At 72.0% G+C, this 170,044-nt stretch carries 165 protein-coding genes, 1 tRNA gene and 2 pseudogenes; 63 read left to right on the forward strand and 105 right to left on the reverse strand.

All coding sequences use genetic code 11. The features are described from left to right. The 3 genes and pseudogenes from ACQ5BE_RS12100 to ACQ5BE_RS12110 all read left to right on the forward strand — a co-directional run. A pseudogene (locus tag ACQ5BE_RS12100) lies at window positions 1-200 on the forward strand (phosphoenolpyruvate--protein phosphotransferase); the annotation flags it as partial. Between the two features lie 56 nt (window positions 201-256). Then, on the forward strand, window positions 257-535 hold the full coding sequence (locus tag ACQ5BE_RS12105) for an HPr family phosphocarrier protein (protein WP_430297253.1): 279 nt from the start codon (window positions 257-259) through the stop codon (window positions 533-535). A 345-nt stretch (window positions 536-880) separates the two neighbouring features. Next, entirely contained in the window at window positions 881-2,560 is a 1,680-nt protein-coding gene (locus ACQ5BE_RS12110) for an MFS transporter (protein ID WP_430297254.1), read from the forward strand. Between the two features lie 8 nt (window positions 2,561-2,568). Here the strand turns inward: ACQ5BE_RS12110 and ACQ5BE_RS12115 are convergent, their stop codons facing one another. Genes ACQ5BE_RS12115 through ACQ5BE_RS12135 form a run of 5 tightly spaced genes read right to left on the reverse strand, consistent with a single transcriptional unit; the run spans window position 2,569 to window position 6,251 of the window. Beyond that, window positions 2,569-3,252 (reverse strand): pentapeptide repeat-containing protein, encoded by a 684-nt coding sequence (locus tag ACQ5BE_RS12115; RefSeq protein WP_430297255.1) that lies wholly within the window; start codon window positions 3,250-3,252, stop codon window positions 2,569-2,571. 17 nt (window positions 3,253-3,269) lie between these two features. Continuing rightward, on the reverse strand, window positions 3,270-4,031 hold the full coding sequence (locus ACQ5BE_RS12120; RefSeq protein WP_344299808.1) for an ABC transporter permease: 762 nt from the start codon (window positions 4,029-4,031) through the stop codon (window positions 3,270-3,272). Next, the gene (locus ACQ5BE_RS12125; protein ID WP_430297256.1) at window positions 4,028-4,861 is read right to left on the reverse strand and encodes an ABC transporter ATP-binding protein; all 834 of its coding nucleotides are present in this window, start codon (window positions 4,859-4,861) and stop codon (window positions 4,028-4,030) included. Before ACQ5BE_RS12125 ends, ACQ5BE_RS12120 begins: the two co-directional genes overlap by 4 nt. A gap of 59 nt (window positions 4,862-4,920) precedes the next feature. Beyond that, on the reverse strand, window positions 4,921-5,712 hold the full coding sequence (locus ACQ5BE_RS12130) for a DUF4097 family beta strand repeat-containing protein (protein ID WP_430297257.1): 792 nt from the start codon (window positions 5,710-5,712) through the stop codon (window positions 4,921-4,923). Then, a complete protein-coding gene (locus ACQ5BE_RS12135) occupies window positions 5,712-6,251 on the reverse strand; it encodes a histidine kinase (RefSeq protein WP_430297258.1) in 540 nt (179 codons plus the stop codon). Before ACQ5BE_RS12135 ends, ACQ5BE_RS12130 begins: the two co-directional genes overlap by 1 nt. Before the next feature lie 94 nt (window positions 6,252-6,345). Between ACQ5BE_RS12135 and ACQ5BE_RS12140 the strand changes: the two genes are divergently transcribed. Continuing rightward, window positions 6,346-7,353, forward strand: coding sequence for a D-2-hydroxyacid dehydrogenase family protein (locus ACQ5BE_RS12140; protein ID WP_430297259.1), 1,008 nt, complete (start codon window positions 6,346-6,348; stop codon window positions 7,351-7,353). A gap of 157 nt (window positions 7,354-7,510) precedes the next feature. Here ACQ5BE_RS12140 and ACQ5BE_RS12145 read toward each other — a convergent pair whose 3' ends face one another. The 5 genes from ACQ5BE_RS12145 to ACQ5BE_RS12165 all read right to left on the reverse strand — a co-directional run bounded on the left by ACQ5BE_RS12145 (window position 7,511) and on the right by ACQ5BE_RS12165 (window position 13,343). Then, the gene (locus ACQ5BE_RS12145; RefSeq protein WP_208711304.1) at window positions 7,511-8,272 is read right to left on the reverse strand and encodes an SDR family NAD(P)-dependent oxidoreductase; all 762 of its coding nucleotides are present in this window, start codon (window positions 8,270-8,272) and stop codon (window positions 7,511-7,513) included. Window positions 8,273-8,334: 62 nt separating this feature from the next. Further along, window positions 8,335-9,171, reverse strand: coding sequence for a class II fructose-bisphosphate aldolase (locus tag ACQ5BE_RS12150; protein WP_430297260.1), 837 nt, complete (start codon window positions 9,169-9,171; stop codon window positions 8,335-8,337). Then, window positions 9,171-10,712: a GntP family transporter gene (locus tag ACQ5BE_RS12155; RefSeq protein WP_430297261.1), complete on the reverse strand. Its 1,542-nt coding sequence runs from the start codon at window positions 10,710-10,712 to the stop codon at window positions 9,171-9,173. The genes ACQ5BE_RS12150 and ACQ5BE_RS12155 overlap by 1 nt, the downstream gene beginning before the upstream one ends. A gap of 96 nt (window positions 10,713-10,808) precedes the next feature. Next, window positions 10,809-11,747 (reverse strand): NAD(P)-dependent oxidoreductase, encoded by a 939-nt coding sequence (locus ACQ5BE_RS12160; protein WP_430297262.1) that lies wholly within the window; start codon window positions 11,745-11,747, stop codon window positions 10,809-10,811. 81 nt (window positions 11,748-11,828) lie between these two features. Then, entirely contained in the window at window positions 11,829-13,343 is a 1,515-nt protein-coding gene (locus ACQ5BE_RS12165; protein ID WP_430297263.1) for a four-carbon acid sugar kinase family protein, read from the reverse strand. A 189-nt stretch (window positions 13,344-13,532) separates the two neighbouring features. Here ACQ5BE_RS12165 and ACQ5BE_RS12170 point away from each other — a divergent pair, with 189 nt between their 5' ends. Then, window positions 13,533-14,234 carry a FadR/GntR family transcriptional regulator gene (locus tag ACQ5BE_RS12170; protein ID WP_208711298.1) on the forward strand — a complete coding sequence of 234 codons (702 nt, stop codon included), beginning with the start codon at window positions 13,533-13,535 and terminating at the stop codon, window positions 14,232-14,234. Window positions 14,235-14,266: 32 nt separating this feature from the next. Here the strand turns inward: ACQ5BE_RS12170 and ACQ5BE_RS12175 are convergent, their stop codons facing one another. Beyond that, window positions 14,267-14,695, reverse strand: a complete 429-nt coding sequence (locus ACQ5BE_RS12175; protein ID WP_430297264.1) for a GlcG/HbpS family heme-binding protein — start codon at window positions 14,693-14,695, stop codon at window positions 14,267-14,269. After that, on the reverse strand, window positions 14,692-16,878 hold the full coding sequence (locus ACQ5BE_RS12180) for a malate synthase G (RefSeq protein ID WP_430297265.1): 2,187 nt from the start codon (window positions 16,876-16,878) through the stop codon (window positions 14,692-14,694). The genes ACQ5BE_RS12175 and ACQ5BE_RS12180 overlap by 4 nt, the downstream gene beginning before the upstream one ends. A gap of 251 nt (window positions 16,879-17,129) precedes the next feature. On the opposite strand from ACQ5BE_RS12180, the gene ACQ5BE_RS12185 reads away from it, so the two are divergent. Next, complete coding sequence (locus tag ACQ5BE_RS12185; RefSeq protein WP_430297266.1) at window positions 17,130-18,884, forward strand: L-lactate permease; 1,755 nt, start codon at window positions 17,130-17,132, stop codon at window positions 18,882-18,884. A 53-nt stretch (window positions 18,885-18,937) separates the two neighbouring features. Then, window positions 18,938-20,332 (forward strand): FAD-binding oxidoreductase, encoded by a 1,395-nt coding sequence (locus tag ACQ5BE_RS12190; RefSeq protein WP_430297267.1) that lies wholly within the window; start codon window positions 18,938-18,940, stop codon window positions 20,330-20,332. Between the two features lie 36 nt (window positions 20,333-20,368). Here ACQ5BE_RS12190 and ACQ5BE_RS12195 read toward each other — a convergent pair whose 3' ends face one another. Both ACQ5BE_RS12195 and ACQ5BE_RS12200 read right to left on the reverse strand, forming a co-directional pair. Further along, on the reverse strand, window positions 20,369-21,025 hold the full coding sequence (locus tag ACQ5BE_RS12195; protein WP_430297268.1) for a cyclodeaminase/cyclohydrolase family protein: 657 nt from the start codon (window positions 21,023-21,025) through the stop codon (window positions 20,369-20,371). Window positions 21,026-21,083: 58 nt separating this feature from the next. Then, complete coding sequence (locus ACQ5BE_RS12200; protein WP_430297269.1) at window positions 21,084-21,959, reverse strand: putative protein N(5)-glutamine methyltransferase; 876 nt, start codon at window positions 21,957-21,959, stop codon at window positions 21,084-21,086. Between the two features lie 60 nt (window positions 21,960-22,019). On the opposite strand from ACQ5BE_RS12200, the gene ACQ5BE_RS12205 reads away from it, so the two are divergent. Continuing rightward, entirely contained in the window at window positions 22,020-22,229 is a 210-nt protein-coding gene (locus tag ACQ5BE_RS12205) for a dodecin (RefSeq protein WP_208711286.1), read from the forward strand. Between the two features lie 91 nt (window positions 22,230-22,320). Here ACQ5BE_RS12205 and ACQ5BE_RS12210 read toward each other — a convergent pair whose 3' ends face one another. Continuing rightward, entirely contained in the window at window positions 22,321-23,844 is a 1,524-nt protein-coding gene (locus ACQ5BE_RS12210) for an alpha-N-arabinofuranosidase (RefSeq protein ID WP_430297270.1), read from the reverse strand. 88 nt (window positions 23,845-23,932) lie between these two features. Here ACQ5BE_RS12210 and ACQ5BE_RS12215 point away from each other — a divergent pair, with 88 nt between their 5' ends. Then, window positions 23,933-24,931 (forward strand): 2-hydroxyacid dehydrogenase, encoded by a 999-nt coding sequence (locus ACQ5BE_RS12215; protein WP_430297271.1) that lies wholly within the window; start codon window positions 23,933-23,935, stop codon window positions 24,929-24,931. Window positions 24,932-24,974: 43 nt separating this feature from the next. Here the strand turns inward: ACQ5BE_RS12215 and ACQ5BE_RS12220 are convergent, their stop codons facing one another. Then, window positions 24,975-25,547 (reverse strand): cysteine hydrolase family protein, encoded by a 573-nt coding sequence (locus ACQ5BE_RS12220; RefSeq protein WP_430297272.1) that lies wholly within the window; start codon window positions 25,545-25,547, stop codon window positions 24,975-24,977. Window positions 25,548-25,896: 349 nt separating this feature from the next. On the opposite strand from ACQ5BE_RS12220, the gene ACQ5BE_RS12225 reads away from it, so the two are divergent. Further along, window positions 25,897-26,058: a hypothetical protein gene (locus ACQ5BE_RS12225; RefSeq protein ID WP_413249615.1), complete on the forward strand. Its 162-nt coding sequence runs from the start codon at window positions 25,897-25,899 to the stop codon at window positions 26,056-26,058. Between the two features lie 26 nt (window positions 26,059-26,084). Here ACQ5BE_RS12225 and ACQ5BE_RS12230 read toward each other — a convergent pair. Beyond that, window positions 26,085-26,157: transfer RNA gene (locus tag ACQ5BE_RS12230), tRNA-Lys, on the reverse strand. A gap of 174 nt (window positions 26,158-26,331) precedes the next feature. Between ACQ5BE_RS12230 and ACQ5BE_RS12235 the strand changes: the two genes are divergently transcribed. The 3 genes from ACQ5BE_RS12235 (at window position 26,332) to ACQ5BE_RS12245 (ending at window position 28,932) form a co-directional block, all read left to right on the forward strand. Next, on the forward strand, window positions 26,332-26,988 hold the full coding sequence (locus ACQ5BE_RS12235) for a hypothetical protein (RefSeq protein WP_344299849.1): 657 nt from the start codon (window positions 26,332-26,334) through the stop codon (window positions 26,986-26,988). 305 nt (window positions 26,989-27,293) lie between these two features. After that, a complete protein-coding gene (locus ACQ5BE_RS12240) occupies window positions 27,294-27,911 on the forward strand; it encodes a nuclease PIN (protein ID WP_344299851.1) in 618 nt (205 codons plus the stop codon). A 1-nt stretch (window position 27,912) separates the two neighbouring features. Then, window positions 27,913-28,932, forward strand: coding sequence for an inorganic phosphate transporter (locus tag ACQ5BE_RS12245; protein ID WP_344299852.1), 1,020 nt, complete (start codon window positions 27,913-27,915; stop codon window positions 28,930-28,932). A gap of 138 nt (window positions 28,933-29,070) precedes the next feature. Here the strand turns inward: ACQ5BE_RS12245 and pstB are convergent, their stop codons facing one another. The 4 genes from pstB to pstS form a co-directional block, all read right to left on the reverse strand. Continuing rightward, window positions 29,071-29,850 carry a phosphate ABC transporter ATP-binding protein PstB gene (gene pstB / locus ACQ5BE_RS12250; protein ID WP_208711267.1) on the reverse strand — a complete coding sequence of 260 codons (780 nt, stop codon included), beginning with the start codon at window positions 29,848-29,850 and terminating at the stop codon, window positions 29,071-29,073. A 29-nt stretch (window positions 29,851-29,879) separates the two neighbouring features. Then, complete coding sequence (gene pstA / locus ACQ5BE_RS12255; protein ID WP_430297273.1) at window positions 29,880-30,986, reverse strand: phosphate ABC transporter permease PstA; 1,107 nt, start codon at window positions 30,984-30,986, stop codon at window positions 29,880-29,882. A 1-nt stretch (window position 30,987) separates the two neighbouring features. Continuing rightward, complete coding sequence (gene pstC / locus ACQ5BE_RS12260) at window positions 30,988-31,899, reverse strand: phosphate ABC transporter permease subunit PstC (RefSeq protein ID WP_208712777.1); 912 nt, start codon at window positions 31,897-31,899, stop codon at window positions 30,988-30,990. A gap of 248 nt (window positions 31,900-32,147) precedes the next feature. After that, window positions 32,148-33,266, reverse strand: a complete 1,119-nt coding sequence (gene pstS, locus ACQ5BE_RS12265; protein WP_430297274.1) for a phosphate ABC transporter substrate-binding protein PstS — start codon at window positions 33,264-33,266, stop codon at window positions 32,148-32,150. Window positions 33,267-33,508: 242 nt separating this feature from the next. On the opposite strand from pstS, the gene ACQ5BE_RS12270 reads away from it, so the two are divergent. The 3 genes from ACQ5BE_RS12270 to disA all read left to right on the forward strand — a co-directional run bounded on the left by ACQ5BE_RS12270 (window position 33,509) and on the right by disA (window position 37,331). Next, window positions 33,509-34,654, forward strand: a complete 1,146-nt coding sequence (locus ACQ5BE_RS12270; protein WP_430297275.1) for an FUSC family protein — start codon at window positions 33,509-33,511, stop codon at window positions 34,652-34,654. A 39-nt stretch (window positions 34,655-34,693) separates the two neighbouring features. Beyond that, the gene (radA, locus tag ACQ5BE_RS12275; RefSeq protein ID WP_430297276.1) at window positions 34,694-36,106 is read left to right on the forward strand and encodes a DNA repair protein RadA; all 1,413 of its coding nucleotides are present in this window, start codon (window positions 34,694-34,696) and stop codon (window positions 36,104-36,106) included. 148 nt (window positions 36,107-36,254) lie between these two features. Beyond that, window positions 36,255-37,331: a DNA integrity scanning diadenylate cyclase DisA gene (gene disA / locus ACQ5BE_RS12280; RefSeq protein ID WP_208711260.1), complete on the forward strand. Its 1,077-nt coding sequence runs from the start codon at window positions 36,255-36,257 to the stop codon at window positions 37,329-37,331. A gap of 61 nt (window positions 37,332-37,392) precedes the next feature. Here disA and ACQ5BE_RS12285 read toward each other — a convergent pair whose 3' ends face one another. Then, on the reverse strand, window positions 37,393-38,082 hold the full coding sequence (locus tag ACQ5BE_RS12285; protein WP_430297277.1) for a hypothetical protein: 690 nt from the start codon (window positions 38,080-38,082) through the stop codon (window positions 37,393-37,395). Window positions 38,083-38,274: 192 nt separating this feature from the next. On the opposite strand from ACQ5BE_RS12285, the gene ACQ5BE_RS12290 reads away from it, so the two are divergent. Both ACQ5BE_RS12290 and ACQ5BE_RS12295 read left to right on the forward strand, forming a co-directional pair. Continuing rightward, on the forward strand, window positions 38,275-39,252 hold the full coding sequence (locus tag ACQ5BE_RS12290) for an A/G-specific adenine glycosylase (protein WP_430297382.1): 978 nt from the start codon (window positions 38,275-38,277) through the stop codon (window positions 39,250-39,252). Between the two features lie 116 nt (window positions 39,253-39,368). After that, window positions 39,369-39,857 carry a hypothetical protein gene (locus ACQ5BE_RS12295; protein WP_430297278.1) on the forward strand — a complete coding sequence of 163 codons (489 nt, stop codon included), beginning with the start codon at window positions 39,369-39,371 and terminating at the stop codon, window positions 39,855-39,857. Between the two features lie 12 nt (window positions 39,858-39,869). Here the strand turns inward: ACQ5BE_RS12295 and ACQ5BE_RS12300 are convergent, their stop codons facing one another. The 11 genes from ACQ5BE_RS12300 to lysS all read right to left on the reverse strand — a co-directional run bounded on the left by ACQ5BE_RS12300 (window position 39,870) and on the right by lysS (window position 50,190). Further along, entirely contained in the window at window positions 39,870-40,424 is a 555-nt protein-coding gene (locus ACQ5BE_RS12300) for an amino-acid N-acetyltransferase (protein ID WP_430297279.1), read from the reverse strand. A gap of 10 nt (window positions 40,425-40,434) precedes the next feature. Further along, a complete protein-coding gene (locus ACQ5BE_RS12305; protein ID WP_430297280.1) occupies window positions 40,435-40,941 on the reverse strand; it encodes a GNAT family N-acetyltransferase in 507 nt (168 codons plus the stop codon). A 68-nt stretch (window positions 40,942-41,009) separates the two neighbouring features. Beyond that, entirely contained in the window at window positions 41,010-41,684 is a 675-nt protein-coding gene (dhaM, locus tag ACQ5BE_RS12310; protein WP_430297281.1) for a dihydroxyacetone kinase phosphoryl donor subunit DhaM, read from the reverse strand. Beyond that, window positions 41,681-42,313, reverse strand: a complete 633-nt coding sequence (dhaL, locus tag ACQ5BE_RS12315; protein WP_430297282.1) for a dihydroxyacetone kinase subunit DhaL — start codon at window positions 42,311-42,313, stop codon at window positions 41,681-41,683. Before dhaL ends, dhaM begins: the two co-directional genes overlap by 4 nt. Beyond that, window positions 42,313-43,314 (reverse strand): dihydroxyacetone kinase subunit DhaK, encoded by a 1,002-nt coding sequence (dhaK, locus tag ACQ5BE_RS12320; RefSeq protein WP_430297283.1) that lies wholly within the window; start codon window positions 43,312-43,314, stop codon window positions 42,313-42,315. Before dhaK ends, dhaL begins: the two co-directional genes overlap by 1 nt. Before the next feature lie 60 nt (window positions 43,315-43,374). After that, window positions 43,375-43,677, reverse strand: a complete 303-nt coding sequence (locus ACQ5BE_RS12325; RefSeq protein ID WP_430297284.1) for a hypothetical protein — start codon at window positions 43,675-43,677, stop codon at window positions 43,375-43,377. Window positions 43,678-43,772: 95 nt separating this feature from the next. Then, window positions 43,773-45,101, reverse strand: coding sequence for an FAD-binding oxidoreductase (locus ACQ5BE_RS12330; protein WP_430297285.1), 1,329 nt, complete (start codon window positions 45,099-45,101; stop codon window positions 43,773-43,775). A gap of 183 nt (window positions 45,102-45,284) precedes the next feature. Then, window positions 45,285-47,804: an ATP-dependent Clp protease ATP-binding subunit gene (locus ACQ5BE_RS12335; protein WP_430297286.1), complete on the reverse strand. Its 2,520-nt coding sequence runs from the start codon at window positions 47,802-47,804 to the stop codon at window positions 45,285-45,287. Window positions 47,805-48,095: 291 nt separating this feature from the next. Beyond that, the gene (locus ACQ5BE_RS12340) at window positions 48,096-48,431 is read right to left on the reverse strand and encodes a histone-like nucleoid-structuring protein Lsr2 (RefSeq protein WP_208711237.1); all 336 of its coding nucleotides are present in this window, start codon (window positions 48,429-48,431) and stop codon (window positions 48,096-48,098) included. A 158-nt stretch (window positions 48,432-48,589) separates the two neighbouring features. After that, entirely contained in the window at window positions 48,590-48,736 is a 147-nt protein-coding gene (locus ACQ5BE_RS12345; RefSeq protein ID WP_208711235.1) for a hypothetical protein, read from the reverse strand. Next, window positions 48,736-50,190, reverse strand: coding sequence for a lysine--tRNA ligase (gene lysS, locus ACQ5BE_RS12350; protein ID WP_430297383.1), 1,455 nt, complete (start codon window positions 50,188-50,190; stop codon window positions 48,736-48,738). The genes ACQ5BE_RS12345 and lysS overlap by 1 nt, the downstream gene beginning before the upstream one ends. Window positions 50,191-50,312: 122 nt before the next feature. On the opposite strand from lysS, the gene ACQ5BE_RS12355 reads away from it, so the two are divergent. After that, window positions 50,313-51,173, forward strand: coding sequence for an alpha/beta hydrolase (locus tag ACQ5BE_RS12355; protein ID WP_430297287.1), 861 nt, complete (start codon window positions 50,313-50,315; stop codon window positions 51,171-51,173). Window positions 51,174-51,549: 376 nt separating this feature from the next. Here ACQ5BE_RS12355 and panC read toward each other — a convergent pair whose 3' ends face one another. From panC to dacB, 14 genes are all read right to left on the reverse strand, one after another. Further along, entirely contained in the window at window positions 51,550-52,512 is a 963-nt protein-coding gene (panC, locus tag ACQ5BE_RS12360) for a pantoate--beta-alanine ligase (RefSeq protein WP_430297288.1), read from the reverse strand. After that, complete coding sequence (locus tag ACQ5BE_RS12365) at window positions 52,512-53,492, reverse strand: Rossmann-like and DUF2520 domain-containing protein (RefSeq protein ID WP_430297289.1); 981 nt, start codon at window positions 53,490-53,492, stop codon at window positions 52,512-52,514. The genes panC and ACQ5BE_RS12365 overlap by 1 nt, the downstream gene beginning before the upstream one ends. Continuing rightward, window positions 53,489-55,024, reverse strand: a complete 1,536-nt coding sequence (locus tag ACQ5BE_RS12370) for a PH domain-containing protein (protein ID WP_430297290.1) — start codon at window positions 55,022-55,024, stop codon at window positions 53,489-53,491. The genes ACQ5BE_RS12365 and ACQ5BE_RS12370 overlap by 4 nt, the downstream gene beginning before the upstream one ends. A gap of 4 nt (window positions 55,025-55,028) precedes the next feature. After that, window positions 55,029-55,583 (reverse strand): PH domain-containing protein, encoded by a 555-nt coding sequence (locus ACQ5BE_RS12375; protein WP_430297291.1) that lies wholly within the window; start codon window positions 55,581-55,583, stop codon window positions 55,029-55,031. Beyond that, window positions 55,576-56,097: a DUF3180 domain-containing protein gene (locus tag ACQ5BE_RS12380; protein ID WP_430297292.1), complete on the reverse strand. Its 522-nt coding sequence runs from the start codon at window positions 56,095-56,097 to the stop codon at window positions 55,576-55,578. Before ACQ5BE_RS12380 ends, ACQ5BE_RS12375 begins: the two co-directional genes overlap by 8 nt. Next, window positions 56,094-56,621 carry a 2-amino-4-hydroxy-6-hydroxymethyldihydropteridine diphosphokinase gene (gene folK, locus ACQ5BE_RS12385; RefSeq protein WP_430297293.1) on the reverse strand — a complete coding sequence of 176 codons (528 nt, stop codon included), beginning with the start codon at window positions 56,619-56,621 and terminating at the stop codon, window positions 56,094-56,096. Before folK ends, ACQ5BE_RS12380 begins: the two co-directional genes overlap by 4 nt. Before the next feature lies 1 nt (window position 56,622). Continuing rightward, complete coding sequence (folB, locus tag ACQ5BE_RS12390) at window positions 56,623-57,003, reverse strand: dihydroneopterin aldolase (protein WP_430297294.1); 381 nt, start codon at window positions 57,001-57,003, stop codon at window positions 56,623-56,625. A 20-nt stretch (window positions 57,004-57,023) separates the two neighbouring features. Further along, the gene (gene folP / locus ACQ5BE_RS12395) at window positions 57,024-57,929 is read right to left on the reverse strand and encodes a dihydropteroate synthase (RefSeq protein WP_430297295.1); all 906 of its coding nucleotides are present in this window, start codon (window positions 57,927-57,929) and stop codon (window positions 57,024-57,026) included. A gap of 8 nt (window positions 57,930-57,937) precedes the next feature. Continuing rightward, a complete protein-coding gene (gene folE / locus ACQ5BE_RS12400) occupies window positions 57,938-58,552 on the reverse strand; it encodes a GTP cyclohydrolase I FolE (protein WP_255405456.1) in 615 nt (204 codons plus the stop codon). Between the two features lie 44 nt (window positions 58,553-58,596). Beyond that, on the reverse strand, window positions 58,597-60,633 hold the full coding sequence (ftsH, locus tag ACQ5BE_RS12405; RefSeq protein WP_430297296.1) for an ATP-dependent zinc metalloprotease FtsH: 2,037 nt from the start codon (window positions 60,631-60,633) through the stop codon (window positions 58,597-58,599). Between the two features lie 208 nt (window positions 60,634-60,841). After that, the gene (gene hpt, locus ACQ5BE_RS12410; RefSeq protein WP_208711226.1) at window positions 60,842-61,393 is read right to left on the reverse strand and encodes a hypoxanthine phosphoribosyltransferase; all 552 of its coding nucleotides are present in this window, start codon (window positions 61,391-61,393) and stop codon (window positions 60,842-60,844) included. Window positions 61,394-61,450: 57 nt separating this feature from the next. After that, window positions 61,451-62,536, reverse strand: a complete 1,086-nt coding sequence (gene tilS, locus ACQ5BE_RS12415; RefSeq protein WP_430297384.1) for a tRNA lysidine(34) synthetase TilS — start codon at window positions 62,534-62,536, stop codon at window positions 61,451-61,453. A gap of 110 nt (window positions 62,537-62,646) precedes the next feature. Then, window positions 62,647-63,753, reverse strand: coding sequence for a zinc-dependent metalloprotease (locus tag ACQ5BE_RS12420; protein ID WP_430297297.1), 1,107 nt, complete (start codon window positions 63,751-63,753; stop codon window positions 62,647-62,649). Window positions 63,754-63,819: 66 nt separating this feature from the next. After that, the gene (gene dacB, locus ACQ5BE_RS12425) at window positions 63,820-65,316 is read right to left on the reverse strand and encodes a D-alanyl-D-alanine carboxypeptidase/D-alanyl-D-alanine endopeptidase (protein WP_430297298.1); all 1,497 of its coding nucleotides are present in this window, start codon (window positions 65,314-65,316) and stop codon (window positions 63,820-63,822) included. A 168-nt stretch (window positions 65,317-65,484) separates the two neighbouring features. Between dacB and ACQ5BE_RS12430 the strand changes: the two genes are divergently transcribed. The 5 genes from ACQ5BE_RS12430 to ACQ5BE_RS12450 all read left to right on the forward strand — a co-directional run bounded on the left by ACQ5BE_RS12430 (window position 65,485) and on the right by ACQ5BE_RS12450 (window position 69,147). Then, on the forward strand, window positions 65,485-65,973 hold the full coding sequence (locus ACQ5BE_RS12430; protein ID WP_344299881.1) for an inorganic diphosphatase: 489 nt from the start codon (window positions 65,485-65,487) through the stop codon (window positions 65,971-65,973). A 143-nt stretch (window positions 65,974-66,116) separates the two neighbouring features. Further along, window positions 66,117-67,115 carry a WXG100 family type VII secretion target gene (locus tag ACQ5BE_RS12435; protein WP_413249591.1) on the forward strand — a complete coding sequence of 333 codons (999 nt, stop codon included), beginning with the start codon at window positions 66,117-66,119 and terminating at the stop codon, window positions 67,113-67,115. Further along, window positions 67,112-67,903, forward strand: a complete 792-nt coding sequence (locus ACQ5BE_RS12440) for a hypothetical protein (RefSeq protein ID WP_430297299.1) — start codon at window positions 67,112-67,114, stop codon at window positions 67,901-67,903. The genes ACQ5BE_RS12435 and ACQ5BE_RS12440 overlap by 4 nt, the downstream gene beginning before the upstream one ends. Beyond that, window positions 67,900-68,487: an RDD family protein gene (locus ACQ5BE_RS12445; RefSeq protein ID WP_430297300.1), complete on the forward strand. Its 588-nt coding sequence runs from the start codon at window positions 67,900-67,902 to the stop codon at window positions 68,485-68,487. Before ACQ5BE_RS12440 ends, ACQ5BE_RS12445 begins: the two co-directional genes overlap by 4 nt. A gap of 42 nt (window positions 68,488-68,529) precedes the next feature. Then, window positions 68,530-69,147 carry a hypothetical protein gene (locus tag ACQ5BE_RS12450; protein ID WP_430297301.1) on the forward strand — a complete coding sequence of 206 codons (618 nt, stop codon included), beginning with the start codon at window positions 68,530-68,532 and terminating at the stop codon, window positions 69,145-69,147. Between the two features lie 98 nt (window positions 69,148-69,245). Here the strand turns inward: ACQ5BE_RS12450 and ACQ5BE_RS12455 are convergent, their stop codons facing one another. Further along, on the reverse strand, window positions 69,246-70,082 hold the full coding sequence (locus ACQ5BE_RS12455; RefSeq protein WP_208711218.1) for an HAD family hydrolase: 837 nt from the start codon (window positions 70,080-70,082) through the stop codon (window positions 69,246-69,248). Window positions 70,083-70,471: 389 nt separating this feature from the next. Between ACQ5BE_RS12455 and ACQ5BE_RS12460 the strand changes: the two genes are divergently transcribed. Then, complete coding sequence (locus ACQ5BE_RS12460) at window positions 70,472-71,512, forward strand: hypothetical protein (RefSeq protein WP_430297302.1); 1,041 nt, start codon at window positions 70,472-70,474, stop codon at window positions 71,510-71,512. 148 nt (window positions 71,513-71,660) lie between these two features. Here the strand turns inward: ACQ5BE_RS12460 and serS are convergent, their stop codons facing one another. After that, on the reverse strand, window positions 71,661-72,947 hold the full coding sequence (gene serS, locus ACQ5BE_RS12465) for a serine--tRNA ligase (protein WP_430297303.1): 1,287 nt from the start codon (window positions 72,945-72,947) through the stop codon (window positions 71,661-71,663). Window positions 72,948-73,011: 64 nt separating this feature from the next. Between serS and ACQ5BE_RS12470 the strand changes: the two genes are divergently transcribed. Then, entirely contained in the window at window positions 73,012-74,058 is a 1,047-nt protein-coding gene (locus ACQ5BE_RS12470) for a diacylglycerol/lipid kinase family protein (RefSeq protein WP_430297304.1), read from the forward strand. A gap of 23 nt (window positions 74,059-74,081) precedes the next feature. Here the strand turns inward: ACQ5BE_RS12470 and ACQ5BE_RS12475 are convergent, their stop codons facing one another. The 3 genes from ACQ5BE_RS12475 to ACQ5BE_RS12485 are packed head-to-tail and all read right to left on the reverse strand — an operon-like array spanning window position 74,082 to window position 76,252. Next, the gene (locus ACQ5BE_RS12475) at window positions 74,082-74,993 is read right to left on the reverse strand and encodes an arylamine N-acetyltransferase family protein (protein ID WP_430297305.1); all 912 of its coding nucleotides are present in this window, start codon (window positions 74,991-74,993) and stop codon (window positions 74,082-74,084) included. Then, entirely contained in the window at window positions 74,986-75,924 is a 939-nt protein-coding gene (pheA, locus tag ACQ5BE_RS12480) for a prephenate dehydratase (protein WP_430297306.1), read from the reverse strand. Before pheA ends, ACQ5BE_RS12475 begins: the two co-directional genes overlap by 8 nt. A gap of 1 nt (window position 75,925) precedes the next feature. Continuing rightward, the gene (locus tag ACQ5BE_RS12485) at window positions 75,926-76,252 is read right to left on the reverse strand and encodes a rhodanese-like domain-containing protein (protein ID WP_344299891.1); all 327 of its coding nucleotides are present in this window, start codon (window positions 76,250-76,252) and stop codon (window positions 75,926-75,928) included. Window positions 76,253-76,297: 45 nt separating this feature from the next. Here ACQ5BE_RS12485 and ACQ5BE_RS12490 point away from each other — a divergent pair, with 45 nt between their 5' ends. Beyond that, on the forward strand, window positions 76,298-77,749 hold the full coding sequence (locus ACQ5BE_RS12490; protein ID WP_430297307.1) for an amidase: 1,452 nt from the start codon (window positions 76,298-76,300) through the stop codon (window positions 77,747-77,749). 9 nt (window positions 77,750-77,758) lie between these two features. Here ACQ5BE_RS12490 and ACQ5BE_RS12495 read toward each other — a convergent pair whose 3' ends face one another. Beyond that, window positions 77,759-78,100, reverse strand: coding sequence for a DUF4190 domain-containing protein (locus ACQ5BE_RS12495; RefSeq protein ID WP_430297308.1), 342 nt, complete (start codon window positions 78,098-78,100; stop codon window positions 77,759-77,761). 9 nt (window positions 78,101-78,109) lie between these two features. Further along, entirely contained in the window at window positions 78,110-79,069 is a 960-nt protein-coding gene (locus tag ACQ5BE_RS12500) for a DUF4190 domain-containing protein (RefSeq protein WP_430297309.1), read from the reverse strand. A 148-nt stretch (window positions 79,070-79,217) separates the two neighbouring features. On the opposite strand from ACQ5BE_RS12500, the gene ACQ5BE_RS12505 reads away from it, so the two are divergent. The 6 genes from ACQ5BE_RS12505 to ACQ5BE_RS12530 all read left to right on the forward strand — a co-directional run bounded on the left by ACQ5BE_RS12505 (window position 79,218) and on the right by ACQ5BE_RS12530 (window position 85,540). Then, entirely contained in the window at window positions 79,218-80,102 is an 885-nt protein-coding gene (locus ACQ5BE_RS12505; protein WP_430297310.1) for a DNA/RNA non-specific endonuclease, read from the forward strand. Between the two features lies 1 nt (window position 80,103). Next, entirely contained in the window at window positions 80,104-81,384 is a 1,281-nt protein-coding gene (locus ACQ5BE_RS12510; RefSeq protein ID WP_430297311.1) for a M4 family metallopeptidase, read from the forward strand. A gap of 59 nt (window positions 81,385-81,443) precedes the next feature. After that, window positions 81,444-81,755 (forward strand): protealysin inhibitor emfourin, encoded by a 312-nt coding sequence (locus ACQ5BE_RS12515; protein ID WP_430297312.1) that lies wholly within the window; start codon window positions 81,444-81,446, stop codon window positions 81,753-81,755. Between the two features lie 64 nt (window positions 81,756-81,819). Beyond that, window positions 81,820-83,475 carry a phosphoglucomutase (alpha-D-glucose-1,6-bisphosphate-dependent) gene (gene pgm / locus ACQ5BE_RS12520; RefSeq protein WP_430297313.1) on the forward strand — a complete coding sequence of 552 codons (1,656 nt, stop codon included), beginning with the start codon at window positions 81,820-81,822 and terminating at the stop codon, window positions 83,473-83,475. A 209-nt stretch (window positions 83,476-83,684) separates the two neighbouring features. After that, window positions 83,685-84,116, forward strand: coding sequence for a MarR family winged helix-turn-helix transcriptional regulator (locus tag ACQ5BE_RS12525; protein ID WP_344299899.1), 432 nt, complete (start codon window positions 83,685-83,687; stop codon window positions 84,114-84,116). Further along, window positions 84,113-85,540: an MFS transporter gene (locus tag ACQ5BE_RS12530; protein WP_430297314.1), complete on the forward strand. Its 1,428-nt coding sequence runs from the start codon at window positions 84,113-84,115 to the stop codon at window positions 85,538-85,540. Before ACQ5BE_RS12525 ends, ACQ5BE_RS12530 begins: the two co-directional genes overlap by 4 nt. 98 nt (window positions 85,541-85,638) lie before the next feature. On the opposite strand, the gene ACQ5BE_RS12535 is transcribed toward ACQ5BE_RS12530, so the two are convergent. Next, window positions 85,639-86,244, reverse strand: coding sequence for a malonic semialdehyde reductase (locus tag ACQ5BE_RS12535; RefSeq protein ID WP_208711203.1), 606 nt, complete (start codon window positions 86,242-86,244; stop codon window positions 85,639-85,641). Between the two features lie 166 nt (window positions 86,245-86,410). Here ACQ5BE_RS12535 and ACQ5BE_RS12540 point away from each other — a divergent pair, with 166 nt between their 5' ends. Next, window positions 86,411-87,712, forward strand: a complete 1,302-nt coding sequence (locus ACQ5BE_RS12540; RefSeq protein ID WP_430297315.1) for a uracil-xanthine permease family protein — start codon at window positions 86,411-86,413, stop codon at window positions 87,710-87,712. Between the two features lie 87 nt (window positions 87,713-87,799). Then, a complete protein-coding gene (idi, locus tag ACQ5BE_RS12545; RefSeq protein ID WP_430297316.1) occupies window positions 87,800-88,354 on the forward strand; it encodes an isopentenyl-diphosphate Delta-isomerase in 555 nt (184 codons plus the stop codon). A 392-nt stretch (window positions 88,355-88,746) separates the two neighbouring features. Here the strand turns inward: idi and ACQ5BE_RS12550 are convergent, their stop codons facing one another. Further along, window positions 88,747-89,862: a glycerate kinase gene (locus ACQ5BE_RS12550; protein ID WP_430297317.1), complete on the reverse strand. Its 1,116-nt coding sequence runs from the start codon at window positions 89,860-89,862 to the stop codon at window positions 88,747-88,749. Between the two features lie 38 nt (window positions 89,863-89,900). Here ACQ5BE_RS12550 and ACQ5BE_RS12555 point away from each other — a divergent pair, with 38 nt between their 5' ends. Beyond that, window positions 89,901-90,491 carry a TMEM175 family protein gene (locus ACQ5BE_RS12555; RefSeq protein ID WP_430297318.1) on the forward strand — a complete coding sequence of 197 codons (591 nt, stop codon included), beginning with the start codon at window positions 89,901-89,903 and terminating at the stop codon, window positions 90,489-90,491. Between the two features lie 32 nt (window positions 90,492-90,523). On the opposite strand, the gene ACQ5BE_RS12560 is transcribed toward ACQ5BE_RS12555, so the two are convergent. Then, on the reverse strand, window positions 90,524-91,297 hold the full coding sequence (locus ACQ5BE_RS12560; RefSeq protein WP_430297319.1) for a glycerophosphodiester phosphodiesterase: 774 nt from the start codon (window positions 91,295-91,297) through the stop codon (window positions 90,524-90,526). Window positions 91,298-91,328: 31 nt separating this feature from the next. Between ACQ5BE_RS12560 and ACQ5BE_RS12565 the strand changes: the two genes are divergently transcribed. Both ACQ5BE_RS12565 and ACQ5BE_RS12570 read left to right on the forward strand, forming a co-directional pair. Next, on the forward strand, window positions 91,329-91,814 hold the full coding sequence (locus ACQ5BE_RS12565) for an NUDIX domain-containing protein (protein ID WP_430297320.1): 486 nt from the start codon (window positions 91,329-91,331) through the stop codon (window positions 91,812-91,814). Continuing rightward, window positions 91,811-92,641: a PhzF family phenazine biosynthesis protein gene (locus ACQ5BE_RS12570; RefSeq protein ID WP_430297321.1), complete on the forward strand. Its 831-nt coding sequence runs from the start codon at window positions 91,811-91,813 to the stop codon at window positions 92,639-92,641. Before ACQ5BE_RS12565 ends, ACQ5BE_RS12570 begins: the two co-directional genes overlap by 4 nt. A 44-nt stretch (window positions 92,642-92,685) precedes the next feature. Here the strand turns inward: ACQ5BE_RS12570 and ACQ5BE_RS12575 are convergent, their stop codons facing one another. Continuing rightward, complete coding sequence (locus ACQ5BE_RS12575; RefSeq protein WP_430297385.1) at window positions 92,686-93,585, reverse strand: S1C family serine protease; 900 nt, start codon at window positions 93,583-93,585, stop codon at window positions 92,686-92,688. Between the two features lie 141 nt (window positions 93,586-93,726). Here ACQ5BE_RS12575 and ACQ5BE_RS12580 point away from each other — a divergent pair, with 141 nt between their 5' ends. Then, window positions 93,727-93,957 carry a hypothetical protein gene (locus tag ACQ5BE_RS12580; protein ID WP_430297322.1) on the forward strand — a complete coding sequence of 77 codons (231 nt, stop codon included), beginning with the start codon at window positions 93,727-93,729 and terminating at the stop codon, window positions 93,955-93,957. Here the strand turns inward: ACQ5BE_RS12580 and ACQ5BE_RS12585 are convergent. From ACQ5BE_RS12585 to ACQ5BE_RS12595, 3 genes are all read right to left on the reverse strand, one after another. Further along, window positions 93,917-94,768, reverse strand: coding sequence for a hypothetical protein (locus ACQ5BE_RS12585; protein ID WP_430297323.1), 852 nt, complete (start codon window positions 94,766-94,768; stop codon window positions 93,917-93,919). The two genes, ACQ5BE_RS12580 and ACQ5BE_RS12585, sit on opposite strands and share 41 nt — an antisense overlap. A 99-nt stretch (window positions 94,769-94,867) precedes the next feature. After that, on the reverse strand, window positions 94,868-96,085 hold the full coding sequence (locus tag ACQ5BE_RS12590; RefSeq protein ID WP_430297324.1) for a flavin-containing monooxygenase: 1,218 nt from the start codon (window positions 96,083-96,085) through the stop codon (window positions 94,868-94,870). Between the two features lie 40 nt (window positions 96,086-96,125). Further along, window positions 96,126-96,635, reverse strand: a complete 510-nt coding sequence (locus ACQ5BE_RS12595; RefSeq protein WP_430297325.1) for an OsmC family protein — start codon at window positions 96,633-96,635, stop codon at window positions 96,126-96,128. Window positions 96,636-96,749: 114 nt separating this feature from the next. Here ACQ5BE_RS12595 and ACQ5BE_RS12600 point away from each other — a divergent pair, with 114 nt between their 5' ends. Continuing rightward, window positions 96,750-96,899, forward strand: a complete 150-nt coding sequence (locus tag ACQ5BE_RS12600) for a lmo0937 family membrane protein (protein WP_208711191.1) — start codon at window positions 96,750-96,752, stop codon at window positions 96,897-96,899. Window positions 96,900-97,032: 133 nt separating this feature from the next. Here the strand turns inward: ACQ5BE_RS12600 and ACQ5BE_RS12605 are convergent, their stop codons facing one another. The 3 genes from ACQ5BE_RS12605 to ACQ5BE_RS12615 are packed head-to-tail and all read right to left on the reverse strand — an operon-like array spanning window position 97,033 to window position 99,377. Next, on the reverse strand, window positions 97,033-97,845 hold the full coding sequence (locus ACQ5BE_RS12605; RefSeq protein ID WP_430297386.1) for an HAD family hydrolase: 813 nt from the start codon (window positions 97,843-97,845) through the stop codon (window positions 97,033-97,035). Between the two features lie 45 nt (window positions 97,846-97,890). Continuing rightward, entirely contained in the window at window positions 97,891-98,409 is a 519-nt protein-coding gene (locus tag ACQ5BE_RS12610) for a YbhB/YbcL family Raf kinase inhibitor-like protein (protein WP_344299913.1), read from the reverse strand. Further along, window positions 98,406-99,377: a carbohydrate kinase family protein gene (locus tag ACQ5BE_RS12615; protein ID WP_430297326.1), complete on the reverse strand. Its 972-nt coding sequence runs from the start codon at window positions 99,375-99,377 to the stop codon at window positions 98,406-98,408. Before ACQ5BE_RS12615 ends, ACQ5BE_RS12610 begins: the two co-directional genes overlap by 4 nt. A gap of 181 nt (window positions 99,378-99,558) precedes the next feature. On the opposite strand from ACQ5BE_RS12615, the gene ACQ5BE_RS12620 reads away from it, so the two are divergent. Further along, on the forward strand, window positions 99,559-101,010 hold the full coding sequence (locus ACQ5BE_RS12620; protein WP_430297327.1) for a sugar porter family MFS transporter: 1,452 nt from the start codon (window positions 99,559-99,561) through the stop codon (window positions 101,008-101,010). Here the strand turns inward: ACQ5BE_RS12620 and ACQ5BE_RS12625 are convergent. Together ACQ5BE_RS12625 and ACQ5BE_RS12630 are read right to left on the reverse strand one after the other, a co-directional pair. After that, on the reverse strand, window positions 100,997-101,548 hold the full coding sequence (locus tag ACQ5BE_RS12625) for an META domain-containing protein (RefSeq protein ID WP_430297328.1): 552 nt from the start codon (window positions 101,546-101,548) through the stop codon (window positions 100,997-100,999). The genes ACQ5BE_RS12620 and ACQ5BE_RS12625 overlap by 14 nt on opposite strands. Then, entirely contained in the window at window positions 101,545-103,116 is a 1,572-nt protein-coding gene (locus ACQ5BE_RS12630) for a DUF4389 domain-containing protein (protein WP_430297329.1), read from the reverse strand. The genes ACQ5BE_RS12625 and ACQ5BE_RS12630 overlap by 4 nt, the downstream gene beginning before the upstream one ends. Before the next feature lie 192 nt (window positions 103,117-103,308). Here ACQ5BE_RS12630 and ACQ5BE_RS12635 point away from each other — a divergent pair, with 192 nt between their 5' ends. The 3 genes from ACQ5BE_RS12635 (at window position 103,309) to ACQ5BE_RS12645 (ending at window position 105,986) form a co-directional block, all read left to right on the forward strand. Next, a complete protein-coding gene (locus ACQ5BE_RS12635; protein WP_430297330.1) occupies window positions 103,309-104,409 on the forward strand; it encodes a GTP pyrophosphokinase in 1,101 nt (366 codons plus the stop codon). 51 nt (window positions 104,410-104,460) lie between these two features. Beyond that, on the forward strand, window positions 104,461-105,456 hold the full coding sequence (locus ACQ5BE_RS12640) for a bile acid:sodium symporter family protein (RefSeq protein WP_430297331.1): 996 nt from the start codon (window positions 104,461-104,463) through the stop codon (window positions 105,454-105,456). Between the two features lie 71 nt (window positions 105,457-105,527). Continuing rightward, the gene (locus ACQ5BE_RS12645) at window positions 105,528-105,986 is read left to right on the forward strand and encodes a Dps family protein (RefSeq protein ID WP_430297332.1); all 459 of its coding nucleotides are present in this window, start codon (window positions 105,528-105,530) and stop codon (window positions 105,984-105,986) included. 97 nt (window positions 105,987-106,083) lie between these two features. Here the strand turns inward: ACQ5BE_RS12645 and putP are convergent, their stop codons facing one another. After that, complete coding sequence (gene putP, locus ACQ5BE_RS12650) at window positions 106,084-107,604, reverse strand: sodium/proline symporter PutP (RefSeq protein ID WP_430297333.1); 1,521 nt, start codon at window positions 107,602-107,604, stop codon at window positions 106,084-106,086. 116 nt (window positions 107,605-107,720) lie between these two features. Further along, on the reverse strand, window positions 107,721-108,641 hold the full coding sequence (locus tag ACQ5BE_RS12655) for a LysR family transcriptional regulator (RefSeq protein WP_430297334.1): 921 nt from the start codon (window positions 108,639-108,641) through the stop codon (window positions 107,721-107,723). A 150-nt stretch (window positions 108,642-108,791) separates the two neighbouring features. On the opposite strand from ACQ5BE_RS12655, the gene ACQ5BE_RS12660 reads away from it, so the two are divergent. Then, the gene (locus tag ACQ5BE_RS12660; protein WP_430297335.1) at window positions 108,792-112,454 is read left to right on the forward strand and encodes a bifunctional proline dehydrogenase/L-glutamate gamma-semialdehyde dehydrogenase; all 3,663 of its coding nucleotides are present in this window, start codon (window positions 108,792-108,794) and stop codon (window positions 112,452-112,454) included. Between the two features lie 95 nt (window positions 112,455-112,549). Here the strand turns inward: ACQ5BE_RS12660 and ACQ5BE_RS12665 are convergent, their stop codons facing one another. Continuing rightward, window positions 112,550-113,791 (reverse strand): hypothetical protein, encoded by a 1,242-nt coding sequence (locus tag ACQ5BE_RS12665; RefSeq protein ID WP_430297336.1) that lies wholly within the window; start codon window positions 113,789-113,791, stop codon window positions 112,550-112,552. Window positions 113,792-114,212: 421 nt separating this feature from the next. Here ACQ5BE_RS12665 and ACQ5BE_RS12670 point away from each other — a divergent pair, with 421 nt between their 5' ends. The 4 genes from ACQ5BE_RS12670 (at window position 114,213) to ACQ5BE_RS12685 (ending at window position 118,127) form a co-directional block, all read left to right on the forward strand. Next, the gene (locus ACQ5BE_RS12670) at window positions 114,213-115,814 is read left to right on the forward strand and encodes a PucR family transcriptional regulator (protein WP_430297337.1); all 1,602 of its coding nucleotides are present in this window, start codon (window positions 114,213-114,215) and stop codon (window positions 115,812-115,814) included. Beyond that, on the forward strand, window positions 115,811-116,755 hold the full coding sequence (locus ACQ5BE_RS12675; protein ID WP_430297338.1) for a glutaminase: 945 nt from the start codon (window positions 115,811-115,813) through the stop codon (window positions 116,753-116,755). Before ACQ5BE_RS12670 ends, ACQ5BE_RS12675 begins: the two co-directional genes overlap by 4 nt. A gap of 185 nt (window positions 116,756-116,940) precedes the next feature. After that, the gene (locus ACQ5BE_RS12680; protein ID WP_430297339.1) at window positions 116,941-117,558 is read left to right on the forward strand and encodes a hypothetical protein; all 618 of its coding nucleotides are present in this window, start codon (window positions 116,941-116,943) and stop codon (window positions 117,556-117,558) included. Window positions 117,559-117,665: 107 nt separating this feature from the next. Next, entirely contained in the window at window positions 117,666-118,127 is a 462-nt protein-coding gene (locus ACQ5BE_RS12685) for an NUDIX domain-containing protein (RefSeq protein ID WP_430297340.1), read from the forward strand. Between the two features lie 47 nt (window positions 118,128-118,174). On the opposite strand, the gene ACQ5BE_RS12690 is transcribed toward ACQ5BE_RS12685, so the two are convergent. The 6 genes from ACQ5BE_RS12690 to ACQ5BE_RS12715 all read right to left on the reverse strand — a co-directional run bounded on the left by ACQ5BE_RS12690 (window position 118,175) and on the right by ACQ5BE_RS12715 (window position 122,207). Next, window positions 118,175-118,471 carry a DUF6510 family protein gene (locus ACQ5BE_RS12690; RefSeq protein ID WP_208711177.1) on the reverse strand — a complete coding sequence of 99 codons (297 nt, stop codon included), beginning with the start codon at window positions 118,469-118,471 and terminating at the stop codon, window positions 118,175-118,177. Then, the gene (locus ACQ5BE_RS12695) at window positions 118,468-119,199 is read right to left on the reverse strand and encodes a ferredoxin reductase (protein WP_430297341.1); all 732 of its coding nucleotides are present in this window, start codon (window positions 119,197-119,199) and stop codon (window positions 118,468-118,470) included. The genes ACQ5BE_RS12690 and ACQ5BE_RS12695 overlap by 4 nt, the downstream gene beginning before the upstream one ends. Beyond that, on the reverse strand, window positions 119,196-119,801 hold the full coding sequence (locus ACQ5BE_RS12700; RefSeq protein ID WP_430297342.1) for a molybdopterin-dependent oxidoreductase: 606 nt from the start codon (window positions 119,799-119,801) through the stop codon (window positions 119,196-119,198). The genes ACQ5BE_RS12695 and ACQ5BE_RS12700 overlap by 4 nt, the downstream gene beginning before the upstream one ends. A gap of 106 nt (window positions 119,802-119,907) precedes the next feature. Then, on the reverse strand, window positions 119,908-120,735 hold the full coding sequence (locus ACQ5BE_RS12705; protein ID WP_430297343.1) for an alpha/beta fold hydrolase: 828 nt from the start codon (window positions 120,733-120,735) through the stop codon (window positions 119,908-119,910). After that, entirely contained in the window at window positions 120,732-121,367 is a 636-nt protein-coding gene (locus ACQ5BE_RS12710) for a GNAT family N-acetyltransferase (RefSeq protein ID WP_430297344.1), read from the reverse strand. Before ACQ5BE_RS12710 ends, ACQ5BE_RS12705 begins: the two co-directional genes overlap by 4 nt. Before the next feature lie 105 nt (window positions 121,368-121,472). Next, entirely contained in the window at window positions 121,473-122,207 is a 735-nt protein-coding gene (locus tag ACQ5BE_RS12715) for a LysR family substrate-binding domain-containing protein (protein ID WP_430297345.1), read from the reverse strand. A 58-nt stretch (window positions 122,208-122,265) separates the two neighbouring features. Between ACQ5BE_RS12715 and ACQ5BE_RS12720 the strand changes: the two genes are divergently transcribed. Further along, window positions 122,266-122,685, forward strand: coding sequence for a DUF5997 family protein (locus ACQ5BE_RS12720; protein WP_430297387.1), 420 nt, complete (start codon window positions 122,266-122,268; stop codon window positions 122,683-122,685). Between the two features lie 30 nt (window positions 122,686-122,715). Here the strand turns inward: ACQ5BE_RS12720 and ACQ5BE_RS12725 are convergent, their stop codons facing one another. From ACQ5BE_RS12725 to ACQ5BE_RS12740, 4 genes are all read right to left on the reverse strand, one after another. Then, window positions 122,716-123,549 (reverse strand): hypothetical protein, encoded by an 834-nt coding sequence (locus tag ACQ5BE_RS12725; RefSeq protein ID WP_430297346.1) that lies wholly within the window; start codon window positions 123,547-123,549, stop codon window positions 122,716-122,718. 47 nt (window positions 123,550-123,596) lie between these two features. Beyond that, on the reverse strand, window positions 123,597-123,971 hold the full coding sequence (locus tag ACQ5BE_RS12730; protein ID WP_208711170.1) for a VOC family protein: 375 nt from the start codon (window positions 123,969-123,971) through the stop codon (window positions 123,597-123,599). A gap of 105 nt (window positions 123,972-124,076) precedes the next feature. Next, complete coding sequence (locus ACQ5BE_RS12735; protein ID WP_430297347.1) at window positions 124,077-125,441, reverse strand: MFS transporter; 1,365 nt, start codon at window positions 125,439-125,441, stop codon at window positions 124,077-124,079. Window positions 125,442-125,628: 187 nt separating this feature from the next. Beyond that, complete coding sequence (locus ACQ5BE_RS12740; RefSeq protein ID WP_430297348.1) at window positions 125,629-126,573, reverse strand: dihydrodipicolinate synthase family protein; 945 nt, start codon at window positions 126,571-126,573, stop codon at window positions 125,629-125,631. Between the two features lie 118 nt (window positions 126,574-126,691). On the opposite strand from ACQ5BE_RS12740, the gene ACQ5BE_RS12745 reads away from it, so the two are divergent. Both ACQ5BE_RS12745 and ACQ5BE_RS12750 read left to right on the forward strand, forming a co-directional pair. Further along, entirely contained in the window at window positions 126,692-127,756 is a 1,065-nt protein-coding gene (locus ACQ5BE_RS12745) for a LacI family DNA-binding transcriptional regulator (protein ID WP_430297349.1), read from the forward strand. A gap of 119 nt (window positions 127,757-127,875) precedes the next feature. Continuing rightward, the gene (locus ACQ5BE_RS12750) at window positions 127,876-128,976 is read left to right on the forward strand and encodes an alanine racemase (RefSeq protein WP_430297350.1); all 1,101 of its coding nucleotides are present in this window, start codon (window positions 127,876-127,878) and stop codon (window positions 128,974-128,976) included. Window positions 128,977-129,040: 64 nt separating this feature from the next. Here the strand turns inward: ACQ5BE_RS12750 and ACQ5BE_RS12755 are convergent. The 7 genes and pseudogenes from ACQ5BE_RS12755 to ACQ5BE_RS12785 form a co-directional block, all read right to left on the reverse strand. After that, a pseudogene (locus tag ACQ5BE_RS12755) lies at window positions 129,041-130,488 on the reverse strand (amino acid permease). A 129-nt stretch (window positions 130,489-130,617) separates the two neighbouring features. After that, window positions 130,618-131,373, reverse strand: coding sequence for a MerR family transcriptional regulator (locus ACQ5BE_RS12760; protein WP_430297351.1), 756 nt, complete (start codon window positions 131,371-131,373; stop codon window positions 130,618-130,620). A 147-nt stretch (window positions 131,374-131,520) separates the two neighbouring features. Then, a complete protein-coding gene (locus ACQ5BE_RS12765) occupies window positions 131,521-131,676 on the reverse strand; it encodes a hypothetical protein (protein ID WP_208711163.1) in 156 nt (51 codons plus the stop codon). A gap of 80 nt (window positions 131,677-131,756) precedes the next feature. Then, window positions 131,757-133,085, reverse strand: a complete 1,329-nt coding sequence (locus ACQ5BE_RS12770) for an MFS transporter (RefSeq protein ID WP_430297352.1) — start codon at window positions 133,083-133,085, stop codon at window positions 131,757-131,759. A gap of 92 nt (window positions 133,086-133,177) precedes the next feature. Further along, complete coding sequence (locus tag ACQ5BE_RS12775; RefSeq protein ID WP_430297353.1) at window positions 133,178-134,203, reverse strand: AraC family transcriptional regulator; 1,026 nt, start codon at window positions 134,201-134,203, stop codon at window positions 133,178-133,180. Window positions 134,204-134,288: 85 nt separating this feature from the next. Continuing rightward, window positions 134,289-135,413 carry an LLM class flavin-dependent oxidoreductase gene (locus ACQ5BE_RS12780; protein WP_430297354.1) on the reverse strand — a complete coding sequence of 375 codons (1,125 nt, stop codon included), beginning with the start codon at window positions 135,411-135,413 and terminating at the stop codon, window positions 134,289-134,291. A 75-nt stretch (window positions 135,414-135,488) separates the two neighbouring features. Further along, window positions 135,489-135,974 (reverse strand): flavin reductase family protein, encoded by a 486-nt coding sequence (locus ACQ5BE_RS12785; RefSeq protein WP_430297355.1) that lies wholly within the window; start codon window positions 135,972-135,974, stop codon window positions 135,489-135,491. A 261-nt stretch (window positions 135,975-136,235) separates the two neighbouring features. Between ACQ5BE_RS12785 and ACQ5BE_RS12790 the strand changes: the two genes are divergently transcribed. Continuing rightward, window positions 136,236-137,015, forward strand: a complete 780-nt coding sequence (locus ACQ5BE_RS12790; RefSeq protein ID WP_430297356.1) for a cyclase family protein — start codon at window positions 136,236-136,238, stop codon at window positions 137,013-137,015. Then, entirely contained in the window at window positions 137,012-138,748 is a 1,737-nt protein-coding gene (locus ACQ5BE_RS12795; RefSeq protein ID WP_430297357.1) for a thiamine pyrophosphate-binding protein, read from the forward strand. The genes ACQ5BE_RS12790 and ACQ5BE_RS12795 overlap by 4 nt, the downstream gene beginning before the upstream one ends. Here ACQ5BE_RS12795 and ACQ5BE_RS12800 read toward each other — a convergent pair. Further along, window positions 138,735-139,466 carry an ABC transporter ATP-binding protein gene (locus tag ACQ5BE_RS12800; protein WP_430297358.1) on the reverse strand — a complete coding sequence of 244 codons (732 nt, stop codon included), beginning with the start codon at window positions 139,464-139,466 and terminating at the stop codon, window positions 138,735-138,737. The two genes, ACQ5BE_RS12795 and ACQ5BE_RS12800, sit on opposite strands and share 14 nt — an antisense overlap. 42 nt (window positions 139,467-139,508) lie before the next feature. Further along, entirely contained in the window at window positions 139,509-140,636 is a 1,128-nt protein-coding gene (locus tag ACQ5BE_RS12805) for an ABC transporter permease (protein ID WP_430297359.1), read from the reverse strand. Window positions 140,637-140,861: 225 nt separating this feature from the next. On the opposite strand from ACQ5BE_RS12805, the gene ACQ5BE_RS12810 reads away from it, so the two are divergent. Next, the gene (locus ACQ5BE_RS12810; RefSeq protein WP_430297388.1) at window positions 140,862-142,151 is read left to right on the forward strand and encodes a sensor histidine kinase; all 1,290 of its coding nucleotides are present in this window, start codon (window positions 140,862-140,864) and stop codon (window positions 142,149-142,151) included. After that, on the forward strand, window positions 142,148-142,807 hold the full coding sequence (locus ACQ5BE_RS12815; protein WP_430297360.1) for a response regulator: 660 nt from the start codon (window positions 142,148-142,150) through the stop codon (window positions 142,805-142,807). Before ACQ5BE_RS12810 ends, ACQ5BE_RS12815 begins: the two co-directional genes overlap by 4 nt. A 12-nt stretch (window positions 142,808-142,819) precedes the next feature. Here ACQ5BE_RS12815 and ACQ5BE_RS12820 read toward each other — a convergent pair whose 3' ends face one another. The 7 genes from ACQ5BE_RS12820 to ACQ5BE_RS12850 form a co-directional block, all read right to left on the reverse strand. Next, a complete protein-coding gene (locus ACQ5BE_RS12820) occupies window positions 142,820-143,806 on the reverse strand; it encodes an aldo/keto reductase (RefSeq protein WP_430297361.1) in 987 nt (328 codons plus the stop codon). Window positions 143,807-143,901: 95 nt separating this feature from the next. Further along, complete coding sequence (locus ACQ5BE_RS12825) at window positions 143,902-145,299, reverse strand: MFS transporter (protein ID WP_430297362.1); 1,398 nt, start codon at window positions 145,297-145,299, stop codon at window positions 143,902-143,904. A 25-nt stretch (window positions 145,300-145,324) separates the two neighbouring features. After that, window positions 145,325-146,530 (reverse strand): cytochrome P450, encoded by a 1,206-nt coding sequence (locus ACQ5BE_RS12830; protein WP_430297363.1) that lies wholly within the window; start codon window positions 146,528-146,530, stop codon window positions 145,325-145,327. Between the two features lie 17 nt (window positions 146,531-146,547). Further along, window positions 146,548-147,540 carry a PDR/VanB family oxidoreductase gene (locus ACQ5BE_RS12835; RefSeq protein WP_430297364.1) on the reverse strand — a complete coding sequence of 331 codons (993 nt, stop codon included), beginning with the start codon at window positions 147,538-147,540 and terminating at the stop codon, window positions 146,548-146,550. 164 nt (window positions 147,541-147,704) lie between these two features. Beyond that, a complete protein-coding gene (locus ACQ5BE_RS12840; protein WP_430297365.1) occupies window positions 147,705-148,466 on the reverse strand; it encodes an IclR family transcriptional regulator in 762 nt (253 codons plus the stop codon). A gap of 103 nt (window positions 148,467-148,569) precedes the next feature. Further along, window positions 148,570-149,505, reverse strand: coding sequence for an MBL fold metallo-hydrolase (locus ACQ5BE_RS12845; protein ID WP_430297366.1), 936 nt, complete (start codon window positions 149,503-149,505; stop codon window positions 148,570-148,572). A gap of 14 nt (window positions 149,506-149,519) precedes the next feature. After that, window positions 149,520-150,941, reverse strand: a complete 1,422-nt coding sequence (locus tag ACQ5BE_RS12850) for an aldehyde dehydrogenase family protein (RefSeq protein ID WP_430297367.1) — start codon at window positions 150,939-150,941, stop codon at window positions 149,520-149,522. 189 nt (window positions 150,942-151,130) lie between these two features. Here ACQ5BE_RS12850 and ACQ5BE_RS12855 point away from each other — a divergent pair, with 189 nt between their 5' ends. Next, a complete protein-coding gene (locus ACQ5BE_RS12855; RefSeq protein ID WP_430297368.1) occupies window positions 151,131-151,928 on the forward strand; it encodes a coniferyl-alcohol dehydrogenase in 798 nt (265 codons plus the stop codon). 71 nt (window positions 151,929-151,999) lie between these two features. Continuing rightward, the gene (locus tag ACQ5BE_RS12860; RefSeq protein WP_430297369.1) at window positions 152,000-152,821 is read left to right on the forward strand and encodes a PaaX family transcriptional regulator; all 822 of its coding nucleotides are present in this window, start codon (window positions 152,000-152,002) and stop codon (window positions 152,819-152,821) included. Window positions 152,822-152,831: 10 nt separating this feature from the next. On the opposite strand, the gene ACQ5BE_RS12865 is transcribed toward ACQ5BE_RS12860, so the two are convergent. Further along, complete coding sequence (locus ACQ5BE_RS12865) at window positions 152,832-153,566, reverse strand: alpha/beta hydrolase family protein (protein ID WP_430297370.1); 735 nt, start codon at window positions 153,564-153,566, stop codon at window positions 152,832-152,834. Window positions 153,567-153,580: 14 nt separating this feature from the next. After that, entirely contained in the window at window positions 153,581-154,063 is a 483-nt protein-coding gene (locus tag ACQ5BE_RS12870) for a cupin domain-containing protein (protein WP_208711147.1), read from the reverse strand. A gap of 158 nt (window positions 154,064-154,221) precedes the next feature. Here ACQ5BE_RS12870 and ACQ5BE_RS12875 point away from each other — a divergent pair, with 158 nt between their 5' ends. Next, entirely contained in the window at window positions 154,222-155,241 is a 1,020-nt protein-coding gene (locus ACQ5BE_RS12875) for an MBL fold metallo-hydrolase (protein WP_430297371.1), read from the forward strand. Then, a complete protein-coding gene (locus ACQ5BE_RS12880; RefSeq protein WP_430297372.1) occupies window positions 155,238-156,755 on the forward strand; it encodes an MFS transporter in 1,518 nt (505 codons plus the stop codon). The genes ACQ5BE_RS12875 and ACQ5BE_RS12880 overlap by 4 nt, the downstream gene beginning before the upstream one ends. A gap of 98 nt (window positions 156,756-156,853) precedes the next feature. Here ACQ5BE_RS12880 and ACQ5BE_RS12885 read toward each other — a convergent pair whose 3' ends face one another. After that, window positions 156,854-158,173, reverse strand: a complete 1,320-nt coding sequence (locus tag ACQ5BE_RS12885; protein ID WP_430297389.1) for an MFS transporter — start codon at window positions 158,171-158,173, stop codon at window positions 156,854-156,856. 277 nt (window positions 158,174-158,450) lie between these two features. On the opposite strand from ACQ5BE_RS12885, the gene ACQ5BE_RS12890 reads away from it, so the two are divergent. Next, window positions 158,451-160,160 carry a thiamine pyrophosphate-binding protein gene (locus ACQ5BE_RS12890; RefSeq protein ID WP_430297373.1) on the forward strand — a complete coding sequence of 570 codons (1,710 nt, stop codon included), beginning with the start codon at window positions 158,451-158,453 and terminating at the stop codon, window positions 160,158-160,160. Between the two features lie 70 nt (window positions 160,161-160,230). Then, window positions 160,231-161,079, forward strand: a complete 849-nt coding sequence (locus ACQ5BE_RS12895; RefSeq protein ID WP_430297374.1) for an SDR family NAD(P)-dependent oxidoreductase — start codon at window positions 160,231-160,233, stop codon at window positions 161,077-161,079. 18 nt (window positions 161,080-161,097) lie between these two features. Here the strand turns inward: ACQ5BE_RS12895 and ACQ5BE_RS12900 are convergent, their stop codons facing one another. The 6 genes from ACQ5BE_RS12900 to ACQ5BE_RS12925 form a co-directional block, all read right to left on the reverse strand. Then, entirely contained in the window at window positions 161,098-161,574 is a 477-nt protein-coding gene (locus ACQ5BE_RS12900; RefSeq protein WP_430297375.1) for an acyl-CoA thioesterase, read from the reverse strand. A gap of 146 nt (window positions 161,575-161,720) precedes the next feature. Beyond that, window positions 161,721-164,129: a bifunctional salicylyl-CoA 5-hydroxylase/oxidoreductase gene (locus ACQ5BE_RS12905; protein WP_430297376.1), complete on the reverse strand. Its 2,409-nt coding sequence runs from the start codon at window positions 164,127-164,129 to the stop codon at window positions 161,721-161,723. Between the two features lie 14 nt (window positions 164,130-164,143). Beyond that, window positions 164,144-165,802, reverse strand: coding sequence for an AMP-binding protein (locus ACQ5BE_RS12910; RefSeq protein ID WP_430297377.1), 1,659 nt, complete (start codon window positions 165,800-165,802; stop codon window positions 164,144-164,146). 89 nt (window positions 165,803-165,891) lie between these two features. Further along, window positions 165,892-166,845, reverse strand: coding sequence for an acyl-CoA thioesterase (locus ACQ5BE_RS12915; RefSeq protein WP_430297378.1), 954 nt, complete (start codon window positions 166,843-166,845; stop codon window positions 165,892-165,894). Beyond that, window positions 166,842-167,324, reverse strand: coding sequence for a cupin domain-containing protein (locus tag ACQ5BE_RS12920; protein ID WP_430297379.1), 483 nt, complete (start codon window positions 167,322-167,324; stop codon window positions 166,842-166,844). The genes ACQ5BE_RS12915 and ACQ5BE_RS12920 overlap by 4 nt, the downstream gene beginning before the upstream one ends. A gap of 32 nt (window positions 167,325-167,356) precedes the next feature. After that, window positions 167,357-168,208, reverse strand: a complete 852-nt coding sequence (locus tag ACQ5BE_RS12925; protein WP_430297380.1) for a fumarylacetoacetate hydrolase family protein — start codon at window positions 168,206-168,208, stop codon at window positions 167,357-167,359. A gap of 144 nt (window positions 168,209-168,352) precedes the next feature. Between ACQ5BE_RS12925 and ACQ5BE_RS12930 the strand changes: the two genes are divergently transcribed. Next, entirely contained in the window at window positions 168,353-168,775 is a 423-nt protein-coding gene (locus ACQ5BE_RS12930; RefSeq protein ID WP_430297381.1) for a RidA family protein, read from the forward strand. A 114-nt stretch (window positions 168,776-168,889) separates the two neighbouring features. Here ACQ5BE_RS12930 and ACQ5BE_RS12935 read toward each other — a convergent pair whose 3' ends face one another. After that, complete coding sequence (locus tag ACQ5BE_RS12935) at window positions 168,890-169,759, reverse strand: PaaX family transcriptional regulator (RefSeq protein ID WP_344299983.1); 870 nt, start codon at window positions 169,757-169,759, stop codon at window positions 168,890-168,892. Window positions 169,760-170,044: the final 285 nt, after the last annotated feature.

Genomic DNA, 170,044 nt, shown 5'->3' on the forward strand with positions numbered 1-170,044 from the left:
CCGCCGTCCTCGTCGGCCTCGGCGTCACCACCCTCTCCATGACCCCCCGCGCCCTGCCCGCCGTGAACAAGGTCCTGGCCACCATCACCCTCCCCCAAGCCCAGCACCTCGCCACCCTCGCCCTCGCAGCCCCCACCGCCCAACACGCCCGCGACACCACCCGCAACCACCTCCCCATCCTCACCACCCTCGGCCTCTGAAGACCGGTAGTCTGTGGCGGACCCGCCACGACCCTCCCAACGACAAGGAGCACTCCATGGCAGAACGCACCGCAACGATCGGCTCCCGCGTGGGCCTCCACGCCCGCCCCGCGGCCATCTTCGCCGAGGCGGCCGGCGATGTCGGCCTCGACGTCACGATCGCGAAGGTCGGCGACCCGGTCGACGAGGCCATGGACGCCTCGAGCATCCTCTCCCTCATGAGCCTCGGCGCCGAGTACGGCGAGAAGGTCGTCCTGCGTGCGGAGGGCCCGGGCGCCGACGAGGCGCTCGACAAGCTCGTCACCGTCCTCGAGACGGACCACGACGCGGAGTAGCGCGGGCCGATCCCCGGCGCCCGTCAGCCCCCTTCCGGGGCCGGCGGGCGCCGCGCTGTATCCGGCGCGAATGGACCCCTAAAGGTCACGAATCGATAACAACCGGACGCAACGAGGAACCGCCGCGGCGGGCAGCGCGCCTGCGCCGGCCACGCGGCGTCGTGCACGGCCGGATCGGCGCGATGGCGGGCATGCCGGGGCCGGTCGCCGGGCTCGAGCCGCGCCGAAGCTCTCGCCGAGCACCAGCGGCGGCGTGACGCCCGCCATAGCGTTAACCGATGCGGAGCTCTCAGATCGGATCTCCGCCTAGTAGACTTGATGGTCATGTCACGAGACCACAGTCAGATGACCGCACACGAACGGCCCCAGCGGGTCGTCTTCCGAAAGCGCCGGCTGAGAGTCGACGACGTCAATGTGGTGGACCAGCCGATGCTCAAGAGGGCCATCGGGGGGACCATCGTCGGGAACACCATGGAGTGGTTCGACGTGGGCGTCTTCGGATACCTCATCACCACCATGGGCCCCGTCTTCCTCCCCGAGGCTGACCGAACCGTCCAGACGCTGTTCCTCCTCGGAACGTTCGCCGCGACCTTCATCGCACGCCCGGCCGGCGGCGTGTTCTTCGGCTGGCTCGGGGACAAGATGGGCCGCCAGCGCGTGCTCGCGATGACCCTGATCATCATGGCCGCCTCCACCTTCGCCCTCGGCCTCCTGCCCGGCTACGCCCAGATCGGCGTCTGGGCGGCGATCCTGCTGGTCGTCGTCAAGCTCGTCCAGGGCTTCTCGACCGGCGGCGAGTACGCCGGCGCGACGACCTTCGTGAGCGAGTACGCCGCGGACAGGCGCCGCGGCTTCCTCGCGAGCTTCCTCGACATGGGCTCCTACCTCGGCTTCGCGCTCGGCGCCGCGGTCGTGTCCGTGCTCCAGCTGACCCTCGGCCAGGAGGCCATGGAGGCCTACGGCTGGCGCATCCCCTTCCTGATCGCCGGCCCTCTCGGGGCGATCGCGATCTGGTTCCGCCTCCGCATCGAGGAGAGCCCCGCGTTCAAGGCCTCGCTCGAGGCCCAGCAGCAGATGGCGCACGAGCTGGCGACCCACGACGAGATCGCGACCAAGGGCCCCCTCGCGATTGTGCGCAGCTACTGGCGCCAGATCCTCGTGGCCATGGTCCTCGTCGCCGCCGCAAACACGGTCGGCTACGCGCTCACGTCCTACATGCCGACGTACCTGACCACCTCGAAGGGCTACGACGAGCTGCACGGCACGATCCTGACGATCCCGGTCCTCGTGGTCATGAGCCTCTGCATCCCGCTCACGGGCAAGCTCTCCGACCGGATCGGCCGCCGCCCGGTCCTGTGGATCGGTGCCGCGAGCACGATCGTCCTGTCCATCCCGGCCTTCCTGCTCATCGGCGTCGGCACGGTCGTCACCACCCTGATCGGCCTCGCGCTCGTCGCGTTCCCCGTGACGTTCTACGTGGCGAACCTCGCCTCCGCGCTGCCCGCGCAGTTCCCGACCGCAAGCCGCTACGGCGCGATGGGCATCGCGTACAACTTCGCGGTCGCGATCTTCGGCGGCACCACGCCGTTCATCATCGACGCGCTCATCCAGGCCACGGGCAACGACATGATGCCCGCCTACTACCTCATGGCGACCTCCGTGGTCGGCGCCGTGGCGATCTGGTTCCTGCGCGAGTCCGCCCAGCGTCCCCTGCCCGGCTCGCTCCCGAGCGTCGACACCGAGGCCGAGGCGCGCGACGTCGTCGCCCATCAGGACCAGGACCCGCACATCGACCTCGAGCACATGCCGCTCACCGAGGTGCCGGTGGCGGTGGCGGACGACGGCGTGGCGCTGCAGCTTCCGCTCGACCACCCGGCCGCCGTCGAGGCAGCCGAGGAGGCCGGCGTGGACCTGGAGGCCACGGCGCTCGAGGCGCAGGTCTCCGGCGAGGCACCCGTCGCCTCAGGCCCGATCTCGGGGCCGGTGCCCAGGGTGCCCCAGCCCGCTGCGGCCCACCAGGGCTGACGCGCTGATCAGTCCCGCACGTCGATCCCGAGCTGCGCGGCCATGAGCTCTGCGAGCTCCACGGCCTGCATGCTGCTCAGGATGGCGCCACGGAGCCCGTCGACCCCGGCAACCCGGTGGAGGCGGGCTCCGCGCACGTCCACGTCCGTGAGCGAGGCCTGCGTGACGTCGAGGCTCTCCACGGTGCTGCCCTGCAGCGAGACCCGCGTCGCCGTGGCACCGCCCAGGTCCAGCTCGTCGATCGCGCAGTCGGCGAACAGGACGTCCTGCAGGCTCGCACCGCGCAGGTTCACGTAGCCCAGCTTGCAGCCCCGGAGCACGACGCCGCGGAGCTCGCCGTCGTACAGCTCCGCGGAGCCGATGCGCGAAGCCTCGACCTCGACGCCGCGCCAGCGCGACCGCGGGGCGGCGAGACGGGGCGCCCCGAGCCGCTCGAGGCGGCAGTCGAGGAACGAAGCCGAGCGGAGGTCGGCGTCGTGCGCTGCGACGTCCCGGAAGGAGCATTCGGCGAAGGTCGTGCCCTCGAGGGCCAGGCCGGCGAGGTCCGTGCCCTCGAAGGCGAGGCCCTCGGTGCGCCCACCGGGCTCGATGTCGCCCGCGAACCCCGTGTCGAGGCCGTCGAGGCGGAGGGGATCGAGGCGCGGAGCGGACTGGTCACCGGACGAGGGGGCGGGGCGGGACTGGCGGGCCATGCGACGAGCCTAGCCGCCTAGGACATCCTGCGGCGGTACGCGACCATCGCGAAGCCGTACGCCACGACGAGGATGCCGGTGCACCAGGCGAGCGCGGTCCAGAGGTCGGCGCCGACCGGCTCCTGGGCGAGCAGGTCGCGGATCGCGTTGACGATCGACGTCACCGGCTGGTGCTCGGCGAATGCCCGCACCGGGCCCGGCATGGTCGCGGTCGGGACGAACGCCGAGCTGATGAACGGCAGGATGATGAGCGGATAGGAGAAGGCGCTCGCGCCGTCCACCGACTTGGCGGTCAGGCCCGGGATGACGGCGATCCACGTCAGCGCGAGCGTGAACAGCACCAGTATCCCTGCGACCGCGAGCCATTCGAGCACTCCCGCCCCGGAGCGGAAGCCCATGAGGAGCGCGACGAGCACCACCACCACGACCGAGATCAGGTTCGCGACGAGTGAGGTGAGCACGTGCGCCCACAGCACGGCTGAGCGCGCAATGGGCATGGACTGGAACCGGGCGAAGATGCCTCCCTTCGTGTCCAGGAACAGCCGGTAGGCGGTATAGGAGATGCCGGAGGCGATCGTGATCAGCAGGATGCCGGGCAGGAGGTATCCCACGTACGAGTCGGAGCCCGAGTTGATCGCACCGCCGAACACGTAGACGAACAGCAGCATGAAGGCGATCGGCATGAGGGCGGTCGTGATGATGGTGTCCAGGCTGCGGGCGATGTGGCGAAGGGAACGCCCGGTCAGGACGGCGGTGTCGCCGAGGAAGTGCGTTGTCATCGGAGTTCCTTGGTCTGGTCATGGGCCTTGCCGACTGGTTTCCCCTGGTGCTCCCCGGCGGTCTGGCCGCCCACGAGTGCGAGGAAGACGTCCTCGAGGGTGGGCTGCTTCTCCACGTATTCGACCCGGGCGGGCGGGAGGAGCTGCTTGAGCTCGGCGAGCGTGCCGTCCACGAGGATCCGGCCGTGGTGCAGGATCGCGATCCGGTCAGCAAGCTGTTCCGCCTCGTCGAGGTACTGCGTGGTGAGCAGCACCGTGGTGCCGTTCGCGGCAAGCTCCCTGACGGCCTGCCACACCTCGAGGCGCGCTTCGGGGTCGAGGCCGGTGGTCGGCTCGTCGAGGAAGATGACCGGCGGATTGCCGATCAGGCTCATCGCGATGTCGAGCCGGCGGCGCATGCCGCCTGAGTACGTGGACACCTTGCGCGACCCGGCCTCGATGAGCGAGAAGCGCTCGAGCAGGCCGTCCGCAACGCGGCCGGGGTCCGCGAGGTGCCGGAGCCGCGCGACCAGCACGAGGTTCTCGCGTCCGGTGAGGACCTCGTCGACGGCCGCGAACTGTCCCGTCAGGCTGATGGAGGCGCGCACGTCCGACGCGTGGGCGGCGACGTCCCAGCCGTTGACGGCGGCAGCACCGGCGTCGGCCGCCAGGAGCGTCGAGAGGATGTTCACGACCGTCGTCTTGCCGGCGCCGTTGGAGCCGAGGAGGGCGAAGATGCTCCCGCGCGCAACGTCGAAGTCGACGCCGCGCAGCACCTCCACCTCCTTGTAGGACTTCTCCAGACCGGCCACGTGGATGGCAGGCTCGGCTGGCGGGTGGGTTGTGGGCATGACAGTACTCCTTTCCGAAGTACGTCGTTCTGCAGGAACTGCCGTGTTCTCGGCGCGCTTCAGGCCCGCCGGATGGTCACCGACCCATAGCTCGTACGGGCGGTGAGCTCGAGACGCTCGGCGGCAGCGGGGGGCGACGCCGAGCGGCTGAGTTCGTTGCGTATGCGGCCGTGGCTGGTGGAGACATCGACCTTGGCTGTGGTGCCCACAGCGATCCCGACCACGAGGTCGGAATAGGTGGACGTGATGGAGAGGCTGCCCGAGACGGCCTCGCGGACGCGGATGGAGCCGTAGGGGCACGTGACCTCTGCCGCCCCGGCGACGCGCCCCAGGGACACTTCCCCGGTCGTGCACTTGACGCGCAGCGCGCCGGTCACGTCCTCGACGCGCACTCCGCCCGTGGACGAGACGAGCGAGGCCTCCTCGCGCACGCGGCCCACCTCGACGTCGCCCGCCGAGGTCTCCAGTTCGAGTGAGACGCCGTCCTCGACCCTGACGTCCCCTGCATGGGTCTTGGCCTTGGCCCGTGCAAGGGCTCCTGTGGCGATGATGTCGCCGAAGGCCGTCGAGGCCTCCAGGTCCGAGCCCGCGGGGAGCTTGACGGTCACCACCACGGCCCCCGGGCGCCCGAGGAAGCCCAAGCCGCGGACCTTCGGCGCGAGGACCTCGAGCCGGCCTTCCCAGAAGTCGACAGCGGTCGCCTCGGCGGCTTCCTTGTCCGCCTTGCGCCCGGCGTGCACTGGAGCCACCTCGACGGTTGCGGTGTTCTGCTCGGATGCGTGCACGATGACGTCGCCGAGGCTCAGCTCGATGAGCGCGCGCACCGGCTGCTGCGTCTCGAACTGCTCCATCAGTACACCCACCCCTCGAGCCGGGAGCCGCTGCGGCCCTCAGGCGCGCCCGGGTCGGCCTGGACGGGCTTCTGGAGGGTGGGCCGGAGGGCGGCGGTGAGCGTGCGGACGAGGAACGCGTTGACGGAGAGCCCCTCCCGTTCCGCCGCCTCCTCGATCTGCGCCTTCAGCCAGTCGGGCGGACGGAAGCTGATGCGGGCGGTGCCGGCCTCGCTGGGAGGCTCCGACGCGGCGTCGTCCATGGCGCCAGACGGCACCGTCGTGACGTCGCTGCGGTCAGCCGCCGCGGGGGATCCCGTGGGGTGCGTGACGACGAAGTCGATCTCCCTCCCCCGGAGGCGCAGCTCGGCTGCGCCCGGGGCCAGATCGAGCGTGACCTCCTGCATTGCCTCGGAGAGCGCGTCTTGGAGGACGAGGCGGGCGGCTGCCTGCAGCGGCAGCGCGAGCCGTTCGGCCAGCTCAACCATCTCGTCCCCGCCAAGCGCCGCAGCGTCGGCGAGGTGCCGGCTCAGCGTCAGGAGGTGCACGTCGATATTCATGACACCATTGTGACGCCATTATGGCGTCACCACAAGGGCAGATCGGCCCTCTCGAAGACGCCCCCGAGCCCTTTCGGGCGTCTAGGCTGGGCGCATGACTGACGGCGCGCAGACGCAACGGCTCACCATCGCGATCCTCGACGACTACCAGGGCGTGGCCCGCGAGCTCGCCGACTGGTCCCCGCTCGAGGTGGCCGGGCACGAGATCACCGTCTTCCGTGAACACCTCGGGTTCGACGACGACGCCGTGGTCGCCGCGCTCGAGCCGTTCGACGTCGTCGTGGCCATGCGCGAGCGCACCCCGCTGCGGGCGGAGCGACTCGAGCGGCTTCCGAACCTGAAGCTCATCGTCTCGACCGGGCGGCGCAACGCCTCCATCGACCTCAAGACGACCCCGCTGAAGGGCATCACGGTCTGCGGTACCGGCTACCTGCCGGCGCCCGCCGCCGAGCACACATGGGCCCTGATCCACGCCGCGACCCGGAGGCTCGACGCGGAGCTCGGCTCCGGAGGCTCGGGGTGGACCCACGACGCCGGGTGGCAGACCACCGTGGGACGCGGGCTCGAGGGGCGACGGCTCGGTGTGCTGGGCCTGGGCAACCTCGGCAGCCGGGTGGCGAGGGTGGGCCTCGCGTTCGGCATGGAGGTCGTGGCGTGGAGCGAGAACCTCACTGAGGAGCGGGCGGCCGAAGTCGGCGTCCGGCGGGTGGAGAAGGACGAGCTGTTCGCGGGCTCGGACATCCTCTCCGTGCACCTGGTCCTGTCGAAGCGGTCGCGCGGCCTCGTCGGCGCGGCGGAGCTGGCGCTCATGAAGCCCGACTCCGTCCTCGTCAACACCTCACGCGGCCCGATCATCGACGAGTCCGCCCTCGTCGAGGCGCTGAGTGCGGGGCAGATCGGCTGCGCGGCGCTGGACGTGTACGAGGTCGAGCCTCTCCCTGCCGACCACCCCCTTCGGACCGCGCCGCGCACCGTCCTGACCCCGCACATCGGGTACGTGACGCGCGAGCAGTACGAGGTGTTCTACCGGGACGCGGTGGAGGACATCGAGGCGTGGGCGGCCGGGTCGCCGGTGCGGGTCATGGAGCTCCCTCCCCGCTGACCTCCGTCCCCCTCCCGCGTCTGGGGGTCACCTCCTGAGGGTCACCCTCTGGGGGTCACCTCCTGGGGGTCACCTCCTGGGGGTCACCTCCTGGGGGTCACCTCCTGGGGGTCACCTCCTGGGGGTCACCTCCTGGGGGTCACCTTCTAAGGGTCACCTACGTGCGCCGCGCCCGGCGCGCGGGCCCGCCGAGGAGACGGTCGGGCAGGACCTTCGAGGCCGCAACCGTGGCCTTGTACAACACGGAAGGCACCGAAACGGCCTTCCCGGCAAGGTTGTCCCTGAGCCCGTCGCGCACCACCCGATCGGCGCGCAGCCAGATCCAGGCGGGCAGGTAGCGCGTCTCCATGCCCATCCGGCTGTGGAACTCCGTCCTGGTGAGCCCCGGGCAGAGCGCCGTGACGTGCACTCCCGATCGCCGGTAGTGGACGTTGGCCCAGCGGCTGAAGGTCAGGAGCCAGGCCTTCGCCGCGGCATAGGTTCCGCGCGGCAGGTACGCGGCAACGGACGCGACGTTGATGATGCGGCCCTCGCCGCGCGCCAGCATGCCCGGGAGCGCGGCATGGCACAGGCTCATCGCGGCCTCGACGTGCAGGCGGAGGTGGTTCACCTCGTCCAGGAGCGTGTTGTCCTGGAAGTCGTGCAGGAGCCCGTGGCCAGCGTTGTTGACGAGGATTCCCACGGGCCTGCTCGGATCCTTCGCGCGGGCGACGGCGAAAGCTAGCCCCTCGGGGTCCGTGAGGTCGACATCCACGACCTCGACCTCCACCCCGTGCTCTGCGCTGAGCCCGCGGGCCGCGGCTTCGAGGCGCTCGCGGTGGCGGGCGACCAGGACCAGATCGTGTCCCTCGGCCGCGAGCTGGCGGGCGAATTCGGCCCCCAGGCCGCTGCTCGCCCCGGTGATCAGCGCCGTCGTCATGCGCTACAGCCTACGGGAACGTGCGCCCCTGCCCGTTGTGGGGGCGCAGCGCCCGGCGCCCCTCAGCCCCGCAGGGTGGCGAGGATGCCGCCGGCGGTGCCGCGCGCCGTCGTGCCCCACTCGGCGAGGAGTCCGGCGAGGTCCTCGCCGTCGGCCCGCCGCGCGGCCACGCCGTCCGCGACGGAGGCGAGCACCGCGGTGCGCAGCTCGGTGTTGACGTTGACCTTGCCGACGCGGAACGACGCCGCGCTGGCCAGATCCGCGGCAGAGATCCCCGAGGCGCCGTGCAGCACGAGCGGCACCGGGCTCTCCTGCGCGATCCGACCGAGGACGTCCCAGCGGATCTGCGGCTCGCCCCTGTACCGGCCGTGCACGTTCCCGATTGCGACCGCGAGCAGCTGAACGCCCGACCGCTCGACGAACGCGCGGACCTCCTCCGGGTCGGTGAGCCCGGCGGCGTCCTGGGCAAAGGCCTTGTCCTCGTCGCCGGCGAGTCCGCCGAGCTCTCCCTCGAGGACCACGTCCGGCCCGACCACGTCGCGGACGTGCCGCACGAATGCGATGTTGTCCTCGAGGGCGAACGCCGAGCCGTCCGCGAGGACCGCATCCGCACCGGCGGCGACGGCGTCGGCGATCACGCGCGGGTCGGAGGCGTGGTCGAGCTGGACGCACACGGGCACGGAGGCGCCGTCGGCGAGCGTCCGGAGCGCAGTCATGAGCCGGAGCCCATCGCGGGTGGCGGCGGTCTTGGGGGCGACATTGAGCACGACGGCGAGCCCCGCCTCCTCAGCGGCCGTCACCACGGCGGTGGCCGTGGCGAAGTCGTAGCACGTGAACGCCGGGACGGCCCCGCCCGAGAGGAGCGAGGCCGTCACGACGTCGTCGAGACGACAGCGCATCAGTGCCCGAGCCCGCCGACGAGGAGCCACGCGACGGACGTGAGCAGGAAGCCTGCTACGCCGAGGACGGTGGTCAGGACCGTCCAGGTCTTGAGGCCGTCGGCGACCGTGAGCCCGTAGTAGCGCACCACGACCCAGAAGCCGGCGTCGGTCACATGGGAGAGGCCGAGGGAGCCGAAGCCGATCGCGATGACGATGACGGCGATCTGCGCCGGGGTGTCCCCGCCGTTCTGGATCGCGGCGGTCAGGAGGCCCGTGGTCGTGACGATCGCGACTGTCGCGGAGCCCTGGGCCGCGCGGAGGGCCAGGGAGATGACGAAGCCCAGAAGGATGATCGGGAGGCCGATGCCGTCGAGGGTCGTGGACAGCGCGGCGCCGATGCCGGAGACCCGAAGGACCTCGCCGAACACACCGCCCGCGGCGACGATCATGAGGATCGAAGCGATCGGGGGCAGGGACTGCTCGAAGATCTCGCCGGTCTCCTTGAGGGACCAGCCGCGTCGCACTGCAAGGGTGAAGAACGAGATTCCTACCGCCACGAGGAGCGCCAGGAAGGGGTTGCCGATGAACGAGGCGACGCCGTAGAGGGGGTTGCTCTTCGGGAGCGTGAGGGTCCCGACGGTGCCGAGCATGATCTGCACGATCGGGGCCGCGATGAGGGCGACGATGAGGCCCGCCTTCGGCGGGGCCATGACTGCGCCCGGGGTCCTGAGAGCGGTTGCGACGCCGCCGTGGCCGGAGCCGCTGTTCCCGGCGCCGCCGTGACCGTGCGGGTGCTCGTGGCCCGCGTGGACGGTCTCCGGGCTGCCGTACTCGTCGAGCTGGGCCTTGACCGTGGGCAGGAGCTCCATGGGGCGGCGGTTCATGATGCGGGCCACCCAGTAGGAGAGGAAGCCGAGCGGCACGCAGATCGCCAGGGAGATCATCGTGATGAGGCCGATGTCCGCCCCGAGGACGCCCGCGCCGGCCACGATGCCGGGGTGCGGCGGGACCGCCACATGGATCGAGAGCATGATGCCGGCCATGGGCAGGCCGAACTTGATCGGGTGCACGTTCAGGAGCTTGGCGAACGCGTAGACGATCGGGACGAGGACGATCGCGCCGACCTCGAAGAACACGGGGATCGCGACGAGGAAGCCGACGAGCGTGAGCGAGACGGCGACGCGCGTGGGGCCGAACCGCTCGACGAAGTGGTCCGCGAGGGACTGGACGCCGCCGGAGACCTCGATCATGCGGCCGAGGATGGCGCCGAGGGCGATGAGCAGGGCGACCTTGCCCATCGTCGAGCCGACGCCGTTGGACACGACCGTGAAGATGTCCGTCAGCGGGATCTGCGCAGCCACGGCGACCGCGATGCTCACGGTGAGCAGCGCGACGAATGCCTGGATCTTGAAGCGGATGATCATCACGAGCAGTACGGCGACGCCGAGCGCCGCGATCGTGAGGAGGAGCGGCGTGCCGAGCTCGACGGCGGGCTTGATCGGCGCGGCGTCGGCCAGCGGAACCGCCGCGCGCGCTCCGAGGATGGTCAGGGGGTTCACTTCACTGGTTTCCTTCGACTGTGGGCCGGGCGCGAAGCCGGCAGGGGGCAGGAGGCGGTGAGGCCCGCGTCGCCGGGGGCCTGCGGGGACGCGGCGTCAGGCGGTGCGCTTGGCGGGGGCGACGACCTTGATGACGGCGGAGTCGTCCGCGGCGGCGAGGCCCTGGGCCTGGCCGAGCAGGTAGAGCTGCTCGGCGGCCGCGGCGACGGGGGCGGCGAGCCCGACCGAGCGGGCGGCCTTGCCGACGATGCCCATGTCCTTGACGAAGATGTCGAGGCGCGAGAGGACCTCGGCCCCGTCCTCGGAGTAGGCCTCCAGCATGCGCGGCCCGCGGTTGGAGAGCATGAACGAGCCTGCGGCCCCGGCGCCGAGCGCCTCGAGGGTCTTGGCGGCGTCGAGGCCGAGCGCGTCCGCGAGGGCGAGGGCCTCGGCGGCGGCGGCGATGTGGACGCCGCACAGGAGCTGGTTGACGGTCTTGAGGGCCTGTCCGTCGCCGGGCTTGTCCCCCACCACGGTCAGCGTCGAGGCGAGGAGCGTCAGCACGGGGCGGGCCTTCTCGAGGTCCGACGGCGTCGCACCGACGACGATGAGCAGGTCGCCCTCGCCGGCCCGGACGGGGCCCCCGGAGAGCGGGGCGTCGACGAGGCCGACGCCGAGCTCGGCCAGGCGCGCGGCGGTGCCGGGGATCGCGTCGGTCCCGACCGTGCTGGTGAGGATCACGACGGCGCCCGGAGCGAGCGCGGAGGCCACGCCGTTCGCCCCGAAGAGGACCTCGTCCAGCTGCTCGCCGTTGCGGACCGCGAGCAGGAGCGCGCCGGCGCCCTCGACCGCCTCGCGCGCCGAGGCGAAGGTCGCGATGCCCGCGGCGGCGGCGAGGTCGAGGCGGGCCTGGGCGATGTCGAAGCCGTGGACGGTGAGGCCTGTGGCCAGGCGCGTGGCCATGGGCAGGCCCATGGCGCCGAGGCCGAGGACGGCGACCGTCTGGGTGGACGTGGCCGTGGCGGAAGAGGCAGCGGCGGCAGAAGTGTCGGACACGGGTGTTCTCCTATGAACGAGGGGGATCGGAAGAGGGGAGGGGGCGGAGCGGGTTTCGGCTGCGCTCAACCCGCCGGTGGGTCAGAAGGTGGCGCTGAGGGTCTTGGTGACCTTGGCGAGGGACTCGTCGTCGCCGACGTTCCCGGCGAAGACGACATAGGGGATGCCGCGGGCTGGCCCGGCCACCGGTTCCCAGAGCGAGACGATCCCCGGGAGCATGGGCCCGCGCACGATGGCGCGGCGGATCTCGAGGCCGTGCGCGGCCACGTCGGAGGAGGTGATGCCGCCCTTGGCGATGACGAAGCGCGGGGGCGTCGTCTTGAGCACGGTGTTGACCACGCTCACGACGGCGGCGCTCACCGTGCGCGCAATCTCGAGGCTGCGCGCCGGGTCGTCGGTCTTCACGAGGGTGCGGGAGGTGTGGACGATGACGTCGCCCTCCGCGAGGGCGCGCACGACGGCGGCGACCGTCGCCTCGATGTGGGCTGCCGCCCGTTCCGGGTCGAGAAGCTGGTTGACGTCGATCTCGATCGTCCGGGCGGAGGCGTGCTGGGCGGTCAGCCGTTCTAGCTGGCGGGTCGTGAGGCCCACGTGGGAGCCGACGACGATCAGGCCGCCCGTGGCGAGGTCTTCCCGTGCGCCGCCGGTCTCGGCGGCGGCCGAGGCGCCGTAGACCTCCTCGGCGGTGAGCGGCTCGCGGATCTCCTGGCCGATCCGGCCGCGGACGAAGGGCGGTCCGACGCGGTAGAGGAGCGCCTTGCCCCGGCGCTCCGCCTCCTCGAGGCCGAGGGCGAGGGCACGGAAGTCGTTCTCGCCGGCGATGTCGGCCACGATCGGGGTCGAGCCGATGGCCGGGGCGATCGCGTCGGCGATGGCCCCTGCACCCGCGCGGATCGTTCCGAGGTCGAGGACGATCACGTCGTCGGAGCGCACGCGGCCACCGGACTTCTCCTCGACGTACGCGGGCAGGTAGGAGGTCGAGAAGCCGAAGGTCGCGTCCTTCGCGAACTCCGTCTCGCTCACGGGGGTCAGCGCGGGGTGGGCCGCGCCGTCGGTGCCGTCGCCCGCGGCGGGGGTCGCCGCCGTCGTGCGCATGAAGTGCTCGCCGCCGATGGTGAGGCGGCCGGCGTCGGGGAACGCGGGGACCATCACGACGCCGTCGACCGGCGCGCCGCCGTGCGCTGCGATGCTCTCGGCGAGGACGTCGGTCTCCAGGGGGAAGTGGCCGCGGAGGGTCGAGTCGCTGCGGCTCACGAACGCGAGGGCGGTGCCGGACTCCCTGGCAGCCTCGGTCGCCGCCGCCACGACCTCGCGGTTGCGCTCGGCCGCCTCGGCCGGGTCCAGGCTGCGCGTGTTCGTCAGGACGTAGACGGCCGCGGGACGGGCTCCGCCGATCCGGGAGCCGAAGGCCCACCGGAAGTCCTCGACGTCCCAGCGGGTGAGGACCGGGAGGTCTGCGACGGACTGCGTGCCGGTGGGGTCGTCGTCGAGGACCACCAGGACGCGGCCCGAGCGCTCGACCGCGTCCGCGACCTCGCGAGCGGAGACCTCGCGCTCGGCGGGGTAGGGGGCCAGGGCTTCGGCTTCGAGGAGCATGGCGACACTTCCTTGTGCTGGGGTGAGCTTGCTGGGCGGGCGGCGTACGCCTTCTGTAAGATGTCAGACATCTAATCTGCCCATTAGAGTGACACACAACTCAGGTCGGCGCAAGGCGAGGGCGGCTTCCGTAGACTGACGCGGAACGGAGCCCGACCCACACGCGGAGGGCACAGGGAAGGGGAGCCGGTGGCACGCAAGTCACTCGTCGGCGAGGTGGCCGACGAGCTGCTGGACCGCATCATCTCCGGCGAGTTCGCTCCGGGCGCGCTCGTGCCGGGCGAGCTCGAGCTCGTCGAGCACCACGAGGTCAGCCGCATGACGGTGCGCGAGGCGATCAAGACCCTCACGGCGCAGAACATCCTCCGGGTCGAGCGGGGCCGGGGTACGTTCGTCAACCCGGTGAACCGCTGGAGCTCGCTGCACGCCGTGCTGCGCGCGACGAGCGAGGGCACCGACGGCAACGACGCCGCGGTCCAGCTCATCGAACTGCGACGCATGCTCGAGACGGGCGCCTGCGAACTGGCGGCCGCGCGAATCTCGGAGGACGACCTGGCGGCGCTGGACGTCTTCGTGGGCCAGATGCGCGACGCCCACGATGCCGGGGACCTCGAGCGCTTCGTAGATGCAGACCTCGCGTTCCACGACGTGATCCTCCACGCGTCCGAGAATGCGTTCGTCGCGGTGCTCTTCGAGCCGCTCAGCCGGGTCCTCGCCGAGCGGCGCTCCGAGACGTCCGCCGTGCCCGAGATCCAGGAGCACGCGATCGCGATGCACCAGAGGGTGGCGAGCGCGCTCCACAGCCGGGACCCCCACGCCGCGCGCGAGGCGATGGACCGGCACATGCAGCAGACGCTCGACGACCTGCGCGCCTACGTCCTGAAGACGTAGGCGCGCAGGCCGTGGCGGGTGCGCCGCAGAGGTCAGGCGACCTGTGCGGTGAGGCCCACTGCCTTGATGGCCGCCGAGGCCGCTGCCTCGTCGTTGTCGGAGGATTCGCCGCTGATGCCCACGGCGCCCTGGACCGAACCGTCGTCGCCCAGCACGAGCACGCCGCCCGGAACGGGGACGAGCCGGCCCCCGAGGGCGGCCGTTGCCGAGGCGATGAAGTACGGCTGCTGCTCGGCGCGCTCCATCAGGGCTCGGGAGCCCATCCCGAGGGCGAGCGCACCGTAGGCCTTGCCCTGGGCGATCTCGAAGCGGTTGTTCGAGGCGCCGTCCTGGCGCGCGGCGGCCACGAGGTGCCCGCCCGCATCCAGGACGACGACCGTCAGGGGCTTGAATCCGCGGTCGAGGCGGACGGCGAAGGCCTCCGCGACGATGGCCTGGGCAGTGTCGAGGTTCAGGCTCATGATGCGCTCCTGGTCAGGTGGTGGCTGGCCTTCTCGGCCGCGCGGCGGCGGTGGAGGATCGGTTCGGTGTAGCCAGCAGGCTGCGCGGCTCCCTCGAGCAGCAGCTCGCGGGCGGCCAGGAAGGCCTCAGTGTCGAATGAGGGCGCCATCGGCAGGTAGTCGGGGTCCGCGGCGTTCTGCTCGTCGACCACCGCGGCCATGCGCCGGAGCGAGTCCTCCACCTCCTGCTCGGTGATGACGCCGTGCAGGAGCCAGTTGGAGACGTGCTGGGAGCTGATGCGGCAGGTGGCCCGGTCCTCCATCAGCGCCGTGCCGTGGATGTCCGGGACCTTGGAGCAGCCGACGCCGGCGTTCACCCAGCGCACGACGTAGCCGAGCGTGCTCTGGACGTTGTTGTCCAGCTCGTTGCGCCGGGCCTGCGCATCCCACTCCCGCGGGTCCCCGGTCGGGATGGTCAGCAGCTGCTGCAGCGTCGACCGCCGGCCCCCGCCGAGCTCGGCCTGCCGGGCGTCCACGTCGACCTCGTGGTAGTGGATCGCGTGGAGCGTCGCCGCGGTGGGCGAGGGGACCCAGGCGCAGTTGGCGCCGGCGAGCGGGTGGGCGCCCTTCTGGGCGAGCATGTCCGCCAGGTTGTCCGGAGCCGCCCACATGCCCTTGCCGATCTGCGCGCGCCCGCGGAAACCGCACTCGAGCCCGATGTCCACGTTCGCGTCCTCGTAGGCCTTGATCCATGCGGTCGAGCGCATGTCCGCCTTGCGGACCATGGGCCCGGCGAGCATCGAGGTGTGGATCTCGTCGCCGGTGCGGTCCAGGAACCCGGTGTTGATGAACACCACCCGCTCGCGGGCCTCGAAGATGCAGGCCTTGAGGTTGGCGGAGGTGCGGCGTTCCTCGTCCATGATGCCGATCTTGATTGTCAGCGGCTTCAGGCCCAAGACGGATTCGGCTCCGGCGAGCAGGGCGCAGGCCACGGCGACCTCCTGCGGCCCGTGCATCTTGGGCTTGACGACGTACACGGAGCCGGTCCGGGAGTTGCCTCCGGCGCGCTCGCCGCGCAGGTCGTGCACCGAGCCGAGGCCCGTGAACAGCGCGTCGAGGATCTCCTCGGGGACCGGGTCCCCGTCGGCGTCGAGGACGGCATCGCTGGTCATGAGGTGGCCCACCTGGCGGATGAGCAGGAGGGAGCGGCCCGGCAGCGTCAGCTCGGCGCCGTCAGGCGCGGTGTAGGCGCGGTCGGGATTGAGCCGGCGGAGGTGGGTGCTGCCGCCCTTCTCCACCTCGGCGGTCAGCGTGCCCTGCATGAGCTGGAGCCAGTTGCGGTAGCCCACCACCTTGTCGGCCGCGTCGACGGCGGCGACGGAGTCCTCGAGGTCCATGATCGTGGTGACCGCGGACTCGAGCACGATGTCCTTCACGCCGGCGGCGTCCCCCGAGCCGATGCGGTGGTCACGGTCGATCTGGATCTCCGCGTGGAGCCCGTGGTGCGCCAGCAGCACCGCCTCCGGCTCGGAGGCAGCGCCCCGGTAGCCGGCGAACTGGGACGGCTCGCGCAGGCCGACGGCGCCGGCCGGGGTCTCGGCGACCAGCGCGCCGTCGACCACCCGGTACGCGGTCACGTCTGCGTGCGAGCCGCTCTCCAGCGGCACGTTCTCGTCCAGGAACTGCCGGCCGCGGGCCACGACGGCGGCGCCCCGGACGGGGTTGTAGCCGCGGGTGCGCTCGCGCCCCTCCGCCTCGTCGATGACGTCCGTGCCGTACAGCGCGTCGTAGAGCGACCCCCAGCGGGCGTTCGCCGCGTTCGCCGCGAAGCGGGCGTTGAGCAGCGGCACCACCAGCTGCGGCCCCGACACGCTCGCGATCTCGGGGTCGACACGGTCGGTCGAGATGGCGAAGTCCCCGGGCTCGTCGACGAGGTAGCCGATCGAGCGCAGGAAGGCCTCGTATTCTTCCGGGTCCACGGGCCCCGCACCCGCGGCGCGGTGGAACTCGTCGATCTGCTCCTGCATCCGGCCCCGGATCCCCAGCAGCTCGCGCACCTTCGGAGAGAACTCGCCGACGAGGGCGGCTGCCCCCGACCAGAAGGACTCCTCGTCGATCCCCATGCCCGGGAGTGCTTCGTCCCGGACGAAGGAGTAAAGCTCCTCGGCCACACTCAGCCCGTGCGTCTCCACGCGGTCGCGCATGCTTCCAACCCTTCTTCGCTTCCGCTATGCGGAACTACTTTGTCGAATAGCAAGAGACTCTACTGAGGCGGCCGCCACTCGTCAATGGGAGGTCGGACCACATCCGATCCGTCGCAAGGACCGGATCGGATGTGTGGACTGACCATTGACGGTGACCGCAGTCACACCTAGACTCCCAGCAGGTTATTCCGCATCGCGAGATCTCATTTCCGCCTCCGGTAGCCGCTCCCATCGCAGACAAAGGAGTCTCTGTGACCACGTTCCACCAGATAGTCGATCCCCTGGGGGGTTCGCTCGCCGTCGCCGCCCTGCTCGCGGCCCTCCCCCTGATCCTCCTGTTCGTCCTGCTGGGCATCTTCCGGACGAAGGCATGGAAGGCCGCCGTCTCGAGCCTGGCGCTCTCCATGGTCCTCGCCGTCGTCGTCTGGCAGATGCCCGTCGAGCAGACCCTGAGCGCGACCGCCGCCGGCGTGTTCTACGGCTTCTTCCCGATCCTCTGGATCCTCATCAACGCCCTCTGGGTCTACAAGCTGACCACCGCCACCCGGTGGTTCGAGGTCCTGGGCACCACCATCCGGTCCATCTCGAGCGATCTCCGCATCCTGGTCATCCTCATCGCATTCTGCTTCGGGGCGCTCCTCGAAGCACTGGCCGGCTTCGGCGCGCCCGTGGCCATCACCTCGGCCATGCTGATGGCGGCCGGGATGAAGCCGCTCAAGTCCGCCACGGTCTCCCTGCTCGCCAACACGGCGCCGGTCGCGTTCGGCGCGATGGGCTCGCCCGTCATCGCCCTGAGCGGCGTCACCGGCATCCCGCTCGCCACCGTCTCCGCGATGGCCGGCCGGCAGACGCCGTTCCTGGCCCTCATCGTCCCGCTCCTCCTCGTCTTCATCGTCGACGGCAAGCGCGGCGTCCGCCAGACCTGGCCCGCAGCAGTCGTCGGCGGCGTCGTGTTCGCGGTCGTCCAGTTCCTGACGTCGAACTACTTCACCGTCGAGCTCACGGACGTCACGGCGAGCATCGCGGCGATCGGCGCCGTGCTCTTGCTGCTCCGCGTGTGGAAGCCCGCCACCGTCACGATCGACGACGGGGCCGAGGTCCCGGCCGACGGGGCGGCCGAGGTCGTCACCCTCACGAGCCACGCGGCCGGCACCCAGTCCGCGGCGGCCACCGGGGCGCACGACGGCGCCACGCACCTCGCGACGCGGGGTCCGGCTCTGCCGGGGGCCGGCTCGGCGGCGGGCGACGGCGCGGCCGCCCGTCCTTCGCCTCGGGAGATCTGGATGGCGGTCGCGCCCTATCTGGTGATCATCGCCGTCTTCTCGCTCTCCCAGATCCCGGCCGTCAAGTCCTGGCTGACGGACGCGGGCGGCTTCTCGTTCCGCTGGCCCGGCCTCGACGTCGTCGGGACGAACGGCAAGCCGGTCTCGTCCCAGACCATGCGGTTCGACCACCTCAAGGCGACGGGAACGCTTCTCCTCATCTCCGGGCTCATCACCCTGGCCCTCTACCGGATCCCCTTCCGTGCGGGCGTGAGGATCTACGGCGAGACGCTCAGGATGCTGCGGTGGACCATCCTCACCGTCTCCTCCGTCCTGGCACTGTCCTTCGTCATGAACCTCTCCGGCGAGACCGGAACCCTCGGCGTGGCGCTGGCCTCGGCGGGCGGGATCTTCGCCCTGCTCTCCCCCGTCCTCGGCTGGATCGGTGTCGCCCTCACGGGCTCCGACACCTCGGCCAACTCGCTCTTCGGCCAGCTCCAGGTGACCGCCGCATCCCACGCCGGCCTCTCCCCCGTGCTGATGGCCGCGACCAACTCCTCCGCGGGCGTCCTGGGCAAGATGCTCTCCCTGCAGAACCTCGCCGTCGCTGCGGCCGCAGTCGGCCTCGACGGCTCCGAGAGCACCCTGTTCCGCCGGCTCCTCGGCTGGAGCATCGGCCTGCTCGTCCTCCTGACCCTGCTCGTCGTACTGCAGACCAACGTCCTCTCCTGGATGGTCCCGTGACCATGGCGGGCTCTGCCTCCACCCCTGATCGACACGACACCGAAAGCCACACGATGCCCCTCCAGACCGAGTACCCCACGACCGAAGCCACGGCCAGTTCGGCAACTGCCGCCGTCATCGCCGCCCACCCCCGCGCCACCTCGGACCCGCAGGCCCGCGCCGCAGTGGCGACCGACCGCTCCGGCTACGTGCCCGCGACGCTGCCCGACGGCGTCGTGCGTGCGGAGAGCGCGGACGACGTGATCGAGGCGCTCCGCCTCGCCCACGCCCACAACGTGCCTGTGGTGCCTCGCGGCGCCGGCACCGGCCTCGCCGCAGGTGCGAGCGCGCACGCGGGAGAGATCGTCGTCGACGTCTCCGGCATGGACCGGATCCTCGAGATCGACCCGGTGGAGATGATCGCCGTCGTCCAGCCCGGCGTGCTCAACGCCGAGGTCAACGCCGCGGCCGCCGAGCACGGCCTCTTCTACGCCCCGGACCCGGCGAGCACCGCCATCTGCTCGATCGGCGGCAACATCGCGACCAATGCGGGCGGCATGTGGTGCGCGAAGTACGGGGTGACCCGGGAATCCGTGCTTGGCCTGACCGTCGTGCTCGCGGACGGGCGCGTCGTGCGCACCGGACGCCGCACGATCAAGGGCGTCACCGGATACGACCTCAACGCCCTGTTCATCGGCTCAGAGGGGACGCTGGGGATCGTGGTCGAGGCGACGCTTCGGCTCCGGCCCCGGCCGGTGCGCACCGAGACGCTCGCGGCCTACTTCGACGACATCGAGGCGGCCGGCCTGGCGGCGTCTGCCATCACTGCTGCGCGCATCCAGCCCTCCATCCTCGAACTCATGGACGGCCCCACCCTCGGCGCCGTCGACCGAGCCGAGGGCACGCACCACCGCGAGCTCGGCGGTGCATTCCTCCTCGCCCAGACCGACGGCTACGGAGCCCACCTCGAGCTCGACGAGATCGCCCGGGCCATCGAGCCCTACGCATCCTCGGTCCACCGCGCCGGCAGCGCCGAGGAGGCTGAGGCCCTCGTCAAGGCCCGCCGCGACGCCATCCCGTCCCTCGAGAAGCTGGGGCGCGTCTCCATCGGGGACATCGCGGTTCCCCGCAACAGGCTCGCCGAGGCCTTCACCGGGCTCGAGGAGATCTCCGCCCGCACCGGCGTGCCGATCTTCAGCGTCGCCCACGCCGCAGACGGGAACCTCCACCCCATGATCGTCGTGGACCAGGACACCTCGATCACGGAGGGGCCCGCGAAGGAGGCCCTCGGCGACATGTTCCACCTCGCGCAGGGCCTGGGCGGCACGCTCACCGGCGAGCACGGAGTCGGGCTGCTGAAGCGGCAGTGGGTCGAGGAGGAGGTCGGGGAGATCTCGCGCTCCCTCCAGGGCGCCATCAAGGCCGCGTTCGACCCGACCGGCATCCTGAACCCCGGAAAGGCCATCTGACCCCTGCGCGGGACCCGCCCCCGCCGGCGCCGCACCTCAGACGGCGTCGGTGGGGGCCGCCCGGTGGTCGATTTCGGCGGCGAGCGCGTCGATGCGCGCCAGCGCGTCGTCGAGCCTCGTGACGGTCGACCAGAGGTCGGGATGCTCTTCCCGGATCTCCTCGAGAGTGCTGCCCGCCGAACGGAGCGAGCCCAGGTCGAAGCTGACGTTGGCGCGGGCACCGGCGATGGCGGCGCGCAGCGCGCCGAACGCGACGACCACGTCGGCGACCAGCGCCGGGTTGCCGTTGGCGGCCAGCCATGCGAGGTCGTCGATGGACCCCGCAGCCCGCTCGCCCAGCACTGCCGACGACGCGGCCGCGTCGAGGGAGGCAGCGTGGACTGCGCGGTCCCGTTCGGGCCCCGCGTCCAGCCGGAACGCCGCTCCGAACGCCTGGGACGCGGCGGCGTCGTCGTCGGCCAGGGCGAGGGCCTCCCGCCGGAGGGCCTGCGCCCGTGCACGGACGGCCTCGACCTCATCGCGGCCGTCCTCGGCGTCGGTGTAGCCGGCGACCATCGAGGTCAGGGAGGCGGCCACGGCCAGCATGACCCCGGTCCCCGCCCCGCCGCCGGGCGCGCCGGTGGACTCGGCGAGAGCCCTCGTCCACTCCTCTACGGTCGAAGCCTGGGTGCTGGCCTGCAGCGAATCGTCCATGACGTGACCCTGCCCATTCCGGCCCCCATCTACACGGGAACCGCAGGAGCGCGGCCGGTCAGCGGCCGGCCGTCCCCACGACTGCCACGGCGTCCAGCTCCTCGTCCGATTCGATGCGGGGGGCCAGCCCATGGCTGGCGAACAGCTCCGCCGCCGTCTCCGCCTGCCGCCGGCTCACCTCGATCACGAGCACACCGCCGTCCGCGAGCCACTCCGGCGCCGCCGAGGCGATGCTGCGGTGGAAGTCGAGTCCGTCGCTACCGCCGTCCAGCGCCAGGAGCGGCTCGTGCTCGCGCGCTTCGGGGGGCATGAACGGGATGGACGCGGTGGGCACGTAGGGGGCGTTGGCCGTCAGGACCTGGACCCGTCCCCGCAGCGGCGCGGGCAGGGCCTCGAACAGATCACCGCGGTGCACTGTCCCGCCCCACGGCGCGAGGTTCCGCCGCGCGTACTCCACAGCCGTCGGGTCCACGTCCGCCGCGTGGAGCTCGAGGGCGGCACCGTCGGCGAGCGCAGCGGCGATCGCAACCCCGATCGCGCCCGACCCGCAGCAGAGGTCGACGACGACGGCGGGCGGGGGGCCGGCGTCGTGCGCGGCACCCGCGGGACGTGACTCCCAGGAGGTGACCCCCAGACGGGAGGCGTGGAGGTGGGCCACCGCGAGGCGGACGAGCAGCTCGCTGCGCCGCCGCGGGACGAACACGCCGGGCCCGACGGCAATGCGCCGGCCGGCGAAGTCCGCCCAGCCGAGCAGGTGCTCGAGCGGCTCCCCGGCCACCCGGCGCGCCACAAGTCCCTCCAGACGGCCAGTGTCCCGGCATGCCTCGACCAGGAGCCTCGCCTCCTTCTCGGCGAAGACGCATCCGGCGGCTCGCAGCCGCCTCACCACGTTGTCCACCACCGGGGCCGCGGACTCTGGCCAAGCACTGGTCACGGGGATAGTCTGCCAGCACTCGCAGGGCCGGAAGAGGCCCCCACGGCAAGGAGGAACCCCATGTCAGGGCACACCTACAGCGTCTCCGAAATCGTCGGCACGAGCCCGAACAGCATCGATGAGGCGGTCAGGAACGGGATCGCGGCCGCAGGCCAGACCGTCCGGAACCTCGACTGGTTCGAGGTCCAGTCCATCCGCGGGCATCTCGACGACGGCGGGGTGGCCGACTGGCAGGTGACCCTCAAGTTCGGCTTCCGCCTGGAGCGCTGACGCCTCCCCGCACCCACGCCAGCGCTGTCTGGTCCGGGATGCTCGGGTCCGCGCGGGCGACCACGAGCATCCCGGACTGCCGGCGCGGCACTTAGCCGAGCCGGAACATCGCCCAGCTCACCGGCGGCAGGACGGCGGCGAGGCGCCCGCCTTCCAGGGCCGCGCCGTCGAGCACGCGGGGCAGGACGGACGTCGAGTCCTCCTCGGTCGCGTTCCAGAGCGGGTCCTCGTTCGCGAACACGAGCGCCTCCACGAGCCCGATTCCCGCGAACGCGCTCAGGTCCGCCTCGAGGGGCAGCGAGCAGCTGCTGTCCCGGTTGACAGCGAACACGGTCATGGAGCCGGAGTCGGCGTCGTGGGTCGCGACGGCGGAGAGCGCCGGCACGCGGCCGTGCTGCGGGGAGGCGTACGACGGCGAGTCGACGGCGAGCTGGAGCACCTCGCCTCGGGCGTGGGCCGAGGTGAGGGCGAACGGGTGGAAGATGGTCTGCTTCCACGCCGGCCCGCCGGGGGCGGTCATGATCGGGGCGATGACATTGACCAGCTGGGCCAGCGAGGCCGCGTGGACGCGGTCGGTGTGCCTCAGGAGGGTGATGAGCAGGTCCCCGACCACCACGGCGTCGGCCACGGTGTAGAGGTCCTCGGTGAGCTCGGGGGCCTCGGGCCAGTCGTCGCCGGAAGGCACCGGGGTGCGCCGGGATGACATATGCCACACGTTCCACTCGTCGAAGGAGATGTGGACCTCCCTGGCGGACCTGCGCACGCTCCTGACGTGGTCGACGTGGGCCACGATCTCGCGGATGAAGCGGTCCATGAGGTGGCCCGCCGCGAGGTGGTCAGCGAGGCTCCCCCTGTTCTCGACGTACTGGTGCGCGGAGATGTAGTCCACGAACTCGTAGGCCTCCATGAGGACGGCGCGCTCCCACTCGCCGAAGGTGTCCATTGTGGGCCCGGAGCTTCCGCACGCGACGAGCCGCAGCGCGTCCCCTCCGGCCATCCGCATGGCGCGGGCGGTCTCCGCGGCGAGGCGGCCGTACTCGGCCGGGGTCTTGTGGCCGATCTGCCACGGCCCGTCCATCTCGTTCCCGAGGCACCAGAAGGTGATGCCGTGCGGCTCCTCCGCCCCGTTCCTGCGGCGGAGGTCTGACAGGGCCGTCCCGCCCGGGTGGTTGCAGTACTCGAGGACGTCGAGGGCCTCCTGCACGCCGCGGGTGCCGAGGTTGACGGCAATCATGGGCTCGACGCCCGCCTTGCGGCACCACTGCACGAAGTCGTCCAGGCCCACCTGGTTGGTCTCGGTCGAGTGCCAGGCGAGGTCGAGCCGGACGGGGCGCTCGTCCTTGGGCCCGATCCCGTCCTCCCAGCGGTACCCGGAAACGAAGTTCCCGCCCGGGTAGCGGACCGTGCTCACGCCGAGCTCCCGGGTGAGGCCGAGGACGTCGCCCCGCCAGCCGTCGTCGTCCGCGGTGGGGTGCCCGGGCTCGTAGATGCCGGTGTAGACGCAGCGGCCGAGGTGCTCGACGAACGTCCCGAACGTCTCGCGGCGCACGGGCCCGACGGCGAAGGCCGGGTGCGCGGTGACCCGCGCCGGAGCGGGGTTCAGCGGGGGTGCCATGGTCCTCCCAGTGGTTGTCGATCCCCCATGCTCACGCCCGCCTCCGGGGGCGTCAACACTCCCTCCCGTGATCGGCCAGAATGGCCGCATGAGCCGATTCCTCGTCACCGCGCCCATCCCCGCCCTCGGCCTCGAGCTGCTCAGGGCCGCCGGGGACGTGGCGGTCCTCCCGGAGCCGCCCGACCCCGCAGCCCTGGCGGACCTGTGCGCGTCGGGCGAGTACGACGTCGTGCTCACCCAGCTCGGCGACCCGGTCGACGCCGCGCTCCTGGCCCGCGCGCGGGTCCGCGGGGTCTCGAACTTCGCGGTCGGCTACAACAACATCGACGTCCCGGCCGCGACCGCCCGCGGGATCCTGGTCGGCAACACCCCGGGCGTCCTGACGGACGCCACTGCCGACGTCGCGATGCTCCTCATCCTCGGCACCGCCCGGCGCGTCATCGAGGCCGACAGTATGGTCCGCGACGGCCGCTTCCACGGATGGGCCCCGGAGCTCATGCTCGGGCGGGACGTCTCCGGCCAGGTCCTGGGGCTGGCAGGCTTCGGGCGCATCGCCCGGGCCACGGCCCGCCGGGCCCTCGGCTTCGGCATGGAGGTCCTCTTCTCACCGCGGCCGCCCGCGGAGCGGCACGTGAGCGAGGAGGAGCTGGGCGAGTTCGCGGGCCGGGTCCGGCAGGTCCCCTGGGCGGAGCTCGTGCAGCGCAGCGACTTCCTCTCGCTCCACGTGCCCCTCAACGAGCAGACCCGCCACCTCGTCGACGCCGACGTGCTGGCCCGGATGAAGCCCGGAGCCGTCCTGGTCAACACCGCCCGCGGCCCCATCGTCGACGAGCAGGCCCTCGTCGCAGCGCTCCGCGACGGCACGATCGGCGGGGCAGGGCTCGACGTCTACGAGGACGAGCCCCGCCTCGCCCCCGGCCTCGCCGAGCTCCCCAACACCGTCCTCCTGCCCCATGTGGGCAGCGCCACGGTGCCCGTCCGCAACGAGATGGGCCGCCTCAGCGCCCTCAATGCCATCGCCATGGCCAAGGGCGAGCTACCGCCCCACCCCGTCAACCCGGAGGCGTGGCAGCAGGCGCGCGCATAGGCGCAGCGCCGGCGTAGATCAGCCCGCGCACGACGGCGGGAGGTCACCCCAGCGGGGCGGGGTCGCCGGCGAGCAGCGCGACGGCCTCGTCCTGGGACAGCTTCCTCTGGCGGTAGGCGGCGAGCACGACGTCGAGCATCGCGTCGGCCTGGTCCGGCACGTCGGCGCCCATCGCCTCGGCGGCGAAGGCGGCCCTGATGTTGTGCGCGAACGCGTCTGCGGCGGTCTGGGCGAGGCAGAGGTGGGAGGACACACCTGAGAGGAGGATGGTGTCGACTCCCCACGCGCTCAGACGGGCGAGCAGGTCGGTGCCCACGAAGGCGCTGTCGCGGCGCTTGACCAGCTCGGGGAGCCCCTGGGTGTCGAGCTCGGCGAGCGACCGGGCCTGTTCGGTGCCGCGGAACGCGAAGCCCTGGTCGTCGTCGAGCATCGAAAGGGTCCAGGTGGAACGGTCCCGTTCGTGCTCCGTGCGCACGATCAGTGCCGGCGCCCCGGACTCGCGGGCTGCGGCGATGAGGCGGTTGCACGCCGTGACGATCCGCTCGCGCTGCTCGTTGAGCGCAGGGTCCTCGAAGAAGGCGTTCTCCATGTCGATCACGAGCAGTGCGGTAGGCATGCGGGTTTCCGTACCCAGCGGTAGATGACTCAAACGGTATAGCTTGTGTCACTAAGCGGCACGCGGACTTCACAGGATGCGTCACGGAGACTTCACGTTCACCGCCGCCTCCTGCTACCGTCGAGCAAGCGCGGCATGCCGCCATTGCTGGGGAGTGATGCGGAAGCCGTTGTCGCGCTGGGACGCCCAGGCTGCACACCCCTCGCGGCCTGGGCGTCTCGGGCAGCGCGAGCCCTTCTGAGCGCGCGCATTCGGATCTACCCTGTTCAGCAGGGCCGACGCCGCCCGGTCCGCCGCGGACAGGGAGCCACCATGGCAGACAGCACCCACTGGGTCAGTGATCAGGACCATGCGTGAGATCGTGATCAGCGTCTCCGCGTACATCGCCGCGCTCGACGGCGCCCTGCTCGGCCTGCTCTTCGTGGAGTGGGGGCCCAGGTTCCCCCGGCAGGTCGTGGCCGGCTGGGTGGTCGCCTTCGCCGTGGGCTGCCTCGGCCTCGCGAGCCTGTGAGCCCTTCAGGGCCAGCCCTTCACGTGTGGGCCCCGTGGGCCTCGAACCCACGACCCGCGGATTAAAAGTCCGCTGCTCTACCAACTGAGCTAGAGGCCCGCGCCCGGCACGCGCCGGACGGGTCCACTCTAGCGCAGGCCAGCCGGCCGCCGTCGTGCGCGCCTGAGCGGGCCCGGCTTCCGGCCCCACCGCTCCGCGCTCCATGCGCCGCACCGGGCAGAGGAGTACCGTAGCGGGCATGAATCCGGGCAGCGCTTTGAAGGAGGTACGGGCATGAGCGAGAACGCAGCGTCCGGCGGATCAGGACCCGTCCGCCCCCACAAGCCGAAGCCGTTCGCGCCGATCGACTTCGAGCCCTTCGCCGGGGGCGCCGACCCGGCCCGGGTCTCCGAGGCCGCGCACCTCGCCGCCCAGGCCCTGGTCCGCCGAGGCCGCGAGAGCGACGACCCGGAGATCACCCGCCGGCTCGTGCGCCTCGCCGACGAGCAGGGGCTCGAGTCGATCGCGGAGATGTGGTCCGAGAGCCCTGCCCGGTCGCTCCCGGGAGCCCTCTGGCGCCTCTACGCCCTCCGGGCCGCCACCAAGCGCGACCCCGAACGCATCTCCGTGTACTTCAAGGCCGGCAAGGACACCGCGCAGGTCTCCCACGTGGTCGCCGGCGTCGCGGAGCCCCCGGGCGCGGACGAGCTCACCGCCATGGCGGACGCGATCCTCTCGGGCGCGTTCGACGGCGACTTCGACGTCGCGCTGGAGCGCTCGGCCGCGTTCTGCCGGGTCGTGGCACTGGGCCAGGCGACCATCGCCGACAGCGCCGAATGGGCCAGCACGCAGCATGCGACCAAGCTCACCAAGAGCGCGCACCAGCTCGTCAAGACCGCCGAGGACCTCGAGGCCTCGGCCAATGCGTGGCGCCGCGGGCAGCTCGACTAGGGGCGCTAGACCCGCCGTCGCTGATCCGTCAAGGTTGACTCTCCCCCAACAGCCGTAGAACACTGAAGGTGGCGTCGGACCGCGGCACCCCCGGGCTCCAACACTCAGCCGCTTCGAGCGGCCTTCCGCCGAGAGGCGGTCCCGGTTCGGCGCCTTAAGCTTCTCTCCACGGTCAACGCCCGCCTCCGCGGGCGTTCACCCGTCTCACGTAAGATGCCCGTGCCGGCAGTCCGCCGGCACGAAGGCTTCCGCATGGGGACAGCGGCCGCCTGACGCGCAGGTACGGTTCCCGTGCACGGAGATTCATGAAGTTCAGGCTCTTTCCGCAGGAGACCGCTGGCCTCGAGCTCCTCGCCGCGATGGCGCAGCAGTCGGTGCTCGGCGTGCAGGCGCTCTCGGAGATGTTCGGCGCTCGGCGGCAGGACTACGAGCAGCTCGTGGACGACCTCATCGGGATCGACACCCGCACCACCGAGCTCTCCCGCACCCTCCTGACGCAGCTGCGCACGAGCTTCGTGAACCCGCTCCCCCGCGAGGACCTCCTGGTCCTCTCCGAGGGCCTCGCCGCGGCGATGGGGCAGATCGTGGCCGTCGGCGAGCTGATCCAGCTCCATGCGATCGACCGGCTCCCCTCGGAGGCCTCGGACCTGCTCGAGATCATCAACCGGCAGGCCGAGCTGAGCACCACCGCCATGCGCTCGCTGTCCCACCTCGAGGACCTCGAGGACTACTGGATCGACATGATCCGGCTCTCCAAGCGCGCCGAGCACACGTACCGGGTCTGGAGCTCGGCCGCCCTGCGCGACCTCTCCATCACCGCGTTCGCCCGCAACGTCGAGGCGGCCCGCGCGCTCCTCGCCGCGACGCACGCGTTCCAGGCGGTCGCGACGCAGGTGGGCCGGATCATCGTCAAGGAATCCTGAGGTGGCCGTCGCTCTCGTCGGCACCGTGGTCGTGCTCGCGGCCGTCTTCGGGTTCCTCAACGGCTTCCGCGACACCTCCTCCGCGGTGGCCCTCACCGTCCGCACCCGCGCGCTCACGCCGAGCATCGCCGTCGTGCTTGCCGCGGTCTTCAACGTGGTCGGCGCGGTCTCGAGCGCGTGGCTCCTGACGTACTTCGGCGATTCGTTCATCCAGACCCCGCACGGCGGCGGGGGCATGACGATGCTGGTGGGCACGCTCCTGGCCGCGATCCTGTGGGGCGTGTTCGGCTGGTGGCGGGGCTACCCGTCCTCGTCCACGCACGCGCTCGTGGGCGGCCTCATCGGCGCGAGCTGGGCCGCCTCGATCCTGGGCCACGCGGGCATCGGGGCCCTGAACAGCGTCTTCTGGGCAGTGGTCGCCCTGCCGCTGGTCCTCTCGCCGCTGCTCGCGTTCGGCGTCTCCTTCTTCCTCACGCCGCTCGTGACGTGGATGGTCCGCTACTCGCAGCCCAGCAAGGCGCACGCGGGGCTCCGGGCCGCGCAGTCCGTGGGCGCCGCGATCGTCGCGTTCGGGCACGGGCTGCAGGACGGCCAGCGCGTCATCTCGATCCTCATGCTCGCCACGCTCGGCGCCGCCGTGGACTTCTCGGACATCCCCCCGTGGACCATCGCGTTCACGGCCGCGGCGCTCGGCCTCGGGACCCTCGCGGGCGGCTGGCGCATCACCTACACGCTGAGCCACCGCCTCGTGCGGGTGGACCCCCTGCGCGGGTTCGTCTCGCAGCTCGTCACGAGCTCCATGCTGTTCTTCGGGGCGCTGGGGCTGCACTGGCCCCTCTCGACCACGCACACCGTGACCACCTCGGTCCTCGGCGCCGGGGCGAGCCAGGACTACGCAGCGGTGGACGGCCGGCTCGTGATCCGGCTCGTGAGGTTCTGGCTCGTCACCCCGCTCACGACGGCGCTGCTCAGCTTCGTCTTCACGCTCGCCCTCTCGCCGCTCGCCGACATCGCCGGCTGACCGACATCGCCGGCTGAGGGCCAAACGGGGCGGGGAGCACGACGGCGGCTGCCGCACCCCCAAGGTACGGCAGCCGCCGTCGTCCTCCCCGCCGCGCTGCCGGCGATCACTGCCGGCCGGGCACGGGCGGGAAGCCTTTCACCCGAAGCGGCCGGACACGTAGTCCTCGGTCGCCTTCTCCTTCGGGTTGTTGAAGATCGCCGTGGTGTCGTTGTACTCGATGAGCTTGCCCGGCTTGCCGGTCCCGGCGATGTTGAAGAACGCGGTCTTGTCGGAGACGCGGGCCGCCTGCTGCATGTTGTGCGTGACGATCACCACCGTGTAGTCGGCCTTGAGCTCCTCGATGAGGTCCTCGATGGCGAGCGTGGAGATCGGATCGAGCGCGGAGCAGGGCTCGTCCATCAGGATCACGTCCGGCTTGACCGCGATCGCGCGGGCGATGCAGAGGCGCTGCTGCTGGCCGCCGGAGAGGCCCGAGCCGGGCTTGTCGAGGCGGTCCTTGACCTCGTTCCACAGGTTGGCGCCGCGCAGCGACGTCTCCACCAGCGCATCGGCGTCCGACTTGGAGATCTTGCGGCTGTTGAGCTTGACCCCCGCGAGCACGTTGTCCCGGATGGACATGGTCGGGAACGGGTTGGGCCGCTGGAAGACCATGCCGATGTGCGACCGGACAGCCACCGGGTCGACACCGGGCCCGTAGAGGTCGTCGCCGTCGAGGAGCACCTGGCCCTCGACGCGGGCGCCCGGGAGCACCTCGTGCATGCGGTTGAGCGTCCGCAGGAAGGTGGACTTGCCGCAGCCGGACGGGCCGATGAAGGCCGTGACCGACTTCGGGGCAATGTTGATGGTGACGCCCTCGACGGCGCGGAAGTCGCCGTAGTAGACGTTCAGGTCATGGACGTCGATGCGCTTGGACATGTGGTTCCTTCTGGTGTGTGAAGTCTGGGTCAGCGGCCGGTCTTGGGGGCGAACGCCCTGGCGATGAGACGGGCGGCGAGGTTGAGCACCATGACGAGGATGATGAGCACGAGCGCGGCCGCCCAGGCGCGCTGCTCCGACGGGCCCGGGTTGGAGGGCGAGGTCGGGTTGAGGATCTGCGTGTAGATGAAGGTCGGCAGCGAGGCCATCCAGCCCGAGAACGGGTTGTTGTTGATGGCGGTCGCGAAGCCGGCCGTCACGAGGATCGGGGCGGTCTCGCCGATGACGCGGGCGATCGAGAGGGTGACGCCCGAGGCGATGCCGGAGATGGCGGTGGGGACGACGACCTTCAGGATGGTGCGCCACTTGCGCACGCCGAGGGCGTAGGAGGCCTCGCGCAGCTCGTTCGGGACGATCTTGAGCATCTCCTCGGTCGAGCGCACGACCACGGGGATCATGAGCACGGAGAGGGCGACGGCGGCGACGAAGCCGGTCTTCGTCCCGGGGCCGACGATCACGAAGAAGAACGCCGCGGCGAAGAGGCCGGCCACGATCGAGGGGATGCCGGTCATGACGTCCACGAAGAACGTGATGGCGCGCGCGAGGGGGCGGTCGTCGCCGTACTCGACGAGGTAGACCGCGGTGAGCAGACCGACCGGGACGGAGATGAGGGTCGCCAGGAGCGTGATCCACACGGTGCCCAGGAGCGCGTGGTAGATGCCGCCGACCACGTGGGTGCCCTCGTTGACGGCGCGGTTGTCGAAGACGCCCGTGACGCCGTTCATGCTCGTTCCGAGGAAGCCCGGGGTGAGCAGGCCGGGGATGCCGGCCACCAGCACGGTCCAGATGACCGAGACGAGCGGGAGGAGCGCGACGAGGAAGGACCCCACGACGAGGCAGGTCGCGAGCTTGTCGGCAGCCTTCCGGCCGCCCTCCACGATCCGGCTCCAGGAGACGTAGACGACCGCGAAGATGACCGCGGACAGGACGCCCCATCCGAAGGCGTTGAAGCCGGGGACGGCGATGATCGCCGCGCCGAGGACGAGGGCGACGGCGAGCGACACCCAACCCGCGTAGCCGGGAAGGCGCCCGCGGGTGAGCTTGGAGCGGCGGGGGGTTGCTGTTGCGGTGGCCATGTCAGTTCGCTCCCGAGAATTCCTTGTGGCGGCTGATGATCCAGCGCGCGACCATGTTCACCGCGAGCGTGATCACGAAGAGCACGAGGCCCGCCGCGATGAGGGTGGCGACCTTGAGGCCCGAGGCCTCCGGGAAGTTGAGCGCGATCTCGGCGGCAATGGTCTGGTTGCCCGACTGGATCAGGCTCAGCGTGAGCGCTCCCGAGGAGAGGACGAGCGCGACCGCCATCGTCTCGCCGAGCGCGCGGCCGAGGCCGAGCATCACGGCGCTGATGACGCCCGGGCGGGCGAACGGGAAGACGGCCATCCGGATCATCTCCCAGCGCGTCGCGCCGAGCGCGAGGGCCGCTTCCTCGTGCAGCTTCGGCGTCTGGAGGAAGATCTCGCGGGAGAGCGAGGTGATGATGGGCAGCACCATGACGGCCAGGACGATCCCGGCGGTGAGGATCGTCTTGCCGGTGGCCGAGGCCGGGCCCGCGAAGATCGGGATCCAGCCGAGGTTCTGGGCAAGCCAAGCGTACGCGGGCGAGATCTGGCCGGCGAGGAAGGCCGCACCCCACGCGCCGTAGACCACCGACGGGATCGCGGCGAGGAGGTCCACGACGTACCCGAGCCCCGAGGCGAGGCGGCGGGGTGCGAAGTGGGTGATGAACAGGGCGACGCCGATGGCGATCGGCGTCGCGATGACCAGGGCGATCGCCGCGGCCACGATGGTGCCGATGACGATCGGCCAGATGTAGGCGAAGAAGCCCTTGCCGCCCTGGATCTGCGCCGGGTCGGCGAAGAAGGCCGGGAGGGCCTGGACGATGAGGAAGACGGCGACGCCGAAGAGGACGGCGAGGATGAGGCAGCCCGCCGCGAGGGCGAGAGTGGAGAAGACCTTGTCGCCGCGCGGGCTGTCCTGCGCCGTGATGGCGGGGGGGACGTCTGTCCGGGCGGTCGGCTTGGCTGGCGCTGTGGTCACGTCAGGACCCTTCCTTCTGGAGTCTCAGCCGAGTGGTTGGTGATGGAAGCCCGGAACGGCTTGGGGGAACGCTCCGAACACAGTGCTGGTTCCCCGCCCCCGCCGAGCCGCGGGCTGGCGCGGCAGTGCGGCGTCAGCGGCGGAGGCGGGAACGGGGAACCAGTGATGCTGATCAGGCCTTGGTGCCTGAGTTCAGGCTAGGACTTGACCTTGACCGAGTCGATGGCCGTCTTGGCCTTGCCCGCGAGGGACGAGGAGAGCGGGGCCGACTTGGCCGACGCCGCCGCGTCCTTCTGGCCCTGCTCGGAGACGACGTAGGTCTCCCAGGCCTTGACGAGGTCGACCGTCTTCTGGTCGGCGTACGTCGTGCAGAGGACGTGGTAGGAGACGAGGACGAGCGGGTAGACCCCGGCCTCCTTCGTCGTGCGGTCGAGCTTGATCGAGAGGTCGTTGGCGGGACGGCCCTCGACCGGCTTGCTGACCTCGACGGCCTTCGCAGCGGCCTCGGCCGAGATCTTCACGAAGTTGTCGCCGACCTTGACCTGGGCGGTGCCGAGCTTGCCGGAGACGGCCGAGTCGTCGGCGTAGGTCACGGCCCCGGCGGTGTCGGAGACCGTCTTCACGACGCCCGAGGTGCCCTTCGCGTTCTCGCCCTTGAGCGAGGACGGCCAGTTGCCCGACGGCTTGTCGGTCCAGATGCTCGGTGCGGTGGCCGAGAGGTACTCGGTGAAGTTCGTGGTGGTGCCCGAGTCGTCGGAGCGGTTCACCGGGGTGACCTTGAGGTCAGGCAGGGAGACGCCGGGGTTGAGCGCGGCGATGGCCGGGTCGTTCCACGTGGCGACCTGGCCGCGGAAGATCTTCGCGATCGTGTCCGCGTCGAGCTTGAGGTCGGTGATGCCCGGCAGGTTGAACGCGACGGCGATCGGGGAGATGTAGACCGGGACGTTGATGGCGCCGTCGGGGCCGCACTTGGCCTTGGCCGCCGTCATCTCGTCGTCCTTGAGGTAGGCATCGGAGCCAGCGAACTGCGCCGAGCCGTCGATGAGGGCCTTGCGGCCGGCGCCCGAGCCGTCCGGGGAGTACTGGACGGTGGCGCCCTGGTTGGCGCTGGCGAATGCGGTCTTCCAGGCGTCCATGGCCGCGCCCTGCGCGGAGGAGCCGATGCCGGTCAGCGTGCCGGTGACAGCCTTGCCGGAGGCAGCGGCCGAGGACTGGCCAGTGCTGGTGGCGTTGTCGGAACCGCACGCGGACAGCGCGAGGGCGCCAGCGGCGACGACAGCAACGGCCGAGAGACGGCCGAGACGGAGAGCCTTCACGAAAGAACCCCTTCCAGGGTGATTGGGTGCGTACGAGGCGTACTGCATTCGAAGCTAGTGCCAACAGGTAACGACTCTCCGGGGCGATGGTTAACGGAAGGTGAACTGAGCGCGGAATCGCGATGACATGGGCCGCACCGCTCTTGCCTTCTTCGTCACATCGCACTATGGGAGCGGCATCCGACTGAGCGCCGGCGTCCCGCTGGACGGCGTGCCGGCGTGGGCTCCCTAGACTTCCCTGTATGGGCATCACTCGGGCAGCACCGGTCGGACGGGCGGTCGCTGCTGCTCGGGACTACGGCCGCGACCTCGCGTCGTCGGGCCTCGTGCGGGTGCGCCGCTCGCTCTTCCCCGCCATCGCCATGACCGTGGGCGCGGTGCTCGCCTACTTCATCGCCGAGGACGTCCTGGGCCACAGCGGGCCGATCTTCGCCGCCACATCGGCCCTCATCTCTCTGGGGTTCGGCCGGGACCTCACGGTCCGGAAGGTCCTCGAGGTGGCGATCGGCTGCACCCTCGGCATCGCGGTCGGCGATCTGCTCATGCACTTCCTCGGCGCGGGACTGTGGCAGGCGGGGATCATCCTGTTCGTCTCCATCCTGCTCGCGCGATTCCTCGACCGGGGCGTCATCTTCGCGACCCAGCTGGGCCTGCAGTCGGTCCTCGTCGTCCTCCTGCCGGCCCCGGCGGGCGGCCCGTTCACCCGGAGCCTCGACGCCGTCGTCGGCGGCCTCATCGCCCTGACGATGACCGCCCTCCTCCCCCGCGACCCGCGCGTCCAGCCGCGCCGGGACCTCCAGGAGCTCGTCGGGATGTTCTCCACGATGCTCCGTGAGTGCTCCGCCGCCCTCGCCGACGCGGACTCGACCCGGGCATGGCACGCCCTCGTGCGCGGGCGCAGCTCCCAGTCGCTCGTGGACGCGATCCGCGGCAGCCTGAAGGCCTCCTCGGAGGTCACGCGCATCGCCCCCGCCTACCGGCGCCACCGCGCGGAACTCGAGGAGATCGAGCGTGCGGTCGAGTTCCTGGACCTCGGGCTGCGCAACGGGCGCGTCGTTGCCCGCCGGCTCACCTCCGTGATCAACAACGCTGCCCTCACCCAGACCGCCGCGGACAGCATCGCAGACCTCCTCGCCGAGACGGCGGACGCGCTCGACCACGTGGCGCTCGGCCTCGTCGCGGAGCGCCGCGAGGAGCGCCGCGCCCAGATGCGGACGGCCCGGCTCGAGCTCGCGGACATCGCCGCACGTGCCCACCCCCGGCAGCTGCACGTGGAGAGGCTCGAGGGCGAGGCCCTCGTGATCCTCCTGCGCCCGATGCTCGTGGACCTCCTCGAGGCGACCGGCCACGCCCATGACGAGGCCGTCGCGCTCCTGCCGCGGCTCTGATGCACCGGAACTGTCGGACCCCTGCCCTAGCCTGAGTCCATGGCGACGAAGACCTCCACGCGAAGCAGCTCCCGGGCCGGCAAGGCTCCGGGCTACCGGTGCGCCGAGTGCGGCTGGACCACGGCCAAGTGGGTGGGGCGCTGCGGCGAGTGCCAGGCGTGGGGCACCGTCGAGGAGGTCGGCGCCGTGGTGGCGCGCACGACTCCGGCCACCACCGTCCTCGAGCCGGCCCGCCCGATCGCCGAGATCGACGCGACCGACGCCGCGTTCCTCCCCACGGGGGTGGTCGAGCTCGACCGCGTGCTCGGCGGCGGCCTGGTGCCCGGCGCCGTCATCCTGCTGGCCGGGGAGCCCGGCGTCGGGAAGTCGACGCTCCTGCTCGACGTCGCCGCGAAGGTCGGCGCCGGTCTGGACGGCGTGTCGCCGCGGGACGTGCTGTACGTGACCGGCGAGGAGTCCGCGGCCCAGGTGAAGCTGCGGGCCGAGCGGATCGCCGCCGTCGCGCCCCGGCTGTTCCTCGCGGCCGAGACGGACCTCTCGCAGGCGCTCGGCCACGTCGAGAAGCTCTCGCCCCAGCTGCTCATCGTCGACTCGGTCCAGACCCTCTCGAGTGCCGAGGTGGACGGCAGCGCCGGCGGGGTCTCGCAGGTGCGCGAGGTCGCGGCGTCGATCATCGCCGCTGCGAAGCGGCGGAACATGACCACACTCCTCGTTGGGCACGTGACCAAGGACGGCTCGATCGCCGGCCCGCGGCTGCTCGAGCACCTCGTGGACGTGGTGTGCCAGTTCGAGGGGGAACGGCACTCGAGGCTCCGCCTCTTGCGGGCGGTGAAGAACCGCTACGGTCCCACCGACGAGGTGGGCTGCTTCGACCTCACCGAGACCGGGATCCTCAGCGTCACCGATCCCTCGGGGCTGTTCGTGTCCCGCACGAAGGATCCCGTCTCTGGCACGTGCATCACGGTCACTCTCGAGGGGCGCCGGCCGCTCCTTGCCGAGGTGCAGTCCCTGCTCGCGGAGACCGCGGCGGCCCAGCCCCGCCGTGCCACGAGCGGCCTGGACTCCTCCCGGGTCGCGATGCTCCTCGCAGTGCTCCAGCAGCGCGCGGGCTGCCTCCTGCATAAGGACGACACCTACGTGGCCACGGTGGGCGGCGTGAAGCTCAGCGAGCCTGCCACCGACCTCGCCGTCGCCCTCGCCGTCGCCTCGGCGAAGACGCGCACGGCACTCCCCCAGCGGCTCATCGCCTTCGGCGAGGTCGGCCTCGCGGGCGAGGTAAGGCCCGTGCCCGGCATCAACCGGCGGATCCAGGAGGCCCACCGGCTCGGCTTCACCCACGCCATCGTCCCGGCGAGCCCCACCGGCCCGGGGGAGGTTCCCGAGGGCTTCAAGGTCCGTGAGGTTTCCCACGTCGCGGAGGCGCTCGAACTGCTCATCCCCGGGACGTCCTAGCCCATCCAGGCCGAAACCAGCCGATTCTTGCCCGAATCGTTGCGTTTCCGGCCGCCTTGGGCACAGTCTGGCCGCAGGCGCGCGGATACCATGGGTTCTGCGTGCCCGCGCTGGCACCTGCCGCGTGGAGAGGACGAAGGACAAGAGAATGGCTCGGACCCCCGAGGAAGTGCTCAAAGCCACCTTGGCCCGGGTCGCACCCGGCACCGGGCTGCGCGACGGGCTCGAGCGGATCCTCCGGGGACGCACGGGGGCCCTCATCGTCCTGGGCTACAACCCGACAGTCGAGTCGATCTGCTCCGGCGGCTTCGAGATCGGCATCGAGTTCTCCCCCACCCGGCTCCGCGAGCTGGCCAAGATGGACGGCGCGATCGTGTGCGACAGGGACGCCCGCACCATCGTGAAGGCGGCCGTCCACCTCGTCCCCGACTCCCGGATCGAGACCCACGAGTCGGGCACGCGCCACCGCACCGCGGAGCGCGTCGCTATCCAGACGGGCCTGCCGGTCATCTCGGTGAGCCAGTCCATGCAGATCATCGCCCTGTACGTCCAGGGCATCCGGCACGTGATCGAGGGCTCTGAGAACGTCCTCGCCCGCGCCAACCAGGCGCTCGCGACGCTCGAGCGGTACCGGGCCCGCCTCGACCAGGTCACGAATTCGCTCTCGGCCCTCGAGATCGAGGCCATGGTCACGGTGCGGGACATCGCCCAGACCCTCCAGCGGCAGGAGATGGTGCGGCGCATCTCCGAGGAGATCGCCCAGTACGTCCTCGAACTCGGCGAGGACGGGCGGCTCCTGGCACTCCAGCTCGAAGAGCTCACGGCAGGCCTCGGGCCCGGCAGCGACGTCGTGATCCGCGACTACGCCGGGGACTCGGCGACGCAGGAGACGATCGATTCGGCCGTGCAGGCGCTCATGGACCTCACGAGCGTGGACCTCATCGACCTGAACCGGATCGCCGCGATCCTCGGCTACGCGGGCGGTTCCGAATCCCTCGACGCCCTCGTGCAGCCGCGCGGGTACCGCCTCATCTCCGGCCTCAAGCCGGTGCCGCGCGCGGTCGCCGACCGTCTCGTGGACCACTTCGGCGGCCTGCAGAACCTCATGGCCGCGACCATCGAGGACCTCATGACCGTAGACGGGATCGGCGAGCAGCGCGCACGCACCGTCCGGGAGGGGCTGTCGCGCATGGCCGAGGCGAGCCTCCTCGACCGCTTCCTCTGACGGCCGCCGGAATCACCGGTTTGCTGCCCCGCGCAGGCGGGCGCGCGGCGTCGTGCGCGCCCTACTTGAGCTCGAAGACCGCCTTGGAGCTGGTGGTCGCGCCGAGCGACGCGGTCAGGACGTAGATCCCGGGCTTCGGCTGGACGCTGGCGGCCTTGCACCCCTCGATGCTGCGCACCCGGGACCACGGGAAGTTCGCGGTCTCGGCGGCGCCGGCGGCGATGGTCTTGGGCAGGTCCTCCGCGGTGGCCTGGCAGTCCTTCGAGGAGAAGATCCGGTCCACGCCGCTGACCACGAGGAACTCCATCTGCTTGGTCCCGACGTTGACCTCGCAGGGGATCGTGTTCCCGTTGGTGACCTTGAGCGTGAAGAGGGGCTTCTCCGACGGGCCGTACACGGCCTTGTCCGTCGACGCGGCGACCGTGATCAGGTGGGGATCGCAGCTGGGAGTCGGGGTGGCGCTTGCGGTCTCTGTCGGCGCTGCGGACGGGGTGGACGGGTCGCCCGACGGCGTCGCCTCGGGCCCTGCGGCGGCGGTGGTGGCCGCCTCGCCGGCGGCGTTGGAGCCGACGGCCACGACCGCCGCGGCGACGCCGACGCCCAGGACGCCGAGGATGAGCGCCATGAGGACCACGACGGCGATCCGGCGCCTGCGGTACACCTCCGGGCTCTGCCGCCGGGGTCCGGACGTCCTGACTGCTCGTCCCGACGACCCCTTCGAGCCTGCTCCGCCCGCACCCTTTCCTGCCATGCTTCTAGGCTAGGATCCGCGGGCCGGGCGGACCGCACCGGCACGCCGCGGCCGGGGGTCCGGGCAACCTCGCCGGCCCGCTAGAGTGGGCAGACCCGAACCGTCTGGGGGTCACCTTCTGGGGGTCACCTCGAGTGACCCCCAGAAGGTGACCCCCAGAACGTGACCCCCAGAAAGGTGCCCGTGACCGCGATCGCCGCTCCCCGCCGTCGTGCGTCGGCCGCCTCGCCGCCTGCGCGGCTCACAGACCTGCACGCGGCGCTGGCCGCGTGGTTCGCGCGTGAGGCCCGTGACCTGCCGTGGCGCGCCGCCGACCGGACCCCGTGGGGCGTCCTCGTGAGCGAGATCATGCTGCAGCAGACCCCCGTGGTGCGGGTCCTGCCGGTGTGGGAGGAGTGGATGCGGCGATGGCCGCACCCGTCGGACCTCGCTGCCGAACCCGCCGGCGAAGCCGTGCGCGCCTGGGGCCGGCTGGGGTATCCGCGGCGGGCGCTGAGGCTCCATGCCGCGGCGGCGGTCATCGCACGGGAGCACGACGGCGAGCTGCCCACCACCGAGGAAGGCCTCCTCGCACTGCCGGGCGTCGGCACGTACACGGCCGCGGCCGTTGCGGCGTTCGCGTTCGGCGCCCGAGCGACGGTGGTGGACACGAACATCCGGCGCGTCCACGCCCGGCTCGTTGGCGGGGAGGCGCTCCCGGCCCCGTCGCTCACGGCGGCCGAGCAGCGCCGAGCCGCCGCGCTCCTGCCAGAGGGCCGGGCGGAGTCCGTGGTGTGGAACGCAGCGGCGATGGAGCTCGGCGCCCTCGTGTGCACGGCGCGCTCGCCGCGGTGCTCGGAATGCCCGGTCGCCGCGGACTGCGCCTGGCTGGCCGCGGGAGAGCCGCCGCCCACCTACACGCCCCGGGGCCAGGCCTGGCACGGTACCGACCGGCAGGTGCGCGGCGCGATCATGGCCGTGCTCCGCGCCGCCGAGCACGGAGTGCCGCGCGCGCTGCTCGATGACAGCGCGCTGGCAACGGTCTCGGACAGCGCTGCCGACCGCGTGGGCCCCGCCGTGGCGCGACTCAAGGCCCTGCAGGCCGGGCCTGAGCAGCGCGAGCGCGCGCTGGCCGGGCTCCTCGCTGACGGCCTCGCTGTGGACGCCGACGGGGTGCTGCGGCTGCCGTGAAGGCGGCGAGCATATTGACATCACCCGGAGGCCGCCAGCCTGCATTCCGGGCCGATCCGTGCGCGAGTTGTGCAGATATGTCCGCCCACCGCCTCTGGGGCATCTAGGCTCAGGCCATGGACGCCCGCGCATCCCTGATGGTGCTTGGCACTGCCGTGGCGGGTGCAGGCCTGACCGGGTGCGGGCCCACGGCCTGTCCCGCGGTCGGCTATGTCTCGACCGTCACCCTGCGCGTCACGCCGGAGCGGGCGGAGAGCCTCCGCGCCCTCAGCGTCGAGCTCTGCCAGGACGGAGCCTGCCGGTCCGTGGCGCTCGACGGCGCGCTCACGGGGACCAGCCCGGACTCCCTGCCGCCCGCAACGCCGGGCGCACTGCGCGCCCGGTCGCTGCGCACGGCGGACGGCAGCACTGAGGTCGCCATCGAGGCCGCCATCAACGATCATCCTCTCGACGTCACCGCGAACGGAACGGACGCCGGGGGGCTCCCGATCGGCACGAGCAGCGTCCGCCTCACACCGAAGACCACCTATCCCTACGGCAGGGACTGCGGAGGCCCCACCACCGCATCCGCCACCCTCGACCCGCAGGGGCTGCGGGCGGGGTAGGCCCGGGGTCGGCTACTCGCGCGCCCGCCCGTGGAGCCACCGGATCATCCGGGTGTTCCCGAGGGTGTTTGGCTTGACCCGGGCAAGGTCCAGGAACTCGGCGACGCCCTCGTCGTGGGAGCGCAGGAGCTCGGAGTACACCTCGGGGTCCACACCGGACTGGTCGGCCATGACCTCGAAACCGTGCCGCTCGAAGAACCCCACCTCGAAGGTGAGGCAGAAGACCCGCTGCACGCCGACGTCGCGCGCCTCCTGGAGCAGCTGCTCGACGAGCGCATGCCCGACCCCGTGCCCGCGCCACGTGTCCGCGGCGGCAAGGGTGCGGATCTCGGCCAGGTCCTCCCACATGACGTGGAGCGCGCCGCAGCCGACGAGCTCCCCGTCCGGGCCCTCCGCGACACGGAACTCCTGGATGGCCTCGTAGTAGGCGACCGACTCCTTCGAGATGAGGATCCGCTGCTCCGCCAGCGGCGCGACGAGGCGCTTGATCGCGGCGACGTCGCTCGTTCGGGCCCGGCGCAGGGTGAAGGGAGGCGCGGCGGGGTCGGCGGAGGTCTCGGGGGTCATGCGCTCAATCCTAGTGGCGCGCCTCGGGGCCGGGGGGCTGGCGGCCCAGCTCCCGCGAGTAGTAGAACTGCGGCTCCGACTGGCCTGGGTTGCCGCTCACGTAGCCGTGGCGCTCGTAGAAGCGCCGCGCATCGGCATCCTCGCCGTCGACGTTGATCTCCAGCAGTTCCGCCCCGCGGTCCCGCGCCGCTGCCTCGGCGGCCTCGAGCAGGGCACCGCCGAGTCCGCCGTTGCGCCGCCCGGGAACCACGTACAGCTCCTCGAGGAGGGCCGTCGGCCCGTCCGACCACACCGTGGCGCGGAAGCTCAGGAGGGCGACGCCGACCGCAGGGTCCCCGACGACGAGCGCCACGGCGGCGGGGCCGGCCAGCATCATGGAGAGCCGCTGGGCCAGGACCGCGACGCCTGGGCTCGGCTCCCCGAATTCCCGGTTGAAGGCGTCGAGGAGCCGCGCGAGCGCCTCTGCGTCCGCCGGACCCGCCCGGCGCACGACGGCGTGTGGCCGGCTGCCGCTCATGGGCCCAGCGTAGCGGGAGGTGACCCCCAGGAGGTGACCTTCAGGACGTGACCTCCAGAAGGTGACCTTCAGAGCTCGCCGAAGCCGGCCTCGACCTGAGCGCGCACGAAGTTGAGTGCCTTCAGCGCGTCCGGGCCCGAGGTCTCCACCACGAGCTGGCTGTCCTTCCCCGCACCCAGGCCCATGAGCGCCATGACGGACTGGCCGTCGACGCCGTTGACGGTCACCTGGACGTCGAAGGCCGAGAGCCTGCCCGCGAGCACGGCCGCCGGCCGCGCGTGCAGCCCCATGGGGTTCACGAGGGTCAGGACCGCGGACTCTGTGGGCTCCCGGAGCTCGGGCGGCTCCTCGGCCTCGGCGCCCGGGACGGCTTCCTCGGCGGCGCGCACGACGCCCTCCAGCCCGGCTCCCGCCGCGGCCGCGACCGCGGCGGCGACGGCTCCTTCGACGAGGGCCGCGTCGGCAATCCGGACCCGCTGGCGCTGGGAGTCCTCGAGGAACTCGAGCACTGACTCAGCCGTCATGACGGCGGACCCGAGGTCGGCGAGCACCACGACCCCCTCGCCCTGGTCCGCTGCCCCGATGCCCTCCATGACCTTCTCGAAGGAGGTTCCCACGCCGCCGTCGTCCGTCCCGCCCGCCGCGACGAGCGGAACGCCGGACCCCATCTGGGCGGCGACCTCCACGACGCCTTCAGCGAGGCGCGCGCTGTGCGAGACGATGAGCAGTCCGACGGGGGTCACGCGTCCGCCTCCGCGGTGGCGGTGACGGCGGCGCGCAGGATGAGAGCCGTGGACACCGCGCCGGGATCGAGGTGGCCCGCGCTCCGCTGCCCCAGGTAGCTCGCCCGGCCCTTGCGGGCCACGAGCGGCTTGGTGGCCTGCGCGCCGGCCTCGGCAGCGTCGGCCGCGGCACCGAGCGCTGCGTGTCCGTCTGCCCCGCCGGCGGCGGCGTCCACGGCGGGCGTCCACGCATCCACCATCGTCTTGTCCCCCGGCTCGGCCTTGCCGCGGGCCACGATCCCGTCGCGTCCTGCGGCCAGCATCCGCGCGACCGCAGGGCCGTCCAGCGCCTCGGCATCGCCGATCGCGGTCGAGGCCCGCAGGAACGCCGTGCCGTACAGCGGGCCCGCGGCGCCGCCGACCTTGCTCATGAGCATCATGGCGGCCATCTTGAGGGCTCCGGCGAGGGATGCGGGCGGCTCCTCGTCCAACTTCGCCACGATCGCCGCGAAGCCGCGGTCCATGTTCTCGCCATGGTCGCCGTCGCCGATCGCGCGGTCGAGGTCGATGAGCTCCTCCCGCTGCTCCGCGATGACGCGGGCGCTCTCCCGCAGCCAGCGTTCGGCCCACGCGGTGTCGAGGGCCGCCATCACGCGCCCCACCGCAGTGCCGGGGTGTGCACGGGGGCGTCCCAGAGCGCGGTGAGCTCGTCGTCGAGCCGGAGCACGGTGACAGAGCACCCCTGCATCTCGAGCGAGGTCGTGTAGTTCCCCACCAGGCTCCTTTCGACCAAGGCGCCACGGTCTGCCAGGATCCGGGCCGCCACGCGGTACACGATGTAGAGCTCCGAGAGCGGCGTGCCGCCCATGCCGTTGACGAAGAGCAGGACCCTCTCCCCCTCGGCGAGCCCGAGGTCCTCCATGACAGGCGTGAGGAGGTGCTCGGTCAGGGCGTCGGCGGGCTCGAGGCCCACGCGGCGCCGCCCTGGCTCGCCGTGGATGCCGATCCCGATCTCGATCTCATCCTCACCAAGATCGAAGCTCGTCTTCCCGGCGTGCGGGACGGTGCAGGGCGTGAGCGCGAGGCCCATCGAGCGGACGTTCGCGACGACCTTCCGCCCGATCGCCTCGACCTCGTCCAGGCGGTCTCCGCGCTCGGCGGCCGCGCCGGCGATCTTCTCCACGAGCACCGTCCCGGCCACGCCGCGCCGCCCGGCGGTGTAGAGGGAGTCCTCGACGGCGACGTCGTCGTCCACGAGGACCGTGCGCACGTCGAGACCCTCGGCCTGGCACATCTCGGCGGCCGTCTCGAAGTTGAGCACGTCGCCCGTGTAGTTCTTCACGACAAGCACGACGCCGGCCCCTCCGTCCGCTGCCTGCGTCGCAGGGATGATCGCGTCCGGAGTGGGCGAGGTGAAGACGGCGCCGGGGACGGCGGCGTCGAGCATTCCCCTCCCAACGTATCCGGAATGGAGGGGCTCATGCCCGCTGCCGCCGCCGGACACGAGGCCGACCTTGCCCGGGACGGCACCGCCCGCGCGGCTGACGAAGAGCGGGTCGGAGTGGACGCGGACCAGGTCGGCGTGCGCGAGCCCGAAGCCCTCCACCGACTCGTCCACCACCGCCCGCGGGTCATTGATGAGCTTCTTCATGCCGCTCCTTTGCACGGTGTCCCACGCTTGCACGGGTCGTGCTTGGAGCCTACCGCAGGGCTATGCGCTGCTCTCCGCCCCGCCGGGCTTGAGGTCCTCGCCCGTGACCGGGTCGCGCTGCTCCCCCGCGAGCTCATCGGCGTCGGCTCGCTGTCCGGACCCCGACGTCGGCTCGTCGCCAGCCTGCTGGTCGCCGGCCTGCTGGCCGGCGCCTTGCTGCCCGCCGCCCTGCTGCCCGCCGCCCTGCGGCTCGCCGGCGCCCTGGCCCATCTCCTGCTCGGGGGTGGGGACGCCGTATCCGCCGGGTCCGCGCTCGGCATCCTTCTGGGACTCGTCCGGGTTCTCGGGGGTCACAGTGTTCATGGCTTCCCTTCCATCGTCTCCATCGAGCTGTCGGGGGAGTGATTGCCCTGTGGGCGGTGGGGGAAACAAAGCCGGCGCGGCCCGGGCACGGTACCTCAGGGACGCAGGAGGCCCTGGGGGTCGAGCTCCTCGCGCGCCACCGCGACGACGGCGTTGACCTTCTCGCTGTACGCCGCCGAGGGGTCCTCGCCGCCGAGGAAGTTCCGCGGGCCGCGGCCGTTGCCGAAGGGGCGCAGGGCCGCGAGGAGGCCCTTGAGCGCGGCGGGGACCAGGTCGGCGATCGGCGGCGCGAGGACGCCCACCGCATGCACCGCATAGGCGAGTCCGTGCGCGGAGACGGCCCGGCCGGCGTCGGACGCCATCGCACCGCCGAGCAGCCGGAACTCCACCAGGGGCAGGACCGTGGCGGCGTCCGGGCCGACGGCAGCGAGCACGGCCTCGATGGCCGCCTCCGTCAGGTCCACGATCCCTGTGCCTCCGCTGAGGAACGGCATCGGCGTCTCGGGATCCGAGTAGACGCGGTCGATCTCGGTGTACGGCAGCACGCCCACCGCATCCAGGAGGACGGGAGCGGCGGCCCGCATCGGAGCGAGGGCCTTCTCGCCGCCGGGACCCACGTGGGCGAAGCTGACGTGGACCGTGAGCTTCCCGGCGAGCTCGCGCGGAACGTCCGGCGCATCGGGGGCGCGCAGGAACCGGATCGCCGTGTTGGAGGCATCCTTGAGTGTGCGCGACCACGCCGCGAAGGCACGCAGGACGGACGCGGAATGCGCGCCGTCGAAGACGAGCGCCCCGCCGTAGACTTGCGCGACCCTGTAGAGGCGGAAGGTCACCGCGGTGACGACGACGAGGCCGTGGCCGCCGCCGGCGACGAGATCGAAGAGCTCCGGCTCGCGGGTGCGGCTGACGGTGCGGGCATCGCCGTCCATCGTGACGATCTCGAAGCTCACGACCGAGTCGGCGGCGAAGCCGAACGTGCGGCCGAGGACGGGCAGGCCGCCGCCGAGCGTGTACCCGACCACGCCGACGTCCGAGCTGGAGCCGTTCAGGGGGGCGAGGCCATGCTGCGCGGCCGCGTCGATGACCTCGCGCCACCGGGTGCCGGCGCCGACGGTCGCGGTCCGCGCATGGGGGTCGATCGCCACCGAGCGCAGGCGCTTGGTGCTCAGGAGGACCCCGCCCCTCATGGCGCGTTCGGCGCCGTGGCCAGTCGCCTGGACGTGGAGCGGCACGGAGTTCAGCGAGGCCCAGCGGACGGTCGCGACGACGTCGGCGGCGTCGCGGGCCGCGACGACGACGTCGGGGCAGTGAGCGACGGCGGCGTTGAACGCGGCAGCCTCAGCCGCGTAGCCCGGGTCGCTCGGGTCGAAAACCTCGCCGCGCACGAGGTCCTCGAGGGTGATGAATTCAGTCTGGACGGTCATGGTGTTTCTCTCTGGGTGTGGAACGGATCACGTTGAGACCAAGAGAGACACTACGCTCAGTTAGGGATTTTGTCTAGCGATTGGATTAACCCGCCGATGCAGCTACGCCACAGCGCAACGGCCCCCCACCTCGGAAGGTGGGGGGCCGCCGTCGTGCGCTGTGGCTGTGGCTGTGGACGGGCGTTACGCGCCCAGCTCCTTGCCGCTGCCCTTGGCGAGGGTCACGACCTCGGGGACCTGCGGACGGGGCATGCCGGTGAAGGTGAACTTCGCCTCGTCGCCCTCGCCCTCGGCGTCGATGACCACGATGTCGCCCGCGGAGAGGTCCCCGAAGAGGATCTTCTCCGACAGCTGGTCCTCGATCTCGGACTGGATCGTGCGGCGCAGCGGACGGGCACCCATCGTCGGGTCGTACCCGCGGGTGGCGAGCAGGACCTTGGCGGCCTGGGTGAGCTCGATGCCCATGTCCTTGTCCTTGAGGCGCTGCTCGAGGCGGGCGATCATCAGGTCGACGATCTCGATGATCTGCTCCTGCGTCAGCTGCGGGAACACCACGATGTCATCGACGCGGTTGAGGAACTCGGGGCGGAAGTGCTGCTTGAGCTCCTCGGTCACGCGCGACTTCATGCGCTCGTACCCGGTCTTGGTGTCGGTGCCGGACTGGAAGCCCGTCATGACGCCCTTGGAGATGTCCCGGGTGCCGAGGTTCGTGGTCATGATGATCACGGTGTTCTTGAAGTCCACCACACGGCCCTGGGAGTCCGTGAGGCGGCCGTCCTCGAGGATCTGCAGGAGCGAGTTGAACAGGTCCGCGTGGGCCTTCTCCACCTCATCGAACAGCACCACGGAGAACGGGCGACGGCGGACCTTCTCGGTGAGCTGTCCGCCCTCCTCGTACCCCACGTACCCGGGAGGTGCACCGAAGAGCCGCGAGACCGTGTGCTTCTCGGAGAACTCGGACATGTCCAGCGTGATGAGCGCGTCCTCCTCGCCGAAGAGGAACTCGGCGAGTGCCTTGGCGAGCTCGGTCTTGCCCACGCCGGTCGGGCCGGCGAAGATGAACGACCCACCCGGACGCTTCGGGTCCTTGAGGCCGGCACGGGTGCGGCGGATCGAGCGGGAGAGCGCCTTGATCGCGTCGTCCTGGCCGACGACCCGCTTGTGCAGCTCGTCCTCCATGTGGAGCAGGCGGCTGGACTCCTCCTCGGTCAGCTTGAACACCGGGATGCCGGTCGAGTTGGCGAGCACCTCGGCGATCAGGTCCTCGTCCACCTCGGCCACGCCATCCATGTCGCCGGACTTCCAGGCACGCTCGCGCTCGGCGCGCTCCGCGATGAGCTTCTGCTCCTTGTCGCGCAGCGAGGCGGCGCCCTCGAAGTCCTGCGCGTCGATCGCGGACTCCTTCTCGAGCTTGAGGGCGGCGATGCGCTCGTCGAGCTCCTTGAGCTCCGGCGGTGCCGTCATCCGGCGGATGCGCAGGCGCGCGCCCGCCTCGTCGATGAGGTCGATGGCCTTGTCCGGGAGGAACCGGTCCGAGATGTAGCGCTCGGCAAGGTTCGCCGCGGCGGCGAGGGCGCCGTCCGTGATGGTCACGCGGTGGTGCGCCTCGTACCGGTCGCGCAGGCCCTTGAGGATCTCGATCGCGAGAGCGACCGTCGGCTCGGAGACCTGGATCGGCTGGAAGCGGCGCTCGAGGGCGGCGTCCTTCTCGATGTGCTTGCGGTACTCGTCGAGCGTGGTGGCACCGATGGTCTGCAGCTCGCCGCGGGCCAGCATCGGCTTGAGGATGCTCGCGGCGTCGATCGCGCCCTCGGCGGCACCCGCACCGACGAGGGTGTGGATCTCGTCGATGAACAGGATGATGTCGCCGCGGGTGCGGATCTCCTTGAGGACCTTCTTGAGGCGTTCCTCGAAGTCGCCGCGGTAACGGGAGCCGGCCACGAGGGAGCCGAGGTCAAGCGTGTACAGCTGCTTGTCCTTGATGGTCTCCGGGACGTCCCCGCGCACGATGGCCTGGGCGAGGCCCTCGACGACGGCGGTCTTGCCGACGCCTGGCTCGCCGATGAGGACCGGATTGTTCTTGGTGCGGCGCGAGAGGACCTGCATGACGCGTTCCATCTCGTGCTCGCGCCCGATCACCGGGTCGAGCTTGTTCTCGCGCGCGGCCTGCGTGAGGTTGCGCCCGAACTGGTCCAGCACGACGGAGCCCGCAGGCGTGCCCTCGGGCTGGCCGGAGCCGGCGCCGGCGGAAGTGGTCTCCTTGCCCTGGTAGCCCGACAGCAGCTGGATGACCTGCTGGCGGACCCGGTTGAGGTCCGCGCCGAGCTTGACCAGCACCTGGGCCGCCACACCCTCGCCCTCACGGATGAGGCCGAGGAGGATGTGCTCCGTGCCGATGTAGTTGTGGCCGAGCTGTAGCGCCTCGCGGAGCGAGAGCTCAAGGACCTTCTTGGCGCGAGGCGTGAAGGGGATGTGGCCGGACGGGGCCTGCTGGCCCTGGCCGATGATCTCCTGCACCTGCTCGCGGACGCCGTCCAGCGAGATGCTCAGGGATTCGAGAGCCTTGGCCGCGACCCCTTCGCCCTCGTGGATCAGCCCGAGGAGGATGTGCTCGGTCCCGATGTAGTTGTGGTTGAGCATGCGGGCCTCTTCTTGGGCCAGCACCACCACGCGGCGGGCGCGGTCTGTGAATCTCTCGAACATTGCTCGAACTCCCCGGTTTAGCTTGGGTGCGTCACTTGCGTATCTCGATGCTACGTGCCGGGTGCCCACACGCAGAGGGCTGTTCGCCACAGGGTGAACCGGCGCCGTCGCCCCGCCTGGCGAGTCCGACGGCGGGTGGCCGGCGCGCCCGGACGCAGCCGCCCGCCGTCGTGCGCGCCGGAGAGCGGCGGAAATACGCTTCGGAAAAACGAGAAATCCCGGTGCGGCATGCGCATCGGGATTTCCCTTCCCCGGCCCCCCATGGACGGAGATTTAGCCAATTGAGGCTGATCAGGCATTCGCCTTGTGGTACGCCTCCTGGATCTCGGCCTGGATCCGGCCGCGGGCATTCACGTTGTAGCCATTGTCTCGGGCCCACTGGCGGATCTTCGCGGAATCCGAATTGCGCGAGGAGGACGTTGCGCGGGCCTTCGGGGCTGCGGCGCCCCGGACACTTGCCTTGCGGCCCGCGGAAATGAACTCCGCAAGGGCCTTGCGGAGCTTCTCGGCATTCGCCGAGGAAAGATCGATCTCGTAGTTCGACCCGTCGAGGCTGAAGCGGACGGTCTCGTCGGCCTTCCCTCCGTCGATGTCGTCCTCAAGAATAATCTGGACCTTCTGTGCCATATCTAAGCTCTCTTCTCTGTCATCGCTGGGGGCGAGGCAATGGGGAGTTCAAGCAATCGGCCCACCGCGTCGATATGACGGGGTCATGCCGAGCGATATCAGTATGAAGGCACAAATGGCGCACGTCAAAAGCACGTGCGCCACCTGTGAATAAGGCATCAATTCGTGGGGTGTTCTCCAGACTCGCGCTCCGCGCGCGCGAGCGCCTCGCGCTCGGACTTGTCCGCATTGAAGATGGCGCGCATGGCGAACCAGAAAATGAGGCCCACTACCACGGACGGGAGAAGGACGAGCACGTATTCCATCAGTTGGCCTCCGGCTTGAGGAGCGGGAAGAGGATCGTTTCGCGGATGCCCGCCTGCGTGAACAGCATGACGAGGCGGTCCACGCCGAGGCCGATGCCGCCCATAGGCGGGGCACCGTATTCGAGCGCCCGGAGGAAGTCCTCGTCCAGGGCCATGGCCTCGTCGTCGCCCTCCGCCGCGAGGCGGGACTGCTCCGTGAGCCGCTCCCGCTGGATGACGGGGTCGATCAGCTCGGAGAACGCCGTGCCGCGCTCCATGCCGCCGATGATGAGGTCCCATGCCTCGATGAGGCGCGGGTCCTCCCGGTGCGGGCGCGCGAGGGGCTGGGCCGACGGCGGATAGTCGTAGACGAAGGTCGGATTGAGGAGCGTGGGTTCGACGATCTCGCCGAACAGCTCGATGACGGCCTTCTCCTGGGTCCAAAGGGCGTCGGTCTTGACGCCGTGCTTCTCGCCGATCTCGAGGAGGCGCTCGAGCGGGGTGTCGGGCGTGATCTCCTCGCCGACGGCCTCGGACAGTCCGGGATAGACGCCGAGCCAGCGCCATTCGCCGTCGAGGTCGATCGTGCCCGCGGGCGTCTCGATCTGGCGGGTGCCCACCACATCGGCGACGTTGAGGATGATCTCCTTCATGCGCTCGGCCATGGTGAACTGGTCGGCGTACGCCTCGTAGCACTCGAGCGTGGTGAACTCGGGGCTGTGGGTCGAATCGACGCCCTCGTTGCGGAACACGCGGCCGATCTCGTAGACACGCTCGATCCCGCCGACCACCGCCCTCTTGAGGTACAGCTCGGTGGCGATGCGCAGCGTCATGTGCTGGTCGAACGCGTTCAGGTGCGTGGCGAAGGGGCGCGCGGTCGCGCCGCCGTGGACGAGGTTCAGCATGGGCGTCTCGACCTCGACGTACCCGCGCGCGTCGAGGGTGTCGCGGATGCTCTTGGTGATCTTGGAGCGCGTGTAGACCATCTGCCGGGCCTCCTCGCGCACGAGGAGGTCCACGTAGCGCTGGCGGACCCGCGTCTCCTCGTTGAGCCCCGCATGCAGGGTCGGGAGCGGCCGGAGCGCCTTGGACGCCATCTGCCACGAGTCGACCATGACCGAGAGCTCACCGCGGCGCGACGAGATGACCTCTCCGGTGACGAACACGTGGTCGCCGAGGTCAACGAGCGCCTTCCAGTCGGCGAGGCGCTGCTCGCCCACGTTCGCGAGGGACAGCATGGCCTGGAGACGCGTGCCGTCGCCTTCCTGGAGCGTCGCGAAGCACAGCTTGCCCGTGTTGCGGATGAACACCACGCGTCCGGCGACGCCGACCTTCTCCCCCGTGGCCGTGTCCGGCTCGAGCTCGGGGTACTTCTCGCGGACCTCCGCCAGCGAATGCGTGCGCGGCAGGACCACCGGATACGGCTGTTCGCCATTGGCGAGAAGCTTCTCCCGCTTGTCCCGGCGGATGTGCATCTGTTCGCTGGCGTCGGCGGGCTCTGCGGCGGGGAGGGAGGGGTTCTCTGCGGTCACGGAAGACAATTCTAGTTTCTCGTCCCTGCGGCTCGGGACTCGGGGATTCCCGCTAGGCTCGGTGCATGGCCGCCACGCAGCTCTCCACGTCGACCGTCACCAGCGAGGACGGGGCCGTCCTCGAGCTCTTCACCGCTCTCGGCAGGGCCTCGGAACAGGAGAAGGCCGCGGCGGGAGGTGTCGTCGTCGTGCACGGATCCATGGTGACGGCGGAGCTGTACAAGGAGCTCGCTCTCCGCCTCGCCGAGGCCCTCCATGCCCCGGTCCACGTGTACAACCGGCGCGGCCGGGGCGGGTCGTCGCCGCAGCCTGCCGACTACTCGCTGAGCACGGAGATCGCGGACCTGGCCAGCGTGCTCGAGCGCACGCAGACCGAGGCGGTGTTCGGGCACAACTACGGCGGGTGCATCGCACTGCACGCCGGGCGGGAGCTCGAGATCGGCCGACTCGCGGTGTACGACCCGATCATCTCCTTCGAGGGCAGCATCAAGGCCCCCTGGCTGCGCGAGTTCGAGGATTCCCTCGCCGCGGGTGACGAGGAGAAGGCACTCGCCGTGCTGCTCCGCGGCCTCCAGACCGCCGGTCCGGTCTCGAAGCTGCCGCTTCCCGTCCTGACGGTCCTCAACCGGATCGGCAGCCGCATGCCGATCGGGAAGGAGCTCTCGCGGCTGCTCCCGACCGGCCCGGCGGAGATCCGCGCGGTCGTCGCCGCCGATGCCGAGGCGAAGGGCTTCGACGAGCTCCCGCTCGAGACCCTGATCCTCGCCGGTGGGGCGAGCCCCGAGTACTTCGCCGACGCCGCCCAGAAGCTCGACGGCGTCCTGCCGGCCTCCGACTTCGACGTCCTGCCCAAGCTCGCGCACGATGCGCCGACCCGGCCGGCGAAGGCGCTGGTCGACCGTCTCGCGGACTTCTTCGCCAGCTGACCCCCCCGTTTCGGGTACGCCAAAACGCGCCCCTCCCCTTTCCGGGTACGCCAAAACGCGCCCCTCCCCTTTCCGGGTACACCAAACTCCGCGAGGTGGAACGCACGACGCCGGTCGGTGCCTCGCGCTGCGACCTCGCCAGGACGCAGCTCTCCGGCGGGAGGCAGGAAGCCGTCGTGACGCATGTGCGGTCCTCCCCGGCGATCGGGCACGCGGCGACGACTGACCTTCCGGTCAATCGGCCGGGCGCTACCCGTACCCGAAACTGCTTGGGAGCGCATTATCTGTACCCGAAACGGCCAGGGAGCGGATTATCTGTACCCGAAACGGGGGATGGGCGAGGGGTGGCGCGGGGGTGGGCGCCGGCGGGGCGGGGTCAGCGCGCGCGGAGCGGCATGTTGTCGATCAGCCGGACCGGGCCGACCTTCGCCGCGACAATCGCGAGCGCCTCCCCCGTGAACGGCGTCTCCCGGCAGTTGAAGGCGAGCGGCTCGAGCGTGTCCGTGTCGACGACGTCGAGGTAGTCGAGCTCCACGAGCGGCTGGGAGCGGATGAGCTCCTCGGCGTCGTCCGGGTTGAGCGGCTCGTGCGCCCAGGCCCGCGCCTCGAGGAGCCGCAGCGACCGCGAGAGGACGAGGGCGGCGTCGCGCTCCTGGCCTGACAGGAAGCGGTTCCGGCTCGAGAGGGCCAGCCCGTCGGCGTCGCGCACGATGGGCACGGCGACGACCTCGACGGGGAAGTCGAGGTCCTTCACCATGCGCCGCACCACTGCGACCTGTTGGGCGTCCTTCTGGCCGAAGTAGGCGCGGTAGGCGACCCGGCCGCCGTCGAACCCGCCCGGCATCGCGAGGTGGAACAGCTTCGAGACCACCGTGCACACGCCGTCGAAGTGCCCCGGCCGGGACGCGCCCTCCCACTTGGCCGCGAGCGGACCGGCCGTGACGCGCACCTCCGGCTCGCCGCCGGGGTACATCTCCTCGACGGACGGCGCGAAGACGATGTCGACGCCGGCCTCCTCCAGCAGCGCCGCATCGGCCTCGAGCGTGCGCGGGTAGCGTTCGAGGTCGGCCGCGTCGCCGAACTGCAGGGGGTTCACGAAGACGCTGGCGACGACGACGTCGTTGCCCGCCGCGGCGGCCTCGGCGAGCGCCCGGTGGCCGGCATGGAGCGCGCCCATGGTGGGCACGAGCCCGAGCGAGGGGGTCCCGGCAGACCCGCGGACCCGGACGTTCTCGGCGCCGACCTCCAGTGAGCGGCGCCGCGTCCCGGCGAGATGGCGCGAGATCGCGGCCTGCAGGTCGCCGCGGGTGTGCACGATCTCGATGGGCTGGCTGGGCATCAGCGGTCCTCTCCTGGGGCGGCGTCGGGGTCGGCGTCCGAGCCGGTCTGGGCTCCCCCGAGGGCCCGTTCGAGCTCCGCGCGCCTGCCCGCCGGCAGCATCCCGCGGCGGTCGGCCCGCACGGCCGTCGCACGGGCCATGGCCCGGTACGCGTCAAGGATATCGGCGGAGCCCACTCCTCCGGGGGCGGCCCCGAGCTCGGCCAGGGCCTCCACGTGCGCGGCGACCGTGCCGACGTCGCCGCGCGCGACGGGCCCGGTGAGCGCCGTCTCGCCGACCGAGAGCGCGTTGTCCAGCGACGCCCGCAGCAGCGGCCCCAGCACGGCCGAGGGGTTCTCGATCCCGATCCTGCCCAGGATCTCCGCCGCCTGGGATGCGATCGTCACGAGGTGGTTGGACCCGTGCGCGAGGGCCGCGTGGTACGCCACGCGGTCCCCCTCCGCGACCACCACCGGCTCCCCGCCCATCTCGACGACGAGGGCCTGCGCGACCGGAAGCATCGCCGGATCCGCAGTCACGCCGAAGCAGCAGTCGGCGAGCCTGCCGAGGTCCAGCGACATGCCCGTGAACGTCATCGCCGGGTGGATCGCGAGCGGAATCGCGCCGGCGGCCCGGACGGGCGCGAGGATGCCCACCCCGTGCCGCCCCGACGTGTGCGCCACGAGCTGCCCCGGCTGCCACGCCCCGAGCTTCGCGAGCCCCTCGACGAGCGGCCCCAGCGCGTCGTCGGGCACCGCGAGCAGGACGAGCTCCGACCGCTCGAGGATCTGCGGGATCTCGAGCACGGGCACGCCGGGCAGGAGCAGCTCGGCGCGCTCGCGGCTCGCCTCCGACACCGCGGAGACGCCCACGACGGCGTGCTCGGCCGCGCGCAGCGCCGCGCCCAGCACTGCGCCGACCCTGCCTGCCCCGATCACCCCGATCCCGAGCCGTCCGGGCCGGCGGCTCCGGGCACCGGGGAGGTCGCTGGGGGTGCTCATGGTGTGTCTCCTTCGGCTCGGACCGGCGGGTGTTGGCGGGCGGGTGGCGCGGCCCCGGGCGCACGACGGCGCGCTGCCGCGGCCCGGGCGGCCAGCTCGCCGAAGAGCCGCTCGGCGTCAGCCACTGCGAGATGGCGGACGGCAGGCCGGACGGGTCCGGGCGTCGAGTGCAGCTCGACGTCGGCGAGGCCGAACCGCCGTTCGAGCGGCCCCTGCGTGAGGGCGACCGACTGGGTGCGTCCGTGCGGGACGATCGAGAGCGTGCGCGCGAACGCACCATGGCGGCACAGGACGGCCGTCCCGGTTGCGAGGAATCCCGTGCGGCGCCACCCGAGCGGGTCGACCCAGCGCGCCGACCGCGGCGAGGAGGCGAAGCCCCCGTCGTCGCCCGTCCCGGTCATTCCGGCCTGGACGACGCCGCGGGCGGAGCCGGGGCCCGTGCCCGGGTCGGGGAAGACGAGGCCGAGGACACGGAAGACGTCCTCGAGCGTCCCGGCGGGCAGGACGGTGGACTTCGCTTCCTCCTGCCCCGAGGACTGCCCGTAGCCGGCCACGTTGACGTGCAGGGCCCACCACCCGAAGGGGCGCCAGAGAAACGGCTGGCGGATCCCGACCGCCTGGATCCGCCCCGCGGGGACGGTCTGCGTGCGGGTCTCGAGGAGTCCGTAGCGGAGGCGGAGGCCCTCCCCGGCGGCGAGGACGCGGAAGTTCCAGGTCCGGTTGATCCTCCCCCACGCGGTCGCCGCCGCGGCGAGGAAGGCCGGCACGAGGGCGACGCCGAGCGCGGCGACTCCGGTGACGACCTGGAGGGCGACCGAGGCTGCCGCTGCCAGGCCGGCCACCATGACGAAGGGGGTCAGCAGGGTCGAGGCCAGGATCCGCGCCACCGGGACCGCGGCGACGAGCGCCTCGCCCGGGTCAGCCGGAGCCCCGGGCGCCACCCGCTCGGCCTCGCGGCGCGCCCCGGGACGGGGCGCCGCGGCGCGCGGAAGCTGCTCAGCGGCGCGGAGCTGCTCAGCGGCGCGCGCTGCCGCGGCGGCCGCGAGGATCTGGGCCCGGAGCGCCTCAGCCTCGGCCACCGGGAGGAACGAGAGCCGCAGCGCGCTCTCCCCCGCGTCAGCGACCTCGAAGCGCAGCTCGGCGAGCCCGAACAGGCGCGCGAGGAGCGGCTGGGCGAGGTCCACCGCCTGCACGCGGTCGAGCCGGGCCTGCCGGAGCTGGCGGAACACGATGCCGGTGCGGAGCCGCACCGTGGTCGCGTCGACGGCGAACCGAGTGGTCCACCAGGAGAACATGAAGCCGGCAGCCACGAGCACGACCACGCCGATCCCCACCGCGGCGAGGACCGGCACGGGGACCCCGCTCCACCATCCGCGGTTCACGCCGCCGGACAGGAGCGCCTCGAACCAGTCCCTCCCGACGGCCACGAACAGCGCCGCGACGAGGATCCAGCCGCGCACCCACGGCGAGAGGGGGTGCACGCGGCGCCACTCGCCGTCGTGCGCGGATCCCGGGATCTGCTGGGTTCCCATCGGGTCAGAGTCCTGCCAGGCGCGCCTCGCCGCGCGCGCTCAGCTGCTCCCGGAGCCGCGCCGCCTCGGCGTCGGGCAGGCCGGGGATGGGAACGGTCGACTGCCCAGCGGGGGCCGCGGTATGGAGCTTCACGGTCGCGAGCCCGAGGGCGCCCTCGATCGGGCCCACCGAGACGTCCACGTACTGCATCCGCCCGTACGGCACGACGACGACGCGGCGGACGAGGAGCCCGTGGCGGATGAGCAGGTCGTCCTCCCGCTCGGCGTACCCCATGGCGCGGACCCTCCGGGGAACGAGCGCCAGGTTGGCCAGGGCCCCCGCCGCGACCGCCGCCGGAAGCCCGACGGCGAGCCAGACCGGAGGCGTGAACAGGCCCAGTGCGCCGGCCGCGAGGGGCGCGCAGGCGAGGGCGGTCCAGACGATCGCGGAGATCGCGGCTCCGGCGAGCCGGAGCGTCAGGTACTTCGGGTCGAGCCGCCTCCACTCGATCCCGTCGGGATCGAGGGCGCGCCGCCGCCCAGCGGGCCAGGACGCCTCTGGGCCGGAAGGGTCAGGCAAGACCACCCTCCGCGTCCGGGGCACGGCCGCCGCCCGCGATGTCTCCGCCGGAGGTGCCCTCCGCGTCGTCGCCGTCCTCGGGCGGGATGCGGCAGAACCGCTCGACGATGAAGCCGATGGTGACCATCACGACGCCGCCGGCCATCATCCCGAGGGCCTGCAGGACGATGGGATTGTCCGAGCGGGAGGTCAGGATCGGGATCTGGTCCGCGATCACGCCCGCGTGCCAGCCCAGCAGGACGGCGCCCGCGTACGCGCAGGCATGGCCGAGGACGAGGGTGCGGGCGGCGAAGATCGGGTCGAGCATCCGCCTGCGGTGCCCCGTCCGCCACCGCAGCACGCGGAATCCCAGCACGAGCGTCACGACGGCGATGACCCCCATCGAGGCCAGTGCGCTGAGGGGGAGCACGGGAGTCGGCATGGAGGCGCGCTGCGCATAGGCGTTGACCGCGAGCCCCACGATCCCGGCGAACACGACGACGATGCTGAGCACCCACGGCTTGAGGGGAGTCATGTCGTCTCCTGGTCCGTGAGCACGTCGAAGCCCTCCACGCCCTCCGCGTCGGCGCAGTCCTCGAGCAGCTCGACGATCGGGTGCCCGTCGAGGATCGCCGTGGGCTCGATCGTGACCCAGGGGAAGAGCACGAACGCCCGCTCGCCGGCCCGGGGGTGCGGGATGGTCAGCTCGGGGTCGTCCAGCCTGACGTCCCCGTACGTGATGATGTCGACATCCAGGGTGCGCGGGCCCCAGTGGACCTCGCGGGTGCGGTGGTGCTTGGCCTCGACGGCGTGGCAGTGCTCGAGCAGCTCGTACGGGCCCAGGCTCGTCTCGACGATCATGACCATGTTGAGGAAGTCCGGCTGGCCCTCCGGTCCGCCGACGGGCTTCGTCTGGACCACCGGCGAGACATCCACGAGCCGCACCTCAGGCCGGTCGACGAGGTCCGCGACAGCCTCCGCGAGCGTCTCTGCCCGTGCACCGAGATTGCTGCCGAGGGCCAGGACGGACCGGACCCATTCGTGCCGCTCCCCAGCCATGTCAACGCTCCCGGAAGACGGTGACGGACACGTCGCCGAAGGGCACCCCGATGGGGGCCTGCGGCTTGTGCACAGTGAGTTCGACGGCGTCGACCGGGAACTCGTCGAGGATGGTTTCGGCGAGCCGCACCGCGAGCGTCTCGATGAGGTCCACCGGCTCGCCCTCGACGACGGCGACGATCCGCTCGGCAACCTCGGCGTAGCTCGTGGTCCGGGCGAGCTCGTCGCTGCCGGCCGCCGCGCTGAAGTCCGTGTGCAGGACGGCGTCGACGACGAACGGCTGCCCGTCGCGCCGCTCGAAGTCGAGCACGCCGTGGTATCCGGTCGCCGTCACGCCCGTGAGCGTGATCAGGTCCGGGCGAACGCGCACGCTGCCGGCCACCGGCCCTCCGTCCACTCTGCCTAGGCCTTCGCCCGGGCGGCGACCTTGACGGCGTCGAGGTTCGCCGCGACGTCGTGCACGCGCACGCCCCACGCCCCCGCCGCCGCGGAGAGGACGGTGATCGCAGCGGTGCCGGCGTCCCGCAGCTTGGGCGGCGCGGCCTTCCCCGCCGTGGTGAGCAGCTCGCCGATGAAGCGCTTGCGGGAGGCCGCCACGAGCACGGGGTGGCCAAGCTCGGTGAAGCGATCGATGTGCTTCACGAGCTCCCAGTTCTGTTCGCCGTTCTTGGAGAAGCCCAGGCCCGGGTCCACGATGATCTGCTCATCCTTGACCCCGCCTGCGAGCAGACGGTCGCGCAGCGCCCTCGTCTCCGCGAGGACCTCCTCGACCACGTTGCCGTAGGCGGCCAGTCCGTCCATGCTCTTGGAGTCGCCACGGCTGTGCATGAGGACATAGTGCACGCCGGTCTCGGCGACGAGCGAGATCATCTCATCGGTGAGGGCCAGCCCCGACACGTCGTTGATGATCGCCGCGCCGGCCTCGATCGCCTTGGCTGCGGTGGCGGCGCGGCGCGTGTCCACCGACACGAGGGCGCCGGCCTTCGCGAGCGCCGCGACCACGGGCAGGACGCGCTCCTGCTCGAGGTCCTCGGGGACCTCGTCCGCGCCGGGGCGCGTCGACTCGCCGCCGACATCGATGATGTCCGCGCCCGCGTAGTACATGCGCAGCCCGGCGGCGATGGCGGTGTCGGCGGTGGCGTAGTCCCCGCCGTCGCTGAACGAGTCGGGGGTGACGTTGAGGATCCCCATGACGACCGTGCGGTCGCTGGGGAGACCCGCGAACGTGGCCCGGGCGCGCGCCTGGCGCAGCACGGGAAGGGGGGAGGTATTGGGCCCGGTTCCGGGCGCTGCTGCGAGAGAGTCCATCGTCGTACTCACCTTCCGAGAATGAGGCTCATGGCTTCGGCGCGGGTAGCTGGGTCGTGCAGTTGGCCGCGGACGGCGCTCGTGACGGTGTGGGCCCCCGGCTTGCGCACGCCGCGCATCGACATGCACATGTGCTCGCACGAGATCACGACGATCACGCCGCGGGGCTTGAGGTGGTGGACGATCGCGTCCGCCACCTGGGTCGTGAGCCGCTCCTGGACCTGGGGCCGGCGCGCGTAGATGTCGACGAGGCGCGCGAGCTTGCTCAGTCCGGTCACGCGTCCGTCATGGGAGGGGATGTAGCCCACGTGGGCGACACCGTGGAACGGCACGAGGTGGTGCTCGCACGTCGAGTAGAACGGGATGTCCTTCACGAGCACGAGCTCCTCGTGGTCGAGGTCGAACGTGACCCCCAGGACGTCCTCGGGGTCCATGTGGAGGCCAGCGAACGTCTCGGCGTAGGCCTTCGCGACCCGCTTCGGGGTGTCCTTCAGCCCGCTGCGGTCCGGGTCCTCCCCGACGGCGAGCAGGATCTCCCGCACGGCCGCCTCGATGCGGGGCAGGTCCACGTCCTGGACTTCCGCAGGCAGCTCGAAAACGTCGTCGTCGTCAATGTGGGTCACGGATCGATCCTAGCGGTGCGGGCGAAATGGCGAGGCGACGGCCGTCACACGCCCTCGCTGCCGGGAGCGAACTCCTGCTCGCCATGGGGGTGGTGGGCCTGGCCGACGTCGAGGGGCTCCTCGCGCCTGGCGTTCGCCGCCTCCTCCTGGGCCTCGCGCGCCTTGCGCTCGGCCTCGGTCTCGACCGGCGGGATGTTCTGAACCGGGCGGGACTCCTTGGAGAGCCACACCTCGCGGAAGTCGCGCTTGCGCACGTCCGTGAAGATCTCCGCGATCTCCTTCTGGTTGAGCGTCTCGTGCTCGAGGAGGGCCAGGGCGAGGCGGTCCAGGACATCGCGGTTGTCGGTGAGGATGTCGTACGCCTCGTCGTGCGCCTGGTCCATGAGCCGGCGCACCTCCTCGTCCACGATGTACGCGACCTGGTCGGAGTAGTTCCGCTCGTGGGCCGCATCCCGCCCGAGGAACGGCTCGCCGCCGCCCTGGCCGAGCTTCACGGCGCCGACGCGCTCGCTCATGCCGTACTGGGTGACCATCTTCCGTGCGGTGGAGGTGGCCTTCTCGATGTCGTTCGAGGCACCCGTGGACGGGTCGTGGAACACGATCTCCTCGGCGACGCGGCCGCCCATGGCGTAGGCGAGCTGGTCGAGGAGCTCGTTGCGGGTGATCGAATACTTGTCCTCCTCGGGGACCACCATGGTGTAGCCGAGGGCACGTCCGCGCGGGAGGATGGTGATCTTCGTCACGGGGGCGGAGTTGCGCAGCGCCGCCGCGACGAGGGCGTGGCCGCCCTCGTGGTACGCCGTGATCTTGCGCTCGAGGTCCTTCATCACGCGCGAGCGCTTCTGCGGGCCGGCCATGACGCGGTCGATGGCCTCGTCGAGGGCCCGGTCGTCGATGAGCTGCGCGTTCGAGCGCGCTGTGAGGAGCGCGGCCTCGTTCAGGACGTTCGCGAGGTCGGCGCCCGTGTAGCCGGGGGTCTTCTTCGCGACCGCCCTGAGGTCCACGTTGGACGCCATCGGCTTGCCCTTGGCGTGGACCGAGAGGATCTGCTCGCGGCCCAGCAGGTCAGGCGCCTCGACCGGGATCTGGCGGTCGAAGCGGCCCGGGCGCAGGAGCGCCGGGTCCAGGACGTCCGGCCGGTTCGTCGCCGCAATGAGGATGACGTTCGTCTTGACGTCGAAGCCGTCCATCTCGACCAGGAGCTGGTTCAGGGTCTGCTCGCGCTCGTCGTTGCCGCCGCCGATCCCGGCGCCGCGGTGGCGCCCCACGGCGTCGATCTCGTCGACGAACACGATGGCCGGGGCGTTCGCCTTGGCCTGCTCGAACAGGTCGCGGACACGGGACGCGCCGACGCCGACGAACATCTCGACGAAGTCCGAGCCCGAGATCGAGAAGAAGGGGACGCCGGCCTCACCGGCGACCGCGCGCGCCAGGAGGGTCTTGCCCGTCCCGGGAGGGCCGTAGAGGAGCACGCCTTTGGGGATCTTGGCGCCCACCGCCTGGAACTTGCCCGGCTCCTGGAGGAACTCCTTGATCTCATGAAGCTCCTCGACGGCCTCATCAGCACCGGCGACATCCGTGAACGTCACCTGCGGCATGTCCTTGGTGATCATCTTGGCCCGGGACTTGCCGAACTTCATCACTTGGCTGCCGCCCCCCTGCATGCGGGAGAGCAGGAACCAGAACACCGCTCCGAGGAGCAGGACCGGGATCAGGAGGGACAGGACGGAGCCGAACCAGTTGTTCTCGACCGGCTGGTCCGTGTAGCCCTTGGACAGGTTCGCGTCGTTGACGGCCTTGATGACGTCGTCGCCGCGCTGGGTGATGAAGAAGAACTGGACGGTCTTGCCCTTGTCCTGGCCATCGACCACATAGTCGTCCTTCAGGACGAGGTCGACGCGCTCTTCGCCGTTGAAGATCTTGGCCTGCTCGGCCTTGCCGTCCTTGAGGAGCTGAAGACCGACCGAGGTGTCGACGCGTGTGCTTCCGCCCGGGGCCAGCGTTCCGAAGGCCAGCAGGAGCAGGACGACGACCACAACGATCCAGATTCCCGGACCCTTGACGAAGCTCTTGACGTTCATGAAATCGGGGCTAGACCCCGTCCCTTCTGTAGTGCACCGGTACTGTCATGCGCGAAGGCTGTGGCCACCAGCATGACACCGTTCGGAAACGTTCACGCACGGTTCACTCCAAAAGTTCCCCCCGCACCGGTGCGCTGACGGCGAAACGCGCCGCGCGGCGTCGTGCGCCGCTGCCCACCGGCATCGGAGTGACCGAGGTCTGCGCGACCTACTCGTACACGTGGGGCGCGAGCGTGCCCACGAAGTCGAGGTTGCGGTACTTCTCGGCGTAGTCGAGGCCGTAGCCCACCACGAACTCGTTCGGGATGTCGAAGCCCACGTACTTGACATCGATGCTGACCTTGGCGGCGTCGGGCTTGCGGAACGCCGTGCAGATCTCGACCGACGCCGTGCCGCGCGACTCGAGGTTGGTCTTGAGCCACGAGAGGGTCAGGCCCGAGTCGATGATGTCCTCGACGATGAGGACGTGCTTGCCCATGAGGTCCGTGTCGAGGTCCTTGAGGATCCGCACCACGCCGGAGGACTGCGTGCCGGAACCGTAGGACGAGACCGCCATCCAGTCCATCGTCACGTGCGAGTGCAGGGCCCTCGCCAGGTCCGCCATGACCATCACGGCGCCCTTGAGGACTCCGACGATGAGGAGGTCCCGGCCGTCGTAGTCGCGGTCGATCTCGGCGGCGAGCTCGGCGATGCGGTTCTGGATCTCCTCCTTCGTCTTGAGGACGTGCTTGAGGTCTGCGTGGACGTCGGTCGATTCCACCTGCGGCTCCTGTGGTCGAGCGTGTGCCTGCCTGCTGGGGCGTGACGCGGTGCTGGGTCAGCGATGCGATACCAAGACTAGCCCCCCGCGGTGCCCCGCGCCCTTGCCGGCGCCGCCCCTGGGCTGCCGGAACGCGCTCACGTGCCCCGGGACCTCGACCGGCCCTGCCGAGCCGCGGGGCTCGAGGAGGCGCTCGACGGCGGCGAGCCGCTCGAACGTGAGCTGGCCTCCCAGCTCGGTCACCGCGAGCGCGATCACGCGGCTGCGGAGCGCCTGGGGCAGGGCCCGCAGCTGGGGGCCGGGAAGGACGACGGCGCGCCCGCCCCCGCGGTGGGGGGTCATGTCCCTGCTGGCAGGGGTGACCTCGGCGGCAGACGGGGTGACCTCGGCGGCAGACGGGGTGACCTCGGCGGCAGAGGGGGTGACCTCGGCGAGGGCGGCGTAGATCCGCTGGGCCGCGCCGTCGAGGTAGTCCGCGTCGGCAGCCAGGAGCGCGGCGGTGCGGGCGAGGCCTTCGGCCACGCCGGGCCCGAGCTCGGCCTCGAGGAACGGCATCGTCGCCGTGCGGACCCGCGAGCGCATGAACCGCGGGTCCTCGTTCGTCGGGTCGAACCACGGCTCGAGGCCCTCGGCGACGCACACGTCGAGCGTGTCGGCGCGGCGCAGCGTCAGGAAGGGCCGGGCGTACAGCCCTCGTACCCGGCGCATGCCCGCGAGGGCCCGGGGCCCTGACCCCCGTGCGAGCCCGAGGAGCACCTGCTCCGCCTGGTCGTCCAGCGTGTGCCCGAGCAGCACCGCGTCTGCGCCCCACGCGTCCGCCTCGGCCTCGAGGGCGGCGAGCCGCGAAGCGCGCGCAGCGGCCTCGGGCCCCTCGCCCCGGCGCTTGACCTCCACGGCGACCACCCGCACCGGCGCGAGTCCGAGCTCGCCCAGCACACCCGCCGTCGTGCGCGCGACCTCCCCCGAGCCCTCCTGCAGCTGGTGGTCGACGACGACGGCGCCCGCCTCGAGCGGGTGTCCCGACACCCCGCCGCGGCGGGCGAAGTGGGCGACCGCGGCCGCGAGCGCGAGCGAGTCCGGTCCGCCGGAACAGCCGACGAGGACCCGGCGCGGCCAGCCGGCCTCGGCGAGCGCGGCCTTCACCGCGTTCCGGGCGGCGCCGACGGCGGGGTGGAGGCGGCGCCGGGTGGGCGAGGCGCTGTCGCGGGCCGGGTCGAGGGCCGGACCGAGGGCGCTTCCGGAGTCCCCGGCGGTCACAGGCCCATGCGGGAGACCCAGGTGTCCGGGGCGTGGATCTCCTCCTCGGTCGGGAGGTTCCCGGGGCCCTCCCACACACGTTTGAAGCCCGCCATCCCGACCGCGTCGACGACGTGCCGCACGAACCTCTGGCCGTCCGTGTACTGGCGCATCTTGGCCTCGAGCCCCAGGAGGCGGCGGATGAACGTCTCGAGCGGGCCGCGGTTCTCGTTCCGCTGCTGGAACCGCTGCCGGATGGTCTTGACGGTGGGCACCACCGAGGCGTCGATCGCGTCCATGACGACGTTCGCGTGCCCCTCGAGCAGGCTCATGACCGCCGTCAGGTGGGAGATCGCGGCGCGCTCTGCGGGGTCCTGGAGCAGGTCGAGGATGGCACCCTTGCTCGGGAGGTCCGAGGCGCTCCCGGTGCGGTCGCGCAGGGACCTGGCGACCGCCGTCGCGCGTTCCATGAGGGAGTCCATGTTGCCCACGAGGCTCTCGCTCAGCTGCCCGATCTGCTCGGTCATGTGGCCGCGCAGCCACGGGGCGGCGGCGAACTGGACGCGGTGCGTCTGCTCGTGGAGGCACACCCAGAGCCGGAAGTCCTCGGGCTCGAGCACGAGTTCGCGCTCGATGTGGACGATGTTGGGCGCGACCAGCAGCAGCCGCCCGGCCGGCGGGACCGTGGACCCGGGCGCGAGGGCCGAGAACGGCTCGTACTGCCCGAGAACCCGGCTCGAGAGGTAGGCGAGGATGAGGCCGAGCTGGGTCCCCGTGATTGCCCCGCCGACCTTCGCCGCGGTCGGGGTCAGCTCGCTCGCGCGCTTCTCGACGAGGTGCGTCAGCACCGGGTCCATCATGACCTCGAAGCCCTGCGTGTTGGCCTTCGCCCACGAGGCGCGGTCCACGATCAGCAGCTGGGAGTCGCGCAGGTCCGCGGCGACGTCGAGCCCCGTGATGCGGTGGACGTGGGCGACCGAGGCATCGGCCAGGCGCCGCAGGCTCTCGACGACGTCGCGCGCCTCAGCCGGCGACAGCGCCGGCCCGGGGGGCGCCAGGCGCGCCGCGGTTGACGCAGCGAGATCCCAGTTGATCAGTTGGCTGGCCATCTGCGAGGCATCCATGCCTCCATTCGACCACATGCTGCTGTCCCTCCGCTGTGCGGGGCGGGGCGCGGCTTCCGCCCGCCGCTATCGGCAGCCGCACGCCGCGAGGGCTGCGGCGGCGCCGTCGAGGGCCTGAACGGCCTCCCCGCGGCGCCCCGGATCCAGGCCGTTCGCCATGAAGGAGAACACCAGGAGGCGCCCGTCGGCGTCGACGGCGTACCCGCTCAGGGCGGCCACCGTGTTAAGCGTTCCGGTCTTCGCCCGCACGACGCCGGCCCCGGCCGCCGCGCTCCCGGCGAACCGCGAGCCGAGGGTCCCGTCGAGCGCGGCCACGGGGAAGCCGCCGAGGGCGGCCCGGAGCCGCTCGTCCGACCCCACGGCCATCTCGCGCACGAGGGTTGCGAGGGCCGCGGGGCTGATCCGGTTGCCGAGGGAGAGGCCGCAGGCGTCGGCGACCTCGAGGCCGTCCGCAGTCCCCAGCACCCGCACTGCCGCGGCGCGCAGGGCCGCGACGGCGCCCTCGTTGGCCGCCGGGGCGCCCTGTGCGTGCGCGGCGAGGCGGGCGAGGACCTCCGCGAGGTAGTTGTCCGATTCACGCAGCATGTAGTCGACCTGCTCCCCGAGCGGCGCGCTCTCGACAGCGGCCAACTCCTGCCCCTCCGCGGGCGCCGTCACGCGGCTGACGCCGGCGGCGACCGTCACGCCGGTGCCAGCGAGGGCTGCCGCGAGCGCGTCACGGAAGGCGTTCGCGGCGTCGAGTGCCGTGTCCTGGGGCCGCGGGCCGGCGGCGCCCGGGGCCGTGCGGGCCCCGTTGAGGGCGAGGGCGTACACGGGCGCGATCTCCCCGGCGGCCACATCGGCCGGGTCCCACGCCGGGCTCAGGGCCGGGCCGGTGAACAGGGTGTCGTCGAGCCGGACGGTGACGGTCCGCGGCGGCGAGGGAGCCGGCTGGGGCGAGGCGGCGTCGTCGTGCGCGGCCCCGGCCGCCGGGGCGAGCGCCTTCGCGGTGTCCGCGGCGAGCGTCGCCAGCCCGGCGCGGCCCATGACCGCGTCGGGCTGGGACGAGCCCGCGGCGAGCATCGCATCGCCGCCGCCGGCGAGGACGACGGTGCCGGCATCGGGGCGGACGGCGCGGGTGCGGAGCCGCGCGTCGGGCCCCAGCGCGGTGAGCACGGCCGCCGCCGTGAGGAGCTTGAGGTTGGACGCCGGGACGCGCGCGTCCCCGCCGGCCTGGCTGAAGAGGACGCGGCCGGTGGCGGCGTCGAGCACGGTCCCGCCGATGCTTCCGGTGCCCAGCGCGAGCCGGGGTGCGAGGTCGCGGGCGAGCCGATCGGCCTCGGGAAGCGGGGCCGCGGTGGACAGCGGCGCGGCGCCCGCGAGGGCCGGCGCGGACGACGGCGGTGCGAGCCACCCCGGGGTCGCGGCGGTGGGCGTCGGGGCGGGGAAGAGCGCGGACCGCGCATCGGTCGCGAGCCCGGTGGCCACGAGCACGACGGCGACGGCCACCGCGAGCGCGACCGCTGCGGCGAGAGGGGCCCACAGCCCGCTCAGGGGCGCGCGGGGTCCGCGTTGCGTGCTCATGTGTGTCGGTCCTCGGGGTTCTCTTACGGTCCCGGCTGGGGGTGGGCAGCCCCGGGGCAGATATCCTTCATCGTAGTCGCCGCCGCGGACGGGCCCCCGGGCCTGCCCGTGCCGGCTGCCGTGACCGACGCGACCCGGCCCCGCAGGCGGGCCATGCAAGGAGCACCCATGAAGCACGATGTGACGATCGAGATCCCGCGCGGCTCCCGCGTGAAGTACGAGGTGGACCACGAGACCGGGCGCGTGCGCCTCGACCGCGTCCTCTTCACCTCCATGCAGTACCCGACCCACTACGGGTTCTTCGACAACACCCTCGGCGAGGACGGCGACCCGCTCGACGCCCTCGTCTGGTACCCGGACGTGGACCTCTTCCCCGGCATCGTCATGGAGGCCCGCCCGATCGCGATCTTCAACATGGAGGACGAGTCCGGCGGGGATGCGAAGCTCGTGTGCGTGCCGGCGGACAAGCGGTTCGACCACATCCAGGAGGCCTCGGACCTCGACGACTTCCTGATCAAGGAGATCGAGCACTTCTTCACGCGCTACAAGGACCTCGAGCCGGGCAAGTGGGTCAAGCCCGCCGGCTGGGCGGACCGCGCCGCCGCCGAGGCGGAGCTCGAGGCCTCCATCAAGCGCTTCGAGCAGCAGGGCCACTGAGCCCGGCAGCAGGCGGCTGAGCCGGCCTGCGAGCATGCCGAGAGGGGCGATGGGGAGTGGTCCCCATCGCCCCCTCTCGTTCCCGTCTCCTAGGCTGTCCACGAGCCAGTGGGCGCCCGGAGCGCCCAGACGAAGGGGGAACGGTGACGATCCGAGCTGGGGCGAACGTCGAGGAGCTGCGCGCGCTGGCGCTGCAGTTCGGGAAGGCGTCGAAGGAACTCGGCAGCCGCGGACAGGAGCTCAGCGTGGTCCTGGGCCGGCTGGACGTGTGGCGCGGCAACGACGCCGAGCAGTTCAAGCAGCAGTGGAGCCGCCTGCACCGGCCGGCACTCCTGGCCGTGTCCCGCCAGCTCCAGGAGGCCTCCCGGACCCTGCTCGCCAACGCCGACGCACAGGAGCAGACCTCCGAGGCCTCGACCGGGGCGCTGGCCGCTGGCGCTCCGAGCGCCCTCGGCGTCCTGTACGACGTGTACGAGACCGCCGGCGGGGTCAAGGCGTTCGGCTCCGCCGCATGGAACGCGATCAACGCCGGCCGTCTGGGCCTCGACGCCTGGAAGGACACGAAGAGCCTCTTCACGAGCTGGGCCGACGTCGGCGAGCTCGTGCGGGACGGCATCCGCGGGATCCGCAGCGGCGACGGACTCTCCGACGTCTACCAGGCCATGCGTGCCGGGGTGCCCTACAGCGAGGCCTTCGAGAACGCGAGCAGGTTCTCCCAGTCGCTGCGCTGGGCGGGCGCGATCGCCGGACCGTTCGCCGTGGCGGGGGGCATCCACGACGTCATCAGCCCGTCCCACGACGGGTGGCGCGGAACCGGCGACCGGGTTGCCGGCGGGCTCTCCGCGGTGGGCGGCGTGGGGTCGATGATGCTCGCGACGGCCGGCGGCGCAGCGCTGCTGGGGCCGATCGGCGCCCCCGTGGTGATCGGCGCGGGCCTCGTCGCCGCGGGGTGGACCGTGGGGAACCTCGTCTACGACAACTGGGACTCCATCAGCAGCTTCGCCGGCGATGTCGGCGGGACGATCGCGGACGGCTTCGGGGAGGCCAAGGACGCTGTCGCGGACACCGTCGATAGTGTGGTGGACGGGGTGTCCGATGCTGCGGGCGCCGCAAAGGACTTCGTGGGAGGGCTCTTCGGATGACACAGGCACAGATCACCTGGACCGAGAGGGACGTGCGCTCGGCTGCCGCTGTCCTCGGCTCGGCCACAGACGAGGGCCGCGAGCTGCCGACGCTCACGGACGAGGAGATCGTGGCGCTCGACGGGCCGGCCAGGGAGCAGCTCGTCGAACTGCCGTGGCTCGCCGCGGAGGGGGTCGACCGGGAGGCCGCTGCCGCCGTCGCCCTGCGCGGGCTGCTCGCCAAGGGCATCGCGTACCCGGTCCACGCCGAGGGCGACCCGACGCCGCGGCGGCTCGAGGCCGGCGTCGAGCATACGGGCCTGCTCACGCTGCGCCGCACCGCGGAGCGGCTCGTGCGCCTCGAGCGCCAGGTCTCCACCGGGCGCCGCTGGATCTACGCGTACGTGCACGACGGCGGAGTGCTCGCCGAGGAGGTCGACGAATCCGGCCTGCACGCCTTCCGCGTGTTCACCGCCGCCGGCATCGGGCCGTGGCTCGCCGGATTCGTGGACCCCGACGGGATCGCCGCGGGCGACAGTGAGCCCGTCCTGCTCGACCAGGCCCAGTTCGAGGCGCAGGCCGGCGAACGGCTCGCGGACACGCGCGCCGCCACGACCGTGACGGCGCTCGCCGCACACGGGCCGGACCAGTCATTGAGCGTCTACACGTCCTCGACGGCCGTGACGCTGCTGACGCCGCGCGGCGGCGACGGTGTGGCCGAGCCCGCCGACGCCGTCGAGCTCCGCGACGTCTCCGCGGACACCCTCGAGGGCCTCCTCGCCGGCCTGACCGCAGCCCCGGCCGCATGACGACACGAGCGCGCACAGGACTTGTCGATGCCGCCACCGGGCGGGAGATCCGCGTGGTCACGGCCTCCGGGGAGCAGTTCGCGGCTGCCCCCGCCGCCCGGGTCTTCTGGTGCCGGGTGCTGGACGGCGCGGTCGTCGTCGCGGTCGCCGCCGCGGTGCTCGTCCCGGCGCTCGCCGCGCTCGGGCGCTCCTCCGTCTCGGGCGGCACCGCGGCGGCGGTTGCGGCGCTCATCTGGTTCGCCGTCGTCTTCGCGTACGGGATGGTGTCCGGCAGCGTCGGAGCGCTCGGCGACCACGCGGGCGGCCTCCGCGCGGTGAGGCTCGACGACGGGTCCCGCCCGGGCGTGTGGCGCGGAGGCTGGCGTGCCGTGCTGTGGAGCTTCGTCCCCCTCTACGCGGTCATCACGGTGATCGGCATCTTCTCGGGCTCCATGGCAGGCGACTGGTCGGAGCGGTACTCGACCCGCGACCTGCGTGCGGGTATCGAGCGGGGAATGCCGCCGGTCCCCGACCCCCGCGTCGCCGAGCGGGAAGCGCGGGTCGCCGCGCGCGCCGCGGCACGCGCACAGCGCCGCAGCGGCTGAGCCTCCCCGACGTGGCTGGGCGCCGCCGCTAGGCTGGCCGCCATGTTCACGGTCACGATCAACCAGCGCGACCGGCAGGCCGGGGACAAGGTCCCCGCGCTGCTCAAGGCGCTCGCCCGGCTGCGCCCCGAGGTGCCGTTCGACCGGACCGTGGGCGACGAGGCGCAGGCCGTCTTCGCCGACGCGTCCTCGACGGTCGAGGCCGCCCTCGTGGCGCTCCGCCCCGACGCGTGCGGGGAAGTGCGGTGGAACGTGGGGATCGGAGTGGGCGCGGTCGACGAGCCGCTGCCGCTGGGTGTCGGGGATGCCCGCGGCCCCTCGCTCGTGTACTCGCGCCGGGCCGTCGAGCGGGCCCAGTCGGGCGGGGACGCGGCGGCGATCGCCGTCGAGGGCCCCGATGCGGGCCTCGCGCACGACGCCGAGGGGGTGCTCAGGCTGGTCGGCCTCACCGTCGCGAAGCGCACTCTGGCGGAGTGGCGGGTCCTGGACCTGCTCACCCCGGGCGTCCGCGGCCAGCAGAAGGCCGTCGCCGAGGCGCTCGGGATCACGACCCAGGCCGTGTCGAAGGCCGTCGCGCGGGCACACTGGGCGGAGGAATGGGCGGCGCGTCCCGCCGCCGCGCGGCTCCTGGGCCTCCTCGACGCGGCGTCGCGGAAGTGAGCCCGGGCCATCGGGGGCCCAACCCCGTGCCCGGGGCACGCGACCGGGCGAGGCGAGTCCCGCGACGGCGACCACGCGCCGTCGTGCGTGGGGTGCGCCTAGACCAGCGAGCGGAGGATCACGGCGGCGCCGTCCTCCTCGACGGTCGAGGTGACCTCGTTGGCGGCGACCTTGACCTCGTCGGGGGCCTGGCCCATCGCGACGCCGCGGCCGGCCCACTGGAGCATCTCGATGTCGTTGCGGCCGTCGCCGATCGCGACCGTGTGCTCGCGCCCGATCCCCACGAGCTGGCGGACATGCTCGAGCCCGCTGGCCTTGGTCACGCCGTGGGCGGCGATGTCGAGCCAGGCGGTCCAGCCGACGGAATAGGTGACGCCGTGCAGGCCGATGGACTCGACAGCCTCCCCGAACTCCTCCGCAGTGGAGTCCGTCGAGAACACGACGAGGCGCACGGCCTCGGCCTCGAGCAGCTCGCGGAAGGACACGCCGCGGGCCTCGACGCCGAAGCTCGCGTCCTGGAAGCGCTCGGTCGAGAGGAAGTTGCCCTCGATGTCCTCGAGGGCATACTTGGCGTTCGGCAGCCGGCGGCGGAGGGCCTTGAGGACCGGGGCCGGGTCGAAGGAGCGGCGGTCGATCACGGTGTAGCCGCCGTTGGCCCCGGCGTGGATCTGGACGGTGACGCCGCCGTTGCTGCAGACGGCGTATCCGCGGTCCACGCCGAGCAGTTCGACGATGGGCAGGGTCGCCCCGAGGGAGCGGCCGGTGGCGACGACCACCTCATGGCCGGCACCCACGACGGCGCCGCCCACCTCCCGGATGGCCGGGGACATGTGGCCGTAGTGGTCGACGAGGGTTCCGTCGACGTCGAGGGCGATGAGCTTGCGCTCGATCGTTGCGAGCTGGTCATCGATGCCAGCATTCAGCGTTGTAGTCATAGGTACTAGTGAAGCACCTTGCCGTTCGTTCGCCGTAGGACGGCCGACACAGGAGGCGTGAACACGGGGTGAAGCGTGGGGGCGCGAGGTTAATACTCACAGCCCGGCCCACAGTGTGAGTGTTCATGTTCGGGGTGGCGGCTGTTCACGTTCGGCCGGGGCTTCCGGGCCTGAGACGCCTCGTTGCCGAGGAGGTCGCCTCAGTCCGTCCTCACTGCCACATGGCGTCTCGCGACGCCCCGGATGACGTCCTCGCTGCGACAAGGCGCCTCCTTCATGGGGTCCGGCGCTGGGCTCGAAGGTCCTCCACAGGAGACCCAGTCCGGCGTGTCATCCACATGCGCCGTCGTGCAGGGCCCGGGCCGTCCGGAAGGAGGGAGGCTGAGCGCATGGACCCCGCCGACTCGCTCCTCTGCGCCACCAGACACCTGCTGCTCGGGGCGGCCGAAAGCCCGCGGACCCGGTTTGCCTCTGGGGAGCTGGTTCGGCTCAGGAGGGGCTTCTACGTTCCCACCTCGGTCTGGGTGGAGGCGGCCGAGCACGAACGGTTCCTGCTAGCCGCCACGGCACTTGCCCAGGCCCATCCTTCGACCGTGTTCTGCGGCGAGACTGCGCTGTTCCTTCGGGGCCTTCCCACGGTCAAGGCCCCGACCGCAATCGACGTCGCGGCGCCCTCCCGCGGACGGCTCGGCGAACGGCCCCCGACCTTCCAGGCGGCCGGTTCCGAGCTGGCCGAGAAGGCTCGCCGGCTCGCTCCCCCGCCGGTCCGTCGGCACTTCCATCCCGGTCTCGAACCGGAAACGCTCGGGGAGTTCCACCTGGCCCCGACTGCCACCGCTCTTGTCGAGGTCCTCGCTGTCGGCCGGTTCGCCCGTGCCCTGACCGTCGCAGATGGCGTGCTGCGGCAGCAGGCCGATGCCCCGCTGCAGGACCGGCTCGACGTGCGCTCCGCCATCGAGGCGCTGCGCCATGCGCGCTGGCGCTCGCGCGCGTCGCTCATCGCCTCCCTGGCCGGAGCCGGCGCCGAGTCTCCCGGCGAGTCGGTGAGCAGGGCGCTCATGCTGCTGTTCGGGTTCCCAGAACCGGCGCTCCAAGTGGAGCACTACGACTCTCTGGGACTGGTGGGGCGCACGGACTGCTTCTGGGATGCAGAACGGGTCGAAGCTCCCCTGCGCGGGTTCGGGGAGGGCCCCGTGGGCGAGTTCGATGGGTGGGGCAAGTACTTCCGGGCCGAAATGGCCCGGGGAGAGGACCCCCGCGAGATCATACGCCGGGAGAAACGGCGTGAGAACCGCCTTCTCGCTCTGGGCCACCCCGTAGTGCGCTGGGACTGGGCCGACCTCGAGCGGCCGTCCCGGCTCCGGGCCAAGCTCATCGAGGTCGGGCTTCGGCCAGACACGAGACGCCTTGTCGTCGAGAAGGTCGCCTGAGGGCAGCTCCTCGACCACAAGGCGTCTCCGCTCAGGAGACAGGGCGCCTCACACGCAACAAGGCGTCCCGGGGGCGCGGCGCGGCGTTGGCTGCCGACGCTCGACGGCGCCACGCAGCGTTCGACGGCGCCGCCCGCCGCGGGTGCCGCTAGAGGACCGGGAGGACCTCGAGGCCGCCGAGGTACGGGCGCAGGGCCACCGGGACGTTCACGGAGCCGTCGGGGTTCTGATGGTGCTCGAGAATGGCCACGATCCAGCGGGTGGTCGCGAGGGTGCCGTTGAGCGTCGCCACCGCGCGCGTGCCCTTGGAGGCGCCGTCGCTGTCGACGATCCGCTCGCGGATGTTGAGCCGGCGTGCCTGGAAGCCCGTGCAGTTCGAGGTCGAGGTCAGCTCGCGGTAGCGGCCCTGGGTCGGGACCCATGCCTCGCAGTCGAACTTCCGGGCGGCGCTCATGCCGAGGTCGCCGGCGGCCGTGTCGATCACGCGGTAGGGCAGCTCGACCTTCGCGAGCATCTCCTCCTCCCACGCAAGCAGGCGGGCGTGCTCCGCCTCGGCGTCCTCGGGCGAGCAGTAGGAGAACATCTCGACCTTGTTGAACTGGTGCACACGGATGATCCCGCGGGTGTCCTTGCCGTGCGAACCGGCCTCGCGGCGGTAGCACGAGGACCACCCGGCGTAGCGGGTCGGCCCGGCCGAGAGGTCCAGGATCTCGTCCGAGTGGTACCCGGCAAGGGCCACCTCGGAGGTGCCCACGAGGTAGAGGTCGTCCTCCGCGAGACGGTAGATCTCGGCGTCGTGCTTGACGTCGAAGCCCGTGCCCTGCATCGTCTCCGGACGCACGAGCGTGGGCGTGATCATCGGCGTGAAGCCCGCCTTGACGGCCTGGTCCATGGCCATGGACAGCAGCGCGATCTCGAGCCGCGCACCCACGCCCTTGAGGAAGTAGAACCTGGATCCGGAGACCTTGGCCCCGCGCTCCATGTCGATCGCGCCGAGGAGCTCGCCGATCTCGAGGTGGTCGCGCGGCTCGAAGCCCTCGGCCGCGAAGTCGCGCGGCTCGCCGACGGTCTTGACGACGGCGTAGTCGTCCTCGCCGCCAGCCGGGATGCCGTCGATGATGAGGTTCGGGACGATCCGCATGAGCTCGTCCATCTCGGCCTGCGCCTCGTCCGCGGACGCCTGCGCGGCCTTGACCTTCTGGGCGAGGTCCTTGACCTCGGCGAGCAGTGCCTGCTTCTCCTCGCCCTTGGCGGCGGCGACCTTCTTGCCGAACGCGTTCTGCTGGGCGCGCAGCGTCTCGTACTCGGTCAGGGACGCACGACGGCGCGCGTCGGCCGCGCTGATCGAGTCGACAAGCCCTTCATCGGCCCCACGGGCACGCTGGCTGGCACGGTACTTCTCGGGGTTCTCGGTGAGGTCCTTGACGTCGATCACGAGTCCAAGACTAACCGGCGAGCGGCCCGGGAACGGCACCGGCTGCGGTTAGAGTGAGAGCACCATGCGCAACTGGATCATTGCGGGAGCCCTTGCCGTGGCTGGCGGGTTCGCGGTCGCGAGCTGGTGGGGTGTGCGCAGGCTCGCCGAGCAGCATTCCCGCTCGGCCGTCGCGGAACCGGCCGTGGCGCCCCCGCTGGGACCGCAGCAGGTCGCCATCGTGCTCAATCCGGTCAAGGACCGCGCCCAGGAGGCCAGGGTCCTGATCGAGGCAGCCTGCCGGGGCGCCGGATGGCCGACGCCGCTCGTCTTCCACACCACCCGCGAGGACCCGGGCCATTCGATGGCGCTGGCGGCGCTCGAGGCGCGCGCCGACGTCGTGATCGCGTGCGGCGGCGACGGCACGGTGCGCGTCGTCGCGGAGGTGCTGGCGGGGACCGAGACGGCGATGGGCCTCGTGCCGCTCGGCACGGGCAACATCCTGGCGCGCAATCTCGACCTCGACGTCGGGCGGCTCGCCCACAGCGTGCACACGGCGGTGTTCGGGCGGCAGCGGAAGATCGACACCGCGAGCATGACGCTCACCACGGACACCGGCGACACGGTCACGCACACATTCCTCGTCATCGCCGGAGTCGGGATGGACGCGGAGATCCTGCAGGACACGAGCGACGACCTCAAGCGCTCCTTCGGCTGGATGGCCTACACCGAGGCCGGGATCCGGCACATGCCCGGGCGGAAGCGCCGCCGGGTGGAGGTCTCGCTCGACGACGGCGAGTTCCAGACCCGGCGCGTGCGCAGCGTCCTGTTCGCGAACTGCAGCAAGCTGCCCGGCGGCGTCGACTTCATCCCCGAGGCGTACATCGACGACGGCGTCCTCGACGTCGCCGTCATGAGCCCGCGCAGCCTCATCGGCTGGGTGGCGATGTACATCAAGATCCTCTTCCAGCACAAGCACCAGCTGCCGGTCATGCAGTTCTACGGTGCGCGGAAGGTCTCGATCCGCGTCCCCGAGCCCATCGAGACCCAGGCTGACGGCGACGTCACCGGCCTCGCCACCCGCGTGGACGTCCAGATCCACCCCGCGAGCCTCCTCGTGCGCGTGGCCTGAGACGCCCGCCGCGCAGCGCTGCCTCAGCGCTGCCCGGCAGCTGCCCTCTCGGCCGAAGCCCCGACAGCGTAGGCCGCATCCCAGTCCACCGTGGCGTCCTCGATGCGGAACAGCTCCCGCGAGGCGTCCCGGAGTTCGGCGGCACCGGCGAGCGTCCGCTTCTCGACCCTCGAGGAGCCGTCCGCCGCGTAGGTCCGCACCGCGAGGGAGAGGTTGGCCAGCGTGATGCGCTGCGTCTCGGTGAGGATGGAGAACATGAGCGAGGTCGTGAACGGAGCCGTCCGGGACGTCGAGACATACCAGTTCGACACGGTGAGGTCCATCGGCGCGTTGGGTCTGAGGTCCACCCCATAGAGGTTCGCCCACGCTCCGTCCACCTGGGCCTGGACCATGAGGTCGATGTTCACGGTGTCCTCGGCGGGCAGCCCGGCGGCTCCCACGTCGACCACGCGGAAGGTGCCCAGCGGCGTCGTGCGCACCGCCTCCGCGGGGGCGAGGTCCAGCGGGAGCAGGCCCGAGGGGTTGAAGCCGCCGAAGCCGCCGTCGACGAGGTAGCGCTGGCCGCCGTGCTCGAAGACCGTAACCAGGTGGGTGCGCGCGGGAGCGCCCGAGCCCGGCGGGCGCCGCCAGTAGACGCGCCCGAGGTGGTTCTCGACCCCCGGGACGCCCATGTCCGCCAGTGCACGCGAGATGAGCCCCGCATGCTGGAAGCAGTAGCCGCCACGCCGGCGGTCCACGAGCCCGCCCCGGATGGCCTCGGGCGCGATGTCGACGGGGTTGCCGGTGGCCGGCCCGAGGTTCTCGAACGGGATCGTGCGGGTGTGGTGCGCGTGGACCGCGGCGATGTTCGCGAGGGTGGGTTCGGCCGAGCCCTCGTAGCCGATGCGCGCGAAGTAGTCCGCGAGGAAGTCCCGGCTCCCGCCCTGCTCAGCCAACGCCGGTGCCCCCGAGGATCGCGTCGACCCAGCCGCGGGCGGCGGCGAAGGCGTCGTCGGTGACGTGGGACTTCACGACCGGCCGGGCGCCGTCGGCCCGGGGGTACGAGCCGAGGAAGCGGATCTGGGGGCTGATCCGGTGGAGGCCGCCCAGGGCGTCCGCGACCCGGGCGTCGTGGGCATGCCCGTCCACGTCGATCGAGAAGAAGTAGTGGCCGAGGTACTGCCCGGTGGGCCGGGACTCGATGCGCGAGAGGTTGACCCCGCGTGCGGCGAACTGCTCGAGGATCTCCATGAGCGCCCCCGGCCGGTCCTCCGGCAGGGGCACCGCCACCGTCGTCTTGTCGGCGCCGGTGCGGGCCGGCAGCTCCGCGGGCCGGGACACGAGGATGAACCGCGTGACGGCTCCCGGGTTGTCGCCGATGTCCGAGGCAAGCACCTCGAGCTCCGGGTGCTCCTCGGCCACGATGGGCGCACAGATCGCGGCGTCCCCCGGCTTGGCCGCGTCCTCGAGGAGGGCCAGCGCGCCCGCGGCGGTCGAGCTCGCGGCGAGGTGGACGGCGTCGGGCGCGTGCGCCGCAGCCCAGCCGCGGCACTGCGCCCAGGCATGGCCGTGGGTCGAGATGCGGCGTACGTCCGCAACCCGGGTGCCCGGTCGGGCGACGAGGACGAAAGTGATCGGGACGACCTCCTCGCGCACGATCCGCAGCTCGGGCCCGGTCGAGATCGCGTCCAGGGTCGCCGTCACGCCGCCCTCCACGGAGTTCTCGATGGGAACCATGGCGGCATCGGCCTCGCCCGCGCGGACGGCGTCGAGGGCGGCGTTGACGTTGGTCGCAGGGATGCGCTGCGCCTCGCGGGCGCCGGGGACCTTGAGGAGGGCGGCTTCCGTGAAGGTGCCCTCTGGGCCCAGGAAGGTGTAGACCGCCACCTCAGAGCACCGTGGGCGTCTGCCCGTTCTCCGACACCATGGGCCGGCCCGCTGTGAGCCAGGCATCCATCCCACCGGCCACGTTCACTGCCGAGTACCCGTTGGCAACCAGCCACTGGGTCGCGCGGGCCGAGCGGCCCCCGGTCCGGCAGATCACGTGGAGGTCCTCGTCCGGGTCCAGCTCGTCGAGCCGCCCGGGCAGCTGCTCGAGCGGGATGTGGACGGCGCCCTCCGCGTGGCCGGCCTCCCACTCGTAGTCCTCGCGGACATCCAGCAGGGTGCCGCCCTCGGGCAGCGCGTCGACGCGGACGGTCTCGAAATCAGACATGCTTCGCCTCCGAATGTGCTCTTCACTCCAGCCTATAGTGGCCCGGTGACACTCGACGCCGGGCTCGGGGCGCTCAGCGCCGTCGCCCTCCGGGACGCCCTCCGTGCGGGCCAGGTCTCGGCACGGGAGGCCGCCGAGCACTGCCTCGGCCGCATCGAGGCGGAGAACCGCCGGCTCGGCGCCTTCCTCACGGTCACCGCAGAGCGCGCGCACGACGACGCCGCTGCCGCCGACGAGCTGCACGCCCGCCTCGCCCGCGCGGGCCGGCTCGCAGAGCTCCCGCCGCTGCACGGCATGCCGACGGCCTTCAAGGACCTCACCGACGTGGCCGGCGTGCCCACCACCCACGGCTCGGCGGCCCTCGACGCCCGGCCGGCCCCCGCGGACGCGCCGATCGTCGCGCTCCTGCGGCAGGCCGGCGTCGTGGGCCTGGGCAAGACCCAGGTCCCCGAGTTCGGGCTCACGGCGTACTCGGAGAACCGGATCGGCCCGCCGTCGCGCAACCCGCACGGCCTCGCGCTGAGCTCGGGCGGGTCCTCGGGCGGATCGGCGGCCGCGGTCGCCGCCGGGCTCGTGCCGTTCGCGCCCGGGTCCGACGGCGGCGGGTCGGTCCGCATCCCGGCCGCGGCCTGCGGGATCGTGGGGCTCAAGCCCGGGAGGGGCCTCATCCCCGAGGGGCAGAGCGCCGACGAGCCCGGCTCGCTGCAGCTCGTCGTCGCCGGGCCCCTCGCCGGGAGCGCGGAGGACGCGGCGCTCCTCCTGGACGCACTCGTCCCGGGCGTCGCCCACGGCGACCACGGGCACCGCGGACGGCACGCTGGAGGGTACCTCGACGCCGTCGTGCGCGAGCCCCGGCGCCTCCGCGTCGCGGTGAGCCTCGCGAGCCCGTGGGACGCGCGGTACCGGATCGAACCGGAGCCGGAGGCGCTCGAGGCGCTGCGGCGAGGGGCGGAGGCGCTCACTGCGGCCGGGCACCTCGTGGTCGAGGCGGACCTGCGCTTCGACAACCGCTACCCGGACGCGTTCACCGCGGCCTGGACCGCCGGCGTCGGCACTGCCCGGATCCGCCCGGAGCGCGAGCCGCTCCTGACCCCGCTCACGCGCGCCTTCCGCCGCCGGGCCCAGCAGCGCTCGCGCGCGAAGCTCGAGGAGTCGCTGGTGTTCCTGCGGCAGTTCGAGCGGGACATGGTCGCCCAGCTCTCGGACTGGGACCTGCTCCTCTCGCCGGCCCTGGCACAGACGCCCCGCCCCGTCGGCTGGTTCACGGGCGGGCCCGAATGGCACGCGACGGTCGACGACGACTACGGCCGGCAGTGCGAGTTCGCGCCGTGGTCGTCCTGGGTCAACGTGTGCGGCCTGCCCGCGGTGGCGGCGACGACGCACTGGACCGATGCGGGCCTGCCCATGGGCGTGCAGGCCGTGGGACACCCCGGGTCCGAGGCCCTCCTGCTGCAGGTCGCGCGGATCCTGCACGTGCCCCGGCCGCCGGTTCGCTAGGAGGCAGCCTCAGGTCATGCCCATGTCCGCGAACGCGCGCCACAGGTAGACCGCTACCGCGACACCGGCGATGAGGAGCACCAGGGCCGCATACCCGAGGACGAGGCCGGCGATCGCGGGCCCACGTGCGCCCGGACCGCGGGCGAGGGCCATGTGCCCCAGGACGATGGCCGCAACCTGCGGCGCCAGGAACACTCCGAATCCGCCGACAGCCAGCACACCGCAGACCATCGAGGCCACGGCGAGCCCGCCCGGCTCACGGCGTGGGAAGAGCACGTCCCCGCTCGCCGCGGGTACCTCAGCGGCCGACGGCGCCCGCTCGGCTCCCGCGGACCCCTGCCACTCCCCCATCGGCGCGGCTCAGTACGTGTACGGGGAACGGGCCGAGGAGACCGCGATGATGAAGAACACGAGGAACAGCAGCGTCAGCGCGACCCCGACGTAGCCCATCACGAGACCCGCGATCGCGAAGCCCCGCCCCGCCGGCTCACGCCGCAAACCCATGTGCCCGAGCACCACTGCGGCGATCTGCGGCAGGATGAAGAACCCGAAGCCGACGAAGACCGCGATGCCGCAGATCATCGACGCCAGGCTCAGGCCCTTCGGCGCCGGCGGAGCGTACGGGAACTGGCCGTAGCCCGGCTGCGCGTAGCCCGGGTAGCCCTGCGCCGGGGCCTGGAAGCCCGCGCCGGGGTACTGGGCGCCGGGATACGGGCTTCCCGAGGGTTGGGCGCCGGGATACTGGGCTCCGGGGTACTGGTTGCCCGGGTACTGGGCGCCGGACGGGCTCGGCTGCCCCGATGGCTGCGCGTACGGGTACTGGCCGTACTGGTTCTGGTTCTGGTTCTGGTTCTGGTTCTGGCCGAACTGGCCCTGGTTCTGGCCCTGGGGGCCCGGGTACCCTCCCTGCGCCTGCTGCGGGACAGCTCCGCTCCTGAACTGCTGCGAAGGGCTCTGCGCCCCCGATGTCGGCGGTCCCTGCTGGCTGAGGCCCTGCTGCCCCGGCTGCTGGGCCGCGGGCCCGGGTGCGCCCGGGATCGGCGGCGCGCCGGGGGGAAGGTGATGCTGGAGGGGCTGGGTGGGGTTGCTCGGGATGGGCTCGGTCGCGTTGGAGCGGTCCTTGTCGAGCGTCACGGGCGGGATGTACGACGGCGGCGTGTACTTCGGGCGCTCCGGCTGGCTCTCGCCGGACTCGCCAGGACGCTCCCGCGGGGCGGCCGGGCCGCCCGAGGCGACGGGCCCGGCGTCGTGCGCCTCCGGCCCCTGAGCCTGCGGCTCCCGCTCGGGCTCCCGCCCGTCGTGGTCCTGTGTCTCGGCCATGTGTCCCCTCCGTACAGTGGCGTCAGCTGGGGCACCGGCGCAGATGATGAAAATTGTCGGAGCCCGGTGCCATGCTGTTCTCAGCGTACCCGCCGAGGCCCGCACAGCCCCGGCATGGAGGAACGAACCGAGCGGATGTGGGGAAGCCATGACGCAGTCCGAGAACACGACCGATCCCGCCGAGCCCACCCGAGCCGCGGAGCCCTCCGACGAGGGCAACGGCTACGATCCCGAGTTCCTCGGCACGCCGTCCCCGGTGCCGATGCCGACAGGACCGGGGCTGCTCGAGCTGACCTACACGCACTTCACGATCCATCAGGACCCCGACCGGCGCATGCCGGCGGCGACGGCCGTGAACATCGACGGTGCGAGTCTGGTCGAGATCGAGCGCGGCGGTGAGAGCTGGCGCCTCGACGACCGGATCGACGAGGACCAGCAGTGGGGGCCGGAGCTCTACTCGAACAATCGGTTCGATCGGGGGCATCTCGTGCGCCGCCAGGACCCGCTGTGGGGCGATCAGGACACTGCGGAGCGGGCGAATCTCGACACCTTCCACTACACGGTGTGCGCTCCCCAGGCGGACTACTTCAACCAGGGTCGGGAGCTGTGGCTCGGCCTCGAGGACTACATCCTCGAGCACGCCGGCGCCCACGAGCAGCGCCTCTCGGTGTTCTCGGGACCGGTGTTCGACGTCGGGGATCCCGAGTACCGGGGCGCCATGATCCCGCGGAAGTTCTTCAAGATCGGGGCCTGGAACACCGGGCCCGGCGAGGACGGCGCCGCGCTCGCCTGCACGGGCTACATCCTCGACCAGAGCAACGGGCTCGAGCAGGTGCTGCATCCCGGCGCCCGGGAGGCCCCGGCCCTTGGCGCCTACCGGACCTTCCAGGTCCCCGTGTCGGACATCGCGCAGCTCACGGGCCTGGACCTCGGCCCCCTTCCCGGAGCAGACCGCTACTCGGTCCCGAGGGGAGCCCGCGGCGTCGCCCAGCGCTGGCGCGAGATCACGGGGTTCGCCGATGTCGCGCTCTGAGATGCGACCCTCCCGGAAGCGGCCGACGGCCGCGACGCAAGGCCGGCGCACGACGGCGGGTGCGCACCCGGCGTCGTGCGCGCGCCCCGCGGTCCGCCACCAGGGCGCCGTCCCGCCTTACCTCCTCGAGCGGCTCGCCACGTGCGACCAGCGCCGCGCGCGGGCCCTCCGCGGCGAGGGCCCGCCCAACGGGTGGGCAGACGACACGCGCGGGATCGAGGCCGTTGCGGAGCTCGCCCGGCGGACCCTCCTCGCCGACGAGCGCATGCGCGCTCAGCGCGGCGCCCACACGCGCGACGCCAAGCACCAGATCCTCGTCGAGCCCGGAACGCTGCGGCGGGAGATCAGCGACGCTGACAACACCGAGCGGCTCCCCGGGAAGCCGGTGCGGAAGGAAGGCCAGGACCCGGTCTCGGACGTCGACGTGAACCGCGCCTACGACGGGCTCGGCGACACCTACCGCTTCCTCGAGGAGGTGTTCCGGCAGTCCAGCATCGACGGCGCAGGCCTCGCGCTCGAAGGGAGCGTGCACTACGGCGCCGGGTACGACAATGCGTTCTGGGACGGGACCCGGATGGTCTTCGGCGACGGGGATGGGAAGGTCTTCGCCTCGTTCACCTCGTCGCTGAGCATCATCGCCCACGAGCTCGGGCACGGGCTCCTGCAGCACACGACCGACTTCTCCTACGAGGGCCAGTCGGGCGCGCTCAACGAGTCGTTCGCGGACGTCTTCGGCGTCCTCGTCGAGCAGTTCGTGCGCGGCGACACGGCCGAGTCCGCCTCGTGGATCGTGGGCGAGGGGATCTTCCTGCCCGGCATCAAGGGCCTAGGCGTCCGGTCCCTGAAGGCGCCGGGCACGGCGTATGACGATCCTGCACTCGGCAAGGACCCGCAGCCGGACCACATGGACGGGTACGTGCGCACGCGGGACGACAACGGTGGCGTGCACCTGAACTCCGGCATCCCGAACCGCGCGTTCTACCTCGTGGCAGCCGAGCTCGGCGGACACGCGTGGGAAAGGGCGGGGCGGATCTGGTTCGAGACGGTCGCGCTGCGCAAGCTGCCCCTCGACGTCGACTTCCGCGGGTTCGCGCGGGAGACTGTCCGCGTGGCCCGTTCGCTGTTCGGCCGCGAGTCCGCTGAGGAGAAGGCGGTGCGCGCTGGCTGGCGCGGCGTCGGAATCACGGTGCGGCTCACGGAGACCGGGAACGGGAAGAACGGGAACGGCGCGAATGGCAGCGGCGCGAATGGCAAGGGGAAGGGGCCGCGGGCCAAGGGCTAGGAGGACAAGACCGGGAGTGCCGGCTTTGGAAGGGCACTGTGCGCGATGAAGACTGTGCGATGAAGATCGAGGTCACCCGCTCCGGCGGCGTCGCCGGGATTCCCCGGAGGGGCGCCGTCGAGTTTGCGATGCGCGGGGCCAGGGAGGCCTCGGACGCCGAGTGGGCCGCCCTGTACCGGCAGGCGCGCAACGAGCGTGAGCAGCTCAGCCTGGGCGAGGGGGCAGACGACGTCGCAGGGCCTCCGTCGCGCGTCCGGGACGCCTTCCAGTGGACCTTCCGCTTCGGGAGGGAGCGCGTCGAGGTGCCCGATTCCTACCTGTCCGGAGCGCTGCGCGAGCTCGCCGAGCGGGTCCTCGCCGAGGGCTCCTAGCGCCGGCGCCGAAATCTTCACCGAACTGTCACCTCACGTTGGCCTTCTCTGACAAGCTAGGCACATGGCGAACCGAGCAGGCACCGTTGCCCTTCCCAGCGACCTCGTGGACATCACCGCGCTCCTGGACGCGTACTACGACGTCTCCCCCGACCTGAGCGACCCGGGCCAGCGCGTGGCGTTCGGGACGTCCGGGCACCGCGGCTCGAGCCTCAAGGCCTCGTTCAACGAGAAGCACATCGCTGCCATCACCCAGGCGATCGTGGAGTACCGGGCCGGGCAGGGCATCCAGGGCCCGCTGTTCCTCGCGAAGGACACCCACGCGCTCTCGGAGCCCGCCACGAACACCGCGCTCGAGGTCCTCGCAGCCAACAACGTCCAGGTCCTCGTCGACGCGCGCCACGGGTACACGCCGACGCCGTCGGCCAGCCACGCGATCCTCAAGTACAACGCCGGCCGTGCCGAGAACGACCCGGGCCGCGCCGACGGCATCGTCGTGACCCCGAGCCACAATCCGCCGGCCGACGGCGGGTTCAAGTACAACCCGCCGCACGGCGGCCCCGCGGACACGGACGCGACAGGCTGGATCGCGAACCGGGCCAACGAGCTCCTCGGAGCGAACCTCTCGGGCGTCAAGCGCGTCCCGCTCGCCGACGCCCTCTCGGCGGACTCGACCGGCCAGTTCGACTTCCTCTCCTCCTACGTGGACGACCTCCCGCAGGTGCTCAACATCGCCGCGATCCGCGACGCCGGCGTCCGCATCGGCGCCGACCCCATGGGCGGGGCCTCTGTGGACTACTGGGGCGAGATCGGCGAGCGCCACCACCTCGACCTGACCGTGGTCAACCCGACCGTCGACCCGCAGTGGGCGTTCATGACCCTGGACTGGGACGAGAAGATCCGCATGGACTGCTCCTCCCCCTCCGCGATGGCCTCCCTCATCCAGAAGGTCGCCTCCGGCGACGCGAGGTACGACATCGCGACCGGCAACGACGCCGACGCGGACCGCCACGGCATCGTGACGCCGGACGCAGGCCTCATGAACCCGAACCACTACCTCTCCGTCGCGATCGACTACCTCTACCGCAACCGCACGGGCTGGCGCCCCGACACGGTCGTGGGGAAGACGCTGGTGAGCTCATCGATGATCGACCGCGTGGCCGAGGGGCTCGGCAAGCCGCTCGTCGAGGTGCCGGTGGGATTCAAGTGGTTCGTGCCGGGCCTGCTCAGCGGCCAGGGCGCGTTCGGCGGCGAGGAGTCCGCCGGGGCGAGCTTCGTCAAGCTCGACGGCGGGGTGTGGACCACCGACAAGGACGGCATCCTCCTGTGCCTCCTCGCCTCGGAGATCAAGGCCGTTACCGGCAAGTCGCCGAGCGAGCTCTACGGCGAGCTGACCGCGAAGTACGGCTCGCCGTCGTACGCCCGGATCGACGCGGCGGCGACCCGGGAGCAGAAGGCCAAGCTCGGCAGGCTCTCCGCCTCCGACGTCACGGCGACCGAACTCGCCGGCGAGCCGATCACCGCCAAGCTCACCGAGGCCCCGGGCAACGGGGCCAAGATCGGCGGCCTCAAGGTCACCACCGAGAACGCCTGGTTCGCCGCGCGGCCCTCGGGCACGGAGGACGTCTACAAGATCTACGCCGAGTCGTTCAAGGGCGACGAGCACCTGGCGCAGGTCCAGGCCGAGGCGAAGGCCCTCGTCGACTCGGTCATCGCCTAGCGCCCCGCGGCTCCGGCCCTCACCTCCCCGTCTGAGGGTCACCTCCTGAGGGTCACATCGCGTGACCCCCAGGAGGTGACCCTCAGACGTTCGGGGGTGAGCGCGGTCATATCCTTAGCGAAGCTAATGAGCTAGGCTAAGTATCAATGACTCCGCCGACCGCTTCGCCGACCGCCATGCCTTCCCCGACCACAGCTCCCCCACCCGACATGACTCCCACCCCGGACGTCCTCGAACTGGCCGCCGAACTCCGCGCAGCGCTCATGCGCACCTCCCGGATCCTGCGCACGGAGGCGAGCAGCGACGTCGTGAGCCCCGGGCAGAACACCGTCCTCGCGCTCCTGAACAAGCGCGGACCGCTCACGATGCGCCAGCTCGCCGACATCGAGCACGTCCAGGCGCCCAGCATGACCCGGACCGTGAACCACCTGTGCGAGCGGGGCTTCGTGGCCCGCGCCGAGCACCCGACCGACGGCCGCCAGGTCGTCGTCTCGCTGACCCCTGACGGGCGGCAGGTCCTCGAGGAGTCCCGCCGCCTGCGCGCCGCATGGCTTGCGGGGCGCCTCGAAGGCCTGCCGGACGCGGACCGCGCCGCACTGCACCGCGCCGCCGAGCTGCTGCTGGAGATGACCGCCCGATGAGCAGCATGTTCCGCGCACTCCGCCACCCCAACTACCGACTGTGGGCCGCGGGCGCGCTGGTCTCCAACGTGGGCACGTGGATGCAGCGCGTCGCCCAGGACTGGCTCGTCCTCACCGCGCTCACAGACCACGACGGCGCCGCGGTCGGCATCACGACCGGCCTGCAGTTCCTGCCGATCCTCATCCTCGGGCCGTACGCGGGCGTGCTCGGCGACCGCCTCGACAAGCGCAAGCTCCTCATCGCCACGCAGTCCGCCATGGGTCTCCTCGCGCTCCTGCAGGGCGTGCTCGTGCTCACGGGCGTCGCGCAGCTGTGGCACATCTATGCGATCGCGCTCGCCCTCGGCATCGCGAGCGCCCTGGACGCCCCGCCGCGGCAGGCCTTCGTGTCCGAGCTCGTCGAGCGGCCCGATCTGCCCAACGCCGTCGCGCTCAACAGCGCCTCCTTCAACCTCGCGCGGCTCGCGGGCCCGGGCGTCGCGGGCCTGCTGATCGGCGTCATCGGCACGGGCTGGGTGTTCATGCTCAACGCCGCGACCTTCGCCGCGGTCCTGTCCTCCCTCACCCGGCTGCGGGTCGACCTGCTGCACCGGACGGCACCGCTGCCGCGCGGCAAGCACCAGATCCGCGAGGGCATCGCGTATGTGCGGACCCAGCCGCGGATCATGCTGATCATGGTCATGGCCGCGATCGTCGGCACGTTCACGCTGAACTTCCAGGTGACCAACGCGCTCATGGCCGCGGACGTCTTCCACACCGGCGCCGACGCCTACGGCCTCCTCGGCTCGGTCCAGGCGATCGGCACGCTCAGCGGGGCGCTGCTCGCGGCGCGCAGGAAGAAGCCGCGAATGAGCCTCCTCGTGGCCTCGGCCGTGGGGCTCGGCATCGCCTCAAGCGTCGCGGCGGCCATGCCCAGCTACCTCGCGTACGCGGTTCTTCTCGTTGCCGTGGGCGTCACTGCGCTCACGTTCCTGAACTCGGCGAACACCATCGTCCAGCTGAGCGTGGACCCGCAGTACCGCGGCCGAGTCCTCGCGCTGTACATGGCCGTCATCCAGGGCGGAACGCCGATCGGCGGTCCGCTCATCGGATGGCTCGCGAACACCGCCGGGACCCGGTGGGCGGTCCTCGCCGGGGGCGTCGCCGCGCTCGTGGCGGGCGCGATCGGCGTCGTGCTCCTGGCCCGGTGGGGCGAGGGGAGCCTCCGCGCGCAGGTCGCCGGGGCGTGGGCCGCGCGGCGCGCTGCGACCAGCTCGGCTCCCACGCACGACGGCGGCCCCGGAACCCCCGCGGACCCCTCACCGATCCTCGGTCCCGCAGCCCGCCCGACGCGATGCGCTCCGGCCCCGGCAACCGGCTCCCGCCCGACGGTGGCTGCACTGCAGAACGGCTCGCACCTGAAGGACGCGGCCCGCCGCCGGTGAGGCGTGCCTCTCGACCGCGCGGACGAGACCCCGCAACGGCGCGGACAGGACCCCGCAACGGCGCGGACGAGACCCCGCAACGGATGCGGCTGCCGGGATCAGATGATCTCGGCGACGTCCTCGTAGGCGAGCTTGGGCTTGGCGGGGCCCCACGCGTCGTCGGCGGGCTTGCCGATGTTGACCACGAGGAACGCCTTCCGGTCCCCCGCAGGGAAGAACTCGGCGTCGATCCCGGCGAAGTCGGCGCCCGTCATCGGCCCGGCGGCGAAGCCGAGGGCGCGCACGGCGAGGATGAAGTAGCCGGCCTGCAGGTGCGCGTTGTCGCGGCCCGTCTGGGCGCGGAGCTCGGCATCGGCGTCGTAGCGCGCCTTGCCGCGCGTGGCGGCGGGGAGGAACGTCTCCCACTGCTCGTGCCAGTCGGCGTCGAAGGACAGGATCGCCACGAGTGGGGCCAGGCGCGTCTTGTCCTGGTTGCCGGGAGCGAGGTGCTGGACGAGCCGGTCGCGCGCGTCGCCCTTGCGGACGTACGTGACGCGGAGGGGCTGCGAGTTGAAGGCGGTCGGGCCGAACTTCGCGAGCTCGTAGATCGCCTCCGCCTGGGCGTCGGTGACCTCGCCCGTGAAGGCGTTCGCGGTGCGCGCCTGCGCGAACAGGGCGTCGACGGCCTCGGTGCCGAGGATGGATTCTTCGTGCGCGATGCTCATGGGTCTCCTCTCGGCGGCACGGACGGCCGCCCTCCCATGGTGACAACCCGCCGTCGTGCGCGCGGCATCCCGTGACGCGGGGTGACGTTGGCCACGCGGCCCGGTCCCCGCGACCGGCGAGTAGGATGTCCCCGATACCCCGCTCCCCACGCTTGGAAGGCGCCCGATGAGCCTGCTCGGAACCCGTTGGACTCTGCACGGAGACGGGCACTCTGTCCGCCCGGGAGAGGTCGTCGCTCCGCAGGAGAGGCTCGCGTGGCCGATCACCGTGGGGGTCGGGCTCCAGCACGTCGTGGCGATGTTCGGCGCGACGTTCCTCGTGCCGATCCTCACCCACATGCCGCCCGCCACGACGCTCTTCTTCTCGGGCATCGGCACGATGCTCTTCCTCGTGATCACCCGCGGTCGGGTGCCGAGCTACCTGGGCTCCTCGTTCGCGTTCATTGCCCCGATCCTCGCCTCCCAGCAGCAGTTCGGCGTCGCCGGGGCGCTGGGCGGCGTGGTGGTGGCCGGCGTCGTGCTCGCGGCCGTGGGCGGCGTGGTGCAGGCGTTCGGGGCGCACTGGATCAACGTGGTCATGCCGCCCGTGGTGACTGGGACGATCGTGGCACTCATCGGCCTCAACCTCGCGCCTGCGGCGAAGCAGAACTTCGACGCCGCACCCGTCACCGCGCTCATCACGCTGCTCGCGATCATCCTCGTCTCCGTGCTGTTCCGCGGCATCCTCGGGCGGCTGAGCATCCTCGTGGGCGTCGTCGTGGGGTACCTCGTGGCGGTGTGGCGGGGCGAGGTGGACTTCTCGAAGATCGACGCCGCCGCCTGGGTCGGCCTGCCCACGTTCCAGACGCCGCAGTTCCACCTCGGCGTGCTCGGGCTGTTCGTGCCGGTGGTGCTCGTGCTGGTCGCCGAGAACGTGGGGCACGTGAAGAGCGTGGCCGCGATGACGGGGCAGGACCTCGACGACATGGCCGGCCGGGCGCTCATGGCCGACGGCGCCGCGACCGTCCTCGCCGGCCTCGGCGGGGGCTCCGGCACCACGACCTACGCCGAGAACATCGGCGTCATGGCCGCGACGAAGGTGTACTCGACCGCGGCGTACTGGGTCGCGGGCATCACGGCGCTCCTGCTGAGCTTCTCCCCCAAATTCGGCGAGCTCATCGCGACCGTCCCGGCCGGTGTGCTCGGCGGCGCCGCGACGATGCTGTACGGGATGATCGGCGTGCTCGGCGTGAAGATCTGGGTGCAGAACCGGGTCAACTTCTCCAACCCGGTCAACCTCACCACGGCCGCGGTGGCCCTCATCGTCGGCATCGCGGACTACACGTGGAAGGTCGGCGAGCTCGCGTTCGCCGGCATCGCGCTCGGCTCCGCGGCGGCACTCGTGGTATTCCACGGCATGACCGCTCTTGCGCGGTGGCGCGGGACCGCAACCGACGACGCCGTCGAGCCTGCCCGCCGCGCCGGCTGACCGCCTCCTCCCGCGGGCCGCGCACGACGGCGCGCGGCGCACCCGGGCGGGCACGCGGCGTCGTGCGCGAGCTGGGACAATGGGCAGATGGCCAGCGCGGAGACCTTTGAGGGAAGCAGCACCGACGAGCTCGTGCAGCTCGTGGACGAGGACGGGACGCCCCTCGGCACTGCGCCCAAGGCGACCGTCCACACCACGGACACTCCGCTGCACCTCGCCTTCTCGTGCCACGTGTACAGCCCGGACGGGCGGGTGCTCGTGACCCGGCGGGCTCTCGGCAAGAAGACGTGGCCCGGGGTCTGGAGCAACGCCTTCTGCGGCCACCCCGCGCCGGGTGAGCCCTTCGAGGAGGCGATCCGGCGGCGCGCGCAGCGGGAGCTCGGGCTGGACGTCGAGTCCATCGAGCCGGTGCTGCCCGACTTCCGGTACCGGGCCGTCGACGCGTCCGGGATCGTCGAGCACGAGGTGTGCCCCGTCTACCGGGCCGTCGCGGCCTCGGACCCGGCGCCCGCCGACGACGAGGTCGCCGAGTGGGCCTGGACCGACCCGGACGACTTCCGCGCCGCCGTCGCCGCCGCCCCCTACGCCTTCAGCCCGTGGCTCGTCCTGCAGCTCGACGCGCTCGCCGCGCAGGGGAGCTAGCACCGGCGGCCTCTGCCGTGCCCCGGGGCGAGCGCACGACGACGACCGGTCGCCTGTGCGCGGTGCGTCGGCTGGGCCGGGGAGTCGGGCCCGCTCGATGGGACGGCTTCTGGCAACTGAGACGCCTTCGGACGCGGTGTGAGACGCCTTGTCGCCGTGGAGGCGGCCTCAAGGCGCCTTCCCTGCAACAAGCCGTCTCGCCACCGGGAGCCCGGACCGACGGGGATTTGGCGTACCCGAGACGCCTAGCGAGGAGATCTGGCGTACCCGCAATGGAGTCTGGGGGATCTGGCGTACCCGAGACGCCTAGCGAGGGGATTTGGCGTACCCGAAACGCCCTCCGGCGGGATTTGGCGTACCCGAAACGGATGAGGGCGGCGGCGGAAGGGGCCTCAGGCGCCGGCCAGGAGCTCCGCCACCGCGCGGCGGAGGTACTGGGCGCCGTGGGCGATGGCGTCGGAGGGAGTGGGCGCGAGGTCCACGAGTGCGCCCGCGGCCTCGATGCCGTGCTCGGCGAGCTGCTCGGGAGTAGCAAGGATGCGCCCGGCGACCGCGACCACCGGGATGCCGCGTTCGCGTGCCCGGTCCGCGAGCGCGATCGGCGCCTTGCCCGTGAGGGACTGCCCGTCCAGCGACCCCTCCCCCGTGATCACCAGGTCCGCCCCGGCCAGCTGGGCGTCGAGGCCGACGAGCTCGGCCACGAGGTCGAACCCGCTCTCGAGCCTGGCCTCGGTGAAGGCGAGGAACGCCGCGGGGAAGCCGCCCGCCGCACCGGCCCCGGGGACGTCGACGTCGCGTCCGGTCGCCTCGGCGAGCACCTTCGCCCAGGTGCGGAGCCCGGCGTCGAGCGCCGCGACGGTCTCCGGGTCGGCGCCCTTCTGGGGGCCGAAGACGTGCGCGGCGCCGTCCTCGCCGGTGAGCGGGTTGCGGACGTCGACCGCGATGCGCAGGTCGGCACCGGCGAGCCGGGGGTCGAGGGCGGAGGTGTCGACGGTGGCGATGTCCGCGAGCGCGGCGCCTCCGAGCGGGACGATGTTGCCCGCAGCGTCGAGGGGACGGAGCCCGAGGGCGCGCAGCGCGCCGGAGCCGCCGTCGGTCATCGCGGATCCGCCGACGCCGAGCACGATCTCGGTGGCACCGGCGTCCAGCGCCGCCGCGATGAGCTGCCCGGCACCGTAGGAGTGGGCGCGGCGCGCCGTCTCAGTGTCCGGCTCGGAGCCGAGCGCAGCCAGTCCGGAGGCTTGGGCGGTCTCGATGACGGCGACCGTCCCCTTGAGGGCCCACGCCGCGCCGACCGGCTTGATCAGCGGCCCGGTCACCGCGCGGATGCGCTCCTCGAAGCCCGCCGCGACGGCCGCCTCGAGCGTGCCTTCGCCGCCGTCGGCGACCGGGACCCGGACGGTCTCGGCGTCGGGGTAGACCGCGTGGGCGCCCTCGGCCATGGCGTCGGCTGCCTCCGCGGCGGTGAGGGAGCCCTTGAACTTGTCGGGGGCGATCAGGATGCGCATTCCCCCATCCTGCCAGCACGCACTGACAGAATGTCCCCGTGGAGACCAACCGCGTCGAGGCCTTCAGCGACGGCGTCCTGGCGATCGCGATCACCATCATGGTGCTCGAGCTCAAGGTCCCGGACACGCCGGACCTCCACGGCCTCGCAGAGTTCCTGCCGACACTTCTCACCTACGTGCTGAGCTTCGTGTACATCGGGATCTACTGGACCAACCACCACCACCTCATGCACCTGACGCAGAGGATCGACGGTGCGGCGCTGTGGGCCAACCTCAATCTGCTGTTCTGGCTCTCGATCGTCCCGTTCACGACGCGCTGGATGGACGAGAGCAGCCTCGCGACGCTGCCGGTGCTCGTGTACGGGATCAACCTGCTCGCCGCCGCCGTCTCGTACACGATCCTGCAGGCCCGGCTCATCAGGATCCAGGGCGCTGAGAGCCGCCTGGCCCGGGCCATCAGCAACGACGCGAAGGGCAAGTGGTCCATGGGCCTGTACGTGCTGGGATCCGCAGGCGCCTTCCTCTCGCCGTGGGTGAGCGTGGCCGCGTACGTCGCGGTCGCCGCGATCTGGATCGTGCCGGACCGGCGGATCGAGCGGGCGGTCGCAGCGGGCGACGACGGCGCATAGGGGCGGCGCGTCCGTCGGCGGCGGGATGCTCCTCACCGGGGGGCGGGCGGGGGCCAGGCTCCCCTGCCGAGGAGCACGTCCCGCAGCACATCCGCGCGGTCGGTCACGAGCCCGTCGACGCCGGCATCCAGCAGCCGGCCCATGTCCGCGGCCTCGTTGACGGTCCACACGTGCACCTGGAGGCCGAGTCGGTGGGCCCGCGCGACGGCCGCCGGCGTCACGACCCGCAGCCGCCCGGTCCATTCGGGCACCTGCAGCGCCTGGACGTCGCGCAGCATCCGCCGCAGCACCGCCTCAGGCAGGGCGGATCCGACGATCCGGAACGCCGCCGCACCCCTCATGCCGGCCGAGGACGCCACCGGCCGCGAGAGACGCGCGAGCACCGCCCGCCGCCGGGCGTCCGAGAAGGAGGTCACGAGGATCCGCTCGTGCAGCCGCATCCGCTCGATCGCCTCGGCCAGGGGCACGACGGCGGCGGCGGACTTCACGTCGATGTTCAGGAAGGCGCCGGGCAGCTCCTCGGCGAGCTCGGCAAGCAGCGGGACCCTCTCCACGCCTCCCACGCGCGCGGCCGCGACGTCAGACCAGTCGAGCTGGCCCACCTCCCCGGGCCGGTCCGCGACGCGGTCGAGCCGCTCGTCGTGGAAGGCGACCAGCGCGCCGTCGCGCGTGGCCCGCACGTCCGTCTCGAGGTGGGTGAATCCGAGCTCCCACGCGGCGCGGAACGCGGTGAGCGTGTTCTCGAGGCCCTCGAGGGAGAAGCCGCGGTGGGCGAAGGCCATGGGGCCCGGGTGGAGGTAGGGCACGCGTCCACGGTACGCCGGTAGTCTGGACGGCATGGAGCAGCTGAGCCCCGTGAGCCGCGAGTACTTCCGCACCCTTCCGCGCCGACGCGTCGCCGCCGGCCTCGTGATCCGCGACGAGCGCGGCGACGTCCTGGCCGTCAAGCCGAACTACAAGGACGGCTGGCTCCTGCCCGGCGGCACAGTGGATCCGGGCGAGGCGCCCCGAAAGGCCGCCCGCCGCGAGGGCCGCGAGGAGCTCGGGCTGGACATCGAGCCCGGCGCGCTGCTCCTGATCGCCCACTCGGCCTTCCCGGACCCCATCGGGGACGGGCTGAGCTTCCTGTACGACGGCGGCAGCCTCCCCGACGGTGCCGAGGTCACCCTCCAGGAGGAGGAGCTCACGGAGTGGCGCTTCGTGACGCCGGCGGAGTTCGTGGAGTACTTCGGCGACCACGGCGCCCTGCACATCCAGGCCGCGCTCACCGGGCTCGCAGAGGCCCGCACGCTCGAGCTCGAGGACGGAGTCGAGGTCCTGTGAGGGCCTTCAGCCAGGTGGACGTCTTCACGTCCGAGTTCCTGCGCGGCAACCCCGTCGCGGTAGTGCACGACGCCGAGGGCATCCCGGATGAGGAGATGGCCGCGTTCGCCCGCTGGACCAACCTCTCGGAGACCACGTTCCTCCTGCCCCCCATTCAGGCCGGGGCCGACTACCGCCTGCGCATCTTCACCCCGAGCGGCGAGCTGCCGTTCGCGGGCCACCCGACCCTCGGCTCCGCCCGCGCCTGGCTCGAGGCCGGCGGCGTCCCCGCCGCCGCGGGGCGGATCGTCCAGGAGTGCGGGGTCGGCCTCGTGACGCTTGCGGACGACGCCGGCCGCCTCGCCTTCGCTGCCCCGCCCCTGCGCCGCTCGGGACCGGTGGATGCGCAGGACCTGGGCGCAATCGCAGCCTCCCTGGGCCTGTCGCCGGACGACGTCGTCGACTCGGCCTGGGTGGACAACGGGCCCGGCTGGGTGGGGCTGCTCCTGCGGGACGCGGAGACGGTCCTCGGGCTCCAACCGGACTTCGGGGCGATGATCGGCTTCCAGGTCGGCGTGATCGGGCCTCGGCCTGACGGTGACGATGCGGCGTTCGAGGTCCGCGCCTTCTGCCCCGACCTCGCCGTCCCGGAGGACCCGGTCACGGGGAGCCTCAACGCCGGCCTGGCCCAGTGGCTCATCGGCAGCGGACGCGCCCCCTCGTCCTACACCGCCCAGCAGGGCACGGTGCTCGGGCGGCGCGGGCTCGTCCGGGTCTCCGCCGCGGGCGCGGACGTCTGGGTGGGCGGCGACACCGTGGTGGGAGTACGGGGCACGGTCGCGCTGTAGGCTCCCGGCGCCCGCATCGGGAATCCCCGCCCCAGCCCGGCGGCTCAGTCGGCCAGCTCGGTGGGCTCCGCGACGACGTCGACCATCGCCTCGCCGCGCAGCACCGTGATCTCGGTGCGCCGGCCTATGGCGTCGGCGAACATGTGCCGCTGGAGGGACTGCGCGTCCGCCAACGGGGCGCCGTTGATCGCAAGGAGCACGTCGCCGGGGTGGAGTCCGCTCACGGCCGCCGGGCTCCCGGTCATCACCTCGGCCACGCGCAGCGCCCTGCGCCGGCCCGTCCGGGCGGACCAGCGCGGCTCGAGCGGGGTCGGCACGCTCACGATCCCGAGGTAGGCGCGCCGCACCCGGCCGTCCTCCCGCAGGGCGTCCAGGATGCGCCGCGTCGTGGCGTTGATCGGCACGGCGAGGCCGAGCCCGAATCCGGCGACCGCGGTGTTGATGCCCACCACCCGTCCGTGTGAGTCGGCGAGGCCGCCCCCGGAGTTGCCGGGGTTGAGCGCAGCGTCGGTCTGGATGACGTCCTCGATGATCCGCGACGCCGTCCGGCCGCGCGCCGGCATCGACCGCCCGAGGGCGCTCACCACGCCCGCCGTCACGCTGCCCTCGAGCCCGAGCGGGCTGCCGACCGCCACGACGAGCGAACCGACGAGGAGCCTGTCGGCGTCGCCGAAGTCAGGCGGCTCAGGCATCTCGATCCCGGTCCGCAGCACGGCGAGGTCGGAGAGCGGGTCGCGGCCCACGACGTCGAACGGCCCGCTCGAGCCGTCGGCGAACGCGACCTCGCCGCGGGAGAACCGGGCGACGACGTGCGCGTTCGTGACCAGGTGCCCCACGGCGCTGAGCACGACGGCGGAGCCCGCCCCGCGCTCGGTCCGCACGGAGGCGACCCGCGGCGTCAGGTGCCGCGCCACCCGGACGACCACCTCGGAGTAGGCGTCCATCGCCTCGGCGTCGACGGCGCCGGATGTGTCCTCGCTCACAGCAGGGAAAACGACGCCGCCGGCCCTTTCGATTCCGGCGTTCTCCTTGGGCGAACGTAGCCACCGGGACGCGGAGGGGCGCACAATGTGAGCGTCGAGTGCATGTCAGAGGAGGAGTTCGAGATGCTGATGCTCGTGTCGGGCCTGCTGTCCCTCGCCGTCTGGATCCTGGGGATGATCATCAACATCGGGCCGGGAATCCACATGTTCCTCGTGGTCGCCGCAGTCCTCGTGCCGATGGGGCTCGTGAAGGTCGCCCACCCCGCGCCGCGCCTGGCCCGTGTCTCCGGGTCTACCGCCCGAAGCGCGCGTCGACCGCGTCGTCGAGGCTGAGCCCGCCGCCGTCGTCGATCGCGCCCAGCAGCAGCCCGAGCAGGGCCGAGGCGAGGAGCGCTCCCGGCCCCTCGCCGTCGTGCGCGCGGTAGCCGACTCCCGCGAGGAGGCGCAGCCCCGCGCCCTCCCCCACCGCCTGGATGAGCGCGGCGACCTGCTCGGCCGTGAGGCCGGGACGCAGCCGCAGCCCGCGTGAGCCGAGGAACCGTTCCAGGAGCCCGTGCCACGCCTCCCCGAGGGCCGCGTACAGCGCGGCCGCTGCCCCCGCGAGGACGGCGTCGGCCGCGGCCGAGGTCACCGTCAGGAGCTGGAGCCGGTAGGAGGGCAGGTCGAGGAAGAGCTCCACGCTCTCGTCGGCGATCCTGCGCACGACGCCGGCGACGTCGCCGTCCGCGGCGGCGAGGTCCTCGGCCCAGCGGTCGATCGCGGACTCCAGCGTCACGCCGCGCGAGACGAGGGCGTAGGAGACGAAGTCGTCCAGGAAGTCCTGCTGGCCAGCCCACCGGTCCCTGAACTTGGCCTCGGTGGGCGCGAGGTCGGGGCAGTCGGCCTGCGCCCTCGCGACGATGCGCGGGCGCGAGACGTAGGAGAGGATCTGCCGGGCGCCCTCGGCCTGGCGGGACCCCGTGAAGGCCTGGTCGGTGAGGGCGAGCCCTGCCTCGAGGAACGCGCGGGTGAGGCCAGAATTGGCCAGCCGGGCACGGTTCTTGGCCCGGACCCGGCTCAGGTTGGTCACGGTCCCCGAGAGGTCGAGTCCGGCCAGCGCCGAAGGCTCCGCCGCGTGGCCCACGCCTACCGTCTCGGAGCTCATCGCCAGACCCCTCACCAGCGCCGCGGTTGCCGGCACTTTCCGCCTCGGATAGTGGCAACGCTACCGACGGCGCGGGGCCGGGCAGTAGGGCCGATGGGCCTACAGGCGTGCCGCCTCGGCGAGGCCCTGGGCCACCCTCCCCGCCACCACGGCGGCGTCCCTGCCCACGCCGAACAGGACGGCTGAGGCCCTGGTGCGCATGAAGTGGACGCCGCAGAAGTACAGCCCGGGCACCTCCGTGCTCTCGCCGTCGTCGGTGAGCGGAAAGCCCAGCGCGTCGCAGGCCGGCGCCTCGATCCAGCTGTAGTCCGGACGGAACCCGGAGGCGAGCACGACGGCGCCGAGCTCGCCGAGGGGGATCGGCGGCACCGGCTCCGCGGCGAACGGCGCCGGGACGGGGAGCTCGGGGACCGGGTAGCCCCTCGCGGGCAGCTGCGCCGCGAGCACCTCGCGCAGGTCTGCCCAGCGGGCGTCGCCGAACGCGACGGAGTCGGCGAGGTCGTCGGCGAACGCGACCACGCCGTCGTCGACCGCGGCGACGTGGCCGGCGAGCTGCACGCCGAGGGCCGAGAGCGTGCGCCAGTTGAGGTCGTGCCCGCCGCGGGCGCCGCTCACGAGGGGGTTGGAGAGCAGGCGCGCGGCCGGCGCCGGGAGGGCGGACAGCGGCAGGTCGTAGAACGAGGTGCGCGCGAGCCAGGTGACCGTGTCAACCCCGTCGAGCCGACGGGGGATCCAGGGCGCGCGGCCGCACGCGAGGGTGACGTCCCTGCCGGCGAGCCGGAGCTCCTCGGCGATCTGGCAGCCGGACTGGCCGCCGCCGACCACCAGGACGGGTCCGTCGGGGAGCTGGTCCGGGGACCGGTAGTCGGCAGAGCGGGTGACGCGGTCGTCTGGGATGCCGGCCAGGACCTCGGGGCGGTGCTGGCGGCGGAACGACCCGGTGCAGACCACTGCGGCGTCGGCCTCCAGCGGTCCCTCGGTGGTGTCCAGGCGGAGCCGCCGGCCTTCCGTGCGCGCGAGGCGCGTGACCTCGACGCCCTCCCGGACGGGTGCCGCCTGTGCGGCGGCGTAGCCCTCGAGGTAGCCGACCACGTCGTCCCGCGGCACGAACCCCTCCGAGTCGCTGCCCTCGTACGGGCTCCCGGGAAGGCCCAGGGACCAGTGCGGGGTGACAAGGGTGAAGGAGTCCCAGCGGTCCCGCCACGCCTGGCCGATCCGGGAGCGTTCGAGGACGGTGTGCTCGATGCCTCGCTGGCCGAGCTCGTGGCTCACGGCGAGGCCCGCCTGCCCCGCGCCCACGACCACCACGGTGGACATGCGGCGATTGTACGGCGGCCGTGGGGCAGACGGCAGGGGCTCAGAGGCGCTTGACCTCCACGGCCGGCGGTGTCTTGAGGGACTGGCCCACGACGCAGTACCGCTCGGTGGAGGTCGCGAGGCGCTCGAGCTGCTCGTCGGTGGCGTCGGCGTCGATGATGGCGAGGATGCGGACGTTCTGGACTCCGACCTCGGCCTCGCCGTCGACTCCCAGCGTGCCGCGCGCGTCGAACACGCCCTCGGCACGGATCTCCGCCGAGCGGACCGGGATGCTCATGGCCGTGGCGACGCTGCGGAGCGTCACACCGGCGCAGCCGACGAGGGCTTCCATGAGCATGTCCCCGGAGCACGCGTCGGCGCCGTCGCCGCCCGTGGAGGGGTGCAGGCCGGCCCGCACGGGCTCGGACCACGTCTCGACCGTGGCCGTGATCCCGGGCTCGGAGAACGTGCCCGAGGCGTGGACCGCCGCCATGGCGGATTCCGGGGTGTCACGGTACTGCTGCTTCAGGGGCGCCTGGGCGGCGCGGAGTTCGTCTCGGGTGGTGATCATTGACCCATCTTGGCCCGGCGAGGCCGCGAGGGGCCACTTGGATGACAGAAGTTCGGTTTCGTTTGACGGGTGCCGGGGTATTCGAAGACCACAACCCGAGAAAAGGAGTTCACCGTGCTTCTGTGGATCGCTGTCATTCTGTTCGTGCTCTGGCTGCTGGGCTTCATCGCCCTCCCGAGCCTCGGCTGGGTGGTGCACATCCTGATCGTCCTGGCGATCATCGCGCTCATCTTCCACTTCGTCAGGGGCCGAAGCACCGTGTAGCAGCGGGGCAGAGCCTCGGGGGACTCACGGTTGGGGACGGAGGACAGGCCCGCACGGGCCCGTGCTCCGTCCCCAGCTGTGTGTCCCGCCCACCTGTGTGTCCCGGCCCGGCTACCCAGCCCTGTGATCCCGGCTAACCGGCCCGGCGCAGCTTGCCGAGCTTGCGCTCCAGAACCTGCGCGACGCCGTCGTCCTCGATGCCCGGCGCGTGCAGCTCTGTCGCGGCGAGCGCGTCCGGGTGGCCTGAGGACATCGCATAGCCCTCGCCCGCCCAGGCGAGCATCTCGACGTCGTTCGGCATGTCCCCGAACGCGACCACCTGGGCAGGGGCGATCCCCAGCGCGTGGGCGTACTCGGCCAGGGTGACGGCCTTGTTGACCCCGAGCGGGGCCATCTCGAGCATCGTCATGTCCACGGCGGAATGGGTGATGGACACGAGGTGCGCCACGTGCGGGGCCACCACGCGCAGGTACTCGTCGGCGGTGATCCCCTCGACCTTGGCCATGAACTTCACGACCTCGTCGCCGTCGATGAGGTCCTCGAGGTCGCCATGGCGGACCTCCTCCAGGAGCCGCTGGTGCCTCGGCTCCGCGAACGCGGTCTCCATGACGAACTCCGCGGGCGTCTCCGCGGCGAAGGCAGTCTCGGGGAAGAGCCCCCGCACGATCTCGCGGACCTCGAGCACGGTGTCCCTGTGGATCGCCTCGGAGGACACGACGGACATGGTCTCCAGGTCGTACACGAGAGCGCCGTTGGAGCAGATCACCGTGCCGGAGTGCCCAAGCTGCTCGCTCAGCGGGGTGAGCCACCGTGCCGGGCGCCCGGTCACGAACACGAGCTCCACGCCCGCCGCCTCGCACGCATGCAGCGCCTGCACGGTGCGCTCGCTGATGCGCCCGTCGCGGCGCAGGATCGTTCCGTCGATGTCGCTGGCCACGAGGCGCATGAGCTGCTCGACCACACCGGCCTTCGCCCGGCCCGAAGCAGCCATTCAGCGCACCTCGAACGTGCAGGTGATGCTCGCCGACGCGAGCTCGTGGTCCCGGATGTCCTTCAGGACGCGGGAGCCGGTGCTGCGCGGGGTCGCGGGAAGCCGCTCCGCGCCCACGGCGTGCACCGTCAGGACGTAGCGGTGCGGGCCCGAGCCCTTCGGCGGCCCGGCGCCCACGAATCCGGCGAACCCGGCGTCGTTCGTGAGCTCGACCGAGCCCACGGGGAGGCCCGCCTCGTCGCCCGACGGCCCCATGCCGTCGGGGGCGCCGCCGGCGCCCTCGGGGAGCTCGTCCACGGCGGCGGGGATGTTCACGACCGCCCAGTGGCAGAATCCGCCGGCGCGCTTCGCGTCCGGGTCCATCACGGTCACGGCGAAGCTGCGGGTGCCCTCGGGCGCCCCGGACCACGACACCTGCGGGGAGAGGTCCTGCCCGTCCAAGCCGAAGTACGCGCTGGCCTGCGACCGCGGCAGCTCGCCGCCGTCGACCAGGTCCTGGCTGGTCACCTCGAACGTCACAGCGCACCTCCCTCGGCCGGTGCGGACGACGGCGCCGGCGCACCGGCCCGGACCTCGGCGCGGTTCGGCGGGTTGGCACCGGGACGGGAGACGGTGACGGCGGCTGCCCGGGCCGCGAACTCGAGGATGCGCTGCAGCTCGCGGACGTCGAGGCGGCGCAGCTCGGGGCGCCGCTGCGCGCCGTCGAGCTCACGGTCCACGATGCCGGAGAGCAGCGCGGCCATGAACGAGTCTCCGGCGCCGACGGTGTCCGCGACGCGCACGCGCGGGGGGTTCGCCTGGGCCTCGCCGGCCCGGCACACAGCCCAGGGGCCGTCGGCGCCGCGGGTCACGACGACGATGGCAGGCCCCTCGGGGGCACCCAGCGTGAGCCACCGGCGGGCCGACTCGAGCGGGTCGACCCCCGGGTAGAGCCAGGCGAGATCCTCGTCGGAGGCCTTGACGACGTCGGCCAGCGCGACGAAGCGCTCGACGCGCCCGCGCACCACGTCGGGATCGCTCGTGATGGTGGGGCGGCAGTTCGGGTCGAAGCCGATGGTTGCGCGCGGCCGGGCCCGCTCGACGACGTGCAGCACCTGGTCGGCGCCCGGCTCCAGGACCGCGGCGATCGAGCCGGTGTGGACCAGCGTGGTGGCGGAGAGGAGCGTATCGAGGCGGTCCCGCAGGTCGGGCAGGTGCCAGTCGAGGTCGAAGTGGTAGCTCGCGGCTCCGTGGTGGTCGAGCTGGGCCGTGGCGACCGAGGTCGGGGCGGTGTCCGCCGGGAGCGGGACCAGGACGCCGGAGCCCTTGAGGTGCTCGGTGAGCATGCGGCCGTGGGCGTCGTCGCCGTAGCGGCCGATGAACTGGACAGGGTGGTCGAGCCGGGCCAGGCCGATCGCCACGTTCAGGGGGCTGCCGCCGGGATGGGACTCGGTCCCCGAGGGGCGGCGGACGACGTCGATGAGGCCCTCGCCGATGACTGTCAGCATGGCCCTTACGGTAGCAGTCCGGCCTTCGGCGGCGCTCTGGCCCAATGCCGGCCCGGTCGCAGACGCGCGCCCCTTATGACGTAATTGTGAATATGACCTTACATTCTTACTTTTAGTCGGCTATTCTCGTTCGTGAGACGCGGGTCACGCACTCCCGCAGCCATCCGACAAAGGAGTCCTGATGTCCTCCCACCCGGCCGCGCACCGCTCGTCGGCGCCGTCGACCCTCCCGCCGCTCACCTCCGGGCCGCACACGAGGCGCCTCGGGCTGGTCGCCCTGGTCGCGACCTTCGGCGGCCTGCTCTTCGGGTACGACACCGGCGTGATCAACGGCGCCCTGAGCCCGATGTCCGCCGAGCTCGGGCTGACAGCCTTCACCGAGGGCGTCGTCACCAGCTCGCTCGTCTTCGCCGCTGCCCTCGGCGCGATGGGCGGCGGCCGCCTCTCCGACGGGTGGGGACGCCGCAGGACGATCATCCTGCTCGCCGTCCTGTTCTTCGTCGGCACGCTCACGGTGGTGTTCACGCCCAACTTCGCGGTGCTCGTGATCGGCCGTGTCCTCCTCGGCCTTGCGGTCGGCGGCGCGTCCACGGTGGTGCCGGTCTTCCTCGCCGAGCTCGCGCCGTACGAGATCCGCGGCTCGGTTGCTGGCCGCAACGAGCTGGCCATCGTCGTGGGCCAGCTCGCGGCCTTCGTCGTCAACGCCATCATCGGCAACGTCTACGGCCACATCGAGGGCGTCTGGCGCATCATGTTCGCCATCTGCGCCCTGCCGGCGATCGCCCTCTTCTTCGGCATGCTGCGCATGCCCGAGTCCCCCCGCTGGCTGGTCGAGAAGGGCCGCCACGAGGACGCCCTGTCGGTGCTGCGCACCGTCCGCTCCGAGGACCGCGCCCGGGCCGAGCTCGCGGACGTCGAGCACGTCGCCAAGGAGGAGCTCGAGAGCCACCAGATCGGCTGGCGCGCGATCTTCTCCAACAGGAACCTGCTCCGCATCCTCCTGATCGGCATCGGGCTCGGCGTGGCGCAGCAGCTGACCGGAATCAACTCGATCATGTACTACGGCCAGACCGTGCTCAAGGAGTCCGGCTTCAGCGAGAGCGGCGCGCTCATCGCGAACATCGCGCCCGGCGTGATCGCGGTGGTCGGCGGCGTCATCGGCCTCTCGCTCATGGACCGCCTCGACCGCCGCAAGACGTTCATCACCGGGCTGTCCCTGACCACGGTGTGCCACGTGCTGATCGGCGTCGCCTCGATGGCGCTGCCGGCGGACAGCCCCGCCCGGCCGTTCGTCATCCTGTTCCTCGTCGTCGCGTTCGTCGGCTCGATGCAGACCTTCCTCAACATCGCCGTGTGGGTGTACCTCTCCGAGGTCTTCCCACTGCACATGCGCGGGATCGGCACGGGCGTCTCGATCTTCATGCTCTGGGTCGTGAACGGCTTCCTCTCCCTCTACTTCCCCTCGCTCGTGCAGGCCACCGGGATCACGGGGACGTTCTTCCTCTTCGCAGCCGTCGGCGCGCTCGCGCTGCTCTTCGTGATCACCCAGGTCCCGGAGACGCGCGGCAGGACCCTCGAGGCCCTCGAAGAGGACGTCACGACCGGCGCGATCTACGTCGTCACCAGGAAGTAGCCCAGCGGCGGAACACGACCGTGCCGCGGGCGCTGGTCAAGGTGAGCGTCGCGCCGTCGTAGGTGTAGGGAACGGGCGCTCCGATGAGGTTCCACGTCCAGTGCTCGTACGCGGCGGCCGGCTCGGAGCAGCCCTTCGCGGAGACGGCGAGGCGGGTGACCGTGAGTGCCGACCCGTCGAGTGACGCCAGTCCGTCCCCGACGTTGCACGGGGTCTTCAGGCGGGCGTGCACCTGACCGTCAACCTCCTCGAGCCGGAAGGCCAGCGGGTCGGTGCCGAGCCACGCCAGGGGGCCGCTAGCATCGCTGCCGGACACGGACACGAAGTCCACGCAGGCGGGCAGCCCGCCCACCGGGTCGCACGTGATGCTCGGGGTGCGCGGGGCGGATGGCTCGCCCAGGTTCGGCGATGCGCTCGGCGCGGACGATGACGACGGGCTGGGTTCCGCCGTCGTCCGCGCCGCGTACCCCGCGCCGCAGCCGGCCAGGAGCATCGCCGCGGCGCCCGCGCCGGCGAGTGCCGCCGTCGTGCGTCTCATGCGGGCGGCGGCCCGGGCTGCTGGCCGGGGCCAGACGGGGGCGGCGGGCCCGGCGGGACCGGCGGGAGCGGCCCCGTGGGCACCTTCGCGGGCGGATCGACGGCCCCCTGGTCGAGGCGGAAGGGCGGGTAGTCGTCCCGGAGGAGGAGCGCGTAGGCACCGACTCTGGTGACCCAGCGGTTGATGCCCACGACGAAGTCGAAGATCCCCTGCTGGTAGCGCCCGGTGAACAGGAGGATGACCGCGGTGATGAGCACCAGGAGGCCGAGCAGCGAGAATCCCCCGCCTCCCGCCCACCGGCCGTCCGCGTCCCACCACACCCCGGCCCCCCTGCTGCCGGCGCTGCCGGTCAGCGCGGCGACGATCAGGAGCTGCGGGAGCACCAGGAGCCACCACTTCACAAGCACGAGCCCGCGGGACAGGCGCTCCGGGTAGGCGACGTCGAGGTCCGCCGGGTACGGGGCGGAGGCCAGGGTGAAGGGCGGGTAGCGGTCGGTGCCGAGTGCGGCGTAGGCGTAGAAGCCGACGCGCCAAGTCCACCGCAGCACCCCCACGCTGAAGGTGAACAGCGAGCGCGGATAGCGGCCGGTGAACAGGATCGCGATGCCCGCGGCGATCGTGGTGACGAAGAGCGCCGGCCAGAGGATGGCGAGCACGATGGCATGGGGGATCACGAGGAGCCACTTGACGAGCCACAGTCCGCGGGACAGCGGGGGATCGAGGAAGCCGGTGAAGAGCACCGGGTAGCCCGGCGTCCCCGGACCCGCAGCGCGGCTGGCGAGGCCGATGTCGCGTCCCAGGCCCGCCGCGCCGAACAGCAGCAGCGGCACGCCCACGACGAGGCCGACCAGGCCCCCTGCCAGGAGGCCGCCTCCGAGCGGGCCGAGGAGGTGGGACCGCACGCCGAACTGGACGTCCGCCCAGAGGGGCCGGGCCGAGTTCGCGTTCATCACCACGAGGGTCCACTCGCCCTCGCGCAGGTCGAAGGCCAGCTGCTGGGTGCCGGCACCGGAGGCGGAGGCTGCCCAGAACGTCTGCTGGGCCGGGGCCGCCGGAGCCTGGCTGCCGGCGGTGGGCCGCAGGTCGTCCGCCGCGGACGAGGTCACGCGCGGAGTCCGGAATCCGCCGGCCCACCATGAGACGTCGCTGAGCGAGGCCTGCGGGACGTCCTTGAGGTAGGCGGCGACCTGAGCGGCGTCGCCGATGCCCACGAAGACCTCCTGGCCGGGGACCACCGGCGTCACCCGCACCTGCAGGCTCGCGAGGTCACCGAGCGATGACACGCCGGGGATCCCGGAGACTGCTGCGCCGCCGAAATCGATGCGGGCGGACCGGGAGACCAGCGCGTAGCCGGTCGTGCGCAGCCGCTCCTGCTGCGACACGAGGTACCGGCCGTCCTGCTGGGCCGCGTCGCTCGCGAGGAGGGCGCTCCCTGCGAGCGTCAGCCCGGCGCCGGCAGCGGCGAGCAGCACGCCGAGGACGAGCAGGATCCAGTGCCCCGGCTTCATGCGGTACACCGGCTGACCGGAATACGGATAGACATTGGCGGGTGCTGCTGGAGCGGCCATGGGAATCCCTCGTCCTGGCGGTGGGGCCCGGGGCGGCGCGGAGTGAGCGCGCCGCAGGCCCCGTGTACCCACTGTCGGACGGGCAGAGCCGGTCGCCTAGGGGCTAAAGCCACGGGTGGGTTGGCCTCGCGGCACAGTGGGCGCCGGTCCTTGACACGAGCGGTGTCGGCCCCGGTTGCTACCGTTCTTCCCATGGCCACGAACTACGACCGGCTCGACGCCGGCCAGCGCGCAATCGTCGACGCGTCCGTCACGACGTACGAGCGTGTGAGGCCCGAGCTGAAGAACGTCACCAGGGACGTCCTGTACACCCTGCGGGACATCTTCAAGGAGGCCGACGTGACGCCGCTCTTCGTCACCGGCCGGACCAAGACGGTCGAATCGTTCAGGCAGAAGATCTCCCGCCTCGACCCTCCGGCGGAGCCGGGAGGCGAGCCGACGCTGAAGTTCCCGGACCCGTTCCGCACGCTCAACGACATGGTCGGAGTCCGGGTCATCACCAAGCTCCCCAGCGAGAACGCGGTGGTGGCGAACCTCATCAAGCGCCAGCGGCAGATCTTCGACTGCCGCGGCGACCGGGAGAAAGCCATCGGCTCGATCGAATCCGGCACCTACGGGTACTCGAGCCGGCACCTGATCCTGAGGACGCTCCAGAACGACGCCGTCCGGGCCTACCAGGCGGTCTTCAACCCGGAGCTGCCGGCCAACGGCTCCTACTTCTTCGAGTGCCAGATCCGCACGATCTTCGCCCACGCGTGGAGCGAGATCGAGCACGACATCCGCTTCAAGAGCCAGGACCCGCGCGCGTGGAGCCCGCAGTTCGACCGGCAGTTCACGGCCACCGCGGCCATGCTCGAGGTGGTCGAGAAGGAGTTCGCCGAGCTGCACGAGCGGTACGAGACGGTCGTGAGCTACTGGGACGCGGCCGGCGAGGGCGGCAGCCCCCTGACGCCGGACCGCATCCGCGAGGTCTGGCTGACCCTCCTGCCGCACGTGGACCGAAAGGTCGACGACGACTGGGGCTGGGCCGCCGAACTCCTCGCCGCGCACGGGCTGACCAAGACGCGGCAGCTCGTCGAGCTGCTCGACGCCGAACGCATCACCGACGTCCGCAAGGCCCTCGACCACCGCTACTCCCCCGGCCCCGACCGGCTCCTGGACGACCTGCTCCTGTGGCGGTTCGGCCCGGAGCACATCGACCTCACCGCGGAGCCGGCCGACGCCGACGCCCACCCGCGGCGCGACTCGCTCCTGCGCCGGCTCAAGCAGATCGAGCGCTACCGGCTGACCTGACCGGCGCGGTCGGCTGGCATCTGTTAGGTGCCCGATGCAACGATAGGGTGCGTGACCCCCTCGCACACTGACCAGACCACCCATGCCCCCGCCCCCGCGCCCACGGCCGCGGACCGCGACGCGAAGCTCGCGGTCACGGTCTTCCCCGCGCTCGTGATCGTCGCCGGCCTCATCGGCTTCCTGGCGCCGGACGCCATCAAGACGGCCGCCCCGTCCGTGCCGTACCTGCTCGGCATCATCATGTTCTGCATGGGGCTCACGCTCACGCCGCCTGACTTCGCGTCCGTCGCGAAGCGACCCTGGGCCGTGGCGCTCGGGCTCGTCGCCCACTACGTCATCATGCCCGGCGCGGGCTGGGCCATCGCGATGGCACTGCAGCTCCCGCCCGAGCTCGCCGTCGGCGTCATCCTCGTCGGCTGCGCGCCGTCGGGCACGGCGTCGAACGTCATGGCCTACCTCGCGAAGGGCGACGTCGCGCTGTCCGTCGCCGTAGCCACGGTCTCCACGCTGGTCGCACCCCTCGTCACCCCCGCCCTCACGCTCCTGCTCGCGGGGTCCTTCCTGAACGTCGACGCCGGCGCCATGATCCTGGACATCGTCAAGACCGTGCTCATCCCCGTGGTCCTCGGCCTCGCCGTCCGCCTGTTCCTGAAGAAGGCCGTGGCGAAGGTCCTGCCCGCGCTGCCGTGGATCTCGGCCGTGGTCATCGCCGCGATCGTGGCGATCGTGGTCGCGGGATCGGCGTCGAAGCTGGTCGCCGCGGGCGGGATCGTGCTGCTCGCCGTCGTGCTCCACAACGGCTTCGGACTCGGGCTCGGATACCTCGCGGGCAGGGTCGGCCGGCTCGATTACAAGGCCCGTCGCGCCCTCGCGTTCGAGGTCGGCATGCAGAACTCCGGCCTCGCGGCAACCCTCGCGGCCGCGCACTTCACGCCGCTCGCCGCGCTGCCCTCCGCGGTGTTCTCCGTGTGGCACAACCTCTCCGGCGCGGTCGTGGCCGCGTGGCTCGCGCGCCGCCCGCTGCCGGACGAGGCCGCCCAAGGGTAGCCCGCCTCACTTTTGGCTGCCGCGCGGGCCGGGTAGGGACAGTGCACAACCCCGAGGGAAAGGACTGACCCATGAAGGCTTCCGAGGAACTCGCCAAGGGCCTGCAGGCCGTGCTCGTGGACCTCATCGACCTGTCGCTCGTCGGCAAGCAGGCCCACTGGAACATCGTCGGCCCGAACTTCCGCGACCTGCACCTCCAGCTCGACGAGGTGGTCGCGGCCGCGCGCCTGCACACCGACACGATCGCCGAGCGCATGCGTGCGCTGCACGCCGTCCCGGACGGCCGCTCGGAGACCATCGCCAAGACGAGCTCCCTCGCGGATGCCGAGGAAAGCCTCATCACGACCGGCCAGGCGGTGGACGCCATCGTCGCCGCCCTCAACAAGACGGTCGCGACCGTCCGCGGCATCTACGACGCCGTCGAGGAGGCGGACCCCGCCACGACCGACGAGCTCAACCAGATCATCCTCCAGCTCGAGCAGTTCTCCTGGATGATCGGTGCGGAGAAGATGAAGCCCACGAAGGCGTAGCCCTCCCGCCCCGCCCCACGGTCCCACGCACGACGCCGGCCCGGTCGCCTCCCCCAGGCGACCGGGCCGGCGTCGTGCGTGCGGGGCTCCCGCCGCGTCAGCGGGCAGTGGCTGCGACGGCGTCCTTGACGCCCACCTCGCGCTCCATGGCCTCGAACTCGGCGTCCACGTCCTCGTGCGGGCGGGTGAGCCGCGAGACGACCACGGCGACGAGGATGTTGAGCAGGAAGCCCGGGACGATCTCGTACATCGCCTTGTGCAGGACCGCGATGTTGCCCCACACGAACACCGTCACGGCGCCCGTGACAAGGCCCGCGAACGCGCCGGCCGCGGTGAGCCGGCGCCAGTACAGGCTGAGCAGGACGATCGGGCCGAAGGCGGCGCCGAACCCGGCCCAGGCGAAGGAGACGAGGTCCAGGATCTTCGAGTCGGAGTCGAGGGCCAGGAGGGCGGCGACGAGCGCGACCACCAGGACGCCGAGCCTGCCGAGGGCCAGCTGGGCCCTGGGGGACGCCGTGCGGCCCAGGATGTTGTACAGGTCCTCGACGAGCGCGGACGAGCAGACGATGAGCTGGCTCGACATCGTGGACATGATGGCGGCGAGGACCGCGGCGAGGACGAGGCCCGCGACGAACGGGTGGAAGAAGATCTGGCTCAGGATGAGGAACACCGTCTCAGGGTCCTTGAGCGCGCGCTCAGGGCTGCCGGCGAAGTAGGCGATCCCGATGAGGGCGGTGCCGATCGCGCCCAGCGCGGTGAGGACCATCCACGTGGTGCTGACGCGGCGGCCGATGCGCGCCTCGCCCGGCGTGCGCAGCGCCATGAAGCGGACGATGATGTGCGGCTGGCCGAAGTAGCCCAGCCCCCACGCGGCGGTCGAGAAGATCGCGAGGCCCCAGAGGAGGCCGCCCTTGTCCTCGAGGCCGGCGAAGAGGTCGAGCGCCTCGGGGTTGACGGACTGCATCGTCGTCACGGCCCCGCCGAGGTCGCCCATGTTGAGCACGACGACGATCGGCACGGCGATGAGCGCCACGAACATGAGCAGGCCCTGGGCGACGTCGGTGAGGGTCGCGCCGAGGAAGCCGCCGAAGAGCGTGTACAGGAGGGTGATGCCGGCGACGACGAGCATCCCGGACAGGTACGGCCAGCCGAACGAGCTCACGAAGAACTTGCCCGCGGCGACCATGCCGGAGGAGACATAGAAGGTGAAGAAGACCAGGATCACGAGGGCGGCGGCGACCCGCAGCAGGTGCGAGTGGTCCTTGAGGCGCTTCTCGAAGAAGCTCGGGATGGTGATCGCGTTGTCGGAGATCTCGGTGTACGCCCGCAGCCGTGGGGCGACGAACTTCCAGTTGAGCCACGCGCCGACCGTCAGGCCGATGGCGATCCATGCCTCGATCAGCCCCGAGGCATAGATCGCGCCCGGCAGGCCCATGAGGAGCCATCCGGACATGTCCGCCGCGTTGGCGGACAGGGCGGCGACCGAGGGGCGGAGGCCGCGCTCGGCGAGCATGTAGCCGTCGATGCTCGTCGTCCGACGGTAGGCGTAGTAGCCGATGCCCAGCATCGCGGCGAGGTACACCGCGATGGCAATCAGCTGGAAGGTCTGCTCAGTCATGCTGTATGTCTTCCTCCGGATGGCATGGCGCCGCAGGGTGCGTGACGCCGGGGACAGGGTCAAGTGTTGCAGCGGCCGCAGGGCCACGTGGCGCCGTTACCGGTTTGACATGCAGATCACGTGGCCGGCGGGCCGGCGAGGCGGTGCGCCGTCTCCTCGAGCGCGCGGCGGACGGCGAGCATCACGGGGTGCTGCGAACTCGAGGACCGCATGGCCGTGAACACGGTCCGCTGGGGCGTGCCCTCGAGCATCACGAGGCGCGCGGACGGCGTCCTCCCCACCCACACCAGGTCCGGCAGCAGGGCCACGGCGTTGCCCGACTCAACGAGGCGCACGTGGGCCTGGAGGTCGGCCGTCTCGTAGCGGACGTCGGGCTCGAATCCGGCGGACCGGCAGGCCTGCTCCGCCCAGTGGCGCGACGCCGCGCCGTGGGGTTCCATGACCCATGGCACGCGGGCGGCGTCGGGGAGCCGCCGCACGGCGTCGAACTCGGGCCCGGAGCCGCGCGGCGGGAGGGCGAGGCGGATGGCGTCCCGGGTCAGGCCCTGGCGGTCGAGGCCCTCGTAGTGGGGTGCCGCGTGGTGCGGGTACTGCTCCGCGACGACGAGGTCGAAGCTGCGCGCCCACGTCTCCCGCAGCGCGGTCTCGGGCTCGTGCTGGACCATCTCCACGCGCAGCTGCGGGTGCTGCTGCCGCAGGGTCCGCAGGGCGGCCGGCATGAGGGCGAGCGCCGCCGTCTGGAACACGGCAAGCCGCGCCGTGCCGCTGACCTCGCTCTGGCTCGCCGCGAGCGCGGCCTCCGTGCGCTCGAACGAGTCGAGGAGCTCCTCCGTGTGCGCGACGAGGACCTGCGCCTGCGGGGTCAGGAGCACCCCCCGGCCGGACTTGCGCAGGAGCTCGACGCCCGTCTCCTTCTCGAGGAGGGCGAGCTGCTGGGACACCGAGGACGGGCTGTAGGCGAGGGCCTCGGCGACCTCGGCCAGCGTGCCGCGGATGCTCAGCTCCCGCAGCAGCCTCAGCCGGCGGATTTCGAGCATGGGAAACCTTCCGGATCATTCACTTCTGCTCACCATTATCCATCACGAAAGATCGCTTTTGCTTCCGTAAGGGCCGTCACATACTGGAGCCAGCACGCCCCTCCCGTGGGCCACCCTCCGACCCCTCGAGCACCAGACAGGACCGCCGCAATGAGCTCCACGAGCGCCTTCACCACCCCGCCGCCGGCAGCGGCCGCCCCCATCCGTCCGCAGGACCTCGCCGACGCCGCCGTCGCCCAGGTGCGCACCTGGCTCGACGAAGCTGCGAAGCTTCCGGTGGGTGCCTCCGCCGCGCAGCTCGCCGGCGTTCTCAAGGACCCGAATGGCCTCGCGTTCACGGTGGGGTTCGTGGACGGCGTCGTGCGCCCGGAGGACCTCTCCGTCGCGGCCCGGAACCTGCGGGCCATCGCTCCCAAGGTCCCGGGATTCCTCCCGTGGTACATGCGCCGGGCCGTGGTCCTCGGAGGCTCGCTCGCTCCGATGATGCCCGGCGTCGTCGTCCCGATCGCGCGCCGCGTGCTGCGCGAGATGGTCGGCCACCTCATCGTCGACGCCTCGGACGCGAAGCTCGGGCCCGCGATCGCCAAGATCCGCAAGCCCGGCATCCGCCTCAACGTCAACCTCCTCGGCGAGGCCATCCTCGGCGAGGGCGAGGCGGCACGCCGGCTCGAGGGCACGCGCCGCCTGCTCTCCCGCGACGACGTCGACTACGTCTCCATCAAGGTCTCCTCGACCGTCGCCCCGCACAACCACTGGGCCTTCGACGAGGCCGTGGACCACATCACCGAGCGGCTCGCACCGCTCTACCGCCTCGCCGCGGACAGCTGCGCGGAGGGCAAGCCCAAGTTCATCAACCTCGACATGGAGGAGTACAAGGACCTCGACCTCACGATCGCGGTCTTCACGCGGCTCCTCGACCGGCCGGAGTTCCGCGGCCTCGAGGCCGGGATCGTGCTCCAGGCCTACCTCCCCGACGCCCTTGGCGCGATGATGCACCTCCAGGAATGGGCCTCCCCCCGCATCGCCGCCGGCGGTGCCCCGATCAAGGTCCGCGTGGTCAAGGGCGCGAACCTGCCCATGGAGCACGTCGACGCGGAGATCCACGGCTGGCCGGTCGCCACGTGGCACTCCAAGCAGGAGTCGGACACGTCCTACAAGGCCGTCCTCGACTACGCCCTCCACCCGGACCGCCTCGCCGCCGTGCGCGTCGGGATCGCGGGGCACAACCTCTTCGACATCGCCCTCGCGTGGCTGCTCGCGAGGGCGCGCGGCGTGGACCTCGGGGTCCGCGACGGCGCAGGCCAGGTGGAGTTCGAGATGCTCCTCGGCATGGCCTCCGCCCAGGCCCAGGCCGTGCTGAAGGACGTGGGCCACCTCCTCCTCTACACGCCGGTGGTGCACCCGGGCGAGTTCGACGTCGCGATCGCCTACCTCATCCGCCGCCTCGAGGAGGGGGCGAGCCAGGACAACTTCATGTCCGCGGTGTTCGACCTCGGGTCGGACGACCCCAACGGCGCAGCGCTCTTCGAGCGCGAGGAGAAGCGGTTCCGCGCCTCCCTCGCCGCGCTGGGGGAGCCCCCGTTCGCCGACGGCGACGGCCACCGCACGGTTCCGCAGCCGCACCGCATCCAGGACCGCCGCCACCCGTCTGGGGGTCACCTCCCGGGGGTCACCTCAGGTGACCTTCAGGACCTGACCCCCAGAGGGGCGGGGACGGGGGGCGGGACGGGGATCCGCTTCGCCAACACCCCGGACACCGACCCCGACCTCCCGGGCAACCGGGCGTGGGGCCGGGCCATCATCGAGCGCGCCCAGGCCTCGGACCTCGGCCAGGCGAGTGCCGACGCCGCCGAGCTCTCCACCGAGGGCGAGCTCGGCGCCGTCGTGCGCACCGCGGTGGACGCCGGCGGGCGGTGGGGTGCCCTCACCGGTGCCCAGCGCGCCGTCGTGCTCGACGCCGCCGGCCGCGCGCTCGAGCGCCGCCGCGCCGAGCTGCTCGAGGTCATGGCCAGCGAGGCCGGCAAGACGCTCGACCAGGGCGACCCCGAGGTGTCCGAGGCGATCGACTTCGCCCACTACTACGCCAAGCTCGCCCGCGGGCTCGACGAGGTCGACGGCGCGGCGTTCCTCCCCGGCCGCCTCACCGTGGTGACCCCGCCGTGGAACTTCCCCGTCGCGATCCCGGCCGGGTCCACGCTCGCCGCCCTCGCAGCGGGCACCGGCGTCATCATCAAGCCCGCCAAGCAGGCCCGCCGCTCGGGCGCGGTCATGGTCGAGGCGCTGTGGGAGGCCTTCGACGAGACGCAGGCGGAGACGGGCGTGGGCCGCGAGGTGCTCCAGCTGGTCCAACTCCCGCAGGGCCAGCCAGGGCGCGAGCTCGGCCGTCAGCTCGTCGCGCACCCGGACGTGGACCGCGTCATCCTCACGGGCGGGTACGAGACCGCTCAGCTGTTCCGCTCGTTCCGCCCCGACCTGCCGCTCCTGGCAGAGACCTCGGGCAAGAACGCGATCATCGTGACCCCGTCCGCGGACCTCGACCTCGCGGCGAAGGATGTGGCGTACTCGGCGTTCGGGCACGCGGGCCAGAAGTGCTCGGCGGCCTCGCTCGTGGTGCTCGTCGGCTCCGTGGGCCGCTCGAAGCGGTTCCGCAACCAGCTGCTCGACGCCGTCCAGTCCCTCCACGTCGGGTACCCGTGGGACGCGCGCACCCAGATGGGCCCGGTCATCGAGGCGCCCGGCGAGAAGCTGCGTCGCGGCCTGACGGTGCTCGGCGAGGGCGAGAGCTGGGCACTCGAGCCGCGCCAGCTCGACGGGACCGGCAAGCTGTGGAGCCCCGGCGTGCGGGTCGGCGTCAAGCCCGGGTCCGAGTACCACCTCACCGAGTACTTCGGTCCGATCCTCGGCGTCATGACCGCCGAGACCCTCGAGGAGGCCGTGGCCCTGGTCAACCAGATCGAGTACGGCCTCACCTCGGGCCTGCATTCCCTCGACCCGGCCGAGCTGGACTACTGGCTCGAGCACATCCAGGCCGGCAACCTGTACGTGAACCGCGGCATCACCGGCGCGATCGTCCAGCGCCAGCCGTTCGGCGGGTGGAAGAAGTCCGCGGTGGGCGCCGGGACCAAGGCGGGCGGCCCCAACTACCTCGTGGGCCTCGGCTCGTGGGAGGACGCGCCCGTGGCCGGCGGCGCGCGGGTCGGCGAGGCGGCCGGGGAGCTGCTCGCCGCTTCGAGCACCGTCCTCCCCGCGCACGACGCCGCGTGGCTGGCCGCCGCGCTCGGCTCCGACGCCGCAGCGTGGGCCGCGGAGTTCGGCGTGTCGAAGGACGTCTCCGGCCTGGCCTGCGAGCGCAACGTGTTCCGGTACCGGCCGCTCCCTGTGACGGTCCGCTTCGAGGCCGGGACCTCGGGCCACGGCGTCGCGGAGCTCCTGCGCGTGGCCGCTGCCGGGCTCGCGGCCGGGGCGCGCGTGACGGTGAGCACCGCCGTCGGGCTTCCCGGCACCACCGCCGACGTCCTGCGCCGGCACCGGGTCGGCGTGACGGTCGAGGACTCTGCGGCGTGGCTGCGCAGGGCAGCGGCCCTCGGGTCCGGCCGGGTGCGGCTCATCGCCGGCACGGGCGACGCCGCGGCCTCCGCAGTGCGCGCCCTCGCCGACGCCGTGGGAGGCACGCCGGACATCGCCGTGTACGCGCACCCCGTGGTCTCCGCGGGGCGGGTCGAGCTGCTGCCGTTCCTGCACGAGCAGGCCGTGTCCATCACCGCGCACCGCTTCGGGAACCCGAACCCCGTGGCCCTGGCGGCGGGCGTCTAGGAGTCGCCTCCCCTCCGTCAAGGAGTCGCGTCCCGGGAGCCACGTCGTGTGGCCCCGGGACGCGGCACTTTGACCAGCTCACGAAGGGAATGCTCCTAGACACCGGCCTTGGCGAAGATCTGGTTGATCACCGCTGCCATCTGATCAAGGCGATCCTTCGGATCGAGGTCCGGAGTCCAATACGTCCCCAGTTCCACCGTCAGAGTGCCCCTCCTGGCCCCAGCCAGCAGATGCCACGCCCCCATGTCCGGCTGGTCATGGGCAATCGCAAAGGCCGAATCCGCTGCGACGTTCAAGGTGAAGCGGTGGATCGAGCTCCACTGGGCCATGCTGCTGGTCGAATCGGTGAAGACCTGTTCTTGGATCGTAGGGCAGTTCCGGAGGTCCGCAGCCCGCTTGTCAAAGGGGAAGGGGTCAGACGTCCCGGTGGGCATGCTGATCAGCCGAACTGTCATCTCGGAGAAGACCGCGGTCCCGCCAGACGACGCAGGCGACGGCGGAAACTCCCCGTGCACTACGGTGGACCGGCGAAGTGCTGCGTAGTAGGTTCCGTCGCTGTAGGTGCAGGACGCCATGTCACCGGGGGATGATCCGTGGATGACCGTTCCTGACGCATAGGTCACCGTTCGGCCGTCGGGCCCAGTGATCTCCTGCAGAAGGTCAGTCAACTGCTGCGGGGTCTGGGCGTTCGGGGGCGGGGGAGGGACGGCTGGCGGGTGTTGCGCCGCTTGGTGAATCAGGTCCTTCGCGACGCCAGCCATCATGTCCAGCGTGGGCTGCGCATCCTCGAGGGATCTGAGGGAGGGCACGCTTCGGAACATGCTGAGAGAGACCGTTCCTGCAAGGACGCGGAGGCCGATGCCTCGAGGGGCCTCCGCCTGGCCGGGCTGCCCGACCACGGCATAGGCCTTCTCGCCAACCGCCGGAGGTTGCACGAGCATCAACGGTTGCGGGACGCTGTCCGCCTCACCGGCGAAGAGATCGAACTGGGCGCAGCGGGAAACCAGCTCGTCGGTGTAGTCGAAGTCGGCCTTCGCCAGCCGGTCCCGATCTGCGCTCGTCATCGTAAACCGTATCCTGCTGCTTGGAACCGTCTCGTCGGAAAGCGGGACAACGCCGACGGCGAAGCTGAGACTCAGGTCTTTCAGCGCGTCGTCCCCCACCGGCGGGTGGAACACCCCGCATTCAGCGGGCTGGGCGGTGAAGTGGGACAACGGGAAGGGGCGTGTGTCGAACGCCGTCCTCGTCACCGTGCTGTCGTCCATGTAGTTCAGGTTCAGTCCCCGCTCCTGGAGCATCATGTAGCCGACGGTCATCAGCTCCTGGTCGCTGAACACCTTCGAGGGAACGTTGGACGCCGATGCGCTGGGGGCGGATGCGCTATGCGTGGCCGGGCTGGACGTGGAAGGGTTGGGGCTGGGGGCGGGGGTGCACCCGGTCAAGACCAGGAGTCCGACGACGGCCGCCACGACCCTACGGGACACACCCCTCGCGTGCTGCGCGCCCACCTGTCCTGCGTATCGGCGAGAGTCCATCGTCGCCCTCCCTTCTCCCGACCCCACCCTCGAACGTAGGTTTCGGTGGCGGGACGAATACAGGGGCGTTGGTCCTGAACAGTGCATCCCCGGTTTGGGCAGCCGTCCAATAATCGGAGCGCATGAGGGCGCCGCGCACAAAACGGGTCCCTCTCAGCGTCCCTACCATGAACTGTGGACGGCGCAACGGGGCGCCGTGCCACTGATGCAATGAAGGACCAGCGTGGGATCAGTCACCGTCGACGACATCTTGGAAGACCTCCCGGCGAGCCTGTGCAGGCTCATCAGCCGGCCCAGCCCCACCGACTCCCCGGTGGCGCAGGCTCTCATCCTCGACTCGGAGGAGACGGATCGTGACGTTGCGGGCGCCCTGGTGTGCCTCATGGGAGTCCGGGGCAGGGCGGCCCTGCCCATGGTGCGGCGGCTTGCCCAGAGCCGGCCCGTCGCCGTCGCCGTCAAGGGCACGGCCGGGGAAGCGCTCGAGATCGAGGAACTCCTCCGGGCTGCCGGCGTCGGGCTGTTTCTGGTCGAGCCGTCCAGCGGCTGGGACACCTTCCTGTCCGTCGCCAACGGCCGCATCCAGACCACCGACTACCACAGCGATGTCCTGGCGCTGATCCAGGAAGATCTGTTCGCCATCGCCCAGACCACCGCGAAGATGACCTCAAGCCACGTGGTCATCGAGGACGCGGCCAACAAGGTCCTGGCCTATTCGACTGTGGGCAACGACCTCGACGAGCTCCGGAGGGCCTCCATCCTGAGCCGTCGAGGCCCCCGGAAGTACGAGGCGCTGCTCAAGGACCTCGGCGCCTACCGGGAACTGCACCGCAGCCGCGGCGTGGTGCGTGTGCCCGAGCGGCAGGAGGATGCGCTCAAGGAGCGGGCTGCCGTGGCGATCTTCGCCGGGGAACGCGTGCTCGGCTACATCTGGCTCCAGGAGACGGGATCAGGCTTCGCTCCGGGCGTCGACGCGGTGCTCGTCGGCGCGGCACGCCGGGCGGCGGCAGAGCTCGTCAGGCACCGGAACCAGCAGTCCGTGCACCTCAGGGAAGACGCCATCGCGCGACTCCTCTCCACACCTGACGAGGCGACCGCGAGCGCGCAGTTCTCGCGGATCGACCCAGAGCGCCCCGCCTGCCTCCTCCTCGTGGGGCTCTCCCACGAGGACCAGCGGTCAGCGGATGCCGAGCTCAAGCACGGCGAGCTGGCGAACCTTGCCTCGATCCGCGCGGCAGCGTTCAAGGACTCGGCGGTCGTGGGCCAGCACCAGGGCCAGACTGCGGTGATCGTGCCCGACCTGCGGTCCGACAGCCCCGAGGCCGCGCTCCGCGTCCTCGCCGACGCCGTAGTGAAGGACGCCCGCGAGCACCTGGGCGTGAAGGTCCACGTCGCCGTGGGCCAGGTCGCCCCCACCCTGACCGCGCTACGCTCGACCAGCGTGGAGACCGCAGCCCTGCTCCGGGCCATGCGGGTTGACGGCAGCCAGCAGGCCGCGACGCTGGATGACTTCGAGGCGGAGATCATCCTGGACGAGGTCGTCCGGGGGCTTGACGCATCGCCGTTCCGCCACCGCGCGCTGACCCGACTGTGTCTGGAAGAGGAGGAACTGGCGCGGACGCTGCGGGGCTATCTGGACTCCGGGCTGGATGTGGGCGAGTGCGGAAGGCGGCTGAACCTCCACCGGAACACGGTGTACTACCGGGTGGCGAAGGCGAGCCGGTTGACGGGTCTGGACTTCAGCCAGCCTGCGCACTCCACAATCGCGCTGCTTCACCTCGAGCTGTGGGCTTCCCGGCGGCTCTCGTCGCCCGCGGGGCGGGCATGACGACGGCCGTCGCCACCGGAATGCAGGAGCTCCTCGAGGACCTTGTCATCGCCCACAGGCCACGGGGGCCTGTGGGGTCGGTTCCTGCCTCGATCCCACATCTGGGGCGCGTGGAGCCCACGAGTTTCGGCATCGCCGTCGCCACGGTCGGCGGGGACGTCTATGCCGCGGGTGATTCGGACGTGCCCTTCTCGATCCAGAGCATCTCCAAGGTCTTCTCGCTGGCGCTGGCGCTCCGCCACGATTCTGCCAACACCCTGTGGCGGCGCGTGCTGCGCGAACCGTCGGGAACGGCCTTCAACTCCCTCGTCCAGCTCGAGGCCGAGTCTGGCATTCCCCGCAACCCATTCATCAATGCTGGCGCCCTGGTGGTCACCGATGTTCTGCAGGAGCAGTGGGGGGACGCGCGCGGGGAGGTGCTCGCGTTGGTTAGGGCACTCTCGGGGAGCGGTGGGCCCGCCATCGACGAGGCCGCCGCCGCCGGCGAGCTCGAACGCAGCAGCCGGAACCTCGCGCTGGCGAATTTCCTCGCGGACTTCGGCAACCTGCGCTGCGATGTCCGCCAGGTGGTGGAACACTACGTGGGGCACTGCTCGATCACCATGAGCTGCCGCGACCTCGCCCGGGCGGGGACCTTCCTGGCCGACGGCGGGAGGGTGGGTCCGTGGACCGGCGAGCCGTGGTCGGCGCTCACCCCGGAGCAGACGCGACGGATCAACTCGATCATGCTCACCTGCGGCCTCTACGACGCCGCCGGGGAGTTCGCCTACAGGGTCGGGCTGCCGGCTAAGAGCGGAGTCGGCGGCGGGATCATGGCCGTGGCGCCGGGCAGGGGAACCGTCTGCGTCTGGAGCCCAGGCCTTGACGCCAAGGGGAACTCCGTGGCCGGTGCGGCCGCCCTTGCCGATCTCAGCTCGCGCCTCGGGTGGTCCGTCTTCTGAGAGCGCGGGTCGGCCATCGCGTGTCGCATCATGGAGCGCCGCCGTCAAGGGATGACGGCCATATGAGCCGTTCAATTTAAGAATTACGGATTCTGTCATCGCATTTAATGCGTCCGTCAACCAGATGTGGTCACGATAGGGAGGCAATCCGCTCTCTGAGCGGGAACCGACACCAGGGAGATCTGATGCCCAAGCTCGCCAACCTTGTCACCCAGAAGGCGGTCCTCACCGCGGTGTCCGCCGGTGCGCTCGTCCTCGGCGGCGCCAGTGTAGCGGCCGTGGCGGCACCCGATGAGTCGACCGTCGACCAGCCCGTCAGTGCCCGGGCCGCGTCCGAGACCTATGCACTCGATGCAGCGGACGAGCCGCAGGCCGAGTCGTCCGAGTCCGCGGAGGCCCCCGACTCGGAAGCCTCCGAAACGGAGGCCCCCGAGACTGAGTCACCCGAGGCCGAAGCACCCAAGACGAAAACTCCGGAAGCCGAGGCACCGGAGACGGAGGCGCCCGAGACAGAAGCACCGGAGGCTGACGCCCCGGAGGTCGAGGCGCCCGACGCAGGCACCCCGGCGGCGCAGGCCTCGGTGGTGGCTCAGCAGGCCACAACGGCGGCGCACGCCCAGGGCGAAGACCGGTACCCCGGGTCCGTCTCGGATGTCGTCCTCCAGTACGTGCCCGCGGCGTCGAAGCCCGCTCCCGACTCCGTTCCCCAGGCTGCAGCCCGATCCGCGGCGCAGCCCGCCGCGAAGCCCGCGGCGCAGGCGCACTCTGCAGGCCAGGGCGCTTCGGGGAAGCACGGCCGCTGACGGAAGCCCGGCAGTACGTCGCGTTCTGAGGGTCGCATCGGGTGACCCCCAGAACGTGACCCTCAGAACGTGACCCCCAGACGGCGGCGGTGGGTAGGCTGACGCCCATGGCCGTTCTGAGCGCGGGGATCCTGCTGTACCGGCGGGGCGACGAGGGACTCGAGGTGTGGATCGCGCACATGGGCGGCCCGTTCTGGGCGCGCAAGGACGAGCACGCGTGGTCGATCCCCAAGGGCCTCTACGACGAAGGCGAAGACCCCTTCTCCGCTGCACGGCGGGAGTTCGCCGAGGAGATGGGCACCCCTCCCCCGGACGCCGACTACGTGCCCCTCGGCGAGTTCCGCCAGCCCTCGGGGAAGCGCCTGACCGCCTTCGCGGCGGAGGCGGACTTCGCCCCAGAGCAGATCACGAGCAACACGTTCCCGCTCGAGTGGCCCAAGGGGTCGGGGCGGGTGATCGATGTCCCCGAGATCGACCGCGCCGAGTGGTTCCCCGAGGAGGTGGCCAGGACCAAGCTGGTCAAGGGCCAGACCCCCATCCTCGACGCCCTCCTGGACCGCCTCCGGTGACCTTCCGCGGGCCCGGGATCGCCCCGCGGCCAGGGGATCGCCTCCGCTCAGCCGAGCGTGATCGTGAGCTGGGTGAGCCCCCGGAAGTCGACGACGACGCGGCCGTCGCGTTCGTCCAGCCGCAGCCACACCCCGTCGCACGCGGGGCAGCGGAGCAGCTTGGCCGGCGCGTGGACGTACAGGCGCGCCTCGGCGATCGCGCGGACGGTCCCGCAGCCGGCGCACGTGCCAAGAGCGGCGGTGATGTCGATCGCGAAGACCTCCGACAGCGGGCCCGCGAGGGCGTTGCCGTCGAGGTAGTCGTCCGTTCCCAGAGTGCCCGGCCGACCCGTCCAGTCGCTCATGATGCGCCTCCCAGACCCCCATAGCGTTCCGTCTTGATCCTCGCGGGAGCGTGGCCGAGGTCCACGAGCCACCCTGACACCGCCTCGACGAACGCGGTGGCACCGCAGATGTACACCAAGGGGTCCGAGCCGTTGCCGAGCACGTGCTCCGCGAGCGTCGGCGCATCGAGCCGACCCACCGGGTGGCCCTCCGGCGCGGCCCGCGTGTACACCACCGTCAGGCTGAAGGGGCTGTGACCGGCGCCCAGAGAGTCGAGCTCGCCGCGGAAGAACACGGATTCAGGGCTCCGCACGGAGTACAGCAGGCGGATCGGAGCCGGGTGCGCGGCCGCCCGGTGAGCGCGGACCATCGCCATGAGGGGCACGACCCCTGACCCTCCCCCGATGAGCTGCACCGGCGACTCCTCCTCGGGCCGCCACACGAACCAGCCGCCCACCGGGCCGCGCACCTCGAGCTGGTCGCCGACGGCGAGGTCCCGGACAAGGTAGGGCGACACCTCGCCGTCGGGCAGCTCCTCGACGGTGATGTCGAGCGTGTCCGGCGGCACCGAGGCGGACACGGAGTAGGAGCGCACCGCCTGATACCCGTCGGGCGCTGTGAGGCGGACGTCGACGTGCTGGCCCGCGGCCGCGTGCACGGGGCCCGGAAGCCGCAGGCGTATGGTCCGTGCAGTGGGGGTCTCGGCCTCGAGCGCGACGACGTCGGCCACCTTCCACGCGCCGCTCACCCGTAGCGCTCCTCGGTCCACGGGTCGCCGTGCATGTGGTAGCCGCGGCTCTCCCAGAACCCGGGAATGTCCCGGTGGACGAGCTCAAGGCCGTCTACCCACTTCGCGCTCTTCCACAGGTACAGATGGGGAACGAGGAGCCTGACAGGACCGCCGTGTTCCGGGGCCAGCGGCCCGCCCTCGAACTCGTGCACGAGCCACGCCTTCCCGTCCAGCACGTCGGTCAGCGGCAGGTTGGTCGTGTAGCCGCCGTAGGAGTGGAAGAGCGCGAAGCCTTCCCTCTCGTGCACGGAGGCGCCGTCGGCCCCATCGAAGAGCGCATCCACCGGAACGCCCCGCCACCTGGTCCCCAGCTTGGACCAGCTCGTGACGCAATGGATGTCCGCGGTGACGTGCTCGTGGGGCAGGGACAGGAATCCGTTCCAGTCCCAGAGCCGCCGCGCCCCGGCGCCCGTGAAGGAGAAGGTCCACTCCCCCGGGTCGATGCGTGGCGTGGGGCCCGCCGACAGCACCGGGAAGTCCTCGGTCACGTACTGTCCCGGAGGCAGGCCCGGGACATCCCTCTTCCTGCGGCCCCTGAAGCCGGACGAAACGATGCCCATCGATGCTCCTCGCCGATGCGTGCGGCCGGGTACCCGAGACGTAGCTGGGACGATACGCCTCGGGTGGGCCGAGGGCCAGAGCGGGCGCGACGCCGTCGTTCGCACCTCAGGGGGTGTCGAGGAAGGCGAGGACGTCGCGCGCGAAGCCGGGCGCCCGCTGGACCCCGACGTGGCCCCTGCCCGAGTAGAGGCGGAGGCGGCCGTTCGGGAGGCCTGCCGCTGTCTCGCTGAACACCGCCGGTCCGTACGGGGAGTCCTCGTCGCCGCCTACGACGAGGGTCGGCGTCGTGATCGAGGACAGCCGGGCGGTGAGGTCGAAGGCGTCCTCGGCGAGGATCACAGCAGCGAGGTCGTCAGTGAACCGGGGCAGCATCAAGGGTCCTGCGAGCCATCCGATCCAGGCCTCCAGCTGCCTGGCCACCGGCCGCACCCCGATGAGCCGCACCATCTCGGCGCCCGCGCCGCGGCGGTCGCCGCCGTCGAGCCGGTCCAGGACCGCCCGCTGGCCCCTCCTGCCGAGCTCCCCGAGCCGGCACCCGGCCGCGACGAGGACGAGGCGCCGGACGAGCCTGGGGTGGTCCGCGGCGAGCTGCAGCGCCACGCTCCCGCCGGTCGAGATGCCGACCACGTCCACGGGCCCATCGAAGGCGGCGAGCGCCAGGGCCGTGTCCGCGGCGAGGTCCGCCATGGTCGTGGTCCGCGGCAGCCCTGACCGGCGCCCGATCCACCACACCTCCCGGGACAGGGCGAAGGCCCGCAGCGGGCCCGCCTCGGCGGCCCGCTCGAAGCCGCGGGGCACCTCGTGGGGCGCGCCGAGGCCCGGCAGGACCACGAGCGGCCGTCCCGTCCCCACCCGGAAGAACGGCAGCCCCGGCGGCAGGTACCCGCTCTCCGCCGGGGGCCCGGGCGGCTCCGCCGCGCCTGCGCTGCTCACGGGAAGTCGATCCGCATGACGACCCTGCGCGGCGACGGGCGGCTGACCTCGTCGAAGCCCGCCTCCTCGAAGATCCCCCGGCTGCCCACGAACAGTTCCCCCCACGGGACATCCTTGCCGGGCTCGGTGAGCATCGGGTAGCCCTCGACGGCGCGGGCGCCCCGTTCCTTCGCGTACGGCACCGTCGCGGCGGCGAGGGCCCGCGCGACGCCGCGCTTGCGGTACCCGGCGCGGGTCACGAAGCAGGTGACGGCCCAGACAGCCGGATCCTCCCTGTCCTCGTCGCGGCCGGTCCACGGGATCCGCTTCGTCGCCAGCCGAGGGTAGGCGGTGCGGGGTTCGACCGCGACCCACCCCGCCGGCTCGCCGTCGAGATAGGCGACCAGGCCGGAGGTCTGCGGAGCGTCGGCGCGGCCGCAGTCCGTCTGCTCGCGGAGCGCCTGCTCGCGGGCCTCGCGGGACAGGAGCCGCCATTCCTCCCGGCCCGTGACCTTGAACCACTGGCACTGGCAGCGGGCAGGGTCGCCGCGCTCCCCGAAGACCGCCGCGAGGTCCTCCCACGAGGCCTCGTTGGCGGGGACTACCGTGATCCGGGACGAGTCAGGGCCGGCCGCCGCTGGAGGGCGTTCCATGCTGCTCAGGCTAGCCGCGGACACGCCCTCGGCGGGAGGGGTGACACGCGCGCCCGCGGACCGTCCGCGTCCTCAGGCTGGGCAGAATCGCACGGGCGCGCGGCGTCAGCGGCCGCGCCGCTTCCCCGAGCCCGGGCGGCCCTTGGCTCCGCGGGCTGCGGGCTTCCCGCGGGCGGCCTTCGCCGCCCGGCTCGCATCGTTCCGCGCCCGGGCCGCCTTGGACTGTGCCGCAGCCCGGTCCTCGCGGCGCTGCTTCGCGGCCTCCTGCTGGTCGCGCTGCACAGACTCCTGCCGCGAGCTGTTCGCTCCCCGCCCGCGGACCACGCCGATGAATTCCTGGATCGTGCTGGACTCGTTGTCCCTGCGCCACGCGATCCCCACGCCATAGGGCTCCACGCCGGTCACCGGGCGATAGCGGAGGTCCTTGCGGTTGAAGTGCCGCACCACACTCATGGGCATGATCGCGAGACCCGCCCCGCCCTCGACGAGGTCCAGTCGCTCAGAGTGGCCGCCGTCGTACTCGAAGAGCTCGTCCGCAACCTCGGCGAGCGGGATCTCCTCGAAGGCCTGGATCTCGTGGCCCTTGGGCGCGACGACGACCGGCAGCTCCTCGTAGAGCGGGATGACGTGGAGGCCTTCGCGGTCCTTGTCCACGGGGAGGCGGACGAACGCGACGTCCGCGCGGCCGTCGCCGAGGACGGCGAGCTGCTCGCCGTCGTCGACCATCTGCGAGGAGAGGGGGACGTCCGGGAAGCGCTCCTCCCAGCGGTGGAACCACTTGCCGGGCGCGACGCCCGCGACGAAGGCCACCTTCAGGGCCGGGGCGCTCTCGGACTGCATGGGTCAACGGTAGCCTTGATCCATGAGCTCGAACCCCAAGGACAGCGCGTCCCAGTCCATGAAGCCGGCCACCGCGGCCAAGAAGCTCGGGATCTTCCTCCCCGCCGCCCCTGCCGAGTTCCAGGAGGGCGTGGTGACGCGCGAGGAGTTCGACGCCCTGCGCGAGAACCCGCCGGCGTGGCTCACCGAGCTCCGCGAGAACGGCCCGCACCCGCGCCCGGTCGTGGCGCAGAAGCTCAACGTGACGATCTCGGGCCTCGCGCGGGCGGGCATCACCGAGGCGCTCACGACGGAGGAGATCGCGGCGCTGCTGAAGGATCGGCCGCAGTGGCTGCAGGACGAGCGGGCCAACATGGCGGCGGTCCGAGAGGAGACGCGGCGGGTCAAGGCCCAGGCAGAGGAGAAGGCCGCCAAGGCCGCCCGTGCGTCCCACGGTGCAGCGGCGGAGCGCTCCCTGCGCGGCGGCCGCCACGGCTGACACCGCCTTCTCCTGGATGCGCCGGAGGCGCTATCCGATGCAGGAGACGTTGTAGTCCAGGCCGCCCGAGACGAACTGCGCGAGCGAGATCCGGCCGCCCGGCGTGAGCGTGGCCTCCGTGCAGGCCCGCTCGGCGCCTCGCTGGGTCCTCGCCCCCGGATGCCATTCGTCGCGCCCGGCAAGGCTGCTGCCTGCCGGCACCGTGCCTGCGATCTGGCCCCATTGGTACGGGGTCGCGTACAGGCCCACGGCGCCGCCGCGGGAGACGAAGTGCGCGGTCATGCCTTCCAGGACGGCACGGTTGCTTGCCCTGTCGGCGTCGGTGCCGCCCGTCTTCCACGTGTTCTCGAGCTCGACGTCGAGCCACCACACGTAGTCCGCGGGGTTGGCGGAGACCTTGGCCGTCTGGGCCGCAGGCGCGAAGCGCTGGTCGACGTCCTCCTCGGCGCGGTTCCAGCCATACTGCCAGGCGCACGCGAGGCTGTCGCTGCCGTCGCACGTCCCGTACGGGTTCCCCGAGGTCGAGGACGTGGGCCACGACGCCGTTCCGAGGCCGCCCGGGTTGGCGGTGTTGACGTAGAGCTGGACCTTGGCCTGCTTGGTGGCACCGGTCGACTTCGCGGCCCAGGCCAGCTGGTCGGCGAGGCAGGGATTCGTCGTCGTGGCGAGGCCCCCGGTGACTCCCACGATCCCGAAGGCCTGGCCGCTCGGGAGCGTGGCGCCGCACTGCGGCCATGACACATCGAGGCCCAGGGTCGAGGGCGCGGTGCCCTTGCCGCCGGGCGGTGCGGCCAAGGCCGGCTGGGCAGCCGTGGCCAGGGCAAGGGTCAGGGCGGCGGCAGCGGTCATCACGGCGCGTCTCATGGGGACAGTATTCCGCACGGTGCAAAGCGGCGGCCGCAGGCCCGCGGTCAGTCCTGGTGGAGCTGGATCAGGTTGCCGTGCTGGTCGTCGAAGACGGCCGAAACCCCGTAGGGATCCTCGGTGGGCTCGCCCCGGAACGCCACGCCGGCCGCCGTGAGCCTCTCGTAGTCGGCCCGCACGTCCGGCGAGCCGAGCACGATGGCGGGCATACCGGCGTCGTACACGCTCGTGCGGTACGTCTCGCCGATCGGGTTGTCGCTGGGCTCGAGCAGGAGGCCCACACCGCCCGAGTCCGGCGAGGTGACGATGAAGAGGTTCCCCTCCGGCATCGCCATGAGGGTGTCGAAGCCGAGCGTCTCCGTGTAGAAGGCGTGGGCCGAGGCCGGGTCGGTCACGTGGATGGAGCACATCTTGATCCGCATGCGCCCAGCCTACGCAGAGGCTCCGACATCCGTCAGGGCACAGCGCACGACGCCGGGTTCCCACCCGCCGTCGTGCGCTCGCCCAATGCGTCGGTACAGCCAGCCCTACGGCGCGAGCTCCTCGAGGACGCGCCCCTTGGTCTCGATCGCGAAGAAGATCGTGACGAGCCCGCCGAGGAGGGCGATCCCCGCGAAAGCGATGAACACCCACCCGATCCCGAACCCGTCCATGATCCACGCGACGAGGAGCGGCCCGGCGCTCGAGCCGGCGCGCAGCCACGCACTCCCGAAGCCGGTCCCGATGGCGCGCAGGCGCGTCGGGTAGAGCTCGGCCGAGTAGAGGTAGAGGGAGAAGGAGATGGTCTGGAGGATCGCGTAGGCGATGCTCGCGAAGAGGACCACCTGGATCGCGGAGACCGCCCCGAGGGCGCCGAGGACGACGAGCGGGACCGTCGCGGCGACGAACGCGACCGAGTACCAGCGTTTCCGTCCCACGCGGTCGATGAGCAGGGCGCACAGCACGGACGCCACGACGCCGACCCCTGAGGTCACCCAGCCGTACGCGAGGCTGGTCTGGAGCGGGACGTGGAAGACCTCCTTGTAGAGGGTCGGCAGCCAGGTGATGAGTCCGTTGTTGACCACGTAGACGCTGACCCAGAGGCCCCAGATCATGAGGGTGCGCCGGCGGTAGATGCCGCGGAACAGGTCGCGCCAGTCGGACTTGGCCTCGACCGCGGGCAGGGGGCGCGCGACGGGCTCGGCGAGGGTGTGGCCGGCCTTGACGGCCTCGCGCTCGAGCATCGACACGACGGCGTCGGCCTTCTCGCCGCGGCCCACGGAGGCGAGCCAGCGCGGCGATTCGGGCATGAGCCGCCGCAGCGGGATGGTGAGGATCGCGGGGACAAGCCCGACGATGAACATCGCCTTCCAGCCGAACGTGGGAACGAGGAAGAACCCGGCGAGCCCGGCGAACATGAGGCCCACGGGGAAGATGACCTCGTAGAGCAGGAAGAAGCGGCCGCGGCGCCGCGCGCCGACGAACTCGTTGATGTACGCGCTCGCCACGGGGACTTCGCCGCCGGTGCCGATGCCCTGCAGGAAGCGGAACGCGATCATGGACCAGGCGCCCCACGAGAACAGGCAGGCGAGGTCCATGCTCACGAACAGGACGATCGTGATGAACAGGGTGGGCATGCGGCCGATCTTCTCGGCGAGGCTGCCGAAGAAGACGGAGCCGAAGAGCTGCCCGAGGTAGCCGGACGAGAGGATCAGGCCGACCTCCCCGGGCGTGAGGTGCCACTCGGAGACGAGCTGGGGCATCGCGAAGGCGATCGCGAGGACGGTGTAGGCGTCGAAGAAGGTGGCGGAGCCGATCACGACGCGGATCATGGTGAGACGCCGGGTGATGGGCAGCCTCTCGAGGCGCGCGACGATGTCGGTCTGCGTCGCGGAGGTCTGTCCGCTGGCCATAGCAGTCATTGTGGTGGGATTCCTCCCCTCCGCGCACGGGCGCGGAGTTGTCGGGACGTCGTTGTCGCCGAACCGCCCCGGAGCGTGGGCGCCGGCAGCGGACGGGAAGGTGCCCGGGCGTGGCCGGGCGGGGGTGACGCACGACGGCGGGCGGGCACCCGCCGTCGTGCGTGCTGTGGCGCTGGGGTCAGGCGCGGGCCGGGACCACGGCCTGGCCGAGGTTCGCGGAGGCCAGGGCCAGGGCGATCTCCTCGTGGGCGCCGGGGGCGAGCGGCAGGAGCGGCGGCCGGACGGTGGCGTGCTCGAGGATGCCGCGCGCCACGAGGCCCTCCTTGAGCGCGACCGTTCCCTCCATGTGCGAGCCGCGGTGGTAGACGTTCTTCGTCACCGGCAGGAGGCGGTCGTGGATCTCGCGGGCCTTGGCGTAGTCCTTGGCCTTGCCGGCGGCGATGAGCTCCACGAGCGGCTCCGGGGCGAGGCCGCCGTAGCCGACCAGGGCGCCGTCGACGTCGAACATGGTGTGCAGCAGGTACTCGTCGTGGCAGGTGAGCACCTGCAGCTCGGGGAACGCCGCGCGCAGCACCGGGATCTCGGTGTCCCAGCGACGCATGTTGCGCACGCCGTTCTTGGTCGCGAACACGCCCTCCTGGGCGGCGATCTCGAGCTGGGTGTCGAGGTTGTAGGTGGCCTTGGTGGCGTCCGGGTACTGGAACAGGATCAGCGGCAGGCCGCTCGTCTCGTAGATCTCGCGGTAGCGCGTCTGCGGGGCGCCCTCCTGGTAGCCGAACCGGAGCCAGCCGTGGGAGGGGTAGACGAGGCCGGCGGAAGCACCGGCGTCGACCGCGCGCTGCGCCTCCTCGGCGGCGACCTTGTTGCCCTCGCCGGTGATGCCGGCGATGATCGGCAGCCGGCCGTCCACGGCGTCGCGGAAGGCGGAGATGACCAGCGCCTGCTCGGCCTGGGTGAGGAAGGTGCCCTCGCCGGCGTGGCCGAGGACCACGAGGCCCTTGACGCCCTCGACACTGCCGAGCCACCCGCCGAGGCGGTGGATCGCGGCGACGTCCACGTCGCCGTCGCGGGTGAAGGGGGTGACCGGGGCGGGGACGAGGCCGCGGAGGTCGATGCTGCTCATGGTTGCTCCTCTTCGAGTGGTGACGTTTCGAGTTAGGGAATCGATTCCGTTATCGATTGCTTCAACGGTAAGCTGGGTCACAGGAGCACGTCAAGGGTCGATTTCGAGGAGGTTCCGGTTGGCTGGCAAGGAGGCCCGGGCGGGGTCGCGGCCCACGATTGCCGACGTCGCCGCGGCTGCGGGGGTCGCGAGGTCCACCGTGTCCCGCGCGATGAACCGCGAGCACACGTTCTACCGGAGCGACTCCGCCGCCCGCATCCGCGCGGTGGCCGAGTCGCTGGGCTACGAGCCGAACCCTTCCGCGGCGAACCTGCGGCGCCGGCAGACCAACACCATCGGCGTCCTGGTCTCGCGGCTCACGGACACGGTCATGGCCACCCTCTATGAGGAGATCGCCTCCGCCTGCGCCGCGCGCGGCTACCACGCGCTCGTCGCGACGACCTACGGCGACCCCGGCCTCGAGCGCGACAACGGCCACACGATGCTCGCCTCGCGCGTGGACGGGCTGATCCTGACGACGGCCACCACGGAAGGCGGCCTGTGCACGGAGCTCCTCGAGCGGGACGTGCCGCACGTGCTCGCCCTGCGCGCCTACGGGTCCAGCCCGAGCGTGACCGGCGACGACGCCCTGGGCGGATACCTCGCCACGCGCCACCTCGTGGACCTCGGCCACCGCGAGATCGGCATCCTGACCGGCCCCGACGAGGCGCCGACCGCCCTGGCCAGGCGGGAGGGATACCGGCGCGCCCTGGCCGAGGCCGGGATCCCGGAGATGCCCGAGTTCGTCTACCCCTCGACGTTCTCCATGGAGAGCGGCGAGGCGGCGGCCGAGGCCTTCCTCGCCGCCGCCCGCAGGCCCACCGCAGTCTTCGCGGTGAACGACAACACCGCGATCGGCTTCACCTCGACAATCCAGCGGGCCGGCCTGCGGATCCCCGCGGACCTCTCTGTGGTGGGCTACAACGACATCCCGCTCGTGGGCCGGCTCGCCGTGCCGCTCACGAGCGTGCGCGTGCCGTTCCGCGAGATCGCGGCCGCCGCGGTGGACTCCCTGCTCGACCAGGTCGCCGGACGCACGGGAACTGGGGCGGGGGCGGCCCGCGTCGTGGCGCCGACGCTCATCCCGCGCGCCTCCACGGCGCGCCCGCCCGTCCGCGAGCCGGCGGCAGTCTCGGAGGGGTAGGGGCCGCGAGGCGCACGACGGCGGGCGCGCGCCCGGGCAGGGCTGACGACCGAGGCCCCCCATCGCCGCCTCGCCTAAGCTGGGGCGGACCACCCGACCCGGCAGAGGAGACGCAGAGCATGACCACGGTCCCGCACGACACCGACACCCCCGAGATCATGGTCGACAGGGATGTCCTGCAGCGGAACATCTCCCGGATGGCCGAGGCGGTCGCCGCGAAGGGCCTGGCGCTGCGCCCGCACGCGAAGACCCACAAGATCCCCGAGATCGCGGCGCTCCAGCTCGCGGCCGGCGCCGTCGGCCTCACGGTGGCGACGATCGGCGAGGCGGAGGTCTTCGCGGAGCACGGGGTCGAGGACCTGTTCATCGCCTACCCGCTGTGGGTGGGCCCGCGCCAGGCCGAGCGGCTGCGGCGCCTCGCCGAGCGGGCCAGGATCGCGGTCGGCACGGACTCCGCGGAGGCCGCCCGGGCCATGGGCGCCGCGCTCGGGGACGCGGCAGGGACGCTTGACGTGCTCGTCGAGGTGGACAGCGGCCACCACCGCAGCGGCGTCGCCCCGGCGCGGGCCGTCGCGGTGGCCCGGGCCGCGGCGGACGCGGGGCTGCGCGTCGCGGGCGTCTTCACGTTCCCCGGCCACTCCTACGCCCCGGGCATGCCGACGGCGGCAGCGCACCAGGAGCAGCAGGCCCTCGCCGAGGCCGACGCGCTGCTCGCGGACGCCGGCTTCGAGGCCACGCGCGTGAGCGGCGGCTCGACGCCGAGCGCGCTGCTCACCGAAGCCGGCGCCACCACCGAGGTCCGCCCGGGCGTGTACGTGTTCGGCGACGCCCAGCAGCTCGAGCTCGGCCGCTGCGCTCCCGGAGACATCGCGCTCACGATCGCCGCCACCGTCACGAGCCGGCATGAGGGCGACGGCGCCATCCCCCGCCGCATCGTCCTCGACGCCGGGACCAAGGTGGTCGGGGGCGACCGGCCCGCGTGGGCGACGGGCTTCGGCCGGCTCATGGATTTCCCCGACGCCCGCATCACGGCCCTGTCGGAGCACCACGCGACGGTGGTGTTCCCCGACGGCGCGGACCTCCCGGCCCTCGGCGAGCGCGTCCGCGTCATCCCCAACCACGTGTGCGTCGCGGTGAACCTCGTCGACGAGGTCGCCGTGGTCAGCGGAGGCGAGGTCGTGGACCGGTGGCGCGTCGCGGCGCGCGGGCGCAACAGCTGAAGCTGGGGACGGCCCGCGGACGACGGCGGGTGCGCACCCGCAGTCGTGCGCCCGGCAGCGCGCCTCAGCGCTCGGAGGACGGAGCGGCGCGCTGCTCGCTGGCGTGCCGGGGGCTCTCCGGGTTGAGGAGCGAGTGCCGCCGCGAGTAGCCGAAGTAGATGGCCAGTCCGACCACGAGCCAGACGGCGAAGCGGACCCATGTCTCCCAGGGCAGGGAAATGATGAGCCAGAGGGAGAACAGGACCCCGACCGCGGGGACCACGGGCATCAAGGGGGTCCTGAACGAGCGCGGGATCTCGGGGCTGCGGTAGCGCAGCACGATGACCGCCAGGCACACCACCACGAACGCGGAGAGGATGCCGATGTTGGTCAGCTCCGCCACGGTGGTGATCGGCAGGACGCCGGCGAGGAGCGCGGAGCCGACGCCCACGATCCACGTGACGCGGGTGGGGACGTGGCGCTTGGGTCTGTGCTGGCGAACCACTTGGGCAGCAGCCCGTCGCGGCTCATGGAGAACCACACGCGGGTCACCCCGAGCATGAACGTGATCATGACGGTCAGGATGGAGATGATCGCCCCGATCGCGATCACGTCCGCCACGCCCGCGAGGCCCACCGACTCGAACGCCGTGGCGAAGCCGGACTTGGGGTCGATGTCCTTGTAGTTCTGCATCCCGGTGAGCACGAGGGTCGCCAGCACGTAGAGGACCATCGCGATCATGAGGGAGTAGATGATCGCCTTGGGCATGTGCCTCCTGGCGTCCTTCGACTCCTCCGCGGCGGTGCTCATGGCGTCGTAGCCGAAGACGGCGAAGAACACGGTGGCCGCGCCGGTCATCACCCCGCCGAAGCCGAACGGGAAGTAGGGCTGGTAGTTGGCCGTGTTGATGTGGAGGACCCCGAGCACCACGATCACGACGACGAGCAGCACCTTGAGCCCGACGATCACCAGCTCGAAGCGGCCGGTGCTCTGGATGCCGCGCGTGAGGATCCACGCGGTGAGCAGGCACAGCACGATCGCGAAGACGTCCACCACGTGCCCCGGCCCCGTCCCCGGCGCGCCGAGCATCCACGCCGGCAGGTCGACGCCGAACTGCCCCACGAGGAAGCCGAAGTACCCCGAGATGCCGATCGCGACCACAGCCACGATCGCGGTGTACTCGAGCAGCAGGTCCCAGCCGATGAACCATCCCACGACTTCGCCCAGCGACGCGTACCCGTAGGTGTAGGCCGAGCCGGCCTTGGGGATCATGCCCGCGAACTCCGCGTAGGAGAGGGCGGCGGCCGCGCTTGCGACCCCGGCGATGAGGAACGAGATCAGCACGGCGGGCCCGGCGGTCTTGTTGGCCACGGCGCCGGCGAGCGAGAAGATACCGGCGCCGATGATTCCGCCCACGCCGATCGCGGTCAGCTGCCAGAGGCCGAGGGTCCGGGACAGGTGCCCGATGCCCGGCTCCTCCTCGATCTCCCCAATGGGCTTGCGGCGCAGGATTGACTGGTTCGGCCGAGACATGACACCCCTTGCTCGAGTAGGTCGCCTCCGGAAGTCCTGCCAGTATGCGCGCGGGCCGGGGATACGCCTAGGCGTCCGCGGCGCATCCCGGGGCAGAGGACGCCCGCACGCCGCGGACCTCGGCCGCGCCTACATTTCCCGCTCCGCGAACGCGTGGAGCGCGTCGCGGACGAACTCGGCGCCCTCGGCGCCGCCGTAGTTCCTGGCGAACCGCGGGTCGGCGACGTACATGTCGGAGAGGCCGAGCACGCACTCCCTCGCAGGGCCGTGCGGGTAGCCCGGCGTGCCGGGGATGCCGCCGAGCCACTGCACGTGGCGGGCGGCGAGCGCCTGGGCGGCCTCGCCGTCGGGCGCTTCACCGCTCCGGGCGGCGGCGAGCCAGTCCTCCCCGAGCCGGCGCGAGCGCTCCCTCCATTCGGCCTGCCCCTCGGGGCCGAGGCCGCGCCACCACGCGTCGGAGTCGGCGTACGCCGCCGCGCCCCAGCGCTGCTCGACCTCCTCCTTGTACTGGGTGTGGTCGAATCCGTCGAACATGTCCTTGGCCATGACCGGCCCTCCTGTCTCCAATGCCTCGATTGTCTGCTCCACCGCGCGCGCCTGCCGGGCGAGCCTCTCCTGCTCGGCGCCCAGCCACGCGAGGTGGCGGCGCAGCGCGCGGGCCGGGTCGCCGTCGTGCGCGAGCGCCGCCGCGATGTCGTCCAGCCCGAGGCCGAGCTGGCGCAGGAGGAGGATGCGCTGGAGGCGCACGAGCGCGTCCCGGTCGTAGTAGCGGTAGCCGTTCGCGCCGGTGCGTGTCGGCTCGAGCAGGCCGATGCTGCCGTAGTGGCGCAGGGTCCGGCTCGTGGTCCCGGCGAGGCGGGCGACCTCCTGGATGCTCCAGTCCATGCGTTCCCCCTTCCGTTCTCCCACGGTAGGAGTTGACGCTGCGTCAAGGTCAAGGTCAAGGGGGATCAGGGACAGGAAGAGGCCGACGACGGCGGGTTCGCACCCGCCGTCGTCGGCCTCCTGGTTGTCCTGTCCGGCCGGAGGGGGCTACTCGTCGCCGGTGGTGGCCTCCGGGTCCTCCTCCGGCTCGAAGGTCGTGGCCTCCTCGCCGGCGCCCAGGCCCACCCCTTCATCGCTGTCGGGGATGCTCTCGCCCGTCGGCTCCTCCGGGATCGGCTCGCGCTCGTCGGGATTCGTGCCCATGGTCTGCCCCTCTCATCCGAGTTCAGCCTGCACGACCCAATATGGCCGAAAGCGGGCGGGGAGAACAGAGGAACCGCCGGTCAGGACTTCTTCGGGATGAGCGCCACCGCGACGGCGGCGAGGAGCCCGATGCCGGCGAAGATGACGAAGTTCCACTGGAACGGGAGCTGGACGGCGGCGATGACGCCCCCGATCATCGGGCCCGCGATGGCCCCGATGCGGGCGAAGGAGAGCGCCCATCCGGTGGCGGTCCCGCGGGCGTGCGCGGGGTAGTAGTCGGCAACCCACCCGGTCAGGACGAGCGAGGTCGAGATCGACCCGACGCCGGCCACCGCGACGAACACGTAGTTCACGAACTGGCTGCCCGGGAACATGAGCGCCAGGATGCCCGCCGAGCCGAGGGCGTAGAAGACCACCAGGATGAGCTTCTTGCCGTACTTGTCCGCGACCCCGCCGATGAGGACGCCGCCGATCGCGGAGGCGAGCGAGAAGACGAGCAGGAACGTCAGCGACGAGCCGAGGTCGTAGCCGGCCTTCTTCATGATGGCCGGGAGCCACGTGTTGAGCCCGTACACGAGGAGGAGGCCGCAGAAGAGCGAGATCCAGAAGCAGACGGTCGCCACGCCGTAGCGGCGGGAGAACATCGTGCCCAGGACGCTCTTCCACGAGGCGCCGGCCTCCTTGCCCGGATCGGCCCGGGGCGTCCAGTCCTCGGCGACGAACGGGGAGATGCCGAGTTTCCGGGCGAGCGTCTCGGCGCGGTCGCGGCGGCCCTTGGCCATGAGGAACTCGAGCGATTCGGGCACGAAGGCGAGGATGAGCGGCAGGATCACGAGCGGTGCGGCGCCGAGTCCGATCACCCACCGCCAGCCGAGGGTAGGCAGGAACGCGAGCGCGCAGAGCGCCGAGACGACGATGCCGAGCGAGTAGCCCGAGTACATGAGCCCGTAGTTGTAGGAGCGCTTGGTCGGCGCCGAGTACTCGATCGTGAGGGCTGCGGCGACCGGGATGATGCCGCCCATGCCGAGGCCGCCCACGAGGCGGAACAGGCCGAACAGCTCGGGCGACGGCGCGAAGGCTGCGCCGAGCTGGGTCGTGGTGAAGATGAGCATGGAGACCGCGAGCATCCGGCGGCGCCCGAACAGGTCCGAGAGGGTGCCGATGAACATCGCGCCGATCAGCATGCCCACGAGGGCGTACGAGCCGAGGCCGCCGAGGGCCAGCGGGCTCAGGTTCCACGGCTTGTAGTCGGCCAGGGCCGGCAGGACCGCGCCGAGGACGCCGACGTCGTAGCCTTCGGCGAGGATGGCCAGCCAGCAGCAGAAGAGGACTTTCGAGGTGGTGCTCTTCGGCACCGGCCAGGCTCCAGCCCGGCTTCCGGTGACGGTGGACGACGGCGCAGCGGCCATGGGCGGACTCCTCGTTGAGTTGCGCGGTTGTGACGTGCGTCACCGGACGACCATAAGACGTGCGGATGACGACCGTCAAGGAAGGACGATAATCAGCCGCCGGCGGAACTGGTCCTCCGCAGCGTAGCCGACGGCGGCTCGCCGAACCGTTCCGTGTAGTAGGCCGCGAACCGGCCCAGGTGGCTGAAGCCGACACGGGCAGCCACCGAGGCGACGGTCCGCCCGCGCGCCCCGGAGTCCAGGAGCAGAGACCTGGCCCGCTCGAGCCTGAGCCGGCGCAGGTACTGCGCGGGCGGCATGCCGACGTGCTCGGCGAACGCGGCATGCAGCTGGCGGGGACTGATCTTCACCGCCGCGGCAAGGTCCTCGACACGCAGGTCCTCCGCCAGATGGGCCTCCATCACGCGTTGGGCCCCGCGCACGTAGCGGGGACCAGGGTCTGCCGTCCCCACCGCGGGCGGGCTGGCCACGGTGGGCCCGAGGTGCGGCGCGAGTCCCATCGCCATGGTGGACATGAGGGAGGACAGCAGCGCACGCTGCGTCAGGTCGTCGGGCTCTGCCCCCGCCCCGAGGACGCGGCAGGCCTCGAACCACGCCGACTGGACCAGCGAGGGGGAGGCCAGCCGGAGCGGCCTCTCGGAGGAGAGCTCGAGCGGGGCGCCGAGCGGGCGGGCGAGGAGCGACTCGAGGTGTGCCTCCACGGCGTCGGCCGGCACGGAGCCCACGAGGGCACCCCGCTCGGGGTCCGGCGCCATGGCGGTGCTGTGGCACGAGCTGAGCGCGAACGGCTCCCGGGCCACCCAGCGGTGGCCGTTCGACTCGACCTCCATCGGGCCCAGGGGAAGCACGACGACGACCTGCCGCCCCGACGGCGGGCTGTCCACGAGGACGGGCGCGCCGTAGGCGACATGGACGATGCCCAGCGGACCGAGGGCGAGCCCGTCGACCGCGCCCGCAAGCTCGCGCCGTCCGCGCAGACGGAGGACGTGGTGCTCCCGGGTCAGGCCGTCGACGGCCTCGCGGATCACTGTCGGGGAGCTGCTGCGCACGAGCGGCCTGCCGCCGAGGATCCCCCTGGTGCCGGGGAGCGGATCGGACGGCAGGCTCACTGCGGCCACACTGCCTCCTCGGGAATGACCAGTCAGCCCATGGTACCGGGACGTGACGAGCGTCACGGAACGGGCTCAGTCCGTGACGCCGGGGTCAGCGGGCGGCCGCGAGAGAGGCGTCGGGCAGGCGCACGCCCTTCGCCTCGAGCCGCGGCAGGACCTCCTGGGCGAAGTAGGGCAGCTCGCCCGCGTAGTCCACGAAGGCGAGCGTCATCCCGTCGAATCCGGCGAGGTGCACGCGCTCGATGGCGTCAGCGACGTCGTCGGGCGTGCCGAACATCGGCAGGGAGCCGTGGCCGGAGGCGAAGCGACTGCGCATCGTGGCCAGCATCTCGGGGGTGAAGGACTGCGCATGCAGGCCCTGGAGCCCCATCAGGTAGTCCACGGCGCCCCAGTCGGCGTTCTCCTCGGCGTAGTAGCGCACGTACTCCTGGGCCTCGGCGCGCGTCGGGCGGCAGACGACGTGCCCGAGCGTCAGGACGCCCACGTCCCGGCCGTGCTCGGCGCGTGCCTGCTCCTTGAGGCCGGCGGCGATGCCGGCGCCGGTCTCGGTGTCGGGGATGATCGTGAAGACGAAGTCGGAGTTCCGGGCGGCGAACTCGCGGCCCTGCCGCGACGAGCCCGCGTTGAGCACGGGCACCCGCCCGCCGTGCGGCTTGGGCTCGGACTCGATGTGGGCCAGGTTGAAGTACGTGCCAGCGTGGTCGAAGATGTCGCTGCGCGACCAGGCGTCGCGGATCACGTCCCACCACTCCTGCGCGAACGCGTAGCGGTCGTCGTGTGCCTGGGGCATGTCCACGCCCATGGTCTCGTACTCGGGCTGGTTCCACCCGGCGACGATGTTGAGGCCGGCGCGGCCGCCGCCGCCGATCTGGTCGAGGGTCGCGATGGCCTTGGCGACCGCGAGCGGGTGGTTGAAGGCCGTGTGGATCGTGGAGAACACGTTGATCCGCTCGGTGGAGGCGAGGATGCCCGCGGCCCACACGATCGGGTCGAGGACGTGTCCGTGGAAGTTGGTCTCGCCCTTGTAGCCGATCCAGCGGGCGATCGGCAGGAGGAAGTCGATGCCGGCCTCGTCCGCGATCTTCGCGAGGCGGAGGTTGTCCTCCCAGCTCGCGCTCCAGCGCTCCTCGATCTTTGTTACGGCGAGGCCGCCCGAGCAGTTGGGGGAGAAGAGGCCGAGCTTGAATCCATGGCCGTCGAGGATGCTGCGCGTCATGGTGAACTCCTTCGTTCGGTGGGTTGTGTGGGTGGTGGGGTTGAGGGTGAGCGGGGGGTGGTCAGGTCACGGCGCTCAGGCGCCCCGGAGCGCCCGGAGATCGAGCGGCTGGGCGCCGTCGCGCTCCACGATCCGCTCGACGAGGCCGACGACGATGGCGTGGTCGCCGCCGTCGTACGTCCTCCAGACGCGGCAGTCGAGGCGGGCGGCGCCGGCGTCGAGCTCCGGGGTGCCGAGGTGGGTGCGGCCCGGGGCCAGGCCGGCGAACTTGTCCGCGCCGCGGGCGGCGAAGCGCGGGATCAGCGGGGCGTCGTCCTCGGCGAGGATGTGCACCGAGAACGAGTCCGCGCACATCCACGCGCCGAAGCTCGTCGAGGCGCGGTCCACGCACCACGAGACGAGCGGCGGCTCGAGCGAGACGGAGGTGAAGCTGTTGCAGACCAGGCCGATGGGCGCATGCCCTCCGGGGCGGGCGGTGACGATGGTGACGCCCGTGGTCCAGTGGCGCATGGCCTGACGCAGCGACTGCGCCGCGACCAGCGGGGTGAGTGCTGTTTCCATGGTGACCTCCAGAGGTCGGCCCCGGGGAAGGGGTTTCGGGGATGGCATCGATGCTCCCGGCCCGGCGGCCGCCGCGGCTATCCGCTGACTGCGGTCTCCTGTCCGATTCCCGCGGCGCCGCCGCGCGGGGAACCCGGATTCTGGGAGACTCTAGGCAGCCCTCGGAACGCGATGTACCGTAGCGGACTATGGACTTTTCGTGACGGAGGTCACGGAATCAGGTTATGCGCCACTGGTGTGCGCCCGGACGAAGGAGTCCCCATGCCCCTGCCCACCCTCATCGAGTCCCTCGCCGCCGGCACCACGCGCGTCGTCGACCTCACGAACCGGCTCTCCTCCCAGACGCCGACGCTGCGGCTCCCCGAGCCGTTCGCGAACCTCGTGGACTTCAGCCTCGAGGAAGTCTCGGCCTACAACGAGCCGGGACCGTTCTGGAAGCACCACAACATCTCCACCGGCGAGCACATCGGCACCCACCTCGACGCCCCCGTGCACTGGGCCACGGGCAGGGACGGCAAGGACGTCGCCTCGATCGAGCCCGCCCGCCTCGTCGGGCCGGCCTGCGTCCTGGACGTGGCCGCGCAGGTGGCCGAGGACCCCGACTTCCTCGTGGACATCGAGCACATCGAGGCCTGGCAGGACGAGCACGGGCCGCTGCCCGAGAATGCGTGGCTCCTGGTCCGCACCGGCTGGGAGGCGTACGCGCAGGACCGCGAGCGCTTCCTCAACGCGGACGAGAACGGGCCGCACTCCCCCGGCTTCACCGCGCGCTGCGCCCAGTGGCTCGCCGAGTCGACGCCCCTCTCGGGCGTGGGCGTGGAGACCGTGGGGATCGACGCCGGCTCGGCCGGGGGCATGGAGCCGCCGTTCCCGATGCACCACTTCCTCCTCGGGCACGACAAGTACGGCATCACCTCGCTGCAGAACCTGGGCCAGCTGCCGGCCAGCGGCGCGCTCCTGGTCGTGGCGCCGCTGCCGATCGTGGGCGGGACCGGCTCCCCGGCCCGCGTCCTCGCCTTCGTGCAGGAGGGCGCAGCGTGAGCGGCGCATCCGCGCGGGTGGGCGCCGAGACAGTGGCCGAGGTCGTTGCCCGCACGCTTGCCGAGCTCGGCGCGGGGCACTGCTTCGGGGTGGTCGGCTCGGGGAACTTCGCTGTCACGAACGCGCTCGTCGCGAACGGCGTCCCGTTCACCGCCGCCCGGCACGAGGGCGGGGCCGCGACCATGGCCGACGCCTACGCCCGCATGTCCGGCAAGGTCGGCCTCGTCTCGGTCCACCAGGGCTGCGGGCTGACGAACGCGACCACCGGCATCGGCGAGGCCGCCAAGTCCCGCACCCCGCTCATCGTCCTCGCCGCGGAGACGGCAGGGGCGGCCGTGCATTCGAACTTCGCGATGGACCAGGCTGCGCTCGCCCGGTCGGTGGGGGCGGTGCCCGAGCGCGTCCACTCGGCCGCGTCCGCCGTCGCGGACACCGTGCGGGCCTTCCGGACCGCGCTCGAGGGCCGGCGCACGGTCGTGCTGAACCTGCCGCTCGACGTGCAAGTGCAGGAACTGCAGAGCACCGCGCACGACGCCGGCCACGCGCCGTCGTCCGCCGCCTCGCCGCTGCGGGTCGCACCGCCGGCCCCGGTGCGGCCCGCGGAGGAATCGGTCCGCGGGATCGCCGAGCTGCTCGCCACGGCCGAGCGGCCGGTGTTCGTCGCCGGGCGCGGGGGCCGCGGGGCCCGCAAGGAGATCCTGGCCCTCGCCGAGCACACGGGGGCGCTCGTGGCGACCTCCGCGGTGGCGAAGGGCCTCTTCGCCGGGGAGCCGTTCAGCCTCGGCATCTCAGGCGGGTTCTCCTCGCCCACGACGGCGGAGCTCATCTCGGGCGCGGACCTGATCGTCGCGTTCGGGTGCGCGCTGAACATGTGGACGATGCGCCACGGGAACCTCATCGGTGCGGACACCGCCGTCGTGCAGGTGGACCTGGACCATGCGGCGCTTGGCGCGCACCGCCCCGTGGCGCTCGGGGTGGTCGGAGACTCGGGGGCCACCGCAGCCGCCGTGCTCGAGGCGCTCTCCGGCGCCGCGCCGCGGACGGCGTACCGCACCGAGGAGGTGCGCGAGCGCATCGCGGCCGGTTCCCGGTGGCAGGACGTGGAGACGGAGGACCTCTCGGGGCCCGGCGCGGACGGGCTGGAGCGGATCGACCCGCGCGAGCTCACGCGCCGCCTCGACGCGCTCCTGCCCGCGGAGCGGATCGTCTCCGTGGACTCGGGGAACTTCATGGGCTACCCGAGCCAGTACCTCGACGTCCCCGACGAGTTCGGGTTCTGCTTCACGCAGGCCTTCCAGTCGATCGGGCTGGGCCTCGCGACGGCGATCGGCGCCGCGATCGCCCAGCCGGGGCGCCTGCCGGTGCTCGGCTCGGGCGACGGCGGCTTCCTCATGGGCCTGTCCGAGCTCGAGACCGCGGTGCGGCTGAGGCTGCCGCTCGTGTGCCTCGTGTACAACGACGCGGCGTACGGGGCCGAGGTGCACCACTTCGGCGTCGACGATCCCGGCGTGGACCTCTCCACGGTGACGTTCCCGGAGACGGACATCGCCTCCATCGCCCGCGGGATCGGCTGCGCGGCCGCGACGGTCCGGACCCTGGACGACCTCGACGCCGTGCGGCGCTGGCTGGCGTCCGGCCCGAATGGGGTCCCGGACCGGCCGCTCGTGCTCGACGCGAAGGTCGCCTCCGACGGCGGCGCCTGGTGGCTGCAGGAGGCGTTCAAGGGGCACTGAGCGAGGGGAAGTTCCCCGTCCCCACGGCGGGGACGGGGGCGCCGAGCCTCCCGTCGCGCATGGTCGCGACCGAGTCCGTCAGCGGGACGAATTCGGTGTCGTGCGTGACCATGACGGTGGCGACCCTGAACTCGTCGGTGATGCGGCGCAGGAGCCGGACGATGGTCTCGCTGCGTTCGTGGTCAAGGGCCGCGGTGGGCTCGTCCACGAGCAGGACTCTGGGTTCGCCCATGAGCGCCCGGGCGATGTTGACCCGCTGGCGTTGGCCGCCGGAGAGCTGGTGCGGGCGCTTGTCGGCGCTCGGGGCGAGCCCGACGACGTCGAGCATCTCTGCGGCCTTCGCCCACGCGGCCTTGGCGGACCGCCCGCGCAGATGGTCGCCGATGACGAGCTGCTCCGCCGCGGACAGCGACGGGAGCAGGTTCGGCTGCTGGAAGATGAAGCCGACCTTCTCGCGGCGGAGCACCGCGAGGTCCTTGTCCCCGAGGCCTGTCGCATCGGTGCCGTCGATGAGCACCAGGCCGTGGGTGGGGCGGACGAGGGTGGCTGCGACGGCGAGCAGGCTGGACTTGCCGGAACCTGACGGGCCCACGAGGGAGACCAGCTGGCCGCCGTGGACGCTGAGATCGACGGCGTCGAGGGCTCTGACGGTTCCGTCGCCGTCCGGGTACTCGAGGGTGACGTTGACGAGGGCCAGGGGAGCGGGAGTGGAGGACATGATGATGCTTTCTTGAGTTTCAGGGCCGGACTGCGGCGTGGGTCAGTTGCCGCCGAGGGCGATGAGGGGGTCGACCTTGGTGACGCGGCGGACGGCAAGGGCCGCGCCGGCCAGGCCGAGGGCGATGATCCCGACGACGGGCAGCAGTGTCGTGGCCGGGGTGATGCGGAAGGGTGCGGCTGTCGCTGCCACCAGGCCGCCGAGGACGCCCACCACACCCCCGAGTCCAGCCCCGGCGAGCAGGACGATGGCTGCTTGGGCGAGGGCATCGCGGAGGAGGTAGCCTGCGGAGGCTCCCATCGCCTTGAGCACCGCGATGTCACGCGTGCGCTGGACCGTCCAGACTGTCAGGAAGGCCACGATGACCAGCGCTGAGATGCCGTAGAGGAAGCCCTGCATCAGGGTCAGGGAGCCGTTCTCGCTCTTGTAGGAGCCCAACGCCTGGAAGGAACCCGTGCGGGAGGCGCTGACTGTGTGCGCGGCGGCGTTGGCGGCGGCCTCGTCAACGGCGGCACCGTTCTGGTAGGTGACCGCGGCCACGGTGGCGAGCTGTCCAGGGCTGCTGACATGGGCGAGCCTGGACCAGGTCGGGAGGGCAGTCCAGACGACGCTGGTGTGGGAGTACCACTGGTCGTCGACGACGGCGCCGACGGTCAGGTCGATGCCGCCGACCCTGGCGGTGTCGCCGACTCCCAGGGACAGGGCGGTGGCGACGGCCCTGCCGATGACGACCGTGTCGGCACCGACGTCGGACGGGGCGAGCCCCCCGCCGGGTGCGACGCCGAAGACGGCGACGTTGGCGGTGCCGGCGCCGCTGCCCCCGGTGACGGCCTGGAGGCGGCTCTGGCTGATGCCGAGGGGCTCCGCGGCCTGCACGCCCGGGGCGTTCTTCCAGGTCTCGACCTGGTCGGCGCTGATCTCGCTCTCCGTGAACGCGGCCTTGGGCTCGCTCGTGCCCGGGGCTCCGAAGACGATGGTGTCAACGGCCATCGGCGGGACCCCCGCGGAGCTGACGGCGCCGAGTCTGGCGATGGCTGAGGTCGACTGGTCCCCCAGGCCGGCCGTGAGCCCGGAGAGCATGACGAGGAGCAGGGTGATCAGGGCGACGACTCCGCCCATCAGGGCGAATCGGCCCTTGGCATAACGAATGTCGCGGACAGCGAGGAACACGTTCAGTCTTCTTTCAGTGGGGTGTCTGGCAGCCGAAAGGCTCCTGGATCCACTCTCCCGCGGGCCGGGGCGCAGACCATCGTGCAGGCGGTTGACGCCGCAGGAGGAACGGCTGATCTCCGGGTCAACCATTCGGTTGACCCCACCTGATCGGGACGCGCATACGCTGGTACGGTGCCTGCCGCAGACCCGCCCCCCGCACCGGACGGCGCTCGTCCTCCGGCGCTGGACGAGGACCTTCCCGGCGATCCCGGCACGGCGCCGACTGTGGTGATCCTGCGCGTCCTGAGGGTCACGCTTCACGTCGGCTTCGCCGCCCTGCTGGGCGTGGCGGTCGTGAGGCTGCTGAGCATGGGGCAGGCCGGCGTGCTGGGCTACGTCTGGACCGCGGCCGCGTGTGTCCTGGCCGGCGTCTACCTCACCGGCACGCTGCAGGAGAAGCGCTTCGCCGCGGCCGGGACCGGCATGGACCCTCGCCGCTACGGAGTCCTCTGGCTGGGGATCGTCACCGCGCTCTGGCTCGTCCTGCTGTCCGCGAGCGCCGAGTTCTCCTGGCTCGCGTTCCCCCTCTTCTTCCTCCACCTGCACGTGCTGCCGCGGCGGGTGGCGCTGCTGACCATCGCGCTGATGACCGCTGCAGTCATCGCCGCACAGTGGGCCTCCAGCGGGCTGGCCGCCCCCCAGCCGGCGATGGTCATCGGCCCGCTCTTCGGTGCAGGGTTCTCCATCGTGACGGGGCTCGCCTACCGGGCGCTCTACCGGGAAGCGGAGCGCCAGCGCCGGGCAGTCGAAGAACTGAGACGGACCCGCACGGAGCTGGCCGCATCGCAGCACGACGCCGGGGTCCTCTCCGAGCGCGAGCGGCTGGCCCGGGAAATCCACGACACGCTCGCCCAAGGCCTCTCGAGCATCGTCCTGATGGCCCGCGCGGCGGAGAAGTCCCTCGCCGACGGCGACGCTGCCACCGCCGCCGCGCGCCTCGCCCTCGTGCAGCAGACCGCGTCGGAGAACCTGTCGGAAGCCCGCAGCTTCGTCCGCGGGCTCTCCTCCCCGCAGCTGCAGGGGGCTTCCCTCCTGGAGAGCCTGCGCCGGCTGTGCGAGCGCACCGAGACCACTGCCGCTGCCCGCGGCGTGCGGCTGCGGTGCAGAGTCGAACTCGACGGGGCGCCAGTGGAGCTGCCCCAGCCCTATCGGGTGACACTCCTCCGGGCCGCCGAAGCAAGCCTCGCAAACGTCGCGGACCACGCCGGCGCCGGCAACGCCGTCGTGACCCTCGCCTTCCTGGGCAGCGAGGTCGCCTTGGACATCTACGATGACGGCGTCGGCTTCGACCCCGGCACCCTGGCGGCGCAGACCGCTGCGCGCACCGACGGGACCGGCTACGGGATCCGGTCGCTGCAGCAGCGGGTGCAGGAGCTGGACGGTTCCCTCGACCTGGAGTCGGCTCCCGGGGAGGGGACGGTCGTCGCGGTGCGCCTGCCCCTGCGAGAGGCCGCCGGGAGGACGGAGCGATGAAGGAGATCCGCGTTCTGCTCGTCGATGACCATCCGGTGGTCCGGGCCGGGCTGAGGGCGATGCTCACGGCGTTCGAGGGGATCTCCGTCGCGGCGGAGGCGGCCGACGGCGACGCGGCACTGAAAGAGCTGGAACGGCTGAGAATTCTGGGGGACAGGGTCGACGTGGTGCTCATGGACCTGCAGATGGGTGCCGGAATGGACGGCGTCACGGCCACTTCCCGGATCAGGCAGCTGGAGGGTCCCCCACCTGTCCTAATCCTGACCACGTATGACACCGACGCCGACATCCTCGCGGCCGTGGAGGCAGGCGCGAGCGGCTACATGCTCAAGGACGCACCTCCCGAGCAGATCCACCAGGCCGTGCTGGCCGCCGCCGCCGGCCAGACGGCGCTGGCGCCGCGGGTCGCGGCCCTGCTGATGGACAGGATCAGCAATCCCGCCCCGTCGCTCACCCCGCGGGAGATCCAGCTGCTCGAGCTGCTCGCCACCGGCCTGTCCAACCGGGCCATCGCCAAGCGGGTCTTCATCTCCGAGGCGACCGTCAAGACCCACCTCGTGCACATCTACGGCAAACTCGGGGTGGACAACCGCACGGCAGCCATCGCCGCCGCCACCCAGCGCCGCATCATCCGGGGCCCGGGCGCCCAGGGCTGAGCATGCCTGGTCCTACCAGCGCGGGTGGACAGCCTCGCGGAAGTACGCGTCGTAGATCCGCCGCACCCCGGCGTCGAACTCCGGGCCCAGGCGGCCTGCGGCGTCGGCCGACGCCGCATTCCCCCTCGCCTGGGCGGCGTTCCTCGCCCCGGGGATCGCGGTGGTGACCCCCGGCTGGGAGACGATCCACGCCAGGGCCGCCTGCGCCGTCGTCAGGCCCTCAGGGACGAGCTTCTGGAACTCGGCCACGGCATCGAGGCCCCGCTCGAAGTCAACGCCGGAGAACGTCTCCCCCACGTCGAAGGCCGAGCCGTCCCGGTTGTAGCTGCGGTGGTCGCGCTCGTCGAACCGGGTGCTGCGGCTGTACTTCCCGCTGAGCAGGCCTGAGGCCAGCGGCACCCGCACGATGATCCCGACGCCCGCCTCCTGGGCCGCCGGGAAGACCTCCTCCTGGGGCTTGAGCCGGAACGGGTTGAAGATGATCTGCACGGTGGCGACACCGGGCCGGGCGATCCCGGCGAGGGCTTCCTCGGTCCTCTCGACGCTGACGCCGTAGCCGCGCATCACGCCCTCCTCGACGAGCTGGTCGAGGGCGTCGAAGACCCGGTCGTCCGAGTAGACGGGGGTGGGCGGGCAGTGCAGCTGGACCAGGTCGAGGGTGTCCTGGCCGAGGTTGCGGCGGGAACGGTCGAGCCACTGGCGGAAGTTCTCGAGGGTGTAGTTCTCGGGAACCTGGGGCCCGCGCCGGCCCATCTTGGTCGCCACCGTGATGCCTGCGTCGGGATGGGCCGCGAGCCAGGCGCCGATGGTCTGCTCGCTGCGGCCGTCGCCGTAGACGTCGGCCGTGTCGAAGAACCTCACGCCGGATTCGGCCGCCGCGTCGAGCACCTGGGCGGCGTCCGCTGCGCCGACCTCGCCCCAGTCGGACCCCAACTGCCACGTTCCGAGGCCGATCGGCGAAACGATCCGGCCAGTCCGTCCCAGCACACGCTCTTCCATGGTGTCCGACTATAGTGCGCTGGCTCACGCAGCGCGGCGGACGCACAGGCAGGGGCCACGCGACCGGTCGTCGCGCGGCCCCTGCCGGTATCGGTTCAGGCGGCGGGCACCGGCGCCGCGTCGAGGCCGAGCCGGCGGCGGTCGCGCTGCTGGTTGATGAAGACCAGGGACAGCACGCCGCAGGCCAGGAGGAGGCCGCCGGCGAGCGCGAAGGAGGCCGAGTACCCGGCGGCCTGCGTCGCGGCACCGCCGATGAGGAAGCCGGAGACCGCGGGGGCGAAGACGCCGCCGGTGGTGAACACGGCGTTGGCGATGGAGAGGTTCGCCCCGCGCTGGGCCACCGAGGTCAGCTCCGCGACCACGAGGTAGCTGAGGGCGAACAGCGCCGGCGCGGTGCCGAAGCCGAACACCATGAGCGCGACCGCGACCACCGGGTCCGGCACGAGGGAGGCCGCGAGGAGGGCCGCTCCCCCGAACACCGCCCCGCTGCCCAGCACCCAGGCCCGCGACTTGCGGGTGGGGACGCCGCGCAGGTGGAGGCGCTGCGTGAGGGCGCTCAGGCCCACGGTCGCGATGGCGCCCCAGGCGGCCGGGAGGGCGATGAGGCTGCCGGCCTGCTGCCCCGTGAGCCCCAGGACGGTCTGGAAGTAGGCCGGGCCCCAGGACATCGCGAGGGTGAAGGTCCAGTAGCCGAAGAACGAGGTCAGCACCGCGAAGATCCAGCTCGGGGACAGGATGGTCCGCAGGTAGGGCACGCGGTTCTCCACCACGGCGGTGGCGGACGACGGCGTGGCGGCGCCAGCGCGGGCGGCCCGGTCGCCGTCGAGCTTCAGCTCGGCCGCGCGGCTCGTGTACGGGCCCTCCTTGCCGACGATGAGCCAGTAGGCGGCGAACGCGAGGCCCACGACGGCGAGCAGCGCGAACGCGGCGTGCCAGCCGTAGGCGCCGATCACCCAGGCGAGCACGGGGGCGAAGGCCACGATGCCGAGGGTGACGCCGGAGGAGGCCAGCGCGGCGGGGGTGGCGCCCTTCTTCTCGGGGAACCACTTGTAGACGCCGTGCATCATGACCGGCGCAAGCGGGCCCTCGCCGGCGCCGAGGAGGAGCCTGCTGACCCAGAGGGCGGGGAGCGAGGAGAAGACGAGGATCGGGGCCTGGGCCACCGACCAGAGGATGCAGATGACCAGCAGGATCCAGCGGCTCTGGACCTTGTTCGCCAGCGGGGCGGCGACAAGCTGCGCCACGCCGAAGGTGAAGAACATGGCGCTGCTGACGAGCCCGAACATCTCGGGGGTGATCTGGAGGTCCTTCATGATGGGCACGGCGGCGAGGCCCAGGACGGCCTTGTCCGCCCAGCTGAGCATCATGAGGAACAGCAGCGAGACCGTGACGAGCCAGCCGTAGCGGCGGCGCTTCTCGTAGGACCAGGTGGCCGGGTCCTTCGACACGGGGGCGGGCGCCTGGGGCGGCGTGGGGGGAGCAAGCTGGGTCATGGGTCTACTCCTTCGTAGGACCGGCTCACGCAGCAGCGGAGACCTTGAGGGGGATGGAGGTGAAGAAGTGGAGGGTGTTGTGGAGCTCCTGGACGGGATCGCCGTCGAGCTCGAGGGTGGCGGCCCGCGCCACGAGTGCCTTGAGGACCAGTTCGATCTCGAGGCGGGCGATGGGCTGCCCGATGCACTGGTGCAGTCCCATGCCGAAGGCGACGTGCCCGGTCGCGTTGCGGTCCAGGTCGAAGTCCGACGCCGTGTCGCCCCACCGCCGGGGGTCGCGGTTGGCGGCGCCGAGGAAGAGCAGGATCTTGGAGTCGGCCGGGATGCGCACCCCGGCGAGCTCGGAGTCCACGGTTGCGGTGCGGTGGAACATCTGGAACGGCGACTCGAGGCGCAGCGCCTCGTCGACGGCGAACTTCACCAGGTGCGGCTCGCGGCGCAGCCGCGCCCACTGCTCGGGCTCGCGGGCCAGGCAGAGGAGCGTGTTGCCGATGCCTGCCACGGTCGTGTCGACGCCGGCGGAGAGCAGGGCGCGGACGAGCAGCGAGGCCTCCTGGTCGGTGATGTTGCCGAGGTCGGCCTGCTCCCAGATCTTCTCCCCGAACCCGCCGGGCATGAGGCTTCCGCGGGCGCACGCCCACTCGACCCAGGCGGCCACGGACTCGGCCCCGACGAAGGCGCGCTCGTAGATCTCGTTGCGCGGGCCGAAGGCGTTGAAGGCCATGCTGCCGTAGGGCAGGAGGTTCTCCCGGCCCGAGTCGGGGATGCCGACGGCGTCGGGGAAGACGCGCAGCGGGTAGACCTGCGCGAGGTCCGTCACGGCGTCGAACGCGCCGCGGGCCACGAGCGAGCCGGCGAGGCTCTCCGCGGGCGGGGTGAAGCCAGCCGCGAGGTCCCGGACCGAGCCGGGGTGGATGACCTTCGACAGGCCCCGCCGCATCGCGGTGTGGGTGGGCGGGTCCGACTCGAGGATGCCGGCTGGGCGCCACTCGGCCTGCTTGCGGATGTCCTTCGGGCCGACTCCGCCGGAGGAGCAGTAGGTCTCGAAGTCCATGAGGACCTCGCGGACGGGGTCGAAGTGCGTGACGGCGTAGACGCCGTACTTCTCGAGGTAGACCACGGGCCCGGCCTCGCGCAGCGTCTCGTGGAGCGCGTAGCGGCCCACGAGGTTCTCGGGGGCGAAGGGGTCCGCGTCGAGGACGGGCGCCTCGCGGTGGGTCAGAAGCGACATCGTGTTCTCCGTGGGTCTCAGAGGTCGAGGGTGAGGCGGCTGCAGCCGGCGGCGGCGCGGGAGACGCAGACCATCATCGTGGCGCTGCGGGCCCTGTCCTCGGGGCTGAGGATGGCGTCGCGGTGGTCCACTTCACCGGCGAGGACGGGGATTTCGCACGTGCCGCAGACCCCCTGACGGCAGGACGAGAGGACGCGGACTCCGGCCTCCTCGACGGCGTCGAGGACGGTGCGGTCCGCGGCGACCTCGACGACGCGGCCGGTCCGGCTCAGCTCGACCTCGAACGGGCCCGCGGACCCGCTGGCGCCCGGCGCCGCGGCGAAGCGCTCGAGGTGCAGGGCGCCGGCCGGCCAGCCGAGGCAGTAGTCCTCGATGGCGTCGAGGAGGCGCTGGGGGCCGCACGCGTAGACGAGGGTGAGCGCCCGCGGGATGCCGAGGAGCGCCTCGAGGTCGAGGCGGCCCGACTCCTCTGAGGGGAAGAGCAGCACGCGCTCGGGGCCGTAGGCGTCCAGGAGCTCCTGCGCGAAGGCCATGGTCGCGAGGCTGCGGCCGCCATAGGCGAGGCGCCACTCCTTGCCCGCCTGCTCGGCCGCCTCGATCATCGCGAGCATCGGCGTGATGCCGATCCCGCCGGCGATGAAGAGGTACTTGCGCGAGGGGGCCAGGGAGAAGTTGTTGCGGGGGCCACCGACGACGACCCGGGTGCCCGGGGTGAGCTCCTCGTGGACGTACGCTGAGCCGCCGCGGGACTCGGGCTCGCGCAGGACGGCGATCTCGAGGCTCGCACGGTTGGCCGGCGAGGAGCAGATCGAGTACTGGCGCGTGTGCCCGGGGAGGTGCAGGTCGATGTGCGCTCCGGCCTCCCACGCGGGGAACAGGCCCCCGTCCGCCGGGCGGAGCGTGAGGTGGGCGACGCCGTCGGCTGCCTCGCGGCGCTCGGCGACGAGCGCGTCAAGCGTCGCGGAGACCGGCAGGAGGTGCTCCATGTCTGCCTCGGCCTGTGCCGTCATCGGGATGTCCTTTCGCTGATGCGGGTGGGAGGATTCCCTCCGTCACCGCGCCTTCTCCAGAGACCTTAAGTCCGCGGCGTGGTCCGGATCACGCGGTCTTTACCGCTGGATGGAAAAGCCGCATCAGCCGGCATGTCCGCCCCTTCGGAGCCTCGGCCGGGCGCTCAGCCGGTGACGCCGAGCGTCCTCCCGATCGCCTTCGCGGCCACTTGGAGGGCCGGGAGCGTGCGCGCCACGGGCGGCGGCGTGGCCCCGATGCCGACGGCGCCGAGGGCCGCGATGACGCGTCCGCCGGCGCCGAAGACGGGGACGGCGAGGCCGGAGGTTCCGAGGGCGTGCTCCTCGATGGTGGTGGCGTAGCCCTGCTCGCGGATCTTCACGATCTCGCGCTGGAGCCTGGCCGGGTCGGTGATGCTGTGCCGCGTCTCCTGCTTCAGCTCGGCGAACGCCTGCTCGAGGACGGACACCGGCGCATAGGCGAGCAGGACCTTCCCGCCCGCGCTCGTGTGGAGGAGCAGCCGCTCCCCCACGCGCGCCACGGGCTGCCCGACGGCGGTGCCCGCGATGCGCTCCAGGAGCAGCGCGCGGGCGTCTTCGAGGACGAACAGGTTCACGACGTGACGGGTCGCGAAGAGGACGTCATGCATGTACGGGGCCGCGACCTCGCGCAGGCCCTTCTGGACGGGGGCGAGCATGCCGAGCGTCCACAGGCGGTAGCCGATCTGGTACCGGCCGCCGGTGGTCTTGGCCAGGGCGCCCCACTCCGTGAGCTCGCCGAGCAGGCGGTGGCACGTGGCCACGGGCGTGCCGGAGCGACGGGCGATCTCGGAGAGACCGAGGACCGGATTCTCCTGGTCGAACGCGCCCAGCACGTTCAGCGCCCGTGACGTCACGGACTTCCCGGCGGCCTTCGTATGACCTGCCACTGCCCACCTCGCCGACGAGGCGCCCGGCACGGTGCCGAACGCCTCCTTCACGATACCCGGGACGCGGTCCGCCGCGCCGCCTGCCCGGAGCCTTCCGTCCGGGTCAGCTCCGGGCCGGGATGCGTCCCGGGACGAAGCGCTGGCCCGGCTGGGCCACGGTGATCGGCCCGGAGAACTCCGCGGCCACGCCGGCCGCCCACTCCTCGTCGGTCGCCACGCCCGCCAGATGGGACAGGACCACGTGCCCGACGCCGGCCGCCCGGGCCACGCGCCCGACACCGGCGGGGGTGGTGTGGGAGATCTGCTGGTGGTTGAGGAACTCCGGCGAGAAGTCCCGGGCCGCAAAGTAGGCGAGGTTGACCGCCTCGTGGATGAGCAGGTCCGCGCCGGCGGCGAGGGTCGCGACGTTCTCGCACTCGGTGGTGTCCCCCGAGATCACGACCGAGCCGTAGCGGGTGTCGAAGCGGAACGCGAAGGCCGGGAACACCGGCGGATGCTCGACGAGGATGGCCGTGACCGTCACGTTCTCGTCCGCGTACACCTCGAACGGCTGCATGGCCGGGGTGGAGCCGGGGCCGCCCCCCGCGGCGTCCGCGGGGAGCTCGATGTCCACGGGGCGCACGATGCGCCGCAGGTCGGGGCGCCCCTCGTCGACGATGCGGATGGCGATGTCGTAGTCGAACGCCGCGAGGAGGTGGGAGACCATCTCGCTCGTCTGCGGCCCGGGCCCGTACACGGGGACGTCCCGGGTGAAGCCGTCCACGGGCCTGCCCCAGTTCCACAGCAGGTAGGCGGGCAGTTCGCCCACGTGGTCCGAGTGGAGGTGGGTGATGAACGCCGCCCGGAGGTCCTGGCCGCGGAGGCCGGCGGCGTTGGCCTGGCGGGTGCAGCCGAGGCCGAAGTCGACGAGGTAGTGCGCGCCGTCGACCACGATCGCGGTCGCGATGCCGGGCGCTCCGCTGCGGATCGCGGGCCCGGCCGCGGTGCCCAAGGTGATGACGTCGAGGCCGGCGGGCGCCGGGCTGTTCGCGGGGTGCATGCGGGTCCTCCGAATCAGCGGGCCGTGACGGCGGCAGGAGCTGCCGCGGGGATGGGGGTCGGGGCGGTGTGGCTGCGGGCGTTCACGGTGCGCAGCTCGAGGTAGGGCTCGAGCCCGAACGGGCCGCGCTCGCGTCCCACGCCGGAGGCCTTCCAGCCGCCGAACGGGGCGTCCAGCTCCACCTGCGTGTGCTGGTTGACCCAGACCGTGCCTGCCTCGATCCCGCCCGCCAGCTCGTCGGCGCGGTCCAGGTCCGGCGTCCACAGGGAGGCGCCGAGGCCGAACTCCTGGCCGTTGAGCCCCTCGAGGAGCCGGTCGAGGTCCGTGTAGGCGACTACGGGCAGGGCCGCGCCGAACTGCTCAGCCGCGACCAGGGCGGTGTCGAACGCTGCCCCGGCGACGACGGTCGGCTCGAGGAAGTACCCCGGCAGGGAGGTCCCCCGGCCGCCGCCCGAGGCGAGTCTCGCGCCGCCGTCGAGCGCGTCCCGCACCAGGCCCTGGACGAGCTCGAGCTGGGACCGGTTGTGCATCGGGCCCATGGTGGTGCCCTCCGCGACGCCGTGGCCGAGGACGAGCTTGGCCGCCTCCGCGGCGATCGCCTCCACGAACTCGGCCTCCCGCTCGGCGGGCACGAACACGCGCTTGACCGCCATGCAGACCTGCCCGGCGTTGCGGAACGCCGAGCCGACGATCCCCGCCGCGGTCAACGCCGCGTCGGCGTCGGGCAGGACGATGGCAGGGTCGTTGCCGCCGAGCTCGAGCGTGACGCGCTTGACCGTCGGGGCGGCCTGGGCCGCGATCGCGGCGCCCACCTCGGTGGAACCGGTGAAGGAGATCTTCCGGACCCGGGGGTGCTCGCTGAGCGCGCGGTTCACGGCGCGCCGGCCGGTGAGCCACTGGACCACCCCGTCCGGGACGAACTCCGCCACGGCGTCCACGAGCGCGATGGTGGAGAGCGGCGTGGTGGGCGACGGCTTGGCGATGACGGTGCAGCCGGCCGCGAGCGCGGGGGCGAGCTTGACGCTCAGGAGGGAGATCGGGAAGTTCCACGGGGTGATGGCGGCGACGACGCCGACCGGGCGGCGCTGGACGGTGAGCCGCCGGCCGCCGCGCTCGGGCAGGGACTCCTGCTCGTCCCATTCCAGGGTTGCGTAGTAGTCGAACACGTCCGCGGCGACGAGGACCTCGCCGACGGCCTCGCGCAGCACCTTGCCCTGCTCGAGCGAGAGGGTGCGGCCGATCCCGGGCGCCTTCGCCCGCAGGGCCGCGGCGGCGCCGCGCAGGGCGGCGCGGCGGGCATCGCGGTCGGCGGCCCAGCGCGGGCCGGCGGCGACGGCCCGCCCGACGGCGCGGTCGACGTCCGCCTCGGCGTGCAGGGGGGCGGTGCCGACCGGCTCCAGCGTGGCGGGGTCGAACACCTCGTACGTCGTTGTCATGCGATGTCCCTTTCGGCGGGCAGGGCGCCGGTGGGGCGCCGGGTCTCGGATCTGGTTCCCAGCGTGGCCCGGCACGCCGGGGACGGACAACGCGGTCTCTCCATCCAGTGGAAAGGGCGCGTTGCCGGTCACATCGCGGGACCCAAGAGTGGTGGGAGAGACATCAGCCACTCTTCAGCAGGAGGACCCATGGAGCCGAACCTCGCCGGCCACACCGTCGTCGTCACCGGAGCCGCCTCGGGCATCGGGGCCGCGACCGCAGCAGCCTTCGCCCGTCTCGGGGCGCGGGTGATCGGGGTGGACCGCAACGTTCCCGACGGCGCACGCGACTTCGTGCGCGCAGACCTCTCGAGCTCGGCGGGAGCCGCCGCGGCGGCAGAGGAGGTCCGCGCCCTGGCCCCGAGGATCGATCACCTCGCCAACATCGCCGGCGTGCCCGGCACCGCGCCGTGGCGGACCGTGCTCGGCGTGAACGTGCTCGGCCTGCGCGCCCTCACCGATGCCCTGCTGCCCTCCATCGCAGAGGGCGGGTCCGTGGTCCACCTCGCCTCGAACGTCGCGGACGGCTGGGCCGCCCGCGTCCCGCACCTCCGCGCATTCCTCTCCCACGCGGACGACGCCGAGGCCCTCGCCTCTGTCGAGGACGAGGCCGAGGTCACCGGCAACTCCTACCGCTTCTCGAAGGAGTGCGTGCGGGTCCTCGCCCAGGCCCAGGCGGCAGCCTCCCTCGGGCGCGTCCGCGTGAACTCCGTGAGCCCCGGCCCGGTCAGCACCCCGATTTTGGACGACTTCAAGCGCGACCACGGCACGGACAAGGTCGAGGGCGCCATCAGCCTCACCGGCGGCGCCGCCACGCCCGAGGCGGTGGCCGACGTCGTCGTCTTCCTCGCCTCCGACGCCGCCCGCTGGGTCAACGGCAGCGACGTCCGGGTGGACGGCGGCCTCGGCGCCCACCGCTTCACCGAGGCCGCGGCGCAGCCTGCCTGAGCTGCCGGCGCGCCGGGCGCCGCGGCCGGACCTAGGATGGCAGGGACCCCGCCGCCGTCCTGAGGAAGAAGATGCCGCCGCGCCCGACCCCGCTCGTCCAGGAGCTCGTGGTCACCCTCTACGGCCTCTACGCCGACCCGCGCACCGGCGAACTGCCCGTGGCCGGGCTCGTGCGGCTGCTCGACGGGGTGGGCGTGGACGGGCAGGCGGCGCGCGCCACGGTCTCCCGCCTGAAGGGCAAGGGGATCCTGGACCAGCGCCGGGCCGGCGGAACGAGCCTCTACGCCCTCTCCCCCGACGTCCTGGACCTCTTCCGTGCCGACGACGAGCGGATCTTCGCCCCCGTGCGCTCCGTCCCCGGGGACCCATGGTCCCTCGTCGTCTTCTCCGTGCCCGAGGCGGAGCGCAACCGCCGCTACGAGCTGCGCAGCGAGCTCGCGAGCCTGGGCTTCGGCTTCGTCGCGGCCGGGGTCGCGATCGCGCCGCGGACCGTCCTCGACCAGGCAAGGGAGCGCCTTGCGGCGCGGGGCCTCGACGGCTACACCGAGTGCTTCGCCGGGGAGTACCTCACGGGCGCGGACATCCGGGCGAAGGTCGGGCAGTGGTGGGACCTGGGCGCCCTGGACGAGCAGTATGCCGCGTTCATCGGCGACTACGAGCACCTCGAGGCCCCCTCGCCGGACGGCCCGGAGGCGGATCTGGCCGCGTTCACCGCCTACGTGCCCATGCTCACGCGCTGGCGCCGGTTCCCCTACCGCGATCCGAACATCCCGCTCGAGTACCTGCCGGAGGGCTGGAAGGCGCCCCGCGCGAAGGCGGCGTTCCTGCGCCTGCACGCGCAGCTGGCCGGCCCCGCGGGACGGCACGCCCGCAGGGCCCTCGAGGCCGCGTGATCCCCGGCGCTCAGCGCACGACGGCGGCCCCCGCCATCCAGCCGACCGTCGCCTCCCAGTGGGGCGCCGCGGGGTCGATGGCACCCAGATGGGTCAGGCCAGGCACCTCGAGCAGGCCGACGGGGCTGCCGCCGGCGCCGGAGGCCGAGCGCACGTAGTCGAGGGAGTGCGCGAGCGGCACGCGGTCGTCGGCGTCGCCGTGCACTGCGAGGACGGGGCATCCCGGGGGCAGCCGGCGGATCGGCGAGCCCTCCGCGTACACCCCCGGGAGCTCCGCCGGTCCCGCTCCGAAGAACGCGGCGGCGGCGCCGTCGCCCAGGCCCTCGGCCCACACCCGCCCAGCGTCGGTCACCGGTGCGAGGGCGACCGCACTGTCGAGCTCACCCGAGGCGAGCAGCACGAGCTGGCCGCCGACGGAGTGCCCGATCCCGACCAGCGGGCCGCCCCAGCTCCAGCGCCACCCACTGGCGGCGACGGCAGCGGCGGCGGCCCGGACGTCGTCGTCGGGCGCGGGCCACGGGCCCGAGGCGCCGCGCCGGTACTCCACGTTCGCCACCGCCCAACCGCGCCCCACGAGGTCCGCGGCGAGCGGGCGCATGAGCCCGAGCGTGAAGCGCTCGCGCCAGTAGCCGCCGTGGACCAGGAGCGCCACCCCGCGGGGCTGGCTGCCCTCGGCCGGGTCGTGGAGCTCGACGCGCTGGTCGGGGTGGGCGCCGTAGCGCACGACGCCGTCGGGCCGGTTCACGCGGCTGCCCCGCCTCAGGCGCCCGGGACGGAGCCCGGCGGGAGGAAGTCCACGTCTCGCAGGGCCGAGAGGCGCACGACCTCCTGGGGGTCGTCGAGGTTGTGCAGCTCGTCGAAGAGCCTGCTGAGCTGGCCGGCCGGGCTGACCCAGAAGAGCGACTTCCCGGGGGTCTCGCCCTTGTTGTAGTAGGCGTGCGGGAGGCCCTTGGGCATGCGGACGGTGTCGCCGGGCCCTGCCGTGGTCCACTCCCCGTCGAGGTACAGCGTGTACGTGCCCTCGAGGACGTAGATGTGCTCGTCCTGGGTCGGGTGCACGTGCGGCGGAACGCCGGTCCCGGTGGGGTCGAGGGACAGCCAGGCGAAGCTGGTGGCGGACTCGACCTTGGCCAGGTACGTGTGCCCGAGGACGTTCCACGTCTTGTTGCCCATGGCCTCGCTCGCGAGCGTGATGCCCTTGGGAAGGTCTCCGAGGATGATCTCCTGGCTCGTCGGCTCCATTGCCTGTTCCTTTCGTCGGTGGAAGGTCCGGCCAGCATGGCACGCCCCCACACGCTTATGCAATACCCATTGCGATCGCTAAAAATGGTGTATATGGTGTTCGTCACACGCTGGCCAGCGGACTGCCCACACCCCCAGACCCGAAGAAAGGCCACGCCATGACCTCTCCCCCCACGCCCGGCATGACCGTCCACGCCCTCGGCACCGGCGGCGGCCCCATCGTCTCCTCCAGCCGCGCCGGAACCTCCACCGCCGTCACCGTCGACGGCGCCACCTACGTCATCGACGCCGGGATGGGCAGCATCCGCAACTACCGCTCCCACTCGACCTGGGGCGCCCTGCGCGCCGTCCTCCTCACGCACCACCATTCCGACCACCTCTACGACCTCGGCGCCTACCTCGTGACGGGCTGGGAGGTGCCGGGCGAGTCGTTCTCCCGCCCGGTGCGGGTCCTCGGCCCCGGCCGGGCCTCCGTCGGGACCGAAGGGCGCACGACGGCGTCAACCACCGAGATCGTCGAGGCCCTCCTGGGCACCGTGTTCGCCTCCGACGTCGCCGTCCGGCGCGAGGACGAGCGCCGGGGCGACCCGCGTGCGTGGATCCTCGCCGAGGACATCGCCGTGCCGGGCGGTGCCGGCGCCGACGAGGCCACGCGGCATCCCGAGACGGAGCCGTTCGAGGTGTACCGCGACGAGCTGGTGAGCATCACCGCGGCCCTCGTGGACCACCGGCTCTGCTACCCGGCCTTCGCCTTCCGCGTCGACTCGCGCTACGGCTCGGTCGTGGTCTCCGGCGACACCGCGCCGTCGCCGAACCTCGTCCGCCTCGCACGCGGCGCCGACCTCCTCCTGCACGAGGTCATCGACCTGGACTCCATCCTCGCGACCTTCCCCGACGGCCCCACCCGCGCCGGCATCGAGGTGCACCTGCGCGAGTCCCACACCCCCTACAGCGAGGTCGGCAAGGTGGCCGCCGGCGCGGGAGTGGGCGAGCTCGTCCTGCACCACATCGTCCCGAACACGCCCGGCGCCGCGGACCTCGCGGCCATCCTGGCCGGCGCCCGCGCCGACTTCGCGGGGCCGGTCCGGATCGCCGAGGACAACGATGTCTTCCGGGTCGGCACCCAAGGCGACGCGGCCGGCGTCGTCCGCCACGAGCTCGCCGGGAGCAACGCGTGAGCGCCGCGCCCCAGGTCGCCGACCACACCCTGCGCGGGGCGATCGCGAACGGCCGCATGAACCGGCGCGCGTGGCTGGTGACCGGCCTGCTCGTGGTGTTCCAGATCATCAACTTCGCGGACAAGGCCGTCCTGGGCCTCGTGGCCGACCCGGCGATCCGCGAGCTCGGCCTCACCGCGGGCGAGTTCGGGATGATCGGCAGCTCCTTCTTCTTCCTCTTCGCGATCTCGGCCGTGGTGGTCGGGTTCGTCGCAGCCAGGGTCCCGACGAAGTGGCTCCTGCTCAGCATGGGCGTCGCGTGGGCCGTCATCCAGTTCCCGATGCTGGCCGGCGGCGGGGCCGCGGTCCTGCTCGTCACCCGCATCATGCTCGGCGCGGCCGAGGGCCCGGCCACGCCCATCACGCTCCAGCACGTGCACGGCTGGTTCGCACCGGCCGAACGGGGCCTGCCCAGCAGCCTCGTCGCCGCCGGCTCGACGCTCGGGCCCATCATCGCCGCTCCCGTGCTCGCCTGGATCATCGCGCATCCCGAGCTCGGATGGCGCTGGGCGTTCGGCTTCCTCGGAGTCCTCGGGCTGGTCTGGTCCCTCGCCTGGCTGCTCGTGGGCCGGGACGGGCCGTTCAGCCACACGGCCCGGCGCCGCGGCACCGCCGCCGCGCACCCGGGCCGGGACGCGCACGACGGCGGGGACGCGCCGTCGTCCGCCTCCTCGCCGGAGACGCGGGCTGGCGCGGCAGGGGGCGGCACCGCTACCGCGGCCGGATCCCCGCGTGGCACGTCGGGGAGCATCGCGGACCGGGCCGACGCGCTCGGGATCGTGCCGATCCGGCGGATCCTGGGCACGCGCATGTTCGCGGTCGCCGTTTTCGCCGGCGCAGGCTGCTTCTGGGCGCAGGGCTTCCTCACGACGTGGTCGCCGAAGTACCTCTCCTCGATCGTGGCGGTCTCCCCCGAGGCGATCGGGGCGCTCTCGACGCTGCCCTGGATCGTGGGGGCGCTCGCGCTCCTGGCGCTCGGGTACGCGTCGCGGTTCCTCATGCGCCGCGGGGTCACGGTCCGCTGGGCGCTCGGGGCACTGTTCGGCGGGACGCTCCTGGTCTCCGGCGTGTGCTTCCTGCTCCTGCCGGGGCTGCAGGGCGCGGCGGCCATCGCCGTCGTGACCGTCGGCGCGGGCCTCGCGATGATCTACCCGCTCGCTCCCACGGCGGTGGCCTTCTGCGTCAGCTCCAAGCAGCGGGCCGCGGTCATGGCCACCCTCACCGGCCTCGCCTCGCTCGGCGGCGTGGTCGCCCCCGCGATGGTGGGCGGCCTCATGGACGCGGCCGGCTACGTTCCGGCGCCGAAGGGCGTCAAGGAGTCGGCGGAGATGATCGCCCGGCTGGGGGCGGGCATGGACACCTCCTTCTGGGCCATCGGGGTGTACCTCGTCCTCGTGGGGGCGCTCAGCGTCCTCCTGCTCAACCCCGACCGGACGGGCACGCGGCTCCAGGAGCGGTTCGCGTTCAGCGGGTAGCCCGCCTGGCCCGCATCGGAAGAATGTGCCCCCGTTCCGGACGCCCCGCGCCTCGGCGTGGGACGTCCGGAACGGGGGCATTCAGGCGGCAGCTGCGTTCAGGGTTCCGGCTCGGGCACGGGCGTCGGCGCCCGCTGGTACTCGCGCGAGATGAGCCGGTAGGAGCGGGTGCTGAAGGCCGTCACCGCGAGCGCCGTGAGCAGGAGCCCGCTGGCCAGGAAGACGAGGGCGATCCCCCGGGCCTGGCCCTCGCCGAGCAGCCACCCCCACGTCTGGCGGCCGCCCTCGGATGCCGTGTACGGGATGATCCAGAACTGCGCGATGGGCGCGATGAGGAACGAGGTGATCGGCGCTGCCGCGGCCTCGAACGCGGAGGCGAATCCGAAGACCCGGCCCTGCCGCCGGTACGGGACGACCCTCTGGATCACGGTCTGCTCGGAGGCCTCGACGGCGGGGATGAGCATCATGTAGGCGAAGATGCCGAGCGCATAGACCCACCACCACTCGCGGATGGTGAAGAGAGCGCCGAGAAGCCCCATGGCGACGACCATGAGCAGCATCGTGCGCACCGGGTTCCTGCCCAGCCCGAACTTCGCGATGGCCGCGCCTCCGATGAGGAACCCCGTGGACGTCACGCCCAGGACGAGGCCCCAGAGCTCCACCGAGAACAGCGTCAGCCCATACGGGTCCATGAGCGCCATGTAGACGCCGCCGATGAGGTTGTTCAAGGTCGTGAACAGGATCAGGGCGAAGAGCCCGGGCACCCCGCGGATGGCGGCGAGGCTGCCGCGGATGTCCACCGAAGGCGCCTTCCCTCCCTCCGGGGCTGGCTTCTCCTCGGGGATGCGGACGAACATCAGGTGCGCGAGCGTGACGAGCGTGAGGGCAACGGCGATCGCCAGCGTCCACCCCATCCCCAGCAGGCCGACCGAGAGCCCGCTGAACACGCTGGTCGTGATGAACGCGAGCCCCTGGACGGTTCCCACCATGCCGTTGGCGTTCGCATGCCGCTCCACCGGCACCAGGAGGGTCACCGTCGTCGAGAGCGCGATGTTGCGCAGCTGCTCCACGACGGAGCCGAGCAGGATGACGCCGGAGAAGATCCAGAACCACATCCCGCCGAGGTCCACGATCGCGGACTCGGGCTGGAGGAGGTAGACCGCGGCGGCCACGAGGAACGCCCCGAGCGGGACGACGCTCGAGAGCACCATGACGCGGTGCTTCCGGTGCCGGTCGACCATCGTCCCGAAGTACATCGCGAACACCGCGACCAGCAGCATGTACGCGCCGCCCACGATCCCGGTGGCGAGCACGGACCGCGTCTCGAGGTAGACCCAGAAGGTGAGGGCGAACCAGAGGTAGCTGGTCGTGACGTTCGCGACCATCGTGTTGGCGAGCAGGGCGACGAAGACGCGCATGCCGTCCGACGGCGGGTGCACGCCACCGGGCGCGTGCTCGGCGGCCGCGCCCGCCGGAGGAGTCCGGGCCCCCTCAGTCACCCTACGAGGCTAGCGCGCAGCGGCGGGATCCGGCAGGGCAGCCAGATCGAATGGACAAACTGCCACATCGGGAGCTGCTTCCACCATGCAGAAGTGACATCGTGCACCGTCGTAATGTGCCCGCTTGTGCAGTGATCCCCTTCACACCTACCGTCGTGGGGAACCGATGCGCAGCCCATCATCGAGGAGGGGCCAGATGACCACCACCACCACCGCTTCCCAGCAGACCGCCTCCGCCGGCGCCGGGACCGCCCCGACCGTCTCCACCGCCGTGGCGGACGTGATCGCCGAGCGCGCCCACCACCTTTTCGGGCTCATGGGCAACGGCAACGCCCACCTGATCAGCCACCTGACCTACGCCGGCTTCCCCTTCACCTCCGCCCGGCACGAGGCCGCCACCGTCACGATGGCGGACGCGTGGCACCGGGCCACTGGCACGGTCGGCGTCGCGACGACCACCTACGGGGCGGGCTTCACGAACACCTACACCGCCCTGGCTGAGGCGCGGCTGGCCCGCATCCCCCTCGTCCTCGTGGTCGGGGATGCCCCGACCACCGGGCCCCGGTCCTTCGACATCGACCAGACGACGGCCGCGGCGGCGGTCGGGGTCACCACCCTCGTGGCGACCCCGCAGAACGCGGCCGCTGTCGCGCACCGCGCGTTCGACCTCGCCCTCCAGACCGTCCAGCCCGTGGTCCTCGCCATCCCCTACGACGTCGGCACCGCGCCCCTGGCTGCGGAGCAGTCCGGGCTCGAGCCGCTGCCGGCCAAGCCCGCGTGGCACGCCGATCCCGCCGATCTGGACCGGATCGCCGACCTTCTCCGCGCCGCGGAGCGCCCGCTGGTTCTCGCTGGCCGCGGGGTCGTGCTGGCCGACGCCGCGGTGCCCCTGCGCGAGCTCGGCGACCGGCTCGGTGCGCTGTTCATGACCTCGGTCATGGCCGTCGGCGTGGTCGACTCGCCCTGGGACCTCGGCGTGGCGGGCGGGTTCACGCGGGCCCACCGCCTCGAGCTGGCGCGGCAGGCCGACGTCGTCCTCGTGGCCGGCGCGTCGCTGAACGCCTTCCAGTCCCGCTACGGCACGCTGTTCCCCGAAGGCGCCAAGGTGATCCGGATCGACAACGAGCCCGCGGAGGACCTCGCCCACCCGCAGGTCACCGACTACCTCCGCGCCGACCTGGCCCCGGCCCTGACCGGTCTGGCCGAGCGCATCCCCGCGGCGGACCCCGCCCTGACCTGGCGGGCGCGAGTGCCCGAGGCCGCCGACGCGGCCTTCCACTCCGCCGAGCCGGTCGAGGACCCCGCCGAGTTCGGCGCCGACGGGCGGCTCAACCCGCGCGCCGTCGTCGCTGCGCTCGAGGAGATCCTGCCGAAGGAGCGGTCGGTGGTCATGGACGGCGGGCACTTCATCGGCTGGGCGCCGATGTACCTCTCGGTCCCGGATCCGCGGGCCATGGTTCTGGTCGGCACCGCGTTCCAGAGCATCGGGCTCGGCTTCGGCTCCGCCGCCGGCGTCTCCGCCGCCCGCCCGGACCGCACCACCGTGCTCGTCACCGGAGACGGCGGCGGGCTCATGGGCCTGGCAGATCTCGAGACCTTCCTGCGCGCCACCCGGCGGGGCGTCGTCGTCGTGCTCAATGACTCCGCCTACGGCGCCGAGCTGCACCAGTACGCCTCCAAGGGGCTGGACCCCACGGCGATGCTCATCGACGAGGTCGACTTCGCGGCCCTAGGGCGCGCCCTCGGCGCGCGCGGCGCGAAGGCCCACACCCTCGCTGACCTCGAGGCCCTCAGGGAGTGGCTCGCCACCGGCGAGGACGGCGTGTTCGTCCTCGACGTCGCGATCTCCCAGAAGGTAATCGCGGAGTTCATGGCTGCCTCCCTCGACGCGGGCAAGAGGCTGTAGCCCGACCACCCGGGGGGGCCGGGCCTCCCCTAGGCTTCCCTCCTGAACGACGGGAGCGTATGAGGGAAGCATGGACGCTCAGCGGGACCTGCTCCGAGGACGGGTGGCGGTCGTGACGGGATCCAGCCGCGGCTTCGGATTCGCCGCCGCCCAGCTGCTGGGACGCCACGGCGCCGCCGTGGTGGTGGCGTCAAGGTCCGAGCCCCATGTCGCGGACGCCGTCGAGCGTCTGCGCGCGGAAGGGATCACGGCTGCCGGCCGCCGCTGCGACACCGGGGAGATGGCGGACGTCGAGGCCCTGCGCGAGGAGGGGCGCCGCCTCGGGACGCTCGACATCTGGGTCAACAACGCCGGCATCTCCGGCGTCTACGGGCCCACGGCGTCCACCCCGGTGGAGGACTTCACGCGCGTGGTGCGCACGAACATCCTGGGCACCTTCCATGGGTCGCGGGCCGCGCTGCCGGTCTTCCTCGCGCAGGGCCATGGCGACCTCGTCAACATCTACGGCCAGGGCGACCGTGGTCCCGTGGCGCTGCAGAACGCCTACGCCTCGAGCAAGCGCTGGGTCCGCCAGTTCACCGAGACGCTGAGGCGGGAGACGGAGGGCACCGGGGTGCGGGTCCACGGGATGAACCCCGGCCTGATGACGACGGACCTCTTGGGACGGGTGACGTCACAGCGCGGGTACGAGCAGCGGCTGGGAGCGCTGCAGGTCGTGGTCGGCCTGTGGGGGCAGACGCCCGAGGAGGCGGCCCGCCCGCTCCTCGGCCTCGTCACTTCCGACGCCGCCGAGTACCGCGCACTGAAAGGACCGGCGCTGGTGACCCGCGGGATCCGCAGCATCCTGGCAGGACGGCTCCGCCGCGAGAACCGGATGCCCCTGGACATCACCGTCCTGGACGACGGCTCCGGGAGCTGAACGCGCCCGCCCGGGCGCCTATGCCGGGGCGGGGGCCTCTCCATGCGCCGCTTCGTCCCCAGCCTCCACCGCCGCCCGGATGGCCTCGGGCCACGGGGCGGACGCCTCGCTGTCCTTCGGCACGTGCACCGTCACGAACCGTCCCGACGCCGCGAGGCGCCGCTCGACGCGGCCGGAGGGGCCGCCGTCGTGCGCCTCGCCCCACACCTGGAAGCGGAACGTCATCGAGGACCGGCCGATCGCCTCGAGCTCGAGGACGGTCGTGGCTTCCTGCCCGAAGTACAGCTTGGAGAGGTAGTCGACCTCCTGGCGCACGCGCGGGGCGGCGCCGAAGTACGCCTCGAGCACGCCGAGGCGCCGGAACAGCCGCGCCTCGGCCGCCTCGACGCTGCGCAGCACGAACGAGTTGTGGTGGTGCCCCGCCGCGTCCGTGTCGACCCACTCGACGGTGCGGGTCACCTCTTCGCGCACGACGGCGCCGCTCGCCTCCGTCACGGAGTCCTCCTGGGTTGTGCGATTCACTCAGTTTGTGGGGTCCCGTCCCGATCCTAGGGCGGGACGGGACCCCACAACGGGCGGGACGGGACCCCGCAACCGGCGGGACGGGACCCCGCAACGGGCGGGACGGGACCCCGCAAGGGTCAGGCGTTCGCGAGGGCCTCGTGCTTCCGCGCCGCAGCCGGGGTCCAGCGCAGGTGGGTGGGCAGCTCGTCGGCGTCGGGCTCGCGCAGGAGCGAGAGCCGCGGGCGGACGGCGTCCGTGCGGGCCGACGGGGGCTTCCGCCGGCCGGCGCGGAACTGCTGGACCCACTCCGCGCCGTCGCCGCGGTAGTCCTGCTCGGCGGCGGCGTGCAGCGTCCAGTTCGGGTCGTACAGGTGCGTGCGGCCGAGAGCGCAGAGGTCGGCGCGGCCGGCGAGGAGGATGGAGTTGACGTCGTCGTAGCTCGAGATCGCGCCGACGGCGATGACGGCGGCGCCCGTCCCCTCGAGGGCCTGGCGGATCCGGTCTGCGAACGGCGTCTGGTACGAGCGGCCGAACGCGGGCTTCTCCTCCTTGGCGATCTGGCCGGAGGAGACGTCCACGGCGGCGGCGCCGTGCGCCACGAAGGCCTGCGCGATCTCCACGGCGTCCTCCACCGTGTTGCCGTCGGGGAGCCAGTCCACCGCGGAGATGCGGACAGTGACGGGACGCTCGGCCGGGAAGGCGGCGCGGACGGCGTCGAACACCTCGAGCGGGAACCGCAGGCGGTTCTCGAGGCTGCCGCCGTACTCGTCGGCGCGGCGGTTCGAGACCGGGGAGAGGAACGAGGAGAGCAGGTAGCCGTGCGCGGCGTGGACCTCGAGCAGGTCGAAGCCGGCCTCCCCGGCGCGACGGGCAGCGGCGACGAACTCCTCCCGGATCGCGTCCATGCCGGCCCGGTCCAGCTCGGCCGGGACCTGGTTCTCCGGGCCGTAGGCCAGGGCGGACGGCGCGACCGTCTGCCAGTTGCCCGACTCCAGGGGCTGGTCGATGCCCTCCCACATGAGCTTCGTGGAGCCCTTGCGGCCCGAGTGGCCGATCTGCGCGCCGATCTTCGCGGTCGAGGCGGTGTGGACGAAGTCCACGATCCGGCCCCAGGCGTCCTTCTGCCCGTCCGTGTAGAGGCCGGCGCAGCCCGGGGTGATGCGGCCCTCGGGGGACACGCACACCATCTCCGTCATGACGAGACCGGCCCCGCCGAGGGCCTTGGAGCCCAGGTGGGCGAGGTGGAAGTCGCCCGGCACGCCGTCCACGGCGGAGTACATGTCCATCGGGGAGACGACGACGCGGTTCTTCAGCTCGAGGCCGCCGATCCGGAAGGGCTGGAACATCGCGGGGCGGGACACGCCGTCGCCGTGGCCGGCGGCGGCCTGGGACGCGGCGAACCAGGCGTCGACCTGGGCGGCGAACTCCGGGTCGCGCAGCCGCAGGTTCTCCTGCGTGATGCGGCGCGAGCGGGTCAGGAGGTTGAAGCAGAACTGCGTGGGCTCCTGGGACGTGTACATGCCGATGTTCTCGAACCACTCGAGCGAGGCCTGGGCGGCGCGCTGGGTGGACTCGACGACGGGGCGCCGCTCGGTCTCGTACGCCTCGAGGGAGGCCTCGAGGGTGGGGTGCTCGTGCAGGCAGGCCGCGAGGGCGAGAGCGTCCTCCATGGCGAGCTTGGTGCCGGAGCCGATGGAGAAGTGCGCGGTGTGGGCGGCGTCGCCGAGGAGCACCACGTTCCCGTGCCGCCACGAGGCGTTGCGCACCGTGGTGAAGTTGATCCACTTCGAGTTGTTGGCGAGGACCTCGTGGCCGTCGAGCTCCTCGGCGAAGATCTCGCGGACCTTGGCGATGGCCTTCTCGTCGGAGACGCCCGGCGCGAAGGCGGTGCCCTCGGTCTCGTCGAACCCGGCGGCGCGCCACACGTCCTCGTGCATCTCGACGATGAAGGTCGAGCCCTCGTCCGAGTACGGGTACCCGTGGATCTGCATGGTGCCCCACTGGGTGTCCTTGACGAAGAACTGGAACGCCTCGAAGACGAGGTCCGTGCCCAGCCACATGTACTTGTTGGGGCGCACGTCCAGGCTCGGCCCGAACGAGTCGGCGAACTTCGCGCGCACGGCCGAGTTCACGCCGTCGGCCGCGAGGACCAGGTCGTAGTCGCGGGCGAGCTCCTCGACGTCGGGCGCCATGGTGGAGAAGCGGACGTCGACGCCGAGCTCCGCGGTGCGGCGCTGGAGGAGCTGCAGGAGCTCCTTGCGGCTCATGGCCGCGAAGCCCTGTCCGCCCACCGTGTGGCGGACGCCGTTGAGGGTGATGTCGATGTCCGTCCAACGGGCGAACCGCTCCGACATGTACTCGGCGACGACGGTGTCCGCGTTGCCGATCCCGCCGAGGGTCTCGTCGGAGAACACGACGCCGAATCCGAACGTGTCCTCGGCCCGGTTCCGCTCCCACACGGTGATCTCGTGGGACGGGTCGAGCTGCTTCATGAGCGCGGAGAAGTACAGGCCCCCGGGGCCGCCGCCGATGACTGCGATCTTCATGGTGGGTCTTCCTCTCAAACCTGGGTGCCGTTGGTGGCGGCCTGCTCGCGCAGGCGGTAGTGCTGGAGCTTGCCGCTCGGGTTGCGCGGGAGTGCCTCGACGAAGCGGACGTCGCGCGGGTACTTGTAGGGCGCGATGCGCGACTTGACGAAGTCCTGGATCTCGCGGCGCTTGGCGTCGTCGCCTTCCACGCCCTCGCGGAGGACGATGAACGCGCACACCACGGTGCCGCGCTCGGCGTCGGGGCGGCCGACGACGCCGGACTCCATGACGTCCGGGTGCTCGTTGATGGCGGCCTCGACCTCGGGGGCGCCGATGTTGTAGCCGGAGGAGACGATCATGTCGTCCGCGCGGGCCTGGTAGTAGAAGTAGCCGTCGGCGTCGCGGTAGAAGGTGTCGCCGGTGACGTTCCAGCCGTTGACCACGTAGGAGAGCTGGCGCTCGTCGTCGAGGTACCGGCATCCGGTCGGGCCGATGACCGCGAGCCGTCCGAGCTCCCCGGGCGCCACCTCGTTGCCCTCGTCGTCGAGGACGGTGGCCCGGTAGCCGGGGACGGCGCGGCCGGTGGCGCCGGGGCGGATGTCCTCGCCCGCGGCGGAGATGAAGACGTGGAGCATCTCCGTGGCGCCGATGCCGTTGATGAGCTTCAGGCCGGTCTCCTCGTAGACGTGCTGCCACGTCTCCTGCGGGAGGTGCTCGCCGGCCGAGACCGCCTTCTGCACGCCCTTGAGCAGGTCGGCGTGGCCCTCCTTGAGGATGGCCCGGTACGCGGTCGGGGCGGTGGCGAGGACCGTGACGCCGTGCTCCGCGACGAGCTCGGCGAGCTGGACCGGCGTCGTGCGCTCGGTCAGCAGCGCCGAGGCGCCGAAGCGCAGCGGGAACACCACGAGGGAGCCGAGCCCGAACGTGAACGCGAACGGGGCCGAGCAGGCGAAGACGTCCTCTTGCGTGGGCTGCAGGACGTGCCGGGCGAACGTGTCCGCGTTGGCGAGGATGTCGCGGTGGAAGTGCATGGTCACCTTGGGCACCCCGGTGCTGCCCGAGGTGGGGCCCAGGAGGGCGACATCGTCCGCCGCGGTCTGCACGGCGTCGAACGTCCCGCTCTTGGCCGCCGCGCGGGCGGTGAGGTCGTCCGGGCCCTCGCCGCCGTACCGGACGACCGTGGGGCGCACGACGGCGGCCGGGGCACCGAGGCCGGCGACCGCGGCGTCGAGGTCCTCGGCTAAGCGGTGGTCCACGAGCGCCACGCTGGGTGTGGTCCGCTCGAGGATCTGGGCGATCTCGGGGGCGCGGAGGGCGTGCATCGTCGTCACGACCACCCCGCCGGCCTTGAGGACGCCGAGCCAGGCGGCGACCGTCCAGGGGTTGTTCGGGGAGCGCAGGAGGACCCGGTTGCCGGGCACGAGGCCGAGGTCCTCGGTGAGGACCTGCGCGACCTGGTTGGCGTGCGTCTGGAGCTCGCCGTAGGTCCAGCGGGTGCCGTCCGGGGCGATGACGGCCGGGCGGTCGGCGCCGAAGCGCTCGACGGCGCGGTCGATCAGCGCCGCACCGGCGTTGAGCCGGTCGGGGTACTGGAGCTCGGGGAGGGTGAACTCGAAGGTCGGCCACTGCTCGGCCGGGGGGAGGTTGTCCCGCGCGAACGTGTCCGCGTGGGCGGAGGGTGAGAGAGCCATGGCGCACCTTTCGTGATGTGCGGGTGGGGCACGGGTGGGGATCTGCAGAGGGCCTGTCGGCCCGGGGCCCGGGGCCCGGGGCCCGGACGTCAGTGTCCGGGCCGGACCAGGGCCTCCTGGGCCACGGTCGCGACGAGGCGGCCGTCGGTGTCGTAGAACCTGCCCAGGCCGAGGCCGCGCCCGGACTGGGCGCCGGCGCCCTCCTGGACGTAGAGGAGCCATTCGTCCACGCGGGCCGGGCGGTGGAACCACATGGCGTGGTCGAGGCTCGCGGTCGTCAGGCCCGGGTCGGCCCAGGCGAGGCTGAGGGCCCGCAGGGTGGGCTCGATGATCGTGTAGTCGCACACGTAGGCCAACGCCGCGGTGTGGAGCTGGTCCGCGGTGAGGTCGCCGGCCCGGGCGCCCTCGAGGGGGCTGAAGGCGCGGACCCAGACGGCCTGGTGCGGCACCGGCTCGCCCTCGACCCGCACATACACCGGCCCAGGGACGTGCCGCGTGTCGAAGGAGCGGCCGCCGGACCAGTACGCCTTGGCTTCCTCAGTCATGGTGCCGGCCTCGCGGGTTCCGGGCTCCACGTGCGCGAGGTACTCGGCCGAGGTCGGCAGCATCTCGGGGGCCGGGACGCCGGCGGGCATCGCGGGGGCGAGCTCGGCGCCGTCCTCGGGCACCTGGAACGAGGCGAGCGCGGCGTAGACGGGCTTGCCGTTCTGGTAGCCGCGGATCTGCCTGGTGGAGTAGCCGCGGCCGTCGCGCAGCAGCTCGACCTCGTACCGGACCTCTGCGCCGATGTCGACCGGCCGCATGAAGTAGGAGTGCATCGAATGCAGGCGGCGGTCCGTCCCGGCCGAGAGCATCGCGGCGGCGGCGGCCTGGGCCACCATGTCGCCGCCGTAGGCCTTGGGCCACGGGCAGGGCTGCGTCGTCGCAGTGAAGGCGCGGTCGAAGTGCTCCGGCTCCGCCGGGGTCAGCTCGAGCGCCGCGAGGAGGGTCTCCGCGGTGCCGCCGCGCGGCGTCGTGCGCGTCTCCTGAGTCCCGGTGCTCATGCCCGACGGAACCCCTCGAGCTCGGAGTCGTCGACGTCCTCGAGGTTCACCACGATGTTCTCCGGCGTGCGGGCGGTGAGCCAGACGAGCTCCTCGGTGGTGGACATGTTGGCCTCGACGTGCGGCATGAACGGCGGGACGAAGACCCAGTCCCCTGCGGTCATGTCGATGTAGTCCTTGTAGCCCTCGCCGAAGTAGATGCGGCCGTGGCCGCGGAGCACGTACCCGCCGGTCTCGGCCTCGCCGTGGTGGTGTGGGAAGGAGCGGTAGCCGGGCTCGTTGGAGACCTGGCCGAACCAGATCTTGGTAGCAGGGGTGTGCTGGATCGAGACGCCGGAGACGCGCACGCACTGCCCGGACTGCATCGTGGAGGTGTCCTCCTGCCCGGCGCGGGTCACGACGGGGACGACGCGGCCGTCGGGCTGGGCGTAGACGGAGTTGTCGCCCTCGGTCGCGTACTGGGTCTGCTGGGTCATCATGGCTCCTTTGCCTTGTCTCTAGTGTGTCGGGGTCAGTCGGTGAAGCGGATGGTGTTGGCCACGCGGCCCAGGCCCTGGGCCTCGACCACCACCGTGTCGCCGTCGGCGAGGTACCGCGGGGGCTTCATCCCCATGCCAACGCCGCCGGGGGTGCCGGTCAGGATGACGTCGCCCGGGCGCAGCACCGTGAACTGGGAGATGTAGGCCACGAGGGCCGCGGGGCTGAAGACGAGCGTCTTGGTGTTGCCGGTCTGGCGGCGGACGCCGTTGACCTCGCAGGTGATCTCGATGCCGGCCTCGGGGTCGAGGGCGTCTGCGGTGACGAGGACCGGGCCCAGCGGGTTCGTGGCGTCCCAGGCCTTGCCCTGGAACCACTGGAGGGTGCGGTTCTGCCAGTCGCGCACCGAGATGTCGTTCGCGAGGGTGTAGCCGGCGATCCCCTGCCGCGCCTCCTCCTCGCCGGCGTTGCGCAGCTCGGCGCCCACGACGACGGCGAGCTCGGCTTCCCAGTCGAGCGCGCCCTGGGCGGCGGCCGGCACGGCGATCTCGTCCGTGGGGCCGGTCAGCGTGTCGGCGAACTTCGCGAAGAGGGTGGGGTGCTCGGGGAGGTCGCGGCCCATCTCGAGGATGTGGTCGGCGTAGTTCAGTCCGCAGCAGATCACCTTGCGGGGGGCCGGGAGCGGGAGGACGAGCTCGGCGTCGTCCGCCGCGACCGGGGCGACGGCGTGCGGCGCGGGCCCCGCGAGGGCGGCCTGCGCCGTCGTGCGCCACGCGGCGTCGGCGAGGAGCGCGCTGAGGTGCGGCGCGCCCAGCGGCAGCCACTGGTCCCCGCTGCGCACGGCGGCGCGGGTTCCCTCCGCGGTCCGGATGGTGGCCAGTTCCATGGGACTCCTCCCTGGGTCTTTCAGCGACTTTCTGAAGTATGTCGCTTTCTTGACGTTCGTCAACTAAGCTCAACGTAACACGGCTCACACCGCCGTGACTAGCCCCACACTGGAACGAGCCCGCGAGGGATGCAGGAGGACACCATGGAGGCCACCATGACGCGCAAGGAGACCATCAACCCGGCGTCGCTGCCCAAGCCGTCCGGCTACGCGCACGGGATCAAGGTCGGGGACACCGTGTACCTGGGCGGCCAGACTGCCCTGGATGCGGACATGAAGATCGTCCCCGGAGGGATCGTCGAGCAGTTCAAGCAGGCGTTCGGGAACGTCCTGGCCACACTGGAGGAGGCAGGCGGGAAGCCCGAGGACCTCGTCGACGTGACGATCTACCTGACCGACGTGGACGACTACATGGCCAACGGGCGCGAGATCGGGCGGCTGTGGCGCGAGATGGCCGGGCGCGAGTACCCCGCCATGGCCGGGATCGGCATCACCCGGCTCTGGCAGGAGGAGGCGCTCATCGAGATCAAGGGCGTCGCCGTGATCGGGTCGGGCGCGGCGGAGTAGGGGGCGGGGCACCAGCCTGGTTGCGGGGTCCTGTCCCTGCGCTTGCGGGGTCCTGTCCCTGCACCGAGAATGCGGCGCCGGGCAGGCGGAGCCGTCCGGCGTCGCGCCCCCCGCCTATCCCGCCAGCACCTTTTCCGCATGGCGTCGGGCGGGGCCGGCGAGCTTCGCGTGGAGCTCCGCGAACAGCCGCTGCGCCACGAGCCCCTGCCAGTTCCCCGGGAGGTACTCAGCGGGCAGTCCGGGGTCGAGGTACGGGAGCCGCCGCCAGTGCGTGAGCAGCGAGACGTAGTCCGTGAACGCGGCGGCGTCGTCCTCCGCGGACGACGGCGGGGGCGCGCCCTCCCAGCGTTCGCGCACCTCACGCTGGCCCTCCACGAACTCCGCGTAGGTCGCGTCCAGCGCCTCCAGGTCCCACCACTCGGCGACGCGGCCGCGCATGCCCGACCCCTCGCCGTCGTCCGCGTACTCGGCGCGGAAGAACTCGACGTAGCCGGCGGCACCCGCCCGGGCGAGGCGACGCCTGGCCTCCCGCTCGAGTGAGGCCGGGGCGATCCACAGCCCAGGCGAGACGGCGCCGAAGCCCAGGCGTGTGAAGGCGGCGCGGATCTGGTGGCGCAGCGCGCGCTGCGACTCCGGCACGGAGAAGGCGGCGAGCAGCCATGGGTCCTCGGGGCGGGCGCGGCGGGGCGAGAAGATGCGCTCGTCGCCCTCAGAGAAGACCTCTTCGAGTCCTGGACCGAGGCGGTAGGCCGCGGCGTTGCCGAGCTTGACGCTCTCGAGCACGCCGCGCTTCTTGAGCCGGGAGACGGCGGAGCGGACGCCCGCGCCCTCGACGCCGAGGTCGCCGAGCAGCCGCACGAGTCCCGCGACCGGCAGGACGCCCCCGTGCTCGCGCGCGTAGAGGCCGAACACTGTGACGATCAGCTGCTGGTGCCGCGGGGAAGCGGCCGCGGCCTTGGACTCCGCTGCGGCGACGGTGGACATGCCTCCGAGCCTACCGCCGGTGACTCCGGGGAGCCGGGCTGAGCGCGGGGCCGACGGGACGAGACCCCACAACGCGCGGGACAGGACCCCACAATGCACTGCTCCCCGGAAGTTGGACCGTGATATTCGGTTCCGTCTTCTGGGGAGCAGTTCATGCGTGTGAGTAGTTCGCTGTCCGAGGGGCAGCGGTCGGCGGCTGTAGCGTTGTTCGAGCAGGGTTTCGCCGATCGGGCCGCGGCAACTCGGCTGGGGGTGTCCCGGTGGCCGGTGCAGCGGCTGTATCGG

The organism is Sinomonas sp. B1-1 (assembly GCF_050474465.1).
GTDB classification, from domain to species: Bacteria; Actinomycetota; Actinomycetes; order Actinomycetales; family Micrococcaceae; genus Sinomonas; species Sinomonas flava.

Bases quoted from the DNA above. Each gene is read 5' to 3' on its own strand.
- ACQ5BE_RS12215 (WP_430297271.1), top strand. From the start codon at position 23,933: ATGAGCCGATTCCTCGTCACCGCGCCCATCCCCGCCCTCGGCCTCGAG.
- ACQ5BE_RS12620 (WP_430297327.1), top strand. From the start codon at position 99,559: ATGTCCTCCCACCCGGCCGCGCACCGCTCGTCGGCGCCGTCGACCCTC.
- ACQ5BE_RS12760 (WP_430297351.1), bottom strand. From the start codon at position 131,373: ATGGACTGGAGCATCCAGGAGGTCGCCCGCCTCGCCGGGACCACGAGC.
- ACQ5BE_RS12445 (WP_430297300.1), top strand. From the start codon at position 67,900: ATGACGACACGAGCGCGCACAGGACTTGTCGATGCCGCCACCGGGCGG.
- ACQ5BE_RS12470 (WP_430297304.1), top strand. From the start codon at position 73,012: ATGCGCAACTGGATCATTGCGGGAGCCCTTGCCGTGGCTGGCGGGTTC.
- ACQ5BE_RS12150 (WP_430297260.1), bottom strand. From the start codon at position 9,171: ATGCGCTGTCGTCTCGACGACGTCGTGACGGCCTCGCTCCTCTCGGGC.
- ACQ5BE_RS12770 (WP_430297352.1), bottom strand. From the start codon at position 133,085: ATGGCCGCTGCGCCGTCGTCCACCGTCACCGGAAGCCGGGCTGGAGCC.
- dhaL (WP_430297282.1), bottom strand. From the start codon at position 42,313: ATGGCGGCCCTCGACACCGCGTGGGCCGAACGCTGGCTGCGGGAGAGC.
- ACQ5BE_RS12295 (WP_430297278.1), top strand. From the start codon at position 39,369: ATGGACGCCCGCGCATCCCTGATGGTGCTTGGCACTGCCGTGGCGGGT.
- ACQ5BE_RS12505 (WP_430297310.1), top strand. From the start codon at position 79,218: ATGACGCAGTCCGAGAACACGACCGATCCCGCCGAGCCCACCCGAGCC.
- ACQ5BE_RS12935 (WP_344299983.1), bottom strand. From the start codon at position 169,759: ATGTCCACCGTCGCCGCAGCGGAGTCCAAGGCCGCGGCCGCTTCCCCG.
- ACQ5BE_RS12675 (WP_430297338.1), top strand. From the start codon at position 115,811: ATGACGACGGCCGTCGCCACCGGAATGCAGGAGCTCCTCGAGGACCTT.
- ACQ5BE_RS12715 (WP_430297345.1), bottom strand. From the start codon at position 122,207: ATGCAGTCCGAGAGCGCCCCGGCCCTGAAGGTGGCCTTCGTCGCGGGC.
- ACQ5BE_RS12190 (WP_430297267.1), top strand. From the start codon at position 18,938: ATGCCCCTCCAGACCGAGTACCCCACGACCGAAGCCACGGCCAGTTCG.
- ACQ5BE_RS12730 (WP_208711170.1), bottom strand. From the start codon at position 123,971: ATGCGGATCAAGATGTGCTCCATCCACGTGACCGACCCGGCCTCGGCC.
- ACQ5BE_RS12905 (WP_430297376.1), bottom strand. From the start codon at position 164,129: ATGAAGATCGCAGTCATCGGCGGCGGCCCCGGGGGCCTGTACTTCTCC.
- ACQ5BE_RS12690 (WP_208711177.1), bottom strand. From the start codon at position 118,471: ATGAGCGACTGGACGGGTCGGCCGGGCACTCTGGGAACGGACGACTAC.
- ACQ5BE_RS12485 (WP_344299891.1), bottom strand. From the start codon at position 76,252: ATGTCTGATTTCGAGACCGTCCGCGTCGACGCGCTGCCCGAGGGCGGC.
- ACQ5BE_RS12685 (WP_430297340.1), top strand. From the start codon at position 117,666: ATGGCCGTTCTGAGCGCGGGGATCCTGCTGTACCGGCGGGGCGACGAG.
- ACQ5BE_RS12765 (WP_208711163.1), bottom strand. From the start codon at position 131,676: ATGGGCACGAATCCCGACGAGCGCGAGCCGATCCCGGAGGAGCCGACG.
- ACQ5BE_RS12115 (WP_430297255.1), bottom strand. From the start codon at position 3,252: ATGGCCCGCCAGTCCCGCCCCGCCCCCTCGTCCGGTGACCAGTCCGCT.
- ACQ5BE_RS12855 (WP_430297368.1), top strand. From the start codon at position 151,131: ATGGAGCCGAACCTCGCCGGCCACACCGTCGTCGTCACCGGAGCCGCC.
- ACQ5BE_RS12450 (WP_430297301.1), top strand. From the start codon at position 68,530: ATGTTCACGGTCACGATCAACCAGCGCGACCGGCAGGCCGGGGACAAG.
- ACQ5BE_RS12910 (WP_430297377.1), bottom strand. From the start codon at position 165,802: ATGGCTCTCTCACCCTCCGCCCACGCGGACACGTTCGCGCGGGACAAC.
- ACQ5BE_RS12325 (WP_430297284.1), bottom strand. From the start codon at position 43,677: ATGAACACTGTGACCCCCGAGAACCCGGACGAGTCCCAGAAGGATGCC.
- ACQ5BE_RS12510 (WP_430297311.1), top strand. From the start codon at position 80,104: ATGCGACCCTCCCGGAAGCGGCCGACGGCCGCGACGCAAGGCCGGCGC.
- ACQ5BE_RS12825 (WP_430297362.1), bottom strand. From the start codon at position 145,299: ATGACCCAGCTTGCTCCCCCCACGCCGCCCCAGGCGCCCGCCCCCGTG.
- ACQ5BE_RS12165 (WP_430297263.1), bottom strand. From the start codon at position 13,343: ATGCTCCTCGAAGCCGAAGCCCTGGCCCCCTACCCCGCCGAGCGCGAG.
- ACQ5BE_RS12420 (WP_430297297.1), bottom strand. From the start codon at position 63,753: ATGGATGCCTCGCAGATGGCCAGCCAACTGATCAACTGGGATCTCGCT.
- ACQ5BE_RS12740 (WP_430297348.1), bottom strand. From the start codon at position 126,573: ATGAGCAGCATCGACCTCCGCGGCCTCGTCCCCGCCCCGGTCACCCCC.
- ACQ5BE_RS12210 (WP_430297270.1), bottom strand. From the start codon at position 23,844: ATGGCACCCCCGCTGAACCCCGCTCCGGCGCGGGTCACCGCGCACCCG.
- ACQ5BE_RS12885 (WP_430297389.1), bottom strand. From the start codon at position 158,173: ATGCGCGTCTTCGTCGCCCTGCTCGCCAACACGATGGTCGCGAACGTC.
- ACQ5BE_RS12305 (WP_430297280.1), bottom strand. From the start codon at position 40,941: ATGAGCGGCAGCCGGCCACACGCCGTCGTGCGCCGGGCGGGTCCGGCG.
- ACQ5BE_RS12920 (WP_430297379.1), bottom strand. From the start codon at position 167,324: ATGATGACCCAGCAGACCCAGTACGCGACCGAGGGCGACAACTCCGTC.
- ACQ5BE_RS12735 (WP_430297347.1), bottom strand. From the start codon at position 125,441: ATGGCCAGCGGACAGACCTCCGCGACGCAGACCGACATCGTCGCGCGC.
- pgm (WP_430297313.1), top strand. From the start codon at position 81,820: ATGGCGAACCGAGCAGGCACCGTTGCCCTTCCCAGCGACCTCGTGGAC.
- ACQ5BE_RS12235 (WP_344299849.1), top strand. From the start codon at position 26,332: ATGAGCGAGAACGCAGCGTCCGGCGGATCAGGACCCGTCCGCCCCCAC.
- ACQ5BE_RS12175 (WP_430297264.1), bottom strand. From the start codon at position 14,695: ATGAGCCTGAACCTCGACACTGCCCAGGCCATCGTCGCGGAGGCCTTC.
- ACQ5BE_RS12430 (WP_344299881.1), top strand. From the start codon at position 65,485: ATGAAGCACGATGTGACGATCGAGATCCCGCGCGGCTCCCGCGTGAAG.
- ACQ5BE_RS12120 (WP_344299808.1), bottom strand. From the start codon at position 4,031: ATGACAACGCACTTCCTCGGCGACACCGCCGTCCTGACCGGGCGTTCC.
- ACQ5BE_RS12380 (WP_430297292.1), bottom strand. From the start codon at position 56,097: ATGACTCCCCTCAAGCCGTGGGTGCTCAGCATCGTCGTCGTGTTCGCC.
- ACQ5BE_RS12660 (WP_430297335.1), top strand. From the start codon at position 108,792: ATGAGCTCCACGAGCGCCTTCACCACCCCGCCGCCGGCAGCGGCCGCC.
- ACQ5BE_RS12780 (WP_430297354.1), bottom strand. From the start codon at position 135,413: ATGACGCGCAGCATCCTCGACGGCCATGGATTCAAGCTCGGCCTCTTC.
- ACQ5BE_RS12585 (WP_430297323.1), bottom strand. From the start codon at position 94,768: ATGAGCTCCGAGACGGTAGGCGTGGGCCACGCGGCGGAGCCTTCGGCG.
- ACQ5BE_RS12460 (WP_430297302.1), top strand. From the start codon at position 70,472: ATGGACCCCGCCGACTCGCTCCTCTGCGCCACCAGACACCTGCTGCTC.
- ACQ5BE_RS12595 (WP_430297325.1), bottom strand. From the start codon at position 96,635: ATGATCACCACCCGAGACGAACTCCGCGCCGCCCAGGCGCCCCTGAAG.
- ACQ5BE_RS12565 (WP_430297320.1), top strand. From the start codon at position 91,329: ATGGAGCAGCTGAGCCCCGTGAGCCGCGAGTACTTCCGCACCCTTCCG.
- ACQ5BE_RS12130 (WP_430297257.1), bottom strand. From the start codon at position 5,712: ATGGAGCAGTTCGAGACGCAGCAGCCGGTGCGCGCGCTCATCGAGCTG.
- dacB (WP_430297298.1), bottom strand. From the start codon at position 65,316: ATGAGCACGCAACGCGGACCCCGCGCGCCCCTGAGCGGGCTGTGGGCC.
- ACQ5BE_RS12105 (WP_430297253.1), top strand. From the start codon at position 257: ATGGCAGAACGCACCGCAACGATCGGCTCCCGCGTGGGCCTCCACGCC.
- ACQ5BE_RS12605 (WP_430297386.1), bottom strand. From the start codon at position 97,845: ATGCGCCTCGTGGCCAGCGACATCGACGGAACGATCCTGCGCCGCGAC.
- ACQ5BE_RS12820 (WP_430297361.1), bottom strand. From the start codon at position 143,806: ATGGAAGAGCGTGTGCTGGGACGGACTGGCCGGATCGTTTCGCCGATC.
- ACQ5BE_RS12180 (WP_430297265.1), bottom strand. From the start codon at position 16,878: ATGCGCGACCGCGTGGAGACGCACGGGCTGAGTGTGGCCGAGGAGCTT.
- ACQ5BE_RS12590 (WP_430297324.1), bottom strand. From the start codon at position 96,085: ATGTCCACCGTGGTGGTCGTGGGCGCGGGGCAGGCGGGCCTCGCCGTG.
- ACQ5BE_RS12540 (WP_430297315.1), top strand. From the start codon at position 86,411: ATGAGCCTGCTCGGAACCCGTTGGACTCTGCACGGAGACGGGCACTCT.
- ACQ5BE_RS12790 (WP_430297356.1), top strand. From the start codon at position 136,236: ATGCCCCTGCCCACCCTCATCGAGTCCCTCGCCGCCGGCACCACGCGC.
- ACQ5BE_RS12440 (WP_430297299.1), top strand. From the start codon at position 67,112: ATGACACAGGCACAGATCACCTGGACCGAGAGGGACGTGCGCTCGGCT.
- ACQ5BE_RS12875 (WP_430297371.1), top strand. From the start codon at position 154,222: ATGACCTCTCCCCCCACGCCCGGCATGACCGTCCACGCCCTCGGCACC.
- ACQ5BE_RS12785 (WP_430297355.1), bottom strand. From the start codon at position 135,974: ATGGAAACAGCACTCACCCCGCTGGTCGCGGCGCAGTCGCTGCGTCAG.
- ACQ5BE_RS12345 (WP_208711235.1), bottom strand. From the start codon at position 48,736: ATGGAATACGTGCTCGTCCTTCTCCCGTCCGTGGTAGTGGGCCTCATT.
- idi (WP_430297316.1), top strand. From the start codon at position 87,800: ATGGCCAGCGCGGAGACCTTTGAGGGAAGCAGCACCGACGAGCTCGTG.
- dhaK (WP_430297283.1), bottom strand. From the start codon at position 43,314: ATGAAGAAGCTCATCAATGACCCGCGGGCGGTGGTGGACGAGTCGGTG.
- ACQ5BE_RS12240 (WP_344299851.1), top strand. From the start codon at position 27,294: ATGAAGTTCAGGCTCTTTCCGCAGGAGACCGCTGGCCTCGAGCTCCTC.
- ACQ5BE_RS12355 (WP_430297287.1), top strand. From the start codon at position 50,313: ATGGCCGCCACGCAGCTCTCCACGTCGACCGTCACCAGCGAGGACGGG.
- ACQ5BE_RS12140 (WP_430297259.1), top strand. From the start codon at position 6,346: ATGACTGACGGCGCGCAGACGCAACGGCTCACCATCGCGATCCTCGAC.
- ACQ5BE_RS12330 (WP_430297285.1), bottom strand. From the start codon at position 45,101: ATGACCGTCCAGACTGAATTCATCACCCTCGAGGACCTCGTGCGCGGC.
- ACQ5BE_RS12365 (WP_430297289.1), bottom strand. From the start codon at position 53,492: ATGAGCACCCCCAGCGACCTCCCCGGTGCCCGGAGCCGCCGGCCCGGA.
- ACQ5BE_RS12530 (WP_430297314.1), top strand. From the start codon at position 84,113: ATGAGCAGCATGTTCCGCGCACTCCGCCACCCCAACTACCGACTGTGG.
- ACQ5BE_RS12495 (WP_430297308.1), bottom strand. From the start codon at position 78,100: ATGGGGGAGTGGCAGGGGTCCGCGGGAGCCGAGCGGGCGCCGTCGGCC.
- ACQ5BE_RS12750 (WP_430297350.1), top strand. From the start codon at position 127,876: ATGACCACGGTCCCGCACGACACCGACACCCCCGAGATCATGGTCGAC.
- ACQ5BE_RS12895 (WP_430297374.1), top strand. From the start codon at position 160,231: ATGGACGCTCAGCGGGACCTGCTCCGAGGACGGGTGGCGGTCGTGACG.
- ACQ5BE_RS12535 (WP_208711203.1), bottom strand. From the start codon at position 86,244: ATGAGCATCGCGCACGAAGAATCCATCCTCGGCACCGAGGCCGTCGAC.
- pstB (WP_208711267.1), bottom strand. From the start codon at position 29,850: ATGTCCAAGCGCATCGACGTCCATGACCTGAACGTCTACTACGGCGAC.
- ACQ5BE_RS12455 (WP_208711218.1), bottom strand. From the start codon at position 70,082: ATGACTACAACGCTGAATGCTGGCATCGATGACCAGCTCGCAACGATC.
- ACQ5BE_RS12145 (WP_208711304.1), bottom strand. From the start codon at position 8,272: ATGACGACGGCGCTGATCACCGGGGCGAGCAGCGGCCTGGGGGCCGAA.
- ACQ5BE_RS12925 (WP_430297380.1), bottom strand. From the start codon at position 168,208: ATGGAACTGGCCACCATCCGGACCGCGGAGGGAACCCGCGCCGCCGTG.
- ACQ5BE_RS12930 (WP_430297381.1), top strand. From the start codon at position 168,353: ATGGAGGCCACCATGACGCGCAAGGAGACCATCAACCCGGCGTCGCTG.
- ACQ5BE_RS12850 (WP_430297367.1), bottom strand. From the start codon at position 150,941: ATGACAACGACGTACGAGGTGTTCGACCCCGCCACGCTGGAGCCGGTC.
- ACQ5BE_RS12700 (WP_430297342.1), bottom strand. From the start codon at position 119,801: ATGGGCATCGTTTCGTCCGGCTTCAGGGGCCGCAGGAAGAGGGATGTC.
- ACQ5BE_RS12220 (WP_430297272.1), bottom strand. From the start codon at position 25,547: ATGCCTACCGCACTGCTCGTGATCGACATGGAGAACGCCTTCTTCGAG.
- ACQ5BE_RS12500 (WP_430297309.1), bottom strand. From the start codon at position 79,069: ATGGCCGAGACACAGGACCACGACGGGCGGGAGCCCGAGCGGGAGCCG.
- ACQ5BE_RS12625 (WP_430297328.1), bottom strand. From the start codon at position 101,548: ATGAGACGCACGACGGCGGCACTCGCCGGCGCGGGCGCCGCGGCGATG.
- ACQ5BE_RS12110 (WP_430297254.1), top strand. From the start codon at position 881: ATGACCGCACACGAACGGCCCCAGCGGGTCGTCTTCCGAAAGCGCCGG.
- ACQ5BE_RS12845 (WP_430297366.1), bottom strand. From the start codon at position 149,505: ATGCACCCCGCGAACAGCCCGGCGCCCGCCGGCCTCGACGTCATCACC.
- ACQ5BE_RS12285 (WP_430297277.1), bottom strand. From the start codon at position 38,082: ATGGCAGGAAAGGGTGCGGGCGGAGCAGGCTCGAAGGGGTCGTCGGGA.
- ACQ5BE_RS12720 (WP_430297387.1), top strand. From the start codon at position 122,266: ATGAAGCCGGCCACCGCGGCCAAGAAGCTCGGGATCTTCCTCCCCGCC.
- ACQ5BE_RS12135 (WP_430297258.1), bottom strand. From the start codon at position 6,251: ATGAATATCGACGTGCACCTCCTGACGCTGAGCCGGCACCTCGCCGAC.
- ftsH (WP_430297296.1), bottom strand. From the start codon at position 60,633: ATGAACGTCAAGAGCTTCGTCAAGGGTCCGGGAATCTGGATCGTTGTG.
- ACQ5BE_RS12655 (WP_430297334.1), bottom strand. From the start codon at position 108,641: ATGCTCGAAATCCGCCGGCTGAGGCTGCTGCGGGAGCTGAGCATCCGC.
- ACQ5BE_RS12515 (WP_430297312.1), top strand. From the start codon at position 81,444: ATGAAGATCGAGGTCACCCGCTCCGGCGGCGTCGCCGGGATTCCCCGG.
- ACQ5BE_RS12870 (WP_208711147.1), bottom strand. From the start codon at position 154,063: ATGGAGCCGACGAGCCAGGAGATCATCCTCGGAGACCTTCCCAAGGGC.
- ACQ5BE_RS12525 (WP_344299899.1), top strand. From the start codon at position 83,685: ATGACTCCCACCCCGGACGTCCTCGAACTGGCCGCCGAACTCCGCGCA.
- ACQ5BE_RS12800 (WP_430297358.1), bottom strand. From the start codon at position 139,466: ATGTCCTCCACTCCCGCTCCCCTGGCCCTCGTCAACGTCACCCTCGAG.
- ACQ5BE_RS12550 (WP_430297317.1), bottom strand. From the start codon at position 89,862: ATGCGCATCCTGATCGCCCCCGACAAGTTCAAGGGCTCCCTCACCGCC.
- ACQ5BE_RS12300 (WP_430297279.1), bottom strand. From the start codon at position 40,424: ATGACCCCCGAGACCTCCGCCGACCCCGCCGCGCCTCCCTTCACCCTG.
- folP (WP_430297295.1), bottom strand. From the start codon at position 57,929: ATGGACTCTCTCGCAGCAGCGCCCGGAACCGGGCCCAATACCTCCCCC.
- disA (WP_208711260.1), top strand. From the start codon at position 36,255: ATGGCTCGGACCCCCGAGGAAGTGCTCAAAGCCACCTTGGCCCGGGTC.
- radA (WP_430297276.1), top strand. From the start codon at position 34,694: ATGGCGACGAAGACCTCCACGCGAAGCAGCTCCCGGGCCGGCAAGGCT.
- ACQ5BE_RS12630 (WP_430297329.1), bottom strand. From the start codon at position 103,116: ATGGCCGCTCCAGCAGCACCCGCCAATGTCTATCCGTATTCCGGTCAG.
- ACQ5BE_RS12725 (WP_430297346.1), bottom strand. From the start codon at position 123,549: ATGAGACGCGCCGTGATGACCGCTGCCGCCGCCCTGACCCTTGCCCTG.
- ACQ5BE_RS12125 (WP_430297256.1), bottom strand. From the start codon at position 4,861: ATGCCCACAACCCACCCGCCAGCCGAGCCTGCCATCCACGTGGCCGGT.
- ACQ5BE_RS12615 (WP_430297326.1), bottom strand. From the start codon at position 99,377: ATGCTGACAGTCATCGGCGAGGGCCTCATCGACGTCGTCCGCCGCCCC.
- lysS (WP_430297383.1), bottom strand. From the start codon at position 50,190: ATGCACATCCGCCGGGACAAGCGGGAGAAGCTTCTCGCCAATGGCGAA.
- ACQ5BE_RS12635 (WP_430297330.1), top strand. From the start codon at position 103,309: ATGGCCACGAACTACGACCGGCTCGACGCCGGCCAGCGCGCAATCGTC.
- ACQ5BE_RS12225 (WP_413249615.1), top strand. From the start codon at position 25,897: ATGCGTGAGATCGTGATCAGCGTCTCCGCGTACATCGCCGCGCTCGAC.
- ACQ5BE_RS12680 (WP_430297339.1), top strand. From the start codon at position 116,941: ATGCCCAAGCTCGCCAACCTTGTCACCCAGAAGGCGGTCCTCACCGCG.
- ACQ5BE_RS12340 (WP_208711237.1), bottom strand. From the start codon at position 48,431: ATGGCACAGAAGGTCCAGATTATTCTTGAGGACGACATCGACGGAGGG.
- ACQ5BE_RS12370 (WP_430297290.1), bottom strand. From the start codon at position 55,024: ATGGGAACCCAGCAGATCCCGGGATCCGCGCACGACGGCGAGTGGCGC.
- ACQ5BE_RS12710 (WP_430297344.1), bottom strand. From the start codon at position 121,367: ATGGAACGCCCTCCAGCGGCGGCCGGCCCTGACTCGTCCCGGATCACG.
- ACQ5BE_RS12335 (WP_430297286.1), bottom strand. From the start codon at position 47,804: ATGTTCGAGAGATTCACAGACCGCGCCCGCCGCGTGGTGGTGCTGGCC.
- ACQ5BE_RS12575 (WP_430297385.1), bottom strand. From the start codon at position 93,585: ATGGACGCCTACTCCGAGGTGGTCGTCCGGGTGGCGCGGCACCTGACG.
- ACQ5BE_RS12815 (WP_430297360.1), top strand. From the start codon at position 142,148: ATGAAGGAGATCCGCGTTCTGCTCGTCGATGACCATCCGGTGGTCCGG.
- ACQ5BE_RS12835 (WP_430297364.1), bottom strand. From the start codon at position 147,540: ATGACGGCACAGGCCGAGGCAGACATGGAGCACCTCCTGCCGGTCTCC.
- ACQ5BE_RS12915 (WP_430297378.1), bottom strand. From the start codon at position 166,845: ATGAGCACCGGGACTCAGGAGACGCGCACGACGCCGCGCGGCGGCACC.
- putP (WP_430297333.1), bottom strand. From the start codon at position 107,604: ATGACTGAGCAGACCTTCCAGCTGATTGCCATCGCGGTGTACCTCGCC.
- ACQ5BE_RS12890 (WP_430297373.1), top strand. From the start codon at position 158,451: ATGACCACCACCACCACCGCTTCCCAGCAGACCGCCTCCGCCGGCGCC.
- ACQ5BE_RS12830 (WP_430297363.1), bottom strand. From the start codon at position 146,530: ATGTCGCTTCTGACCCACCGCGAGGCGCCCGTCCTCGACGCGGACCCC.
- ACQ5BE_RS12205 (WP_208711286.1), top strand. From the start codon at position 22,020: ATGTCAGGGCACACCTACAGCGTCTCCGAAATCGTCGGCACGAGCCCG.
- ACQ5BE_RS12860 (WP_430297369.1), top strand. From the start codon at position 152,000: ATGCCGCCGCGCCCGACCCCGCTCGTCCAGGAGCTCGTGGTCACCCTC.
- folK (WP_430297293.1), bottom strand. From the start codon at position 56,621: ATGGCTGGGGAGCGGCACGAATGGGTCCGGTCCGTCCTGGCCCTCGGC.
- pstA (WP_430297273.1), bottom strand. From the start codon at position 30,986: ATGGCCACCGCAACAGCAACCCCCCGCCGCTCCAAGCTCACCCGCGGG.
- panC (WP_430297288.1), bottom strand. From the start codon at position 52,512: ATGCCCAGCCAGCCCATCGAGATCGTGCACACCCGCGGCGACCTGCAG.
- ACQ5BE_RS12645 (WP_430297332.1), top strand. From the start codon at position 105,528: ATGAAGGCTTCCGAGGAACTCGCCAAGGGCCTGCAGGCCGTGCTCGTG.
- ACQ5BE_RS12270 (WP_430297275.1), top strand. From the start codon at position 33,509: ATGGGCATCACTCGGGCAGCACCGGTCGGACGGGCGGTCGCTGCTGCT.
- ACQ5BE_RS12195 (WP_430297268.1), bottom strand. From the start codon at position 21,025: ATGGACGATTCGCTGCAGGCCAGCACCCAGGCTTCGACCGTAGAGGAG.
- ACQ5BE_RS12580 (WP_430297322.1), top strand. From the start codon at position 93,727: ATGTCAGAGGAGGAGTTCGAGATGCTGATGCTCGTGTCGGGCCTGCTG.